Raw genomic sequence first — 225,670 nt, forward strand, 5'->3', positions numbered from 1 at the left:
ACGTTTCGGCTTCCTCGCGGGTGTCGCCCTGGGCCACACCCTGCTTGTTGCCGGGGACCCACGCCCAGCCGGCGGAAATGGCCGTGGTTCCGCCAAAGTACTGTTCTTTTTCCGCAACGATCACTGTCAGCCCCTGCGAAGCGGCTTTCAACGCGGCGGCCATCCCGGCCACGCCGGAGCCAATGACGAGGACATCACAGACGGTCTTGCTCGTGGTTGGCGCCTTGCTCATGGTTCCTGCCTTGCTCATAAATCGTGCTCCGTTCAGTCGGCTGCCCGCATCCTCGCGGCAGCCGGGTGGAAGGCTAAACCCCCAGTAGACCGGGTGGTACCGGTGCCGGCGAGGAGGATTACCATTGAGCGGGAATCCGAAGGAGCAAAGTGGCTAATTCCGCATCGGGCGAGTCGATAATCGGCCGCCTCGTGAAAATCGTGAGCGCGTTCGACGATCGGCATACCTCCATGAGCGTCGCCGAACTCGGGCGCAGGACCGGGCTGCCGGTGACCACCACCTACCGGCTGGTCAACGACCTGCTGCAGGAACGGCTCCTCGAACGCGAACCCGGCGGAGACATCCACATCGGCACCCGGATGTGGGAACTCGTCTCCCGCGGGTCCAAGATGCTGGGCCTGAGGGAAGCCGCCCTGCCGTTCATGGAGGACGTCCAGGCAGTGGTGCAGCACTCCACCACCCTGGGCATCCTTGATTCGGACGAGGTTTTGTACATCGAGCGGCTGGGCTCGGACAAGACCATCGTGGACATCACCAAAATCGCCGGCCGGCTTCCGCTGCACGCCACGTCCTCGGGGCTGGTCCTGCTGGCGCACTCCCCGTCGTCCTACCAGGACAGCTTCCTGGCCCGGCCCCTGACGAAGTTCACCGAAACCACTCTCACTGACCCTGCCCAGCTCCGGCGCCACCTGGCCGGGATCAGGCAGCGCGGCTTTGCTGCCATGCCCGGCGTGATCGTCCCCGAATCCAGCGGCATCGCTGTCCCCGTGTTCGGACCGGACAACACCGTCCGCGCCGCACTCAGCGTGGTAGTGCCGCGCAACGAGGAGAACGCAGCCTCCCGGGTCCCCGTCCTGATGGCCGCAGCCCGGGGCATCTCACGGGCCCTCGGCTGGCGGGGCGAGCTGAAGGGCACTCTTCGCCAGAGCCACTGAACGTAGTTTGCCGTTCATCGGCAATCATGTGGTTCCAGTCACACGTGCCCTGCGACTCTGGCTAGGACGCAGCAAAGAGGCTGCAAGAGTCACGAGGAGCACACCACATGAACACCACAGCGAACCGCGTGGCCGGGAAAACCGCAATCGTTACGGGCGGCCGCGGCGACCTGGGCAGCGCCACCGCCGCCCTGCTGGCTGAGCACGGAGCGGTCGTCGCCAGCCTGGACGTCGCCGGCATCCCCGCCGGTGCGGCCCACCCAAACGTCAGCCAGTACGACGTCGACGTCACCAGTGAGGAGAGCGTTGCCGACGCCATCCGCCGGGTACGCGACGATCTGGGCACACCGGACATCCTGGTGAACGCCGCCGGCATTATCGGCCCCGCCGGAGCCTCCCACACTGCCTCGGTGACGGATTTCGACACGATCTTCAACGTTAACGTCAAGGGCGTCTGGCTGATGACCAAGCACGTGGTCCCCGGCATGATCGAAAAAGGCGCCGGCAGCATCGTCAACTTCTCCTCCATCCACGGCATCACCGGCGGACGGAACGTGCCGCTGTACCACGCGACCAAGGGCGCCGTCCGGCTCCTGAGCAAGTCCGATGCGGCGGCGTACGGCGGTCACGGCATCCGGGTGAACTCCATCCACCCCGGCTCCATGGACACCCGGATGAGCCGCCGCTCGGCCGAGCAGTCCGATATCGGCGCGGAGGCCTACTACAAGCAGCTCGTTGGCTCCAATCCCCTGCCACGGCAGGGCAAGCCGGACGAGATCGCCTACGGCGTGCTTTATCTGGCATCCGACGAATCCCGCTTCACCACGGGGTCCGAGCTCGTGATCGACGGCGGCTATACCGCCGTCTGATCCAGGCCGTCGCCGTCTCCCCCTTCTTTAATCCTGAAAGGCAACACCCATGAAATTCGTCAATGGCACTCAGGCGGAAAGCTACGACGTCGTCGTCGTCGGCTCCGGCGCCGGTGCGCTCACCGCCGCGGCCACGGCCGCCCGTGCCGGCAAGTCCGTCGTCGTCCTCGAGAAAAGCGCCCTGCTGGGCGGGACTTCCGCCGTGTCCGGCGGCATGCTCTGGGTGGCGGACAACCACCACGCCCGGGAGGCCGGCATCACCGATTCGAAGGAAGCGGCCGCAGAATACGTGCGGGCCGTTGCCCGGGGGCGCGGCCGCGATGAACTGCTCGATGCGGCCCTGACCTACGGGGACCAGATGCTCCGCTTCGTGGAAGAAGAGTGCGGGCTCGCCTTCATCTTCCTCGACAACTTCCCGGACTACCGCCAGGACCTGCCCGGCGCCGTGGAAGGCGGCCGCACCGTGGAGCCGCAGCTGTTCAACAGCCGCGAGGCCCTGGGGGACCTCACAGCACACGTGCGCAGCGACGGCCGCGCCCCCTTCACCATGCAGGAATACGAAAACTGGGGCGCATTCACCAAGTTCCCCTGGGACGATCTCAACCAGCGCCAGGCCGACGGGCTGGTGGCCAAGGGCCAGGCCCTCGTGTCCAGGCTGCTCGCCAGCCTGGTCCGCGACGGTGCAGCGCTCGTTACCGGAGCCCGCGGCCACCGGCTGCGGACCGACGGCACCCGGGTGACCGGCGTCGAGCTCGAATCCGGTGAGGTCTTCCACGCAAACGACGGCGTGGTGCTGGCCACGGGCGGCTTCGAATGGGACAAGGCGCTGGCCGACTCGATGCTCGCCTCGCGGCTTTACACCATGTGCTCGCCGCCCTCGAACACCGGCGACGGCCTGCGAATGGCCCAGCGGATCGGCGGCCAGACCCGCGGCACCCGCGAAGCCTGGTGGGCCCCGATGTCAGTCACCGGCGACACCCGTGACGGGCAGCCGATCGGAACGCTGCTGCGCTTCGAACGCCAGGGCCCGGGATCGATCATGGTGAACCGCCACGGCCGCCGCTTCGCCAACGAATCGCAGAACTACAACGACCTCGCCCGTAGCCTGCAGTCCTGGGACTCGGCCGCGAACCAGACCCTCAACACCCCGGCCCACGTGATCGTGGACCACGCCTACATGGAGCGCTACGGCATCCTGGCCCACCGCGCCGGCCAGCCCACCCCGGGCTACCTGATCGAAGCCGCAACGCTGGAAGAACTCGCGGCAAAGATCAACGTTCCCGCGGCGAACCTCAGCGCAACGGTGGCACGGTTCAATGAGTTCGCGGTCAAGGGCGAAGACCCCGACTTCGGCCGCGGCGAAAGCGCCTACGACAAGTACTGGGGCGACGACGCCAGCCCGTACCCGAACCCGTCGCTGGGCCCGCTGCGGACCGGGCCGTTCTACGCCATGGAAGTAGTCAACGGCGCCTTCGGCACCAACGGTGGAGTGGCCACCGACGGGCTGGCCCGCGTGCTCGACGTCGACAACCGGCCGATCGAGGGCCTGTTCGCCGCAGGCAACACCACCGAAAACGCCTACGCCGCCGGCTACCCGGGGGCCGGCGCCACCCTTGGGCCGATCATGACCATGGGCTACCTCGCCGGCCGCACCCTGGCCGGCCAGTCCACGGATTACCTCCTGGCTGAACAGACCGAATCGGCACCGGAACTGGTGGGTGCCTGAGATGATCCGCCACACCGTACTCTTCAAGTTCAAACCGGACTTTCCACCCGCCGACAAGCAGGCCTGGATCGCCGGCCTCAACAGGATGGCCGGAAACATTCCCGGCATGCTCAGCCTGACCCACGGCCCGGACCTGCTCGAGACCGAGCGCTCCTTCGATTACGCCATTGTGGCCGACTTCGAAAAGGTCGAGGACATCGCGGTGTACAACACCCATCCGCTACACGAGCCGCTCAAGGCCTACTCATTCCCCAACAGCCAGCAGATCCTCTCGGTGGACTTCCACCTCGGGGATTCCCAGCAGGCTTCCACGAAGACACTGTCGTCTTAAGGAGATCCCCATGCACTCAGCATCACCAAGCGATCGCGCGCTGCGCCCACGTCAGGGCACAGGCCAGGGCGAAACCGCCGGCACAACTCAACGCAAGACCCCCGGGAAGGCAGCCCTGGCGTCATTCCTCGGCAGCACCCTGGAGTACTACGACTTCTTCATCTACGGAACCGCCGCCGCACTCGTGTTTCCGCACCTGTTCTTCCCTTCCGCCGACCCCGCCATCGGACTGATCGGCGCCTTTGCCACCTTCGGCGTCGCCTACGTGGCCAGGCCCGTCGGCGGGCTGGTGATGGGCCATTTCGGCGACAAACTAGGCCGGAAGAAGATCCTGCTGCTGACACTGGGCATCATGGGCCTGGCCTCGCTGGGCATCGGGTTCCTGCCCACCTACGAGCAGGTCGGCGTCTGGGCGCCGATCCTCCTAGTGGCCGGGCGGCTCGCACAGGGCTTCTCCGCCGGCGCCGAGTCCGCGGGCGCCTCCACCCTCACCCTGGAACACTCGCCCGAAGGCAAACGCGGCTTCTTCACCAGCTTCGTGATGACGGGCTACGCCTCAGGCATGGTGCTGGCCACCCTCGTGTTCATTCCGGTCACGGCCCTGCCGCAGGAAGCGATGATGAGCTGGGGCTGGCGCATCCCGTTCTGGCTCTCCATCGTGGTCCTGGCGATCGCCTACTGGGTACGCACGCACCTGGACGAAACACCGGTCTTCGAGGAGGCCCAGGAGCACAGGCAGGTCGCCCCGATGCCGCTCAAGGAGGTGCTCAAGTTCCAGGGCACCGATGTGCTGCGCGTAGTGGGCATGTCGATCATGTCCGTCATGCAGACCATCTTCACTGTCTTCGGACTGGCTTACGCCACCTCCACGGCAGGGTTTGACCGGGCTTCCATCCTGACCGTCAATGCCGTAGCCATCGGACTGTCGATGTTCGCCATGCCGCTGGCCGCGAAGCTCTCGGACCGGATCGGACGGCGCCCCCTGCTGCTGACCGCCGCGTTCGGGTGCTCAGCCACGATCTTCCTGTACTTCCTTGCGCTGTCTTCCGGCAACATCGTGCTGGTCTTCCTGGCCGCTTTCCTGAACATGACAGTGCTGTACTCGGGCTTCAATGGCATCTGGCCCTCGTTCTTCGCCGAGCAGTTCGCCGCACCTGTGCGCTATACCGGCATGGCGATGGGAAACCAGCTGGGACTGGTCCTGGCCGGGTTCGCGCCGATGATCGCCGGCATGCTCCTGACCCCGGGTGTCACCGGCTGGGTTCCCGTGGCTGTCTTCGGCACCGTGTGCATGCTCATCGCTGCGGCCTCGGTGTTCTACTCCCGCGAGACGTTCAAAACGCCGATCGAGGAGCTGGGTGCTCCGTACCTGGCCGGTACCGCCGCCCGGCGGGATCTGCAAAGCCGTTGAGTCCGAGCACCAGCCCGAAAGGAACCACCATGCCGCGCCACACCAGCCGCCCCAACCAGTGCCCCGGCCACTGGCGGGTTCACGCTTCCGGGGTGCCCCGAGGCCGGCAGCACCTGCCGCAACCCGGCCCAGCGGAGCCCGTCTCCGCAGCCGCGCCGGCAGCCGACGGCGGCGAGTTGGCCGCTTCACCTTGGCTCGGACTGCACTACGCCACCGAAAGCTACGCGACCGAGGAAACCTAGCAGCCGGTCAGGTGCCGTTTGGGCCGCTCCTGCCGGTAGTGGTAGCGTCCGGCTTCCGCGAATCCCGAACGGGCATACAGCTCCCGGGCGCCGGCATTGGCCGCCGTCACCAGCAGCCAGTAGCTGGTGAGGCCCCGGGCGTCACCTTCCCGCAGCAAGGTTCGGAGAACCCGGGTCGCGTAACCGCGGCGCCGGGCATCCGGACGGGTGGCCATGGCGTACAGCCCGCCCCGGCTGCCCTCCCCCACGGACGGAACGCCAAGGCGTCCGACGGCGGCGGGCACGCCGTCGTCGTCCCTCACCAGTGCGTACAGCGAACGGCAGCCTTCGAGGATTCTGCGGGCGGTGGCGAGGGACTCCTCGCCACCGCGCCCGTCCACACTCCACCAGAGCCGCAGCCATTCACCTGACGGCTCGGTGGAAAGTTCGACGCCGGCGTCGGGCGCCTCGTCAGCGGATGCTGGCACTGCGCCGGCGTCGCGCACCAGGATCAGGGTTTCGGACTGCCGGGTGAAGCCTTCCTCGTCGAGGATGGCGTTCAGGGCGGCGCTGCGGGAGTCGTCGAAGACCTGGAAGATCACTGGAAGCCGGCGCCTGCGGTACCAGGCCCGGGCGTCCCGGAGTTTAGCCATGCGGTCGTGGCTCGTGCCGGCAGGCTCCGAACGCGGCCAGATCGAGTTCGCACGCTGGGTCACGCCGGCGGCAGCACGCAGCACCCAGCCGCCCGATTCCTCCCGGTCGGAGGCGGGCCACGCGGCGTCCATCAACGCTTCGAGTCCGGACATCGTTTGCCGCTCCATCCGGTTCCTCACTTCAGGGTTTGGGGGACAGCAAAGGCTCCCCGGTTTCCGGGGAGCCTTTGCTGGCATTCAGGTCACTCTACTTGGCCGCGTGCACGGCCTTTCGGCCTGCGGCCGCTGCCTATTTCGCTTCGGGCTTGAAGTCCACGCCGGCTTCCTTGCGCTGCTGCGCGGTGATCGGCGCCGGAGCCTGGGTCAGCGGGTCGTAGCCGCCGCCGGACTTCGGGAATGCGATGACGTCGCGGATTGACTCCACTCCTGCCAGCAGTGCTACAACGCGGTCCCAGCCGAAAGCGATGCCGCCGTGCGGCGGAGCGCCGAACTTAAAGCCCTCCAGGAGGAAGCCGAACTTCGTCTCGGCGTCCGCCTTGTCCAGGCCCATCAGTTCGAAGACACGCTCCTGGACGTCACGCTCGTGGATACGGATCGAGCCGCCGCCGATTTCGTTGCCGTTGCAGACAATGTCGTAGGCGTAGGACAGCGCGGACTCCGGGTCCTGGTCGAACGAATCCATGAATTCCGGCTTGGGCGACGTGAAGGCGTGGTGGACCGCGGTCCACTTGCCTGCACCGACGGCCACGTCACCGGAGGCCACAGCGGCGGCGGCGGGCTCGAACATCGGCGCATCCACGACCCAGCAGAACGCCCAGTCCGCGGGGTTGATCAGCCCGGTGCGGTGTCCGATTTCGACGCGGGCGGCACCGAGCAGGGCGCGGGAGGGCGTCTTCTCGCCGGCGGCGAAGAAGATGCAGTCCCCGGGTTTGGCACCGACAGCGTCGGCAAGGCCGGCCCGCTCGGTTTCGGTGAGGTTCTTGGCCACGGGACCGGCCAGTTCGCCGTCTTCCTTGAAGAGGACGTAGGCGAGGCCCTTGGCGCCGCGCTGCTTGGCCCATTCCTGCCAGGCGTCCAGCGCACGGCGTGCCTGCGAGGCGCCGCCGGGCATGACCACGGCACCGACGTAGGGCGCCTTGAACACGCCGAAGTTGGTGTCCTTGAAGAACTCGGTGAGTTCGGTCAGCTCCAGGCCGAAGCGGAGGTCCGGCTTGTCCGAGCCGTAGCGCGCCATGGCGTCGGCGTAGGTGATGCGCTGGATGGGCGTGGGGATCTCGACGTCGATCAGCTGCCACAGGGCTTTGACGATGCTTTCGCCGAGCGAAATGATGTCGTCCTGCTCCACGAAGCTGGCTTCGATGTCCAGCTGGGTGAACTCCGGCTGGCGGTCCGCGCGGAAGTCTTCATCGCGGTAGCAGCGCGCGATCTGGTAGTACTTCTCGAACCCGCCCACCTGCAGGAGCTGCTTGAAAAGCTGCGGGGACTGCGGCAGTGCGTACCAGGAACCCGGCGCCAGGCGTGCGGGGACCACGAAGTCGCGGGCGCCTTCCGGCGTCGAACGCGTGAGGGTGGGTGTTTCGATCTCCACGTAACCGTCACGGTGGAGCAGTTCGCGCGCCACCCGGTTTGCCTCGGAGCGCAGGCGCATGTTGCGGGCGGGGCCGGGGCGGCGCAGGTCGAGGTAACGGTGCTTGAGCCGGGCTTCCTCGCCCACCTCGACGTGCTCGTCGATCTGGAAGGGCAGCGGATCGGAGGTGTTGAGGATGGTCACCTTCTCGGCGATGACCTCGATCTGGCCGGTGGCCAGCGCCGGGTTTTCATTGCCCTCCGGACGCTGCGAAACCGTACCGATGACCTGCAGCACGTACTCGTTGCGGAGTCCGTGGAAGACCTCTTCTTCGCGGACCACCACCTGGGAGACGCCCGAGGCATCACGAAGGTCAACGAATGCCACACCACCGTGATCACGACGCCGGCCCACCCAGCCGGCCAGGGTTACGGTTTGTCCAATGTGCTCGGAGCGAAGGGATCCGAGGTCATGTGTGCGCAGCACAGCACGCCTTTCTTAGGGAGACAGCAGGAATACAGAGATGATGTTGAATGGGACCGTTACGGGAACGGCCCCGTTCGAGTTTACCCGTTGGAGAGGCTTTCCTTCCGCCATGCAGACCCATCAGCGGCTACAGCGCCGGCTCGGCGTGTTCGACGCCACCGCCATCGGGCTCGGCTCCATGCTCGGTGCCGGAGTGTTCGTTGTCTTCTCCCCCGCCACCGCCCTGGCCGGCCCGCTCATGATTGCCTCCGTGCTGATCGCCGGCGCGATTGCCTACTGCAATGCTGTGGCGTCCGCCCAGCTGGCCACCAAATACCCGGCCAGCGGAGGGACCTATGTTTACGGCCGGAAGCAGCTGGGCGAATGGCCCGGCTTCATTGCCGGCTGGGGTTTTGTCACTGGAAAGACCGCCTCCTGCGCGGCAATGGCCCTGACTTTCGGCCACTACGTGGCGCCGGACTATGCCAAGCCTGTGGCTGTTGCCGCCGTGGTTGTACTCACGGGCGTCAACCTCATGGGGATCACCCGGACCGCGCTCCTGACCAGGATCCTGCTCGGCATCGTCCTTGCCACCCTGGCATTCGTTGTGGTCGCTGGCCTGGTGGGCCCCCACCCGGCACCGGCCATGCCGGCGGACAACCCTGGCAGCGCCTGGGGAATCCTCCCGGCCGCCGGACTGATGTTCTTCGCCTTTGCCGGCTACGCCCGGATCGCCACGCTGGGCGAAGAGGTCAAAGATCCCACCCGAACGATTCCGCGGGCAATACTGGCCGCGCTGGCCGCCGCCTTTATCATCTACCTGGGGCTCGCCGTGCTGCTGCTGTGGCACTTGTCTCCGCGGCGGCTGGCAGGGTCCCTGTCGCCTCTGCTGGACGCAGTGGCCGCCTCCAGCCTGAGCGCGGGTGGCCCTTTTGTCCAAGCCGGCGCCGCCGCCGCCTGCCTGGGAGCCCTGCTTGCCCTCATCACCGGAGTGGGCCGCACGGCCCTGGCGATGGCCCGGGAGCGGGATCTCCCGGCTCCGCTTGCGCGGGTGGGCGGACGCCACACCGTTCCGGTTGTCGCCGAGCTGTCTGTTGCCGCCGTCGTTGTGGCACTGCTCGTCACCACGGACGTCCTTACCGTGGTGGGCTTCTCCAGTTTCGGCGTACTGATCTACTACTCAGTGACGAACGCTGCCGCCTTCACCCTGGCCGACCGGCCGGCTACCGCACCGCGATGGATGAACGCTGCCGGGTTCGCGGGCTGTTTGCTCCTGGCCGCCACCCTGCCGGTCGCTTCGGTAGCGGGCATGGCCGCAGTACTGGCAGGCGGAATCGCCGGCCGGTTCCTGGTGCTGCGGTTCCGGTTGCGCCGAGGTGCAGCCTAGGCCTTGAGGACCCGGACGTGCAGGTCCTCATCCGCCGGAGTCCACGTGGCGGGGTCGGCATCTGACTGTTCGCCTGAGCGGATGTCTTTTACCTGATGCTTTCCGTCATCGTCGGTGAACCAGACGAAGGGGATGCCCCGACGGTCGGCGAACTTGATCTGCTTTCCGAATTTTTCCGCCTTGGCGGCCACCTCGGTGGAAATTCCACGGCTGCGCAGCTGTGCTGCGACGTCCTGGGCCGCGCCCCAGCTCTCATCGTTGTTCAGGGCAACGAGCACTGCGGTCGGCACCGAACGCGTGGCCTGCGCCAGTTCCTGGCTCAAAATCCGGGAGACGAGGCGGGTGACGCCGATGGACAGGCCAACGCCCGGGAACTTCCGGTTTCCCTTGCTTGCCAGCGCATCGTAGCGCCCGCCGGAGCAGATGGAGCCAAGCTGCTCATGGCCCACCAGGACGGTTTCCACCACGGTGCCGGTGTAGTAGTCCAGGCCGCGGGCGATGCTGAGGTCCGCCACCACCTTGCCCGGCGCCCGCTGCACCGCGGCGGCGATGACCTGCTCCAGCTCGTTCAGGCCCTCCTCCAGCAGCTCGTCCTTCACGCCCAGGGCGCGGACTTTGTCAACGAACGATGTGTCCTCGGTCCGGATGCCGGCCAGGCTCAGCGCCGCCTGGGCCTGTTCCTCGGAGGCTCCCAGCTCGGTCTTTAGCAGATCGGCCACCTTGGCAGGACCGATCTTCTCGAGCTTGTCGATGCTACGCAGGACTCCGGCGGTATCCGTCAGGCCGATCCCGCGGTAGAAGCCTTCGGCCAGTTTGCGGTTGTTGATACGCAGGCGGAAATCCGGGATCGGCAGAGCACTCAGGGCCTCGGCGATGACCAGCGCGATTTCGACGTCGTAGCGGAACGGCAGGTCGCCATCGCCCACGATGTCGATATCCGCCTGCGTGAATTCGCGGGCCCGGCCCTCCTGCGGACGCTCGCCGCGCCACACTTTCTGGATCTGGTAGCGGCGGAACGGGAACGCCAGGTAGCCGGCGTTCTCCACGACGTACCGGGCGAACGGCACGGTCAGGTCGAAGTGCAGGGCCAGGGAGTGGTGGTCTCCCTTGGCGGCCTTGGCGTCTTCGCCTTCATCGTCCTGCAGGCGGCTGAGTCCGTATACCTCTTTGTCGATTTCACCCTTGCGAAGGAGCTGGCCCACCGTTTCCACGGCGCGTGTCTCGATCGAGGAGAAGCCGTGCAGCTCAAAGACGCGCCGCAGGGTATCCAGCACATGCAGCTCCACCAGCCGCTCCTCGGGAAGCCACTCGGGGAATCCGGACAGGGAGGCGGTGCGTGCCATGGTGGATTTTCTCCTCAGGTAACAGAAGGCTGGAGTCCTTTGCCCGGTATTCCGATTCCGCCATGCGATCAAAAGCGGCGGTTGGGGCGGGACTCCAGCCAGTCATGCATAAACTATGTGCGGCAGTCAGTTTATGCTTTCGGCGCCGGCAACTCTAATGGAGCACTGCTCCCATGAGGCGGGCGCATGCATCGCCTGCCACTTGCTGCCGGACACCGGACGTCGCCCTTGGCCCGTTCGGCGGGCCGGCCCGACAACCAGGAGGACTTTTGGCGGCCAGTTCACGGAGCGCCCGCGAGGCAAAGCGGCGCATCCAGCAAATGGAAGCGAAGCGCGAGCTGCGGCGGCACCAGGAGAAACGCCGCAAGCGCGACAATATCCTCGCGGTGAGTGCCGGCGCCGGCGCCGTAGTGCTCGCCATTGTCCTCCAACTTACTGTCTTCGCAAGCAACCCCACCGAACAGGAATACGCTGCCGCGCAGGCCGGGCTGACCAGCCCGTCGGCGTCGCCCACACCGGCGGCCACGAACGGCCCCAACATCCCCAAACCGGAGACAGCGGCCGGCAAGGTCTTCACCGGCGAGCTCAAGCTCAACAGCGGAGCCCTGGGCGTTGAACTCGACGGAACCAAGGCGCCGCAGGCAGCGGCGGTCTTCAAATCCCTTGCCGACGAGAACTACTACAGCGGAATCAGCTGCCACCGGCTGACCACGGGCGAGAAGTTCGGCGTCCTGCAGTGCGGATCAAAGACCGGCGACGGACAGGGCGACCCCGCATACACCTGGGGACCCCTGGAAAACACCCCGGCGGACAACACCTACCCGGCCGGCACGATTGCCGTGGCACGGACCGGCGGCAACGCCTACGGCAACGGCACCCAGTTCTTCATCGTCTACAAGGACACAGCCATTCCGGCCGATGAGGCCGGCGGCTACACGGTGGTGGGCAAGGTGACGTCCGGCCTTGACGTGGTGACCAAGATCGCCGCCGGCGGTATTAAGACGGGCGGAAGCGCAACAGACGGCGCTCCTGCGGAACCAGTCACGATAGACTCGTTCTCTCTGAAGTAACCAGCCCCGGCCTCCACGCTGCGGGCGCTGGTATTTCCCTCCAAGCGAAAGACTTTTAGCGGTGACAGACAGTCAGAAATCCGACGAAACAGTAACAGCAGCCTCCGAAGAAGCCGAGACCGTGGCTCAGGTGGTTGACGACGCACAGGCAGCTGGCAACGACGCAGCTGCCGAGGCTCCGGCAGATGCGCAGTCAGCAACCCAGGAAGTTTCCGCACCGGAGGCTGAGGCAGCACCCGCCGAAGACGCCACCGCGGCTGATGCGCCCGCCCCTGAGGCAGCGGCACCGGCCGACGACGACGACGCCCCCGCGGCTGAGGCACCCGCCGCTGAAGCAGCCGCACCGGCCGACGACGACGACGCCCCCGCGGCTGAGGCACCCGCCCTTGAGGCAGCGGCACCGCGTCCGGCAGCCCGTCCGGCGCCTTCACCGGCAGCCTTCGCGGCGCGGCCGAAGGCAGCGTCCTCTCCTGCAGTTCCCGTCCCCGCTCCCGTTTCCTCGGCTGCTTCCCTGGCCGAAGCCGCACGCTGGGGCCGCGTTGAAGGCGACGGCCACGTCTTCCTGACCATCGACGGCGAAGAACACCCCGTGGGTCAGTACCCGGACGTCAGCGACGAGGAAGCCCTCGGCTACTTCGCCCGGAAGTACGACGACGTCGTGGCCCAGATTGTCCTGCTCGAACAGCGGGTGGGCTCCAAGGCCCCCACCACCGACATGCAGAAGACGGTGACGCACCTTCGCGAGCAGCTGGCGGAACGCAACATGGTGGGCGACCTCCGCGCGGCCGAAGCCCGCCTCGATACGCTGTCCACCCAGATCGCGGAACTCGAGAAGGCCGAAAAAGCCGAACACGACGCCGTGCGCGCCGCCGAGCTGGCCGCACGCGAAGCGATCGTTGCAGAGGCGGAAGAAATTTCCGGCCACGATCCTGCACAGATCCAGTGGAAGACCTCCAGCGCCCGCATGAACGAGCTCTTCGAAAGCTGGAAGACAGCGCAGAAGAACGGCGTGCGGCTGGGCCGCAGCAACGAGGACGCCCTCTGGAAGCGGTTCAGGGCAGCGCGGACGGTCTTCGACCGCCACCGCCGTGCCTACTTCTCCCAGCTGGACAGCAACAACTCCGCAGCCAAGGCCACGAAGGAAAAGCTGATCGCTGAAGCCGAGGCGCTGTCCACGTCCACCGACTGGGGCTTCGCAGCCGGCGAATACCGCCGCCTGATGGATGAGTGGAAGGCCTCACCGCGGGCCAGCCGGAAGGACGACGACGCCCTGTGGGCGCGCTTCCGTGCCGCCCAGGACGTCTTCTTCACCTCCCGGCAGGCAGCCAACGATGAGATCGACCAGGAGTACGGTGCAAACCTGACCGTCAAGGAAGCCCTTCTCGTCGAGGCGAACGCCCTGCTGCCTATCAAGGATCTGGCTGCCGCCAAGAAGGCCCTCCAGTCCATCCGTGACCGCTGGGAGGAAGCCGGCAAGGTTCCCCGCGCGGACATGGCCCGGATCGAAGCCGGGCTCCGGAAGGTGGAGGACGCCGTCCGACACGCCGAGGACGAAAACTGGAAGCGGTCCAACCCGGAGACCAAGGCGCGGACCAACAGCGCACTCTCGCAGCTGGAAGCTGCCATTGCCGGGCTCAAGGAAGACCTTGCCAAAGCGGAGAAGGCTGGCGACCAGCGTAAGATCAAGGCCGCCCAGGAGGCCTTGGAGGCCCGCCAGGCATGGCTGGACCAGATCTCGCGGTCGGCCAGCGAACTTTCGTAGTCGCAGCGGCTGAAAATACAGGCCCCGTTCCGGTTATCCACATAACCGGAACGGGGCCTGTACGCGTTTAAGGCAGCAGGAAAAGATAGCTGAATGGCTACCCCGTTCCCCGTCCCCGCAAATACCGGGCCCGCAGTTACCAGGCGCACCATAACCGGACGCACAGCAACCGGGCGCATCGATTCCGGAGCAGCTGAGAACGGGCCGCCGGAGCTTTATTCACCCGGCCGTGTTTTCTCGTGGCCGGAATTACAGGCCATGGCTGCAGACGGCATCCTGAGCCAGCTGTACCAGCGCGGGTACATGCTCCCCGGGACTGCCGCCACTCCCCAGTTGCGGGCCCGCGCAGCCTCGTTCGCCGTGCCGCCTGCCATCCGGCAGCGGGTCGTTGCGGGCCGGATGACGGCAGCCTGGATTTACGGCTGCGCCGGGGAACCGGACCGGCTTGCCCTGCTCGTGGATGCCAGCCGGCGAATCTCCAGCCTGAGGTCCACCCGCGGTTGCACCCTGCACGAAGTGAGGCTCGGTCCTTTCGATGTTGTCAGCCTCGGCGGCCTGATGGTTTCCAGCCCTCTGCGGACTGCGTTGGACATCGCCCTCCACGTGGACGCAGAGCGGGCACTGCCTGCCCTCCGAAAAATGCTGGCGAGCCCCGAACTGGACGTGAGGCTGCGGCTGCTGACCCTCGCTGTCGAAGCCACTCCCCGCGTTCCGCACAAGAAGGCGGCCTTGGAAAAACTCGCAGCCCTCCAAGCGCAGTCTGGTTAAAAGCGAGCAATGCGCGCGAGTAGCACGGAGCCCGCCTGTACGTTAGCTGCGCCGGCGGTTTCCGGTGGTCCGGTACACGTCGAACACGCCGTCGATCCGGCGCACCGCACTGAGCACGTGGCTGAGGTACTTGGGATCGCCCATTTCGAAGGCGAACTTCGAGATGGCCACCCGGTCGGTGGATGTGTGCACACTGGCAGCAAGGATGTTGACATGGTTTTCGGAGAGGATCCGGGTGACATCGGAGAGAAGCGACTTCCGGTCCAGTGCCTCCACCTGGATCTCCACCAGGAAGACGCTGGACTGGGTGGGCGCCCATTCGACCTCCACGATGCGGTCCGGCTGGTCCTTCAAGTCCGAAACATTGGTGCAGTCCGTGCGGTGCACCGATACTCCGGATCCCCTGGTCACAAAGCCAAGGATGGGATCAGGGGGTACCGGCGTGCAGCAGCGGGCCAGCTTCACCCACACGTCGCCCACGCCGCGGACAATCACGCCGGAGTCGGAGTACTTCGTCTTGCTGACCTGCGTGGGGATGCTGACCTCTGTCAGGTCATCCTCCGGCCCCTCATTGCCGCCAAGTGTCTCCACCAGGCGTTCCATCACGGACTGAGCTGACGTGTGTCCGTCGCCCACACCGGCATAGAGGCCGGAGATGTCCACGTACTTGAAGTGCTCGGCCACCTCAGCGAGGGCGTCATGGGTCATCAGGCGCTGCAGGGGAAGGTTCTGCTTGCGCATCGCCTTCGTCAGGAGCTCCTTGCCGCGGTCAATGGCCTCTTCGCGGCGCTCCTTGCTGAACCATTGCCTGATCTTATTGCGCGCGCGGGCGCTCTTGACAAAGTGCTGCCAGTCCTGGCTGGGTCCGGCGCCCTCTGCCTTGGAGGTGAAGATTTCCACCCAGTCGCCATGGTTGAGTTCGCTGTTGAGCGGAACCAGCTTGCCGTTGACCCTGGCGCCGATGGTCCGGTGGCCCACTTCGGTGTGGACGGCGTACGCGAAGTCGACGGGGGTCGACCCGGCCGGCAGTGCCATGACCTCACCCTTGGGCGTGAACACAAACACTTCGCGGGCGTTGATTTCGAACCGCAGGGAGTCCAGGAATTCGCCGGGATCGGACGTTTCCTGCTGCCAGTCAACGAGTGACCGCAGCCAGCCCATGTCGCCGTCGCGCGGGCTTCCGGGGCCCGCGGCCGTCCTGTTCGGCTGGTCCTTGTACTTCCAGTGCGCCGCGACACCGTACTCGGCGCGGCGGTGCATCTCGTGCGTCCGGATCTGGATCTCCACCGGCTTGCCGCCCGGCCCGATGACCGTGGTGTGCAGGGACTGGTACATGTTGAACTTGGGCATCGCGATGTAGTCCTTGAACCGGCCCGGGAGCGGGTTCCAGCGCGAATGCAGCGTACCGAGGGCTGCGTAACAGTCACGGACAGAGTCCACCAGGACCCGGACGCCCATAAGGTCGTTGATGTCGTCGAAGTCCTTGTCGCGGACAATCATCTTCTGGTAGATCGAGTAGTAGTGTTTGGGCCGGCCCGTGATGGTGGCCTTGATCTTGGCCGTCCGGAGATCTTCGGTGATCTGGTTCCGGATAACGCTCAGGCTCTTTTCACGCTCCGGGGTCCTGTCCCCCACCATTCTCACGATTTCCTCGTACACCTTCGGGTACAGCGCCGCGAAGGAAAGGTCTTCGAGTTCCCACTTGATGGTGTTCATGCCGAGCCGGTGCGCCAGCGGCGCGAAGATTTCCAGGGTCTCGCGGGCTTTGCGGGCCGAGGACTCAGCCGACACAAAGCGCCAGGTACGGGCATTATGCAGCCGGTCGGCGAGTTTGATCATCAGCACCCGGATGTCCTTGGCCATCGCCACGACCATCTTGCGGACAGTTTCGGACTGCGCGGCTTCACCGAAGCTCACCTTGTCCAGCTTTGTGACCCCGTCAACGAGCATGGCCACCTCGGGGCCGAAGTCCCTCTTGAGGTCCGCCAGCGTGTACGGCGTATCTTCAACGGTGTCGTGCAGGAGGGCGGCTGCCAGCGTGGTGCCGCTCAGCCCCAGTTCGGCCAGGATGGTGGCCACTGCGACAGGGTGGGTGATGTACGGATCGCCGCTCTTGCGTTTCTGCCCCCGGTGGCTCTGTTCGGCCACCACGAACGCACGCTGGATGAGGTCGAAATCCTCTTTGGGGTTGTTGGCCCTGACGGTGCGGAGCAACGGTTCGAGTATGGGTGAGTACGTCGCCGTACCGCGGCCTGTCAGCCGGGCCAGCCGGGACCTGGTGCGTTCGCGGCGTCCGGGGAAGGTCGTCCGGAACCCGGAACTGTCAACCGGCACGCCTGCGTCCGGGCGCCCGGACGCAACCAGACCGGTCTGCGGCCCCTGGCCCGGACCTTCACCACCGTCGGCCGTTGGCGCCGACGTCGAACGTTCTTCCAATGAAGCACCCCTCACGACCCGTTAATTATCCCAGTCTATTCCCGCGGCAGGGCACTTCTGTAACCGTAACGCAGATGCGAAGGGCCGGACCCCGTCACGAGTGACGGAGCCCGGCCCTTCAGGCACGGACAGCTCAGGTTGTTGCAGTCTCCGGCGCTGCCGTTTCCTTGGCAGCAGACTCGGCCCGGCGGCGATCAACGCGTTCGGCCTGCTTGACCAACTGCGGTTCGCCCTGGCGCAACCATGCGTACAGCGGGGCCGCGATGAAGATGGTCGCCGCGGTACCGATCAGGATGCCAACGAAGAGGGCCAGCGAAAGATCACGCAGGGTACCGGCGCCCAGGAGGCCGGCCCCGATGAACAGGATCGCACCGACGGGAAGGATGGCAACCATCATCGTGTTGATGGACCGGACCAGGGTCTGGTTGACGGCCAGGTTGACCTCCTCCGCAAAGGTGCGGCGGGTGGAGGCCTCGATGTCTGCGGTGTTCTCGCGGATCTTGTCGAACACCACCACTGTGTCGTACAGCGAGTAGCTGAGCACCGTCAGGAACCCGATGATGGCGGACGGCGTGACTTCGAAGTCGCTGAGGGCGTAAACGCCCGCCGTAACGAACATGGTCACGAGCATGCCGGCCAAGGCCGAAAGCGACATCTTCCAGGTGCGGAAGTACAGCGCCATCAGGACCGCCGCGATGACAACGAAGATCACCAGGCCCAGGAGGGCCTGCTTGGTGACATCCGCACCCCAGGTGGGACCGACGAACGTGGAGGTCACCTCGTTGTCCGTGACGCCGTAGGCGGTGGTCAGCCCCTCCTTGATCCGGAGGGTTTCGTCATCGGTGAGCTTGTCCGTCTGGATCCGCATGGTGTTGCCGGCAACGTTGGCCACGCGGGGAATGCTGCCCTCCACAACGTCCTGGACGGCCTTTTCGCCGAGGGACGCATCCGTGGTCTTCACGTTGGACACGGTGAATTCGGACCCGCCCCGGAACTCGATGCCGAGGTTGAATCCGCCCTTGGCCACCGGGAGGAGGATGGACAACGCCACGGCAACGGCCGCAATCAGGAACCAGATCTTCTTGGCGCCGACGAAGTTGTACGAGCGCTTGCCCGTGTAGAGCTCATTACCGAACGTGGCAAAATTCGTGGTCATTTACTTACCCTCCTTGGACGTGCTCTTGGAGGAACCGGCGAGCTGCTGCTGCTTTTCCGCCAGTCGGCGTTCTGCAATGGTCATCCGGCGCTCCGCTTCGGCGGCTGCTCCGGTGTTCTTGGCGCGCACCACGGCCGGTTTGTCCTCCGGCGTGCGGATCCTGCCGGCACCACGGTAGAGAGGCACGGCGCCGAGGCGCTTCGGGTCGAGGCCGGAGAACTTGTGGCCCTCGCCAAAGAACTTGGTTCGGGCAAGGAGCTGCAGGGTCGGGTGGGTGAACATGAACACGACGATGAGGTCGGCAATGGCCGTGAGGCCCAGGGTGAATGCGAAGCCGCGTACGTTGCCCACGGCCACGAAGTAGAGAACCAGTGCTGCCAGCAGGTTCACTGCCTTCGACGCCAGGACGGTGCGCTTGGCACGCTTCCAGCCGTTCTCCACGGCGGAGACCAGGCCGCGGCCTTCGCGCAATTCATCACGGATTCGTTCGAAGTAGACAATGAAGGAGTCGGCTGTCTGGCCGATGGCCACGATGAGGCCGGCGACGCCGGCGAGTGACAGCCGGTAGTTTTCGGTCCAGCCCAGGATGGCAATGGCCAAGTAGGTCAGCGCTCCGGCAACCACGAGGGAGAAGATCGTGACAAATCCCAGCGCGCGGTACTGGAAGAGCGAGTAGACCACCACCAGGAGCAGGCCAATCAGGCCCGCGAGCAGACCCATCCGGAGCTGCTCACCGCCCAGCGTTGCGGAAATCTGCTGTTCGCTCTGGATATCGAAGCTGATGGGGAGTGCGCCGAACCGGAGCTGATCGGACAGTGCTTTCGCTGTATCCTCCGTGAAACCGCCCGTGATCTGGGGACGGCCGTCCGTGATCACTGCGAGGGAACGCGGGGCGGAGATGACCTGGTCATCGAGGACAATCGCGAACTGGGCCTTGGGATCGTTACCGGATTCGCCGCCGGCCGCCACGAAGAACTGGTACAGGCGTTCGGTGACTTCCTTGAACTTGGCTGTTCCTGCCTCGTCAAACTGGATGTTCACTGCCCATTCATTGGTGACGGCACCCTGTGCGCCCTGCTGCAGCTGGAAGGAGGAGGACTTGATGTTCGAGCCCTTCACTTCCACCGGACCCAGGATGTACTTGATGGCCGGGGACGTGGCCGTTGCAGGCTCACACGTGACCAACGGCTTGGCGGGGTCCGAACGCTCCTGCTTGTCCTGCGACGGGTTGTCGCAGTCCAGGGTCTCGAACTTCTTGTACACGTCCGGCGTCACCCAGTTGACGTCGCTGCTGTTGGTCGGCGCGGCCGTCGGCTTGGGCAGCTTGTCTTCCGGCGTCTGTGATTCCGCGGGCACAGCGGCGCCGGGGCCCGCCTGCAGCACGGGCCGGAAGTTCATGTCGGCGGAGGCCTGGATGAGGGCGCGGGTCTCCTTGGAAGGCGTGCCCGGGAGGCTGACCACCACATTGCGGCCGGACTGCGTGCTGATTTCAGCTTCCGCCACGCCTGAGCCGTCCACGCGCTGGCGGATGATCGCAACGGCCTGGTTGAGCTGATCCTCGTTGATGTCCGAACCGCCCTCCACCTTGGGCGCCAGGATCATCTGGGTCCCGCCTTCAAGGTCGAGTGCAAGCTTTGGTGCCCAGCTGGCCTGGCCGGACATGGTGCCGCCGGCGAGCACGGCAGTCATAACGGCGAGGATAACGCCGAGCCAGACCAGCACCCTGAGTGCTGAGTTTTTGGGGCCAGTACGTGCCATTGTCGATCTTTCTATTGTTTACGGAGGAGCCGCCGGGGTGAGCTGGGCTCACACACCGGCGGCAGCCCGCGGCCGTCGTTCGTTCTACTTAGCGGGACTTGGCGGGAACGCCAGACTAGCTGTCTTTCTTGCCTTCTTCGTTGAGACGCTTCAGCGATTCTTCCGGCGTCTCATTGATGGGTTCCGGGCGGTTGACGGCGTCGGCGCGGTCAGCTTCCGCAACGGTCAGGGACGAAGCATCGTCCGGAACAACGGTGGGCTCGTCGGCGACGGCGACTGGCTCAACGATCTTAGTGACGGCCTGGCGGTGCACGGTGGCCAGGTTGCCGGGGGAAAGTTCCAGCACAACCTTGTTTTCGGCTTCGTCGATCTCGACGATGCGGCCGAAGAGTCCGAAGCTTGTCATGACGTCAACGCCGACACCGAATTTCGACTGGAGCTCCGCTTGCTGCTGCTGCGTCTTCTTGTTGCGGCGGAACATCATAAAGACGAACACGCCAAGCATGACGAACAGGAGAATTGTCATTGGATCCAAGGGGAAATTCCATTCTTTTGCTTTTGTAGCCGGTATTCAGCAACCTCGGCTTTGCTCCGGCTGCGGCCCGGCGGATGGCCCGGCAACACAATGTGCTCTCCGGCGCAGCGGACATCCCAACCGGTCCAGAGCGGCTGCATGCAGCCGCGCACGGAAACAAAGACCCGAACGTGCCGAGCGTCATCCCAGTCTAAAGGGAAAGTCAGCCGGACGCTGCTATTGGCCGTTGGGGAGCCACTCCGCCACCGGCTCGACGCCGAGGGCTTCCGTTTCGAACAACGCCAGCGCCTCCTGGCCGAATACTCCTTCCGGAACCGCATAGCCAAGGTGCGTCCAGGCCGGCGCCATGGCGATGCGGCCGCGGGGTGTCCGCCCCAGCAGCCCCTCACGGACAAGGTAGGGCTCCGCAACGGTTTCCACTGTCTCCGGTTCCTCGCCCACCGCAATGGCCAGTGTGGAAAGTCCCACCGGGCCGCCGCCAAACTTGGTGATAAGGGCTTCCAGGACGGAACGGTCCAGCCGGTCCAGGCCCCTCTTGTCCACTTCGTACATGTCCAGGGCAGCCGACGCGGCCCGGGCGTCGATTTGTTCGATGCCATGGACCAGCGCCCAGTCACGGACCCGGCGAAGCAGTCGGTTGGCAATGCGGGGCGTGCCCCGCGACCGGCCGGCGATTTCGCTGAAGCCCGCCGAATTGACCTTGAGGTCCAGAAGCCCGGCCGACCGCCTGAGGACGAGCTCGAGTTCCTCCACGGAGTAGAACTCGAGGTGGCCCGTGAATCCGAACCTGTCCCGCAGCGGCCCCGGAAGGAGTCCGGCCCGGGTGGTGGCGCCCACGAGCGTGAAGGGAGGAAGTTCGAGGGGAATTGCGGTGGCGCCCGCGCCTTTTCCCACCACGATGTCCACACGGAAATCCTCCATGGCCATGTACAGCATTTCCTCTGCCGGACGTGACATCCGGTGGATCTCATCCAGGAACAGGACTTCCCCTTCCGACAGCGAGGAAAGGATGGCGGCAAGGTCGCCGGCATGCTGGATGGCCGGTCCGCTGCTGATCCGCAGCGGAGCATTCATCTCTGCGGCGATGATCATGGACAGGGTGGTCTTGCCGAGGCCGGGCGGACCGGAAAGCAGGACGTGGTCGGCACTGCGTCCGCGCATCCGCGACGCTTCCAGGACCAGTGACAACTGCTTGCGGACCCGGTGCTGGCCGACAAAGTCGTGCAGGTTCTTGGGCCGGAGGGCCGCCTCAATGACTCTTTCCTCGGGCTCCTCTCCCCCGCCCACCAGGGAGGAATCAGCCACGGCTGCCTACCCTGTTGCCCGCACGCGCGCCGTCCTGGCCCAGCCAGCGCAGCGTGGCCCGCAGGATTTCGGCCACCTGGCCGGCGGCTTCGAGTTCCGGCGAGTCCGACAGTGCTTTGTCGATACTTGCGGTGGCGTCCTTCTCGGACCAGCCAAGACTCGTCATGGCCGCTACCACCTGCGGCTTCCACGGTGCGGGTGCAGATGCTGCAGGAGCCGCCGTTGCGCCGGTCCCGTGCGGCACCAGTTTCCCGGCCAGTTCCAGGACGATCCTGCCGGCGACCTTGGGTCCGATTCCGGGGACTTTCGTGAAGGCCTTGCCGTCCCCGGTGTGCGCAGCTACGCGGATCGCCTCGGGATCGTGGACGGCCAGCACGGCCAGGGCCAGGCGCGGCCCTACGCCGCTGACGCTCAGCAGGACATCGAAGACCTCGCGTTCGTCGTCGCTGGCGAAACCAAACAGCGTCAGCGAATCCTCGCGCACAATAAGGGACGTGAAGAGCTTGCCCTCTTCGCCGGTGCGCAGCCCGCTCAGGGTCTGCGGCGTGGCGTTAACGCTCATGCCGGCGCCGTTGAGGTCGATCACGGCGGACGACAACCCGACGTGCGCTACGGTTCCGCGGAGAAAACTGATCAAGGCCGGGCTCCTGGGTCTACAGCAAAATGCAGCCGGCACGAAACCGGCTATCCGAACATATCTACGAATACCCTAGCAAGGGGCGCCGACATTCACCGTGCACGGCGCGCCTTGGCTTCCGCCTCGGCCCACGCACGCTGGGCCGGCGTCAGCGACTGGCTGCCGGGACCGGTAGTGGCTATGGCAGCCCCGCTCCCGGCCCGCCACGCATGCGTGATCGCCAGCGCCAGTGCATCGGCGGCGTCCGCCGGGCGGGGCGGGGCATCCAGCCGGAGGATCTTGGTGACGAGTTTCGTGACGGCGTCCTTGTTGGAGGTACCGCTGCCGGTGACGGCGGCCTTGACTTCCGACGGCGTATGCAGGGCAACGGGGATACCGCGCCGGGCGGCCGCGGCAATCACGACGCCGGACGCCTGCGCGACCCCCATCACCGTGCTGACATTGAGCTGGGAGAACACCCGCTCCACGGCCAGGACGTGGGGTTCGTAGCGGTCCAGCCAGTCGTCGATGGACGTGGCAATAACGAGCAGCCGCTGGTCCAGGCTCTCATCCGGCGACGTGCCCACCACACCGACGGCCACCATGGTGGCGCGCCGGTTCTTCTCGACGTCCACGACGCCGATGCCGCAACGGGTGAGGCCCGGGTCGACTCCCAATACTCGGAGGGTCAAGGCCGGGCCTCAGTTTCACAGCAGGGCTGCGGGATCACTCGGCTTCCAGTGCGGCCTGCACTTCGTCGCTGAGGTCGGCATTGCTGTAGACGTTCTGCACGTCGTCGAGCTCTTCCAGTGCGTCCACGAGCTTCATGAACTTCTTGGCGGCGTCGAGGTCCAGCGGAACCTCCATGGAGGGAACGAACTCCGCTTCGTCGGTGTCGTAGTCGATCCCGGCTTCCTTGAGGGCGTCACGGATGGCCTGGAGATCCTTCGGGTCGGAGTGGATCTCGAAGGTTTCGCCGTTGTCCTTGACTTCTTCGGCGCCGGCGTCCAGGACGGCCATCAGGACGTCGTCCTCGCTGAGGCCGTTCTTGGGCAGCGTGACCACACCCTTGCGGGAGAACAGGTAGCTGACGGAGCCGGGATCGGCGATGGTGCCGCCGTTGCGGGAAATAGCGAGGCGGACCTCGGAGGCAGCACGGTTCTTGTTGTCGGTGAGGCACTCGATCAGCAGTGCCGAACCCTGCGGGCCGCGGCATTCGTACATGATCTCTGTGTAGTCCACCACTTCACCGGTGAGGCCGGCTCCGCGCTTGATGGCGCGGTCGATGTTGTCCGCGGGCACGGAGGTCTTCTTTGCCTTCGTGACGGCGAGTTCCAGGCTGGGGTTGCCCGCGAGATCCGGGCCGCCCATCCGGGCAGCGACTTCGATGTTCTTGATCAGCTTGGCGAACGACTTTGCCCGGCGGCTATCAAGGATGGCCTTCTTGTGCTTGGTCGTCGCCCATTTGGAGTGGCCTGACATGCTTTACGCTTCTCCTCTGATCATTCGAATAAACAGTTGATGCACGCGCTTCTCCCCCGTCACTTCCGGGTGGAAGGAGGTGGCCAGCAGGTGGCCTGAACGCACTGCAACAATTCTAGCCGTCCCCTGCAGGGCGGCCGCATGCGAAGCATGCGCCGGGTCCGCGGGTTCCACCTGGGCCAGGACCTCCACGCCCGGGCCTACACGCTCCACCCAGGGGCCGCGGATGAAGACCGCGTGCACCGGGGCAACGCCGGAACCGGTGTCACTGAAGCCCAGCCCCTGGAACTCGAGATCGGTTTCGAAGGATTCCCGCTGCCGGCCGAACGCGTTGCGGCGGACGGTGATGTCCAGTCCGCCGAACGTCTGCTGCGGGTTCCCTGCCAGGTCGGTGGCGGGGTCTGCGATCTCGTCGGCGAGCAGGATCATGCCGGCGCAGGAGCCGTATACGGGAAGGCCTTCGGCGATGAGCTTCCGCAAGGGGTCGGCAAGGTCAAAGGCGCGTGCGAGCTTGTCGATGGCGGTGGACTCGCCGCCGGGGATGATCAGGCCGTCGATGCCGTCCAGCTCGGACGGGCGCCGGATTCCGATGCCCGTGGCGCCGGTCGCCTCTGCAGCGCGCAGGTGCTCGCGGAAGTCACCCTGGAGGGCCAGGACACCGATTCGCAGGCCTGCACCCGCGCGGGAATAGTCCGTGGAAGGGGGGTTGGTCATCCAATCAGCATAGTGGTCCCCGAGGCCCGGGACGTGCCGGAACGGGCCGCCCGGCCCGGTTCCATGCCGCGACTGGGATATATTACTGAGCATGCTTTACATCAGCGTTCCGCTCGGTAAGCTCGTCCGCCGGGTCTCCCGGCTCAGGGGCGGAGGCTCTGCCCTCCCCGGCCTCGTGGTGGAGAAAATCGACCCGGGATTCATGCAGCGGACACTGTCCACCCTACCGCTGGGTGTCGCCGTCGTCAGCGGAACGAACGGCAAGACCACCACCACCAAAATGGTGGTGGAACTGTTGGAAAGCCAGGGGCTGAAGGTCTTTACGAACCGCACCGGAAGCAACTTCACCCGCGGAGTGGCCGCGGCTTTGCTGGGCGACGTCGACTGGCGGGGCCGGCTGAAGGCGGACATCGCCGTGCTCGAGCTGGATGAGGCGCACGCCGTCCACTTCGTCAACAAGGTACCGCCGCGCTACAGTCTGCTGCTCAACGTGCTCCGCGACCAGCTGGACCGCTTCGGCGAGATCGACAAGACCGCCCAGCTCCTGCAGCACATCGCGTCAAAGACCACCGGGACAGTGGTCTTGAACCGCGAGGACCCCCGCGTCGCCCGGATCGCCGACACCCTGGACGGACCGGAGGTCCGCTACTTCGGCCTCGACGATTCCCTGCTGAGCACGTTCCCGAACGACGACGACCTGCGCGCCGGGCCCGGAAGCCCGGTGCCGGCGGCCCCCGCAAAGCCGCACGCCGACGTCGTGCTTCGCCGGGTCGGGACGGACGACGCCGATTTTGAGTACGACGGCGCCACGGTCACCACCGGGATGAAGCTCCGTGGCGTGTACAACATCTTCAACGCTGCGGCCGCGCTTGTCCTGGCCCGCTGCATCGCCGGAAACGGCGCCACTCCGACGGATCACGACGGTCTCCTTAAGGCCCTTTCACAGGTTGCGCCCGCCTTCGGCCGCGGCGAAAGCCTGGTGGTTGACGGCCTGCCCCTGGACCTGGTGCTCGTCAAGAACCCGAGCGGTTTCCGCCTGGGCCTGAAGTCCTTCCCGGCCGGCGGCTACGCCACCATGGTCGCTATCAACGACAACTACGCGGACGGCCGCGACATGTCCTGGCTGTGGGATGTGGAATTCGATTCACTGCGCGAAGGCGGCGTTGACCAGTTGACCGGTTCCCGGGCCTACGATATGGCCCTTCGCCTGCAGTACGACGACGTCACCATCGGTGCCGTGAACCCGGAGATCGCGCCTGCCCTCGCGGCGTTTATCCGGGAGGCGAAAGGCAAACCCAAGCGCATCTTCTGCACTTACACCGCAATGCTGGCCATTCGCCGCGAGCTCGCCAAAATCACCACAGTGGAGGTGGTCTCATGAGCAAGGGAACCATTCGGGTCCTGCAGCTGTATCCGCGCGACATGAACATCTACGGCGACTGGGGCAATGCGCTGGTGCTCCAGCAGCGCCTCCGCTGGCACGGCTACACCCCGGAACTCCTCGAATACAACGTCGGCAACGAGTTCCCGTCCGGCGTTGACCTCATCGTGGGCGGCGGCGGGCAGGACAGCGGGCAGCTGGTCATCCAGGACGACCTGCTGTCCCGGGAATCGACCCTGAAGGAACTGGCCGAAGCCGGTACGCCCATGCTGCTGATCTGCGGGCTCTACCAGCTCTTCGGAAAATTCTTCAAAACCCGCACGGGATCAGTCATTCCCGGCATCGGCGTGCTGGATGTCGAAACGCACGGAACCGACGAACGCCTGATCGGGAACGTCACTGTGTCCTCGCCCGAGTTCGGCGACATCCTGGGTTACGAAAACCACAGCGGACAGACCACGCTCGGCCCCGGGGTACAGCCTCTCGGGATCACCCCCAAGGGCACCGGCAACAACAGCAAGGACGGCCAGGAAGGGGCTCGCTACCGGAACATCGTGGCCAGCTACCTCCACGGATCGCTCCTGCCGAAGAACCCGGCCATTGCCGACTTCCTGATCCGTACCGCCGTCGAACGCAAATACGGCAGCTTCAGCCCGGGGGCCCCGGATGACCGTTTTGCGGTATTGGCACGCGAACACGCCGCACGGCGGCCGCGCTAGGACCCGCCGGCTCGGTCGCCTTGCCTTTCCGGCCGCGCGAAGCGCCGGTGACGCTGTGTGACCGGCCGCGCAACGGACCGTGGGAAACTGGACCCATGGACACTGCATCCGCCGGCCTCCCGGAACACCTCCGCAACCCGTCCCGCCCGCGCGATCCAGGCGACGCCTGGGTGGAAGGTGCAGTAGGCAAATTCTGGGGCCGCTTCGGATCGGCCGGGCTCCTGGTACAGGATCCCGCCAAAGGCATCCTGCTGCAGCACCGGGCCACCTGGAGCCACCATGGCGGCACCTGGGGCCTGCCCGGCGGGGCGCTGCACCAGGGCGAAGACGCCATAGCCGGGGCCCTGCGCGAAGCCCACGAAGAAGCGGCCGTCCCGCCGGACAACGTCCGCGTCCTCTTTACGTCCGTGTTCGACGTCGGATACTGGTCCTACACCACTGTGGCGGTGCGCGTCGTCGAATCATTTGAACCGGCCATCAACGATCCGGAGAGCATCGAGCTCAAGTGGGTGCCGGCCGGTTCCGTGGAAGACCGGGAACTCCATCCGGCGTTCGCCACAGCGTGGCCGGAACTGTGGCGCCGGCTGCTGCATGACCACCGCTGATTTCCTCCCTTGATTTCCCTGAGTGTTTCTCTGACGGCGTAGCTTTGCCCGGACTACTGCCGCGAACACAGCCGTTGACATAGGTAGGCACCATGTCAGGAGGCACACCATGGCGGCAGTCAGCAGCGGAGTCAACGGAACCAACGCCACCGAAGACCCGCTGGATTCCTATTCCGCAACCGTCATCCGCGTGGCGGAAACCGTCACGCCGCACGTAGCCGCCGTCGAAATGGCCGGCACGGGACGCAACGGCCGGTACCGGGCGGGCGCAGGCTCGGCCGTTCTTTTTACCTCGGACGGCTACCTGGTGACCAACGCGCATGTGGTGGGCTCGGCGGGAAAGGGTCACGCGGTGTTTGCCGACGGCACCCGGACGGCAGTGGAAGTGGTGGGTGCCGATCCCCTGTCCGACCTCGCCGTCATCCACGGCAAGGCACCCATGGTCCAGCCGGCCGAGTTCGGCGACGCTGAACTCCTCAAGGTGGGGCAACTGGTCATCGCGGTGGGCAATCCGCTGGGGCTCTCCGGATCAGTGACCGCCGGAGTGGTCAGCGGCCTGGGCCGCTCCATCCCCGTGTGGTCCGGACGCAACCGCCGGGTGATCGAGGACGTGATCCAGACCGACGCCGCGCTCAACCCCGGCAACTCCGGAGGAGCCCTGGCGGACGCACGGGCCAGGATCGTGGGCATCAACACGGCGGTCGCCGGAGCGGGACTCGGACTGGCGGTTCCCATCAACGCCACCTCGCGCCGGATCATCGCCTCCCTCCTTTCGGACGGAAGGGTACGGCGCGCCTACCTCGGCCTCGTGAACACGCCCGTGCAGCTTCCCGTCAGTTCGGTGGTCCGGACCGGCCACCGTGACGGACTCCTGGTGGTGGAGGTGCTCCCCGGGTCCCCTGCCGAACGTGCAGGCCTGCGCGCCGGGGACGTACTGCTAAGCGTCGGGCGGAAGTCCGTTTCGAATGCGGAGAGTCTCCAGAAGCTGCTCTTTTCGGAGGCCATCGGGGCGCCGTTGGACATTTCAGCACTCCGGGACGGCAGGGAGCTGCAGGTTGTGGCCGTGCCGGACGAAATGAGCGCGCCGTAACATTCGCGGACTCTTGGGGGCGGAACGATGCCGAACGCCCGAAACGGCACAAATTTCACACAAACCCGACAGAGGCAGATGATGAGCCTGTCCCGCCTCGAGAATACCGCAATCCCGCATGTAATAAACCCCTGCGCCTATTCTGATTTGGGTCACACCGCTATCGTTGTTAGTGGACATTCCCCTGTTTACAGCAACGTGGCGGACAGGCGATGTTCCGGCATTACAGCCGGGTTACCGGACCACTGTTCCTGGAACCCGGATAATGGGGTATTGGGGTAGGCACCGGGGGGTGCCCTCGTATCGATACCGTGCACCGACGCCGCTATTTCGCAGCGCGGGGTGCGGGGGTTCCCAAAAGCGGCAGGACTCTGCATTGCCGCGATGAATCGAGTCGCCAAAAATGGGGCACAAGCTGATTCACGGAACGTATCGCCGTCAAAATTTGGGGCCACAAACCGCAGGCAAGCATTCGTACAGGAAGCTTGAGTCCGGCACCGTCCACACATGGCGCACCGGAAGTCACGCTATTCACCACCGGGATTCCGCCTGCCCGGATCAGCCTGCTGCCTTCACCAGGAATGAACCACAGTTAGGACGATCTCATGAAGAGGTCAATGGGACTACTCGCATCAACCCTGCTGGCCGCAGGTCTTGGTATCGGGGGGACGGCAATGGCTGCCGGACCCGCCGCAGCGGATACGGGACTGCAGTCCGTCACGATTTCCGCTGAGAACTACCAGAGCTACACGGACCACAAGAAGGACGATGACAAGCGGGACTGGCGTCACGACCGCAGGTGGTGTGAGAGGAACGGCTACTGGCACCACCACAGGGGTGACAGGGACCATCGGGGTGGCTGGCACTTCCACAGCTATTGCGACGACGACCATCGCCGCGGCCACCGCTAGGCCGCCAGCGGCCGCCTGAGCAGCCGGTCTGACCGGCCGGTCCGAGGCGGCACGGAGGGGCACCGCATCACAGCGATGCCCCTCCCTTGGGGCGCCACGCCCTTCCAGTTCTGGCGATCGAATGCCAGAGTCAATCCATGAACACCTGGGATCCACAAGGTGCCGGCGTCGTCAGGTTCCCCTCCGGCCGGCTCATCCGCGGCCGGGGACTGCGCCGGCCGCTGCCGCCGGGTCCCGACCCCGACTTCGCCGTGTACCTTCTCGGCAGGCGCCCGGCCCACGTGGGGTGGGAGCAACGGTGGGTGCGCTGGCCGGATTTCTGGCTGCCGGTCGACGAAACCGATGCCATGGATGCCCTGCGGGAAGCATGGCTGCGGGCGGAAGCGGAGCGCGTTGAAATCGCCTGCCAGGGCGGTCGTGGCAGGACAGGAACGGCCCTCGCCTGCCTCGCCGTTATGGACGGCATCCCGCCCGGGCAGGCGGCGACGTTCGTACGTGAGCAGTACGGGCGGGCGGTGGAGGCCCCCTGGCAGCACTGGTTCATCAGGCATGTTGCCCGCAAGATCAAGTGACCCGGCAGCACCTGCCGCCGTCTTTACCGCTCCTCGGAAATGATCAGTTCCCGTGCACCCGCCGCGGCGGCACCCATGGATTCCACCACCGTCCTGGTCCTCAACCGCGTGGCAGCGTCAGCTTCGGCGCCGGCACAAGGCCCCTGCGGCGCGTCCGCAGCCACGGAACACCACCGGTAGGGGTCACGGACGATCACCGAGGGCACCCATGCCAGATCTGAGGCCCGCCAGTTTCCGGATTCATCCTGGCTGAACTGCGCCCGCACCAGGAGGCCCTCATTGTTCACCGCATACCAGGGGGACAGTTCGGTGACGCCGTTGCCCAGCCCGTAGACGATCCACGTCCCTTTGTAGTTTTCAATGGGCAGCACCGAGTGCGTGTGGTGGCCATAGATCATGGTGAACTCGCCGCTGTCCACCAGGGCATGTGCCGTGTCCTGCTGCTGGGCGTTCGGGGCGCTGGCGTATTCGTCACCGGCGTGCATCACTCCGAGCACGATGTCCGCGCCCAGCACCCTGGCCTTCTTCGCCTTGGCAATCATCGCCGGAGCGTCCAGCATGTCCACCTGCCATGCTTGCTCGGGGTATTGCCCGTTCAGGCCGTAGGCGGCCTCGATCACGGCTATCCGGGCGGCATTGGTTTGCAGGATCAGGATGCCCTGCGAGTCGGCCTCGGTCCGGTAGGAGCCGGTGTGTTTCAGGCCCGCGGCGTCCAGGGCGTCGAGTGTCCGGACGAGGCCGTTGGTTCCCTGGTCGATGGTGTGGTTGCTGGCCGTGGTGCAGGCCTGGTAGCCGACGTCCTTCGACGCCGTGATGATCTGCGGCGGCACGTTGAACGAGGGATAGGCCGAGAAGGGCCCGTCCGGCTCCGCGACCGGCGTTTCCTGGTGGCAGACGGCGAGGTCGCTTGCCCCGATATACGCCCGCTGGCCTTCAAGCAGCGGGGTGAAATCAAGCCCGGGCTTTCCGAGCGCCGCAGCGTCCGCACGGGCCTGGTCCCACAACTGGGCATGCACCAGCATGTCCCCGGTGACCAGCACCGACGTGCACCGGACCGCGGCGCAGGCCGGGCCTTTGCCCGGTGTCGGCATCGGAGAGGGGGCCGGCACCTCCGGTGCAGCTGACGACGGCGGCGCCGCGGCCGCCGTCGTGCTTGCCCCATCTGCGGGACGCTGGCCTGCGCCCTGTCCCGCGATGACGCCGCACGCCGACACGATGAGCAGCAGGACGGCAGCACCAAACGCCGCGACAGCCCGTCCCGCGGTTGATTTTCGGTAGCACCCTTGCGACTCCCCCATGGCCGCCATCCTACGGCGGAGCATCCCGGAACCCAGAAAAATCATCATTGAGAACCGCCCCGTTACATGAAAGGGTTGCTTCATGACCAACCCCCTCCTGAGTCCCAGCCCTTTGCCTTACGGGCTCCCCCCGTTCGCCGAGATTGATGAGTCCCACTATTCCGAGGCGGTCCGTGCCGGCCTTGCAGAGCACCTGGCTGAGATCCAGGCAATCGTGGACAACTCCGAACCTGCGACCTTCGAAAACACGGCCCTGGCCATGGAGCGCTCGGGCCAGCTCCTTCAGCGCGCCGCGGCTTCGTTCTTCACCCTGGTCTCTGCCGACGCCTCGGACGGAATCCGCGCCCTCGAGACCGAGCTGTCTCCCGAGTTTTCCGCCCACCAGGACGCCATCTACATGAACCGGGGGCTCTTTGACCGGTTCTCCGCCGTGGACACCGCCGGACTCGACGAAGAATCCGCGAGGCTCGTGGAGGAGTACCTCAAGGAGTTCCGCCAGTCCGGCATCCAGCTCGATGACGCGGGGCAGGAACGGCTCAGGACGGTTAACGCAGAGTTGTCCAGATTTGGCACTGAATTCGGCCAGCGCACCAAGGAGGCCATGAAGACTTCCGCCCTGCTTCTGGACGACGCCGCTGAACTGTCCGGGTTACCGGCAGACGACGTCGCCAGCGCCGCAGAAGCCGCCCGTGCGGCGGGGCACGACGGGAAATACCTGCTGACGCTCATCCAGCCAAGCAACCAGCCCGCCATGGCGTCCCTGGAAAACCGCGAGGTCCGGCGCCGCCTCTACCAGGCATCCATCAGCCGCGGAAGCAGCGGAGGCGCCCTCGACGTCCTGGACCTGGTGAAGTCCATGGTGGCGCTCCGCGCAGAGAAGGGCCGGCTGCTGGGGTTCACCAACTATGCCGAACTCACCGTGGACCGGCAGACCGCCCCGGATTTCGAAGCCGTGCAGACCATGATGAACCGGCTGGCGCCCGCCGCGGTCCGGAATGCCGACGCCGAGGCGGCAACCCTCGCCGAGGTGGCGGGCCACCCCTTGGAGGCCTGGGACTGGGCATACTATTCGGCGAAAGTCCGGCGCGAGCGGTACAGCGTGGACGAGCAGGCGTTGCGCCCCTACTTCGAACTGGACAGGGTGCTGCGCGACGGCGTTTTCTTTGCCGCCACCTCCCTGTACGGGGTCACCTTCCACGAACGCACCGACCTCCAGGGCTACCACCCCGACGTCCGGGTCTGGGAAGTCCGCAACGCGGACGGCTCCGAACTGGGCCTGTTCCTGGGCGACTACTACTCGCGTGAATCCAAACGAGGCGGTGCCTGGATGAACTCACTGGTGGACCAGTCCGCGCTACTGGGTACGCAGCCCGTGGTGATCAACAACCTGAACATTTCCAAGCCGCCGGCCGGAGAGCCCACGCTGCTGACCCTGGACGAACTCCGGACCGCCTTCCACGAATTCGGGCATGCCCTGCACGGACTGTTTTCCAACGTGACGTACCCCCGGTTCTCCGGCACCGCCGTTCCGCGGGACTTCGTAGAGTATCCGTCGCAGGTCAATGAAATGTGGATCATGTGGCCGGAAGTGCTGGCCAGCTATGCCCGGCACCACGTTACCGGTGAGCCCCTGTCCCAGGACATCGTTGACCGGCTCAACGAGTCGCAGCTGTGGGGCGAAGGTTTCGGCACCACGGAATACCTGGGTGCTGCGCTCCTGGACCTTGCCTGGCATGTCCTGGACGAATCCGGCGTCCCGGCGGATGTCCTGGCGTTCGAAGCCAAGGCCCTTGCGGCGGCCGGGGTGGCGCACCACCTGATACCGCCGCGGTACCGCACCGGCTATTTCCAGCACATCTTCGCGGGGGACGGCTACGCCGCGGGGTACTACTCCTACATTTGGAGCGAGGTGCTGGATGCCGACACCGTGGACTGGTTCAAGGAAAACGGAGGACTCAGCCGGGCCAACGGCGACTTCTTCCGGGCCGAACTGCTCTCCCGCGGCAACAGCCGCGAACCGCTGGATTCGTTCCGGGCCTTCCGCGGCCGGGACGCCCGGCTGGAGCCGCTGCTGAAACGCCGCGGATTGGACTGATCCTTCACCGATTGCTCCGTAGACGCCGTTTTGGGCGCTGGTAAGGGCAGCTACGGAGCAATCGACGGGGAAACGAACGACGGCGGCGGGCCACCTTTGAAAGGTGGCCCGCCGCCGTCGTACTGCTGTGGAGCTGTTACCAGCCGCGCTCGGCGAGGCGGTGCGGCTGCGGGATCTCGTCCACGTTGATGCCGACCATGGCCTCGCCCAGGCCGCGGGAGGCCTTGGCGATGACGTCGGGGTCGTCGAAGAAGGTGGTGGCCTTCACGACGGCGGCGGCACGCTGGGCCGGGTTGCCGGACTTGAAGATGCCGGAGCCGACGAACACGCCGTCAGCGCCGAGCTGCATCATCATCGCGGCGTCGGCCGGGGTGGCGATGCCGCCGGCGGTGAACAGGACCACGGGGAGCTTGCCGGCTGCGGCAACTTCCTTAACCAGTTCGTACGGGGCCTGCAGTTCCTTGGCCGCAACGTACAGCTCGTCCTCGGGCAGAGCTGCAAGCTTGGCGATCTCGGAGCGGATCTGGCGCATGTGCCCGGTGGCGTTGGAGACGTCCCCGGTGCCGGCCTCGCCCTTGGAGCGGATCATCGCCGCGCCCTCGTTGATGCGGCGCAGCGCCTCACCGAGGTTGGTGGCACCACAGACGAAGGGAACCTTGAAGTTCCACTTGTCGATGTGGTTGACGTAGTCGGCCGGGGTCAGGACCTCGGACTCGTCAATGTAGTCCACGCCGAGGGACTGCAGGACCTGGGCCTCGACGAAGTGGCCGATCCGGGCCTTGGCCATGACCGGCACGGACACAGCGTCGATGATCTTGTCGATCATGTCCGGATCGGACATGCGGGACACGCCGCCCTGGGCCCGGATATCGGCCGGAACGCGTTCCAGCGCCATGACGGCCACGGCACCGGCGTCTTCGGCGATGCGGGCCTGTTCGACGTTGACGACGTCCATGATGACGCCGCCCTTGAGCATCTCTGCCATGCCGCGCTTGACGCGGTTGCTGCCCGTGACGCTGTTGGCGGACGAGCCGGCTTCGCTGCTTACATCAGGTGTAGACACAAAAACCCCTATGGGTAGCTAGATGTTACGTAGATCCGGTCTCTCGGTCCCGGCGCAGGCGGCGGCACAGACGGGAAAAGCCACGCCGCGCACACACCGGATTACCGGATCCAATGACCAGGTACAGCTAATACTAGTCCCACGCCGCGACGCAGCTGAATTCGGGTTACCCCGGCAGCCCGGTCTCTTCAAGCGACTGCCGGTGGACGGTGGCGATCCGCTGGACCACGGTGACCAGGCTGGCGGCGGCCAGGAGGATCAGCGTCACCAGCAGGACCACACTGGGGAGCCCGATCCCGGTGAATCCGGTGACTACCAGCACGGATACCAGCCGCTCGGCCCGCTCGGCAATGCCCACGTTGGCGTGGAAACCCAGGGCTTCCGCCTTAGCCCGCGCATACGACACCACCATGCCAAGCACCAGGCACACGACGGCGGCGACGGCGATCGCGCGGTCCGAGCCTCCCGTGAAGAACCAGATGGCAAGGCCGGCAAAGAGTGCGCCGTCGGCAACCCTGTCCAGGGTGGAGTCCAGGAAGTTCCCCCAGCGGCCGCCGCGCTCCTGCATCCGCGCCATGATGCCGTCGAGGACGTCGGAAAAAATGAAGGCGGTAATAAACAGCGTGCCCCACCACAGCTGGCCCAACGGATAGAACACCAGTGCGCCCACCACGACGCCGGCCGTGCCCACGATGGTGATGGCGTCCGGCGAAACGCCGATCTTCAGGAGCCAGCGCGCCAGCGGGGAGAACAGCGCGGTGAAGAACCCGCGGGCATGCCGGTTAAGCATGTTCGTCTTCCGGCCAGGCCTCGGCGACCTGTTGGCGGACCTCGCCGAGCGTCTGCGTGATCGCTTTTGTCTGGGCGATGATGGGGAAGAAGTTTCCGTCCCCTCCCCAGCGCGGGACCACGTGCTGGTGCAGGTGCCCCGCGATACCGGCCCCGCCCACCACGCCCTGGTTCATCCCGAGATTGAAACCACCGGGGTTGGAGACCTTCCGCAGGACCCGCATGGAGGTCTGCGTCAGTGCTGCGAATTCCGCCGTTTCCTCCACGGTCAGGTCCGTGTAATCCGGAATATGGCGGTAGGGGCAGATCAGCATGTGTCCCGGGTTGTACGGAAACAGGTTCAGCACCACGTAGGCGGTGCGCCCGCGGTAAACAATGAGGGAGTCTTCGTCGCTGCGGGCCGGGGCCACACAGAACGGGCAGTCATCCTTGTTCTTGAACTGGTGCTGCCCGCCCTTGATGTAGGCCATGCGGTGCGGGGTCCACAGGCGCTGAAAAGCGTCCGGAACTCCGGCCAGACCGAATTCATCGGTCACGTCGCCGTCGCCCGGATATCCCCCGCCAGCGCCTGAGTTCTCCTGCACGTCGCCTGCCATTCCGCTTCGCTAGCTGGTCCGGTTGCGGACGGCTTCGACAATCCTCTGGACAGCCTCGGACACCGGTACGCCGTTGTCCTGGCTGCCGTCGCGGAACCGGAAGGACACCGCTCCGGCCTCGGCATCCTCGCCGCCAGCGATCAGGACGAACGGAATCTTGTCCTTGCTGGCGGTGCGGATCTTCTTGGGGAACCGGTCGGAGGAGATGTCCACTTCGGCCCGGATGCCTGCAGCCTTGAGCTGGTCGACGACGTCGAACATGTAGTCGTTGAAAGCTTCCGCCACCGGGATGCCTACAACCTGTACGGGTGCGAGCCATGCCGGGAAAGCGCCGGCGTAGTGTTCCGTCAGCACGCCCATGAACCGTTCCACCGAACCGAACAGGGCGCGGTGGATCATCACCGGACGCTGGCGGGTGCCGTCGGCGGCCTGGAACTCGAGCTCGAAGCGCTCAGGCAGGTTGAAATCCAGCTGGATCGTTGACATCTGCCAGGTGCGGCCGAGCGCGTCCTTTGCCTGGACGGAGATCTTGGGGCCGTAGAACGCGGCTCCGCCCGGATCCGGGACGAGCTCCAGGCCGGAGGCTTCGGCCACCTCGGCGAGGGTGCGGGTGGCTTCCTCCCAGGTGGCGTCGTCGCCCACGAACTTGTCTTCGTTCTTGGTGGAGAGTTCCAGGTAGAAGTCGTCCAGGCCGTAGTCCTTGAGCAGGCCCAGCACGAAGTTCAGCGTGGTGGTGAGCTCGTCCTTCATCTGCTCGCGGGTGCAGTAGATGTGGGCGTCGTCCTGTGTCATGCCACGCACACGGGTCAGGCCGTGCACCACGCCGGACTTCTCGTAGCGGTAGACCGAACCGAATTCGAAGAGCCTCAACGGCAGCTCCCGGTAGGAGCGTCCCCTCGAGCGGAAGATCAGGTTGTGCATGGGGCAGTTCATCGGCTTCAGGTAGTAGTCCTGGCCGGGCTTGCGCACGGTGCCGTCCTCGTTCAGTTCCGCGTCGATGTGCATCGCCGGGAACATGCCCTCCTTGTACCAGTCCAGGTGGCCTGAGACTTCGTAGAGGTGCCCCTTGGTGATGTGCGGGGTATAGACGAACTCGTACCCGGCGTCGACGTGGCGCTGACGGGAGTAGTCCTCCATCGCCTTGCGGATGATGCCGCCCTTGGGGTGGAACACCGGCAGGCCGGAGCCCAGCTCGTCCGGGAAGGAGAACAGGTCCAGCTCGGCGCCGAGCTTGCGGTGGTCGCGGCGTTCAGCCTCGGCGATGCGCTCCTGGTAGGCCTTCAGGGCGTCCTTGGTGGGCCAGGCGGTGCCGTAAATGCGCTGCAGCTGCTGGTTGTTCTGGTTGCCCAGCCAGTAGGCGGCCGAGGACCGGGTCAGGGCGAAGGCGTTGGAGATGAGCTTGGTGTTGGGCAGGTGCGGGCCGCGGCACAGGTCGCACCAGACGCTGTCGCCGCTCTTGCGGTCCACGTTGTCGTAGATGGTGATGTCTCCGGCACCCACCTCGACGTTGACGCCTTCACCGGCGTCGGCGGCGTTGTTCTTCTTGCCCAGCAGTTCAAGCTTGTAGGGCTCGTTCTTCATGGCCTCGCGCGCCTCGTCCTCGGACACCACGCGGCGGACGAACTTCTGGTTCTGGTTGATGATTTTGAGCATCATCTTTTCGAGGGTCTTCAGATCCTCCGGAGTGAACGGCTCGGCGACGTCGAAGTCGAAGTAGAACCCGTCCGTGATGTAGGGGCCGATGCCGAGCTTGGCGTCAGGGCGAAGCTGCTGGACGGCCTGGGCCATGACGTGGGCAGTCGAGTGCCGGAGGACGTTGAGCCCGTCCGGGGAATCGATGGTGACGCCTTCAATGTCCGCGCCCTCGGGGAGCGGCTGGTCAAGGTCTTTCAGTTCGCCGTTAACTCGGGCCACTACGACGTCGCGGCGCTCAAAAAAGAGTTCCGCGCCGGTGGTCCCGGTAGTCACCTTGGTCTCTTCGCCGTCGACGATGAGGGTGATCTGCTGGGCATCTGACACGGGTGTCTCCTATTCAAAGTTAAGGCTTCGTAGCTTGTGGCGTACGGGGACCACAGCCAGCCTCGTCCATGCTATCGGTTGAGAGATGGGGCGACCAAAGCGGCCACGTCGGCGTGTGCGCCTGATGCTCCCGGAGTGAAGCTCAGCTGCCCAGCCCGGTGATGGCGAGGTTGCGGCTGATTCCGTCCAAGGGGCCGGGCAGCTCAGGTTCCCGGTGCTCCGGGATCCCGGAAGCCGGGACCGGGTACGGGAGGGTCTCTGTGCGGCTGAGGTCCCACGCCATGGTGGCGCTGATGCTGATCCCCCGCGGTCCGGTCCGGCGGGTGTTGCCCCGAATCAGCAGAAGCCGGGTGCCGAACAGCAGCGGACCGGCCAGTTCCTGGGCCTCATGGAAGAACACGGAGTCCACGCAGCCGGTTCCGTCATCGATGCTGATGAAAACCACCCGGCGCCCTCCACGCATCGGTGGCGTCTGCGTGGCGACCCTGACCCCGGCCACCAGTACTTCGGTGCCGTTCCTTAGACCCAGGAGCTTATCCGCCGTGGTGACTCCCAGCTTGTCGAGCAGTGGCCGGTGGCTTGTCATCAGGTGTTCGCTGACATCCACTGCCAGCAGGTCAAGTTCGGCCCTGACGTTCTCCATCATGCTTGGAGCAGGAAGTGCCGGTTTCAGGTTCCGCAGTTCAACATCGCCCAGGGGCAGCGACAGCTGGCCGTCGATGACCTCGATGCCTTTCTTGCCCGGGCGGTTCTGGAGGGCCTGGAGGTGGTGGACGAGGTCCGCCCGGTTGGCGGCTCCCCCGGATTCGCGGTGCAGGGTGTCGAAGGCTCCCAGCTGGGCAAGCCGCTTGATGCTGGGCCGGCTCAGCCTGGATCGGGCCCGCAGGTCTGCCAGCGAGTCGTAGGGCTGCCCTGCCACGATCCTTTTGAGTTCAGCCCCTGAGAGCCCGTAGATGCCGTTCAGGCTCAGCCGGATGCCCAGCTTGCCCCGGTCCGGTCCGGACGCGACCCGCTCCACGCGGTACTCAGCCTGGCTCCTGTTGATATCCAGGGGCAGGATGGGGATTCCCATCCGCCGCGCTTCGGCCACCAGGAGCCGTTTGGGGTACATCCCGGGATCGTGTTCCCACAGGCCGGCCAGGAACGCCTCCGGGTGGTGGGCCTTCAGCCAGGCAGACTGGTAGGTGGGCACGGCGAAGGCAGCCCCGTGTGCCTTGCAGAAGCCGAAGCTGCCAAAAGCCTTCAGGGTTCCCCACACCTTGTCCACCACGTCGGGGGCGTATTTCCTTTCCCGGGCTTCCTTGCGGAAGAACTCCTCCACCTGCGGCTCCAGGACTTCGTTCCCCAGGGCGCGGCGGAACTCATCAGCCCTGGCCAGCCCGCAGCCGGTCATAACATCGAAGGTCTTCAGGATCTGTTCATGGAACACCGTCACGCCATGGGTTTCCTGGAGCACGGGTTTGAGGTCCGGATGCGGATAGACCTCCGGCGCAAAACCGTGGCGGTGTTCCAGAAAGGGCCGCACCATGTCCGATTTCATGGGCCCCGGACGGAACAGCGAAATATCGATGATGAGGTCATTGAATTCACGCGGCGCCAACTTGCCGATCAGCTCCCGCTGCCCCGGGGATTCGATTTGGAAGCAGCCCAGGGTGTGAGTGCTCCGGATCAGCTCGTAGGTTGGTTCGTCGTCCAAGGGTACGGCGTTGAGGTCAATGTGCCCGTCAGCCGCGATGAAATCAGGCCCTGTGCCGTCCGGCCCGGGAGGATGATCGCCGGCCGCCGCCACTTCCGCTTTGGACGGGTGCAGCCTGACCACTTCCCTGACGGCAAAGGCCATGGCACTTTGCATCCGGACCCCTAGGACATCCAGCTTCAGCATCCCCATCGGGTCCATGTCGTGCTTGTCGAACTGGCTCATGGGCAGGCCGAGGCCGCTGGGCTGGACGGGGGTCCGGTCAAGCAGGGTGGCGTCGCCAAGGATCACACCGCAGGGGTGCATGGAGATGTGCCTCGGCAGGCGGTCCAGCCTCTCGGTCAGGTCGACGAGCAGGTCCAGTTGCTGGTTTTCGGTGAAGTCGCGCTGCTCCACCCGGCCAGCGAACTCCTTCAGCTCGGGTTTTTCCACCAGGGCTTCACGGAAGTTCCGGGCAGAGAATCTCCATAGCTGCTTGGCGATTTCACCGATGTCGCCGTCATCCATGCCAAGCGCCATGCCGGCATCACGGACAGCACCGCGAGCGCGGTAGCCGTTTTGCATGCTCATGAGGGTGACGCGTTCCGATCCGAAGCGGTCGAAGATCCGCCGGTAGACATTGTGCCGCTCGGCACTTTCGACGTCGATGTCGATGTCCGGAAGTGTTGCCCTGTCGCGGGAAAGGAACCGTTCGAAGATGAGGTCGTGCTGCAGGGGGTTCACCTGGCTGACATCGATGAGGTAGTTCACCAGGCTGGACGCGCCGGAGCCCCGGGCTGCAGCCCTGACCCCCATGTCCAGGATCATCCGGGAAACCTCGGCCACGGTCAGGAAGTAGGAGGCGAACCCGAGGTTGGCGATGATCCGCAGTTCGTGGTCCAGCCGACCCCGCATTTCCGCCTCGGCCCGCCCTGATATCCCCGGGAACCGCCGGCCGATCCCCGCTTCGCAGCGCAGGGTCAGTTCAACCAGGGGATCGCCCTCGATGCCGATGACGGATGCTTCAGGAACCACCGGCTGCTTCCATCCCACATCCGTCACGGGATCCATCCGGCAGCGGTCCGCGAGCGCCTCGGTTTGGCCGAACAGCCGTGTTAGGTCAGTGGTGCCGTATCCCGCGGCATGGATGATTTCCCGGCCGAGTTCGAGCATTTGGGCGGAAGTTTTCAGCCACCCCCGTCCGTTGGGCTGCAACAACGGCTCCGCCGTCAGTTCGGGCAGCGATTTCAAGGTGCGGGCTGAATCCAGCACGTCCGCCGTGGCCGCGCCGTCCTCCGCGCAGTACCGCACCGCGTTGGTCAGCACTGCCGGAACGCCGTACTCGGCGGCAAGCTTGAGCATGCGCACGGCATGGGCGGTGCTCAGCGGTTCTCCGGGTGCGCTGAGGTGTGACACCACTTCGGCTGCCACGGTTCCTTTCGGCATACCGTCCAGCCATTGTTTGAAGAGTGTGCGGGGGCGAAGGTACCGGCGCCCGCCCATTGCCCGGCCGACGTCTGAATCCGGCCCCACCAGCACGGTCAGCACAGGTTCGAGGGTTTCCGGGTGCAGTGCCCGGGCTGCGATTTCGGCGCGGGTCACCGCGACGGGCACCGCTCCCCCGGCTTTGCCGGAGGTACGGGCATGGGCATCCGAAATCAGCCGGCAAAGGGCGCGGTAGCCGGCACCGTTGTTGTGTCCGTGGGCAAGTACGACGACGCGGCCCGCGAGCCGGGTGCGGAGGTCGCCGTCGTCGTCAAAGACCGCCAGGTCAACCCCGACGACGGGATCCAGACCGGCCGCCATGCAGGCTTTGAGGTGTTTGACGGTGCCGTACAGTCCGTCCCTGTCAGTGCAGGCAAGAGCAGTTGCCCCGTCGGCGGCAGCCGCCTGGGCGAGCTCATCCGGCCAGGAGACGCCATAGTGGGCGCTGAAGGCGGTGGAAACGTGAAGATGTGTGAAACTCACGCTGATTGCGGCCTCAGGGCATCGTGGATCTTCAGCAGCCTCCACCGCCCGCTGCCGATGTTCCGAGTCAGGTCCAGGGTGAGGGTTTCCTGGGATTCCGGTACTGCTTTGGCATCGGCAGGCCGGACCTGGACGCGCCAGATCTCGTGATCCACCAGTCCCGGGCCGGTCCCCAGCGGTGCCCGGGTTTCCTCGACCCACCACTCCCGGCGTTCAAACCAGTGCACGGGCTCTGCGCAGACCGTGTAGTGCCGCCCTGCCCAGGTGAGTGAGTACGGCTGGCCGGCGGGCGTGCAGACGACGTCGACACCCTCGCTGAACAAGCCCATCGGCGCCTCCCGGAACTGCACTACCCTTCCCGTAACGGGCGATCGCACCGCCGGAAGGTAGAAACCTGAAATGATTAGTTCGAATATATCTTCGAATAAATCAAGTCTACGCCGGAGCCCGGACAAAACCTACCCATGCTCCCGGTCCGGCCCGGCTTCAGCGCTGCCAACGATAGGGGTGTGTTGAGACCCGGAGAAACCCGCAGCGTTCAAGGATGGGCCGTGAGTGCTCGGTCGAATCGCTGTGGAGCACTCCTTGCCAAGCCGGTTCCAGGCGGCCTGCGCTCACAATTGAGCCGCGGTCTTCGGCAACCCAGAGTTCCATCCCGTCGCCTTCCGCCAGGCGACGCAGGAGCGCTTCCGCGTTCTTGACCGACACCGGACCGCCGAAAACTTCGTCCTGCATGGCGCTCATGGCGCAGACATCCGGCTCCCCGGCCACCCTCCGCAGTGCCACCCCGAACGGGAGTTGCACGCGCGCCTGCGGATTGAAGCCACTCCGGCAACCCGACAATATTAGAATGTATATTCGAACTTAATGAGGCGGCGCTGATGCCACGACGAAACGTGGATCAGGGGTGGACGGACGGGAGCGCAGGGAGCAAGATGAAGCCATGAGCTCCCATAACGCACTCCTGAAGCACGTAGCCATCGCCGCCAAGGACTCCACCTTGGTGGCGACTTTTGATATAGACGGCAACATCCCCGGGTCGGGCGCCTACGTGGTGGGCCTCGTGGCGGCCACACCGGATCATTCCCATCAACGAAGAATGGGAATCGAGTTCATGAACGGCGAAGCTGTGTCCTTTTATTGCTTCAGCCACGACGGCACGGAAGAGAATTTCGACCTCAGCGGCGTGGAGCATTCAGGCAGCACCATTACCGGCAACTTCCCCATGAGTACCGTCCTGGGGCTGGAGAAGGGCCACCTGATGACCGCCTTCAGCGACGCCGACGGCAGGGAGTACCAGGCCAACGTCCCCGTGGAGGAAGCCCTCTGAACAAAGTGTTGCCGGCACAAAGTCCTGCCGGCCGCTAGTTGCTGGCGTTGTGCACTTTCATTTCAAGCTCAGTGAAAGCCGTGATCATTGCCCGGTAGGTCTTCTCCACGATGTCCGGGTCGATGTCCTTTTTCTCGGCGGCGGCACGGACGTGTTCAATGACCTTTTCCACCCGGCCGGGAGCCCGGACCTCCGCGTCGTCGCCTTTCAACGTGCCGGAAATCCTGATCAGGCGTTCACGGCGGGCAATCAGGGTGACAATCTGCTCATCAACTTCATCGACGGCCACGCGGACAGCTGCGAGCTGCTCCCTGTCGGCCTGGGCGTCTTTGTCGTGTCCGTGATTTGTGGGCATGTGCATGACAGTATCTAAGAATGCAGCCTCGAGTCGACTTCATTTCACTGGGCGTCCGCAGTGTTGATGCCTCCCGCGCCTTCTACATCAACGGCCTCGGCTGGCCGGTTCACCGGGAAGTCCCCGGCGAAGTGGTGTTCATCCAGGCAAACCATGGCCTTATTCTGTCCCTCTGGGACGCCGGCCAGATGCAGGCCGAGGCCTCCGTGGACAGCCCTGCCGGGGTCCCCTGCATCACCCTGAGCCACAACGTGGGCAGCACGGCGGATGTGGACCGGGTCATGGCCGATGCCGAGGCTGCCGGTGCCACCGTGGTGGCTTCGCCTAAAACCCAGCCCTGGGGCGGCTACACCGGATACTTCGCCGACCCGGACGGCTTCCGGTGGGAAATTGCCTTCAATCCCACATGGACCGTGGACCCCGCCGGCAACGTCACGGTCTGAGGGGCGGCTAGAACAGGCTTCCGACCGGCTGGATGAGTTCCGGCGAGTCATTTTTTACGTTTCCGACGGCGGTGCCAACCGCATCGATGGTCCAGCCTTCAGCGACGTCGTGCGCACCGGCCCGGACCAGATCCACCAGGCCGGCGGCATCATCCGCCTGCGGATCCAGCCACGCCTGCATGGTCTCGCGGTCCATGGGCAGCGGCACCCTGTCGTGCAGGGCGGTGAGTTCGGCCAGCACTCCCCCGGCGTAGCCGTCCGGCGGCGAGTCCGTGGTCATGATGGAAGTGGACAGCATCCAGCGCTGCGGACCCCCCTCGGGCTTGGACGGATCCTTCCACCATTCATACAAGCCGGCGAATACCAGCGGCCGGCCGTCCTTCGGGTGCACGTAGTAGGGCTGTTTGCCGCGCCCTTCACCCTTCCATTCGTAGTAGCCGTCTGCCGGGACCGCGCAGCGCCTGGACCGGGTCGCCTTGCGGAACGCCGGCTTCTCCAGGACGCTCTCGCTGCGCGCATTGATCATTTTCGAGCCGATGGAAGGGTCCTTGGCCCAGGACGGCACCAGCCCCCAGCGGGCCACGTGCAGTTGCCGGACCGGGCTGCCGTCCACCAGCCGCTCGAGCAGGATGGGCACGTCAGCGGTCGGGGCAACGTTCCACGACGGCGGAACCACCAGCTCCTCTTCCAGTTCGGCGTCAAACTCTGCCAGCAGGTCCCCGACGGCCCTGGCCATCACGTAGCGTCCACACATGGCACCAGCATGCCACCGCCCGCAGGCGGTGTCACCCGGCGTAACCCGCGCAGGGCAGCGGCGCCCCGGCGCCCGGGGAATACCGGCCGCCGGGTTACGGTTGAGGACAAAGACATCTGCTTTGATAACGACGAGCAATTACGAGCTTGAGGAGAACTCCGTGGATTTCACTCCCGAATCCGGCACCATCACCATGTTTTCGACCACCTGGTGCGGCTACTGCAACCGGCTGAAGAAGCAGCTGGACGCGCAGGGCATCGGCTACACCGAGATCAACATCGAAGAAGTCGAAGGCACGGCCGACCTCGTGGAACAGCTCAACGGAGGCAACCGCACCGTCCCCACCGTCCTCTTCCCGGACGGTACCGCCGCCACCAACCCGTCGGCCGCCGAAGTGAAGAGCCGGCTCGCGGCCTAGGCGTTTCGTTTATGGCAGAAGGCCGGGCACCTGGTGCCCGGCCTTCTGTATGCCCCGCCCATGTCAGGGCGGCACGGCCCCGGAAGACCGGCCCCGGGAGCTAGCCCCGCAGGCTGGCGAAGTCCGCGTGCTCCAGCTGCGCATACCCGGCGTAGGTGTTGATGACGGCGGCCTCGATGGCCGCGACGTCGAGTCCGGGGACGAGGTCGTCCACCGCGCCGGCAGTTGCCGGGTCCCAGTCGAGCCCCAGGGCGGCGTAGCTCGCTTCCAGGACTTTCCGGATCGGTGCCGAATTTTCCACCACGATGACCGAGCTGAACAGCCAGCCGCCGGACACCACCCGCTGGGCCGTGCCGATCAGTTTCACCCTGTGCTGCGGATCTGCCGGGTCCAGGCCGTGGACACTGAACTCCCCCGGGCAATACTCACCCGGGATTTCGCCGACGGCGGCGTGGACCCCTGCACTTCGGAGCGCGTCCGCCAGCAGGCCGCCGAAGAAGGCGAAGCGCCCCTTGGCTCCCGCAATGGCATCGGCATGCGGTTCCACATGATCCACGATCAGCGTTCCCTGGTGGTAGGCCGCGGCCCGGCCGCCTGCCTTCCGTACGAGCGGTTCAAAACCAAGGTCCCGGCAAGCCAGGGCAGCAGCCTCAAAGCCCGGAAGGTGCGCGTCGCGCTGGCCGAAGGCGACGGTGGGAGCCGGGCGGTAGAGCCTGAGCGTCGGCCCGATCCGCCCGGTCTTGGCCATGCCCAACAGTTCAATGCCGAATTCCAGGTCCCGGGCCGCCCCCAGCGACTCCTCCTGCCGGACAATGGTCAGCGTGGCTGGTGCGCCGGCCGTGTGCTGCATCTTGCTAAGCTCCCTTATGGTCATTCTGCAATTCCTGGTCGTCGCCGCTGCGTTTGCCGTCATTGACGCCATCTGGCTGAAGACGATGAACCCCTTTTACCGCGGACAGATTGGTGAGCTGCTGGCCGACAAGCCCAATCTAGGGTACGCGGTGGTGTTCTACGTGATCTACATTGCCGGCATTGTCTTCTTCGCCCTGCGCCCCGCGCTCGACGGCGGCAGCTGGCTCAGCGCCGTGGGCTACGGTGCCGCCCTGGGCGCCTTCGCCTACGCCACCTACGACCTCACCAACGCCGCGACGCTGAAGACGTGGCCCTTGCAGCTGATTATCGTGGACATTCTGTGGGGCGCAGCGCTGACGGGCCTGGCCACGCTGGCCGGCTGGCTGGTGTTCCACAAGAATTAGGCGCAGCAGGCCCAGCACACGAACAACAAAGCAACAATAATGGGCTTTCCGCGGCGGCTACGTCTTACGGAGGGTCAGGATCTGTTCTGCCCGGCCGAACGGCCCGGCGAGGTCGTGGAGCACTGTTGACGTCAGCCCGATGCCGTCCGCACCGAAGGAGACGGCGTTGTCCAGGCCAAGCCAGTCGCCGGCGGGTTTCCGGTACATGTGGATCTGCAGGTCAAGGTTGGGGAAGGCGAAGCTGTCCTTGCCCGGAGGTACGCGCGCCGCGATTCCGTTGGCCGTGTCCACCAGGCCCATCAGCCGCGCCAGGTCACCGCTGTCCGCCTTGTCAGTGAGCGGATGCCCGGTACGGAGCCACACCGTTCCGGAGCCCGGCCGGTGTCCGTCCGCTACGCGCATTTCCAGGGAACGGATGTAGCCTCCGGGCCAGACACTGGCGCCGTCGTACGGAGAGCAGTCCTCCGGGCCGGGAATGCGTCCATCTTCCACAGCGGCGACTGCCGAAGTGTCGGAGGTGATCATCCGCCATGCGGTGGCACGGATGGCCACCCGCCCTGCAGCGACGAGTTCGGCCTGCAGCAGTTCAATGGTGCGGCCGGGCCGGAGCGTGGAGGTGACGACCTCGAAGTCGCCGCCCGGGATCAGCCCCAGGATCTCGTAGCTCAGGCGCGCCATGCGGACGTCGTCCCGCGGCGCATGCCGCTCCAGGCAGTCCGCCATGATTCCCGAGGCCGGCGCCATGTGCTGTTCGTGCTCGTTCCAGGCACCCTGGGCGTGAATCGTGGAACGGAACCGTCCGCCGCCCAGTGACTCGTAATAGAACCCGCCCTCGGCAAGTTCCGGAAGTGCAGCAGTCAACGTCGACCCTTTCGCATGGCTGGTGATGATCCCAGAACACACTATCGCCTGCCGGCCCACGGCTGCCCATATCCTCACAGCTCCCGCATATCAGGGCCTCATGGCCGGCGTAAGTCCGAAGCCTAGAAATAATGGCATACCTCCTCTCAAGAACAAACAGCACAAGGGCAGCCGCGTACGGCGCGCCGTCGTGGCCGGAGCCGTTGCCCTCACGCTGTCGGCCGGCGGAGCCACTGCCTGGGCGCTGGACGTCACCTGGCAGCGGCCCGGTGAACACGCATGGGTGCTGGACGGCGCCGTGATCGTGGAGACCAAATCCGGTTCGACGGCAGGCCCGCTGGACCGGCACCTCTGGGCGCACGGCATCCGGCCGTCCCGGATCTCCAAGTTCGCCACCGGAATGGCGGCACTCTGCCCCGGCCTCCCCGCCAACCGCTGGAACCGCACCCTGCGCCGGACGCTTGCACTCCGCCCCGCGGCCTGAACCCGCTACCCCGTATACCCCACACTGCACCGAAGGAAAACACCATGAAAAGCTTCCGCACCTGCCTCTCCGTTACTGCCCTGGCCCTGGCTGTGGGACTGGCCGGCTGCTCAGCCGCCGGCACCACGCCCGCCGGTACCTCAATCACCGGCGGCACCAGTTCAGGAACGTCGGCGTCCTCCGGAACCGCCGAGGCCGTCTCACTGGACACCGTCGCGGCGGACACCCATTACGACGCCGACGACCTCACCTGGGACGCATCGTCCGAAGGAGCCGTGACCCTGGCGGACGGCGCCAGCAGCGTGACCTCAGGTTCGTCGGACGCAGTTAAGGTCGACGGCGATACCGTCACCATCAGTGCTGCCGGAACCTACCGCCTCAGCGGTTCGCTGTCCAACGGTCAGGTGGTGGTGGCCGCCAGCGACAACGACGTGGTCCGCATCATCCTCGACGGCGCGCAGGTGACCAGCTCCACCGGCTCCCCGTTCGTGGTGCAGAGCGCCAACGAAGCAATCGTCTACCTGGCAGACGGAACTTCCAACGCGCTGAGCGACGCCGCCACCTACACGGACCAGGGGGAAGATGCCCCCAACGCCGCGCTGTATTCCAAGGCCGACCTCACCATCGCCGGCGCCGGCTCGCTCACCGTTCACGGCAACTCCAACGACGGCATCTCCGCCAAGGACGGCCTGGTGCTCGCCGCCGGAACCGTGGCGGTGGACGCCAAGGACGACGGGGTCAAATCGGACAACGAGGAAGACGAAGGCCGCGGCTGGGTTCTCATCAACGGCGGCACCCTGAACGTCAGTGCGGGCGACGACGGCATCAAGGCCTTCAACACGCTCACCGTCGCGGCCGGCACCGCCAGGGTGAAAGAGTCCGAGGAAGGGCTGGAGGCCCAGCACATCGTGGTTTCCGGCGGTACCGCCACCGTCACGTCAAACGACGACGGCGTCAACGCTTCCGGCGGCAGCACCGGCACCACCTCGCAGGGCGGCATGGGAGGAGGAATGGGCGGCGGCGAAACCGTGGGCGACTACACCGTGGAGGTCAGCGGCGGATCCCTCACCATCAACTCGCAGGGGAACGGCCTCGGAGCCTTGGACGTCAACGGAGACTCGTGGTTAACGGCGGAACCGTCGCTTCCGCGGGAAGCGCCGGCATGGCGGTGACGCCGGCAACGTCGTCGGCACAGTCCGGCGTCCAGCTGACCTTCGGCTCTTCCCTCCCTGCGGGCACCATCATCCACGTCGCTGATTCCAGCGGCACCGTGGTGGCGACCTTGGTGCGGCGTGAGGCAGCGTCACTGGTCTACTCCTCCGCCGCCATCAAGGCCGGCGGGGAATACACCGTGTACACGGGCGGTACGGCCAAGGCGACAGCCGGCCTCGGAGACGGAACCCTTGACGGCGCCCAGAAGCAGGGCACCGTCACCGCCGGCGAATACACGGCAGCACGCGGTCCCGGCGGCCGCTGACCCGACCGCGACGGAGCAGGGCGGGGAACGACGGCAGTGCCGCCTCCCCCGCCCTGGGCCGTGCCGTCTTTCTCGGGCGTTTTCTGTGCTGTCTTTCTGTGCGCAGCACCCCGCACGGACTAGACTCAGGAGTCGGTTCTCCTAAATACGCTCGGAAGAGGTAATCCCCTGATACGAGTCATCAGCTACAACCTTCGCAAGCACGCGGCACGCGGCGAACTGCTGGATCTGGCCCGCGACTTCGGGATAGATGCCTTGTGCCTGCAGGAATGCGACACCACGGATTTGCCGGACACACTCGGGCCGCTGCATTTGGCCGACTCAACCAAGGGCAACAGGCTGGGCCTCGCCATCTATTACCGGATGGACCGCTTCACGGCCTTCGACACCAACACTTTCGCGTTAAAGAAGTCTTTGCACGACCGAGTCCTGGCCCCGGCGCACGAGCGCCTGATCGGCACCCGGGTGGTGGACAACGAAACAGACCACGAGCTGGTGATCGCCTCGTTCCACGCGGCGCCCCTGACGGCCTCCAATTCGCTGCGACGCAAACAGATCAAGGCGGCGCACGCGGAGCTCCTCGGCATGGGCAGCGGGCTGATGACGCTGATGGTGGGTGATTTCAACTACCCGTTCTTCACCAAGAACCTCACCGAACACATGAAGAATTCGGGCTACGAACTCTCCCTCAGCGACCGGAGGACCTACACGAGGTACAAGGTCTTCAAGGGGCATTTCGACTTTGCCACATCCCTCGGCCTGGACATCGAGAGCGTGGAGACCTTGCCGCGAGGTGCCTCGGACCACCTTCCCATCCTGGTATCCGCTGAATACGGCCAGGATTACGGCCCCATCCAGGGAACACCGCAGCCCTGACGCCACCCACCAGCCCGGGAGGCCCCCAGTGCGCCGCGATTGGATCCTGAAAGCCGTTCCCGGCATCCAGCTGGCACGGACGTACCAGCGGTCCTGGCTCAAGGCCGATCTCGCCGCCGGAGCAGCCCTCAGTGCCGTGTTGATTCCCGCCGGCATGGCCTATGCGGAAGCCGCCGGCCTGCCGGCGGTCACCGGCCTGTACGCGTCCGTGGTTCCGATGCTGTTTTACGCAATATTCGGCCCTGCCCGGATCATTATCGTGGGGCCGGATTCGTCACTGGCTCCCATGATCGCTGCCGCAGTGCTCCCGCTGGCAGGACGGGATCCGGCCCATGCCGTGGCGCTCGCAGGCGTCCTGGCAATCCTGATCGGAATCTTCCTGGTTGCCGGCCGGATCTTCAGGCTGGGTTTCGTCACCGGACTGCTGTCCAAGCCGATCCGGGTGGGCTACCTCAATGGCATCGCACTGGCCATCATGGTCAGCCAATTGCCCAGGCTGCTCGGGATCACTGTCTCGGGAGACTCGCTGCCGGCGCGGGCCACCGAGACAGCCGAAGCCGTACTGCGGGGAGGCACCAATCCTCTGGCGTTGTTGTTTGGCGCTGCCACGGTGGCCATCATCGTCGCCGGCCGGCTCCTTCCAGGAAAGGTGCCCGGCGTACTGCTGGCTGTGGCAGCCTCCATCGCAGCGGCCGCCGCCCTGGACCTCACGGACGACATTTCCATGGTCGGAGCACTCCCGCCGGGCCTTCCGGCACCGGCCCTTGGCGGCATCACCCTGCATGACGTTGCCGGGCTCATAGGGCCAGCGGCGGGTATTGCACTGATCGCCTTTGCCGATACCTCCGCTTTGTCCAAAAGCCTGGCAGGACGACGCGGTATCCACACGAGCGGCAACCAGGAAATGGGGGCGCTGGGCATCGCCAACGTCGCCAGCGGCATGCTGGGCGGCTTCCCGGTGTGCGGCAGTTCGTCCCGGACTCCCATTGCACTCGATGCCGGGGCGCGCACCCCGTTCAGCGGCATCGTGGCCGCGGCGCTGGTGGTCGTCTTTATGGTGGCTGCACCCGGGGTGACAGCCTTCCTCCCCACCACCACACTGGCCGCCGTCGTTATGGTTGCGGCGGCCTCGCTGGTGGATATCAAAACCCTGCTCCGGCTGCTCCGGATGAGCCGGATGGAAACGGCCCTCCTTATCACCACGTTCCTGGGGGTTGCCTTCGTGGGTGTGCTGCAGGGCATCGTCATAGCCGTTGCCCTGTCGCTCATCGCATTCGTCCGGCGGGCGTGGGATCCGTACCGCACCGAGCTGGCAAGCCTGGCGGACGTCCCGGGCTATCACGACCTCAGCCGGCACCCGGAGGGCCAGCGGGTCCCGGGCTTGGTGATCGCCCGCTTCGACGCGCCGCTCTTCTTTGCCAACGGGGCAGTGTTCGCGGAGCACATCCGCAATCTCGTGGCGAAAGCCCCGGGCCCGGTGAACTGGGTCATTGTGGCCGCAGAGGCCATTACGGACCTGGACACCACAGCTTTGGACGACCTCGTGGAACTCGACGACGAACTGGCAGGCCGGGGAATCAGCCTGGTCTTTGCTGAATTAAAGGGACCGGTCAAGGACCGCCTGCTCAGGTTCGGCGTGAGCAGCCGGTTCGGTCCGGACCACTTCTTCCCCACGGTCAACAACGCAGTGCGCACCTACAAGCGGACATTCGGGATCTAGCCGCTGTTGTTATCCGGCTCAGTCGGAACCCAGCGGAATCACTTCGATGCGGGATCCCGGGCCCGCGACCACCAGTACTCGGTCCGCCGCGACGCCCTCCAGCGCCTGGGCCAGCCGTTCGGGCAGGTCACCCGGGGTCGCCTCCGCAGCGCCGGGGATCCCGGCGCCGGGGATCCCTGCGTCGGGGATCCCGGCGTCGGGGATCCCGGCGTCGGGGGTCAGGACTTGCGCCTTCCGCCACACGATCACGCTCGCGCCGGTAACCTCTGCCGCGGCGCGCACCAGTAGTTCCGGGTCACCCGCGGCCACCAGGATCAGTTTCCGCACTGTGCGCTTCCGTGGCGCGGCGGCGGCGGTGAGTGAACGGTCATGCCGCCACACCGCGAAGTGGTATCCGGCGGCAAGTCCCGTGGCCACGAGCAGTCCCAAGGGCGCCCGGATGCGGTCCACCAGGCTTCCGCCGCTGACGTCGTCGAGCAGGAATTCGAAGACACGGTATCCGATGACCAAGAGCGTGATGACAGCGACCACCGCGCTCAGGCCGAAAACTGCAATCAGGTACACGCGCCGGCCACGGCGGCCAAGTTCGGTCGGTTCCGGCGGAACCCATGGTTTCCAGGTTAGCCACCACAGCGGCCCGCCAACGGCCAGGGCACTGATGCCGCCGAGCAGGAGCGTACGAATGCCGTCGCCGGCCAGTGGCGTCGCCGCGATGCTGAGGACGGAGTTGACCACGATGCCGATTCCAGAGGCCGCGGCCACCAGGCCGACCCCGGATGTCACAAGCTTTGCCGACTGCCGGGTGGTTTCGGACCGTCCCATGGAGACGATCCGGTGGTAGGCCCAGACGAGGGAACCCACTGAGCCCGCCGCAATTGCCGCGCCGAGGGGTTCCAGGATTTCGCTCACCGGGTCGGTGCGGTCAAACGCAAGCCGGAGCAGGACGAGCAGGGCGGTTCCGCTGCCGCCGACGGTCAGGAGGACAGCCCCGAGGATTCCGGCCACCACCAGTGCCACGTCGGCGAAATCCGTCTTGAGACGGCGTCCGCCGTCGTGGATCCAATGCCACCACCAGATGGCGGCGCCACCGGCGCCCCAGGCCAGCGACTGCAGAGCGAACCTCCACCACGGATTCCCGATGGACGCCGACGCGGTAAAGCCCTGGATGGCGGTGTCCAGGAGATTCGCGAGCGCTGTGACGGTGCCCCCCACACCGATGATGAGCCCGAATACTGCCCCCACAACCGTGGGAACGTCCGGAATCAGCGACGGGCTCTTGCGCGGATGCTGCCACATCCAGCGGTGCCATGCCAGCACTCCCGCCCACACCAGTCCATTGGACAGCGACAGCTGCCAGCCCAGCCGTTCGCCTCCGATCACGGCTGCCAGTGCGCTGAGTAGCCCCGTGGCCGATGTGATGAGCGAGACCGCATACACGCCGGTCAGGTACAGCCCCCAGCCCGCGGACGACCGCTCAACCGCGTCGTCGAGCCGCCGCCACACGAACCACCAGAGCACCGCAGCCATGGGGCCGCCGATCAGCGTGAACGCAAGCGAACGGGCGAGGCCTGCCACATCGCCGGCGACGAGCACCGTGCCTGCGCCCAGGACCCTGCCCAGCAGGCCGCTCAGGCCGATGGCCGTCACCACGACCAGCGCGAAGAGCAGCGTGTACACGATGAGTCGTCGGACCGCCGGCTGGGCGGACCCGGCCGCGGGTGCAGGCACTGTCCGGGCGGCGGTCATTGCTTCACCGTCCTGTTCGTGCAGATCCTGAGCTGCCACGGCGCTGAATCGATCAGCCATTTTCCGTCCGTCTTGACGAGATCGAACACATCCTCCATTTCGTATTCCGAGTTACCGAAGGGTCCGCCCCCGTTCGACACCACAATCAGCACCCGTACGTCGGCGGACGACGCGCGCTCCGTGGTGGACACCAGTGTGACCCGAAGGTTGTCCGTGGCAGCCCGCTCAAAGTCCACGCACTGCTTCCGCGCGGATTCCGTGAGGTAGGCGGAAGCGGCAGACTCATCGCCGTCGATGACAGCGGCGGAGTAGCGCTGCACCACTCCCTGGGGCGTGGATTCGTCCAGCAGGGCCGGTTCGCCCCGCGAGAAGACCACGGCCAGGGCAGCCACCGCCAGGACGGCAATAACTGCCAGGATGATCACGAGTATCCTGGTCGGTCTTCCCGCCGCTGCTTCCATGTGGTCAGTATGTCGCACTGCCCGGACCCTAGCTACGGTACTTTAGGCCCTATCAGCGGTGGCGGGCATCCACGAGGCTGGAGACAATCGTTGCCCCATGGGAAAAGGAATCATGCGCCGAGCACTGGCTGCCGTGTTGCTTATACTGCTTGGACTGCTCTGCGGTTCAGCCGTCGCCCTGGCGGATCCGCCGGTGGGGATCGTGGTGGAGGACAGCGCCGGAGTACTGGACCGCACCCGGCTGGTCTCCGCGGTGGAAGCCATTGACTTCTACGAACCTACCCGGGTTGCCGTGTTCACGTATAGGGGCTCGGCGGAGGCCAACCTCAACGAAGAAGTCCTTCGCTTCGCCCGGGCCGAACATCCGGAATGGATCAGCGGGGACGGCCAGAAATGGGCGGACGGTCTCTTCATCTTCGCGGTGGACCCGGTGGGACGGCACGTGGGCACCTACATGGGTGAGGACCGCAAGGTGTCCCTGGAGCAGCGTGAGGACATCCAGAACGCCTCCAAGGACCTGCTTCGGGATGCACAATGGACCGACGGAACCATCGCCGGCATCCGTCGGGGAGCGGAACTGATCAACCAGCCCTGGTACCGGTCCACGGCGTTCCTGGTCACGGCATGGAGTTCCCTGGTCGCAGCCGTCCTCGGGGCCGCCACCTGGCTGATTGTACGCTGGCGGACCAGGGCGGACAGCCGCAGGGAGCTTGCACGCGGGGACACCAGCTACGCCAACGTCAGCATGGATCTGCAGGTCACTGAGCTCAACGCCGGCACCATCCCGGAGTCCTCACGGTACGGCAGCACTGTCCTGGAGAAGCACCGCAGCTTCCTGGCCAAGTACAACGCCGCCACCCAGCTGGCCAACCAGGCGCACGCATTGACGCCACGGGCGCTGAGCCGACGCCCGAACCTGAAGCTGGTCCGGAATTACGCCGACGCATCGGCTGAACTGGATGCCCTGGATGACGTCATCGCCGACACCAACGCCCTGCTGAACCGGGGATCAGCGTGGGCATCCGCGTGGGACCGGCAACTGGCGCCCTTCCGCAGTGACCTGGCTGCCCTCGAACAGATGCTCAGCAAACGGCACGCCGCGGGCGACTCGGCGACGGCCGCGGCGCTCCGGTCATTCCGTGACCAGAGCCACCGGGAGATCGAGCGGTGGTCGGCTGAACTCGCCGACGGCACCATAACCCCTGAAACGGCACTGGACCGGCTGCGGGATGCGCGGACGCATCTGACCGAGCTGCTGAAGAACCACGCCGACACGGTAATCCAAGGCTTCGCCAAGACCGAGCGGGAAGCCAAGCTCATGCGCGAGGAGATGGAAAGCGCGCAGGCCGGCACCAAGGTCAAGCACCGCCGCACCTACGAGCCCAGCATCCTTGGCACGGTCTATCCGTCGTACTACTTTTTCTCGGTCCCGGCCTTCAACACGGGATTCAGCACCGGGGTGGGCAGCGTCAGCACGGCCCGCGGCGGTGGCAGCACAACCGGCTACGGCGGCAGCGGCGGCAGTTTTTCCGGGTCCGGGAGTTCCTCCAGTTTCTAGGCCCGCTTCCGGGACTGAGCTGGCGGCCGGCGGGCACCTGAGACCTCCCGCCGGGTCTCGACAAGGATCCCTGATCGGAGGAAGCTGGGCATCGTAAAGCGATCACTCCATCGGTTCGCCGCGTCGATTAGGACCTGGCAGACCGACTCCGCTGTCCGGTCGCGCTTGCGGGCCCGGACAGCCCTATCCGCAACTCCCGATTGATGGAGAGAGCCATGACCACGAACGTTGTCGCTCAACTCGCAGTAAAATCCCACAATTCACCGGACGAAAAGCGCCGCCCCGACAAGACGGAAGTGGATCTTGTATCCGTCGACGCCTACACGATCGGAAGATTCACCTTCCAACCGGGCTGGCGATGGTCCGACTGCATCAAGCCCGTAGCCAAGACGGATTCATGCCAGCTCAGCCACGTTGGCTTTTGCGTTTCCGGCAGACTCACGGTCCAGACCTCTGACGGCAACCAGATCCACATCGCCGCTGATGACTCCTACACCATCCCGCCAGGGCATGACGCATGGGTCGAAGGAGACGAACCCTTCACGGGTGTCGAGTTCGTCAGCGCCGCCGTGTTCGCCAAGGCCCCGGAATAGCAGACCGGCTGCGGCGGGGCGCCCGGTTCACTGCGCGCTCCCCGTTCACTGCGCCGGGTGAATCCTGTCAATGACGAAATCCCCGCCGGGGATGACGGTGGTTTCATGGCCGTCGTCGAACCGCACCACGTAGGGCGGAGCTCCGTCGGCGCCATGAACCTCAATGATCTGGCCATGCCGCTCCGCGGATCCGACCGTCTTGCCCCGGATTGTGATCCGGTCTCCCTGGGTTGCCTTCATGGCAATCACCTCCAAGCACCAGATTACGAGGGTGCGGGCGGCGAAAACAGGGCCGTTGCGCACTGGCAGTTGGCGGGTGCCGGGCGGGACGTCACGCGGGATCAACCTGCACCTGGCGCCAGCGGGCGCCTGGCAGGATTATTGGGATACTACGGATGACCTTGGCAGAGGACCCAGGGGGAACGGCTATGACGGAGGAAAAGCCCACGAGCTGGTGGGCTACGCTGCCCGGTCTGCTGACCGCCGCCGCCGCGGTGATTACCGCCGTGACGGGGCTGCTGCTCGGCTTGGGGCAGCTGGGGATTTTCGACGCCGGCCGGCCCGCCGCATCGACGGCGGGCGCTTCCGCAAGCGGCCCCGCCCGGCCAGGCGGCGTTGTTCCGCCGTCCGTTACTGCATCCGGCACCGGTAACAGCGCGGAGTGGGCCGTTGCCCTGCCGGCCGGGCGCAACTACAGGGCAGCCGACGTCGAATACGAAATTCTCGACGCCCGTGCGCGCCCTGATGTGTCAGGGAAGGTCGCACTGACTTTCACGCTCAGATGCACCAACCACGGCAGGTACGACATCAACTTTTGGGACGCAGCGTTCAGGCTGAACGTGGGCGGAGTCAGCCATTCCCCCGATTCGGGGCTGAACGAAGTGGTGGGAGGCGATTCAAGCACGTCGGGCGAGGTCCGCTTCACTATCCCTGCGGACACGCGCGCCGCAGTGCTGCGCATCAAATTCGCGCAGGGCGAGAGCACGGTTCAGGTCGGGATGTCGCCGATCTGAACACCGGCCGCCACTCGGCTACAGGAAGGGCCGGTGACCTGCTGCCCCCAAGGCAGCCGATCACCGGCCCTTCCGCCGGGTCTTCCCTCCCGCCGGGGCAGGCCGGGCCGGAGTGCTAGGCTCCGGCCCGGACGAAGGTAACGCCGCCGGTGGCCGTCAGCCACGACAGCGGGTGCGTCACGGTGGCATTGACGCCGTTCATTCCGCCGCTGATCACCTGGCCGTCGCCGATGTAGATGCCCACGTGGCCGGACTGCACCACCATGTCCCCGGGCTGGGGCTCCCCCACCACCGAGCCGTAGTTCATGAACTGCATGGGTCCCAGGTCGCCGACGGGAATGCCTGCGGAGCCAAGTGCCTTCTCCACCATGGCCGTGCAGTCCTGGGTGATGCCCAGTTGCGCATAAGCAGCAGAAACCATGGCGGCATTGACACCGCCGGCGGCCGGGGCAGCGGCGGGAGCCGGTGCGGCTGCCTGTACCTGGACGGAAACGGCGGGAGCCGCCGGGGCGGCAACAGGAGCCGGAGCTGCCGCGGGAGCGGCCGCCTCTGCCGGAGCGGGCTCTGCGACCGGCACTTCCACGGGAGCGGGGGTGGTGCTGACGTCCGGACGTTCGAAACTGATCCGGACGTGGGAGTCTGCGCTGAGCGGGGCACCCACCTGGGCCTTGGCGTCAAGGGCGGACGCCGGAGCCGAGTCGCGTTCCACGGGGGCTTCGGCAGCCTGGGCCGCCATCCCGCTGGACAGGACCAGGCCTGAAGCGGCTGCAATAACCGCGGCCTGGCGGCCGACCCTGCCCCTACCGCCGGTCGTGGTAAACCCGGAGCGCCCCGCAGGCGCGGTGGAGCGATGATGAGCGGACAGTTTGCGTGAAGACATGAGGTAACCTCTCCCGATGCCTGCGAGGTTAGCTGTCGGATTCGGATGGGAGACACCCGGCCGCAGTCGCCTTCCGCTTGGCGGAGGGCTTGCGGCTTCACCCCGAAGGCCTGCACAACTCTGCAGGCCAAAAATGGTTTCCCCGTCCCTGGCGGTCAGTTTCGGTTGGATCCCGGGCCGCGGCAGGGTTAGGCAATCCGCCCGGGAGTGCCCCTATCCGGGATAACGGCACTGTCCCACCGTACGCGGGCCATGCACCGATGTCACATTCAGGTAACGGCGCCACGGGAACCGGGATGCGCTAGCAGGTAGCGGCGGTACTCGGGTACTGCGTTGATCAAAGTCGAGTGTTTTGCCTTGGCGCCGCGAGGCGTAGTCTACGTGCATGTTCTTGCGGGGGGACTCACACGCTTGGAGGCATCATGCGTTGGTCGAATCAGCCTGCCCGCAACCCCGCACGTCACGTAGCGGAACCTCCTGAGCCTGCGCCGGGAGGCCGGCACGGCCGGCGCTGGGTCGCCATCCTGGGCGCTTTGCTGCTGGCCGTCAGCACACTGGTGGGCGTGGCCGGCGCCTCGAAGGCCGCGGGGCCAACCATCGTCAGCCTGACCTTCGACGACGGCCTCGGCAGCCAGTTGGCGGCCGCGCAAGAGCTGAAAGCCCACGGGCTGGTGGGCACTTTCTTCATCACCACTTCCTTTGTAGGCCAGTCCGGTTTCCTCACCCGGGCAAACCTGGACACTCTCGCGGCGGACGGCAACGAAATCGGCGGCCACAGCGTGACGCACCCGGACATGACAACGATCGGCGCAGCGGCCGCCAGCGCGGAGGCCTGCAACAGCAAGACCACCCTTGAAGGCTGGGGCTTCACCGTCCGGAACTTCGCCTACCCCTTTGCGGCGGAGAACGCCACAGCACAATCAGCGGTCCGCGGCTGCGGCTACGCCAGCTCACGGGGCCTGGGCGACATCCGGTCTCCCGCGAGTTGCGCGTCCTGCCCGGTTGCGGAGACGCTGCCGCCGAACAACCCCATGGTCACCAAGGCCCCTGACCAGGTGGCCGCCACCTGGACCCTGGCGGACCTGCAGGCCACCGTCACCAACGCCGAGACGACCGGCGGCTGGCTCCAGCTGACCTTCCACGAGATTGCCAACGGAACGGATCCGTCCCTGTCCATCAGCCCCGCCTTGTTCAAGGAGTTCGTCACGTGGCTGGCTGCGCGGACAGCAAACGGTACGACGTCGGTCCGAACAGTGGCGCAGGCACTGGGCCAGTCCCCCGTGACGTCACCCCCGCCGTCTCCCTCCCCCTCTCCCTCCCCCTCTCCCTCCCCGTCTCCCTCCCCGTCGCCGTCTCCCTCCCCGTCGCCAATCTCGTTTGCTGACGTACCCCAGGGCGCGGCGCTGTACACCGAGGTCAACTGGATGGCCGCCCAAGGCATTTCCGTCGGCTGGCTCGAAAGCGACGGAACACGCACGTTCCGTCCCGGCGTTGCGGCAAGCCGGGACATGATGGCGGCGTTTTTCTATCGGATGAACGGAAGCCCGGCATATTCGCCCGGGGCATCGCCGTTTACGGATGTCACGCCGCAGACTCCCTTCTACAAGGAAATTCTCTGGCTTGCCTCCCGGGGTATTACCACCGGCTGGACCGAGTCCGACGGCTCCAAGACCTTCCGGCCAACACTGGCCGTCAACCGTGACCAGGTCGCCGCATTTGTGTACCGTTTCGCCGGCAGCCCGACCTACACACCGGGGGCATCGCCCTTCGCCGACATTTCCGCGCAAACGGCCTTCTTCAAAGAGATCTCATGGCTGGCGTCACAAGGCATCTCCAACGGCTGGACCGAGGCGGACGGCACGAGGACGTACCGGTCCGCGTTGCCGGTCAACCGTGACCAGGTGGCTGCCTTCCTCTACCGCTACAACAGCGCCTTCCCGGCGTAAGAGCCGGCATGAAGCGGAATATGTAGGTGAAACACTATTGCGTGGCCATCTGCCAGCTGAGCGATCAGCCGCAGGAGGATTTTGACGTCAACACGGAGCTCTTGATCCTAGAGGGCAAGGAACTCCATGTAGCGACGTGGGACGCCGAACCGCGGGACGGCGGCTTTGACATCCTGGTCCTCAACGACCGCGTCAGCGCGCTCGGGTTCATGGTGGTCACCGACTGGGAGTTCCTGGAAGGCAGGGCCTACGCGGTGGTGGAGCGCCGGGCCCGCGGCTGAGGGCCGTCCGACACCGCCAGCACGGCCGCGCGCCTCAGCCAGGGATCAGGATCCCCCGCCCAGCGGTCCAGCACCGCATCCGCCCGCGTCCTTGCCTGCCCTTCCAGCCCCGCAATTAACGGACGGACGACGTCGGCAGCGATCGGGTCCACCAGCTCACCCAGCTGCGCCTCCCGCACAAAGCCCTCGATCCGGGTGAGGTCTGAGTTGTTGAGCAGCGCCACCCGGGACTGCAGCAGCACAACCGCCGCCAGGCGGCGTTCGAAGACTGGCACGGACCACAGCTCGCTGCTGAGCGCGGTGATGTCGTCGTGAACGAGGTCACGATGGCGGCGCAGCATGTCGCGGACGGTCCCCCGCACCGCACCAACCGATGCGCCGTAGTACTGAAGCCGGTCGCCCAGGCGGGCCTGCGCCTCTTCTGCCCTGAGCCAGGAGCTCTCCCGCTGCAGCGCGGCATCCACAAAGTCGCAGGCGTCGGTCACCCGACTATTCTGTCGCAATATTGCGAGCCGCACATGGGCCCCTGCTCACCCACGGCCCGCGAGCGCGTTCCGCGGCAACGTGGGACACTCAATCCCATGCGCGAACTGGTTGTCCTCGGAACCGCCTCGCAGGTTCCCACGCGGACCCGCAACCACAACGGGTACTTGCTTCGCTGGGACGGCGAGGGGCTGCTCTTTGATCCGGGCGAAGGCACCCAGCGTCAGATGATCCACGCGGGCGTCTCATCCAGCCGGATTACGCGGATCTGCCTCACCCATGTCCACGGGGACCACTGCTTCGGCCTGCCCGGCGTACTGTCCCGCATGGTCCTCGACGGGGTGCAGCACCCGGTGGACCTGCATTTCCCGGCCTCCGGTAGGGACGTGGTCAGTGCCCTCGTGTCCCTCGCCTCCCCCGGCCTGGACCTGCGGCTGCACCCGCACTCAGGTCCCGGCCCGATCGCACCCGGCTTGGAGGTGCGGCCGTTGCGGCACCGCATCGAGACCTTCGGCTACCGGCTTGCGGAGCCGGAGGGCCGCACGCTGCTGCCGGACCGGCTCGCCGCGGCCGGGATAGCCGGTCCGGACATCGCACGGCTGCAGCGGGAGGGAAACCTGGGCAGGGTCCGGCTGGAGGACGTGAGCGTTCCCCGCCCCGGCCAGAGTTTCGCCTTCGTTATGGATACCGCGGAATGCGACGGCGCCGGGGAACTCTCCGACGGCGTGGACCTCCTCGTGGCGGAGTCCACCTTCAGCGACGACGACGCCGGGCTGGCCGTCCGGTATCTCCACCTGACCGCCGGCCAGGCCGGCGCGCTGGCCGCCTCTGCCGGGGCCGGAACCCTGGTCCTCACGCATTTCTCGTCACGATACGTCGATGTGGGGGTGCTGGCGCACCAGGCCGTTGCCCGCGCAGGCCGGGCCGCCGTCGTCGCCGCCCAGGATCTGGACAGAATTCCGTTACCCAAACGGCAGCGGGAGTCTTGGTTTGCGGGCGCCCTCCAAGCCTCAGTAGACGAATATGTCGATCCAGGCGCGGTTGTGGGCATGCAGCAGGACAAGGAACAGCACGAAGTCGAAGAGCAGATGGACGGCGACGATGTAGGACAGTGATTTCGTCCGGGTGAAGATGAACGCCTGGAGCATTGCGAAAGGAAAGATAAAAACCGGCGCCCAGGCGTGGAAGCCCAGTTCCCACAGGAACGACGTGAAGAGGACGGCCTGCAGCACGTTGGCCTGCGCAAGCGGCAGGTGCCGGCGCAGGAGCGCAAAGACCGTGCAGATAAAGAAGAGCTCGTCCCAGATGCCCAGCGCATTGGTGCCCAGGAAAAGGCGGAAGATTCCCTCGGGATCCGACACCGCGGGCCAGTTGTTGTAAACGCCGGTATTGACCATGTAGGCCGGGAGCACTGCGTAGCCCATGACCACGACGGCGGCCAGGTACCATTTCTCTGCCCGCGTCCACGGGTGCCCGGTCAGCACGGGAAACCTGACCGCGTGGTCCTTGAAGAGGAACCGCGAAACCGTATAGGGAACTCCCACTGCGACGACCATCGCCGTACCCATGACCACCATGTGCCCGGTGCTGATGTCGGTGGTGATGGGAACAAGGCTGATGGCCACGAGCCCGGCAGCGATGAGGGCCAGGTCGCGCAGGAGCGCCCGGTCGACGAATCCGGCCAGTACCAGGGCCAGCGCGAGCAGGCCGTACCCCGGGATTTTCTGTTCCAGGACGAACAGGACGAACCCGGACAGCGACACGAGTGCCGCGGGAAGGAGCTTCAACGTGAGGCCGTTGCGGACGCTGGTTCCGGCCGCGGGCGCAGGGCTAGACATACTTGCCGAACCAGACCAGCGTGTCGTTCCAGGCTGCGGTGGCCTGTGTTTCGTTATAGCGCTCGCCGGTGTCGTTGTGGAACGCATGGTCGACGCCGGGATACACCTTCAGCTCGTGCCGGACGTCAGTGGCTGCGAGGGCATCCCGGAGGTCCGGCATCGCGCCGGTGATGCGCTGGTCGAGCTCGGCGTAAATGCCAAGGACCACCGGCTTAATGGCGGGGACTTTGTCCAGGTCGGGGGCAGGCCCGTAGAACGCCGACGTGGCCTTCAGCCCGGACAGCTCCGTAGCCGCCTGCCAGGTGATGCCCCCGCCGAAGCAGAAGCCCGTCATGGCGATCCGCCCGGCGTCGACAAAATCCTGCCGGTCCAGGAAGTCGAAGGCTGTCGCAAAATCCGCGACGTGTCGCTGTACTCCCGCCTGGGTCAGGGCGCCGGGGACGGCGTCCCGGTCCAGGGTCGCCGTTCCGCCCTCCCTGCTCAGCAGGTCCAGTGCGAGAGCCGCGTAGCCGGCCTTGGCGAACCGCCGGGCCACGTCTTCGATGTGCGGGGTCAGCCCGCGGTTCTCGTGGCAGATGAGCACGGCCGGGCCTGCTTTGTCCCCCGCCGGCCGGGCGAGGTAGCCGCCGATCTCTATGCCGCCGGCCGGGAACCGCACCCATCCCGTCACTAGTCCGGCCGCACCCTCGGGAACGGACAAGGGGCTCTTGGCGCCCGGCACTGCGCCAGCGGAAGCGGGGCCCGATGCGGTGCCGGTTGGCGATGCCGACGGGGTGGGCGTCGGCATCGGGTCGGTGCCGCGCGGAAGTTCCTGCGGCGTGCAGCCGACCAGCGACATGGCGGCCGCCGCGGCGGCCATGCTGCCGGTGATGAAAGCCACCCGGCGCGTGAACGTGTGCCGGCTCATGGCACCGGCACGGTAATCGTCGAAGAATTCCTCGATCAGGTATTTCTCAAACTTGCCAAGCTGCTGCCGGGTCATGGAGGCCTCCTGCTGTTTGCCACATATCCTCCCCTGCCGCCCGTCACGGGGCAAGGGGAAAGGTGTTCTGCCTCAGCACGTAGCCTCAGCGCCAGCCGCCAGAAAGGGTTGGGCGACCTACCCACGAACTGCCGGGTGCGTTCACCGCAGTGCAGGGCACCTTTAGCGGCTGTCATGGTGCTGATCGTGCGGGTTAGGCTCATGCCATGCCGCCCGACCGCTACCTCGCTGAACTGGCCGGTTGCCTCGAAAGGCTGACCGCGCTCGCCGGCCAGCCCGGCGAGGTGCTGGCCCGTTCCGTTCCGGCGTGCCCCGGCTGGACGCTGGAACAGCTGCTCGGGCACCTGGGTTCCATCGAACGCTGGGCTGCGGCGGTGGTTCACGGCGGGATATACGTCGAGGAGCCGGAGCCGCCGGCCACGGGTGCCGCCGCATGGTTCGTCAGTGGCACGGCACCGTTCTTGGAGACGATGGCTGCCGTCGAACCCGGGGCACCGTGCTGGAACTTTGGACCGCCGCCGCGCACGGCGGGCTTCTGGCTTCGACGTCAGTCGCACGAGCACGCCATCCACCTCATCGACGCCAGCCAGGCGTCCGGACTGGCAGCGCCGGTTATCGGCGCGGAATTCATGCTCGACGGTTTCGATGAGGTCCTGGCGATGTTCACCCCGCGACAGCTGCGGCTGAAGCGGATGCAGCCGCCGGAGCAGGCCGTCATCTTCCACGTGTCCGGTTTCGACGTGCCCGGGGCGGGCAGCTGGAGCGTCGGCAGCGGCCCCGCGGCGGCGTCTGTCACCGCCCCGCTAACGGACATGTACCTCGGATTGTGGGGCCGGTCCAGCCTCAGGGACACTGCCATCATCGACGGCGACGCCGCCCTTGCGCTGCGCGTCCTCCGGGGCCCGCTCACACCGTGAGCGGGCTGACCTACCTGGCCCGCCGCCCGCCGTCGCCGGTTCAGTGCCGGGGACGCAGGCTTTCGGCCCGGCGAAGCCTGCGAGCGCGCACCGCTCCGCTGATCCGGCCGTGAACCAGCAGCAGCCGCGGAACGGCAAAGTAGACCGCAGTGGGGACGACCCCCAGGGTCAGGACGAATGCGCGAAGGACCGGGTGCCAGTCGGGCGCAAGGGCCGCCAACACTCTTCGAAGCCGCACTTGCACGGCAGCTCGTGACGGCCCTGGACGATCTCCCGGTGACGGGCTCCGGGCCGAAGGCCGTTGCCGACTTCGCGGGAAGGTACTTCGATTTATCAACACGTTTTCCCGGCCTGGCGCGGCTGACGTTCTGGGAAGGGCTTGAGCGCGGCAATCCGGTTGACGCGGAACGGCGGGCATTGCTGGCAGCTGACAAAGTGGCCGAGATCCACCGCGCGCTTCCCACGGCCAGTGTGGCGGCAGCCGAAGACCTGGTGCTGACCATCGTGACGCTGTGCCATGCCTGGGTCTCCAGCCCCAACGTGCGCGCAGTGATCACCGGGGCGCCGGACGGCAATCGACGCCGCGCATCGATTGTGCGGACTGTTGAACTCGTCGCCCGGAATGCCGAGGCACCCGCGGGCTGACCTGCGGCGAACCCGCCATGGCCGCGGGGGCTGGCTACCGGTAGATCAGCCCCAGCGCCTCTATGGAAATACCCCATGGGGTATACTAATGGGACTATCCACTAATACAAGGGAGCCACCAGATGTGCCGTGCAGTGACATGTAAGAAATGCGGTAAGACAACCTGGGCGGGCTGCGGCCAGCACGTCGAGCAAGTCATGCGCGGGGTCTCCAGCTCCGATCGATGCCGCGGCCACGAGCACGAGAAGCCGACAGGGACCGGCTTCTTCGCCAAACTGTTCGGGCGCTAGGTCGGCCGGCCCGAAGTCCTACGACAACCACAGCCCCGGAACCGGCCCCGGACCTCAGGGGATCAAACGACGGATCGAGAAGCACCCATGAGCAGCGAACCACTCACCGCGGCCTCCGGAAGCACCAACCCGGCTCCTGGCCCTGCAGCCCGCGATGTCCAGCCAGTACACGTCGTGCATCAGGGCGGAGACCGCTTCGACATCAATGTCCGCGGGCACGTCATCCGGACCGACCAGCCAACCAGCGACGGAGGCGAAGACACCGGTCCCACTCCGACAGAGCTGTTTATTGCGAGCCTCGCAGGCTGCGTGGCATTCTATGCCCGCCGCTACCTGGACCGGCACGGACTCCCCACCGAAGGCCTGGCCGTGGAAGCGGACTTCCAGATGGGCTCGCGTCCTGCACGCGTCGCCCGGATCGAGGTGCGACTCACTATCCCCGCCGACGTGCCCGCCGAGCGACGTGAGCCGCTGCTTGCCGTTGCCTCGCATTGCACCGTTCACAACTCGCTGATGGTGACCCCTGAGATCTCGGTGGCCTTCGCGGGCAACGGGTGACGGCAGGACGATGACCAGGTAGCGCCCTCCCCTCGTTCTTTTCCCGCGTCAGGGATTCATTCCGGCCCGGTGGGCGCAGAATTATAGGGACAGGCAGGGCCTCACGGCCCTGGTTACCGGGGTCGAGGGCAGTAGACCATGAAAGCAATTCAGGCCCGCGCCGCACTTCCACTGACAGCGGCGCTCCTATTGGTGGGGTGCGCTTCCGGCGGCGGAAGTCCCGGAGCGTCCACCGCCCCGGGTACCGCGACGGCGACCGCGACGGCGACGGAAACGACCACCGCGACGACGGCGGGCGCAGCCATCACCATTAAGGACTTCGACTACGGCGCCCCGCTGACGGTCGCACCGGGCGCCGTCGTCACGGTCACCAACAAGGACACGGCAGGGCATACCGTCACGGTGGACGATGGCTCGGCATTTGACGTGAATGTCCGGGGCAACGGCGGAACGGCCACGTTCACGGCGCCGTCCGTACCGGGCACCTACCCCTACCACTGCACATACCACCCCAACATGCACGGGACGCTGACCGTCAAATGAAGATTGCCTTGAGGGTACTAACCGCCCTGGCTTTGTTCATCGATGCCGGGGTGCACATTCATCTGGCCCCCGGTTACCAGGGCGCCTCACCGGCCGGGATGGGGCAGGGCAACCTGTTCCTGATCGAGTCGGCCGCGGCTATCCTGGCCGGGCTTTACGTTCTGGTCCGGGGCAGCAGGGCCTCGTATGCCTTGGCCTTGGTAGTGGCTCTCAGCGCTTTCGCCGCCGTGGTGTTGTACCGCTACGTTGATGTTCCGGCGTTCGGTCCGTTCCCGGCGATGTATGACCCTGTGTGGTTTTTTGAGAAGTCGCTCAGCGCGGTCGCGGAAGGAGCCGGGGCGCTGCTGGCCGCAGTGGGCCTCGTCCGCGTCGCCCCCGGGGGTCCGGCCGGCGCTCCACGGAGGTCCGGCCGCCGGCGCACAACCTGACTGGATTGGCCAACCGGACCAGAACCAGGGGCATTGCGCGGCACTGTGTTGGCCCTGACCACGGCGCTGTGGTTAACATGTGGGCGAGGTGGCTCATGGAAAGCGGGACCGAAGCGCGGGCATCAACCGATGCGATGACGGCAGTTGCAGCGTACTGCGCGGCTGGCATCTGGCTTTCCACGGTGCACTCCCCCTGGTTCGGACTTCAGTCCGTCGGCCTGGGCGTCGGCGCCGTGGTCATCGGAGCCGCTGCCGTCTCCGTCCTGCGGCGCACGCCCCGCTTCTGCACGCCCGCCGACCGGATAACCTTGTTGCGGGCCGTCTTAGTCTCCCTGTGCGCCGTGTTGGCTCTTCCGGCGTTGTTCACTGGGCGCCCCGCGGATCCTCTCCTCGTTATCCTGGGTTGCGCCGCTTTCCTTCTCGACGGACTCGACGGTCCCGTCGCCCGGCGGACCGGGACAGCATCCGCGGCGGGAGCACGCCTGGATACCGCTACTGATGCCGCCTTGGTGCTCGTTCTGTCCGCGGCAACGGCGGGGGCTGTCGGGCCTTGGACCCTGTGCATCGGGGCCCTCTACTACTTCTTTGTGGCCGCAGGTCATTTTCGTCCCCACCTTCGGGAGCCGCTCCCGTCGAGCTGGGTGCGTAAGGCCATCGGAGCTTTCCAGCCGATCGCGCTGCTTCTTGCACTGACCCCGGGGATCCCACCGGCTATTGCAGCTGCGGCGCCGGCCTTCGCCCTTCCACTACTTGTGTTCTCCTTCGCCCGCGATGTCGTCGAGCTGGAACAGCGCCACCACTCCGGCCGCCGGCTTTCGGACGTGGCAGGACGGTGACGTCGGACGGCCCCGGGCTTCCGCCCGCCGGGTCCGGTCGTCACGATTGCCGGCCCGCGGTGGAATGGCCCGCCCTGTGCAATGCCCTGAGCCAGAGGCATACTGAGGGGTATGACCGACGCCGACGACTTTTTAGCCTGGGTTAGATCCGCGCTGTACCGGGCGGAAATGGCCCTTCACGACGGCGACGCCGCCCCGCGGCGGGCGCTCTGGTCCCGGAATGAACCGGTGAGCATCCTTGGCGCGTGGCGGAATGCGTATGGCCAGCAGGAGATTGACGAGGCCTTCGCTGTCCTCGAGAGGGCTTTCTCCAACTGCACGTCCTACAGTTTCGAACTGCAGGCATATGACGTGGTCGGAGCCATGGCCTACACCGCGGGCCTGGAACATATTTCAACCTCAGTGGACGGTCAGCCGCGCAGCTACACCCTGCGCGCCACCCAGATCTACCGCCGCGAAGACGGAGAATGGAAGGTGGCGCATCGCCACGCCGACACCGTGGCCGAGTGAGGGCGACGGAGACTCAAGGGCTGAACACGGGGGAATAAGACGACTATGACCGAAGCAACGAGGTTTAGCGGACCGCACTGGCGACGGGTGGTGGCAGCCCTCGGCAACGAGGATGCTCGGACGGCTTACGCCCAAGTAGTGCTCGGCGTCAGGCTCCCCGAAGCGATCGCTGACTTGAACGAACGGCGGCGAAACCGGGCCATCGCTGCCCTGCTCGAGTCCGGGCTCGTCGAACCCAACGCTGCCGGCGAACTCGAGGCGTCCGGGGCGATCTTCCGCCTTCTCCTCACGCAACAATCCCGGCGACAGCCGCAGACCGGACACGCCCGCTTTATGCGCTTGGGCCGGATCGAGAGGTATCCGGCCAACAACGCGGAGCGACGGGAACTCCTGGCATGGCTTGTCACCGATGCGATCGAAATCGGCGAAGACCTATCGGAAAGACAGGTCAATGAACGGCTTCTCAGTTATACGGACGACGTCGTGTTGCTGCGCCGCTACCTGATTGACTTCGGGCTGCTCGAACGGACCCCTTCGGGCTCCTCCTATCACCGGCCGAACGAACCGTAGTGCCCTGTGCGGCAAGGGGCTGATGGCGATTCCAGCAACTGCATCAATAATGTCAGTGCCTCCTGCGATGCTTAGGCAATGGACAGCAGAACAACTTGGAGTGCGGACATCAGGGAGGCCCTGGCGGCCGTCTCCGCCTCCACTGCTGCGCTAGCGTCCCTCATCGAAACCGGCGCAAACCGGGCCGGTTCGCCCTGCGTCGATCCCCTGCCGAATCTGGCTGATGATTGCTTGGACGGGCTCGCCGAAATAGCTCGACAGGAAGCCCGGACCGCCGCGCTGAAGGTGAGGCTGACCGCGGAATATGTGCAGGCAACCCGGGCCTTGGCCCCACCGGCGTCGTCCCCGCGCGAACGCGCCGCCCAAGAGATGGCACTGGTGGCCGAGGTCGCTTGCGTCCTGACCGTCAGCGAGCGTGCCGCCGGAGCCATGCTGTCCGAATGCCATTCGCTGACCACGGTGCTGCCGCTGACCCTGGCGGCGCTTCGAGCCGGGACGATTTCCTGGCAGCACGCCCGGATCATCGTCGACGAAACCACCAGCCTGGATTCCGACGGCGCGGCCGCACTGGAAGCGCACTTCCTGGACACCGATGCGCCAAACCCCGCCCGCGGTTGCCCGGCCGGGGACCTCGTGCCGTCCCGGTTCCGGGCCAAAGCACGCTCCTGGCGTGAACGCCACCACCCGGTCAACATCGAAAAACGCTTCGCCAAAAGCGCCGCTGACCGGCGGGTCGAGTACGTCCCGGACCGGGACGGCATGGCCTGGCTCTCCGCCTACCTCCCGGCCGACACTGCTGCGGGCATCTGGGAACGGACCACCGCCGCCGCCCGCTCCATGCAAGGCCCGGACGAGGCCAGGACCCTCACCCAGCTCCGCGCCGACGTCGCCGCCACCTGGCTCCTCACCAACGGCACCGGTGCCGCCAGCGGGACGGCCGACGGCGTCACCGGATTGGCCGGTGATGTCCCGTCCCCGAGGGCGCAAGTACTCATCACTGTTCCGGTCTTGTCACTACTGGGCGCTACGGACGAACCGGCCATGCTGGACGGGTACGGCCCGATCCCGCCGTCCATGGCCCGCCGACTGATCGCTGAGGGCGCCGATTCCTTCTACCGAGTCCTGACGGACCCCCGAGACGGGGCGCCCTTGGAAATCGGACGGACCAGCTACCGGCCCACGAAGGCCCAACGTCAGTGGCTCCGGCTCCGCGACGGCAAATGCCCCTTCCCGGGCTGTAACAACCACTCCCTCGACAATGAAGCAGACCACCTGCTCGCCTGGGCGGACGGGGGCACCACCGGCATCTCAAACCTGGGCCAGCCGTGCCGCAAGCACCACCGCCTTAAACACAATTCGACATGGAAGCCAACCGGTGCCAGCATGAACAACCCGCCGGGGTGGACTTCACCGTCAGGCCGGCACTATCCCAGTGAACATCAGGACTGGGAGCCACCGCACTGGCCGGACCACATCCTGGCCGCCGAAGAGACCGGCCGGGATCCCGACCTCGAACTGCCCGAGGACCCGTTTCCGGAGTGGCACCAATTTACGGCCGCGCACGAATTCCCGGCCGCAGACATGGACGGTCCGGGCTGGCCGGCGCCCCTGGATGACTTCCTCCACGAGGCGTTCGTACCTCAAGGCGTCTGATCGGCTTCTGTCGCCGTGCCGGGACTCTTGCCCTTGTAGCCGGCTACGCGTATGAGAGAAGCATGGGTTCGCAACGAGACGTCCTCCGTGGACGCGTGGCCGTCATAACTGGCTCGACACGCGGTCTGGGGTTTGCCATGGCCCGGGTGCTGGGGCATCAGGGTGCAACGGTGGTGCTGGCGTCACGCTCGGACGTTGACGTCACGGCCGCCGTCGAGCGGCTGCACGCGGAAGGGATCTCGGCGTCCGGACGTTCCTGCGACACCGGCGAACTGGCCGACGTAGAGGCCCTGCGCGACGAAGCCCTCCGCCGCGGAACGCTCGACATCTGGGTCAACAACGCCGGAACCTCCGGTGTTTTTGGGCCCACGGCATCCACTCCGGTCGACGACTTTACGCGGGTGGTGCACACGAACATCCTCGGAACGTTCCACGGGTCGAGGGTTGCGCTGCCGGTCTTCCTGGGCCAAGGCCGCGGCGACCTCGTCAACGTATACGGCCAGGGCGACCGGGGGCCGGTAGCGCTACAGAACGCATATGCGTCAAGCAAACGATGGGTCCGCCAATTCACCGAAACGTTGCGGCGGGAGACCCGAGGCACCGGCGCTCGGGTGCATGGCATGAACCCGGGCCTGGTGGTGACGGACCTGCTGACGCACGTCACGTCCCAGCCGGGGTATCAACATCAACTGGGCGGGCTGCAGGTCGTCGTCGGACTGTGGGGTCAGACCCCTGACGAGGCCGCGCGCCCCCTCTTGGGCCTCGTCACCTCGGACAGGGCCGAGTTCCGGTATCTGACCAAAACCACCATGGTGACCCGTGGGGTGCGCAATTTAGTCGCCGGACGCCTCCGCCGCGCCAACCGCATGCCTCTGGAGGTCACCGTTCTCGACACGGATCGCCGGGGCTGACGGAGCGGGAATTTCCCGGCTGTAGCTCCATTTGCCCTTGGCTGCCGCCTACGGGAGGACCGCTTATCCCGACGGCGGCGTGAACTGGCTGACAGTGAACTCCGCTCCCTGGGGGTCCCGGATCAGCGCCGTGCGCGTCCACTCGGTGTCGTTTTGGCGAAGGACCTGGGCGCCGAAGCGCTGAGCGTCAGTCACCGTCCGGTCCCGGTCGGCGACGGTGAACGAGACGTGCCAGTGCGGCGCTTCGTCGGGGGCCGTGGTCGCGACCCAGGCGATCGCATCCTCGAAACCGGGTGGGGCCGCCAGACCTGACTGCCTCGACCTGATGCCCGGATCCACTGTCGCCTCAAGGTGGTCGCCATAACCTGGCCTGCGGATCATCTTCGCGAAGCCAAGGTCGTCGACCTGCCAACCGAACGCGTACTCGTAGAACGCGATGGCCGCGCCGGCATTCGCCGTGTGGAGGTCGCTGAAATTCCAGGACGCCGGCAGGTTGACCACTTGGGCCCCTAGGCGTCGCCGGGCCTGCCAGATGCGGAACTCGGCACCCTCCGGATCGGTCAGCACCGCACTTCGGCCGCCTTCGCCCGCATCGGCAGGCGCCGATCGCACCGCGGCACCGGCAGCAACCAACCGCTGCCCTGCGGCATCCGCGTCCTCGACGGATATGTAGGTTCTCCACACCGCGGCCTCGCCATGGGTGCTGGCCATCCCGCCGACGTCCTGGCCGTCGAGCTTTGCTATCACGTAACGGCCCGGCGCTCCCGGCGGCATGACGTCCTCGAATGTCCAGCCGAAGACTCCGGAGTAAAACGCTACGGCGGCTTCGACGTCAGGTTGCTCGGTATCGATCCAACATGGGACGCCCTGCGGGTAGGTCCGCTCAGTCATGTCTGGCTCCCGTCCATGGACAAAGCCTAACGAGCCAGGTCTCGGCCTAAAAGGAAGCGGGCGCCGCACGTTCAGAACGCGCGGGACCCGTGTGCTTGAATGATGGTCCTGCTGGGGGTCTACGATGACCGGTCCCGGCAATGGTGAGCCGATCCGGGACGCGCAGCCACGCTGAGTATGACCTGTTCGGACTCTCAATCGTGTTTCATCGCAGGGCTTCGCATTCCGCTGTAGGCTACCCCGACCCCTGCCAGGAAGATCAGGACAGTGAGGTATACCGGCCCGAGGTGCCCAAGCGTGGCCAGGCCCCACGGGTAATGTGCGGGGAGGGCCACCGCGAGTCCGACGATCGGAACCACAATGGCTGTGGCGAAGGCCCACCGTTCTCCTCGGCGCACCCCGTACCAGGACAGGCCTGCGATGGCGAGTCCTGTCGCAGCGATGAAGCCGCCGAGCGCAATGTGCAGATGGCTGATGTAGTGATGCAGCTGCGGGCTGAACGCCTCGACCTCCGCCATCCCCTTATCCACTTGATCGGGGCCGATACCAAGCTCGAGGAAGGCGCCCGTAAAGTTGAGTCCCAGGAAGACTACGGCGTACGCAACGAAGGCCAGCCCGGCAAGCGTCATGAGAGCTGCTCCCGTCCGGAGGCGGGCCTTGTTCTCCGGGGTAGTTTGGATGGCAGGCATAGCCGCCTCCCCTTCTCTTATTCATGCAGGTACTCGATGAGAGCCCGCTGATCGTGGGGCTGTCAAGAGAGACTCCGGAATATGAGGCGCGCGTGGAGTCGACCAAGAACGCGGGGTCGACCATGAAAAGGATGCATGCCTCGACACATCGTGGTGTTGCGGTCCCACAAGAAAGCCGCGCCACAGGATGCGGCGCGGCTTTCTTGGGCGGTCGGCTGAACATCGGAAGAAATAGTCCAACCTACCGGGGTTTCTTAGGTGAAGTGAAGGTTTGTATTAAAACTCAACCCTCAGTCAACAAGAAGTCTAGAAGTCCCAGTCCTCGTCCTCAGTGTTGACAGCCTTGCCAATCACGTAAGACGAACCCGAGCCCGAGAAGAAGTCGTGGTTCTCGTCAGCGTTCGGGGACAGGGCCGACAGGATGGCCGGGTTCACGTCGGTGACCGAAGCCGGGAACATGGCTTCGTAGCCCAGGTTCATCAGCGCCTTGTTGGCGTTGTAGTGCAGGAACTTCTTGACGTCCTCGGCCAAGCCGACGGAGTCATAGAGGTCGTGTGTGTACTGGACTTCGTTCTCGTACAGCTCGAAGAGCAGTTCGAAGGTGTAGTCCTTGATCTCCTGGCGCTTCTCCTCGGAGACCTTCTCCAGGCCCTTCTGGAACTTGTAGCCGATGTAGTAGCCGTGCACGGCCTCATCGCGGATGATCAGGCGGATCAGGTCTGCCGTGTTCGTCAGCTTGGCCCGTGAGGACCAGTACATCGGCAGGTAGAAGCCCGAGTAGAACAGGAAGCTCTCCAGCAGCGTGGAGGCCACCTTGCGCTTCAAGGGATCGTCGCCCTGGTAGTAGTCCATGACGATCTGCGCCTTCTTCTGAAGGTTTGCATTCTCGGTGGACCAGCGGAACGCCTCGTCGATCTCCTTGGTGGAGGCCAGCGTGGAGAAGATGGAGGAGTAGCTCTTGGCGTGCACGGACTCCATGAAGGCGATGTTCGTGTAAACGGCTTCTTCGTGCGGCGTGATCGCGTCCGGGATCAGAGAAACGGCGCCGACAGTCCCCTGGATGGTGTCCAGCAGGGTCAGTCCGGTGAACACGCGCATGGTGAGCTGCTGCTCATCCGGGGTCAGAGTGGCCCACGACTGCACATCGTTGGACAGCGGGATTTTCTCCGGAAGCCAGAAGTTGTTGACCAGGCGGTTCCAGACATCCACGTCCTTGTCGTCCTGGATACGGTTCCAGTTGATCGCCTCGACGTGGCTAAGCAGCTTGACCTTTTCGGTCATGTCATCCCCTAAACGTTGGGTTGTTCTTGAAGTTAAGCGTACGACGGCGGGCGGGCACCCGCCGTCGTACTGGCTCGATTTAGTTGAAGATTAAAGCATGCAGCTGACGCAGCCGTCCACCTCGGTCCCTTCCAGCGCGAGCTGGCGGAGACGGATGTAGTAGATGGTCTTGATGCCCTTCTTCCAGGCGTAGATCTGGGCCTTGTTGATGTCGCGCGTGGTGGCGGTGTCCTTGAAGAACAGCGTCAGGGACAGGCCCTGGTCCACGTGCTGCGTGGCAGCGGCGTAGGTGTCGATGACCTTCTCGTAGCCGATCTCGTACGCGTCCTGGTAGTACTCCAGGTTGTCGTTCGTCAGGTACGGCGCCGGGTAGTACACGCGGCCCAGCTTGCCTTCCTTGCGGATCTCGATCTTGGACGCCACCGGGTGGATCGAGGAGGTGGAGTTGTTGATGTAGGAGATCGAGCCGGTCGGCGGGACGGCCTGCAGGTTCTGGTTGTAGATGCCGTGCTCCATGACGGAAGCCTTCAGCTCGCGCCAGTCATCCTGGGTGGGGATGTGGATGTTCTTGAACAGCTCCTTGACCTTCTCGGTCTCCGGCACCCATTCCTGCTCCGTGTACTTGTCGAAGAACTCGCCCGAGGCGTACTTGGACTTCTCGAATCCGCCGAAGGTCTGGCCGGTCTGGATGGCCAGCTGATTGGAGGCGCGGACGGCGTGGTAGACCACCGAATAGAAGTAGATGTTGGTGAAGTCCAGGCCCTCTTCGGAACCGTAGTGGACCCGCTCGCGGGCCAGGTAGCCGTGCAGGTTCATCTGGCCGAGGCCGATGGCGTGGCTCTGGTCGTTGCCGCGTGCAATGGACGGCACCGAGGTGATGTTGGACATGTCCGACACGGCCGAGAGCGAGCGGATGGCGGTCTCGATAGTCAGGCCGAAGTCCGGCGAATCCATGGTCTTCGCGATGTTCAGCGAGCCCAGGTTGCAGGAGATGTCCTTGCCGGTCTGGTCGTAGGACAGGTCATCGTTGTACGTGGTGGGCTGCGAAACCTGGAGGATCTCGGAGCACAGGTTGGACATGATGATCTTGCCGTCGATCGGGTTTTCCCGGTTCACGGTGTCCTCGAACATGATGTACGGGTAGCCGGATTCGAACTGGATCTCGGCGAGCGTCTGGAAGAACTCGCGCGCCTTGATCTTGGTCTTCTTGATCCGGGAATCGTCCACCATCTCGTAGTACTTCTCGGTGACCGAGACGTCGGAGAACGGCATGCCGTAGACGCGTTCGACGTCGTACGGGGAGAACAGGTACATGTCCTCGTCCCGCTTGGCCAGTTCGAAGGTGATGTCCGGGATGACGACGCCGAGCGAGAGGGTCTTGATGCGGATCTTCTCGTCCGCGTTTTCCCGCTTGGTGTCCAGGAACCGGTAGATGTCCGGGTGGTGGGCGTGCAGGTACACGGCGCCGGCACCCTGGCGGGCACCGAGCTGGTTGGCGTAGGAGAAGCTGTCCTCGAGGAGCTTCATCACGGGGATGACGCCGGAGGACTGGTTTTCGATCTGCTTGATCGGGGCGCCGACTTCGCGGATGTTGGTCAGCGCGAACGCCACGCCGCCGCCGCGCTTGGACAGCTGCAGGGCGGAGTTGATGGACCGGCCGATCGACTCCATGTTGTCTTCGATGCGGAGCAGGAAGCAGGAGACCAGCTCACCGCGCTGCTTCTTGCCGGCGTTCAGGAACGTGGGCGTGGCCGGCTGGAAGCGGCCCTCGATGATCTCGTCGACCATCTGGGTGGCTAGCTGTTCGTCGCCGCGGGCCAGGTGCAGGGCAACCATGCACACGCGGTCCTCGTAGCGCTCCAGGAAGCGCTTGCCGTCGAACGTCTTCAGCGTGTAGGAGGTGTAGAACTTGAACGCTCCGAGGAAGGTTTCGAAGCGGAACTTCTTCTTGTAGGCGCGGTTGTAGAGCTCGCGGATGAAGTTCATCGTGTACTGGTCGAGGGTCTCGCGCTCGTAGTACTCGTTCTTGACGAGGTAGTCGAGCTTTTCCTCAAGGTCGTGGAAGAACACGGTGTTGTTGTTCACGTGCTGCAGGAAGTACTGGTGCGCGGCCTCGCGGTCGGCCTCGAACTGGATCTCTCCGTTGGGGCCGTAGAGGTTCAGCATGGCGTTGAGCTCGTGGTAGCCCAGGCCCTTGTACGCGGCCGGCATCTCGTGCTTTTCCTGCTTGTCAACGGCGGTGGCCACCGATTCCATGGACGTTTCCTTTTCCTCGGGCCTGGTTACTTCTGTGTCTGCGACAGTCGTGTCCAAAACTCTTCCAATCCTTTTTGTACTCGGGAGACGTCTTCAGGCGTACCCATGAGTTCGAACCTATATAGGTGGGGAACGTTGCATTTAGCGGCGATGATGTCCCCCGCCATGCAGTAGTTATCCCCGAAATTCGTGTTGCCGGCACCGATCACGCCTCTGAGCAGGCGCCTGTTGGCCGGGTTGTTAAGGAACCTGATGACCTGCTTCGGCACCGAGCCTTCGCCGCCGGTTCCGCCATAAGTGGGCAGGACCAGCACATACGGTGCGGAAGCGAGAAGGGGTTCGTCCTTCGCGTGCAGCGGTATCCTTGCGGCGTCGACTCCCAGCTTCTCAACGAAGCGCCGGGTGTTCTCGGAAGCCGAGGAAAAGTAGATGAGGTGACTGGAAGTCCGGTTCATGGGCGTCGTATTCGCGGCATCTGCTGCGAGCGGCGCATCGGCAAGTGCCGGCGCGGCCATGGGGGTCACCTCATCTACGTAAAGTTCTTTGCCGGAAACGGCGGATGAAGCCTAGGCCACGGAGGCGGCTGCGCTCAGCGCCAGCTCCTCGATCTTGTCCGGGCGGAAGCCTGACCAGTGATCCTGGTCCGTGACCACGACGGGGGCCTGCATGTAGCCGAGGGCTTTCAGCCGCTCAAGGGCATCCGCATCCTGGGAGATGTCGACGCTCTGGTAGGTGATGCCCTTCTTGTCCAGCGCGCGGTATGTTGCGTTGCACTGAACACAGGCCGGCTTCGTGTAAACCGTAACGGTCATGGTTCCTGTCCCCTTTGTTGAAGTCACTGCTTTTGAAGTCTCTGGATCATCGTTGCGGTAGACACTGCCCGGATCTGAAACCCCTGCTCGATGCCGGTCCTGCGTCCCGCTCAATCTGTATGTCGATACTACATGTAGTGCACGGCCCCGATGAGGACCCCAACATGATGTATTACAAGTATGTCATTTAATGCACCGTTAATCCACAGGCCGGGGGCTGAAAAATGTCCGTGTTTCAGCTGTTTTCACGGACGAAATCCACACCCTGTGGAGTAGTTAGCCACAATTAATCCCCCTGCGTGTCGTCCGGCAGACGGCGTGTCGCCACTCTGTGGCAGGCGTGTCGGAGGGCACACAAAAGGGGCCCTGAAAGCTTTTCCAGGGCCCCGATGTGATGAACGGTACGTCGGGTCAGCGGACGCGGACCCGACAGCCGGCGCGGCTTAGCCGTCTGAGGCCGCCCTGCTGCAGAGGATCTGCTCCACGCCCATCCTGCCTTCGGCGAAGCTGCGCAGGGCACCGACGAGGTAGAGCCGCCAGACGCGCGCTATCTCCTCCCCCATCATCTCGACGGCGACTTCCTGGTTCGCCTCGAAATTGGCATACCAGGCCTCAAGGGTCCGCACATAGTCCGTCCGCATTGCCTCCACGGCCTGGACCTCAAGCCCGGCGTCCTCCAGGAACCCGAGGGTCTCGCCCACCGGGCGCATGTGCATGTCCGGCGCGATGAAGGATTCGATGAACGGCCCGCCACCGGGATGCTTCCCGCGCCGGGACATCTGCTGGACCAGCACCCGGCCGCCGGGAACAACGTTGGTGAACAGCGCCGCGGCGTAGACCGGATAGTTGCGCTGGCCCACGTGTTCGCCCATCTCCAGGGAGGCGACGGCGTCGAATGGACCGTCCGGTATCTCGCGGTAGTCCTGGATCCGGATGTCCACACGGCCTTCCAGTCCGCGTTCCCGGATCCGGGCGTCGATGAAGGCCTTCTGTTCCGTGGACAGGGTGACGCCCACGACGTCGGCACCGTAGTGCTGGGCGGCGTGCAGGCTCAGCGAGCCCCAGCCGCAACCGACGTCGAGCAGGCGCATGCCCGGCTTGAGCCCGATCTTCCGGCAGACGAGGTCCAGCTTGTCCCGCTGGGCGTCCTCCAGCCCGTAGTTCTCGGACGAGTCGGTCCAGTACCCGCTGGAGTACGCCATCTGCGGGTCCAGGATCAGGCCGTAGAATTCGTTGCTCAGGTCGTAGTGGTGGCTGATGGCAGCACGGTCGCGGAGCACGCTGTGGAGCTTCCCCTTCACCCGGGCCTGGCTTGCCGGCGGCTGTGGCGGAGTGCCGATGGCGCCGGCCGCCTTTGCGATCCGGCCTACGCCTGCGAGTACGGCCGGCGTGGGCCGGATCCCGGAAAGTTCGCGTTCCCGGACCACTTTCCACAGATGGGCCAGTGCGGAGTTCAGGTCCCCGTCCACGTCCAGTTCACCCGTGACATACGCCTGCGCAGCCCCGAGCTCCCCCGGGAAGTTCCCCGCCGACCACCGGGCGCAGGACCTCGGCGATGGTATCCGCAAGGGGCGGCGTCATACTGCGGCTCCGCCGGCTGACCGATTGGCGGCTGCGTGGTCCAGCACGATCTGCTGGACGTCGAGGTAGCCCGTCTCAAAACCCGCCCTGGAGTAGCAGAGGTAGAAGAGCCACATCCGCTGGAAAATCGAATCGAAACCCATGGCCGCCACCTCGTCGGCGCGGGACATGAACCGTTCCTCCCAGAGGCGCAGGGTCTGCGCGTAGTGCTCACCCATGGCGAGGCGTTCACGGACCCGGAGCCCGGTCTGTTTCTCGGTGATTTCCTCGATGGCCCTGACGGACGGAATGACCCCGCCGGGGAAGATGTACTTGTGCACCCAGGTGTAGCTCGTCCGGGTGGCGATCAGCCGGTCGTGCGCGATGGTGATGGCCTGGATGGCCACCTTCCCGCCGGGCGCGAGGACGCGCTCGATCGTCTGGAAGTACGTGGCCCAGTATTCGTAGCCGACCGCCTCGATCATTTCCACCGAGACGACGGCGTCGTACTCGCCTTCCACCGCCCGGTAGTCCTTGAGCTCAATGGTGACGGCGTCGGCGTAGCCGGCCTCGGCGACGCGCTGGCGGGCCAGTTCCTGCTGTTCGCTGGACAGCGTGACCGAGTACACGGTGGCGCCGCGGGCCGCTGCCCGCAGCGCGAGTTCGCCCCAGCCGGTGCCGATTTCCAGCACGCGTGTTCCCTCGCCGACGCCGGCTTTGTCCAGCAGCCGGTCGATCTTCGCCTGCTGCGCGGCAGCGAATCCGTCCCATGCGACGGTCCGCAGGGCATCGCCCCGCTCCGGGAACAGCGCGCTGGAGTAGGTCATGGTGCTGTCCAGGAAGGAGGAAAAAAGTTCGTTGGAGAGGTCGTAGTGCCGTGAGATGTTGGAGCGGGTGTTCTGCTCGGTGTTCCGTTCCCTGCGCGGCTGGCGCGGCAGGTAGAGGGCGCGCAGTTTCTGGAGCGGCTCGGGCACGAGGGTCCCGACCCGGGCTGCGAAGACTTCCATGACGGCGGTGAGGTCGTCCGCGTCCCAGTCACCGGCCATGTAGGACTCACCCAGTCCGATCAGCCCGCCGTCGCCCAGCCGGGCGGCGAAAGCATCCGGCCTGTTCATCGTCATGACCGGGTACGGGGTGGCGGGTGCGGGATCGAACGCCGCTTTGCCGAGCACGGTGCCATCCGGATACCGGACTTCCAGCGGAAGGGTCCGGACGGCGGCTTTGAAGATGGCATCGGCAATCCGTCCGGCCACCCGCGCCTTGAGGCTGTCCGGCGTCGAGGCGATGCTGGGCCAGAAGGTGGCGTCGATAGTGACGGGCGGCCGCGGAACCGTGTAGGGAACCCGGCCTGAGTGGCCTTCGCCCTGTCCGCGTCCCGCTGCGGATCCGGTAGCTTCGGTGATGGTCACTGTACTGCCTCCTGTGAGGGGTGGTGGGGTCTTTTGATGACGGGCAGCCGACGTGCCCAAAGCTTGATGCCCTGCCAGCGGATCTGCGCGGACACGCGAAGCGGCGCCAGCGGAACTGCGAGCGCGGCTGCCAGGATGTTCGGGACGGAAGCGTCGTGCCGTTCGCCGTCAACTGTGGCCACGAAAGGCTTCTGCCCCTCGCGCTCCAGCACGATGGATACCGCGAGCCGGTCCCCCGGCTCCGGAAGTTTCATCCGGTACTGGCCTTCGACGTCGTTGAACGGGGAAACGTAGAACGCTTTGGGAACGCTTGCCCTGCCGGTGTGGTCCGTTTCGAGCAGGTAGCAGTGCCGTTCCCCATAGGTGTTGTGGACCTCCGCAACCACGCAGCGCAAGCCGCCGGACGCGTCGTGGCACCAGAACAGGCTGAGCGGATTGAACACGTGGCCGAACACGCGGGCGCTGGCCAGCATGGTGATCCGGCCGCCGTCGAGCTCTATCCCCCGGGTGCGCAGGAACCGTTCGACGTTGCCGCGGAGCGTCCCGGCAGGATCGCCAAGGTGATCCGCCACGCGGAACCCGGCCAGCGGCCGGAGCGGCCATGGCAGTGACGGAAGCCGGTCGACGTCGACGTACCAGCTGTAGCTGCGGTAGGTGAACGCATTGTGCAGCGGCGTGCGCCGCACATGCGCTATCGACGTCCGGTAGATGGCTGCCGCTTCCATCACGCGACCTCCGCGGCGACGCTTTCCAGGCCGGGGCCGGATACCGCCGCCTGCTGCTCCCCGCCGCGCTGCTCCCAGTTCCGGCCAAGCCGGGCGGCCGCCTTGACCCCGGAAAGGGCACCATCCTCGTGGAAGCCCCAGCCGTGGTAGGCGCCGGCGAAGGCCAGGCGTCCGTCCCCCAGGGCCAGGATCTGCTGCTGCGCCCGGAGGGAATCCGGCGTGTACTGCGGGTGCTCGTAGACCATCCGGTCCAGGACCGTCCCGTCGGCGATGAGGTGGGACTCCCCGAGGCTCACGATGTAGCGTCCGCCGTCGGCAGGTGCGAGCCGCTGCAGGCGGGTCATGTCGTAGCTGACCAGCACCTTGTCCGGACGCGCATCGCAGGACGGCAGCCGGTAGTTCCAGGATGCTTGTGCGTTTGCGCTGCGCGGCAGGACCGCTTCGTCGCGGTGGAACAGTGTCTGGTTCACCGAGTAGGGCATGCCGCCGAGGGCCGCACGCTCTGCTGCGGAGGCATCTGCCAGCATGCGCAGCGCCTGTGCGGGGTGGGTTGCAATCACGACGGCGTCGAAGGTTTCCGTGCCCTGCGCGGTGGCCAGCTCAACGCCCGCAGCGTGGCGTCGCACCGACGTGACCGGGCTGGAGAGCCGGATGTCCGTGAGCGTGGCGGCCAGCTTGTCCACGTAGGTGCGGGAGCCGCCCTTGACCGTCCGCCACTGCGGGGAGCCTGACACTCCGAGCAGGCCGTGGTGGGCCAGGAACGTGAACAGGTAGCGGGCCGGGTAGGCCAGCGCCGTGGTGGGGTCGCAGGACCAGACGGCGCTCACCACGGGGGTCATGAAGTGCGAGATGAAGTAGCTGCTGAACTTCTCCCGGGCGAGGAACTCCCCCAGCGTCAGTTCCGGTTCCGCCGAGCTGTCCGCACCCCCGGGTGCCCCGGCCAGCAGGGCGCGGGCACGGCGGTGGAAGCGCGTCACTTCCAGCAGCATCAGCAGGTACCGTCCGCGCAGCAAGGTGGAGGGCCGGGGAATGATGCCGCGCCCCTTGGCACGGGCACCGGCATATTCGAGGCCGCAGCCGTCGCAGCGGACCGACATGCTCATCTCGGAGTCCTGCGTCTCGACGCCCAGCTCCGCAAAAAGCCGCAGGAGCGTGGGGTAGGTGCGTTCATTGTGGACGATGAAACCCGTGTCCACCCGGAGGGCCGGGCCGCCCTCCTGCTGTACATCGTGGGTATGGGCATGTCCGCCCAGCCGGGAGTCCGCCTCGAATACTGTCACGTTGTCCCGCTGGTTCAGGACATAGGCTGCGGTCAGTCCTGCCACGCCGCTGCCAATGACGGCTACCCGCCGGCCGTCCGGAATCCTTGCTGCTTGCGACACTGTTCTGCTCCTGTTGGCTTCGCCTGAATCGTCCTGATGAATCGTCTTATGGACAATTCGTCGCCGACGGGCGCCCGGATGACTGTGAATTCCAGCCGGGCACCTTGACGCGATTCTGCCCCATGAACGCGGGCCGCCTGACGCGACATTCCGGGGCCGCTGGGCGATATGCCACAATGAAGCGGGATTTCCGAGGCGAAGGGCAACCATTGATCAACCCTGTTCATCTGCGGACCCTCGTGGAGGTCACCCGCCTTGGTTCATTCGCGGCAGCCGCCAACAGGCTGGGCTACACGGCCTCCGCCGTGTCGCAGCAGATGTCCGCCTTGGAGCGGGACACGGGCGTGGACCTCTTCCAGCGTTCGGCCAGGAGCATCCAACCCACCGAGGCCGCCCTGGTGATGACGCGGCACGCCGCCAAGGTCCTGACCGACATCGAGGCGCTCATGGCGGCCGCCTCCCGGACGCACGACGCTACCCACCAGGAGCTCAGGCTGGGCATCTTCCCCAGCCTGGCCACGTACGTGCTGCCGCGCATCCTGCAGAACCCGAAGTGGAAGGACCTGGGCATCGACCTCAGGGTGTCCGTGGCTGAGCCGTCCCAGACCATCCAGGGGCTGCGCACCGGCGGCGAACTCGATGTGGCCCTGGTTTACCAGGTGGGCCAGTCGGGCCTGGCGTGGCCCCACACCGTGAACCGGCAATGGATCGGCGACGACGAGTTCCGTGTGGTGCTGCCGGCGGCCTGGGGCTTCCGCGCCGAGGCCAAGGTGGCGGCGGACCACCTGTCAGACATGCCGTGGATCGTCCATCACCCGGGCACCAGCGACGCCACGGTGATTGAACGGCTGTTCGCCAGCTGCAACCTGCACCCCCGGGTGGTGGCCTACAGTGACGACTTCCATGCGAGCCTTGAGATGGCCGCCGCCGGACTCGGCGCTGCACTGGTTCCCGAACTTGCCCTCCGGCACCGGCCCTCCGGCGTGGTGGTCCTTGACGTTCCGGAGATCCGGCTGGCCCGGAACGTCTTCGCCCTGCTGATCAATGACAAACGGACGGCCCGGGTCCAGCTCTTCGTCGAACTCCTGGCCGATACGCTGCACAGCCTGGGAACCGCGCGCAAGAATTAGCGTGCCTTGGAACGGCGGGCTTTGGACCCTCGGAATGTCGGACGTCCCGGCACCCGCCCGGCAAACGCCAACAGGGCGGACACTACCTTGTCCTTCGCCGTGTCATAGGGCGGATAGGCCAGCCCCAGGGTGTCCGGCCACATCGGCTTGTCCAGGCCGGCCCGCTCGTGCGAGAACGTCCGCACGGAATGTTCACCGTGATAAGCCCCCATGCCGCTGCCGCCAACCCCGCCGAACGGCAGGCCCGGCACCGTCAGGTGCGCCGCCGGCGCCCCATAGCCCAGCGCACCGGAAGAGGTTTCCGATGCGAACGCGCTGCGCACGCCGTCGTCCTCGCTGAAGACATACACCGCCAGCGGTTTGGAGCCGGAATTAATCATGCGGATGGCTTCGTCCCGCCCGGACACCGGCACCAGCGGCAGCAGGGGACCGAAGATTTCCTCGCCCAGGACTGCATCCCCGGGGGCGGGGCGCAGCAGGGTCGGTGCAAAGTACCGGCTGTCCGGATCCCGCTGTCCGCCGTGCACTACGGTGCTGCCGTCCGCCAGTTCAGCGATTCGTTCGAAATGCCGGTCATCAACGATCCGGCCATAGGAAGCGCTGCGCGCCGGGTCCTCGCCGAACATGGCAGTGATGGCGTCCACAAGCAGGGGTTCCAGCGCGTCCAGCACCCCGGGGGCGGCCAGCACGTAGTCCGGTGCCACGCACGTCTGCCCGGCATTCATGAACCGGCCCCAGGCGATGCGGCGGGCAGTGGCCCCGAGGTCGGCGGTCCCGTCCACGTACGCCGGGCACCTGCCACCCAGTTCCAGGGTCACCGGCGTCAGGTGCTCGGCCGCTGCACGCATCACCACGCGGGCCGCGTCCTGCCCGCCGGTGAAGAAGATGTGGTCGAAGCGCTCAGCCAGCAGCGCCTTGGTTTCCGGGATTCCTCCGGGCACCACCTCGGCGGCACCGCCCAGGTACTCCGGCACCCACCTCACCAGGGCGGCTGATGTGGCAGGGGCGTGCTCGCTCGGCTTGACCACCACGGTATTCCCGGCCGCCAGGGCGCCGGCCATCGGCGCCAGCGTCAACTGGACCGGGTAGTTCCAGGTCCCGATCACCAGCACCACTCCGAGCGGAGTCAGTTCGGTCCAGGCCCGGGCCGGCTGCACGGCCAGCGGCACGTCCACCCGTCGGGGCCGAAGCCAGGCCGCCAGATGCCGCTCCAGGTGGGCGGCTTCCGCGGCCACAAATCCGATTTCGGTCAGCTGTGATTCGCTCCGGTGCTTGCCCAGGTCGCTGAGCAGGGCGCCGGCAAAATCCTCCCGGCGTTCAGTCAGCATCCTGCGCAGGTTGCCCAGTTGCTCCAGCCGCCAGGCCAGGGGGCGGCTCACCCCGCTGTCGAAAAGCTCGCGGGATCGGGCGACGGCGGCGGCGGGAGTGTGCATCCGATCAATGTACCCGTGCCGGGACGCAGGACGGGCTACAGCCCGGGGATACAGCGCCAGATAAAAACCACCGATGCTGGAATGGACTGCCCGAGAGGACTATGTTGAACATATGAACAAGGTAGCGAGCCGGCACTTTGGTGAGATCGAGCTCAACCATGGCCGGGACCACAACATCGCAGCGCGGCATGAACTGGCCGGCCAGCCGGTGGAGCTGGACCTGAACATCAATGCGCACGACCACTTCGACGAGGCGGCCATGCACAAGGTGGACTACCGGCTGCGGTACCTGCCCGAGCTCGTGGACCAGGTCCGGGACATGATCGCCGAGGAACTGGAGCAGGAGGGCACCAGCCCCCAGGAGTACCGGCACTTCCACTGCAACGCCATTAAGGACGAACACCTCAAGAAGGTCTTTGGCGTGGAAGACAAGAGCCAGCTGACGAATGCCGTGTTCCTCAAGGCGCTGAAGCTCGGCCACGTGGGAATCTACCCCGGCCAGCCTGAACGCTACTTCGTCCTGGATTTCACCCTGGGCGAGCATTTCACTGACGAAGTCCTGGTGGCCTCCGCCGACGAGGACGGCGTCGTGGACGACGAAATCGTCTGGGAGTCGTAAATCGACTGCTCCACTACGGCCCTATTGAGCCCTCAGAACGGCGGTTGCTCAGCAATCGATAGTTAAAGCACGACGGCGGCCGGTCACCTCGGGTGACCGGCCGCCGTCGTAATCTCTAGCGGTGGTTGAGGCCGCCGAAACCCTACTTGGCTGCTTGCAGCAGTTCGGCGCGGACCGTCCTGGTGGCCGCGACCAGGTTACGCAGGGACTCTTCGGTCTCGGCGTAGCCGCGGGTCTTCAGGCCGCAGTCCGGGTTGACCCAGAGCTGGCGGGACGGGACGTGCTTCACGGCGGTGCTGAGCAGCTCGGTGACTTCCTGCTCACCCGGAACGCGCGGCGAGTGGATGTCATAGACGCCCGGACCCACGCCGCGGCCGAAGCCGTGGGACTCGAGGTCGTGGACAACCTCCATGCGTGAGCGTGCGGCCTCGATGGAGGTGACGTCCGCATCCAGACCGTCGATGGCGTCGATGATGGCGCCGAATTCGGAGTAGCACAGGTGGGTGTGGATCTGGGTGGAATCGGCAGCCCCGGCAGTGGCCAGGCGGAACGAGTTCACGGACCAGTCCAGGTAGGCGGCCTGGTCGGCCTTGCGCAGCGGAAGGAGTTCGCGCAGGGCGGGCTCGTCCACCTGGATGACCTTGATGCCGGCTGCTTCGAGGTCCGTGATTTCGTCGCGCAGTGCCAGGCCAACCTGGTTGGCGGTCTCGCCCAGCGGCTGGTCGTCGCGGACGAAGGACCAGGCCAGGATGGTGACCGGACCGGTGAGCATGCCCTTCATCGGCTTGTTCGTGAGGGACTGTGCGTACTCTGCCCACTTCACGGTGATGGGGGCGCTGCGGGTGACGTCGCCCCAGAGGATGGACGGACGGGTGCAGCGTGAGCCGTAGGACTGGACCCAGCCGTGGACCGTGACGTCGAAGCCTTCCAGGTTCTCGGCGAAGTACTGGACCATGTCGTTGCGCTCGGGCTCGCCGTGGACCAGGACGTCGTAGCCGAGCTCTTCCTGCAGCTCCACAACCCGCTTGATCTCGTCCTTCATGAGCTGCTCGTACTGCTCGTTGGTGAGGTCGCCCTTGTTGTTGCGGGCACGGGCCGAACGGATTTCGGACGTCTGCGGGAAGGAGCCGATGGTGGTGGTGGGCAGCGGCGGCAGGTGCAGGGCCTCTTCCTGGGCGGCTTCGCGGACCGAGTACTCGGAGCGGTTGAAGTCGGCCGGGGTCAGGGCAGCGGTGCGTGCCCGGACGTCGGCGCGCTGGACACCCTCGGCTGCGGCACGGGATCCGATGACGCGGGTGGCTTCGTCGATGGCCGGCTGCACCGCGCTTTCACCACCGGCGGCGTCGGTCAGCAGGCCGGCGAGAGTAACAACCTCAACGGCCTTCTGGTCGGCGAACGCCAGCCAGCTGCGGAGCTGCTCGGACAGCTGGGTCTCTTCCTCGACGTCGTGCGGGACGTGCTGGGTGGAGGTGGAGGTGCTGACGGCCAGCTGGGCCACGGACTTCTTCAGTTCGGCGATCTTCTCCGCAGAGGCGGCAAGATCGTTACGCCAGATGTTGTGGCCGTCCACGACGCCGGCAACCAGGGTCTTGTTGCCCAGTGCGGCGAGTGCCGCTGCGGAGGGAACCGCGCCCTTGAAGACGTCGAGGTGCAGGGCGTCGATGTTGGTCGCGGCGAGGATGCCGAGCTGGCCGTTCAGTGCGCCGTAAGGGGTGGAGACGAACAGCTGCGGACGCTGTGCTGCAGCGGTGAGGACCTCGTAGGAACGGGCAACCGCGGCCTGGATCTCTTCGGCGGGGGTGTCCTGGTCAACCACCAGGGCGGGCTCGTCCAGCTGGACCCAGCCGGCGCCGGCGGCGGCCAGCTTCTCCAGCAGCGCGGCGTAGACCGGCAGCACGTCCTCGAGGCGGGAGAGCGGGCTGAAACCGGCCAGGGCGTCGTCGGAAGGCTTGCTCAGGAGCAGGAAGGTGACCGGACCGACGATGTACGGGCGGGTCTCCACACCGTTGGCGAGGGCGTATTCGAATTCTTCGACGATGCGGTTGGAGGTCAGCGCGAAGTTGGTCTCCGGGCCGATTTCCGGCACGAGGTAGTGGTAGTTGGTGTCGAACCACTTGGTCATCTCCAGCGGCTGCTCGTCCTTGGTGCCGCGGGCCAGGGTGAAGTAGCCGTCGATGTCCAGCTGGCCCTCGGCGTTGAGGAGGTTGCCGAAACGGGCCGGCACGGCGCCGAGGTGGGCGGCGGCGTCGAGCACCTGGTCGTAGTAGGAGAAGGTGCCCGGCACAGCGGCGGCTTCGGTCAGGCCAAGGCCCTGCAGGCGCTTGGCGGTGCCCAGCTGGATGTCCTTGGCGGCGGAGTCAAGGGCGGCTGCGTCGATTTTGCCGGCCCAGTAGGCTTCGACGGCCTTCTTCAGTTCGCGGCGGCGGCCGATGCGCGGGTAGCCCAGGATCGAGGCGGACGGGAACGGGGTGGTCACGGCAGGGGTGTTCTGCTCAGTCATGTGGAATTCCTTGGAAGCGTTGGTGAAAAAAGGGGGGAGAGTTGGGTGCTGGAAAGCAGTGCTGACGGGCGGGGCCCGACGTCAGCTCGCCATTTCCTGGTGGCGGCGGGCAATGGCGTTAAGCCTGCTCGCCGGACGGGCGGGGCGGGGCAGGGCCAGCTTGTCCAGGACCTCCAGCGCACAGGCGTGTTCGTTGAAGGTGTACAGGTGGATTCCGGGCGCACCGGCGTCCAGGGCGGCATTGGCCAGGTCCACTGTTGCCCGGACTCCGATCAGGCGCCGTTCGGCGTCGGTGTCCGCAGCGGCCAGCCGCGCCATCAGTTCCGGAGCGGGTTCGACGCCGGTCAGCTCGGCCAGGCGGTTCAGCCGGCGCACGCTGGTCAGGGGCATCACGCCCGGGATGATGGGGATCGTGACCCCCGCCCGGCGCGCCCTCGTGATGAGGTCGGCGAACTGTTCGGTGTGGAAGAACACCTGCGTGATGGCGAAGTCCGCACCGGAGCGCTGCTTGGCCAGCAGCACCTCGACGTCGTGGGCCTCAGTGGGTGATTCCGGGTGCCGGGTGGGGTACGCGGCAACGCCGACGGCCACCTTGCCGGCACACAGCAGCGCCGAACGGCGCTGCTCCACGCGGCGGATCAGTTCGATCAGGTCCTGGGCGTACCGAAGGGAACCGCTAACCGGTGCTGCGCCGTCCTTGGGCCGGTCACCGCGGAGGGCCAGGATCCCGCGGACGCCGACGTCGAGCAGCTCGCCGATGATCTCGGACAGTTCCTCCGGCGTGTTGCCCACGCAGGTCAGGTGGGCCAGCGGGCGCAGCGTGGTCTCCAGCAGAAGCCGGTTGATGAGCTCGACGGCGGTGTCCCGGTTTGATCCGCTGGCGCCGTACGTCACGGAAACGTAGTCCGGGTCCGTGGCTTCCAGCTCACCAATGGTGGTCCAGAGCGACTCGGCGGCCGCCGGTGAACGCGGCGGGAACAGCTCGTACGAAAGCGCCACCGGAGCGGCGTCGGAGAGATTCGGATGTGTGTCAATAAGGCTAGGTGGAGACATTTGCGTCCTTGGCTTTGGGCCACTGCCGGCAGCTGTTCCTCAGTCCAAGGGGACCTCGGAAACGACGAACCGTCAATGAATTTGAGTTTGGGAACACGGAGTGAACTTCGGCAGGGCGCAGCCGCGACTGTTACGCCTGACAGGAAGTTGTCCGTGAGCAAATGTCAGGCCCACATGGGGGCACCCACACCCTCCTGGCGGAGGATCGCTGACACGTTACCTCGGTAACTTGTATAAGACTCTAGGGCCCGGCTCCGGCGCGTTCAAGCTGGCTCCCGAATTAAGACGCACCTTTACGCTCTGTTGCGGCACCGCACAGAACATTGTTCGCCGAAAGCACCCTGATTGACCAGCGTCCGGAAGCTGAGGTTCCGGTGCCCGCGGTTTCAGGCCGGGCGGCGGGCCGCCCTCCGCAGCCGCCGGCGCCCCAACCAGACAGCGGCGACCATCAGGCCCAGGACATCGGCGAATCCGAGGATCGCCTCCCACGGAAGCTCGATATCCCCGCTGTTGAGGTTGTTGAAAAACGAACCCAGCGGAGTGAGCAACGGCCACAGGACAAGGACGTTCCGGACCAGCGCAAAGGCCACGGCGTACACCACCCCCAGCCCGAACAGGAAAACCATTCCTTCCCAGTTCATCCCGTAGCCCACGTGGTACACCGCGTACAGGGCCGCCGCAAGGGCGATGCCGGGTATCCGGCCCAGGTTCGCGCTGAGGCGTGTTTGGACGAAACCACGGAAAAAGACCGTCTCGAACGCACCGACAGTCAACGACATAACGGCCAGCGGAACCCAGTCCACGGGCGCCGGCAGCGCATAACCCCAGAGCGTGATGGCGAACTGGATTGCAGACAGGACAAGGCCCAGGACGACAGCCTGTTTCCAGTTCCCCAACCACAGGCCCAGGTCGGACAAAGGCCGCCGCCGCCGCACCGTGTAGAACACCGGCCCGGCGACCCCCAGAACAAGTCCGGCGCCAAAGCACAGGAAGAGGCCCAGGACGTTGGCAGCGGTGAAGACCGTGAACGCCAGTCGGAACAGCACGACGACGGCGAGGTACAGTGCCGCCACCACGGCCAGGTCCAGCTTGTCGACTCTTGTCCGCGCCCTCCCCCGCCTCCGGAGTCCGGGACCTGTCAGAAGGGCGAGAACAAGGGCTGAAGCCGGAATCACCAAACCGTAGACAGAAAGGTCCAGGAACGCCAGCGAAAGCATCGCCGCAACCAGCCACGAGGCCCACATCCATTGAGGCCTGTTCACATTCCTAGCAAACTTCATGTGGAGCCGCCGCTCTGTCGTTCCGCCTCCCCCGTTATCAGCGTGGTCCGCGCCGGTGCTTGGCGCTAGGGCATTTGGTCGCAACTCCCGCAGATCACCAGGGCTTGTCCGTTCCGGACCCGGTATCGGTGTTCCCGAGGTACTCATCCCGCTGCATGCCGCCGTTGCGTTCCCGCTGCGCGGACTTGGCGGCCTCCTCCAGTTTGTCCAGCTGGCTCTGCTGCGGTTCCGGATCGGGCTTGGACTGGGTGCCGCCGGTCGCGGGTTCAGCACCGGGCGCCGCTTTTCCGAGTTTGTCCGCTTTACCCTGCAGCCGTTCCGCGGCTTCCCGGAGGCGGTCGCCCTCGCCGTCCGCACCGTTGGCGCCGTCCGGGCCGGCCTCGCGGCTGAAGCAACCGGACGGGGCGGCCTTGATCACGGCCAGGCCGTCGTCGTACAGCTTTGCGGCGTCTGCGCCGGGATCTCCGGACTCCGCGGCCTTGTCCGCCAGCCGCTCGATGCTCAGGGTCAGGTTGACGCGCACCTTGCATTCGTCGCCGGGCGGGGCGTCTGCCAGGGATGCTTCGAAGAGGGCCCGGGCGCCGGCGAAGTCCCCGCCCAACACCAGGGCGTCGGCTGCGGCAAAGGGAGCCTTGTGGGGTTCCACGATGTTCGCAATCCCTAGTCCGGAGGCGGCGGATGCCAGGGCTGCCTGGTCGCCGCGGGCGAATGATCCCGCCGCTTCGCCGCCCAGGTAACCGACGCTCAGGAGCTTGACAGCGAGCGCCACCGCCACCAGCAGGGGCGCTGCGGATCCGAGCAGCAAACGGCGCCGCCGCCTGCGGAAGCCCGTGACGGGTGGCGGGCCGGGTACCAGGTTCATGCGCGGACCTCCGGCCGTGCAGGCCTGAGCTGCCTCAGTTCGCGGAGCACCCGGAGGCTCTCCCACAGCGCCAGTACGAAGACACCCAGCGCCGGGACCCAGTACAGCTCCACCCTGCCCTGGAGTGACTCCGAGGTCTCCTTGAGGGCCCCGGGCTTGGCCGCCTGCATCATCGGTGCCACTCCCTCCCCGGCCGTTCGGTGAACGTAGGGCACACCGAGCTGCGCTGCGATCTGCCGCAGCGTTTCCTCGTCGATTCGGGACACCGCGTCCCCGGCGCTCCCGCCGCTGCGGTCCTGGATATAGTCGGCGGCTTCGTCGGATGAGTAGCCCGCTTTCTCCTTCATCCGCCCGCCCTGGACGGTGCCGTAGCCGAGCACCGCGCCGCCGTTGACCAGCGAAGCGTCCACGGTCATGGCTTCCGGCGCCTTGCCGCTGGTCTGCTCGCCGTCGCCGAGGTAGTAGACAATCCGGGCGCGCTCGGGGTGGCTCTCCCGTGCAGCCCTCAGCCGTTCGGTAAGGACAGTCCGGGCGGCGGTGACGCTGCTGCCCGTCGAATACACGGTGATCTGGGGTTCAAGCACACTGATCAAGGTGCCAATGGCTGACGCGTCCGTGGTCAGGGGCATCCGGACCACCGCCTGGGAGTCGAAGGTGATCATGGAAAACCGGGCCCCGGCCAGCTCCCCGGCGATGGCCATGATGTCCTTCCGGACGCCCTCGAGCCTGGGGCTGCCGTCCCCGTAGTCTTCGGCAGCGATGCTGCTGGTGGTATCCACCACGAAGAAGACGTTCAAGTCGCTTGCCGCTGCCCCGACGCTGCCGCCGGGTAAACCCGGGCGGAGCGCCGCCAGCAGCAGCAGGACAACAAGGCCGGAGGACAACAGCCAGCCGTGAAGTCCGGCTCGGCGGAGCCGGTCCCGGTGTGCCGTCCATGCCAGGAAACCGACGACGGCGACAACAATGGGAAGCATGGCCCACCAGGGCCAGATGGGCTGGAAGGTCATGATCTGAGCCTCCACGTGGCACCGGCCAGGACGAGTCCGGACACCAACGCGATGCTCAGCGGGATCTCAGCACGGTCCGACACGACGGCCTGCGGGGCGGCTTTGAAGGCAGTGGCCTGCGTTGACTGGACTCGGCTAATTATGTCCGTCACCGCTTCCGGGCTGTCCAGCGGGTAGTACGCCCCGCCGGTCCCCTCCGCGGCGGCGCGCAGCTGAACGCCGGGCTGGTCGGGGTCAGACCCGTAATCGAAGTCTCCGGGGTTGAGGGCATAGATACGGACGTCCTTCTTCTTGGCCAGCGCCGCCGCTTCCTGCAGGGTGAAGATGGGTTCGCCTGAAATGAAATTGTCGGTGGCCAAAATGACGGAGCGGGATCGTTCCCCGGTGCCGTCCGGAGTAGCCTGCCCACCACCGCCGTCTGCCGGGAAGCCCTGAACGCAGGAGGCCAGCCCGTCACCGATCAGGGAGGAGCCTGCGCCGTTCCATGTGCCGTCCAGGAACGCGGCGCTGCCGGGTGCGCCGTCGAACGCTTTCCGGGCAGCCTGAAGCTGTTCCTGCACGAAGTCGTAATCGTCAGTCAGCGGAAAGACCTGCACCGCGCTGCTGTCGAAGACGGTCAGGCCCAGCCGTTCGCCGTCGAATCCCTGTGCCAGCCGGGCGAAGACCTCCACCACCGCCGCGTCCGCGCCGCTCATCGATCCGGAGGCATCGAGGCACAGGATGATATCGCGGTTGCGTTGTTCGGGGCTGACGGTGGTTCGTTCTGCGGGCCGTGCTGCTGCCACGATGGCAGTTGCCATCAGCACTCCCCCGGCGACGGCGGCAACCGTGAGCCAGCGCCGGTGGCGCCGCACGGCGGCCTGGTACTCCGGCAGTTCGGTGAGCCGGTGACCGTTGGCCACGGGGCGCCGGGCGGTGGGGTCGCCGTCCTGCCGTTTCCGCGCCAGCCAGTACGTCGCCGCGCCAAGAAGGAGGGCCGCAGGAATCATCCACCAGAAGATCAGTTCCATGTCCGGACCACCTCCCGGGCCGTTTCCGCCGCAATCGCGACCGAGTCGCGGGGTTCGGAGGCGCGGGGTTCAGAGGCGCGGGGTTCAGTGTCGCGCGGTTCAGATTGGCGGGGTTCAGTGTCGCGCGGCGCGGGGCCGAATTCCGCCGGATAAAGGCTGCTGACGGCCCGGGCGGCCGCAGGGATGTTCTGCTGCTGGAGCTCCGCTAGCGTCATCCGGGGTGCGTCGATCCCGGCAATGTCGCGGACAAAGCTCCTGATGAGCAGGCTGAACTCCTGGTGCGAGGCACGTGCGGACAGCCGGCCGGCCCCGGCCTGGGCTGCCACAGCATCGATCCGGCGCAGGTAGTCCTGCTTCAGGCTGGACGGATCCCGCGGCGGCGGGGAGGGTGCTGCGGCGGATACGTGCCTCCGTGGCCGGGTGCTCAGGAAGACGTATGCCAGCCAGCCGGCCACGATCAACAGGAGGCCGAACCCGGCCCAGGGCAACCAGGCACTGTACGAAAGGGGGGCATAGAAGCCTGCGTCATTTTCCACGGCGGTGCCGTTCCAGCAGGGTGAACACGGCAGGCATCACATCATGGCTGCTGCCGGCATGGACGTGGGCGATGCCCAATCGCCGCAGTACAGCCTCCCGTGCCGCGTCGCGCTGCTCCTGGGCCGCGGCATAGGCGCGAATGATGGCTTCCGACGCCGCGAGGCGTCCGGGGAGCAGCATGCCATCCGCAACGTCGTAGCGGGCGGCAGGTCCGGTGGCGGCCCCCTGCGTCCCGGCGGTGTGTGTCCCCGCGGCGTCGGACCCGGCCAGCTGCGCGTCCCGGACGGTCAGCCAGAGGACCTCGTGCTGGGCGCGCAGGCGGCGCAGCAGCCGCTCCATGCCGGGATCCGGCACCAGTTCGTCGGCCACAACAAAGAGCAGCATGCGCTGGCTGAAGTTGCGTGCCACATAGGAGAGCTGCTCGCCGATGCTGCTGCGGGGCGAGGTCAGCGCCGTGGCGTCGTTGACTTCACGAAGGAGCCTTTCCAGGTGTGCTTCGCCGGCTTTGGCGGGCAGGGACCGGGTAGACGTCCCGTCACCGCACACGAGCCCCACCACGTCGCCGTGCCGCTGGGCAAGATAGCCCACCACGCCCAGGGCCATCACCGCAACATCCTTCTTCTCTTCGCCGCCGAGCGAGGAAGCAGCCATATTGCGTCCGGTATCCGTGACCAGCAGCACCGTCTGCCGCCGCACGGCAACATAGCGCCGGATAAGTGGGGATCCGTGCCGGGCGGAAGCTTTCCAGTCGATGTCGCGGACTTCGTCGCCGGGAATGTAGGCCCGCAGGTCATCAAAGTCCAGGCTGCGGCCCTTGAAAACGGAACCGTACTCGCCGTCGAGCATTCCGCGTGCCTTGCGGTGGGCGAAGATGGACATCTTCGATTTCACCCGGGTCAGGAGGCTGGACATCCGGGCGCGCTCAGGGAGTCTGAACGGACGCCACAATGGCATCGATGACGGTCTCCACCGGTACCTGCTCCGCGACTGCCTCGAAGCCGAGGATGATCCGGTGCCGGAGCACGCGGTGGGCCAGTGCCTTCACGTCCTCTGGAATCACGTGGTCCCGGCCGTTCAGGAGGGCGACAGCGCGGGCGGCCTGGCTGAAGGCGATGCTGGCGCGCGGGCTCGCTCCAAATTCAATGAAACCCGCCAGCCGGCCGTCGATGTACTGGGCGGCGTTCCGGGTGACAAACACCAGCCCTACGATGTACCGCACAATGGCGGGGTCGATGTAGACGCGTTTGACCAGTCCCTGCACTTCCGAGACGGCGTCCAGCGATGCCGCGGCGGCCGGGCGCTGTTCATCGGTGAAGACGCCGGAATCAATCCTGCGGATGATCTCGGCCTCTTCGGCCGGCGTGGGGTAGTCCAGGACGTCTTTGAGCATAAAGCGGTCCATCTGCGCCTCGGGCAGCAGATAGGTGCCCTCCTGCTCGATGGGGTTCTGCGTCGCCAGCACAAGGAACGGGGACGGCAGCGGGTGCACCACTCCCCCGATGGACGTCTGCCGCTCCTGCATCGCTTCGAGCATGGCGCTCTGCGTCTTCGCACTGGAACGGTTGATCTCGTCCAGGAGCACAATGTTGGCGTGGACCGGGCCCAGTTGGGTGACGAACGTGCCCTTGGCGGCATCATAGATCTGCGTCCCCACGATGTCGCTGGGGAGCAGGTCAGGGGTGCACTGGATTCGCCGGAACTCTGCGCTGACGGCCTCCGCAACTGTCTGTGCGGCGGTGGTCTTCGCCAGCCCGGGCACGCTTTCCAACAGGATGTGGCCTCCGGTCATGAGCCCGACCAGCAGCGATTCCCGGAGTCTTGCCTGACCTACGACCTTGGCGTCGAAGCTGCGGGAAATGCTGGCCATGACCTGTTGCGCCCGGGCCAGTTCCGCCGCTTCGATCCGGGCGGCGGCCGTAGTCTGAAGCATTGGAAGTCCCCCTGGTTGCTGTTCAAGAACGGCCGCTGCTGCTGCCGGATTGCCGGCGTTCACAAGGCGTCCGCCACGGGCCATACTATCCAAGCTCCGGGCGGTGGATTCCACAATGGGGAGCCCTCCCCATGGAGGCTGCGCAGGACTATCCTGAGGGCATGATCCAGCTTCCAGCCAGCTACCAGGAGTATCTCGCCGGCAAGAGCGAGAGTTTCATCAACACTGTCCGGCCGATCCTCATGCAGTCGGCGGCGGAAAAAGTGCACGGAGTCCGGGTGCTCAACCTGCCCCACGGCCACCAGGCCCACCTGGACGACACGATCCCGTTCGGGACCGTGGTCGAGGACATCGACTGAAGGTGCGCCTACCCCTTCACCGCCCCGGACAGCGCAAAAGATCCGCCTGCTCCCCGTGCCACCAGCACGTAGAGCACCAGGACCGGAACTGAATAGAGGATCGAGAATGCGGCCAGCTGGCCGTAGGCAATTGCGCCGTGCTGTCCGAAGAAGCTGAAGATCGAAACTGATGCCGGCTGCTTTGACGGGGACAGCAACAGGATGAAGGGGACGAAGAAGTTCCCCCAGGTCTGGATGAAGACGAAGATGAACACCACTCCCAGCCCCTGGCGCATCAGCGGCAGCACCACGGCACGCAGGGCCGTGAGCCCGGAAGCTCCATCCACCCACGCGGCCTCCTCCAGTGAAAGGGGCACCGCGTCCATGAAGTTCTTGGCCATCCAGATGGCCATTGGCAGCGCCGTTGCCGCCATGAAGAGGACTGTGGCCGGCAGGGAATCCAGCAGGCGCAGCTGGACGAACAGGCCGTAGACAGGCACCATGATGGCGGTAACCGGCAGGCAGGTGCCGCACAGGATCGAGTACATGAACGGCCTGTTGAACCGGGACTGGAAACGGGACAGCGGGTATGCGGCCAGCACGGCCGCCACCAGGGTGACCGCTGCCGTGCCGCCGGACAGCAGGAAGCTGTTCCAGAGCGGCCCGAGCAGCAACTCGGGGGTGAGGACGGCCGCGAAGTTGTCGAGCGAAGCATGGGCCGGCACCTGTGTCTGGTAGCCGGCTGTTGTGTCCAGGGAGGCGAACACCAGCCACAACAGCGGCAGCACGAAGCAGGCGCCAATCAGCAGCAGCGCCGCATCAGCCGGAATCCGGGCCCGGCGGAATCCCGGCGAGGCAACCCCACCGCGGGCGGGCCGCCGTGAAGCTGACTCAAGGGGCCGCCCGCCTGCCGTCGTCACTGCTTCTCCCCCTTGAGCAGCCGGACGTAGGAAATCCCGAACACCAGGCCCAGGACAATGAGTACCGAGGCGATCGCCGTGCCGTAGCCGATGTCTCCGAACTTGAAGGCCTCCTGGTAGGCAAGGACCGGCAGCGTGGTACTGGCATTGGACGGTCCGCCGGCAGTCATCACCCAGATGAGAGTAAACACAGCCAGCGTCTGGAGCGTCACCAGCATCAGGTTGGTGGCAATACTGGACCTGATCAGCGGCAGGGTGATGAAGACCAGGCGCTGCCAGCCGCCGGCTCCGTCCATAAGGGCGGCCTCGGAGATGTCACGCGGAACGTCGGCGAGGGCTGCCCGGTAGACCAGCATGGAGAACGCGGTGCCGCGCCAGATGTTCGCCAGCACCACGGCCACCATAGGGTAGGCGTAGAGCCAGTCGGCCCGGGCAGCGCCAACTCCGCCCAGCAGCTGGTACAGCGTCCCCTCCTTGCTGAAATAGGCGTAAGCGGCGAAGGCGGCAACGATCTCGGGAAGCACCCAGGCCGCAACGACGGCGGTGCCCACCACGGCCGACACCGGCTTCCGGGCGCGTGTCATCAGGCCGGCGATCAGAAGCCCCAGCAGGTTCTGGCCCAGAACAGCTGACGCCACCACAAAGGTAACTGTCAGGACAACCGCGGCCGGGAACGCGGAGTCCCCGAGCAGCCGTGCGTAGTTCTCGACCCCGGTCCAGGTCGGGTTCCTGGCGTTGCGGCCGGTGAGGGCGGCGTTGGTGAAGGAGGCGTGGAAAGACCACAGGACAGGCGCCGCCAGGAAGAGGAGAAGCAACAGGACAGAGGGCACAACCGGCAGCAGCCGGAGCTGCTGCCGGACCGTTCTTCGTTCACCCATGCGTTATTTCTGCAGGACCTTGGCGTCACCCACCTGGTCCCTAACTGTCTTGTCGTACTGCTCGGCTGCCTCCTGCGGCGAGAGTGCACCGGTGATTACGGCTTCAGTGGCCACCTGGATTGCGGCGGAGATTCGCGGGTAGTCCGCTGTGGCGGGCCGGTAATGCGTGACGGACACGAGCTCGGAGACGTCCTTGACGAACGGATTCGCAGCCAGGTACTCGGGTTCGGCGGCGACGTCCGTTCGGACGGCGATCTGGGAGCCTGACACGGTGAAAGCCAATGAGTTCTTCTTGCTCAGGGCCTCGGAAAGGAACCTGAACGCCAGGTCCGGGTTCTTGGAGTCGGCGCCGACGGCGAGCGTCCATCCGCCGGACATGCTGACGCCGCCCGGTTCCTGGCCGCGCTGGGTGGGGAACTTCGCCACACCCATGTCCTCCGCATAGCCGTCCCATTCGTAGTTGCCGCCCTTCTGCCAGAACGACGGCGTGTAGGAGCCCTCCACGGTGGCGCCCATCCTGCCCTTTGGCAGCCATTCGCCGAAAACCTTCTTCCAGACGTTGGCGTCAAGCGCCTCCGCGGGCGTGACGGCAAGCCCTTCGTCGTAGAGGGTCTTCAGGAAGGACAGGGAATCAGTGAACCCTTGGGAGCCGACCACCCATTTCTTTTCCTGCTGGTCATAGAGTTCGCTGTCCGTGCCGTAGAGCAGCTCGTAGAAGCTCTGCATCACTGTGCCTTCGCCGGTGCCCTTGCCGGCGTACATGTGGAACGGGACCAGGGACGGGTCCGATGCCTTCATCTTGCGGGCGGCCTCGAGGATTTCGTCCCAGCTCCGGGGCTGCCATGGAACGGCGATGCCTGCTTTTTGCAGGACTTTCTTGTTGTACCAGATGGCGCGGGTATCTGTCCCGAGGGGCACAGCGTAGATCCCGCCGTCGTCTCCGGTACCGGCAGCCTTGGCGGCCTCGTTGTACAACTTCCAGTCGTCCCATTTTTCGAGGTAGCCGTCCAGTTTCAGGAGGTATCCGGCGTCGACGTCGGACCTCACTTTAAACGTGTCCTCGTAAAAGACGTCCGGGGCGGTCTCGGCCGAGCGAAGGCTCAGCGCCAGCTTGGTGCCATAGTCGTCATCATTGGCTTCGATGGGCTGCAGTTCCACGGTGGTCCCCTGGTTGGCAGCTTCGAAATCCTTCTTGGCGTCTTTGAATAGGGTGTCGAGGGCGGAAAACGAATCGGTCTTCTGGTAGACGATCTTCAGCGTCCGCTTCTCGGCGGCCGGCTGTTCTGCCGAGCAGGCTGATGTGGCCAGCAGCGCTGCCGCCGACATCAGCGCCGCAAGGACTTTGGCAGGGCGGTGCATGACGCTCCAATCTTTCGAGCGGCTGCAGCCCCCAATGTCCTCCAGCTGGCCCCAGCCTTTAGCCGATATGCAATTTCAGGTTAGTACTGCCCACTGACAACACAGCGGAACGGAGGCGTCAGCCTTCCAGCAGCAGCCGCTGTGCGCGGGGGGCCAGCGTATGCTCCAGCACCAGGCAGGCCGCGCCGATGGCACCTACGTCCTCTCCCACGCCGGTTCCGACAACCTCTATGCCGTGGATCTGGCGTGCAGCGCTGTTGTCCGCCAGCAGCCGGGGAACACGGTCCAGGTATCTCCGTGAGAGGCGCGTCCAGAAGGGGCCTCCGAAGACCACCCGTTCAACGTCCAGGGTGTTCGTGACCACAGCGACCGCACGCGCCACCAGGACGGCGGAGTGGTCAATGATCTCGGCCGCCTTGCTGTTTCCGGCGTCGGCTTCGTCGCAAAGTTTTGCGAAGCTCTCCTGGATGTCCAGGGCACCGGAGGAATGGCGTACGACGTCCAGTACCCCGGCGGCTTCAGCCTGGGCCACGAGGACCTGCGGGATGCTGCTTGACTTCACGCATCCCCGCAGCCCGCAGTCACAGGGCGGCCCGTCCGGGTCGACAATGATGTGCCCGATTTCGCCGGCATTCCCCGAGGTCCCGCGCACCACTTCATCGTTCAGGACGATGCCGCAGCCGATGCCGGTGCCCATGTACATAAAAACGAAGCTGCCGGAGCCGCTGGGGCCGCCGGCCCAGGTTTCAGCTACAGCGGCGCTGGTGACGTCCTTGTCCACCAGGGTGGAGAGTCCGGTGGCCTCCGCGAGGGCGTCCCGCAGCGGCACGCGGTCCCACCCGAGCAGCAGCGGCGGATCAACAACGGTCCCCTCATCCAGGTTGATGGGGCCCGGGGCGGCGACGCCGAGACCGGCGATCTTTTCCGGGTCCACGCCGGAGGCAGCCACCAGGTCCTTGATCTCAGCGGCAATGGTGGCGATGATGCCGTCGGGGTCGCTGGCGCCGGGCGTGTTGATCCTTGAGTGCCTGACGACGGATCCGACAAGGTCCAGTACAACGAATGTGGTCACGGCCGGATCCAGATGGACTCCCACGGCATACATTCCGGCGGGGTTCAACCGGAGGATGGTGCGCGGCTTACCCGGACCGCTTCCTTCCTTGCCGGCTTCGACGATGAGGTTCTGGTCGAGCAGCCGCCGGGAGATGTTGGAGATGGTCTGCGGGGAGAGCCCTACGATCTGGGCGAGCTCCACCCGGCTGAGGCCGCCGGAGGACCGCCGGATGGCATCCAGGATCACCGTGAGATTGAAGTCCCCCATGCGGGGCAAATTTGTTCCGCGCCTCGGCGTTGGCGTGCGGATCTCAGTCACGGATTCCCCTAAACGTCTTCGGTTATGCACTACTGATGCTTGAATCGTACGTTACCTGCGCGCGCGGCGGTACGCTCACACGCGGACTTGTGGGACGGTGCTTTCGCTTCCGGGGCGGTGCCGCACCGGCCCCGCCCCCGCGGCACTTGTACCGTCACTCGTGCGGGGCGCGTCCGGTGCTGACAGCCACCGTGAACTTGGCGTTCCTGCCCGCCACGCGGGTGGGACCAACAAACCGTTCGAGGGCCGGAAGATACTGCAGGTGGCTGTTGTAGACGGTCCACAGTTCCCCGCCCGGCGCCAGCACTCTTCCTGCGGCACGGAACATCTTGATCCCGGCCCCGGCGTGGACGCTGGCACCCAGGTGAAAGGGCGGATTCAACAGGATGACGCCGGCGCTTCCGTCCGGCAGGGAGGCCATTGCATCGTCCTGGAGAACGGTGATCCGGCCGGCCAGGCCGTTGGCTTCCGAGGTGGCCCGGGCGGAGTCGACGGCGGCCGCTGACTGGTCTGTCGCCGTGACCTTCGATTCCGGATGGCTTCTGGCATACATGGCGGCCAATATGCCTGTCCCGCATCCGAGGTCCACCACGTTCCCCGCCGACGGCATGTCCGGCAGGTACCTCAGCAGGAACCGTGTGCCGATGTCGAGCTTGGTGCCGGCAAATACCGCGCCCCGTGCGCAGACCGTGAGATCGATTTCGCTGTTGCGGTCGGCCACGGGAAACGGCGGCGGTCCGGTGACGGGCTTGGGGTCCCTGGCGATCAGGATCCGGGATTTCTGTCGCGCCAACTGTGGCTGGACGTTGTTAAAGTAGCGTTGCAGGACGGCGTTCATGCCCAGGCTCATGTGCTTAATCCGCCCGCCTGCCAGCAGGATCGCGTGCGGCGCGGCGTAGCGGGCCACGGCGTCGGCCACTTCCTCAAGCTCCGCGAGGGTTTTGGGCAACTGGAGCAGCACCACGTCGGCACCGTCAAACAGGCCCGCACCGAGCGGCAGCTGGTCAAAACCGGCGACGACCCCAAGCGCCGCGGCGTTCGTGCGGAGCGCACGCTCCCCCGTGATCAGGTCCTGATGCACTTTCACCTGCCGGACGCCGAAGGCGGCCAGCGCCGCGAGCGTGAGGGCGCCGTAGCGGTCACCGACCACGGCCACGCAGCTGTTCGGTCCCAGAAGTCCGGCCGCCGTTTCGAGGAGCAGCTTGTCAGTGGCATCCCAGGCCTGGAGGTTGGGGGCTTCAACGTCGGGGAACCGGCGCAGGCCGGAAAATACTGATTCCACGCTGTTTTCCGCCACGTCCAAGCTGCCTTCTTCCCTGTCCATCGTCATGCCACTGACAGTCGTTCCGCCGACCGGGAAGGATCCACCGGGCGAAAAGCTACCCGGTAAACCTACCGCGAAACAGCCCCATCTGATGCCGCCGCGATTCCGTCGGGGCCCCGGCGCCCGAGCATCCTCACGATGCCGGCCACTGCCGCACGGCCGGCGCGGTTGGCACCGATGGTGGACGACGACGGGCCGTAACCCACCAGGTGGACCCGTTCCTCCGCTGCCACCTGGGTGCCGTCCATGGCGATGCCCCCTCCGCTGCCGCGGAGGTGCAGCGGCGCAAGGTGTTCCAGCTCGGCCCGGAACCCGGTGGCCCAGAGGATCACGCCGGCCGCCAGGAAGCTCCCGTCGTCCAGCCGGACACCGTGGGGCTCTATGGCGGTAAACATCGGGTTCCGGTCCAGGGCGCCGCGCGCGGCGGCCGCACGCAGCGCGGGAGTCCAGATCAGTCCCGTGACTGACACCACGCTCTGCGGAGGCAGCCCCTGCCGGACCCGCTCTTCAACGAGGGCGACGGCGTCATGCCCGGCCTTCTGGTCGAAGGCGGCATCGCGCCACACCGGTTCCCGGCGGGTGAACCAGCTCGTGGTGGTCACCCGGGATATTTCGTCGAGAAGGCCAACAGCCGATATGCCGCCGCCCACCACAATGACGTGCTGTCCCCGGAATTCCTCGGCGGCCACGTAGTCGGCCACGTGCAGCTGCCTGCCCTTGAAGGTGGACTGGCCCGGGTAGATAGGCCAGAACGGCCTGGTCCAGGTGCCTGTGGCATTGATGACAGCCCGCGCGGACCAGTTGCCGGCGGAGGTTTCGATCCTGAGCCGCCCGGAGGGCTCGTCGTCTTCCCGGGATACCGAGCGGACTTTCACGGGACGAACGATGTTCAGCCCGAGTCCGTCCTCGTAGTCGCCAAAGTAGCGTGAAAGGAATCCTGAACTCGGCTCGGCCGGGTCGACGTCGGGTTTGGGGATGCCGGGCAGGTCGCTGATGCCGTTGACGGTGGCCATCCTGAGGCTTTGCCAGCGGTGGCGCCAGGCCCCGCCGGGTCCGGCTTCGGCGTCGAGCACCACGTATGATCCCGGAGATCCCTGTACGACCGCTGCGTCGGCGGTCTTTCCGGCCGGCAGGAAGCCGCGCCGCTGCAAGTGGTAGGCAGCGGACAAACCGGCCTGGCCCGCACCGATCACCACTACATCTGCGGGCTGCGGTTCCGCCGCCTGGGCATGGGCGATTTCGGGACCTGCCTAGACCTTCTTGACCACGCTGGATTTGAGCTGCATGGGGCCGAATCCGTCCACCTTGCAGTCGATGTCGTGGTCTCCCACGCCGTCGGTGAGCCGGATGCCCCGGACTTTAGTCCCCACCTTGATGACGGTGGAGGTCCCCTTAACTTTGAGGTCCTTGATCACGGTGACGGTGTCGTCGTCGGCAAGGACATTTCCCACCGCGTCCTTGATGACCGCGTCCGCGGTTTCTGGCGCCTCCGCGGCTTCGGCAGACCACTCGTGGCCGCACTCGGGGCACACCAGCAGCGCTCCCATTTCATAGGTGTACTCGCTGGAGCATTCGGGGCAAGGCGGAAGGGATTCGTTCACGCTCCCATATTAGTCGAGCGTTAAACAACAGAAGCCGCCCGGTCGGGCGGCTTCTGTTGTTTAGTCCGGGTGGAGCTGAGGGGACTCGAACCCCTGACCCCCTGCATGCCATGCAGGTGCGCTACCAGCTGCGCCACAGCCCCAAACTCATGTTTCTTTCGAAGCGATCTCCGTAAGCAACTTGATTATCTTAAACCACAATCGTGTAAGACGCCAATTCGGCTGCGGAGCACGGCGGGCCGTCCGCGAACGCCGCCTGAAACCGCACAGTGGGCACCGAAAACAGGGCGGGGGTGTCCGGGTGTGGAAACAAAAAAGTCCGCCGGAATCTTTCGACTCCGACGGACTATTCGGTGGAGCTGAGGGGACTCGAACCCCTGACCCCCTGCATGCCATGCAGGTGCGCTACCAGCTGCGCCACAGCCCCGAATTTTCATTGCTCCGGCACCTTCAGTCTGCACTGTCGGGCCCGGTTTTTTGTCCGGATCTCTCCGAAGCAACTCAAATATCTTAGAACAGCCCTTCAGAAAATTCCAAATCGGGCATATTCAGTGGCCGAGTCGGGACTACTCGCTGTCCGAGGAAACGGCCGCTTTGGCAGAGGTGTCTTCCCCGAGCTGGAGATCAACCACAGGGCAGTCCTTCCACAGGCGCTCCAAGGCGTAGAAGACGCGGTCTTCCTCATGCTGGACGTGGATGACGACGTCGGAGTAGTCCAGCAGAACCCAGCGTCCGCCGGAGCGGCCCTCGCGGCGGACAGGGCGGAGGTCCTGCTTGCCCAGTTCTTCTTCGATGCCGTCGACAATGGCGTTGACCTGGCGCTCACTCGGCGCCGAGGCGATCAGGAAGACGTCCGCCAGGGCCAGCCGCTCACTGACATCCAGGCCAACGATATCCTGGGCTATTTTGTCCGCAGCAGCGCGCGCAGCGACGCGGGCTATGGCGATGGATGAATCGGTTGCAGTCACGGGACTCCTTGTTGTGGTTAAAAGCTATGTAGGTCCGGCGCCGTTGATGTCAGCGTCGTCATGCGGGAGGGCAGCAGCGCGTGCTGCGCCGTGCGTTGGATCAGGGCGCCAGGCCGCTGATGATCATGGTGACGCCTGCAATCAACGCTACGATCCCCAACGCGAGGACGGCCAGCTGCAGCAGCCGGATGCGGTGCGCCCTGCCCAGCCCGGCAGTGACGGCGTCCAGCGGTTCCAGGCCGTAGGCGGTGTTGGCGGCCACGCGCGGCCTGTCCACGAAATTTTCGCCGGCGTCAGCTGCCCAGGGTTCCCCGGAAGCCTGAACCGGCGCTGCCGCAGGATCGGCTGCAGCCTGGGCGGCTGCCTCGGCACGGGCAAGCACCCCTGCCCGGCCCGTGGCAGGGCGTTGGGTACGCCTCGCGGGACCAGGCTTACGCGCCCCCTTGGTGCCGGCGGGCTGCAGCCTGGGACCGGGATTGGTGACCACCGGAACATACGAGGTGGCCGGTTTCTTCATCACCGGCCGGTCAATTCCCGGAACCTTCTCGAACTCCAGCGGCGTAACCATCGCGAGGTTGCTGACGGCTGATGGCTCGGTCTTCGGGTGGGCCGGCTGGTTGGCCTGCTCGGCCAGCTTCTGCTTGGCCATGGCCCGCTTGTTCAGGATGGCGGCACGCTCGGCCAGGGCGATCTGCTCCGCGAGGATCTCCGGGTCCACCGCTTCAGGATCGTTCGCCGCGATGTGCTCCATCTTGGCGATCTGGTTCCTGGCCTGTTCGGCGATGAGGGAACGCGCCGCGAGGGCCTGTTCCACCGTCATGCCCCCGGGGAGCTTGCTGTCCGGGTTGGCCGCTGCAGCTTCCGTGGCCGGAACATCTGCTTGCTGGGACTTGGGGCGCGGCGCCGGCTGGCCCGGCCGCGCCTGCGGCGCCGGCTGGCCCGGCCCAGCCTGCGGCGCCGGCTGGCCCGGCCGCGCCTGCGGCACAGTGCGCTGCGCGGAGGTGCGGGCCGGCGGAACGATCAGGTTCGCAGCGGTGGCAGGTGCGGCCTCGGCCTGGAGCTGCTGGAGGCGGAGCTGGCGGCGGGTAGGCGGTCCGCCGCCGGACAGACGCTCCTCTTTCTGCGCGAGTTCCTTGATGGTGCGCAGGGCGGCACGGTCCCGTGCCCGGCTCTGCGAGGACCGCTCGGATCCTGAGGACGTACGGACCGAATCGACCGGACCGGGAGCCACTCGGCGGATGCGGCCGGTGCCGTCCTCCCTGGCAGGGGCCGGTGCGCCGTTCCCGGGCACCTTTGAGGCAGGGGACGGTGCGCCGTTCTCCGGCACCTTTGGCACAGGGGGAACCTGACCCGGTGCACTGGGCACCGTGTCCTGGCGTGATTCCGCGCGCTCATCTCTTGCCTGCCGCAATTCGCGGCGGCTGCGGAGGGGAGGCTGTTCCTGGCTCATCTAACAACTCACTCGGTACTGGCTGGTTCGTGTAACTCGGTAAGTGCGGCACTGGTGCCGGGGTCGGACTGCCCGGCGTACAGGCCGTATTTCGCAATATACTGGACCACCCCGTCGGGCACGAGGTACCAGACAGGGTTGCCGGCTGCGACGCGCGTCCGGCAGTCAGTGGAGGAAATCGCCATTGCGGGCACCTCCAAGAGGCTGACGTCTTTCCTGCCCATCCCGTCGAGGACATGCCCCGGCCGGGTCACACCGACGAAGTGCGCCAGCGACCACAGCTCATCGATGTTCTTCCAGGACAGGATCTGTGCCATGGCGTCCGCGCCGGTGATGAAGAAAAGGTCAGCATCCGGCCGTTGCGTACGGAGGTCGCGAAGGGTGTCGATCGTGTACGTGGGTCCGGGACGGTCCACATCGACCCTGCTGACGGTAAACCTGGGGTTGGACGCCGTGGCAATGACTGTCATGAGGTACCGGTGCTCCGGCTCGCTGACCTTCTTGCTCATCTTCTGCCACGGCTGGCCGGTGGGTACAAACACCACTTCGTCGAGGCCGAACTTCGCCGCAACTTCGCTGGCCGCAACAAGGTGGCCGTGATGGATGGGATCGAATGTCCCACCCATCACACCTAAACGCAGGCGGCGCTTGGCGCCGCGCCGCTTCAGGACCGCAGTGATGTTAGTGGCCTTGGCTGTGATCGTGCTTGTTCGGGTGCTGGCGGTGGGGATCCGAGTGCTCCTCGACAGCCTCGTGCCGGTTGCCAAGGTTGCTGTAGGACAGCGTCACGAACATCAGGACCAGCATGATCGCAAAGATCGACACACCAAAGACCCACGGTTCGGCCCACAGCGGAGCCAGTTCTTCATGTTCGGCGACGGACGCGCCCACCTGCTGCAACAGCATTTTCTCCCCTAAAGAGTTCACACATTGACGACGGCGGTCATCCCCGCCGTTCCGGACTTCTGTTCCATGTTACAGCGTTGTCAGCTGCGGATCTGGCCCTCGCCCTGGACGATCCACTTCGTGGTCGTGAGTTCGGTAAGCCCCATGGGACCGCGGGCGTGGAGCTTTTGGGTGGAAATGCCCACCTCGGCGCCCAGGCCCAGCTCACCGCCGTCGGTGAACCTGGTGGAGGCGTTGACGATAACCGCGGCTGAGTCGATTTCGGAAATGAAGCGTTCGGCGTTGGCGAGGTCGTTGGTGAGGATAGCCTCCGTGTGGCCGGTCGACCATTTGCGGATGTGCTGCACTGCCTCGTCCAGGCTGTCCACCATTCCCACAGCGAGGTCCAGGTCCATGTACTCGGTGGCCCAGTCCTCGTCGGTGGCCGGCACGGATTCCACGGACGCAGGCAACGCGGCGCGGACCCGCTCGTCGACGTGCAGGGTGACCCCGGCTTTCCGGAGGGCGGCCGCGACCGCGGGCAGCACCGTGGACCCGGAATGCACCAGGAGGGTCTCCACCGTGTTGCAGACGCTGGGCCGCTGCGTCTTGGCGTTCAGGAGGATGTCAACTGCCATGTCTTCACTGGCGGACTCGTCAATGAAGATATGGACGTTGCCTTCGCCGGTCTCGATGACCGGGACGGAGGAATTGGTCACCACCGTCTGGATCAGGTCCCTGCCGCCGCGGGGAATCAGGACGTCCACCCGGCCGCGGGCCCGCATCAGCACGTTGGCCCCCTCACGGCCGTACTGGTCCACGGTCTGGACGGCGTCTGCGGGAAGGCCGACAGAGTCGAGGGCATCGCGGAGGACCCGGATGAGGGCCTCGTTGGTGGCTGCTGCGGCCGTGCCGCCACGCAGGATCACGGCGTTGCCGCTTTTCAGCGCCAGCCCGGCAATGTCCACAGTCACGTTGGGACGGGCCTCGTAGATGGCCGCTACCACGCCCATGGGCACGTTGACCTGGCGCAACCGCAGGCCGTTCGGAAGCGTCTGGCCGCGGACCACGTTTCCCACCGGATCGGGCAGGCCGGCAAGGTTTTCCAGTGCGCCGGCCAGGGCCTCAATCCGTGCGTCGTTCAGCGTCAGGCGGTCAAGCAGGGCCGCGGACGTTCCATTGGCGCGGCCGGCCTGCACATCCTTGGCGTTCGCGGCCAGGATCTGCGCCTTGCTCTGGAGCAGGGCCGCGCCGATGGCACGGAGTCCCTTGTCCTTCCAGGCGCGGTTTGCGCGTGCCATGCTGCGGGCAGCATGCCGGGACCGATCCGCGATGGCGTACACGGCAGCCTCGACGTCAGCCGGCGTCAGCTGGGCATTTTCCGGCGTGGAAGATGCCTCCGTGGAGTCGTTGGATTTCTCGGCGGCTTGGTGAATCAGTGCCTCAGTCATCATTCAAGTCTAGGGGAACCAGCCCGTTAGACCAGAACGAGGTCATCAACGTGAACAACCTCACGGTCGAAGCCGCGGCCGAGGGACTCCCCCAGTTCCACAGTGGAACGACCCAGCATTTGCGGCAGCTCGTCCGAGGAATAGTTGACCAGTCCGCGCGCGATCACGGCACCTGCCGTCGAAACCATTTCGACGGCGTCGCCGGACTCAAAGGTGCCTTCAACGGCCGTGATACCGGCCGGGAGCAGCGAAAAGTGCTGGTCACGGACAGCGGTGACGGCGCCGTCGTCAAGAATCAGCCGGCCCTGCACGTGTGCAAGGTGAGCCAGCCACATCATGCGCACCGACTTGCGGCCGCTGTTGACGGAGAACCACGTTCCGACGTCTTCGCCGTTCAGGGCCGCGGCGGCGTTCGCGGTGGAGGTGACCAGTGCGGGGATACCGGAGTCGGCGGCCATCGTGGCGGCCTCCACCTTCGTCTGCATGCCACCGGTTCCGACGCCGGCCTGACCCGGCTTGCCGATGTTGACGCCCTCGAGGTCCTGGGGTCCGTCAACCTGGGGAATGCGCTTGGCCCCCTTCGAGGGAGGCCCGTCATACAGCGAGTCGACGTCGGAGAGCAGCACCAGGGCATCAGCGCGGACCAGGTGCGCCACCAGGGCGGACAGCCGGTCGTTGTCACCGAAGCGGATCTTGTGCGTTGCCACGGTGTCGTTCTCGTTGACCACGGGCACAACGCCCAGGTTCAGGAGCCGGTTCAAGGCACGGAAGGCGTTCATGTGGTGGCTGCGCCGCATGAGGTCGTCCGCGGTTAGCAGGACTTGGCTTACCGTCACGCCGTGCGCCGCGAAAGCGTGCGTGTAGCGGGCCATCAGGAGGCCCTGGCCGACGCTGGCGGCTGCCTGCTGGGTGGCGAGGTCCCGGGGACGCTTCACCAGGCCAAGCGGGGCAAGTCCTGCCGAGATTGCGCCGGAGGAAACGAGAATGATCTCGGTTCCGCCGTTGTGCTTGGCAGCCAGCGCATCGGACAGTTCGATCAGCGCCTCTTCGGAGATTCCACCCTTGAGGCTGGTGAGCGACGACGATCCGACCTTGACGACGATGCGGCGTGCCCTGGCGAGCATGCTGCGGTCGTCGGTCCTGGGCTCCTCGATGACAATTGCGGAATTATCGGTCACGTGTGGGGGTTCACTCCTCATTTTCGGTGGTCAGTCCGCTCTCCTGGAGCGGCCGTGCTGCACGGCGCCCGCTGACTGATTCGGTCCAGATCCCGGCCTTGCGCTCGGCTTCCAGCTCGGCCCGGGCCGCTGCCTTGGCGTCGCGGCGCTCCTGCTGCTCGTCGCGCTTCTGGCCGCGGGTGGGGCGGTCGCCGATGTCGGCGAAACGCACGTCGGTGCCACGGGGCGAGGCGAGCAGTTCCGCACCGGCCATCATGGTGGGCTCCCAGTCGAACACCACGCCGTCGTCTTCACCGATTACTACGGTGTCGCCAGGCTTGGCGCCCTGCTTGAACAGCTCGTTCTCCACGCCCAGTTTGGCCAGGCGGTCTGCGAGGTAGCCGATGGCTTCCTCGTTGGTGAAGTCGGTCTGCTTCACCCAGCGCACGGGCTTGTCGCCCAGGACACGGAACAGCGGCTCGAGGTTCTTTTCCTCGCGGCGGATCTTGAAGCCCGCCTCGTTGACCGCGCGGGGGCGCAGCACGGGAGCGTGCACCTTCGGCGGCGTGGCAGCCACGGCGTCGCGGGCGGCCTTGACGATCTCTGCCATGGCGAAGCCAAGCTGGCGCAGGCCCTCGTGGCTCGTGGCTGAGATTTCAAACACCCGGTACCCGCGGGACTCAAGCTCGGGCCGGACGAACTCGGCCATGTCCTTGCCGTCAGGCAGGTCGACTTTGTTCAGGGCAACCAGCCGGGGCCGGTGGTTCAGCGGGACGACCTCGCCGTCGGTGCCGGCGTAGCTCATGTCGACCTCGTATTTTTCGAGTTCGGCTTCGATGATTGCGAGGTCGGAGAGCGGATCGCGGTCAGCTTCGAGCGTGCCGCAGTCCAAAACGTGTACCAAAGCTGCGCAGCGTTCCACGTGCCGCAGGAAGTGGTGGCCCAGGCCCTTGCCTTCGCTGGCCCCTTCGATGAGGCCGGGCACGTCTGCGATGGTGAAGCGCACGTCGCCGGCCTGGACAACACCAAGGTTGGGGATCAGCGTGGTGAAGGGGTAATCGGCGATCTTGGGGCGCGCCGCGGACATGGCGGCGATGAGGCTGGACTTGCCGGCGGACGGGAATCCCACGAGGGCGATGTCCGCAATGGACTTCAGTTCCAGGACGATGTCGCTGGACTCGCCTTCGATGCCGAGCAGGGCGAAGCCGGGGGCGCGGCGTTTCTGCGAGGAAAGCGCGGCGTTGCCCAGTCCGCCCGGCCCGCCTGCGGCAGCGACGAACTCGGTGCCTTCACCGACGAGGTCGGCCAGGACGCGGCCATCCTTGGTCTTGACGACGGTGCCTTCCGGAACGGGAAGGATCAGCGTTTCGCCGTTTTTGCCGCCTCGCCAGTCGCCCATGCCGGGTCCGCCGTTGGTGGCGTGGCGGTGGGGGGCGTGGTGGTAGTCCAGCAGTGTGGTGGTCTGCGGGTCGACGCGCAGGATGACGTCGCCGCCGTCACCGCCGTTGCCGCCGTCGGGACCGCCCAGGGGCTTGAACTTCTCGCGGTGGACGGAGACACAGCCGTGACCGCCGGTACCGCCGGATACGTGCAGTACTACCCGGTCTACAAAGCTCGCCACGTGAATCTCCTCTATTGCTTAACCTGACCGTCTTGGACGCCCAAATTGATTGTAATGCGGTTAAAAGAACAGTGGAGCGGGCCATCATGGCCCGCTCCACCGGTTTGGATCTTGTTGTTACTCTGCAGCTGCAGCAGCAACGATGTTCACGACTCGACGTCCGCGGCGGGTACCGAATTCAACGGCGCCGGGGGTCAGTGCGAACAGGGTGTCGTCGCCGCCGCGGCCAACGCCGGCACCCGGGTGGAAGTGGGTGCCACGCTGGCGGACGATGATCTCGCCTGCGGAAACTACCTGGCCGCCGAAGCGCTTGACGCCGAGGTACTGGGCGTTGGAGTCACGACCGTTGCGAGTGGAGCTCGCGCCTTTTTTATGTGCCATTTGAAATGCCTGCCTTAAAAATTCTGGGGAATCTGCTGAAAACCTGAAAAGTAACGGAAGGTTACTTGATACCGGTGATCTTGACCTTGGTCAGTTCCTGACGGTGACCCTGGCGCTTCTTGTACCCGGTCTTGTTCTTGAACTTTTGGATGACGATCTTCGGACCACGAAGGTCCTGAAGGATCTCAGCCGTAACCGTTACCTTGGCCAGGTCCGCAGCAGCAGACGTGACTTTGTCACCGTCCACCAGGAGCAGTGCGGGCAACTCAATGGTGCTGCCGGCTCCACCGGGGACGCGGTTCAGGGTAACGAAGTCTCCAACGGAAACCTTCTCTTGGCGGCCGCCTGCGCGGACAATCGCGTACACCACTGGGGAACTCACTTCTCTCGACGTTTATTACTAGATTTGCGTGCGGAACCTGGGTCCAATTGTTTGGCCTGGTTCACGCTGTGCCTCAACGCCGGTGGATTCCCCGGGGGAACCCATGAGTTATCCAAGGAACAATGCCATTTGGAATTCCAAACGGACCGTTCTGAGGTTATAACCCAAGTGTTGGCGTAAGCACCGAAGATCTAGAATACGCTAATTTTGCCTTCGGCCGCAAATGAGGCTGGCTCCGGCGGTAGTACGTGATAGGCGCCACTCTGCGTAAAACAGACTGTTGCCGCAACGACTTCCGGAAACCGTGCCCCACCATCGTACCGGCTTCGGATCGCTTTACGGTGCAGCATGCAACCGCGGCGCGTCGAAGAATTCCACCTCGTACCGGCACGACTGCCGGAAGGCCAGGCGCATGGCCCGACGTTCCGCTTCAGACGCAGCCCGGGCGGCGTCGTCTGCAATGCGCACTGCCTGCCTCGTGGCGGCGGCGAACTCTTCATCGGCGTAGGTGCGGAGCCAGTCGGCATAGGCGTGGCCGGACGGCGCTCCTGAGGCGAGGAACTCCCCGTGCAGGGTGGCACCCACCTCGGCGTACAGCCAGAAGCACGGGAGCACCGCGGCCACGAGCACCCCGTAGCTGCCTGAAACGGAGGAGGCCAGCAGGTGGTCCACGTAGGACTTGGTGACCGGACCCAGCCCTCCGTCCACGTTCCGCGTGCTGAGCCAGGTCCGGTGCAGTTCGGACTCGACTTCAAGGCACTGCTGCGCCGACCGTGCCCAGAACAGCTGCTCCGCCTCGGTGGGGGCAATCGCGGCAGCACGGGAAAGCACCCGGGAATAGCCGTTGAGGTAAATGGCGTCCTGGGCAAGGTAATACGCAAAGTGCTGCTCGGTGAGGGAACCATCGGCCAGGCCACGGATGAAGTCCAACCCGTAAATGGCGTCCAGGTCCGGTCCGGCGTCCTGCCGGAGCGCCGCAGCGAACTCGCCTTCGGCTGGCGCCGCGTGGCCCTTGGGTGCCAGATGGTGGAAATGGTGCACCGGGCCGTTGCCTGCCCCCACGTCCAGGGTTCCGGATTCACGGAGCGCTCCCTGCAACCACGGCTTTACGGTACGCAGGGACGCTTCCCAGTCCCCCAGCCTTGCCTGCGTGGTGGCCATGGCCGAGGACAGGGAGCAGCCCGTGCCGTGGCTGTTCGTGGTGTCAATCCGCTCGCCGGGGACCACCACGACGTCCCGGGCGAGCAGCCCCTCCGTGTTGACGAGCGCGTCGGGGCACTCACCGCCGTCGAGGTGTCCGCCCTTGACGAGCACGGTGGTGCCCGCCTGGGCAGCGAGCCGCTTGCCCTGGGCGAGTGCCGCCTCCCAGTCCTCCGCGAGCGGTTCGTTGAGGAGCATCGCCAGTTCTGCCAGGTTCGGCGTGACGAGGTCGGCAAGGGGCAGGAGTTCGCGCAATGCCGCTTCGGCGGCCTCCTGCAGGAGCCTGTCGCCGCTGGTGGCAACCATGACAGGGTCAAGAACCACGACGGCGGGGCGGGACTTCTCCAGCCAGCTGCGGACAGCGGCAATCACAGCAGAGTCCCCCAGCATGCCGATCTTGACGGCGTCGATGCTGATGTCGTCGCTGATGGCCTCAAGCTGGGCGGTCAGGAATTCCGCCGGGGGAACATGCACGGCACGAACGCCCCGGGTGTTCTGCGCCGTCAGGGCAGTAATGGCAGCCATGCCGTAGCCGCCGTTTGCGGCAATGCTTTTGAGGTCCGCCTGGATCCCCGCACCGCCGGACGGGTCCGAACCGGCGATGGCCAGGACCCGCGGGGTGTTTCGCCGTGCGGCGCCGCCCGCTGCTGATCCGTGGACGACCTCGGAGGCCGGGGTGGGCAGGAAAGATATAGCCAAAGGAGACATCCCTTCGCCGGTGCTAACCGGACAGGTTCAACGGGTGTGGATCTCAGCCGGCCCTATGCGCGGCACCCCGTGTCAGTCCCCTAGCCTAGCTGTTTCCCCGCAACGAAATCGCGGGTGCGGCCCGGAACCGGCGTATTGCTACGCCGGTCCCGGACCGCACCCGCGATCTCAGCTGGTGGGATCAGAGAGCTGTGGAATCAGAGCTCGGAGGCCGGCACTCCCACACCGAGGATGATCGGCTCGCTGGCCGGCGCCTTGGCGGGCACGTCCCCCTTCGCCGGTTCGGGTGCCTTTGCCTCGTGAGTGTGCCCTGACGCTGCGACCGGAGCATTCTCGTGGTGTTCCACGGACGTTTCGTTGGCTGCGCCCTGGGCGCGGCTGGCGCTCCGGTTGCGGCGGGGCCGGCGTGCCCGGCCCTGTACCGCGGTGTGGTCGGTGTAGTCGGGTTCAGCAGCCTGCGCTGCCGGTGACTGGGCCGACGGAACACGGGCCTGTGCCTGGGCGGCCGGAGCCTGCTTTTCAGCCGGTTCCGCCGGAGCCTCAGCGGCAGCCGGCTCACCCAGGTGCGCGAAGGCCTCGGCGAGGCGGTCGAGCGTCAGGGCGGCTCCGGTGGCAGGTGCTTCCCCGGCGTTCTCAACAAACGGCAAGGCCACCTTTTCGCCGCCGAAGGTCAGGACGGCCGCGGGGCGCCCTGCAGCAGCCACCTCGGTTTCCGACACCTTGGCCGGCCGGGCCGTGGCGGGCTGCGTGGTGGACGGCTGGGCCGGCGCGGGCTGGGCCGCCCCTTCCCTGACCGGCATTCCCGCCAGCCCGGAAGGAGCCTTGGCGGCCAGTGCCTGGCCTACTGCTTGTGCGGCACTTGCCTGAGCAGCGGCTGCGGGGGCTGCATGGCCGGTCTCGGCGTCGTGCAGGTGGGCAGCATGTGCTGCCGCTGCGATGTTGGCCAGCGCCACGCGGGTTGCTTCAGCCTTGGCATGGCGTTCGGCGTCGGTGGGCTCGTGGTGCACCGGAGCCGGCGTCGACGGGGCAGCCTCGGAAACCGGCTGGCCGCCCTTGCCCCGGCGGCGGCTCTTGCGCTCCGTGCGGGGAGGCTGCGGTGTTTCCGTCCGCTGCACGTGATGTTCGGCGGCAACGGTGTTGGCGCGGCGGTGTTCCACCGGCTCGTCATGGGTGACGATGCCGCGGCCGGCGCAGGCCTCGCACTGCTCGCCGAAGACTTCCAGCAGGCCGGTGCCCATCCGCTTGCGGGTCATCTGCACCAGGCCCAGGGAGGTCACTTCCGCAACCTGGTGCTTGGTCCGGTCCCGTCCGAGGCACTCCACCATGCGGCGCAGCACGAGGTCGCGGTTGGATTCCAGCACCATGTCGATGAAGTCGATCACGATGATGCCGCCGATGTCGCGCAGCCGCAGCTGGCGCACCACTTCCTCAGCCGCTTCCAGGTTGTTCTTGGTGACGGTTTCCTCAAGGTTGCCGCCGCTGCCGGTGAACTTGCCGGTGTTGACGTCCACCACGGTCATGGCTTCGGTGCGGTCGATCACGAGGGAGCCGCCGGAGGGCAGGAAGACCTTGCGGTCCAGGGCCTTGTGGATCTGCTCATCGATCCGCCAGGCGGAGAAGATGTCCGTGTCCTTGGTCCACTTTTCGAGGCGGCCCACCAGGTCCGGGGCCACGTACGTTACGTACGCTTCGATGGTGTCCCAGGCTTCCTCGCCCGAAACGATCAGCTTGGAGAAATCCTCGTTGAAGACGTCGCGGACCACCTTGATGGTGAGGTCAGGTTCGCCGTAAAGGAGCTCCGGGGCGAGGATCTTGGTGGACGTGGCCTGGCTTTCAATGCCTTCCCACTGGGCACGCAGGCGGTTGATGTCGTGCGTCAGCTCTTCCTCGGACGCGCCCTCGGCAGCGGTGCGGACAATGACGCCGGCGTCTTCCGGCAGGCGGTCCTTGAGGATCCGCTTGAGGCGGTTGCGTTCGACGTCGGGCAGTTTCCGGGAGATGCCGGTCATGGAACCGCCGGGAACGTACACGAGGTAGCGGCCGGGAAGGGAAATCTGGCTGGTCAGGCGGGCGCCCTTGTGGCCCACCGGGTCCTTGGTGACCTGGACGAGCACGGAGTCGCCGGACTTCAGGGCATTCTCGATCCGGCGCTGCTTGCCTTCCAGGTTGACGGCGTCCCAGTTGACTTCGCCGGCATAGAGGACGGCGTTGCGGCCGCGTCCGATGTCCACGAAAGCGGCTTCCATGGACGGCAGCACGTTCTGGACCTTGCCCAGGTAGACGTTGCCGATCAGCGAGTCCTGCTGGGTCTTGGACACGAAGTGCTCAGCCAGGACGCCGTCTTCCAGGACGCCGATCTGGATTCTGTCGTCGCGCTGCCGGACGATCATCTGGCGGTCCACCGATTCACGGCGGGCCAGGAACTCGGCCTCGGTGATGACGGTACGGCGGCGGCCGGTGTCGCGGGATTCGCGGCGGCGCTGCTTCTTGGCCTCAAGCCGGGTGGAACCCTTTACGGACGTGACGCGGTTGTTGACCGGCGCCTCGCTGATCGCCCTCGGGGCACGGACGCGGGTCACGGTGTTGGGCGGGTCGTCGTCTCCCCCGCCGGTCAGTTCGAGGTCCTGGTCGCCGCGACGGCGGCGACGACGACGGCGGGAGGTGACGCCGTCGTCCGCGGTACGGGTGGACTCCTCATCGGTGTCTTCGTCGCCCGCGGTGCCTTCGGCTGCTTCGGTGTCACCGGCAGTTTCCCGGTCGGTTACGCGGCTGCGGCCACGGCGTCCACGGCTGCGGCGGCGGCGGGAGCCGCCAGCGTCAACGTCCTCGCTGTCCTCTTCCGTGTCTTCCTCTTCGCTTTCCTTCGCCACGGCCGGCGTCGCTGCCGGGCGGACCACGGTGCTCAGGTCCGGTGCCTGGAAAATCATGGAAGTCACCGAGCCGGGCTCGAGGAAGAGGGCGCCAACAGGGCTGGCGGCTTCGGCCGCTGCGGGCTGCTCAGCCTCATTCACGGGAGCGGCAGGTTCCTGGCCCGCTGTCTCCTGGACTGCGGGTTCCTGGCCTTCAGTTCCCTGACCTGCGGCGGCTACGTCGCCTGCGGTTCCCTGGCCTGCGGCGGCTACGTCGCCTTCGGCTGCCGGCTCTGCAACGGTGGCGGCCTCTTGGACGGCGGTAGCCTGGGCCCCACGCTCAGCGACCGGCTGGGCGTCCGCAGCTTTTACGGGGGCCTTGGCGCGCGAGGCGCGGCGGCGGACCGGCTTTTCAACGACTTCGGCCGGGGCTTCGGCCGGCGCTGCTGCTTCCCCTTCGGGTGCAGCGTCAGTCTGCCCTGCCTCGACCGGGGCTGAGGCTTCGGCTGCGAATACCGGAAGCGGCTCGGCAGGCTCCACCTTCTTGCGTGAACGGCTGCGGCGCGCCGGCGGTTTTCCCTCGGGAGCGGCCTCGGCAGGGGCTTCCGCCGATTCGCCGGCTTCAACGGCGTCCGCCTTCGGGGCGGCCTTGCGCCTGGTCCGGATGGCCCGCTTCGGCGGTTGTGGAGCTGCAGCTTCGTCGCCGGCAGCGGTTAGTTCGTTAACGTTTAGAACCTGGTCATTATCCATATGTAGCGACACTCCTGCCCCTGACGCACCGCCACATCCGGCACCCATTGGGGCGCATATTGTCAAAACCCGCAGGCGTTGACAGAAGTCAATTGGATACCCTCAGGTTCGCACCGGCAGTGGGGTGCGGCAGCCCTGGAGGGCCGGTGGCGTTGTTCTGAAACCCGTTGTTCCTGAAAGCCACAACCAGGTGCCGTCCAATGGCATTGCCGGGAGGCCGGGATCTATCGTGGATCCGGAGCGTGCCCTGCTCATCATTGGCGGTCTTACAAACAAGCCACCGGACCGGAATTCGAATGTGGATCGTATTCCAGCCAGCTTCATTCTCTCATACGCTCGCTCAAACGAGGGGGAGGCGGGGCCGGCGGCCCGATATTCGGGGCGCGTCCGGGCGGAGTCTGTGCGGCCCGTCCAGCCTCCGGCGTTACAATCAGGGCGAGGAGCCCTCGAGAAAAAGGACGCGACATCCCATGCCCAGCATCTCCAATTCCATGCAGAACAATTTGGTGGACGGCGACCTCCGCGAGCGTTCAGCAGCGCAGGAAGGCCTGCCTCCCATGACCCGGGACAAGCCGTTCGGCTGGTTGCTGGTGATTACCGGCGCTATCGGCTGGCTCGCCTCCGGCGCCCTGGTCCTGGAAAAGCTGGCGGTCCTCAAGGACCCGAACCACGTCACGGCCTGCGACGTCAATCCGTGGGTCTCCTGCGGGGCCGTGATGCAGACCTGGCAGAGTTCCCTCTTCGGCTTCCCCAACATGTTTATTGGCATCGTGGCCTTCGCCGTAGTGATCACCACGGGCATGGCTGTTCTTTCCGGCGCCACGTTTGCCCGCTGGTACTGGCTTGGCCTGCAGGCCGGCGTCACACTTGGCTTTGCCTTCGTGGTGTGGCTGTGGTCGCAGGCGCTGTACTCCATCCATATCCTGTGCCCGTTCTGCATGGTGGTCTGGGCCGCGATGATTCCGCTCTTTGTGTGGGTCACGGTCCGGAACATCACGCACGGAGTGATGAAGCTTCCGGCCGGCGCCATGAAGATCGCCGGCGACTCCGGCTGGATCGCCGTCGCGCTGCTGTACGTGGCCGTCATCGCCACCATCTTCTTCGCCTTTATCCAGGTGTTCATCGGGACGTCCGGCTACTAGGCCAGGGAAAAGCGCGAGCGTACAGTTGAGGCCCCTGTTTCTTCGGAAACGGGGGCCTCAACTGTACGCTCGCGCTTAAGCGGAGGGACTTATCTGTCCGCTCGCGCTGGTGGCTGTTAGTCCTGGAACCAGATCTTGATCTCGCGCTCAGCGGACTCGACGGAGTCGGAACCGTGGACCAGGTTCTGCTGCACCTTCAGGCCCCAGTCGCGGCCGAAGTCGCCGCGGATGGTGCCGGGCGCCGCCGTCGTCGGGTCCGTGGTGCCGGCGAGCGAACGGAAGCCCTCGATCACGCGGTGGCCCTCGAAGATCGCCGCAACGACCGGTCCGCTGAGCATGAACTCGACGAGCGGCTCGTAGAACGGCTTGCCCACGTGCTCCTCGTAGTGCTGCTCCAGCAGTTCGCGGCTGGCATCGACCTTCTTGAGCTCGGTGAGGGTGTAGCCCTTGGCTTCGATCCGGCCGAGGATGGCGCCGGTCAGGTTGCGGGTCACGCCGTCGGGCTTGATCAGGACGAGGGTGCGCTCAATGCTCACAGCTTCTCCAATGTGTTGGGGGTGGGATTCGGAAACCAGTCTAGTGGCTTTGCTCTTCGGGGTGGGCGGCTTCCCACTCGGCCTGTTCGCGTTCGCGCTGCGCGGCCTCGCGGTCAATCCGGATGCCGGTCCTGATGCCGTACCACCAGGCCACGGCAAAGAGGATGCCCACCACGAACATCATGGGCTCAATGAATCCGGTGAAGATCAGGACGAGCTGCAGGATCCAGCCCAGCGCCACACCCCACGGTTTGGACAGCACCGCGCAGGTGAACACCAGCACCAGGCTCAGGACGATGCCGACAGTGAGGATCACGGCCGGCGGGAACTCGTCACGGCGGAGCCCAAAGACAGCCAGGGTGGCGAAGAATGCCACGAACGCTTCGAGCACCAGGACCGTGGAGGCGAACATGACTTTGGTGGAGCGCCGCTTCTTGGGCATGCCGGGCCGCCACTCCCGCTGCGCCTTGGTGAGTCGGGCCATGGTCAGGCGTCCGCCTTTCCGAGCAGGATCCGGGCTTCGGCCACGAGCGTGATGGAACCGGTCACCAGGACACCGCCGGCGAGGTCTTCGTTGGCTTCGGCGTGCTCCACGGCCCACTCCAGGGCGTCGTCGAGTTTTTCGGCAACATGGATGTTGTCCTCGCCGAAGCCCAGGTCCAACGCAATTTCCGCGAGGTCCTCGGCCGGTACTGCACGGGGCGAATTGGACTGGGTGAAGCAGTATTCGGCCGCGAGGTCGCCCAGGGACTCCTTGAGCTGGCGGAGGATCTCTTCGGCGTCCTTCTCCTTCAGGACGCCCACCACCACCACGAGTTTGGTGAAGCTGAAGGCTTCATGGATCGTTTCGGCCGAAACCCGGATGCCCTCCGGATTGTGCGCGGCATCCACGATGATGGTGGGAGCAGTGCGGAGAACCTCGAGCCGGCCCGGTGACGTCACCGAAGCAAAGGCCTCCTGGAGGACTTCGGGGTCCAGCGCCTTCTCCGCGCCAAAGAACGCCTCCAGCGCGGCAATGGCGACGGCGGCATTCTCCGCCTGGTGCGCTCCGTGCAGCGGCACCAGCAACTCCTCGTAGCGTCCGGCCAGGCCCTGGATGGTCACCATCTGGCCGCCGACGGCAACAGTCCGGGATTCGACGCCGAATTCCACGCCTTCGAAGCGGTAGGGAACCTGGACTTCGCGGGCCTTCTCGAGCAGCACCTGGGCGGCGCCGACGGGCTGTGCGGCGCTGACCAGGAAGCCTCCCGGCTTGATGATGCCTGCCTTCTCGAAAGCGATGTCCTCGGTGGTGTCGCCCAGAAGGTCCGTGTGGTCCAGCGAAATGGGAGTCACCACGGCCACCTGGCCGTCACCGACGTTCGTGGCATCGGTGATGCCGCCCAGTCCCACCTCCATGACGGCGACGTTGACCGGCTGGTCCGCGAACACGGCGAAGGCCAGGATGGTCAGGCACTCGAAGTAGGTCAGCCGGGGCTGGCCCTCAGCTTCCAGCTCGCCGTCCACGATCTGCAGGTAGGGGCGGATCTCGTCCCAGATCCGGACGAAGGTCTCATCCGGAACGGGGGCGCCGTCGATGCTGATCCGCTCGGTCACCTTCGATAGGTGCGGGCTCGTGTAGCGTCCGGTGCTCAGTCCGTGGGCGCGGAGACCGGCTTCGATCATGCGGGCCGTGGACGTTTTGCCGTTGGTGCCGGTGACGTGGATGATCGGGAAGGCCTTGTTGGGCTCCCCGAGCACGTCCATGGCCCGGAACAGCGGAGCGAGGCGCGGCTCCATCTTGTTTTCCGGCGCCCGGCCCAGCAGTTCGGCGTAGACGCTCTCTACGGAAAATTCGTCAGTCATTACTTAGGCCTCTACTTTTTCTGCCGCGGTCTTGACAACGCTGACCTGCGGTTCCTTGACGTCGGCCGGAACGGTGTCCAGCTTGACGGTCAGGGTTTCGGTCTTGACGAGTTCCGCGTTCGCCAACAGGGCATCGACGACGTCCTGTTTCGCGGTGACGGTGGTGTGGATCCGGTCGCTCACGTTGAGTCCGGCATCCTTGCGGGCCTGCTGGATGGCGCGGACCATGTCGCGGGCCGCACCTTCGGCTTCCAGTTCCGGTGTGACTTCGGTGTTCAGCACCACGAAGCCGCCGCCCGGCAGCACGGCAGCTGCCCTTGTGGCAGGACCAGTTCCCTCGCCACCCGCCGCTTCCGCCACGACAGTTTCCAGGGTGTACTCCTGTGGCTCCAGTTCGAGGCCGCCTGCGGTGACCACTCCGGCGTCGTTCACGGACCAGTCGCCGGACTTGGAGCCCTTGATGGCCTGCTGGACGTTCTTGCCCAGTCGCGGTCCGGCGGCGCGGGCGTTGACCACCAGCTTCTGTTCGATGCCGAACTCCTCCGGGGAGGCGCTCTCGGCGTCCAGCAGGCGGACTGAGCGCAGGTTCAGTTCATCGGCGACGACGGCGGCGAAGCCTGCCAGCGCGTCCGCGCCGGGTGCCACGACGGTGAGCTCCTGCAGCGGCAGGCGCACGCGGAGGTTCGCTGCCTTGCGCAGCGATGACCCGGTGGAGCAGATCTGCTGGACGCGGTCCATGGCCTCGACGAGTTCCGGGTTGGCCGGGAAGAGTCCCGCGTCAGGCCAGTCGGCCAGGTGCACGGAGCGCCCGCCGGTGAGGCCGCGCCAGATCTCCTCGGAGACCAGCGGCAACAGGGATGCGGCCACGCGGGAGACGGTCTCCAGCGCAGTGTACAGCGCATCGAAGGCGTCAACGTTCTCGTCAAAGAAACGCTGGCGGCTGCGGCGGACGTACCAGTTCGTGAGCATGTCCAGGTAGCTGCGCAGTTCGTCGCAGGCGCCGGAGATGTCGTAGCTGTCCAGCTGGGCCGTCATGTTCCGGACCAGGTCCCCGGTGTTGGCCATCAGGTACTGGTCCAGGGTGTCGGTGTAGCCGTCGTACCGCAGTTTGGCGTCGTACCCGGCGCCGCCTGCAGCGGCATTCGTGTAGAGCGTGAAGAAGCTGTAGACGTTCCAGAGCGGCAGGATGACCTGGCGGACGCCGTCGCGGATGCCCTGTTCGGTGACCACCAGGTTGCCGCCGCGCAGGATCGGGCTGGACATCAGGAACCAGCGCATGGCGTCGGAGCCGTCGCGGTCCAGGACCTCGGAGACGTCCGGGTAGTTGCGCAGGCTCTTGGACATCTTCTGCCCGTCGGAGCCGAGCACGATGCCGTGGCTGATGACGTTGCGGAAGGCCGGCCGGTCGAACAGCGCGGTGGAGAGGATGTGCAGCATGTAGAACCAGCCGCGGGTCTGGCCGATGTACTCGACGATGAAGTCCGCCGGGTTGTGCGTGTCGAACCATTCCTCGTTCTGGAACGGGTAGTGGACCTGGCCGTACGGCATGGAGCCGGAGTCGAACCAGACGTCCAGCACGTCCTCGACGCGGCGCATCACGGACTGGCCCTCTTCCGGGGTGCGGGGGTCGTCCGGGTTCGGGCGCGTGAGTTCGTCGATGAACGGCCGGTGCAGGTCAACCTGCCCGTCCTTGTTCAGCGGCAGCCGGCCGAAGTCGGCTTCGATCTCGGCGAGCGATCCGTACACGTCGGTCCGCGGGTATTCAGGGTCGCTGGACTGCCACACCGGGATGGGGCTTCCCCAGTAGCGGTTGCGGCTGATGGACCAGTCGCGGGCGTTGGCCAGCCACTTGCCGAACTGGCCGTCCTTGACGTTGCCGGGGATCCAGTTGATCTCCTGGTTCAGCTCGGACATGCGGTCCTTGAACTTGGTGACCTCCACGTACCAGGAGGACACAGCGCGGTAGATCAGCGGGTTGCGGCAGCGCCAGCAGTGCGGGTAGCTGTGCTCGTAGCTGGCCTGGCGGACCAGGCGGCCCTGTGCCCGGAGGACCTGGGTGATGGGCTTGTTGGCCTCGAACACCTGCAGGCCCACGATGTCGTGCAGGTCGCCGTGCGAGAAGAGGGGCAGGAACTTTGCGCCCTCGTCCACGGAGAGCACCACGGGGATCCCGGCTTCCTCACAGACCTTCTGGTCGTCCTCACCGTAGGCGGGCGCCTGGTGGACGATGCCGGTGCCGTCGGTGGTGGTGACGTAGTCGGCCACGAGGAAGCGCCAGGCGTTCTCGGTGCCGTACTTTTCGGTGTCGCTGAAGTCACCCCAGAGCGGCTGGTACTGCAGTCCGGCCAGCTCGGCGCCCGTGTACGTGGCGGTGACCGCGGCTACCGCCTCTTCAACGCCGGCGGTGCCGTCGCCGTAGCCAAGGTCCTTGGCGTAGGCGCCCAGCAGGTCCGCTGCGAGCAGGAAGCTGCCACTGACCGGGGCATCCGCTGACGCGGCCTTGATGCCGTTGGGTCCGGCCGGCAGCACGGCGTACGTGATGGACGGCCCGACGGCGAGCGCCAGGTTGGTGGGCAGCGTCCACGGCGTGGTGGTCCAGGCGAGCGCCTGCACTCCGGCAAGCTCCTTCGACAGCTCCGACTCCCCCGCCGTGATGGGGAAGGTGACCGTGACGGTCTGGTCCTGGCGGTTCTTGTAGACGTCGTCGTCCATGCGGAGCTCATGGTTGGACAGCGGCGTCTCGTCCTTCCAGCAGTACGGCAGGACGCGGTAGCCGTTGTAGGTCAGGCCTTTTTCATGCAACTGCTTGAAGGCCCAGAGCACAGACTCCATGTACTCGACATTGAGCGTCTTGTAGTCGTTGTCGAAATCCACCCAGCGCGCCTGGCGGGTGACGTAGCTCTTCCACTCGTCCGCGTACTTCATCACGGAGGCGCGGCAGGCGTCGTTGAACTTGTCGATGCCCATGGCCTCGATCTGGGTCTTGTCCGTCATGCCCAGCTGCTTCATTGCTTCCAGCTCGGCGGGGAGCCCGTGGGTATCCCAGCCGAAGCGGCGTTCGACGCGGCGGCCGCGCTGGGTCTGGTAGCGGCCCACCAGGTCCTTGGCGTAGCCGGTCAGCAGGTGGCCGTAGTGCGGCAGGCCGTTGGCGAAGGGCGGGCCGTCGTAGAAGACGAACTCGTTGCTGCCGGGTGTTCCGCCAGGAAGGTCGGACTCGCGCTGGTCGATGCTCGCCTGGAAGGTGCCGTCCTGGTCCCAGTACTTGAGGATGCGCTCTTCGATCTCCGGAAACTTCACAGAGGCGGAAACGCTGCTAGTGCCTGATGGTGCGGCTGAGGCCTTGGGGTAATAGGTCATCTCGACATCCTGGGTTGAGCTAGTGAACAAGTGGATCATTCAGGATGCGAGGACGGCCCGTACGCTGCTTTGCAACAGCACCGGCACCGCGGTACCACCTCACTTACCGTCGCAGGACCTCCCCACAAAAGTGGAGCCATCCCGGCGTCGGCCGCTCATTGCTGCTGTGACGGGCTTACCCGTCCGGTTCTACTGCTCCGGGTTCCTGCGTCGCAGGGCCCGAAGGTTCTTCCGGAAGCTCACCGGTGATGGCCGGGTCAAAGCTGATATTCGATTCTAACCGGAGTTGCGGTGTTCTCCGGTACCCCGGGGCACGAGCCCGCGGCCCGGCCGTATGATTCCATCCGGCCGGGCCGCCGTCATCCGGCCAGGCGGCCCCTAGTCCCGGCTCAGCCCTGCTTGCGGATGAGCTTGTAGTTGGCAGCCTGCGCGACGGGCCGGATCACGATCTGGTCCAGGTTGACGTGGTGCGGCGCCGTGACGGCGTAGCGGACCACGTCGGCCACGTCGTCAGCCGTGAGCGGCTTCTCGACCCCCTGGTATACCTTCCCGGCAGCCTCCTGGTCGCCCAGCCTGTTGAGGGCGAACTCCTCGGTGTGCACCAGGCCCGGAGCAACTTCGATGACCCGGAGGTTGTTTTCCACTTCCTCCAGCCGCAGTGCACCCGTCATGGCGTGCTGGGCGAACTTCGCAGCGTTGTAGCCGGCGCCGCCCTCGTAAGCGGAAAGTCCCGCGGTCGACGTCAGGTTCAGGACGGTCCCCTCGCCACAGGCCCGCAGCATCGGAAGGAAGGCCCGGGTCAGTTTCATGGTCCCCAGGACGTTTACGTCGAACATCCATTCCCAGTCTTCGGTCTTGGCGTCCGCGATCCGGTCGGCACCACGCGCACCGCCGGCGATGTTGATGAGGGTGTCGATTCCGCCAGCCTGTGTCACTTCGTCGAGGAGGCGTTCCACGTCATCGTCGTCTGCAATGTCCGCCGCAATGGCCGTGGCTCCGGTGGCCTCTGCGAGCGCCGCCAGCCGGTCCGCCCGGCGTGCAACGGCGAAAACTGTCCACCCTTCGGCCCGCAACGCGCGGACCGTGGCCTCGCCAATGCCTGTGCTTGCTCCCGTAACTACTGCTGCCTTCGTGTGCTTATCCTCAGTCATGGCACCACCCTAGCGTCGCGGGGAAGTCCGTGAAACGTTCCTGCACGTGGGCGAACCCAGTCCGAAGCGACGCCGACTGCTGCAGGGCGCAGCCGGGGAGCATGAAACAATTGCTCCATGGCTGAAGACACTCAGGGTACAGACACGCCCACCACCGCCCCTATCAACGTTCCGGATAAGCCCGCCCTGGAGGGGTTGGAAGCTGCCCTGACGCAGCGCTGGCTTAACGAAGGGACCTACAAGTTCAACCGGGAGACCAGCAGGGAGCAGGTCTACTCGATCGACACTCCCCCGCCCACTGCGTCGGGGTCCCTGCACGTGGGGCACATGTTCTCCTACACCCAGACCGACGTCCTGGCGCGCTACCAGCGCATGACCGGCAAGAATGTCTTTTACCCGATGGGCTGGGACGACAACGGCCTGCCCACCGAGCGCCGCGTCCAGAACTACTACGGCGTGCGCTGCGATCCGGCTATCCATTACGACGCCGACTACCGACCGCCGGCTGAGCCCGCCAAAAACCAGCGCGACTTTGACGTGATCTCACGCCGGAACTTCATCGAGCTGTGCGAGGAACTCGCCGTCGAGGACGAGAAGGTCTTCGAGAACCTGTTCCAGACCCTTGGCCTGTCCGTCGACTGGGACCTGACGTACCGGACCATCGACGACAAGTCACGTGCCATCTCCCAGCGGGCCTTCCTTGCCAACCTCGCCGCCGGCGACGCCTACATGGCCGAGGCCCCCACGTTGTGGGACGTCACCTTCCGCACCGCGGTGGCCCAGGCCGAACTTGAAGACCGCGAGGTCGCCGGAGCCTACTACCGCTACCCGTTCTTCACCGAAGACGGCGAGAAGCTCTACATCGAGACCACCCGCCCCGAACTGCTGGCAGCCTGCGCCGCCCTGGTGGCAAACCCCGACGACGAGCGTTACCAGCCGCTGTTCGGCAAGAAGGTCACCTCTCCCCTGTTCGGCGTCGAAGTGGAAGTGAAGGCCCACCACCTTGCCAAGGCTGATAAGGGCTCGGGCATTGCCATGGTCTGCACCTTCGGCGACCTCACCGACGTGACCTGGTGGCGCGAACTGCAGCTGCCCACCCGGGCGATCGTGGGCCGCGACGGACGCATCATCGGCGACACGCCCGAATGGATCACCACCGATGAAGGGCGCGCGGCCTTTGCGGCGATCGCCGGCAAGACGGTCTTCAGCGCGAAGGAAGCGGTCGTCGAGCAGCTCGCTGCTGCCGAACTCCTCGACGGCGAGCCCAAGAAGATCATGCACCCGGTCAACTTCTTCGAGAAGGGCGACAAGCCCCTCGAGGTGGTGACGTCGCGCCAGTGGTACATCCGCAACGGCGGACGCGACGAGGACCGCCGCGAACGCCTGATCGGGCGTGGCAACGAGATTGAGTTCCACCCGGCTTTCATGCGTTCGCGCTACGAGAACTGGATCTCCGGACTGAACGGCGACTGGCTCGTGTCCCGCCAGCGCTTCTTCGGCGTGCCGGTCCCGGTCTGGTACCCGCTTGACGCCGACGGAAACCCCGACTATGACGCCCCGGTGCTGCCGACCGATGAACAGCTCCCGGTCGATCCGGCCGCCGACGCCGCCCCCGGCTACGAAGAAGCCCAGCGCGACCAGCCCGGCGGATTCACCGGTGACGCCGACGTCCTGGACACCTGGGCCACGTCCTCGCTGACGCCTCAGATCGTGGGCGGTTGGAGCACGGATGAAGACCTCTTCGCCAAGGTCTATCCGTTCGACGTGCGCCCCCAGGCCCACGACATCATCCGGACGTGGTTGTTCTCCACCGCCGTGCGTGCCGACGCGCTGCAGGACACCGCACCGTGGAAGCACGCGGCCATCTCGGGCTGGATCCTCGACCCGGACCGCAAGAAGATGTCCAAGTCCAAGGGCAACGTGATCGTACCCACCGACGTCCTGAACGAGTACGGATCGGACGCCGTGCGCTACTGGGCGGCATCGGCCAAGCTCGGGGCGGACACCGCCTACGAGATCGCCCAGATGAAGATCGGCCGCCGCCTGGCCATCAAGCTCCTCAACGCCTCGAAGTTCGTCCTGAACCTGGGTGCCACGGAAAACTCGGTGGTCTCCGCCGACCTGTCGGTGCTCACGAACCCGCTGGACCGCGCCGTGCTGGCGCAGCTCTCGGAAGTCGTGGCACAGGCCACCAAGGCCTTCGAGAACTACGACTACGCCCGCGCCCTCCAGATCAGCGAGAGCTTCTTCTGGCAGTTCACGGACGACTACGTGGAACTCATCAAGGACCGGGCCTACGGTGCGGCAGGCGAATCCGAGCAGGCTTCCGTGCTGGCAGCCCTGGCCACCAGCCTTGACACCCTGCTGCGCCTGTTCGCGCCCTTCCTGCCCTTCGCCACCGAAGAGGTCTGGGGCTGGTGGCGCAGCGGCTCGGTGCACCGTGCCGAGTGGCCCGCGGCCCTTGAGGTGTCCGACGGCGACACCACCATGCTCGCGACTGTGGGAATCGCGCTGAGCGGCATCCGCAAGGCGAAGTCCGAAGCGAAGGTCAAGCAGCGCACCGAGGTTCTCTCCGCGACGATTACGGCCACCGAGTCGCTCACTACGCAGCTGAAGGCCGGCCTTGCAGACCTGAAGGCAGCCTCCAATGCCCGTGAACTGACACTCGTGGCAGGCGAGGGCGAACTCACTGTCGGCGACGTTGTGCTGGCAGCTCCCGAGGAGCCCGCCCAGGCCTAGTCCCGTCCAGCGGCGCCCGGCCGCTGCAAAGACGGAGGTGCCTCCGCCTGGTTCTGAACATGTGTTCAACCAGGCGAAGGCACCTCCGTTTGCGTTTCCACGCGACTGCTCACATCTCGAATGCGGTCTCGAAGCGCGTCAGGAGGGGCGGCCCGGACAGAATGGTCCCGAGCGGGCTGGCACCGTCGCCGGCACGCCAGGCGCGGTATGCCTCGTCGTGCTCCACGGACGCCCAGCGCTCCACCACCAGGACGTGCGCAGGATCCCTGCTGTCGGTCAGCACATCCACGCCGAGGCAGCCGTCAAAGGCCCGGGTGACGGCAAGGATTTCCCGGAGCATGGCCGGCGCCGCATCCAGCGAGTCTGCTTTGAGGTTCAGGTCAAGGTGGGCTGTGATGGACATGATGCTCCTGTTTTTGGGCAAAGGGGAAGCCCCATCAGCGTTTTGCCGTTGGTGGGGCTTCGACTTTTTCGATTGTCTCGTGACGTCTGTGACAATCTGGCGGAATCCTCGGAAGTCCAGGTCTTCCTACCTCGTCACTGGTAGCCAGCTTCTGACTTTGCCGAAGGCTGCGTCAGATGCGTGTCACTGAATCTTTGGTTTCCGTGTCCCGCTTCTTTCGAAGTGGGTAAGAACTATTGTTGTCCCACCCAGGGGGATGCGCAAGGGTCCGGGAAGAACTACACGGCAGTAATTCCCGCCGCCCGCGGAATGGCCCCAGGAAGAACCCGTCAGTTGAATTCCGGCTGCTCCGTACGGCTGCGCTTGATTTCGAAGAAGTGGGGGTACGCAGCCAGGGTGACTGCGGCGTCCCACAGGCGGCCGGCTTCCTCGCCGCGGGGAATACGCGTCAGCACCGGGCCGAAAAATGCCGTGCCGTTGAAGGCCACCACCGGCGTTCCCACATCCTGTCCAACCAGGGAGATGCCCTCTTCGTGGCTGGCGCGGAGCTGCTCGTCGAAGGCCTCCGAGGAGGCCTCGGCCGCCAGGGATGCCGGTAGTCCGCACTCCGCCAGGGCTTTGCTGATCACTATGCCGAAGTCCTTCTCGCCGCCATCGTGGATGAGGCTGCCCATGGCGTCGTACAAAGGCTTGATGACCTGGTCACCGTGCTGCTCACGGGCGGCAATGATGACGCGGACAGGGCCCCAGGCCTTGTCCATTGCCTCACGGTATCCGGGGTCCAGCTCACGGCCCTCATTCAGGACGGCAAGGCTCATGACATGCCATTCCGTCTGGATATCGCGGACTTCCTCCACCTCGCCCACCCACCGGGAGGTGATCCAGGCGAAGGGGCACAGGGGATCGAACCAGAAGTCGGCTTTGCTCGTGGTGGTCTCAGGCACGGAAGTCTCCTCGTAAAGTCATCAGGGCATGGCGCTGTCCGGGCGCACACCTACCAAGAGCAACGAACTAAGCAGATTTATTCCGCCGCTTCGCCACCACATCGTGGGCGATCATGGTGGGCGGGGCCTTCTTGGCCACCACGTCGGCAGTGATGACGACGCTGGCGATGTCGTCCCGGCTCGGGAGATCGAACATGACGGGGAGGAGTACTTCCTCCATGATGGCGCGGAGCCCGCGGGCACCGGTGCCCCGCTCCAGGGCCTGGTCGGCGATCATGTCCAGCGCTTCGTCGTCAAAAAGCAGTTCCACGCCATCCAGCTGGAACATCTTCTGGTACTGCTTCACGAGCGCGTTCTTCGGCGTGGACAGAATCTGGATCAGGGCCGGTCGATCCAGGTTGGAGACCGTGGTGATGACGGGAAGACGGCCGATGAATTCCGGAATGAGACCGAACTTCAGCAGGTCCTCCGGCATGACCTCGCCGTAGGAGTCGGAGTTGTTCTTGACTTCGTTCAGCGGGGCACCGAAACCGATGCCCTTGCGGCCGGAACGGGAGCCGATGATGTCCTCGAGTCCGGCGAAGGCTCCCGCAACGATGAACAGCACGTTGGTGGTGTCGATCTGGATGAATTCCTGGTGCGGGTGTTTCCGGCCGCCCTGCGGGGGAACGGAGGCCACCGTTCCTTCCAGGATTTTCAGGAGCGCCTGCTGCACGCCCTCGCCGGAAACGTCCCGGGTGATGGACGGGTTTTCGCTCTTCCGGGAAATCTTGTCGATCTCGTCGATGTAAATGATGCCCTGTTCGGCCTTCTTGACGTCATAGTCGGCGGCCTGGATGAGCTTCAGGAGGATGTTCTCCACGTCCTCGCCAACGTAGCCGGCCTCCGTCAGTGCCGTGGCGTCTGCGACGGCGAACGGTACGTTCAGGCGCCGGGCAAGGGTCTGCGCGAGGTAGGTCTTGCCGCAACCGGTGGGGCCGATCAGGAGGATGTTCGACTTCGCGATCTCGACGTCGTCGTGGTGGACGCCTTCGGCGAGGCTGCCGCTCTTCGGGGCGTGGCCGGCCTGGATCCGCTTGTAGTGGTTGTACACCGCTACGGCGAGGGAGCGCTTGGCCGGTTCCTGGCCGATGACGTATTCCTGCAGGAAATCGAAGATTTCGCGCGGCTTGGGCAGTTCGAAGCTGCCGAGGTCCGCTACTTCCGCGAGCTCCTCTTCAATGATCTCGTTGCAGAGCTCAATGCACTCGTCGCAGATGTAGACGCCGGGCCCGGCAATGAGCTTGCGCACCTGCTTCTGGCTCTTTCCGCAGAAAGAGCACTTCAGCAGATCCGTGCTCTCGCCAATCCGAGCCATATGTGAACCCCTTAGTATCCTGCTGCTACCGCAGCACTGCACCGGTTGCTGGAATCACGGTGGGTCCGGAAGGTCCGGCCGTGACATGTTCCACTCTAGGTCACATTCGGCCTGAGAGGTGGAACCTTACGCGTTGAAAACGAAAGCCGGTGCGGTCCATTTTCCATGAACCGCACCGGCTCCGCGTGTCGTGCTACTTACCTGGTGATCGCCTGCGGCTTGATCTTGCGGGAATCAAGGACCTGGTCGATGAGGCCGTAGGACTGCGCCTCGGCGGCGGTCAGGATCTTGTCGCGTTCGATGTCGTTGTTGACCTGCTCGGAGGTCCGGCCCGAGTGCTTGGCCAGCGTATCTTCGAGCCATGAACGCATGCGCATGACTTCCGCGGCCTGGATCTCAAGGTCCGAGGCCTGGCCCCCCTGGCCGCCGGAGAGCGCCGGCTGGTGGATCAGCACGCGCGCGTTGGGCAGTGCCAGGCGCTTGCCCGGTGTTCCCGCCGCCAGCAGGACGGCCGCGGCGCTTGCAGCCTGGCCCAGGCACACCGTCTGGATCTCGGGACGGATGTACTGCATGGTGTCGTAGATGGCCGTCATGGCGGTGAAGGAACCGCCCGGGGAGTTGATGTACAGCGTGATGTCGCGGTCCGGGTCCGTGGACTCAAGCACCAGCAACTGCGCCATGACGTCGTCAGCCGACGCGTCGTCCACCTGCACGCCGAGGAAGATGATGCGATCCTCGAACAGCTTGGTGTACGGGTCCTGGCGCTTGAAGCCGTAGGGGGTGCGCTCCTCGAACTGCGGCAGCACGTAGCGGCTGGTGGGCAGGTTCCCGGCAGACGATCCGAAATTGTAGTTCATGTTCATTTCTCCTGGAATCATTTCTGTCTACGCCGGTTACTTTTCCGAGCCGCTGGCGTTTTGCGTTCCGCCGCCGCCGGCCACGGATCCCGCATGCGCGGCGATCTTGTCGAAGAAGCCGTACTCGAGGGCTTCCGTCGCCGTAAACCACTTGTCGCGGTCGTTGTCCTTGAGGATGGTCTCCACGGTCTGGCCGGTCTGTTCGGCGGTGAGTTCCGCCATGACCTTCTTCATGTGGAGGATGAGCTCGGCCTGGATCTTGATGTCCGAAGCCGTGCCGCCAATACCGCCGGACGGCTGGTGCATCAGGATGCGCGCGTTTGGCGTGGCGTAGCGCTTGCCCTTGGTGCCCGAAGACAGCAGGAACTGCCCCATCGAAGCAGCGAGGCCGGTGGCGACGGTGACGACGTCGTTCGGGATGAACTGCATGGTGTCGTAGATGGCCATGCCTGCCGTCACGGAGCCGCCCGGCGAGTTGATGTAAAGGTAGATGTCCTTATCGGGGTTCTCCGCGGACAGCAGCAGCAACTGCGAGCAGATCGCGTTGGCGTTTTCATCGCGGACCTCGGAGCCGAGCCAGATGATTCGCTCTTTCAGCAGGCGGTTGTAGATGTAGTTGTCCTGGGCTGCCGGATCGACAGTAGCCATCCGGGGGGCCCCTGCTTGCTGTGACATATGTACTTACCTCTCGCTGGCGACGGTGACGTCACGGGACGACGTCACTGAAAATCACTACTTGGACACTAACCGGTTTAGGGGCCGTTTTGTTCTCAGGCATCGCGCTGTTCGCTGACGGCGCACGATTGGCGCAACGGCGCCTCACAGCACGGCACAGCCGCCATTCCGGGGTTGAACGGAGGAAGCCCCCGGATCTGGGATCCGGGGGCTTCCATGGAATGCGTGTTAGAACTTCACTGCTGCCGGATCGTCGCTCGGCGCAGCTTCGTCGGTGGCAGCTTCGCCTTCAACGGCGTCGCTGTCGACGGCGGGAGCAGCTTCAGCTTCAGCTTCAGCGGCAGCTGCTTCTTCGCCGCCGGGGCGGACGAAGTCGCTCAGGTCAACCTTGTTGCCTTCAGAGTCCGTGACCTCGGCCTGGCCCAGTACTACGGCCAGTGCCTTGCGGCGCCGTACCTCGGAAACCATCATGGGAACCTGGCCGGACTGATCGATGATCTGGGCGAACTGGTTCGGGTCCATGCCGTACTGGCTGGCGGTGGTCACGATGTAGTCGATCAGCTCGTTCTGGCTGACTCCGACTTCTTCCTTGTCAGCGATGGCGTCCAGGATGATCTCGTTCTGGAAGGCCCGCTCGGTGTTGGCCTTGACCTCGGCGCGGTGCTCTTCGGTGTCGTGCTCGCCGTCGCCGTGGGAGTTCTCGGCCTTGAAGTGCTGCTCAAGCTGCTCTTCGACGACCGAAGCGGGGACGGGAACCTCAACGAGCTCGACGAGCTTGTCCAGGACCTTGTCGCGTGCCTCAACGCCCTGCTCGACAACCTTGGATTCGGCCGCCTGCTTGGCGAGGTCCTCGCGCAGTTCAGCCAGCGTGTCGAACTCGGATGCCAGCTGGGCGAAGTCGTCGTCGGCCTCGGGAAGCTCGCGCTCCTTGACGGACTTGACGACTACCTTGACCTGGGCAGCTTCGCCGGCGTGGTCGCCGCCAACGAGGGTGGTGTCGAAGATGGCGTCTTCGTCGGCGCTGAGGCCGGTGACTGCCTCGTCCAGGCCTTCAAGCATGGTGCCGGCGCCAACCTGGTAGGACAGACCGGAAGCGGAATCAACTTCGGCGCCGTCGATCGAGGCGGTGATGTCGATCGTCAGGAAGTCGCCGTCGGCGGCCGGACGGTCCACGGACTTCAGCGTGCCGAAACGGCCGCGGAGTTCGTCGAGCGCCTTGTCAACGTCTGCTTCGGAAGACTCGGCAGCGGCGACCTCGACCTTGATGCCCGAGTAGTCGGGCAGTTCGATCTCGGGGCGGATGTCAACCTCGGCGTGGAACTTGAGTTCACCGTCGGTCGCGGTGGGGTCCGGGACCTCGGTGATTTCAACCTCGGGACGGCTCAGGGGGCGGATGCCGGTTTCCTGGACAGCCTCCTGGTACCAGCCGTTGAGGCCTTCGTTGATGGCGGTCTCCAGCACGTAGCCGCGGCCGACGCGCTGGTCGATCAGCTTTGCGGGGACCTTGCCCTTGCGGAAGCCAGGGACCTGGATCTGCGAAGCAACAGTCTTGTATGCCTCATCGATGCTGGGCTTCAATTCCTCAAAGGGGACCTCAACATTGAGCTTGACCCGCGTGGGGGTGAGGTTCTCGACAGCGCTCTTCACAGTCTAAGTACTCCTGGTTTTGTGGGATGGGGTTCTGCAAACGCAATGATCTGACAAGCTGCAGAGTCGGGGTGACAGGATTTGAACCTGCGACTTCCTGCTCCCAAAGCAGGCGCTCTAGCCAAGCTGAGCTACACCCCGTAAGTGCACAGAACAGTCTACGGTCATATCGGCCGGATATGCACATTTGACACTGGGGCCCTGAATTAGGTTTAGTTATATCCGGCTCGAGCAGCCGACCGGAAGAAATGCGCCAACAGCCCTGCGGATCAGCAGAACGGCTTGATGCGTTTCCACGGGGACGTAGCTTAATGGTAAAGCCTCAGTCTTCCAAACTGATTACGCGGGTTCGATTCCCGTCGTCCCCTCCAGGACACAACAGGAAAGCCCCTCTCCGGAGGGGCTTTCCTGTTGTTCCGGCGACTTCGCCTCAGGATGCCTGCTGGCACACGGGGCACCAGTAGAGCTTGCGCGCGGCAAGGTCCGTCAGGGCGACCGGGGAACCACATACGCGGCAGTCGAGGCCGTGCCGCCGGTAGACGAAATGGGACTCCTCCGGCGCCGGAAGTCCAGCGGCGGGCTCGGTCCAATAGCCGGGAGGCGTGGTGATGATCCTGCCGTCCCGGACGCCGTCGGACATCATGGCGACGGTATCCTCCCACAGACCTGCCGCCGCTTCCGCGTCCAGGGAGCGTCCGGGCAGCCAGGGATCCAGGCCCTGGCGGAAGAGCAGTTCGGCGCGGTAGACGTTCCCGACGCCGGCAATCACCTTCTGGTCCATCAACAGTGCCGCGAGGGGCGTTTTCCGTGCGCGCACCCCGGCAATGAAATGGTCCTTGTCCCCGGAAAGATTCCGCAGCGGGTCGGGCCCCAGCCGGACCAGGACAGCGTCAGCCTCCGCTTCGGTGATGGCCTGGCACGTGGTGGCGCCCCTGAGGTCGGCCCAGCCGTGGGCTCCGGCAAGCCGGACACGGACGGCGCCGACGGGCGCCGGCGGCCCCGTGTAGCCTGGGACGCCGTCGTCGATGTTCACGCCGTCGTCGAACAACTCCCGCTCCCCCACCTTCCGGGGCGCACCGATGCTTGACGCACCCCGGAACGTGGTGTCACCGCCGAAGTCCCAGGCGCCGTAGAGGCCGAGGTGCACGTGCAGGACCAGTCCGTGGTCGAAGTGCAGGAACAGGTGCTTGCCGTGCGCCACTGTGCCGACCATGGTGCGGGCGTCCAGCAGCGCCGCGCCGTCGGCGAACCGGCCCTGCGGGCTGGAGACCGCGAGGCGCTGGCCGGAGAAGACGTCCGCGAACTGGCGCGCCAGCCGGTGGACCGAATGCCCCTCGGGCACTAGGCGATGACCTCGCCGGTGTTCTCGTAGGCCGAGATCTTGCCGATGCGGCGGACATGGCGTTCATCGTTGCTGAACGGTTCCTGCAGGAAGGCTTCGATGATTTCAGTCGCCTCGTCCACGCTGTGCTGGCGGCCGCCGACCGCAACGACGTTGGCGTCATTGTGTTCGCGGGCAAGGGTTGCGGTGGACAGGTTCCATGCCAGTGCCGCGCGGACACCCTTGACCTTGTTGGCAGCGATCTGCTCGCCGTTCCCCGAGCCGCCGAGCACAATGCCCAGGGCGTGGATTCCGGCAGCCTGGTCCGCCACGACGGCGAGCGCAGCGTTGATGCAGAAGGACGGGTAGTCGTCCAGCGCGTCGTAGACCTCGGGCCCGTGGTCCACCACGGTGTAGCCTTTGGCCGTGAGGTGGGCTACCAGGTGGGCGCTGAGCTCCATGCCGGCGTGGTCGGTGGCGATGTGGACGCGCGGGAAATCGGAGGATGTGGTCACGGCAAAATCCGTTCAGTCATAAGCGCCGGTAGGCTTCCGGGCTGCTTCGGGGGTCGGATCCAAGGGTACTAGCCCGGAGGTGCCGGCTGCCTGCCATGAACACTCTGCGGACGTCCGGCGGCGAAACCAGGGACGACCCTCAGGGCTGCGGCGGGCCCTTCTCGCCCCGTGCCCGGGCGGCCACGCGTGACAGGACGGCGGCCACTCTTTCGGCGGAGTCTGCGCTGCCGCCGCTGACAGCCAGCTTCTTGCCGTCGGCGCGGTTGACGACGACGGCGGGACCGCTGCTGACCAGCATGGCCGTGGTGCCGCCGTGGTGCCGGTAGCCCCAGCCGCCGTAGTCCGCTGCGCGGACAACCGCGGGCGTGGCCGACGAAATCGCCGACGCCGGCACTTCCATCACGCGGACGAATCCCGCGGCGAAGACCCGCAATCCGCTCCGGTCAACGATGACCCGGGCAAAGAGGAAGGCGGCTGCAAGTACCGCCAGCGCCACCAGGAGGGCACCCAGCCACGGAACGGCGATGGAGAGGAGGGCTGCAGGGAAGAGCGATGCGACGCCCAGCATCACGAACACCGAGCTGCGCGCATGGACCCACAGCCGCACTGAATCCGCCGCCAGCTCCGGGTCCGTTTCGAGGGCCAGCGCCTCCTGCAACGCGCGCTCATCGTCCACTGACCACCGCTCGTCGGCCTTGAACACGAAGCCCATGACGACGCCGAGCGGAAGGGCCGCCCCGCTCCCGAGTGCCAGCACGGTGAGATCAACCCGCGCTTCGCGGACATCGGCGATTCCCGCCTGGCCCACCAGGACGGCCGCCAGCACGGTGGTGACAAAGAGGCTGAGGCTTAGTCCGATGCCCATCATGAGACGCCGCATGACGGCGGGCCGGCTCAACGGGACTGCCTGCCCCAGGACCAGCCAGCCCACCACCGCGATGATCAGGCCGCCGAAGGTCACGAAGGCCGAGAACGGCGCAAATCCGGCCGGTCCGGCGTCGGACCACTGCACCGCCATGGGGTCCGGCACGTCCGTCCGGAGCAGGAACGCGCAGACAACAAATGCCAGGGCCAGCAGTGCAGGGAACCCCACCGCGAAGCGTAGCGCCCTGATGTCCACCGAATCCCGGAACTTTCCCATACCCCAACGCTACTCCGCGCCGGTGCCTTGTGATCCACCTAACTTGCCATCGCCGCACGAAGTGAAAGAATAACTTCACAGTGCCGGCAATGACCGTTGGCGGCCGGCAACCGCAACCTTTTCTGGAGGCCCCACTTTGCCAGGCATGAACCTGACGCGCGCCGAAGCCCGTGAGCGCGCCGACCTCATCTCCGTTGAGTCCTACGACGTCAGCCTGGACCTGACCCGGGGCGACAAGGTCTTCGGATCCACCACCGCCGTCAAGTTCAGCGCGCGGCCGGGGTCCTCCACCTTCATCGACGCGGTGACCCACAAGGTCCACAGCGTGATGCTGAACGGCGAAGAACTGGACCCCGCTGAAGTGTCCGACGGTGTCCGCATCCAGCTGCCGTACCTGGCCGCGGAAAACGATCTGCTGGTGGTTGCCGATGCGCCGTACATGAACACCGGCGAAGGGCTCCACCGCTTCGTGGATCCGGTGGACAACGAGGTCTACCTGTACACGCAGTTCGAGGTTCCGGATTCGCGCCGCATGTTCGCAGCGTTCGAGCAGCCCGACCTGAAGGCGAGCTTTACGTTCACCGTCACAGCGCCGTCGCACTGGGACCTGGTGTCCAACTCCCCCACGCCTGTTCCCATCGAAACCATTCCCGGCGAGGACGGCAGCGCCCGCTCCGTCTGGGAATTCGCCGCCACCCCCAGGCTGTCCTCCTACGTCACGGCACTCGTCGCCGGTCCGTACCAGTCGGTGCGCAGCGAGGTGAAGTGCGCCGACGGGCGCGTCGTTCCGCTAGGCGTTTTCGCACGCAAGTCGCTGATGCAGTACCTGGACGCGGACAACATTTTCGACCTCACCCGCCAGGGGTTCGAGTTCTTCGAAGCGCAGTTTGGCTGCCCCTACCCGTTCGAGAAGTACGACCAGCTCTTCGTCCCCGAGTTTAATGCCGGCGCGATGGAGAACGCGGGAGCCGTCACGATCCTGGAAGGCTATGTGTTCCGGGGCAAGGTCACGGGCGCGCAGGTTGAACGCCGCGCCATCACCGTGCTTCACGAGCTCGCGCACATGTGGTTCGGGGATCTCGTGACCATGCGCTGGTGGAACGACCTGTGGCTCAACGAATCGTTCGCCGAGTACATGTCCCACCTGGCCGCAGTGGAGAACACCGAGTTTGACCATGCCTGGACCACGTTCGCCTCGGTGGAGAAGTCCTGGGCCTACCGCCAGGACCAGCTGCCCACCACGCACCCCATTTTCGCCGAGATCAACGACCTGCAGGACGTTGAGGTGAACTTCGACGGCATCACGTACGCCAAGGGCGCCTCGGTGCTGCGGCAGCTGGTGGCCTGGGTGGGCCCGGAGCAGTTCATGGCCGGGGTCCGCGAGTACTTCAGCAAGCACGCCTGGCAGAACACCGAGCTCAGCGACCTCATGGTGGAGCTGGAAAAAGCCAGTGGCCGTGACCTGGACGAGTGGGGCCGGCTGTGGCTGGAAACCGCCGGCGTGAACACGCTCACTCCCGACCTTGCCGTGGACTCCGCCGGAGTCATCACTTCCTTCGCGATCGTTCAGTCCGCAGTGGCCGAGCAGCCCACCATCCGGCCGCACCGGCTGGCGGTCGGCTTCTACAATGTCACCGACGGGCAGCTTGTCCGGGTGCACCGCGAGGAACTGGATGTCGACGGCGAACGAACCGAGGTGCCTGCCCTCGCCGGCCTGCAGCGGCCGGACCTGGTCCTGCTCAACGACGACGACCTCGCCTATGCGAAAGTCCGGCTGGATCCGAAGTCGCTGGCTACCGCCACGGCCCACCTGAAGGACTTCCGTGAGAGCCTGCCGCGGACGCTCGTCTGGGGTTCCGCCTGGGACGCCGCGCGCGACGGCGAAACACCCGCCCGGGGCTACGTGGAGCTGATCCTCGCCAACATCGCGTCCGAATCGGATTCTTCAGTGATCCTGGTCCAGCTCCGCCAGCTGGCCACGACGCTCAGCTACTACGTTGCCGAAGAGCACCGGGAGAAAACCTCGGAGGCCGCCGCGGACACCCTCTGGGACCTTGCCAGGGCCGTTCCGGCGGGATCGGACGCGCAGCTGCAGTTCGTGAAGTCCTACGCCCTGCTGGCCCGCAGTGACAGCCAGCTGGATACCGTGTCCGCGCTGCTGGACGGCTCGGCATCCCTGGACGGCCTCACGGTCGACCAGGACCTGCGGTGGGAGCTGCTCGCTTCGCTGGTGGCCGGCGGCCGGGCCGGCCAGGACCGGATCGACGCCGAACTCGGGCGGGACAACACCGCCAATGGCCAGAACGCGGCCGCGCTGGCCAAGGCAGCCATCCCCACGGCCGAGGCCAAGGCTGCGGCCTGGGAGTCCATCGTGGTGAAGGGCGAGCTGTCCAACGCCCTCCAGGCCTCCGCGGTGGCAGGGTTTACCCGGGTCCTGGACCCGGCGCTGCTGGCGCCCTACACGGAGAAGTATTTCGACGCCGTGCCCGGCATCGTTGCCAACCGCACCCACGCGCTCGCCCAGCAGATCGTCGTCGGGCTTTATCCGGCACAGCAGACCACCCAGGCCACGGTGGACCGGACGGACGAGTTCCTGGCTTCGCTTCCCGACGACAGCGCCGCCCTGCGGCGCATGATGCTGGAAAACCGCGACGGCGTGGCCCGTGCGCTGCGGGCCCGCCAGGCCGACGTCGGGTAGCACCGGCATGAGCCTTGACGAGCACCGCTACGCCGTGACCGTGCGGTGGACCGGAAACCGGGGTGAGGGAACGTCGACGTACCGCGGGTACTCCCGTGAACACGACATCGAACTCCCCGGGCTTCCGGTCCTCAAGGGGTCCGCGGATCCCACGTTCCATGGGGACAGAACCCGTTACAACCCCGAGCAGCTGCTGCTGACCGCGCTGTCGCAGTGCCACATGCTTTCGTTCCTGCACATGGCGGTGAAGCACGGCGTGGTGGTGACCTCCTACGAGGACCGTGCCGAAGGGCTGATGCGGACCAACCGGGACGGCAGCGGCCAGTTTGAATCCGCCACCCTCAGGCCCATGGTGACCGTAGCCGGGGATGTGGAACCCGGGCTCATGGGGCGGCTGCACGAGGAGGCAAACAAGGCGTGTTTTATTGCCCGGAGCGTGAACTTTCCCGTCCTGCACGAGCCCTCCGTGCAGGGGCAGGACCGCTGACCGCGGCCTGGAACTCGTCCACGAGCCGTCTCTCTGTTTCCGGGCTCAGCCCGGCTTTCCGTTCCCGGTCCAGTCCGCGGCGGCGTTCGTCGGCGAGCGTGTCCTGCAGGGTCTCCTGCCATGGCCGCATGCTGAGGCCGGCCGCCACGGCGGCATCGTTGGAGCGGGTGGCAAAACCGTCATGTCCCGGCGGGAGCCAGAGCGGCAGGGAATCCGGTCCTGCCCAGTAGCCAATCCCCCGGGCAACCAGCCACTCTTCCGGGACGGTGTACGTCCGGCCCGAGTACTTTCCCTGCAGCCGTGATTCGTCCACGTAGTCTCCAAACTGCACGACGCTTCCCACCGCGTTCAGGGCGCCGGCAATCTTCAGTCCGGCGGCCGTCAGGACCCACGAGGCGAGGTCGCGGACGTCGATGACCTGCGTCGCACGGGAGCCGATGTCCGGAACGAGGACGGGGCCTGCGCCACGGGCAAACCGTGCCGGCCAGTAGCCGTAACGGTCCGACGTGTCGCCGGGGCCGCCGATCAGCCCCGCCCGGCAGAGGTGGGCCGTCCCGCCGGTGACGTCGGTGGCGTAGTGCTCGATCGCCGACTTCGCCTCACCATAGTTCTCCGCTGCGAGGACGGTGCCCGGCATGAGCGGCGGTAACAAAGCGGCGCCCTCGTCCGCATGGGGCACCGAATGGTCGGCGTAGACGGAGCAGCTGGACACCACAGTCCAGTGCGCTGCCATGGGCGCCAGGGCCTCGAGGGCGTCCCGGGCCTGTCCCGGATCACGGGTGACATCAATGACGGCGTCCCATTCCCCTGCCGCCTCTTGATAAGCCTGCCGTCCGGTGGCGCGGTCCGCCCGCAGCCAGGCCGTTCCTTCCGGCGGAGTAGCCGTAGAGCCACGGGCAAGGCAGGTCACGTCATGGCCGGCGGCGGCTGCCTGGCGGGCGATTTCGGCTGACAGGAAGGCAGTGCCGCCAAGAATCAGGATGCGCATGCGGCCACGCTACGGCGCTAGTGTTGACGGTGAACAGAGTGTTATGCGCCCGGCGAACGCCCGGCAGCTCCGGCGAAAGCCGATAAGCAGTAAGGAGCATCCCTGCCGATGTACAGCATGTTGTCGATCACCCCGCCCGCCACACCGGACATCTCCGGAATCAACGCCGCCGGGATCGTGATCAGCATCGGAGTGGGCGTCACAATCTGGCTCGTTGCTTCGTTTGTGATTGCCGGGATCACCAAAAGCGTGGCCGCCGGAACCACGTTCTTCAAGAAGCCGCACTTCCGCTGGGTCGCCCCGGCCCTGCGCGCCCTGGACCACGAGCGCCGGGTCCAGCGGGCCAGGACCATCGGTTCGCTCCTGAACAGCGTGGCGGGTGTCCTCATCGCCGTGATCACCATCATGTACGTCCTCAAGAACCTCGACGTGGACATCGCCCCGCTGCTCACGAGCGTGGGCATCCTGGGTGTGGCCATCGGCTTCGGCGCCCAGCAGCTCATCCGCGACTTCCTGGCCGGAATCTTCATTACCATCGAGGACCAGTACGGCATCGGCGATATCATCGAGACCAGCGAAGTGGTGGGCACGGTGGAATCCATGGGCCTGCGCATCACCCGCGTCCGCTCCGACGACGGCGCCATCTGGTACCTGCGCAACGGCGAGATCCTGCGGGTGGGTAACCGCTCCCAGGGCAACTACGTGGCCCCCGCGGACGACTCCGCCGACGTGCCCGACCCTGATACCGCACCCCAGCAGAAGGCCGGAGAGTAACCATGAGCACGCCAACCCCTGAACAGCGCCAACCGAAGATGCTGATGCAGAACGATCCCTTCACCCAGCCCGGGTACACGGACAACTTCTACGACGCCGTGGGCGGCCACGAGACCTTCGTGAAGCTCATCGACGTGTTCTACGACGGCGTGGCCGCCGATCCGCTGCTCCGGCCGATGTATCCGGAAGAGGACCTGGCCCCGGCCAAGAGGCGCTTCCTGATGTTCCTCGAGCAGTACTGGGGAGGCCCCACCACCTATGGCGAAGAACGCGGACACCCGCGTCTGCGCATGCGCCACATGCCGTTCAGGGTCACACCCGAAGCCAAGGACAGGTGGCTGCACCACATGCGCACAGCAGTGGACGCGCTGGAACTGCCTCCGCTCTACGAAGGCACGCTGTGGGATTACATGGAGCGGGCTGCGCTGTCCATGGTGAACAGCCCCTCGGACGCCTGAGCGACGATCCCGCGATCCCCGGTGCGGCGCAGGCCGGCGGTCAGCGCCGCCCGTGCCGTACTGCCAGCGCTGCGCGCGCATTGCCGGCGAGGTGCAGGAGGACCGCCACGATGAGGAAGGCGACGAGCACCTGCGCCGTCGTCGCCAGCGCGGCCGGCCAGCCGCCGTCGAGCGTCGGATCAAGGAAATCGTAGACGTACCAGCCGTCGATGGCTCCGCGCACCCACGAGAAAACAAGGAAAGCGGCCGGATATCCGAGCCACACGAACGGCCGCGCCCACGTGCCGCGCACGGTCCTCGTCACGAGGAGCCAGTCAAGCGCGGCGAACAGCGGAGCCAAACGATGGTGCACGAGCTGGGGCCAGTACATGTCCAGGCTCCACCACGGCTCGCCGGGCGGGGCCACGAGGATCACATAGATGAGGCCCGTCATCACCAGGTACAAAGCCAGCGGGCCGAACAGGCGGTTCCACCATTCCGGCAGCCGGGTCCGCGGCAGGGCGGCTGATGCAACGAGCACGAGTCCGAGGACAAGGTTCGACTGGACCGTGAATTCCGAGTAGAGCTGGGCGACGTCCACGTCATTGCCGGGTAGGGTCGCGTCATAGGTCTTCCGGACAAGGGCGAGCAGCACAAAGACGCCTACTGCGAAACGGAGCGTGCGGATCCACATGCGGTCCGGATGCAGCGCATCGTTAAAGCCAAGGTGCCGCTCGACCGGGGGATCCAACACCGACATGACGCTCATGCGCCCAGTATGGCAGGCCCGTTCAGACCCTCACGAGGGTCTTAAAGCCCTGAACCGGTGCGGGCCAGGACGTGTCCGCGTTGCCCGCTGAGCCGGAACCAGCGCCCCGCCCGGAAGAGCTGCTGTTCGCCGTCGGCCAGGAAACCGAGCGTCAGGGCCGCGAAGGCGGCACCCAGCGGGAGCCCGGCGGCACCCGGCAGTTCCCGGCCCCAGACCGAGGCACGGGCGTTGTTGACGATCAGGGCGCCGGGCTTGTCCGGGATAATGGCGGCGATTTCGGTGATGCCCGCCTCGGCGGCCTGGCGCAGGGTGGCGTCCTGCAGCGTAGCGACGGATTCCCAGCCGGTGCGCGGCGCACCGACGCCGGCCCACGACTCGGTGACTGTCACCGGCGGCAACGGCAGCTCGACGTCGTCCTCCCCCGCCCGCGCCAGCCGGTCCAGCACCGCCGAGATCGGGACGGTGACGTCGGTGTCCGCCGGCTGCGCCAGGGCCATGGTCCGCAGCCCGAGGATCGTGGGCGTCGCCTCGCCCAGCAGCCGGGGACGCAACACGCACACCCAGGCGGCAAGCACCGGACCGGAGGCCTGGAGGCGGATGGCGCCGTCGTCGATCGACTTGGCGCGGGTGGCAAAGGTGCGCAGATCTGCCAGGTCGCGGGGATCGGTGAACTGCAGGGGCTGGGTTAGGACGTCAGACACAATATCGACTCTACCGGCTGCGCCTCTTTGGGACGGTGCCGGAGTGACGTCTAAAGTCGAACCATGACTGAAGCCGATGCCGGACTGCCGGGACCGCCCGCACAGGACCCCACCTCCTCGCTCATTGAACTCCTTGACCTTGGCGAGCTTGAGGGTGCCCGGACCGATGAAGACATCTTCATGGGCCCTTCCCAGCGCCAGCCGCGGCAGCGCGTGTTCGGCGGCCAGGTCCTGGCGCAGTCGCTGATCGCCGCAAACCGGACAGTTGATCCCGCGCGCAGCGTGCATTCCATGCACGGATATTTCCTGCGCCCGGGGGACGCCAACAAGCCCATCACCTTCGGTGTGCAGCGGTTGCGGGACGGCCGGTCATTCTCGGCCCGGCGGGTCCACGCCTACCAGGACGGTATGCCGATCCTGTCCATGATCGCTTCCTTCCAGGAGGAAGACGAGGGAATCGACCACCAATCCCCCATGCCCGAGGGCATCCCCGACCCCGGGTCGCTGCCAAGCACGGCGGACCTGCTGGGCAAGTTCGACCACCCCGTGGCACGGCACTGGGCGTACGAGCGTCCTTTCGACATCCGGCATGTGGACCCGGCGCTGTACGTTTCCGCCAACGGTGAAAGGGAAGCCCGCAACGCCGTCTGGATGAAAACCTTCGGGCCCATGCCGGACGACGCCAATACGCACCGCGCAGCCCTCGCCTACGCCAGTGACTACACGCTGCTGGAATCCATCCTGCGCAGACACGGACTCAGCTGGATTACGCCCGGCATGAGCGTGGCAAGCCTCGACCACGCCATGTGGTGGCACCGGCCGGTGCGCGTCGATGAGTGGCTGCTCTACGTGCAGGAATCCCCGAGCGCCCAGGGCGCGCGCGGACTGGCCACCGGCAAGATCTTCAGCCGCGACGGGCAGCACGTCGCGACGGTGGCCCAGGAGGGAATGGTGCGGGTGCCGACCGACCTCAAGAACAAGGTGGTGGGCGCCTTCCAGACGAAGGTCCTGCAGCACCAGATGCGCAAGGCCGGGAAGGACTAAGCGGCAGTTTCCGGGCTGCCGCGGGCAGCGACCCCGATCCTGGCCCCGGCATGCGCACGCAAAAGGCCGGTTCCTTCGGGAACCGGCCTTTTGCGTGCCTTAGCCGTGCGTGCGGTACCTAGTCGCGGGTCAGGCGACGGTGCGTGACGCGGTGCGGCTTGGCTGCGTCGGGGCCCAGGCGCTCCACCTTGTTTTCCTCGTACGACTCGAAGTTGCCCTCGAACCAGTACCACTTCGACGGGTTTTCCTCGTCACCTTCGTAGGCCAGGATGTGGGTCGCCACGCGGTCCAGGAACCAGCGGTCGTGCGACACCACGACGGCGCAGCCGGGGAATTCCAGCAGGGCGTTTTCCAGGCTGCTGAGCGTTTCGACGTCGAGGTCGTTGGTCGGTTCGTCAAGGAGGAGCAAGTTGCCGCCCTGCTTGAGGGTCAGGGCCAGGTTCAGGCGGTTGCGCTCACCACCGGAGAGGACGCCTGCCTTCTTCTGCTGGTCCGGGCCCTTGAAGCCGAACGCTGCTACGTAGGCCCGTGACGGCATTTCAACGTGGCCCACCTGGATGTAGTCGAGGCCGTCCGAGACAACCTCCCACAGCGACTTGTTCGGGTCAATGCCGCCGCGGCTCTGGTCCGCGTAGGAGATCTTGACCGAGTCACCGATCTTCAGGTCGCCGCCGTCGAGCGGTTCCAGACCCACGATGGTCTTGAACAAGGTGGTCTTGCCGACGCCGTTGGGGCCGATGACCCCGACGATGCCGTTGCGGGGAAGCGTGAAGGAGAGGCCGTCGATGAGCGTCCTGTCCTCGAACCCCTTCTGCAGGTTCTTGGCTTCGAGCACCAGGCCGCCCAGGCGGGGTCCCGGCGGAATCTGGATCTCTTCGAAGTCGAGCTTCCTGGTACGGTCCGCTTCCGCTGCCATTTCCTCGTAGCGGGCCAGGCGGGCCTTGGACTTGGTCTGGCGGCCCTTGGCGTTGGAGCGTACCCACTCGAGTTCCTCGGTGAGGCGCTTCGCCTGCTTGGCGTCCTTCTTGCCCTGGATTTCCAGGCGGGCGCGCTTCTTCTCCAAATAGGTGGAGTAGTTGCCTTCGTACGGGTAGAGGTGGCCGCGGTCCACTTCCGCGATCCACTCGGCCACGTGGTCGAGGAAGTACCGGTCGTGGGTCACGGCGAGGACGGCGCCGGCGTAGCTGGAGAGGTGCTGTTCCAGCCAGAGGACGCTTTCGGCGTCGAGGTGGTTGGTGGGCTCGTCGAGCAGCAGGAGGTCCGGCTTCTGCAACAGGAGCTTGCACAGCGCCACGCGGCGGCGCTCACCACCGGAGAGGAGAGTGACATCGGCATCCGCCGGCGGGCAGCGGAGGGCATCCATGGCCTGCTCGAGCTGGGAGTCGAGGTCCCAGGCGTCGGCGGCGTCGATGGCTTCCTGGAGCTGGCCCATTTCTTCCAGAAGCGTGTCGTAGTCCGCGTCGGGGTTGGCCATTTCCTCGGAGATCTCGTTGAAGCGCTGGATCTTCCCGTAGATCTCGCCTACGCCTTCCTGGACGTTGCCCAGGACCGTCTTCTCCTCATTTAGCGGCGGCTCCTGGAGCAGGATCCCCACCGTGTAGCCCGGGCTCAGCCGCGCCTCACCGTTGGAGGGGGTGTCCAGGCCAGCCATGATCTTGAGAATGGTGGACTTACCGGCACCGTTCGGGCCAACAACACCAATCTTGGCCCCCGGGAAGAAGGACATGCTTACGTCGTCGAGAATAAGTTTTTCGCCAACGGCCTTTCGGGCCTTGGTCATTGTGTAGATAAATTCCGCCATGGTTCCAAATCTAGTGGGTCGGCGGGGTTAACTCACATTCGTGGCTGCCATTGGCAGGACGGTTGCGTTCAGGCTCAACCGCCCACAAAGCACTTTCCGGACGCCAGCACGGGCAGGACAGTAACTACCACTCCGCCGTCACGGATCTGGCCGATCACGCAATCCTTACCGTGCAGGGCAGCTGCCTCGATGGCGTCGACCTCCAGGCCGGTGGGCGTGCTGCTGGCCGAGACCTGCAACGAACCGGCGGGTATGCCGGCGCCGGTGAGGGCCGCAGTCACCTGGTCCTGCCCCGGCTTGGGGTTGGCCGCGGCGACTCCCCGGAGCGCATTGCCCACGGTTTCACTGAGCCGGGCGGTGGCAGCGTCGAGTACCGGCTGCACGGCGGCGGGAGATGCCCCGGGCCCGGCAGCTGCTGACGCTGCCGGCTGCGCAACCTGGGCTCCTGGCACAGTGGCGGCAGCCTGCGAGGGCGACGCCGATGAACCCTTACCCGCGCCACTGCAGCCGGCGACCCCCGCCGCAAGCATGGACGCCGCGAAGAGTAGAACGGGCGCGCCGCGCAGGCGCCGCGCGGTTCCGGACCGTGGCGTTCCGGACTGGCGGCCGGACGGTGGCTGGGGGGTCTTTGCTCGGATCACCTTGCCATTCTGCCATGCGGCACCGCAGGGGGACGGTGCCGCACTCCGGCATCAGAAGGGCATGTTCAGGCGGCGGTGCCGGTAAGTTCGCCGGTCTCCGAATCGAGCTGCAGGACGTCACCGTTTTCGTCGTCGACGAAGATCCCCTCGGCTGACGGATCTCCGTGGTCCTCGTCCTCCCTGGGATCTCCGCCGTCATCAGGATCCTCCCCGCCGGGTCCGCTGACGTCCTGCAGCCCGGTCGCATGGCCGTGCTGACCCTGCGTCCCGCCGGGCTGGGCGGCGTTCCCGGCCGTACGGGTGAAATTGGCCGAGCCCCACATGAGGTCATGGCCAACCGACTCGGCGTCGATCTCGGCAACGTGGTGGATCCGGCCGTCCTTTTCCCAACTCCGCATCTTGAGCCGGCCCACAATAATGACGCGCTGGCCTTTCTTGATGCTGCAGCCCATGTTGCCCGCAAGCTGCCGGTAGCCCTGAACAGTGAACCAGTTGGTGTTGCCATCGACCCATGCGCCCGATGCGCGGTCATAGCGCCGGTCTGTGGAGCCGAGCCGAAACGATGCGGTGGCGACTCCCCCGGGCGTGGTGGAACTCTTGATCTCCGTGGCAACGAAGCCCCGGACGGTGATGTTGTCGGTCATCTTGGTGTCCTGTCTCGAATGGTGGTGCCCTAGCAGGCATCTTCAGCTTCATGCCGTATAAGCGCCGGGGCGAGGGGCACGCGTCGCTATGTGCACAAGTCCGGGCGAACCCGGGATGTTGGGGACGAGTCGAAACACCGCCAAGGGGCTGACTGGCCGAAGGCGCGCAGCACTGTAAACTTTTCTAGGCGCTGCCCGAATGGTCCGGGCACGCCCACGTGCCCCAGTAGCTCAGGGGATAGAGCAGCGGCCTTCTAATCCGCCGGTCGGGGGTTCGATTCCCTCCTGGGGCACAAAACAGGAAGCGGCACCCGCCTGCGTCAATGCAGAGGGGGCCGCTTCCTTCGTTCCCGGGCAGCCGATGCCGCCGCCACCTTTCCACACGGCAGTCCCGGGAGGACAGTATTAACTGACATGCCGGAAACGGGAGCTTGCCTCCTGCACACCAACCACGGTAAGCATGCTTATGATTTGATGGCGGCGCCGACTCATTTGAAGTGGTGTCGGCGCCGCAACTTCCCCAACGGTGGATCACCTCACAGAGGATGGACCGAATGACCCAGCAATCACCGGACTACGAGCCGAACGAAGCAGCCGCAGTTTCACCGCAACCCGGACCCGTCCCGACCCGCGGCGTATCGGCAGAGGGCACACCGGCCGAGCGCCTGCCGGCAGAGGGCACACCTGCCGAGCGTGTGCCGCCGCCGGGCGCACCGGCCCAACCAGCCGCACCGGCTCCGCCGGAGGAGCGGCATGTGACGCGCGCAGGCATGGTCTGGGCCGCCGTCGCCACCGCGTTGGTGGTGATGATCCTCTTGATCATCTTTATCCTGCAGAACCAGGACTATGTGCAGGTCAGGTACTTCGGTCTGGAGGGCGCGGTTCCGCTGGGAATTGCACTCTTCATCGCGGCTGTGGGCGGCGGGGTGCTTGTGGCTGTTGCCGGCGCGGCCAGGATCATCCAGTTGCGCACGGCGGCCCATCGCCGCCGGGTGCTTGCGCAGCGCGTGCGCTAAAGCGCGGGCGGCGAGTGCGCCTATGCATCCTGCAACGGGTAGGCGTCACCCGTAATCGACGTCGCCCCGGTGTCCTTCGGGTGTTTCGTCCAGGTCCGCGATATCGGGTTCAATCGTGGCGGCCAGGTCGCCGGCGACGGAGTCCCGTGCGGCCTCTTCCGCCGGCCGGACCGTACCGTCGTCGCCGCGAGCGGTGCGGTCTTCGTCTGGAATCTCAGTCATGTGCCCAAACTAGTCCGGAACGTTCGGCTTGTCGACGCGTTGTCGACGCGTCGCGCCTGCGGCCCCGGGCAGGCACTCCATTGGGCAGGAACTGTCAGCGTTCCAGCAACTCCTTGAGGTTTCCCAGCACTGTTTCCCAGAGCTTTGCCGACTCTTCGGCCTCGGAATCACTCTTGTTCTTCCCCTGCGTGATGGTGACCTGGGTGCCGTCGGGCTTCGCTTCGAGCCGGTACTCCACGGTGTGGTAGTTTTCCGGCTCATCAGGTAGCCCCGTCAGCGGGCTGTAGTGGGTGATGCGCAACAGTTCCTCGTGCCGGTTTTCCAGCACGATGCCTTTGTCCTCGTAGCGTTTGCCTTTCCACTCGCCGGCGAAAGTCACCGGCTCGCCCTCGCGCCAGGTGGTGGTGACATTGGTGCCGAGGAAATCAGGTGGTGGTGACATTGGTGCCGAGGAAATACTGCCGGACGATTTCCGGGTCGGTCAGCGCCTGCCATACCCGGCTGCGCGGGGCTTCCACCAGCACGGATGCTTCCGCGTCCTTGATCTGATCATTCATGCATGCCTCCTCCGCACGACCATACGCGCGACGGCAGGCCTTGTTAAGGACCGGGCAAACGCCAGGACCCCGGAAAAAGGGCCCGGCACCGCTTGCGCGGTTCCGGGCCGTTCCGTGGGGCGCGGGCCCCGGCCGTGACGAAGCAGGGGCCCGCGGCCTGTATCAGGCAGCGCACCGCAGGGATGCGCGCCAACACGGGAAAGCGCTGCGGCCGGTCAGGCGTACGGCAGGACGAGTCCCGCGTACCGCTCCTTCATGGTCGCCAGCACGCTATCGCCGTCGGCGTCCCAGATTTCCTGGTTGAAGATTTCCACTTCGATGTCGCCCGTGTAGCCGGCGTCCCGCACCCAGGTGCCGATGGTGGCGAAGTCGATCACGCCGTCGCCCATCATGCCGCGGGACAGCAACGCGTCTGCAGCGATCGGCAGGTTGAAATCGCACACCTGGTAGGACGCGATGCGGTTCTCTAGGCCGGCCCTTTCGATCTGGGCCTTCAGCTCCGGGTCCCACCACACGTGGAATGTGTCGACGGCGACGCCGACCGCCTTCGCCTCGTAAGGCGCCGCCAGGTCCAGCGCCTGGCCGAGGGTGGAGATCAGGGCGCGGTCCGCTGCGTACATCGGGTGCAGCGGTTCAAGCACCAGCCGGACGCCGTTCTCGACGGCGAACGGAACCAGGTCCGCCAGACGGTCGGCCACGCGCTGGCGGGCGGCCACCACGTCCTTCTCCCCCGGCGCCAGGCCGCCGACCACCAGGAACAGCTCCCGGGTGTCCAGCGCCACGGCTTCCAGGATGGCGGCGCGGTTGTCGGCGAGGGCGGCAGCCTGCCCTTCGGCGTCGGCTGCCGTCAGGAAACCGCCGCGGCAGAGCGAGGACACCCGCAGACCGGCGTCCTTGATGAGCTTGGCGGCCTTGTCCACGCCGGCTTCGTGCACCCGGTCCCGCCAAGGTCCGATCGCAGGAATGCCGGCACGGGCGCAGCCGTCCACTGCCTCGGCCAGGGTCCATTTCTTAGTGGTGGCGCTGTTCAGCGACAGCCTCGTGAAGTCGCTCATACTCCCACTCCGTTGATTCGCAGGTAGTCGGACATCCGGAACGCAGCCAGGGCCGGGTCCTTCAACAGTCCGGCTTGGTCGGCAAGTTCGAAGGTCCTGGCGAGGTGCACCACGGAACGGCCGGAGTGCAGTCCGCCCACCATCTGGAAACCGGGCTGCTTGCCGTTGAGCCAGGACATGAACGCGATGCCGGTCTTGTAGTAAAAGGTGGGGGCACTGAAGATGTGCTTTCCGAGCTCACGGGTGGAGTCCAGGATGGCACGCGCCTTGACGGCATCGCCGGCGTCGTAGCTTTGCAGCGCCGCCGAAGCGGCCGGGTAAATGGCGGCGAAGATGCCCAGCAGGGCGTCCGAATGGTGCGTGCCGTCGCCGTCAATCAGTTCCGGGTAGTTGAAGTCGTCGCCGGTGTAGAGTCGGACGCCTTCCGGGAGTGCGGCGCGCAGCGCCACTTCGTGGCTGGCATCCAGGAGCGAAACCTTGACACCGTCCACCTTGTCCGCGTGCTCGCGGATCAGGGAAAGGAACGTGTCAGTGGCCGTGGCGACGTCGTCGGAGCCCCAGTAGCCGGCGAGGGCGGGATCGAACATGGTGCCGAGCCAGTGCAGGATGACCGGCTGGTCCGCTTCCTGCAACAGCGTCGAGTAGACGTGCAGGTAGTCATCCGGCCCGCTGGCCACTTTGGCCAAGGCACGTGAGGCCATCAGGATGACCTTGGGGCCGGCCTCGGAGACGACGGCGACCTGTTCGCGGTATGCATCCAGGACGGCCTGGATCCCGGCGGCACCTGTTGGTACGGCAGCCGGATCCAGCTGGTCGGTGCCGGCGCCGCACGAGACGAGGTCGCGGACGGACTTGCCGGCCGTGGCGGCGGCGCCCGAGGAAACCACCGACGCCGCTTCGACGCCGGTGCGCTTGATCAGCTGCTGGGTGGCGGTCCAGTCCAGGCCCATGCCGCGCTGGGCGGTGTCCATGGCGTCGGCCACCCCGAGGCCGTAGGACCAGAGCTCGTGCCGGTAGGCCATGGTGGCGTCCCAGTCGAGGCTGGCCGGCGCGCCCGGCGTGTTGTCAGCGGTGACTTCCGGGATGACGTGGGCTGCGGCGTAGGCGTGCCGCGAGGTGATGGGGGCTGAGGGCTTTGCCCAGGCGGGCGCGGACTGAAGGCGGTATTCGCGGGTTCCGCCGTCGCCGGCGGGAAGGATCAAGGATGTCATCAGAGCGAGATCTCCGGGATGTCGATGGTGCGGCGTTCGTCGTTGGACTGCAGGCCGAGCTCGGCGAGCTGGACGCCGCGGGCGGCGGAGAGCAGGCCGAAGCGGTGTTCGCGGCCGGCGACGACATCGCGCAGGAATTCCTCCCACTGCAGCTTGAAGCCGTTGTCCAGCTCGGCATTGGCGGGGACTTCCTGCCACTGGCTGCGGAAGGACTCCGTTACGGGCAGGTCCGGGTTCCAGACGGGCTTGGGGGTGTGGGCGCGCTGCTGTGCGACGCACTTGTTCAGTCCGGCGACCGCGGAACCGTGGGTGCCGTCGATCTGGAATTCCACGAGTTCGTCGCGGTAGACCCGCACGGCCCAGGAGGAGTTGATCTGGCCGACAACTGGCTCGCCGGCCGGCGTTTCCAGTTCGAAGATGCCATAGGAGGCGTCGTCGGCCGTGGCCTTGTATTCCTTGCCGGCTTCGTCCCAGCGTGCCGGGATGTGGGTGGCGGTCTTGGCGTTGACGCTCTTGACCTTGCCGATGATGCCTTCGAGGACGTAGTTCCAGTGGCAGAACATGTCCGTTGTCATGCCGCCGCCGTCTTCCTTGCGGTAGTTCCAGGACGGGCGCTGGGCTGCCTGGATATCGCCTTCGAAGACCCAGTAGCCGAACTCGCCGCGGATGGACAGGATGCGGCCGAAGAAGCCTTCGTCAACGAGGCGGCGCAGCTTCACCAGGCCGGGCAGGTACAGCTTGTCGTGCACGACGCCGGCGGTGACCCCGGCTTCCTTGCCGATCCGGGCCAGTTCGATGGCCTCTTCCAGCGTTTCCGCGGTGGGCTTCTCGGTGAAGATGTGCTTCCCGGCCGACATGGCCTTCTTCAGGGTGGCCGCGCGGAGGCTGGTCATGGACGCGTCAAAGACGACGTCGACAGTGGGGTCGTTGATCACAGCGTCAAGGTCGGTGCTCCACTCGGAGACCTTGTGGAGCTCGGCCAGCTCCCGGATCTTGGCTTCATTGCGGCCAACCAGGATGGGCTCCACCTGGACCTTGGTGCCGTCCTCGAGGGTGAAGCCGCCCGCGTCGCGGATGGGGAGGATGGATCGCAGCAGGTGCTGGCGGTAGCCCATCCGGCCGGTGATGCCGTTCATGGCGATGCGGATCGTCTTTGTTTCGAAGCCCATGTGTCCTCCACGGTGAGTTGGTTCAGTATCGGATGTTGGGAAAGCGCATTCCCACTGCATTTATGATGCATCCCCGCGCGCCACATGGCAAGCGCTTTCCCGAAAGTCTCACAAACTGCCATAATGACCAATACGCGCACGTTGGCTGAACAGGAGACATCAGTGGCTGCAAGTACCCTCACCGAGGTGGCCCGATTGGCCGGGGTCTCACCCGCCACAGCATCGCGCGTCCTCAACGGTTCGGCCCGCACACCCGGCCCGGGAGTTTCCGAACGGGTGCGGCAGGCAGCCGAGACCCTGGGCTACATCCCGAACGCCCAGGCCCAGGCACTCGCGAAATCCAGCTCGGGACTAGTGGGCCTGATTGTGCACGACATTGCGGATCCGTACTTCTCGGCCATAGCCCGCGGGGTCCAGGAGGTGGCCCGCGAACAGCACAAGATGGTGCTTCTGGCCACCACGGGCGGAACTCCTGCCGATGAGAAGGAAGCGGTGGCCGCGTTCGCCGCCAGGCGCGCCGACGCCATTGTCATCGCAGGCTCTCGGTCCAGCCGCCCTGAAGACGAACAAGCCAACGCGGAACTTGCCGCCGAACTGGACCGCTACTGCCGCAATGGCGGGCATGTGGGCGTGGTGGGGCAGGCAATCGTAGGAGCCGGCGCGCTGGACGGGTATCACCTCGTGGAAGTGCCGAACGAACCGTTGGCTGCGGAACTTGCCGGAACGCTGGCGGCTAGCCATGCGGGCCATTTCGTCATCATCGGCGGCCCCGAAGGCCTGATCACCTCCGATGACCGGATCCGCGGCTTCCAGTCCGGCCTTGCGTCGGCCGGCTGCCCCGAAGCCGAAGTCCTCCGCGCATCTTTCAACCGTGCCGGAGGCTACGAGGCCGGGCTCGTGCTGGCCGAACGGATCCGGGACGCCCGGAAAGCCGAAACGACGAACGAGGGCGAAAAGCCGGACCTGTGCATCTTCGCCGCCAACGACGTCATGGCAATCGGCGCCGCTGCAGGGCTTCGTTCCCAAGGATTCAGAATTCCCCGCGACGCCCTGATCGCAGGGTTTGACGACATTGAAACACTCCGGGACTTCCGCCCGGCGCTTTCAACTGTCCGCCTTCCACTGGAGGACATCGGACGCCTGGCCACCTTGAGCACGGTGGGCTCCGGGGCTTTGGGCGGAGCAGACGGAAACCACGACGACGGCGCGGCCGTCACGGGCCAGGTGACACTCCGGCGGAGCACTGAGTGGACCCCCTGACGGGCAGTCGGGGGATACCGGCCGGCCTCAGCGTGGTGCCGGCCCGCCAGAGTCCGGCCACACCGGCCGCCGACAGGTCCCCGGCGAACCCGAATGCGGGGCCCCGGTCCCCTGCAATCCTGGTCCTTCCGGGCGGGGGCTACGAGCGCCATGCGGACCATGAGGCAGAGCCGGTGGCGGAATGGCTGGCGTCGCTGGGCATCCACGCCTTCGTGCTGCGCTACCGGGTGTCTCCGCACCGGCACCCGGCTCCGCTCGCGGATGCAAAGGCGGCCCTGGCCTGGATCAGGCGCGGCGGCCACGGACTCGCAGTGGATGCCTCGCGCGTGGGGGTCCTGGGGTTCTCCGCCGGAGGGCACCTGGCTGCCACGCTTGCCGGGAGCGTCCCTACCGGCGACGACACCCTTGACGTGCCGGAGTCCCGGCCGGACCTCGCCATCCTGTGCTACCCCGTGGTGTCCTTCGAAACGGCCGTCCACCAGGGCAGCATCAATAACCTGCTCGGCGCTGAACCGTCGGGGAACCAATTGGCAGCACTATCCGCAGAGCTTACGGTGACGGACCGGACTCCCCCGGCCTTCATCTGGCACACCTTTGACGACCCGGCAGTCGATGTCGAACACAGCCTGCGCTATGCCCTGGCGCTGCGCAAGGCTGCCGTGCCCGCAGAGCTGCACGTCTTTCCGCATGGACGGCACGGACTGGGCCTCGCTGCCGGGGTGGCCGGCGTGGAGCAGTGGACCGGGCTGTGTGCCACCTGGCTTTCCGGACACGGCTGGCGCCCGTGAGCACAAGACCCGTGACCACAAGACCCGTGACCACAGCACCCGTGACCACAGCTCCGGCCGACTGGCCCGACGTCGAACGCCTCTTCGGAGCGCGCGGCGAGCCGTCGCGTTGCTGGTGCAGGTTTTTCGCCCTGACGGGGGCAGATTGGAATGGTTCGACAGCCTCGGACCGCAAAAACCAACTGCAGGCAAAATTCGACGCCGGCACTCCGGCACCGGGGGTCCTCGCCTTCCGCGATGGAAAGCCGGTGGGCTGGTGCGCCGTGGAACCGCGCGACTGCTACCCGCGGATCCTGCGTTCGCAGGTGTTGAAAGCGGCCGGTCCGGCGGCGCACGGAGGTACTGGCGGAAAGACCGAAGGACCCGTCTGGTCGGTGAGCTGCTTCGTCGTGGCGCCCGGCCACCGCCGCAGCGGTGTTGCTGCCGCGCTCCTCCGCGCCGCCGTCGGCCATGCCGTGAGCCATGGCGCCGGCATCGTGGAAGGCTACCCCGTGGATCCGGCGTTGCGGCCCAAGGCCGGCCCGGCCGACCTTTACCACGGAACGCTCAAGCTGTTCCTGGACGCCGGCTTCGAGGTGGTCAGCGATGCAGTGCCTGGCCGGGCGGTGGTCCGGCTGGCCGTCCGGACCCGACCCTAGCCGGCGGGCGCCAGGCTGTAGGGGGCGGCCAGGACAGAGCGCAGGGCGCTCCCGGCCGCGCCAAGGACGGCGGCCGACTGGCCGAGTTCCGAGACAGCCACCCGGCCGGGACTGACGAGGCCGGGCGCATACTCGGCCAGGCCCCGCACCACTGCAGGTGCAATCCACGGCCCCATCCGGGTGAAGTGGCCGCCCAGGACCACGGCGGAGAGGTCCATCAGCCGGGCCGTGGACGCCGCCGCAATGCCAAGGTAGCGCCCGGCACGGGCAACTGCTGACGTGGCGGCCGTATTTCCGGCACCAAGCCGTTCTGCGAGTTGCTCGAGCCGTGCGGAGGCTGTCCCCGCCGGGATCCCGGCCTCGGCAAAGATGGCCTCCTGGCCGGCGAACGTTTCCAGGCAGCCGCGGCCGCCGCACGAGCAGTCGGGACCCGACGGGTCCACCACTACGTGGCCCACTTCGCCCGCCTGCCCGTGCGGTCCGGCAAAGAGCCGGGAGCCGATCACCAGGCCGCCACCGACGCCCACCTCACCGGAAACAAAAAGGTAGTCGCGGAAATCCAGTCCGTGCCCATACCAGAGCTCCGCCAGGGCAGCGCAGTTTGCCTCGTTATATAGAGCGGTGCCCAGCGGGGCGTCCGGCAGCAAGCCGCCCAGCCCAAGGGCGACATTGTGCCACTGCAGGTTGGGGGCGCTGGAAACAGTTCCGGAAGCCATGTCCACGAGGCCGGGCACCGCCAGTCCGCCGCCCAGGATTTCGATCCCGGCGGCTGCCGCATCAGAGGCGACCTCGCTGACAAGTCCTGCCAGCAGGGCCATAACGGACTCCGGCGACCGGCCGCGGTTTCCGCACTCCAGTGTCTTGTCGGCGCGCAGGGTTCCGCCGAGGTCCAGAAGTCCCGCCGAGATGTAGTCCACGTTGATTTCCATGCCCACCACGCCGCGGTTTGTGCTGAGCTTGAGGCCCACCCCCGGCCGGCCGCGTTCGCCGTCGCGGGTAGCGCCCGATTCCATAACCAGGCCGGAGTCCGCGAGCTCCGCCACCAGGCTGGACACGGACGCCTTCGTCAAACCGGTCAGGGAGGCCACGTCAGCGCGCGTGGGATGGCGCTGCGGATCCGTCCTTGCCTGCGCAATGGCAGTGAGGACCCGGACGAGGTTGCCGCGCCGGACATCCTCCACGCGGGCAGGCACCGGCCGCGCGGCACCGCCGTCGGCATTTTTTTCCAGTGACATTTCCGCCGCCTTAATCATTGACCCAAGTCAATCATGGTGCATATAGTTCAGATTGAAAACTAATTCATCGGCCGACTTTCGACAGCCGGCCGGGAGCTCGAATCCCACCTCTGAACCAAGGACGCTTCATGACTCTTCAGCCCACCCCTGCAGACCGCTTCACCTTCGGCCTTTGGACCGTCGGCTGGACCGGCTCGGACCCCTTCGGCGTCGCCACCCGCCCGGCACTGGACCCCGTGGAGGCCGTCCACAAACTCAGCGAACTGGGCGCCTACGGCATCACCTTCCATGACAACGACCTGGTCCCGTTCGACGCGACAGCCTCCGAGCGCGAGCTCATCCTGAAGAACTTCAAGGCAGCCCTCGCCGAAACCGGCCTTAAGACCCCCATGGTGACCACCAACCTGTTCAGCCACCCCGTCTTCAAGGACGGCGGCTTTACGTCCAACGACCGCTCGGTCCGCCGCTTCGCGCTCAGCAAGGTCCTGCAGAACATCGACCTTGCCGCCGAGCTGGGCGCGGAGACGTTCGTCATGTGGGGCGGGCGCGAAGGCAGCGAGTACGACGGTTCCAAGGATCTCTCCGCCGCCCTGGACCGGATGAAGGAAGGCGTGGATACAGCCGCGGCCTACATCAAGGACAAGGGCTACGGCCTTCGGATCGCCTTGGAACCGAAGCCCAACGAGCCCCGCGGCGACATCTTCCTGCCCACCGTGGGCCACGGGCTGGCCTTCATCGCCCAGCTGGAACACGGGGACATCGTGGGCCTCAACCCGGAAACCGGGCACGAGCAGATGGCCGGACTGAATTTCACCCACGGCATCGCCCAGGCGCTGTGGGCCGGCAAGCTTTTCCACATCGACCTCAACGGCCAGCGCGGCATCAAGTACGACCAGGACCTCGTGTTCGGGCACGGCGACCTCACCAGCGCCTTCTTCACCGTGGACCTTCTTGAAAACGGCTTCCCCAACGGCGGCCCGAAGTATGACGGCCCGCGGCACTTCGACTACAAACCCTCCCGCACCGACGGCTACGACGGCGTCTGGGAATCCGCGAAATCCAACATGTCCATGTACCTCCTCCTGAAGGAGCGCGCCCTCGCCTTCCGCGCCGACCCGGAGGTCCGGGAAGCCCTGAAGACCTCCGGCGTCTTCGAGTTGGGCGAGCCCACGCTCTCCGCCGGAGAGACCACCGCGGATCTGCTGGCTGACGCTTCCGCCTTCGCAGAGTTCGACGCCGATGCAGCCGCCCAGCGGTCATTCGCCTTCGTCCGCCTCAACCAGCTGGCCATCGAGCACCTGCTCGGTGCCCGCTAGGCCAGGCTCCCCCAACCAGCCAGCTCCACTGCCGCCGGACCCGGATTGCCGGGGCCGGCGGCAGTACGTCAGAAAGACTTCCGCCATGCCGTTGGTAGCAGGAATCGACAGTTCCACGCAGTCATGCAAAGTGGTGATCCGGGATGCGCACACCGGCACGCTCATCCGCCAGGGCCGCGCCGCCCACCCCGACGGCAGCGAGGTCCACCCCGACCACTGGTGGGACGCCCTCCAGGAGGCCATCGCCCAGGCCGGCGGCCTGGACGATGTGGCCGCCGTCTCCGTCGGCGGCCAGCAACACGGCATGGTGTGCCTGGATGCCTCCGGCGCGGTGGTGCGCCCCGCCCTGCTCTGGAACGACACACGGTCCGCGGAAGATGCGGAGCAGCTCATCGCAGAAGCCGGCAACGGCGACGCCGGGGCCGGTGCCGCCTTCTGGGCGGAATCAACGGGTACCGTTCCGGTGGCCTCGCTGACCATCACCAAACTCCGGTGGCTGGCACGGGAGGAACCGAACAATGCCCGCCGCGTCGCGGCCGTCTGCCTGCCGCACGACTGGCTCAGCTGGCGGCTCGCGGGCCACGGACCCGGCTCGGGCCCCTCCGCGCTTCAGCTGCTCCGGACAGACAGGTCCGACGCCTCCGGAACCGGATACTTCTCCACGGCGTCGGGCACCTACCTCCCGGAACTCCTCGAAAAGGTGCTGGGCCACGTTCCGGTACTTCCCGCCGTCGCGGGTTCACTGGAGGCCGCGGGCACCACGCCGGCGGGCGCAATCATCGGCCCCGGCGCCGGCGACAACGCGGCTGCGGCACTCGGCGTCGACGCCCGCCCGGGCGACGTTGTGGTGTCCCTGGGGACATCGGGGACCGTTTTCGCAGTCTCGGAGACTCCGGCCGCCGACGCAACAGGCCTCGTTGCCGGATTTGCTGATGCCACCGGCAATTTTCTCCCGCTGGCCTGCACGCTGAACGCCACCCGGATCTTCGATTCCACTGCCGCGCTGCTCGGCGTGACGCTGGCGGGGCTTACCGAACTGGCTCTTGCCGCCCCGGCGGGTTCCGGCGGCCTCACACTCGTTCCGTACTTCGAAGGCGAGCGCACGCCCAACCTGCCGCACGCCACCGGCTCCCTGCACGGCGCCACCCTGGCCAGCTACACGCGAGCCAACCTGGCCCGGGCGGCCGTCGAAGGCGTGGTCTGCTCCCTCGCGGACGGTCTTGCAGCCTTGCAGGCCCAGGGAGTTAAGGCCTCCCGGATCATCCTGGTGGGAGGCGGCGCGCAGTCCGCTGCCGTGCAGCAGATTGCCGCGTCCGTCTTCGGCCTTCCCGTAGTGGTGCCCGACCCTGGGGAATACGTGGCCGACGGCGCCGCCCGCCAGGCGGCGGCCGTCCTCACGGGCCGCTGGCCGGAGTGGGAGTCATCCGGCACCGAAGCGTCAGCGGCCGACGGCGGCGCCCCGGAGGTGCTCGACCAGTACCGGCGGTACGCCAGCACCTACCTCAACACCTGAGCCCGGCCTCGTGAGCAATTGAGCCCTGCCTCAACTACTGATGGCCCGGATGGTCCAGCCGGCCTCGTGGGACTCCCCCGGAGCCAGCCGGAGCACATCGGTTCCGCTGTTGAAGGCATCAGGCGGGCACGTCATGGGTTCAACCGCGAGGCCAAGCCGGGACGGCCCTGCCGGCTTGTCCGCAGTATGGATCTGCAGCCAGGGCCAGGCCCCGTCCCATTCCAGCTCCACCCCCGTACCGGAAGGGTCATGGATGCGCACCGCTGCAAGACCATCAGGTCCGGGGGTCAGGCCCGTGAAAGCATGGTCGATTTCCACGGCCCCGAGAGTCTTTCCCGTCCGGAAGTCGAAGGCGCGGCCCTTTACACCGGCCATGCCTCGCGGGAGCAGCCGGTCCGCGGAGACCTCCATGAATTCCGTGGCGGGGATCTGCACAGTCCACTCGTCGAGAGGTGCGGGGCCGGCGACAAGGTACGGGTGCGGGCAGACGCCGTAAGGCGCCGCATCCACGCCAACGTTCTCGGCGCGAACAGTGCTGTGCAATCCGTCGGCCCGCAGCTCGTAGTCAACGGATACGTCAAGACGGCCCGGATAGCCGTCGCCCGGCTCAATGCGGGTTCCGAGGCGGACAGAAGACGCGGTGTGCTCCTGCAGTTCCCACTCCGCCCGGAACACCAGGCCGTGCAGGGCGGTCCCCCGCTCCTCCTCGTTGACCACCGCCTGGAAATCCTTGCCCTCGAAGCTGTACCGGCCGTCAGCCAGCCGGTTGGGCCACGGGGCACAGATGACGCCTCGGTAGTCCGGAATTTCGCCGTCGGCACCGAAGCCAATCACCAGGTCGCGGCCCTCGTGCCGCAGCTCGCGGAGCGCGCCGCCACGGGCCGTGGCAATGGCGGTATAAGGGCCGAAACTGATCCGGTGTTCGGTGCGGGTCATAGGGTATCCAATGCTGCGCGGAAAGTGTGTATGTTAGCGCTCACTATTTTAGCGCACCACCCTCCGGCCTGTCAGGGCAGGGGGAATAACAAAACCGTCCGCGGTGACGGCCACTGTATGTTCGCTGTGAGCCGCCCGGCGGCCGGCACGCAAGTAGAGTTTCCGTCATGGCCAACGAGGAACTGATCGCCGGGATCCGCCGCAGCCTGAGGTCCGCGGCGGATCCGGTCCGGGCCGCGGGAAGCCAGGCCTACATGAAATCGGACATGCCGACGCTGGGGGTCAGGGTTCCCGAAGTCCGGAAGATCACGAATAGTGCCGCCGCGCAGTGGCCCTGCAGTTCATTCGAGGAACTGCGGGACACTGTCCTGGAGCTTTGGCGTTCAGCGGAGTTCCGGGAAGAGCGGTACGCCGCCATTGACCTGACGGATGCGCGGCTGGCCAGGGGCCGGCTGGAGATGCTTCCCGTGTACGAGGAAATCATCCGGACCGGGGCCTGGTGGGATCTTGTGGACGGAGTGGCGCACCGGATCTGCGCGCTGCTGCAGGCACACCGCCCGGAGCTTGACCGGATGCTCCGTTCCTGGAGCAGAGACCCCGACATGTGGGTCCGCAGATCTGCCATCACCGCCCAGCTCGGCGCAAAGGCCGCTACCGATCGGGGTCTGCTCGCCTCGGTCATCGAGGCCAACCTGGCCGACCGCGAGTTCTTTATCCGCAAAGCCATCGGCTGGGCGTTGCGCGAGTACGCGAACACCGATCCGGCCTGGGTCCGGCGGTTCGTGGCCGGCCACGTAACCGCCCTCAGCCCGCTCTCCCGCCGCGAGGCCCTCCGGAATCTCCCCGCGGACTGAACAGCGGCGGCAGATGCCGTGAGAACGTCTGTGTGGGCCGGGCGCTGCGTTCCGGGACACAGCACCCGGCCCGCACCCGCGCCGTGGTGGGGCGCCGCCGTCGTGCCGTCTGCTCCGGTCAGATGACCGGCCGGGTGGTCACCGGTTCGTCCGGTTTGCTGAACAGCTGCTTGGTTTTGGGATCCAGGAAGATCAGGTACAGCGCGAACATCAGTGCGATGATGGCCGCGGCGTTGCGCGCCAGGGCCAAGGGAAGGCCCAGGTCCTCGGTCTGCAGGTAGGGGAAGACTTCCAGCTGGTCCGAGATGGCGTAGACCATGAAGAAGGACACGATGAAGTAGAGGGCCTTCACCTGCCAGTCGTCCCGGATGCCGGTGACGGCGAACAGCGGGATGAGCCACACCACGTACCAGGACTGGATCATGGGGGCGAGCAGGACCACTGCCGCGAACCCCAGCGTGAGCCGGCGCATCAGGCGGTCGTGGTCGCCGCGGAAGATCTGCCAGGCGATGATTCCGACGGCGAGCAGTTTGCCGGCGTCGTAAACCCATTTGGCCAGTCCCCAGCCGTCAAGTCCGAACGCGTTGAAAATGGAGGCCACCACGAGGCCCAGCAGGCCGACCGGCGCATACCAGATCCAGATGCTGCCCGGAGCGGACAGCCCGTTCACCCAGCCGAAGCCGAAGCCGTTCACCAGGCTCATGGCGTACAGGATGCCCAGGCTGATCCCGGCCGTGAGTCCCCAGAACACGAACTTCCGCGGCCAGCCGGCGTTCTTGCCGGCCCAAAGGAGTCCGATGAAAGGCAGGAACACAATGGTGATCGGTTTGACGGAAATGGACAACGTCACGAGGACCAGGCCGAACACCACCCGCCTGGTGGCGCAATAGTAGAGGCCGGCCAGCGCCAGTCCGATCATGAGCGCATCGTTGTGGACACTGGCGATGAAGTTGGTGAGGAACAGCGGGTTGGCTGCGGTCAGCCACAGGGCCCGGTGCGGATTCACGCCATGGAGCTCCGCCAGCTTGGGGACATAGACGATGCACAGCACCACACCGACCAGTGCGGCGACGCGGAACAGCATGATGCTCGCCTCCGGCTGCACGTTCGTGGACCACACCACCAGCTGTTCGATCCACAGGAACAGCTGGCCATAGGGAACCGGCGCTTCGGTCCACATCTTGTCGGCACCGAGCTGGAAATAGTTGGACAGCGCCGAAATCCCGTTTTCGTAGGGATTGAAGCCTTCCACCATCAGGCGGCCCTGCCCGATGTAGGCGTATACGTCCCGGCTGAAGAGCGGGACGGAAAACATCATGGGCAGCCCCCACAGCGCCACAGCCTGCAGGGTGGCCTTGCGGGCACCCGCACCCCAGACCCGGACGCGCTGGCCCAGGCGAAGCCAGGCTCGCACCAGGAGCATGCCGCCCACGGCCAGCAGGACGATGGAAAGCGCGACGCCTACCGCTTCGGTGCGCATCCAGATGAACAAAGGCAGGCGGCGAAGTTCCGACACCGGCGCGAGCCAGCCGACGCCCAGCGAACCGATCGCCATGAACATCGAACCGGCGAACCCCGAGAGGAGCGGAGAGAGGGCGTTGTCCACTTCGGCCGTAGCCGGCTCCGGTGACGTACCGGCAGCCACATTTCCCGCCGCAGGCACACGCGCCGTCATCTCAGGATCGTCCAATCTGTTGTGGGGCATTTTTCACCCGCTGGTAGCCGGACGGACCGGCAGGGGTGGGGCCGCAGCAATGAAAAAGAGGCACCGCCACGTATCCGAAATCCTAGCATCGGACAGCTCTGTGGCAGCTGAACGGTAGGCTGGTCGGGTGCCTATAACTAACGAACGCATTGTCTGGATCGACTGCGAAATGACCGGCCTGGACATCAAGAACGACGCCCTCATTGAGGTGGCCGCCCTGGTGACCGACTCCGAACTCAACATCCTCGGTGACGGCGTGGACGTCGTCATTCGTCCGGACGACGCCGCACTGGCCCAGATGAACGATTTCGTCCGCGACATGCACACGCGCTCCGGGCTCCTCGAAGAACTTCCGCACGGGAAGACAATGGCCGAGGCCCAGGCCGTGATCATGGAATACATCGCGAAGTGGGTCCCGGACCCCCGCAAGGCTCCGCTGGGAGGGAACTCCGTGGGCACGGACCGCGTCTTCCTCGCCCGCGATATGCCCGCAGTCGTTGAACACCTGCACTACCGGGTCATTGACGTGAGCACCATCAAGGAACTTTCCCGCCGCTGGTTCGCCCGGGCGTACTTCCAGGCGCCGGCCAAGCACGGCGGCCACCGCGCACTCGGGGACATCAAGGACTCGATCGATGAGCTTCGCTACTACCGCGAGGCAATCTTTGTCCCCGCACCGGGGCCGGACAGTGCCACCGCCCAGCGGATTTCCAAGTCCGTGATGGCCTCCGCTGAGCCCCTGGCAGAATCCTCGGAAAAGTAATCTGCGCCACGTTTGAGGGAAATTTCCGCAAAACCGGCAAAAGTGGCAAAAAGAGCCCCGCGGAGCAGGTAAGCTATATGACGTTGCCTTTCAAGACAGCCGGTTAGCCGGACGGTACCGGAAGGCACATGGTGGGCGTAGCTCAGTTGGCAGAGCGCCTGGTTGTGGTCCAGGAGGTCGCGGGTTCAACCCCCGTCGCTCACCCTCATGAAGGGCAGGATTTTCCGCCCTTGCGTAAAGGCCGCACCGGTTATCCGGTGCGGCCTTTACTTGTTCCCGTACTGCATCAAAGGAACCCGCCTGACATGACCGTTCTGCCGATCACTATCTGGGGCGAGCCGGTTCTCCACCGCCGGGCCGCCGAAGTGGAAGTCTTCGACGACGAACTCCGCACCCTCATCGCCGACATGTTCGAGACGAACGACGCCGCCAACGGCGTGGGCCTCGCCGCACCCCAGGTGGGAGTGGGCAAGCGGCTCTTTGTCTACAAATACGCCAACGACGACGGCGTCCCCCCTGCCGGGGTTGTGGTGAACCCGGTCCTGACGCTGTCCAAAGTCTCCGGCGCACTCCCGGACCCGGATGAGGAAGTGGAAGGCTGCCTGTCGTTCCCCGGCGGCCAGTATCCGCTCAAGCGCGCCGAGTGGGCGCGGGTGCAGGGATTCGACGGCGACGGGAGCCCGGTGGACTTTGAGGCGACGGAATGGTTCGCCCGGATCATCCAGCACGAGTACGACCATCTGGACGGCAAGCTCTACGTGAACCGGCTGATGGACCGGTACGCCCGGAAGGCCATGAAGCAGGCCAAGCGGAGCGGCTGGGGAGTTCCCGGCTTGACGTGGATGCCCGGCGTCGACCCGGACCCGTTCGGGCACTGATCAGTTCGGTCACTGGACCGCACGCCCTCCTGCGCCCCTACCGCGGAATGACAGTCTGCTGCTGCGGACATGAGGCGAGGACGCGCTTCATGGCGTCCTTCTCCGCCTGGGTCACCCACAGCGCGTACGCGGCTTTCACGGAGATCTGGCGTGCTACGTAGTGGCACCTGAAGGCTTTGTTTTTCGGCAGCCAGCTGGCAGCATCCGAAGCGCTTTTTTCCTGGTTGGCCGGACCGTCCGCGGCCACGAGGTTAAGCGGATCGTTGGCCAGGCTTTGGCGCTGTTGCGGCGTCAGCTGCTGGGCGCCTTTCTGCCAGGCGTCCCCCAGCGCCACGACGTGGTCGATCTGGACCGCCTTGCTGCTCTCCGCTCCCCTGGTGAACGTGACTACCGCTCCGGTGTACGGCTCGTGGAATTCACCGCCTGCCACACGGCAGCGGGAGCCCTCCGTGAACTGTGTGGCGTCCAGGTCCCGCCGCAGGATGTCATTGCGGGTGTCGCAGCCGTTGCGGTCCACGTCCAGCCAGGCCTGGCCGAATGCCGTGCGCTCGTAATTGTCGTTGGCCGCGCGCCCTTTTACCGCCAGGGTCTCCAAGGCATCCACGGCACTGCCCTCGGGCACCGGCCGGACCGAGGGAACGGCTTTCATCCAGGCAGTGTCCAGCACGGGGGCTTCGCTGGGGCCGGTGACGGGCGGCTCTGCGGCGGCGAACTGGCCCGCCGTGAAAAACCAGCACACGGCTGTCACAAGCCCCGCGGCCAGCACGATCAGGACCGCCCAGGCCTGACGGGAGCGGCGGCGGGCGCGGCGGTACGCCGCCCAGCTGATGGTCATGGTTGCACTGCCCGGTGAAAATTCCTCTGCACTGGACGAGCCTAGGGCAGGCCACCGACAACGTGGCCGCTTTCCACAGTGTGGAGGAGTACTTACTGCTCCTTCAACACGCGTTTAAGGTCGTCGGCGGCAAGGTCGAGCAGCTCCTCAAGCTGTTTGATCCTGCTGTCGGGAATCTCTCCCGCGGCATGCGCCACTCGCGCCTGGTCCAGGAGGCGGGTAGCTTCCTTATGGTTCTTCCGCGCTACGTCGAGGGCGTGTTCGAGGGTGGTTTCATGTTCGAGAGTCGATTCGTGTTCCATGACTCCATTTTGGGTCCGTTTCCCGGCCGATGCCAGAGCATCGGCCGGGAAACCTCGGACCGGACTTCCAGGGAACTAGACCGCGATGGCTGCCAGTGCCGCAGCCGGTTCCTTGACGGGGAACGACGGCGGGTTGACGCCGGCCATTTCCTCCATCACGCGGACTACCTGGCAGCTGTAGCCGAACTCGTTGTCGTACCAGACGTAGAGAACCAGGTTTTTGTCGTTGGAGATGGTGGCCAGGCCATCAACGATGCCTGCGCGGCGCGAACCGACGAAGTCGGTGGAAACAACCTCGGGGGAATCGATGTAGTCGATCTGCTTGCGCAGCTCGGAGTGGAGGGACATCTGCCGCAGGTAGTCGTTGACCTCGTCCTTGGTGGTGCCGTGCTCCAGGCTCAGGTTCAGGATGGCCAGCGACACATCCGGGGTGGGAACGCGGATGGAGCTGCCGGTGAGCTTGCCCAACAGTTCGGGCAGGGCCTTGGCCACTGCCTTGGCGGCACCGGTTTCGGTGATCACCATGTTCAGCGCGGCGGAGCGGCCGCGGCGGTCGCCCTTGTGGAAGTTGTCGATCAGGTTCTGGTCGTTGGTGAAGGAGTGGACCGTTTCGACGTGGCCGTGGACCACGCCGAACTTGTCGTTGATGGCCTTCAGGACCGGGGTGATGGCGTTGGTGGTGCAGGAGGCGGCCGTCACGATCTTGTCCGAGTCAAGGATGGTGCCGTGGTTGATGCCGTGGACGATGTTCTTCAGCTCGCCCTTGCCCGGTGCCGTGAGCAGGACGCGTGAAACACCCTTGCTCAGGAGGTGCTGGGACAGGCCTTCGGCGTCGCGCCAGCGTCCCGTGTTGTCCACTACGAGGGCGTCCTTGATGCCGTAGGCCGTGTAGTCCACCGTGGAGGGGTTGTCCGAGTAGATGACCTGGACCTGGACCCCGTTGGCCGTGATGGTGTTGTTGTCGGTGTCCACCTTGATGGTGCCCTCGAACGAGCCGTGGACGGAGTCCCGGCGGAGCAGGCTGGCGCGCTTGGCGAGGTCGTTGTCCGAGCCGCGGCGGACCACAATGGCCCGGAGCCTGAGGCCGTGGCCGCCACCGGCCTTTTCGATGAGGAGGCGCGCGAGCAGGCGGCCGATGCGGCCGAAGCCGTAGAGCACGACGTCGGTGCTGGTGCGGTCGTCGCCGCCGCGCTTGCCGACGATGTCGGCCAGTTCGGCGCGCAGGAACTCATCCAGGCTTGCACCGTTGCCCTCTGTCTTGAACTTCTGGTTCAGGCGGGCGATGTCGATTGCCGCAGCGCCCAGGTCCAGCCCGGCGAGGGCATCCAGCAGCGGGGCCGTCTCTTCCAGGAGCAGCTCGTCCTTGCTCATCCGGCGCGCAAAGCGGTGCGCTTTCAGGATGTTCATGGTGGACTTGTTGATCAGGCTGCGGCCGTGGATCGAGGTCACCACGTTGTTCTCGCGGTACAGCCGGCCGATGACCGGGATCATGGCCTCGGCTAGCGCCTCACGGCCCATCCACGTATCAAGACAAGAATCTGACGTCTGGCTCACAGAACTACCTTCCTTGGGTCAACCACATACGTCCTCGTATGCGGATGTCGGCCACCGGAGGTATTCCGGGGCACAGGCATCGGCGGGGATTCGGTCCACCCCGGACACCTTGGAGAATCGCAAAGAAAAACCGCCGGCTGCGAACGCAGACCCGGCGGCAGAACTTCTACGTTCGCTATCCATTCTAGGGCGGCGGCGGGTTCCCCGGTGCCCCGAAGAGCGTGAAGTCACTCACACACAGTGGCGGCTCCCCTTGCCATAGGATGTCCGAATGGGACTCATAGTTGCACTACTTGTCATTTGGCTCATTCTTTCGATCCTGGGGTTCGTCGTGAAGGGCCTGCTTTGGCTCGCCGTCATTGGCCTCATCCTGTTTGTCGCTACGGCGGCCTGGGGCTGGGTGAAGCGGAAGGCCAAGGCCTGATCCGAACCCCGGTCCCGACCGACCGGCGGGGGCTGGCACCACACGGTGCCGGCCCCTTTCTTTTGCACGAAGGGTGGCCGGCTGTTGCACGCAGGGTTGCCGGTGCCGTGGCGCGGTCCCGACGGCGGTGGTGGATGGGTTGACCGATACGCCGGGTTCTGTGTTCCCGCGCCGTTGCCGGTGCGGGAATAGCGGCCATCCATCTACGAACGCCGTTGCCGACGCCCTCCAGCGGCCTACCCGGACACTCGGGCGAGCAGCCCTCGAACGTGCCCTGTCTGGCCTTGCTCCGGGTGGGGTTTACCTAGCCTTCCCGGTCACCCGGGAAGCTGGTGGTCTCTTACACCACCGTTTCACCCTTACCTGTCCACGGCCCGTGCGGACACGGACCGCGGCAGGCGGTCTGTTCTCTGTGGCACTGGCCTGCGGGTTACCCCGAGTGGGCGTTACCCACCACCCTGCTCTGCGGAGCCCGGACGTTCCTCGAGCCACTTGCGTGACGCGCGGCCGCCTGGTCAACCCATCCGCCGTCCATTCTACGGGCAACCCCGGCCGCCCGGTTCCGCTGCGGGTGCCAGGTGCTTTTCGACCCTCCGGTGGGACAATTGAACAAGATCAACCCCGGCAAGAAGGAGGGGATCCTGATGGACCCCACCAACACGTTCATCGCCATCGCCGTAGCAGTGTTGCTGCTCATCGTGCTGAAGATGTCCATCCGGATCGTGCGGCAGTATGAGCAGGGCGTGCTCTTCCGGCTGGGCAGGGTCATTGGTATACGGCTCCCGGGCCTGCGGTTCATCATCCCGGTGGTCGACCGCCTTCCGCTGGTCAGCCTGCGGATCGTGACCATGCCGATCCAGTCGCAGGGAATCATCACCCAGGACAATGTGAGCGTTGATATTTCCGCGGTGGCCTACTACCGCGTGGTCGATGCCGTGAAATCCGTCGTGGCCATCGAGAACGTGGCGGCCGCCATTGACCAGATCGCACAGACCACCCTGCGGAAGGTGGTGGGCAGGCACAGCCTGGACCAGACGCTGTCCGAAACCGAGCGCATTAATAGCGATATCCGGGAAATTTTGGATGCCCTGACACTGGAGTGGGGTGTCGAGGTGACCTTGGTGGAACTGAAAGACATCCAGCTTCCTGAAAGCATGAAGCGCGCCATGGCCCGTCAGGCCGAGGCCGAGCGGGAGAAGAGGGCCAAGATCATCGCTGCGGAAGGCGAAGCCATTGCCGCAGCTGCGCTCGGTGACGCTTCGGACACCATGATGGCCCACCCGCTGGCCCTGCAGCTGCGGAATTTGCAGTCCCTGGTGGAAATCGCCGTCGACAAGAACTCCACGGTTGTTTTCCCTGCCCCGCTGATGAGCACCATCGGCGAACTATCAGCCTTCCTCGCCCGCGAGAACCAGGCGGCCACGGCTGCCGCCAAGCCGCCGGTCAAGGCGGCCTGACCTGCCGGCCGGTGTCCGGAGCCTGCGCGTCTATGATCGGCGTATGGACTTCCCGACGCTCGGACGCCGGCGGTTACTGGAACTCGGAGCCGGCGGCGTCACTGCCGCCGTGATGGCCGCCTGCGCGCCGGTCCCCGACGGCCGCGAAGCTTCAACCGCCGGGGTGCACAGCGGATCCTTCACGTCGAGGTTCCGCCCGGACACGGACACGAACTGGTCCCTGGCGGTTCCGGCCCGCGGCTCAGGCAGCGCCCACCGGTCCGTTCCCGCTGCCCTCTTCCTGCACGGGACGGGCGCCGGCCATCGGATGGTTTTCGACGACCTGCAGGCGGACAGGTTCCTGGCACAGCACGTGGCCCGCGGCGGCACCCCGTTCGCGATCGCGGCCGTGGATGGCGGCGAAAGCTGGTGGCACCGCCGCGCAGCCGGCACCGACACCCAGGCCATGGTGGTGGATGAATTTATCCCCCTCCTTGCCGGCCAGGGCATCGACACCGGCAGGCTCGCCGTCTTCGGCCTCTCCATGGGCGGCTTCGGCGCACTGCTCCTCGCCTCGCAGCACCGGATTCCCGGTCTCCGCGCCGTCGCAGCGATGAGCCCCGCAGTCTGGAGCATGTACGACGCCGGACGGGCTGACAACTTTGACAGCGCCGCGGACTTCGAGGCCAATGACATCTTCGCGCTGAGGCCGGAACTGGGCATGCTGCCGACGAGGATCGACTGCGGCACCTCGGACAACCTGCTTTACAGCGTCAAGGACTATGTGAGCGGGCTGCCGGGAGGACACGAGGGCGGGTTCCAGGACGGCGGCCACGACAGCGGCTACTGGCGCTCCATCCTTCCGGACGTCCTCTCATTCCTGGGCCGGAACCTGGCCTGACGCCGGCACGGCACCCTGCCAATCTGTTCGCCGGTAAGATCGTACGGTGCTGATTCTGCTCCCGCCGTCCGAAGGCAAAACGCCCGCTGTCCATGGAGACGCCGTCGACTGGACCGCCCTGAACTTTCCCGTGTTGAACACCTACCGTGCAAAGGTTCTGGAGGCGCTGGGCAGCGTCAGCGCCCACCGGGACGCCCTGGCTTTGCTGGGCGTGGGCGCTTCGCTGAGTGCCGACGTCGAACGCAACACCCGGCTCCACACGGAACCGGCGGCGCCGGCGCACCAGGTCTATTCCGGCGTCCTGTACGACGCCCTGGGTTATCAGTCGCTGACGGCGGCGCAGCGCCGCAAGGCCGATGAATCGGTACTGGTCATTTCGGCGCTCTGGGGCGCCATCCGCTTCGCCGACCGGGTGCCGGCCTACCGGCTGTCGATGGGAACGTCACTGCCCGACGTCGGCCGCCTCGCCTCGTTCTGGAAGCCTCAGATTTCGGCGGCCCTGGCTGCCGCAACCGAAGGGGAACTTCTGGTGGACTGCCGCTCCAGCACCTATTCCGCCGCCTGGGCTCCCCCGCCGGCGCAGACCGTCGCCGTCAACGTGTTCACCGAAACCAACGGCGTTCGCAAGGTGGTCAGCCACTTCGCCAAGCACACCCGCGGCGAGCTGGCCCGGCACCTGCTGACGCGCCGGGGTGCCGCTCCCCGGACGCCCGCCCAACTGCTCAAGGCGGCCCGCGAAAAGTGGGAAGCCGAACTGGTCGACGGCACACCCCGCAAGGCGCACGCCCTCAACATCATCCTGCCGGCTTAGGCCCACTCAGCCGAGCGGACCAGGATGCAGCCGGAGTCAGGGCAAAAGACGACGTCGTCCTCCGCCGCCGCCTTGATTTCGGCGAGGTCGCCGGGGCTGAGCTGCATGCCCGAGCCTTCGGACTTTCCATGGAAGAGCCGGGCTGCGCCGACTCCGCGCTTGGCCAGGGTCTTTTCGTAAATGGCCAGCAGGCCGGCATCAAGGCCGGCGGCGAACTCTGAACGCTTCGCACCCACCTCGGCAGCCTCCGCGGCAATCTCCGCCAGGGCGGCGTCCAGCTCTGCGCGGATGACGCCAAAAGACCCCTGGACGTCGTCCACGATCTTCTGCTGGGCCGCCTGGCGCTCACGGAGCCCTTCCAGCCGTTCCATGACCTCCAGCTCCACGTCCTCGAGGGTGGACAGTCGTTTGTTGAGCGAGGCAATGTCGCTTTGGAGGGCGACCAGGTCCTTGGAAAGGCCCGTGCCGCTGTTCAGCCGCGCTTCATCGCGCTTGATCCGGGAGGACACCTGCTCCACGTCCGCTTCGGCGCGCTTGAGCTCGGTTTCGGCGTCGTGAACGGCCACTTTCGCCGCTCCGAGTTCGCCGTTGGCTACGGACAGGGCCGCCTGAAGGTCGCTGATCCGGGGATCGCTTTCAATGGTCCGGCGGCGGTTGGACAGCGATTTGAGCCTGGCGTCGAGTCCCTGCAGTTCGAGCAATTTCAACTGTTCTGCCGGTGCTGCCTTGGCCACTATTACCTCCGCTTGTTCCTACCGGCCGCAGCCGGGCACCGGACCGGCGCAGTTTAGACTCTAGTCCCCGCCCGGAGTCAGAATGAAGTCCCACGGATCGCTGTTGGTGGTGCTGACCCGGATGTCGACGTTGTGGCCCTGATCGCTGAGGACGTTACCCAATGCCTCGGCAGCCGCCGGCAGCCACAGCCACTCGCTGGCGAAGTGCGAAACGTCGATGAGGTAGGGGCGGTCATTCACGGCATTCTCACGGGCCTCGGAGGCCGGGTGGTGGCGGAGGTCCGCCGTCACGAAAAGGTCGGCGTTGCTCGCCCGGACCTCGTTGAACAGGGAATCCCCCGCGCCGCCGCACACTGCGACGCGCCGGACCAGGCCGTCCTTGTCCCCGGCGACCCTGACGCCGCCGGCGACCGAAGGCAGGATGCCGAAGACGCGGGCGGCGAAGTCCCCCAGCGTCATGACGTCTTCAAGATCGCCCACCCGGCCGATCCCTTCCTCGGGCAGGCCGTTCGGGGCGGGCGTGAGGGGCACCACATCATGGAGGCCCAAGGCGTCCGCCAGGACATCGGAAACGCCCCCGACGGCGGAGTCACCGTTCGTGTGCACGGTGAGGAGCCCGGTCCCGGACTCGATCAGGCGGTGGACTGCCTTGCCCTTCGCAGTCGTGGCGGCGACGGAGGTGACTCCCTTGAGCAGCAGGGGATGGTGCGTGATCAGGAGGTCGGCACCCCACTCAATGGCTTCCTCGATGACTTCAAGGGTGGGATCCACCGCGAACATGATCCTGCCGGCCTCTGCCGACGGATGCCCCGCGACCAGGCCCACCTCGTCCCATTCCTCGGCAAGGGACTCCGGCCAGAGCTCTTCCACAGCCAGCAGGATCTCGCCGAGAGTGGGTACAGCGGATGATTCGGTGGCTTCGGCGGGCTCGGCACCGGCAGGATCAGCAGTATTGCGCGCGTCTTCTGCAACGTCGGTGTTCACAGGTTCCATACCCTCATTTTTACCCTATCCGCCGGCTTCGACTGCACGCGTAACAGTCTCGTAAGGTGGTGGGGGAATCATCAGCGCGCTTCAACCATTGAAGAGGACATGAGAACTTTTGTGCTTGGCGGAGGCTGCTTCTGGTGCCTTGACGCCGTCTACCAAAAAACCAAAGGTGTCACGTCGGTCATTTCGGGCTACACCGGCGGCCACGACCGCCATCCGGACTATTATTCGGTCTGCTCCGGCACCACGGGCCATGCCGAGGTGGTGGCGGTGAGCTTCGATGAGGACGTGATCCCGGCCGAAGTCATCCTGGACATGTTCTTCGCCCTCCACGATCCCACCACCCTCAACCGCCAGGGATACGACGTCGGCACCCAGTACCGCTCGTCCATGTTCTACGAGACCACGGAGGAAAAGATCCTCTTCGAAGAGGCGATCGAACGGAACCAGGAGCTGTGGGCGCACCCGATTGTGACCGAGGTCAGCCGGCTGCCCGTGTTCCATGTGGCCGAGGATTTCCACCAGGATTACTACGCCAAGCATCCGGAGCAGGGCTACTGCCAGGTGATCATCAACCCTAAGCTGGCGAAGGCACGGAAATATTACTCTGCATGGCTTAATGCTTAGCAGCGCTCCTGCCGCCCTCGTTAGGCTGACCTCAGTATTCGCTGTTCAGAGAACTCTTCAGAGATAGGCACAAATACATGGCACGGATCTACGACGACGTCACCCAGCTTGTCGGCGGCACCCCGCTGGTGAGGCTCAACCGGCTGACCGAGGGCCTCGACGCCCAGGTCGCGGTCAAGCTCGAGTTCTACAACCCGGCCAACAGCGTCAAGGACCGTATCGGCGTGGCCATTGTCGACGCAGCCGAAAAGTCCGGTGCCCTCAAGCCCGGCGGAACCATCGTCGAAGGCACTTCAGGCAACACGGGCATCGCCCTGGCCATGGTGGGTGCGGCCCGCGGCTACAAGGTCATCCTGACCATGCCCGAGACGATGTCAACGGAACGCCGTGTCATGCTCCGCGCTTTCGGAGCGGAGATCGTCCTGACCCCCGGTTCCGAGGGCATGCGCGGCGCCGTGGAAAAGGCCCAGGAAATCGTGGCCAACACGGAGAACTCCATCTGGGCCCAGCAGTTCGCCAATGAAGCCAACCCGGAGATCCACCGCACCACCACTGCCGAGGAAATCTGGTCCGACACTGACGGCAAGGTGGACATCTTCGTGGCCGGCATCGGCACCGGCGGCACCGTCACCGGCGTCGGCCAGGTCCTGAAGGAACGCAAGCCGGACGTCCAGATCGTCGCGATCGAACCGAAGGACTCCGCCATCCTCAACGGTGGTGCTCCCGGCCCGCACAAGATCCAGGGCATCGGCGCAAACTTCATTCCCGAAATCCTGGACACCAATGTCTACGACGAAGTCCTGGACGCCACTTTGGAGGACTCCGTCAGGGTCGCCCGCGATCTCGGTGTCAAGGAAGGCATCCTGGGCGGCATTTCCTCCGGTGCAATCGTCTGGGGAGCCCTCGAGCTCGCCAAGCGCCCGGAGAATGCCGGCAAGCTCATCGTCGCGGTTGTCTGCGACTTCGGTGAGCGTTACATCTCCACCGTGCTCTATGACGACATCCGGGGCTAAGTCTTAGCCCGACCTTCACCGCTTCCTGTAGAAAGGTCTTTGTGAGCTTTTTCGCAAGACTTAAAGAAGACCTCGACGCCGCCCGGTCGCACGACCCGGCGGCTCGAGGTTCTTTTGAGAACTTTTTTGCCTACTCCGGCCTCCACGCCATCTGGGCGCACCGCCTCACGCACAAGCTGTGGCAGAACCCCTCGCTCCGATTCCCGGCCCGCCTGATTTCGCAGCTGGCACGCTTCCTGACCGGGATCGAGATCCATCCGGGAGCCACGATCGGCAAGCGCTTTTTCATCGACCACGGCATGGGTGTGGTCATTGGCGAGACGGCGGAAATCGGCGAGGACGTTATGATCTACCACGGCGTGACGCTTGGCGGCCGCTCACTGGCAAAGGTCAAGCGGCATCCCACCATCGGGGACCGCGTGACAATCGGCGCGGGTGCCAAGATCCTGGGCCCCATCACCATCGGACGCGACAGTGCCGTGGGCGCCAACGCCGTGGTGGTCAAGGACGCGCCGCCGGAGTCCATCATCACCGGCGTTCCGGCAACGTGGCGCCACCGGGATGCCCAGCGCGAGACCAAGCCCGCCGTGGATCCGGCCGAGTACTACATCGAATACCGGATCTAGGCGGCAAACCGCTTATAGATTGTCCAGAGCACCACGTCGAACACGGTGTCCGGCAGGATCCTTCGCAGGGCCAGGATGGCGCGTGCGCCCTTGCCCACCGGATACCGTGTTTTTGGCCGGGCGGCGGTCGCGGCGTGGACAATGGCATCGGCAATGACTTCCGGATGCGTTGACATGCCCGAACCTTCAGTGGAGGCCAGCGCGGCAGCGATGACTTTCGCCTGGTCCCCGTAGGGACCGTGCCCGGACGTTTGCAGCAGGCTCTCCCCCGAGATGCCGCCCCACTCCGTCTGTGTTCCCGCCGGTTCGATAATTGACACCTTGATGCCGTGGGGCTTGAGTTCCAGGCGCAGGGAGTCGCTCAATCCCTCGACGGCGAACTTCGTGGCGTGGTACCAGGCGCCCAAAGGCTCGTACATTTTGCCGCCGATGGAGGAAACGTTGATGATCCTCCCCTGCGCCGCGGCCCGCATGGCGGGCAGCACCAGCTGGGTCATGCGCGCCAGGCCAAAGACATTTACGTCGAACTGGCGCCGGCCCTCTGCCAGTTCCACTTCTTCCAGCGATCCGTAGGAGCCGTAGCCGGCGTTGTTCACGAGGACGTCGATCCTGCCGTGCGCCTCCAGGATTCCGCCCACCGCAGCTGCCATGGACGCTTCATCCGTGACGTCCAGTTCCAGCACCTGCACCCCGAATGCTTTCAGCGGCTCCATTTTCCCGACCCGCCGGGCACCCGCATACACAGTGAACCCGTGCTCACTGAGCTTCCTGGCGGCTTCGAACCCGATGCCGGTGGACGCACCGGTGACAAAGGCGACTGGCTGGGACATGTGCTGCGCTCCTTAAGGACAACGGCCGGCCAAACGACGACGGCCGGCGCCTCCCAGACTATCCGGGAAGCGCCGGCCGTTGATGTCACCGTTGGTGTGGGAACCGGTGTGGCGTCGAAGCTAGTGGGTGTCCACTGCCTCGATTTCGGACTTGTCCTCGCCCCACAGGGTGTGGAAGGTGCCTTCGGCGTCGACACGGCCGTAGGTGTGCGCGCCGAAGAGGTCACGCTGGCCCTGGATCACGGCCGCCGGCAGGCGCTTGCGGCGCAGGCCGTCGTAGTAGGCCAGTGAAGATGAGAACACCGGTACCGGGATACCCAGCTGCACTGCGGTTGCAACAACCCGGCGCCAAGCCGGCAGGACGTCGGCGATCGCCTTGGTGAAAGCCGGTGCGAACAGCAGGTTGGCCGGCTTTTCGTCCGCGGCGTAGGCCTTGGTGATTTCCTTCAGCAGTTCCGCACGGATGATGCAGCCGCCGCGCCAGAGCGAGGCGATCTCGTCCAGCTTCAGGTCCCAGCCGTATTCCTTTGCGGCCGAGGTCAGCATGTCCAGGCCCTGGGCATAGGACACCAGCTTGGAGGCGTACAGCGCCTGGCGGACGTCCTCAACGAACGTTTCCGGGACGTCGACGGCGATTTCCTCGCCGGCGAGCAGTTCCTGGGCCAGCTTGCGCTGTTCGGCCTGGGACGACAGTGCCCGCGCGAAGACGGATTCGGCAATGCCCGACGTCGGGGATCCCAGCTCGAGAGCTGAGATGACCGTCCAGCGGCCGGTACCCTTCTGGCCTGCGGCGTCCACCACGACGTCGACGAACGGCTTGCCCGTGCGGGTGTCCACGTGGCCGAGGACCTCGGCGGAGATTTCGATCAGGAAGGAGGCGAGTTCGCCCTTGTTCCACTCGGCGAAGATCTTGGACTGCTCGGCCGGCTCGATGCCTGCGCCCGAGCGGAGGAGGTCGAAGGCTTCGCCGATGACCTGCATGTCGGCGTATTCGATGCCGTTGTGGACCATCTTCACGAAGTGGCCGGCGCCGTCGGTGCCGATCCAGGCGCAGCAGGGCTTGCCGTCCACGTGGGCCGCGATCTTTTCCAGCAGCGGTCCGAGCGCGTCGTAGGACTCCTTGGAGCCGCCGGGCATGATGGACGGGCCGTTCAGGGCGCCTTCCTCACCGCCGGACACGCCGATGCCCACGAAGTGCAGGTCCTTCTTCGCCAGGGCGGATTCGCGCCGGCGGGTGTCCTCGTAGTGCGAGTTGCCGGCGTCGATGATGATGTCGCCTGCCTCCAGCAGGGGCTCAAGCTGCTCGATCACGGAGTCGACCGGCTTGCCGGCCTTGACCATGATGAGCACGCGGCGGGGCTTTTCCAGGGAATCCACAAGCTCCTGGAGGGTTTCGGTACGCACGAAGTCGCCGTCGTGCCCGTGCTTTTCCAGCAGCGCGTCAGTCTTCTCAACAGACCTGTTGTGCAGGGCAACGGTGAAGCCGTTCCGGGCCAGGTTGCGGGCGAGGTTGGCCCCCATCACCGCAAGGCCGGTGACACCGATGTGTGCTGACATCAAAACTCCAATTCATTTCTGTGCAACGTGTGCATTCTGTTCCGCACTTCCTGCGGAACACGCTTTAAGAACCAGTGGCTGTCAATAAACCATATGTATTTCCGCGGACAACGGGAAAGTTGCGCCCACGTTTTGGAAGGTGGCGCGTCACAAAACAGTCTATGATGCCGCCGGCGTTCAACCGGGCGGGGTGGGACGGTTCATGCTCGTCACCGATGGGACGGCGCATGCGCAGGACGGCAGCGCCGGCCCGATTATGCTTACGACTATGTCAACCAGCCTTCATCACCGCGCCATCGAACACCTGGGCACCCGCATCGTGAGCGGCGCGCTGCCTACGGGCCACGTGATGCTGGCTGAGCAGCTCGAGGACGAACTGAAGGTCTCGCGCTCCGTGGTGCGCGAAGCGGTGCGTGTGCTGCAGTCCCTCGGCCTGGTGGAAACCATCAAGCGCGTGGGAATCCGGGTGCTGCCGGCGAGCCGCTGGAACCCCTTCGATCCCCTGGTGATCCGTTGGCGCCTGGCCGGCGAGGGCCGCGGCGCCCAGCTCAGGTCCCTCGCGGAGCTGCGCTCCGCCGTCGAACCCGTCGCCGCCGAACTGGCCGCCAGAAACGCCCCGGAGGAGATCCGCAGGGAACTGCTGGATGTGTCGCTGGCAATGCGCGACGCCGGCCAGGCCGGCAACGTTGCGGAATTCCTGCAACTGGACATCCAGTTCCATTCGCTCCTCCTCACCGGTTCCGGCAACGAGATGTTTGCCAACCTCGTAGGGCAGGTGGCCGAAACCCTGACCGGCCGGACAGTCCACGGCCTCATGCCGGACCATCCGCGTGAGACGGCACTGCAGTGGCATGTGGATGTTGCTGAGGCCATCGCCGCAGGGGATGCTGCCGCGGCCCGCGAGGCTTCCAGCCGGATCATGCGAGAGACGATCTCCGAGATGGAAGCCGGCTGGCGGGACCAGCCCCGCGTTTTCATTCCGCGGCAGCAGGGCTGAAGTCCAACAGCACTTTCCCTGATTCTGCCGAGTTCCTGGCCACCTCGAAGGCCTCGAGCCCGCGGTGGAGCGGGAAGGCGTGGGTGACCACGGGATCCACAAACAAGGTGCCGTCCGCCAGCGCCGCAATGACCTCGTCGATTTCTCCGTTGAAGCGGAACGAGCCCAGGAGTTCCAGCTCGCGGGTGATGGCCAGCGAGATCAGGACGGGCTGGGGGCCGGTGGGCAGCAGGCCCACCATCACCACCTTGCCGCCGCGGACGGCGCCCCTGATGGCGGAGGCAAGGCCGTGATGGCTCCCGGATGACTCAATGACCACGTCCGCCTCCACCGCGGCGATGGCGTCGGCTTCGTCCCCCTTGAGGACGTCGTCGGCGCCGACGGCCCGGGCAATCTCCAGGGGTTTGGGGTGCATGTCGACGGCGACGATCCGCCGGGCGCCGGCCCGTTTGAGGACCGCGACGGCAAGCGCGCCGATGGGGCCGCTGCCGATCACCAGGGCTGTCTTTCCGCTGACGTCCCCCGCGCGGGCCACGGCATGCCACGCCACGCTGGCCGGTTCCGCAAGCGCGGCGGTCCGCAGGCTGAGGCCCGCCGGCAGCGGACGGAGCATCCGGGCGGGCAGGGTGGCGTACCGGCTGAACGCGCCGTCGGTGTGCGGGTAGCGGGCGGCGCTGCCCAGGTAGGTGCATCCCGGGGACAGGTTGGGCCGGTCTGCGGGATAGCGTGCGGCACCAGGAGCGGGTGTGGCGGGATGGACTGCGACCGGGGTTCCCGCCGCAGGTCCGGTGCCGTCCGCGGCCGCGTGCAGGACCGTTCCCACAATTTCGTGCCCCAGCACCATGGGCGCGCGGAGGATTGATTCACCTGCGGCACCGTGGAGCCAGTAGTGGAGGTCCGAGCCGCAGATGCCTCCGAAGGCCACCTCCACCACTGATTCATCAGAAGCGGGCGTCGGGACAGGCACGTCTTCGACCCGCAGGTCGCCGGCCGCGTGGGCCACAACCGCAGCCGACGTGGCGGGGAGCTGGAAACCGGGCATCAGACCACCACCGTCATTCCGCCGTCGATGAAGATGGTCTGGCCGTTGACGAAGTTGGAACCGTCCGACGCCAGCCAGACCGCCGGGCCGGCCAGGTCCTGCACCGTTCCCCAGCGGTGGGCCGGCGTGCGGCCCAGGATCCAGGCGTTGAACTGCTCATCGTCCACCAGGTTCTGGGTCATTTCAGTGTGGATGTAACCCGGTGCGATGCCGTTGATCTGCAAGCCTGAGGCCGCCCATTCCGCCGTCATGGCGCGTGTGAGGTTCCGCAGCCCGCCCTTCGCGGCGATGTACGGGGCGATGGTGGGCCGGGCCAGGTCGGTCTGCACCGAGCAGATGTTGATGATCTTGCCGTGCCCGCGCGGGATCATGTGCCGGGCCGCTTCGCGTCCCACCAGGAAGGCGCTGGTCAGGTCCGTGGAGATGACGCGTTCCCAGTCGCTGACTTCGAGGTCCAGCATGGCAACGCGGTGCTGGATGCCCGCGTTGTTCACCAGGATCTCGAGCGGCCCCACGTTGTCTTCCACCCAGGCGACGCCGCGCGCGGCCTCGATGTCCTTGGTGACGTCGAACGCGCAGCTGTGCACCCGGCCCGGCGGGTAGTCGGCGGCCATGGCCGCTTCGGCCGCCTTCAGCCGTTCCGGGTTGATGCCGTTCAGCACCACCGTGGCGCCGGCATCGGCAAGGGCCCGGGCCAGCGCGTTGCCGATCCCCCGGCTCGAACCGGTGACCAGGGCAACACGCCCCGTCAGGTCAAAAAGTGCACTCATCGTTTTGCTTTCCCTCAAGTGGTCTTGGCTATTGGTTATGGCTGCTGGTGGCGACTGCACCGGCGCTGAGATTCGCGATGGCCTGCCGAACGGCGGCGAGGTCCAGGTCCCCGAGTCCCTGGCGCTTCAGTTCGGCGTACAGTTCGACGGCGGCAGTTGCCATCGGTACGGCGGACTCCACGGCTGCGGCACTTTCCAGCACGAAGGAAAGGTCCTTGTGCATGAATTTTGCCGGTCCGGTGGGTTCGTAGTCCTTGGCGGCGAGGCGGGGCCCGACTACGTCGAGGACCCTGCTGCCGGCCAGGCCGCCGGAGAGCACTTCATACAACGCCGCAACATCCATGCCCGAGCGTTCGGCGAGCTCGGCGGCTTCGGCGAGCGCCGCCGTCGTGGTTCCCACGATGAGCTGGTTGCAGGCCTTCGCCAGCGATCCGGAACCCAGAGGCCCCAGCCGCCGGACGGTGCGGCCCATGGCGCTAAACAGGGGAAGTAGCCGTTGGAAGTCCTGTTCCTCCGCGCCCGCCATGATGGCGAGGGTTCCCTCCTCGGCACCTTTGGTGCCGCCGCTGACGGGTGCATCCACCACGGCGGCGTTGCCCCGGCTCGCGGCGGTTACCTTCTCCCCGAAGTCGCGCACGGCCGCCGGTGACACGCTGCTCATAACCACGACGGCGGTACCCGGCGCGGGCGGCTCTTCGGTCCAGCCGGCAAGAAGCCCTGCCGCTGCGTCGTCGATGTAGGAGAGGTCCGGGAGCATAAAAATGATGACCGGTTCGTCACGCAGCGAGGCGACATCCGCGGCGCGGATACCTCCGCGGGCGGCGAACTCGTCCAGGGCCGCCGCTGAGCGGTTCCAGCCGGTGACGTTCCAGCCGGCCTTCAACAGGTTGGCTGCCATGTGGCCGCCCATCAGGCCCAGCCCGACGAAACCGGCTCTCTTCGTACTCAACTTTTCCATCAAGTCATGGTCTGTCTGCACATCCATCGGCAGCGGCACCTCACATCGTCGTGGTTGATCGTCGTGGTTAACGGGAAGAAATCTGTTCAATATCCTAGCCTCCATTCAGTATGATGAACACCATGACGACTAAAACCACCGTCGCAATCGCCGTCCCGCTCGAAGCTGAGCTGGTGGAGCGCATCCGCGCCGTAGATCCTTCCGTGACCGTCCTCTATGAGCCCGACCTCCTCCCGCCTGAGCGCTTCCCCGCAGACCACGCCGGGGACCCGGACTTCAAGCGCACCCCGGAACAGGAGGAACGGTACTGGGACATGCTGAACAAGGCCGATGTCCTGTACGGCTTCCCCAACGAGAGCCCGACGGGGCTGGCCCGCATTGCCGGAAGCAATCCCCGGCTCCAGTGGATCCATGCAATGGCCGCAGGTGCCGGCGGAGCAGTGAAGGCATCAGGGCTGGACCAGGAAACCTTGCAGAAGTTCAAAGTCACCACCTCGGCCGGCGTGCACGCCCTGCCGCTGGCGGAGTTCGCGGCACTGGGCATTCTCAACGGCTTCAAGCGCAGCGCCGAGCTTGCCGCGGACCAGGCAGCCAAGGTCTGGCCCGAGCTGCGCACGCCGACGCGCCTGGTGAACGGTTCCACCCTGGTAGTGACCGGCCTCGGCGAGATCGGGCTGGAGACAGCCCGCATCGCCCGGGCACTGGGCATGAAGGTCAGCGGAACCAAGCGGAACGTGGAGCCGCTCGAGGGCATCGAAGAGGTTACGGACAACGACGGGCTGGCCGGCCTGCTCAAGGCGGCTGACGCCGTCGTCAACACCCTGCCCGGGACGCCGTACACGGAAAAGCTGTTCAACCGTGGGGTGTTCGCCGCCATGAAGCCGGGAACGGTTTTCGTCAACGTGGGCCGCGGAACCGTGGTGGACGAAGATGCGCTCCTGGAAGCGCTCGACAACGGCCAGGTGGGGTACGCCTGCCTCGACGTGTTCGCCGTTGAGCCCCTGCCGCAGGACAGCCAGCTCTGGAACCATCCGAGGGTCATGGTGTCCCCGCACACCTCGGCGCTGAGCTCAGCGGAGAACCGGCTGATCGCCGAACGCTTCAGCAGCAACCTGCGCACGTTCCTCGACGGAGGGGAACTCCCCCACCTCGTGGACACCGTGCACTTCTACTAAGCCACCGCATGGAACGTGGTGCCGGCACCAGCGGCACGCGGGAACTGAGGGGCGGTTCCTCCGGCAACGGAGGGCCGCCCTTGTTGTGCTGCCCTAACATTGTGGACTGCGGCTGTCAGGGACCCCGTCTCGCCAGCGCAGGATTGAGGCGGACCCGGACAGCTGCGCCGGCGCAGAGGATGACGGTCACGCCGCCGATGATGGTGGTCCAGGTCAGGTCCTCGCCCAGCAGGAGGGCGGCCCAGCAGATGCTCAGCACCGGCTGGACGAGCTGGATCTGGCTAACCTGGGCCATGGGCCCGATGGCAAGGCCGTGGTACCAGGCGAAGAAGCCCAGGAACATGCTCACCACGCCGAGGTAGGCGAACGCCGCCCACTGGACCGCGGTGGCCGACGGCGACTGCTGGGCCACGGACAGCATCGTCAGGAACACCATCAGCGGCGACGCCAGCACCAGCGCCCAGGAGACGGTCTGCCACGGACCGAGTTCGCGGGCCAGCAGGCCGCCTTCCGCATAGCCGATGGCAGCGGACACCACGGCACCGAGGAGCAGCACGTCCGCCCAGTGCAGCATCCCGAAGCCTCCCGACTGCATGGACGCGAAGGCGATGGCCGCCAGCGCACCCGCGCCGGTGATCAGCCAGAACACCGGCCGCGGACGCTCACGCCCGCGGAGGACTGCCGCCGTCGCGGTCGCTGCAGGGAGGAGTGCAATCACCACCGCGCCGTGGCTCGCCGGGGTGGTGGCGAGCGCGAAGGACGTCAGCAGCGGGAACCCGGCGACGACGCCGCCGGCCACCACCGCGAGGCGTCCCCACTGAGCGCCTTGAGGAAGCCGCTGACGGGTGAGCGCGAGGGCGAGGATGGCGAGTGCGGCCGCCACCACCGCACGGCCGGACCCGATGAACAACGGCGACATGCCTGCGACGGTTGCCTTGGTGAACGGCACGGTGAAGGAGAAGGCCGCTACTCCGAGGAGTCCCCACCAGAGTCCGGTGGGACGGGAGGACGATACCACTGGCCGGTTTGATTTAGTAGCGCTACTGTTGTCTTTCATGACCAACGATAGCAGTTCCCGGATTGCCGCGCGCCTGCGGGACGTGATCAGCCTAGCCGCCCCGGGCTCGAAGCTGCCGTCCACACGATCCTTGGTGACGGAGTTCCAAGCCAGCCCCGTCACGGTACAGAAAGCCCTGCAGACCCTCACGGCGCAGGGCCTGATCGAGAGCCGGCCCGGCGTCGGCACCTTCGTACGGGCCGTCCGGAGCGCCCGCCCGTCGGACTACGGCTGGCAGACGGCGGCCCTGCGGTCACCGCTGGCGCCGCTTCCCGCGCCCTCCACCACCATGCGCGACGTGCCCAACAACACCATCGCCTTCCACTCCGGCTACCCGGACCGGGAGCTCCTGCCCGAGCGGCTGGTGCGTGCAGCCCTCACCCGCGCAGCCCGGGGACACGCCGCGCTGTCGCGTCCCCCCGCAGCGGGACTGCCGGAACTGCAATCGTGGTTTGCCCATGAGCTTGGCGCCACGACACCGGCCGGAACCACACCGCCGAACCCGAGCGACGTCGTCGTTCTTCCGGGCAGCCAGAGCGGACTCAGCTCCATCTTCAGGGCACTCGCCGGCCGCGGCCAGCCGCTGCTGATGGAATCCCCTACGTACTGGGGCGCGATCCTGGCGGCGGCACAAGCCGGAGTCCGCGTTGTTCCGATACCCAGCGGTCCGGACGGCCCGGACCCGGCGGAACTGGCCCGGGCGTTCGACGAAAGCGGTGCGCGCCTCTTTTATGCACAACCCAATTACGCGAACCCCACCGGTGCTCAGTGGGCCCCGGGCCGGGGTGAAGAGGTCCTTGAGGTGGTGCGCGGAAAGGGTGCGTTCCTGGTCGAGGATGACTGGGCGCACGACTTCGGCATCACTTCCAGTCCGGTACCCGTTGCATCCCGCGACGACACCGGCCACGTGGTGTATCTCCGCTCATTGACCAAGAGCGTGTCCCCTGCCATCCGCATCGCCGCCGTCATCGCGCGCGGCCCGGCACGCGAGCGAATCCTGGCGGACCGGGCGGCAGAGTCGATGTATGTGAGCGGGCTGCTCCAGGCCGCAGCGCTCGACGTCGTGACGCAGCCCGGCTGGCAGACGCACTTGCGCGGCCTGCGCCACCAGCTCCAGTCCCGGCGCGACCTGCTGGTCACCAGCATCCGCGAGCACGCCCCGCAGGCGCACATCGAGCAGGTTCCCAAGGGTGGACTGAACCTGTGGGCGCGCCTCCCGGACGGCACAGACCTCGAGCGGCTGGCCCGCGACTGCGCGGACGCCGGAGTGATCATTGCCGGCGGGCGGGAGTGGTTCCCGGCCGAACCTGCCGGCGCATTCATCCGCCTGAACTACTCCGGGCCAAACCCGGGAGCCTTCGCGCAGGGTGCGCGGATCATCGGCCAGGCACTGGACGCCAGCTAGTCCCGGCTACAGCCCGTCGACAGCAAAGGCCGTGGCCCCCTCCTTGCGGAGGGAGCCACGGCCTTTGGCGCGGAGTGCAGTTCCGGCGCAACGGTGCTGCGCTAGCTTGCGTCCTCGGTGAGGACAAGGTCGCGGCCCACGGTCTCCGGCGTGAAGAACGTGGTGCCGAACGATATCAGGGCGAGCACCAGCGAGTAGATGGCGAGCACCAACCAGGAGTGATCCGTTGCGGCAAGGAGTGACGCGCCTACCAGGGGCACCAGGCCACCGGCCAAAACGGCGGAGAGTTCGCGGCTCATGGCCACTCCGGTGAAGCGGTACTGGGAACCGAACAGTTCAGGAAGGAGCGGGCACTGCGGGCCGAGCATGGACTGGACGCCGATGGCAATGCCCACCACCATGACCACCCAGACAAGCGTCACATTGCCGAGCGTCACGAGGTAGAACGCCGGAAGGGCGATGACGGCCTGGAACAGGGCGCCGTAGCGGTATACCGGCACCCGGCCGTAACGGTCCGAGAGCGCGCCGAAGGTCACCACCATGACGGCAGCAAAGCCGGCTGCAATGAGCAAACCCACGGGCCCGATGAACTTGTCGCCGGGGAACACGCCGTCCTTGGCCGCCAGGAAGGCGATCAGGAGTGCGGAGTAGATCGAGGAGTTGCCGTTCTCGCCCATGCGCAGGCCGATGCCGATCAGGACGTTCTTCTTCGAGTGCTTCCACAACTGGCCGACGGGGTTCTTGACCACGTTCTTGTGCTTTTCCAGCTCCTGGAACACCGGCGTTTCCTTGAGCCGCAGCCGGATGAAGATGGCTACCGCGATCAGGATGATGCTGGCCAGGAACGGCACGCGCCACAGCCAGCCCTCAAGGACAGCCTTGTCAGCCATGGCGATCAGTGCAAAGGTGCCGGCGCCGAGGAGGGTGCCCAGCTGGATACCGACGAACGGCAGCGACGCAAAGAATCCACGACGGCGGCGCGGCGCCACTTCCGAAATCAACGTGGTGGCCCCGGCCTGTTCCGCACCGGCGCCGAGCCCCTGCAGGATGCGCAGTGTCACGAGGAGGACTGCGCCCAGCATGCCCGCCTGTTCGAACGTCGGCAGCAGGCCGATGGCGAAACTTGCCGTTCCCATCAGGCCGATCGTGAGGATCAGGACCATCTTGCGGCCGAACCTGTCACCGATGACGCCAAAGATGACTCCGCCAAAGGGGCGGGCGGCGAACCCGACGCCGTAGGTGGCGAATGACGCGATCAGGGCGCCGTCTTCACCGAGCGGCTTGAAGAAGAGCGGCCCAAAAATCAAGGCCGAAGCCAGGCCATAGATGTAGAAATCGTAGTACTCCAGAGCGGAGCCCACGGAGCTGGCAAGAGTCGCCCTCCGCAGTTGTTCCGGTTCGACGACGGCGCCGTCCGCATCGGCAAGCGGTGATTCAGTACGAGTTGTCACTAGCACTCCCTTAAGAACACTCCAGACCCCCGTTGGTCTGGTGGGATAGCGGCGGCACCGGTGGTGTCGATCACTATAGTGAACAGAGTACAGCACCCTGAACGGTTAGCCAATGATGAAATCCGATTTTATTTTTGCGGACGTGAATGACCGGCCGCGGGAGCCTTCGCCTAGCCCATGGGGTTGCCCAGGGACCGGGCCAGTTCCTTGAGCTCCTTGACCATCATGGCGCCCTGTTCCTCTGTGTAGGTGGCCTTCAGGGCTGTGACAGACAACCCCAGGCTCGGCCCGTGGGCTCCCCGGGTCGGGACCGAGACCGCGAGGCAGACAACCCCGGTGGTGGACTCCTCGTCCTCGAAGGCGTACCCCTGTTCCCGGATGACCGGAAGCTGCTTCTTGAATTCGGCACCCGTCCGCAGCGATTTCGGCGTGAGCACCGGAAGTTCCGCGTCGTCGGGGAACATCTCGTCGATGTCATGGTCGTGCAGCCGTGCGATGAGCGCCTTGCCCACGGCGCAGAGCGACACCGGCATCTTGTCACCGATATTCGAAGTCAGCCTGACCGCAGGGTGTCCTTCATAACGGGCCAGGTAGATGACGTTGGTCCCGTCCAGCATCGCGATGCGGACAGTTTCGCCGGAAAGGGTGGGAGCCTGTTCGCAGAAGCGGTAGAACTCCTGGACCTCGTCCAGCCGGCTCAGGTACGCGGCGCCGAGTTCCACGAGTTTGCGCCCGAGGGTAAAGTCGGCCCCCTGGCGATTGATCAGGCGCGCCTCTTCGAGGGCCAGCAAGAGGTTGGATGTTGACGACTTGGGGATGCCGAGTTCCCTCGAAAGGTCGCTCAGGGTAAGCCTGCCCGTTGCGGAGGCGGCCAAGGCCTCCAGCACGGCGGCGGCTCGCGTCACGGCCGGTGCAGGGGAAGCACTCCCCAGTCCGTCGGAGGTGCGGGGAGCCCGGGAATCGGCCATGATTCTCCTTCAGTTAAAACGCGTCCGTTAACGCGCCGTTCATTCAAACCTGTTCATTCAGCTGAACAGTAACCATCATAATGTCTAGGCGCCGCTTTGTTCTCCCGCGCCCGACTGCACCCACGGCTGATGCCCGAAGTGCGGGACCTAAGCCTCTGGCAGTACGGACCGCTTTCCGCTAGCGGCGTGGTGCCGACACGGCCCAAAACTGTTTCACATTTCGAAAAATTCACTGTATATTCAATTCAAGCCTTCCACCGCGGCATCCCCCAATAGCCGCGGTGGAAGGCTTTTCCAATTCCCCGGCAGCATCCCCAGGGACGGCGTCACGCCGCGTCGGCTATCGACTCCCTCAACCGCCAGCCTCCCCCGAGTCCGTCGCGGATCAGTTCCATGGTGGTCAGCGCTGAATTCCCGTTCCTGCCCAGCCTCGCCTGGACCCGCCACACCTCGACGTCCACTCTTCCCAGGCCCTTCGGCATCCTGCGCTCGGCCTCCCACCAGCTGACGCGCTCAAACCAGCGGACCGGCTCCGCGCCGATCGTCCATTCCCGGCCGCCGCGGAGAACCGACAGCGGCCTGCCATCCGGGGCCATCCTCATCATGACGTGTTCCATGCCCGTAACCCTAGGGACGGGGTCCGACATTTCATCCTTGGCGCCAACCACAAAAAACCCCGCCATGCGGCCGTAGTGGCCGTCAGTGACGGGGTTCTGCTGGTGGGTCCTACCGGGATCGAACCGATGACATCCACGGTGTAAACGTGGCGCTCTACCAGCTGAGCTAAAGACCCAAACGATGATTTCCACGCCTCAGCGCTTCAACCAACGAACAGCAACTGTACCGGATGAAAGCCGCGGAAAGCCAATCGGCCGGCCCCTCAACGGACGAGTGAGGCGCATGTCACAGATCCGGAAGCTCGGCCGCCAGCCAGGTGAGGGATTCGCTGACCCCGGCTTCCAGCTTGATGGTGGCAAGGTCGTCGCCGCGCGTCGCTCCCCGATTGATGATGACCACCGGCTTCTGCTGCTTTGCGGCATGCCGGACGAAGCGAAGGCCGCTCATGACCGTCAGTGAGGATCCGGCAACAACAAGGGCACCGGCTTCATCGACCATGGCGTAGGAGCGTTCCACCCGGTCCTTGGGGACGTTTTCGCCGAAGTAGACGAAGTCGGGCTTGAGGGTTCCTCCGCAGGCCGGGCAGTGCGCCACGACGAAACTGCGGATGAGGGCCGAGTCCTCCACCGTGGCGTCGGCGTCTGGCGCCATCTCCACCACGCCGTCCGCCAGGGCCTGTTCCAGGAATCCGGGGTTCAGTTCCTCCAGCACCCCTGCCAGCAGGGTCCTGCTGTAGCGCCGCGCGCAGGAAAGGCAGGCCACCCGGTCGAACCGGCCATGGAGGTCCACCACATTGACACTGCCGGCGTCCTCGTGGAGCCGGTCAACGTTCTGGGTGATGAGGCCGGTCAACAGACCGCGCCGCTCAAGCCGGGCCGCCGCGGCGTGGCCGTCATTCGGGTCTGCCCGCCGGAGGTGCGACCAGCCGATATGGTTGCGCGCCCAGTACCTCTGTCGGTTGCCGGCGTGGCCGATGAACTCCTGATATGTCATGGGTGCCCTGGGGGCAGCACCGGGCCCCCGGTAATCCGGTATGCCGGAGTCTGTACTGAGGCCGGCTCCGGTGAGCAGAGCGAAGCGCGTTCCTGCGATGGCGTCCCTGATGCCCCGGAGGACCCCAAGCTCGTCAGGCGCAGGAGTGGCGGCACCCACCGGCGGCAAACTGGCGAATCCAGTCATGCCGAGTCCGGGGTGCCGCTGCCTCATGGAGTCAGTTCCCGCCAAGCTCCGACAGTGCGGCGCGGTAACCGGCCAGGTCGCGGGCCTGGCCACGCGGATTCACCACGACGTACCGGACGATGCCGTCCGCATCGATGATGAATGTTCCCCGTTGGGCCATGCCGCTATTGGGGTCGAAGACGCCGTATTGCGAGGCAACTCCGCCGTGGGGCCAGAAGTCGGCCAATAGATCAAATCCGTAGCCTTCCTTTTCACCGTAGGCCCGCAGGGTGAACTTACTGTCCACGGAGAGGGCCAGGACAGTGGCGTTCGCGTCCTCGAACAGCGAAAGATTGTCCCGGATTTCACACAGTTCCCCCGTGCAGATTCCCGAAAAGGCGAAGGGATAGAAAACGACGACGACGTTCCGTCCCCGCAGATCCGACAGACGGACAGGTTCGCCGTATTGATTGACCAGTTCAAAATCCGGGGCCAGCTCTCCGACCTCCGGAACGGCGGCGGTCGCACCGGCCTTTTCTGCCGCTTGCAGTTGCTGGACCGTCACTTGTTCTTCCTGGTGACCAGGCGCGTGGCGCTCCAGTCCTTGGAAACGCCTGCAGATGTGGTCAGGTGGAGCCCTGCCGTGGGTGCGGCTTCCTGGATCTCCGCCGGCGACACGTAGCCGTGCCGCCCCGATTTCGGAGTGAGTACCCAGACCACACCGTTCTCACTCAAAGTGGTGAGGGAATCCATGAGGGTGTCGATCAGGTCCCCGTCGCCGTCCCGCCACCAGAAAATGACGGCATCCACAACGTCATGGTCGTCTTCATCCAGGAGTTCGGACCCGGTCAGGTCCTCAATATCGTCACGTAAGTCGAAGTCGACGTCGTCGTCGTAACCGAACTCCTGAATCAGATCCCCGTTTTTGAAACCCAATTTTTCCGCCACATTTACCGAAGTGGCGGCGTCGGCCTCGCTCACGTGTTCCTCCAATGCTTAGTCATCTGCATAAATCTAGTGATTTCCATTACTACAAGCCAACACCCTTTGTGCCTGCTCTTCAAGCTGTTGCCCCCGCGATCCCACTTATTCTGCGTCACATCAGGGCCTGAGGACGGACCGCGCAGGCGGCTTTCCGTCACACAACCAGTATGACGTCAAATACGACAGGCACGTCAGGCGGCGGCTACGCATCGGGTAGCTCTCACAGCTAGAGTGGCTGATGACGACTATGCCGGCGGGGCGATCGCCCTGGATTTAAGCGGTCATAGACGTGATAGGACCCTGCCCGGCGCACATGACCGGGCTGATGTAACCGATACGTCGCACACGTCGCGTTCACGCCAGGCAGTTACCCTGCCGGACCTGAGGGCGCCGATGCATGCGCGCAAAGAGAGGTTGGACGTGGCTGCAGGAGAAGATACCTCCCATATCCTCAGCGGGTTGACTAACCAGCTGCCTGATCGTGATCCGGAAGAGACCGCCGAATGGATTGAGTCCCTGGATACGCTGATCAGGGAACAGGGCACCGAGCGTGCCCAGTACATCATGCGCAGTCTCCTGCAGCGTGCCGGCGCCCAGAGCGTCGGGGTCCCGATGGTCACCACCACGGACTATGTGAACACCATCCCGGTGGACCAGGAAGCGGAGTTCCCCGGCAACGAGGAATACGAACGCCGCTACCGGGCTTACATGCGCTGGAACGCCGCGGTGATGGTGCACCGGTCCCAGCGCCCGAACATCGGGGTGGGCGGGCACATCTCCACCTACGCCGGCGCCGCGACGCTGTACGAGGTCGGGTTCAACCATTTCTTCCGCGGCAAGGACCACCCCGGCGGCGGGGACCAGGTCTTCTTCCAGGGCCACGCCTCCCCCGGCATGTACGCGAGGGCGTTCATGGAAGGCCGGCTGACCGAGGAGGACCTGGACGGGTTCCGGCAGGAAAAATCCAAGGCCGGCCACGCCCTGTCCTCCTACCCGCACCCGCGGCTGATGCCGAACTTCTGGGAATTCCCCACCGTGTCCATGGGCATCGGGCCGATGAACGCGATCTACCAGGCCCAGTCCAACCGGTACCTGCACAACCGCGGCCTGAAAGACACCTCCGACCAGCAGGTCTGGGCGTTCCTGGGCGACGGGGAAATGGACGAGCCCGAGTCCCGCGGCCTGCTCCAGCTCGCCGCGAACGAGAACCTGGACAACCTGAACTTCGTGATCAACTGCAACCTCCAGCGCCTGGACGGGCCGGTGCGCGGCAACGGCAAGATCATGCAGGAACTCGAAGCGTTCTTCCGCGGCGCGGGCTGGAACGTCATCAAGGTCGTCTGGGGCCGGGAATGGGATGCCCTCCTGTCCAAGGACGCCGACGGGTCGCTGGTGAAGATCATGAACGAAACCCCGGACGGGGACTACCAGACCTACAAGGCCGAATCCGGCGGGTTCGTCCGGGAACACTTCTTCGGGAAGACCCCGCAGACCAAGGACATGGTCGCGGACCTGAGCGATGACCAGATCTGGAACCTCAAACGCGGCGGCCACGACTACCGCAAGGTCTACGCCGCGTACAAGGCAGCCACCGAATTCAAGGGCAAACCCACCGTCATCCTGGCCAAAACGGTCAAGGGCTACGGCCTCGGCCCGCACTTCGAAGGCCGCAACGCCACCCACCAGATGAAGAAACTCACCCTCGACGACCTCAAGTCGTTCAGGGACCACCTGCGCATCCCCATCACGGATGAGCAGCTCGAGGGCGACCCCTACCAGCCGCCGTACTTCCACCCCGGCAACGATGCACCGGAAATCGCGTACATGATGGAGCGCCGTGCCGCTCTGGGCGGTTCCGTTCCGGAGCGCCGCAGCAAGCATGCCGCCATCACGCTTCCGGACGCGAAGTCCTACGAGGTGGCCAAGCGAGGTTCGGGCAAGCAGCAGGCAGCCACCACCATGGCATTCGTCCGCCTGCTCAAGGACCTCATGCGGGACAAGGAGTTCGGCAAGCACATCGCGCCGATCATCCCCGATGAGGCACGCACGTTCGGCATGGACGCGTTCTTCCCGACGGCCAAGATCTACAACCCCAAGGGACAGAACTATCTCTCCGTGGACCGGGACCTGGTCCTGGCCTACAAGGAATCGGCCCAGGGCCAGCTGATCCATCCCGGCATCAACGAAGCCGGGGCAGTGGCGGCCTTCACCGCAGCCGGCACCGCGTACGCCACCCACGGCGTCCCGCTGATCCCGGTCTACGTGTTCTACTCCATGTTCGGCTTCCAACGCACCGGCGACGCCTTCTGGGCCGCCGCGGACCAAATGACCCGCGGCTTCATCATCGGCGCCACCGCCGGACGCACCACCCTCACCGGCGAAGGACTCCAGCACGCCGACGGCCACTCCCCCATCCTCGCCGCCACCAACCCGGCAGTCGTCACCTACGACCCCGCCTACGGCTACGAAATGGGCCACATCATCCGCGACGGCATCGAGCGGATGTACGGGCCAGACTCGACTGACCGGAACCTGATGTACTACATCACCGTCTACAACGAACCCATCACCCAGCCGGCCGAGCCGGAAGAGCTGGACGTTGAAGGCGTGGTCAAGGGCATCTACCTGCTGGCACCGGCCAAGATTGACGGCCCCCGCACGCAGATCCTGGCTTCGGGCGTTTCGGTGCCGTGGGCGCTGGAAGCCCAGCGGATCCTGGCCGAGGACTGGGGCGTCTCCGCGGACGTCTGGTCCGTCACCTCCTGGAACGAACTGCGCCGCGACGCCATGGCAGCCGAGGAAGAGGCGTTCCTCAACCCCGGCCAGCCGGCGCGCGTACCGTTCGTCACGGCCCAGCTCGAAGGGGCCACCGGACCCATCGTGGCTGTCACTGACTACATGAAGGCCGTCCCGGACCAGATCCGCCAGTTCCTGCCGAACGAGTTCGCCTCGCTCGGCGCGGACGGCTTCGGCTTCTCCGACACCCGCGCAGCGGCACGCCGCTTCTTCAAGAACGACATCCACTCCATCGTGGTCCGTTCGCTGGAGATGCTCGCCCGCCGCAGCGAAGTGGACGCCCAGGCTCCGGCCCAGGCGATTGAGAAGTACCGCCTTCACAACGTGAACGCGGGATCCACGGGAAACGCCGGGGGCGAATCCTGACGTTCCACCCCTAGCCAGGGAAATTGACGACGGCGGTCCCCACCCAAGGTGGGGGCCGCCGTCGTCGTTCCTGCCCTGCGTTGCGCGGACCTGGCCGGCGCTGTGACGCAGCGCAAATCGAGTTGTAGCCTTTGCACAAATGGAGCTTGGCCTGCGCGCACCGTATGCTCGATGCATGGCAGAGCCAAACCCCACCACCGCAAAGCGCAAGCCGGCCTCGCGCGCCCTGACGCCGGAAAAAGCCCAGACGCTGAAGAAACTCCGGGCGAGCGTGGGGCAGCTGTCCACCACCACCATGCGCGAGCTGGAAAAATCGCTGCCCTGGTACAGCCGGCTCAGTTCCGATGAGCGGTCCGCCCTCGGGATGGTGGCCCAGAACGGCATCGCCGCTTTTGTGACCTGGTACGAGCGGCCCAGCTCGCCGTCGTGGATCCTCACCGACGTCTTCGGGACCGCCCCCACTGAACTGACCCGCTCCATCAGCCTGCAGAAGGCCCTCCAGCTGATCAGGATCGTGGTGGAGGTGGTGGAGGACCAGGTGCCCGTGATCGCCCCGGAGGCGGACCAGCCCGCACTCCGTGAAGCCGTGCTCCGCTATTCGCGGGAAGTCGCCTTTGCCGCCGCCGATGTCTACGCCCGGGCCGCCGAGTCCCGGGGTTCCTGGGACACCCGGCTGGAGGCCCTGATTGTGGACGCGATCCTGCGCGGCGAGAACACCGATGCCTTGCGCTCCCGCATCGCCGCCCTCGGCTGGAAAGCGCAGGAGCGCTTTACCGTGATGGTGGGCAATTCGCCGTCGGAACCCAGCGCCAGTTACGTCAGCGAGCTGCGCCGGACGGCCGGACGGTTCGCCGAAGACGCCTTGGTGGGGATCCAGGGCGATCGTCTCATCCTCATCCTCGGAGGCGTCCAGGACCGGGAGAGCGCCTACCTGAAACTCAGCGAACTCTTCGCCCCCGGCCCGGTTGTCTACGGACCGGAAGCGGGTTCGCTACTGGAAGCCAGCAGTTCGGCCCAGTCGGCCTTCGCGGGGCTGACGGCTGCACGCGCCTGGCCCTCGGCCCCGCGCCCGGTGGCCGCTGACGACCTGCTGCCGGAGCGGGTCATTTCCGGGGATGATGCCGCGCGCCGGTCGCTCATCAAGAACATCTACCGGCCACTGATCGCCGCGTCCAACGGGCTGGTGGAGACCCTGGGCACCTACCTGGAACTGGGCCACTCCCTGGAAGCCACGGCCCGTGAACTCTTTGTGCACGCCAACACCGTCCGCTACCGGCTCAAGCGCGTTTGTGACGTCACCGGCTGGGATCCGCTCCTTCCCCGGGAGGCGTTCGTGCTCCAGGCGGCACTCGTGGTGGGTCGGCTTTCCGTGCCGCCCAAGGCGCCTCCGGAACGCCAGCCGTCCCGGAACGGCAACTGAACCGTTGTAGACTTCCTACAAACTGACCCAGTGAGCTTGGTGCATGAATACACCGAGAATCACGCAGTAATTTGGAAAGCTGGATACGTGCTTGCAATCGTCTGCCCTGGACAGGGCTCCCAGACCCCCGGTTTTCTGGCCCCTTGGCTGGAACTGCCTCCCGTCGCAGGCCATTTGGCCTCCCTCAGTGAAATAGCAGGCATCGACCTCACCGCACACGGCACCACGTCGGATGAGGAAACCATCAAGGACACGGCGGTGGCACAGCCGCTGATCGTGGCGGCCGGCCTGGTTGCCGCGAAGTCGCTGTTCGACGTCGAACTCAGCACCCTTCCCGTCATCCTCGCCGGACATTCTGTCGGCGAGATCACGGCAGCGGCGCTTGCGGGCGTCCTCACCGAGAACGAGGCCATGACCTTCGTGCGGGAGCGCGCCAACAGCATGGCTGCCGCAGCCGCCGTCACGCCCACAGGCATGAGCGCCGTGGTTGGCGGGGACCCGGCAGAGGTCCTGGCAGCCATTGAGGCCTCCGGCGCAACGCCTGCCAACGTCAACGGTGCGGGCCAGACCGTCGCCGCAGGAACGTTCGAGCAGCTCAAGGCCCTGGCGGAGAACCCCCCGGCGAAGGCCCGCGTGATCCCGCTGAAGGTGGCCGGAGCCTTCCACACCTCGCACATGTCCCCGGCCGTTTCCGCCCTGGAAGCGCTGAAGCCGTCGCTCAAGCCCCGGAACCCGCAGGTGCCGCTCCTGTCCAACTTTGACGGCAAGGAAGTGACCGACGGCGACGCAGCAGTCAGCAGCCTCATTGCCCAGGTTTCCCGCCCGGTCCGCTGGGACCTCTGCATGGACACGCTGGTGCAGCGCGGCGTCACGGGGGTCATTGAACTTGCGCCGGCCGGAACCCTGGCCGGACTCGCCAAGCGGGGAATGCCCGGGGTGAAGACGGTCGCCGTCAAGACCCCCGACGACCTCTCCGCAGCCCTTGCACTATTCGCAGAACTGGAGGGACAGGCATGAGCGCTCCCGCACTCAAGCAGGCACCGCTGCGGGAACACACCCGCATCCTCGGACTCGGCGCGTACCGCCCCAGCGTCATTGTCACGAACGAAGATGTATGCCAGTGGATCGATTCCTCCGATGAATGGATCCGTCAGCGCACCGGCATCGTGACACGTCACCGCGCACCCGCGGACGTCAGTGTCATCGACATGGCCGAAGGCGCGGCCCGTGAAGCACTGGCGAAAGCCGGCATCGAGGCCAGCCAGCTGGGCGCCGTCATCGTCTCCACTGTCACCCACCCGTACGCGACGCCGTCCGCTGCTGCGAGCCTGGCAGACCGCATCGGGGCCACGCCCGCCCCCGCATTCGACATCTCCGCTGCGTGTGCCGGCTACTGCTACGGCATCGCCCAGGCGGACGCCCTGGTCCGTTCCGGAGCGGCTGAGTACGTGCTGGTGGTGGGCGCCGAAAAGCTGTCCGACGTGATCGACAACACCGAACGCACCATTTCCTTCCTGCTGGGCGACGGCGCCGGCGCCGTGGTGATCGGCCCCTCTGACACGCCCGGCATCGGCCCGTCGGTCTGGGGTTCGGATGGCAGCAAGTGGGATGCCATCGGCATGACACACTCGCTGCTCGATGTTCGCGAACTGGCTCTTGCCGCGAACAAGTCCGGCGCGCTGAGCGCTGAGGAGGCCGAGGTAACCGACGCCGCAATCTGGCCCACCCTGCGCCAGGACGGCCAGACCGTGTTCCGCTGGGCTGTTTGGGAGATGGCCAAGGTGGCCCAGCAGGCTCTCGACGCCGCAGGCATCACAGCGGCTGACCTTGCCGCGTTCATCCCCCACCAGGCCAACATGCGCATCATCGACGAGATGGTCAAGAAGCTCAAGCTTCCCGAGACCGTCAAGGTGGCCCGGGACATTGCTGAAGCCGGAAACACCTCGGCAGCCTCAATCCCGCTGGCCACCTACCGCCTGCTGCAGGAAAATCCCGAACTCAGCGGCGGACTCGCCCTGCAGATCGGATTCGGCGCAGGCCTGGTGTTCGGTGCCCAGGTGATCGTGCTCCCGTAGCCGAACCCTTACCCACAACTGAATACGTCCTGAACAGTACGGATTCGCGAACCAAGCCGTAACCGCGGCTTGAATCATTTCCGGCAGCACCTGCCGGCAACAACAAGAAAAGGAGCCATCAATGGCTAGCAACGAAGAGATCCTGGCCGGCCTGGCTGAAATCGTCAACGAAGAGACCGGCCTCGCCACCGAAGCAGTCGAGCTGGACAAGTCCTTCACCGAGGACCTGGACATCGACTCCATCTCCATGATGACCATCGTGGTCAACGCTGAAGAAAAGTTCGGCGTACGCATCCCGGACGAAGAGGTCAAGAACCTTAAGACCGTCGGTGACGCCGTCAGCTTCATCGCGAACGCACAGGCCTAGTCCTGGCTCCTGCCGGCAACGGCCTGCACTGGTGACCGGTCCGGAACGCTGACCAAGCCTTCCGGACCGGGCGCCGCTGAATGACCTCAAGTTTTCCCCACGCATCCCCGGCCAGGCATCTCCCCGGACACGGCATGCGCACCGATAGAGAGTGATCCCATGGCACGCAAAGTAGTCATTACCGGTCTGGGTGCCACCACGCCCATTGGCGGCGATGTCCCCACAATGTGGAATAACGCGCTGAAGGGCGTCTCCGGCGCGCGCACGCTCGAGGACGACTGGGTAGCGAAATATGAACTGCCCGTCCACTTCGCAGCCCGCGCCTCCACCCCCGCCCTGGATGTCCTGAGCCGCGTGGAAGCAAAGCGGATGGACCCGTCCACGCAGTTCGGCGTCGTCGCCGCACGCGAAGCCTGGGCTGACTCCGGCATCACGGAAGTCGACCACGACCGCCTGGCTGTGGCCTTCGCAACGGGCATCGGCGGCGTTTGGACCCTGCTGGACGCCTGGGACACCCTGCGCGAAAAGGGCCCGCGTCGCGTCCTGCCCATGACCGTCCCCATGCTGATGCCCAACGGCGTGGCCGCAGCAGTAAGCCTGGACCTTGGCGCCCGCGCCGGTGCCCACACCCCGGTTTCCGCCTGTGCCTCCGGAACTGAGGCCCTGCACCTCGGACTGGACCTGATCCGTTCCGGCAAGGCCGACGTCGTAGTCTGCGGTGGCGCCGAAGCGGCGATCCACCCGATGCCCATCGCCGCGTTTGCCTCAATGCAGGCGCTCTCCCGCCGCAATGACGATCCCGAGCACGCCTCCCGCCCCTACGATACGGGCCGCGACGGCTTCGTCATGGGCGAAGGCGCCGGCGCCCTGGTCATCGAGGCAGAAGAACACGCGCTGGCCCGTGGAGCCCGGATCTACGGCGAACTCGCCGGAACATCCGTGACGGCAGACGCCTACCACATCACCGCACCGGACCCCCAGGGCCTGGGCGCTACCCGTGCCCTGAAGGCGGCCATGTTCGACGGCCGTATCCAAGCGGAAGAAGTGGTGCACGTCAACGCGCACGCGACGTCCACACCGGTTGGTGACAAGCCCGAATACACAGCCCTTCGCGCCGCCCTGGGAACGCACGTGGACAACGTTGCGGTCTCGGCGACGAAGTCCCAGATGGGCCACCTGCTGGGTGCTTCGGGCGCCGTGGAGGCCGTGCTGACGGTTCTCGCCGTGTACGACCGCAAGGCTCCGGTGACCATCAACCTGGAAAACCAGGATCCGGAGATTCCTCTGGACGTCGTCACGAAGACCGCCCGCGACCTGCCCTCGGGCAATATCGTGGCGCTGAGCAACTCGTTCGGCTTCGGCGGCCACAACGCCGTCATTGCAGTCCGCAGCATCTAGCGTCCGCGATTGCACAGCATGAGGCCCCTGCCGTCAGGCAGGGGCCTCATGCGTTATGGAGGATATTGCTAAGCGGCCCGGTTCTCAGGGCCCGCTTACGGAGGCCTGTCAGCCCACCTGGTGCAGCCAGCGTACGGGCGCCCCCTCGGCAGCGTGCCGGAACGGCTCCAGCTCTTCGTCCCATGCCTCGCCGAGGGCAAGGGACAACTCATGGTAGACGGCGGACGGGTCGCCGGCGCCGGACTCGTAGGCATAGCGGATGCGGTCCTCAGAGACCATGATGTTCCCATGCACATCGGTGACGGCATGGAAAATGCCCAGTTCCGGCGTGTGCGACCACCGGCCGCCGTCCACGCCCTGGCTCGGCTCTTCGGTGACCTCATACCGCAGGTGCGCCCAGCCACGCAGGGCGGACGCCAGAAGTGCACCGGTGCCCGGGCTGCCGGTCCAGGAAAGTTCCGAACGGAACATTCCGGGCGCAGCAGGCTGAGCAGTCCACTCAAGGTCCGTCCGCTTGTCCACGACTGACCCGATGGCCCACTCAACGTGGGGGCACAGGGCGGTCGGGGCCGAGTGAACGAACAAGACACCGCGGGTCATTGCAACAGACATTCCATCCTCCATAGCTGTAGGTACGTCTTCCCCAACGACCTCCGCCTGGATGTGTGTCTGCCGCGCCGGGTCCGCGTGCTGCCGGTGGTCCCTGCAAGGCTATGAAATTAGTGCCCGGCGACGCTTGAAACTGCTTGAGGGCGAGCTTCAAGCCTGACTTGAAAGTTGCCGGGCGTGACTCTTATTGTGCCGTACCCCGCCAAATTACGCCAGTGCAATTCGGCGCGCCGTGGGCCACCAAGAAATCCTGCCGTCAGGCCGGCCATGCCGAGCGCCACGAAGGGGCGGGCGGAGGCTGCTGGAAACGTTCAGGCGCGCGGATGTGCCTGCTGGTAGCTTTGCCGCAACCGGTCCACCGAGACGTGGGTGTAAATCTGTGTGGTCGCCAGGCTGCTGTGGCCCAGGATTTCCTGCACGGCCCTGAGGTCGGCTCCGCCGTCCAGCAAATGGGTGGCGGCGGAGTGCCGGAGGGCGTGGGGTCCGGTGGCAGCGGTGTCTCCCAGCGCGTCCAGCACGTCTTTCACCACCGTGCGGACCTGCCGCTGGTCCACCCTCCGGCCCCTGGCCCCGAGGAAGAGTGCCGGACCGCTCCCGTCCACTGCCACCGCAGGGCGTCCGCGGCGCAGCCAGTCGTCGACGGCGACCGCTGCCGGCAGCCCGTATGGAACCGTCCGCTCCTTGTTGCCCTTGCCGACCACCCTGAGCGTTCGCCGGTCAGGATCGAGGTCGTCCACGTCCATGCCTGCCAGCTCCCCGACCCGGACACCGGTGGCGTAAAGCAACTCCACCATGGCGCGGTCCCGGAGGGCGAGGGGGCCGCCGTCTTCAGTCGCCGCCTTCAGCCGGTCCACGACGCGCATGACCTGTTGCTGGTGCAGGACGCCCGGCAAGGACCTTTCACGCTTGGGCGCCCTCAAACGCAGCGCCGGATCCGCTTCAAGGAGCTCCTCCCGCACAGCCCAGGCGGTGAAGGACCTGGCGGTCGCTGCCCGCCGGGCCAGCGTGGACCGGGACATGCCCGCCTCGCTCTGCGCGCCGAGCCAGGCCCGCAACGTGGACAGTTCGATCCCGTCGAGGTCGGTGGCGCCGTCAGCCGCCGCCCTGGTAAGCAAGCTCTGGACGTCGGACAGGTAAGCGCGCACGGTGTGGGGCGACCTGGCACGTTCACCTTCGAGGTAACGGCGGAAGCCGTGGGCGGCGTCGGCCAGGGCCGGCGGGAGGTCAGGAGTATCCACGCTCCAACTTTCCCATTGTTCGGGCGCCAATCAAGGAACCACGCAGCAAGGGGGTCCGGTTCGTTGAACCCCGCACCCGGTGGCGCAGGGGGCGGGAGGGAACCTGCAGGCCACAACGCAGGCAGCCGGCGTTCAGCCCGCCTTCCGGGACCGTTTCCAGCCGCCACGTTCGGATTCGGCGAGCCCCAGCAACCCCAGCCTGCCAAGACCCGCCCGGACCGCATCAGCGCTCAGTCCCGCCACGGACGTCAGCTTTTCGACTGAACTGGTGGATCGCAGCGGCAGCGCATCGAGCAGGATGAGGTCCTCCAACGTGAGGCCATCATGGTCAGCGCGCTGTTCCGGGGCCGGCTCGGCCAACGATTCGCCGCTGGGTGAGGCAAGTTCCGCGATTTCCCCGGCGTCTGTAACGCACACGGCTCCCCCTTCGCGAATCAGCCGGTGGCACCCGGCGGAATTGGCGCTGTGCACGGACCCGGGAACGGCACCGACGGCCCTGCCGAGGGTTTCAGCATGATGGGCCGTGTTCAAGGCACCGGAGCGCCACCGGGCCTCGACCACCACCGTGACCGAGGACAACGCTGCGATGAGGCGGTTCCGCTGCAGGAACCGGTAGCGGGTAGGGGCGGAACCGGGCGGCACCTCAGCCAGGACGGCTCCCTGGTTCGCGACGGTCCTGAGCAGGTCTTCGTTGCCGGACGGATAGAAGCGGTCCACTCCCCCGGCCATGACGGCGATGGTGGGCATGGTGCCACCGGCGCCGGCCAGGGCAGCCCGGTGGGCGTGCGCGTCGATCCCGTAAGCCCCGCCCGAGACGATGGTGAATCCCCGCTGGGCCAACGCATAGGCGAGGTCACCGGTCACGGCAGCTCCATAGCTTGTGCTGTCCCGGGAACCCACCAGCGCAACGGACTTTGCCGCAGCCGGCAGGGGTTGTTCCATTCCGCGCCACCAGAGGCAGATGGGTTCATGAAGGTCAAGGTCAGCCAACTGCGCGGGCCATAGTGGATCGGACGGCATGATCATGCGGCCGCCCAGCCGGTGCAGGGTGGCAAGATCCCGCTCCGGAGCGAGGTCTGGGATCCGCGGGGCCCAGCGCTTCAGCGACGCGCTCATTCCAGGCCAGCTCGCCGTGCCGTTCTCCGCCAGCAAGGCCGTGACATCCTGTTCCAGCCGGGGACCCGGGACCAGTTGTCCGGTGGCGATTCGGAGGGCGTCCACTGCCCCGGCAACCCTCACGAGAGCCAGGCCGACGGCGTCCTGCGGCTCCATAAGGCGGGACAGGGCAGCCCGGGCTATGCGTTCATGGTCAATCATCGTTTTCCTTTCAGGCCGCAGCCGAGGCCGCTTGCCGGAGTCCCAGCGCCTGCCCGATATCGTCGAGGTCCGGGGTGTCACGGCGCGCCAGGTCCGCCAACGTCCACGCCAGGCGCAGCACGCGGTCGTATCCGCGGGCAGTAAGCACGCCGCGTTCCAGGGAGTGGTCCAGGATCCGCGTGGTGGGCGGCGCGAGGCGCAGTGCCCCGCGAAGGACACGGCCGGGCACCTGGGAGTTGGTTTCCAGTCCCAGGGGGCGGAGTCGCTCCAGCTGCCGTATCCGGGCATCCCGGACCCGTGCGGCGACCGTGGGGGTGTCTTCTTCCGCTCCGGTCCGCCCGAAATCGGCAAGCGACACCCGTTCCACCTGCAATTGGATGTCCACCCGGTCCAGCAGGGGTCCGGACATCCGGGCCAGGTACCGGCGCCGCATCATCGGAGTGCAGGTGCAGTCGAGCCCCTTCCCCGACGCCTTTCCGCAGGGGCAGGGGTTGGCAGCCAGCACGAGTTGGAATCGTGCCGGATAGGCAGCGGTGCCGGCAGAGCGATGTATCACCAGTTCGCCACTCTCCAATGGTTGCCTGAGCGCATCAAGGACCCGCCGTTCGTATTCCGGAGCTTCGTCAAGGAACAGCACGCCACGGTGGGCCCTTGAGGCGGCGCCCGGCCGCGGCAACCCTGATCCGCCGCCGATGATGGCGGCGGCCGTGGCGCTATGGTGCGGATTTTCAAACGGCGGCCGACGCAGGAGTTGCACGGAGGCGGACGGCAGTGCACATAAGGAGTGGATGGCAGTCACCTCCATGGCCTCGGTGTCAGCCAGGTCCGGCAGCAGGCCAGGGAGGCGCTCGGCGAGCATGGTCTTCCCGGCCCCGGGCGGACCGGACAGGAGTAGATGGTGGGCACCGGCGGCCGCAACTTCCAATGCCCTCCTGGCGTCCCCCTGGCCCGAGACATCGCACATATCAGGTGCCGCGAGGTCTCCGGCGGGTGCGTCACAGGAGGAATCTTCGTCCTCGGGCTCAAAGTCCAGTGCAAGCTCAAGCGGATCAGCCCCGAAGTCACATGCCAAACGGGCAAGCGTCCTGTAGCCGCGGACCCGGGCGCCGGGCACGAGCTCAGCCTCCGCCGCGTTCGCCTGCGCCACCACCACATCCGGATACCCTGCCTGCACGGCTGCCATCACTGCCGGCAGGATGCCGCGGACCGGCCTGAGCCTGCCGTCAAGGCCCAGTTCAGCGATAAACACTGTCCGTTCTGTTGAGTGGATGTCATTTGCGGCGCGGAGGACGGCCATGGTGATGGCCAGGTCGAAACCGGAGCCCCGTTTTGGCAGCGACGCGGGTATCAGGTTGGCGGTGATCTTGCGCCGGCTCAACGGGATGCCCGAGTTCTGCGCGGCGGACCGGATCCGTTCCTTTGCCTCGTTCAGCGAGGCGTCCGGCAAGCCAAGAATGACGAAGGCAGGCAGGGTCTGGCCAATGTCAGCTTCGACTTCCACGATGTACCCGTTGAGGCCCACAAGCGCCACGGAATACGTCCTGCCCAGCGCCATCTACCCCACCCCTTTGAGGTGTTCGACGCGCGGTTGGCCGACGCCGTCATCAAGGACGGCGATAACGTCTACGCGGCGGAAGGGCATCCGGAGTTCGTGGTCGCGGCACCATGCCGAAGCGAGCCGGTGCAGCCGGGCCAGTTTGGCAATCCCCACGGCTTCGAAAGGATGCCCGTAGGCCAGGGATCTGCGTGTCTTCACTTCGGCGATGACGAGCGCGTCGCCGTCCAGTGCCACGATGTCGATTTCACCCTCGGAACAGCGCCAGTTGCGGTCGACGATCCGCATGCCCTTTGATTCCAGATATCCGGCAGCGAGTTCTTCACCGCGCCGGCCAAGCAAGTCTTTGGCTCTCATAGTTACCTCCGCCACCAGCCTGCGGGAGGGGCGGAGGCACGCATACCGGCGGAAGCCGCTATGTGGGAAACCCGGGCAATCAGGTGCTGTGGAGGAGGGGTTGGCAATGGCCTTGCGGCCACCGCGCGCGGTTCACTGCAGACGAATCAGCTCAGGCACTTCAGTGCCTGGGCCGAAGCCGGCCGGACCCGGGCGGAACGCGCTAGGCGCGGGTTCCGCAGCGCATGCAATGGGCAGACTGGTGCGGCCGCTCATCGTAGAAGCCGGCATGGCTGCTCCAGATGTGCCCTAAGAACCAGCAGAGTATTTTCATGGTGAGATCTTCTCTGATTTCAGCCGGGTAGGCAGTGCCAGTACGAGTCCGCGGCGCTCGACTCAAGCACCGCCGGTATTTGTCTGCACGACGCGGGACTCCTCCGCATCGCGGTGGCCGTCGGAACAGAACTACGAATCAATCCTTTACAGTAGTCTCCCGCCAAGGACGGCAGGGATACCAGACCCCAGACAAAAAACAGGTAGTGCAGGCCGCTGATCCGGTGGTCGCGTGGCCGGCTCAGGTGTGCAGCTCAGGTGCCCGGGCCAGCCCGCCGCGTCAGTTGCCGAGATCAACGTCCTTGGGAAGGGCCAGTTCCTCATTGCGGGGCAGCTCTTCCACGTTGACGTCCTTGAACGTGATCACCCGGACGCTCTTGACGAACCGGGCCGAGCGGTAGACGTCCCACACCCAAGCGTCCTGGAGGGTGAGGTCGAAATAGACTTCGCCGTCGGCGCTTCGCGCCTGAAGGTCCACGTGGTTGGCGAGGTAGAAACGCCGTTCGGTCTCGACTACGTAGCTGAACAGCCCGACGACGTCACGGTATTCGCGGTAGAGCTGCAGCTCCATGTCGGTTTCATAGTTCTCAAGATCCTCGGCACTCATGGTTCCATCTTGCACTATTCCGCGCGGCCCCGCGGCCAGGGGCAGGGAAACCGGGCTTAGAGAATCTGCCAGCTGACCCGGTGGTAGGGCGTCGGTCCGGCGGCTTTGAGGGCTTCTTTATGGATGGCCGTTCCATAGCCCTTGTTTTCGTTCCAGCCGAAAGAAGGGTACTCCTCGTGCAGCGACCGCATGAGCCGGTCCCGCTCCACCTTGGCCAGGATGCTGGCGGCAGCCACACTCAGGCACTGCATGTCCGCTTTGACAAGCGTATGGACCGGGGCGTCACAGCCCGGACCGGCCGGTGCGTCGTCGAACAGGGAGGGCTGCGCCTCGGGCGATAGCCAATTGTGGCTGCCGTCGAGAAGCACCACGTCCGGGGTGACGCCGCCGGCCAGGATCTGCAGCCAGGCCCGGGTCCCTGCGGTGCGCAGGGCCGCTATGATGCCCATGGCGTCGATCTCGCCGGCCGACGCATGCCCCACCGCCGATGCGACGCTCCAGCTGCGCACCAGGGGCTCCAGCCGTTCACGGTCGGACTCCTTGAGGAGCTTGCTGTCCCGGACGTCGTCAAGGAGCACGGGACGGCTCAGGTCCACGACGGCAATTCCGACCGTGACCGGCCCCGCGATGGCTCCCCTGCCGACCTCGTCAATGCCGGCCAGCAAACGTGCACCGGAACTCAGGAAGCGGTGCTCATAGTCGAGGGTTGGTGCGAGGGACATTATTTTCCAGCCGGTGCGGGAACGTTCCGGAACACGTCGGGATAGTTGCCCAGTCCTGTGATCCTGTTCAGGGGCCATGCGATAACGGCCGCCTTGCCCTCGATATCCGGCATGTCGATGAACCCGCCGTTGGCCTCCTGGTGCGCACGGGAGTCAGCCGAGTGGTTGCGGTTGTCGCCCATGACCCAGATCTTGCCGGCCGGAACGACCACATCGAAGTTGCGGATGTCCGGCACCTCGGCGGGGTTGATGTACGTTTCGTCGACAGCCTGGCCGTTGATGGTGAGTTTGCCGCCGGCGTCACAGCACACTACGTGGTCTCCCGGCAGGCCGATGGCGCGCTTGACCAGGTGCTGCTCGGAGTTGTCCGGGAGCAGGCCGACGAAGGTGAGGCCGTCCTGGACCCAGGTGAAGGGGCCGTCAGCCTTCTCGGGTGAAGGCACCAGCCACCCCTTGGTGTCCTTGAACACCACAACGTCCCCGCGCTCAAGGGCAAAAGGTTCAGGAACGAGCAGGTTGACGAAGATGCGGTCGTTCACATCGAGCGTGTTGACCATGGACTCCGACGGGATGTAGAACGCACGGAACAGGAAGGTCTTGATCAGGAAGGACAGCACTACGGCGATGGCCACCACCGTGAGGACCTCTTTGACCCAGAGGTACACCGGACCGTGGGCTTTGCCTTCTTTGGCAGGCTTTGAGGGGCCGGCCTTCGAATGCGCGCCGTGCGAACCGGCAGCCCTGCTCCCGGCTCCGGCGGGCAAGCCGTCTTCTGCCGACGGACCAGCAGGCGCGCCGGACGGAAGAGCGGTTTCCCCGTCCGTGGCAGTCCCTGCTTTGTCGCGTGCAGCCGGGTCGCGTCCGGCGTCGTGCTTGAACGGATCAGGAGTCCGGGGGTCGGTCTCGGGCATCTACTGTCCGTCCTTCGTCGTCGTGCTTTTTTCTGCGGGCCGGGGCACGGCCGCAAATCTGTCGAGTGGCCAGATGATCTGGACCGGCCTGCCGATCACCCGGTCCAGGGGCACCATGCCGCCGCCCGGCGCGCCCAGCAGGCTTCGGGAGTCGGCGGACATGGAACGGTGGTCTCCAAGCAACCATAACCGTCCGGCGGGAACTATCACGCTGAACTTCTGCTTGCTCGCAACGTCTCCGCCATAGAGGTATGGTTCCCCAAGCACCTGACCGTTCACTGTGAGCCGCTGCTGGTCATCGCAGCAGACCACATGATCCCCGGGCATCCCGATAACCCGCTTTATGTAGGTTGTATCACTGCCCGTGATGCCAAGCCAGTGGCCCGCCGCCGCGGCGGCGTCCTGGAGCGGGCCGTTGCCGCTGTTGAGCGGAGCGAACGTCCCGCGGCCGTCGAAGACCACGACGTCGCCGCGCCGGACAGGCTCGGCCTGGAAGTCGGTGCGGGAAACCAGGATCCTGTCCCCCGCGCCGAAGAGCGGCTCCATGGAGGCGGAAGGTATGTAGTAGACGTCCAGCCAGAGGGCGCGGACAAGTCCGCTGATCAGGACGGCAAGCGCCAGTGCCAGCAACGCAAAACGCCAGCCCGGTTTCCTGGGCTGGCGTTTTGACTGGTCCATAATCCGTATCCTGTGGCGCTCTTGCGGAAGGCTCCGGCGCCGGCCGGATCCGAATTTTGGACCCGCCGTGGAAGTCCGGGGACTTACTTGGCGGTGCTGAAGTCGCGCTTTTCCTTGATCTTCGCGGCCTTACCGCGCAGTGCACGCATGTAGTAAAGCTTGGCGCGGCGGACGTCACCCTTAGTGACGACCTCGATCTTGTCGATGATCGGGGAGTGTACCGGGAAGGTACGCTCTACGCCGACACCGAAAGATACCTTGCGGACAGTGAAGGTTTCGCGGATGCCGTCGCCCTGGCGGCCCAGGACGAAGCCCTGGAATACCTGGACACGGGAGTTCTTGCCTTCGATGATGTTCACGTGAACCTTGAGGGTGTCACCCGCGCGGAACTGGGGAACATCGGTGCGCAGCGAGGCTGCATCTACGGTATCGAGGATATGCATTGATCCACTCCTGGTGAACGCCACAGGTCATCCACTTTGGGTCACGGCGGCCAAGCCCGGGAACAGGCCCGGAAATCACTGCCGAAAATTTTCTGATCCGGCTCCGTCACTGATTGACGGGACCGGGGTGCCGGGCTGTTGGTGGCGCTCCCCCTGTGGCAGGTGCGCACCCAGCAGGCACAAGGACTAATTTTGCCACATCCGGCGGATTCCGGCGAATCCGGAGTCGTGTGACGGCGGTGGCAGTTCCGCGGGCGGTCAGCCGTCCGCCGGCGCGCCGTTCCCGTCCATCTCCGGGCGGAGCCTCAGGCGGCCGTCGACGACGTCGTACCCCAGGTCCCCGAGCGCGGTGCGGTCGGCACGGGGAAGATTGCCGGCGTCGAACGCTGCGAGGAGGTCGGGTCGGCGGTCAGCGGTCCTGCGGTATTGCTGGTGGCGGCGCCACTGGGCAATCTTGCCGTGGTTGCCGCTGAGCAATACCGGCGGAACGTCGCGGTCCCGCCAGCTGGAAGGCTTGGTGTAGACGGGGTATTCCAGCAGGCCGTCCGAGTGTGATTCCTCAACGAGCGACTCCGGGTTGCCCACGACACCCGGCAGGAGCCGCACGATCGCTTCCGTCATGGCCAGCACGGCCACTTCGCCGCCATTGAGGACGTAGTCCCCCAGGCTCATGGGCCGGACCGTGAAGTGCTCTTCCGCCCACTCGATGACCCGCTCGTCAATGCCCTCGTACCGGCCGCAGGCGAATACCAGCTGGTCCTCGCCGGCAAGCTCGTGTGCGAGCGCCTGGGTGAACCGCTCCCCCGCCGGTGACGGCACGATCAGCACCGGCTTGCGGGCCGCGTCACCTTCCCGGGCTGCCGCGACGGACCCGAGCGCCTGCGCCCACGGTTCCGCTTTCATGACCATGCCGGCCCCGCCGCCATACGGAGTGTCGTCCACCGACCGGTGTTTATCCGTGGTGAAATCCCGGAGATCATGCACGTTCAATTCCAGGATGCCGTCCTGGCGGGCCTTCCCGATCAAGGAAAGCTCCAGGGGGGCGAGATACTCCGGGAAGATGCTGACGACGTCGATCCTCATTTAGGCGTTGTCTCCGGCCTCGGTCTTGCCCGGCTCGGCATCGCCCCGCTCCGCGTCGCCGGCACCCGGAGTATCGTCTGACTCGTCAACGTTGATCTCGAACAGGCCTGGCGGCGGGGTGACCAGGATGTACTTCCCGCCAACGTTGACCTCAGGCACGATCTCCTCGACGAAGGGGATCAGGATCTCGCTGCCGTCCGGCGCCTCCACCACGATGAGGTCCTGGACCGGCAGCGTGCGGAGTCCGGAAACCTTGCCGACGACGGCATCGCCAACGCGGACGTCGAGGCCGACGAGCTCGTGCTCGTACCAGCCCTCGTCGTCGTCCTCGTCGAGCTCTTCGGTCTCGATGAACAGTTTGGCGCCGCGCAGGGCTTCGGCCTGGTTGCGGGTGTCGACGCCTTCAAAGCCCAGCAGCAGGATGTCCTTGTTCCAGCGGGCACTGTCCACGGTGAGCATACCCACCGAGGCGGGCTCAACCAGGAATTGCGTGCCCGGAATGAAACGGTCCTCCGGCGCGTCGGTCAGGACCTGGACGGTCACTTCGCCGCGGATGCCGTGCGGTTTGCCGATTCGTGCCACCTGAAGCTGCATCTGTTCCTCTGTTCGGGTTTGATCTGTTGTGGTGCTGCCTGCGGCGGGTGCCGCTGCGGGCCCGCCGCGGCGGTTTCCTACTGAAAACAGTGCGGCCCCTCCACCATAATCTGGTGAAGGGGCCGGACTTGAGACAAATAGTGCGGGGCGTTTACCGGCGGCGGTCGGTGTCGACGACGTCGACCCTGACCTGTTCGCCGCCGGCCAGCGCCGCCACGACGGTGCGCAGTGCGCGTGCCGTGCGGCCCTGACGACCGATCACCCGTCCGAGGTCGTCCTGGTGAACTCGCACCTCGAGGGTGTCCCCGCGGCGGTTGTTCTTGGCGCTGACCTTGACGTCCTCGGGACTGTCAACGATCCCGCGGACAAGGTGTTCGAGCGCTTCTGCCAGCAATTTACTCAGCCTCGGTGGTCTCTGCTTCAGCTTCGGTGGAAGCTTCGGCTGCCTCGTCCTTCTTGGCCTTCTTGGTGATGGCTTCCGGGATGATCACGGAACCCTTTTCCGGGGTAACGAAGGCAGGCTTGGACTCCTTGGTCTTCAAGGTGCCCTCCTGGCCCGGGAGACCCTTGAACTTCTGCCAGTCACCGGTGATCTTGAGGATCGCGGCGACCTGCTCGGACGGCTGTGCGCCGACGCCGAGCCAGTACTGGGCACGGTCCGTGTCCACCTCGATGTACGAGGGCTCTTCGGTGGGGTGGTACTTGCCGATCTCTTCGATCGCACGGCCGTCACGCTTGGAGCGTGCGTCCATGACAACGATGCGGTAGTACGGTGCGCGCATCTTACCAAAGCGCTTAAGGCGAATCTTTACGGCCACTTTTGTGGTCACTCCTGTTTCTGAAACGGGGTCGAGCCCGGCGTTCTGCACCCGTGGGGCGGGCCGTACTAGGGGGTTCTAAAAGGACAAGATCCGGACGCGGAGAGAGGGGCCACGCAGATCAAGTACCTGTTCATTGTGCCAGATCGACGCCGGGATTTCGACTTGACACACGCCGGCCCCTCAGGACGACCAGACGTACAGGCCTGTCCGGGTGTTCGGGTCCACGCTTCCGGCCATGTGCGCGAGGCGCCGGACATAGCCGACTGCCTCTTCGGCACCAAAAGGCATGTCCTCTTCGGCCGCCCACCGGGCGGCCACGTCCTCCAGGACATCGCCCTCCCCTTCGGTTTCGTAGCTGAGGAGGTCCGCGAGCGCCCGGACCATGGCGGCCGGCACTCCGAGGAGGGAATCGCTGGCTACGTCCACCATGGCGAGCTCGTAATCGGCGCCCGATGCGTGCACTGCCGCTCCGGCCAGATCTCCCAGCTGCTCGATCTCGAAATCGCTGATATCCGGAATCCGAAGCGCGTCCGGAGCGGCAGGGCCCCCGCCGTCGAGAGCCGCCGCGCGCTTAAGTGCCCCGTCGTGGGTGGAAACAAAGATTTCGGTAAAACCCATGGAAATGATCCTCATTCGATCGGCGGCGTGATGGTCCGGCAGCCAGCTTCGCAGCTGCCCCGGACTTCCGGGTTCAGCCTAACCCAGAAGGACGCGCAGGTCAGCGCCGCCTCAGCGGACGGCGACGCGGATCCGGTTGCGCCACGGATCCTCGAACTGCAATTCGGTTCCGGTGTGGTGCGAGGCCACTCCGGCAACGCGCAAGCGGTCGGCGAGGGCACCGACGTCGTCCGTTCCCGGCACCTCGATCAGGACTTCACCCAGCCCCAGCGTGTCCTTGCGGGGTCCGGCACCCCTGCTGTTCCAGACGTTCATGGCCATGTGGTGGTGGTAGCCGCCGGCCGAGACGAACAGGGCCTGCCCGTGCCATCCGGCAGTCTTCTCGAAACCGAGGGTGCCCACGTAGAAGTCGTGCGCCGACTGGACATCACCCACTTGCAGGTGGACGTGCCCGACGCCGGCCGCGGCCTCGCGCTGCCCGCTCACCGCCTCCTCGCTCAGGAAGTCCTGGAGGAAGCGCTGCGGCGGCAGGGCAAGGCTGTCCATGACCACATTGGTCCCCTCCCAGGACCAGTCGCTGCGGGGACGGTCCCAGTACAGCTCGATGCCGTTCCCCTCGGGATCGTTGAAGTAGAAGGCCTCACTGACGAGGTGGTCTGCGCTTCCGGTGAACAGCCGCGGCTCATACCGGGCGGCAGAGGCCACCGTGGCCGCGAGCGACGGCCGGTCCTCGAAGAGGAGTGCCGTGTGGAACAGCCCGGCCTCGCCGCGGGCCGGGAGGTTGAGGCCGGGGGCCGGCGCCAGGTGGACCAAGGGCGTGCCCCGGCGGCCAAGGTACACGCCGCCGTCCTGCTCAGCCACGGCCTCCAGCCCGAGCGCCCGCTGGTAGTAGTCCGTCATGAGCTTCATGTCGCCCACTTTGAGCATCACCGTGCCCATGGCGAGATCGGCGGGCAGCAGGTCCTTGCTGCTGGATTCCGTGGTCATGGCAACTCCAAACTCCCGATACGTGGCCGCCGGTGACCGGCGACGCTTACATAGAGTAAATTACTTGAAGCTTCAATTTATTCCTAGCGGAGCTGCCGCCCCCGAAGAACGATGTGGTTGAGGTCCCGCAGTGTTGCCGGGTTGACCCTGGGGTCCAGTTCGCACAGTATGACGTCGGCGCTGGCGCCTTCGGCGATGCCGGGCGCTCCCAGCCACTCACGCGCAGCCCAGGATGCGGCGTCCAGGGCTGACGCAGCGGGCAGGCCGGCGGCGTGGAGCGCATGGATCTCGTCCACGATCCTGCCGTGGCTGATGACGCTGCCGGCATCGGTCCCGGCGTAGATCGCCACGCCGGCTTCGAAGGCTTCGAGAATTCTCTCGTTCCGCCGCTCCCAGAGCGCCTGCATGTGCGCCGCGTACACCGGAAACTTCGCATTCGCACGGGCAGCGATGTCCGGGAACGTCGCAATGTTGATCAACGTGGGAACGATGGGTACGCGCTGCTCCACGAAACGGGGTATATGCCGCGGCAGCAGGCCGGTTCCATGTTCGATGCAGTCGATGCCGGCGTCGAGCATGTCATCCAGCGTGTCCTCGGCGAAACAGTGCGCCGTCACCCTGGCGCCTTCATCATGGGCTGCGCGGACAGCGTCCCGCACCACTGCGGCAGGGAACGACGGCGCGAGATCGCCGGCACCGCGGTCGATCCAGTCCCCTACGAGCTTGACCCAGCCGTCGCCCGCCAGCGCCTGCTTCCGCACGGCCTCGACGAGGCCGTCCGGCTCAACTTCGACGGCGAGTCCCCGAAGGTAGCGCTGCGTCCTGGCAATGTGGCGGCCGGCCCGGATGATCCGGGGCAGCTCCGGACGCTGCTGGAGCCAGCGTGTGTCGTGGACGGCGCCGGCATCGCGGACGAGCAGTGTGCCGGCGTTCCGGTCAGTGACGGCCTGCTCTTCGGCGAGGGACTCGGGAACATCGCCCGCGGGTCCAAGCCCGATGTGGCAGTGCGCATCCACCAGGCCCGGCAGGACCCAGCCGTCCAGCACCGCGTCGGGCGGAGCGGCCGGCCGAGAGAATGTCAGCTTGCCGTCCACAGCCCAGAGGCCGTGGCGTTCCTGGTCCGGGGCGGTGAGCACGGTCCCGCTGAATTCGATGATGCCGTTCATGGTCCAAGCCTAGACCGGCCGTCCGGCGGCGCTGATGTGACCGCCATGTGACAGGGACCCGAACCGGCCCTATGGTAGCTTCGTCTACGACCACACGGGTGCCCCTGCAAGGGCTGAGATCGGGCTGACGCGGCCTGCGACCGTTGAACCTGTCCGGGTAATGCCGGCGAAGGAAGTGAGTATTCGGTGAATACACAAGAAACACAGCTGACCCCTGCCCAAAACGAGTCCGCAGCCGGCAACCCGGGCCCTGCCGAAGCGCAGTCCCTGAAGTCCCACTCGCTGGCGTTCGTGACTGACGACGGAGCGGGGATCCGGGTGCCCGTGACCGAGATTGCCTTGGAGGAATCGCCGGGCGGGGCAGCCAACCCGCCGTTCCGCGTGTACCGGACCGCCGGGCCCGGAAGCGACCCCGTGGTGGGGCTGGAACCGTTCAGGACGCCGTGGATTGAATCCAGGGCCGATACCGAGCCGTACAGCGGCCGGGGACGGAACCTGCTCGACGACGGCAGGTCTGCCGTGCGCCGCGGTGCCGCCTCCGCGGAGTGGAAGGGCGCGCAGCCGGTGCCACGCCGCGCCGTCGAGGGCAGGACCGTCACGCAAATGCATTACGCCCGGCAGGGCGTGGTGACGCCGGAGATGCAGTTCGTGGCCCTCCGCGAAAACTGCGACGTGGAGCTGGTGCGCAGCGAAGTGGCTGCCGGCCGCGCCATCATCCCCAACAACATCAACCACCCGGAGTCCGAGCCGATGATCATCGGCAAGGCCTTCCTCGTGAAGATCAACGCCAACATCGGCAACTCGGCCGTCACGAGCTCCATCGCGGAGGAAGTCGACAAACTGCAATGGGCCACCCAGTGGGGCGCCGACACCGTGATGGATCTGTCCACCGGCGATGACATCCACACCACCCGTGAGTGGATCATCCGCAACTCCCCCGTGCCGATTGGCACCGTCCCCATCTACCAGGCCCTGGAGAAGGTCAACGGTGAGGCCAACAAGCTCACCTGGGAGATCTTCCGTGACACCGTGATCGAGCAGTGCGAGCAGGGGGTGGACTACATGACCATCCACGCGGGCGTGCTCCTGCGCTACGTTCCGTTGACCGCCAACCGGGTGACCGGCATCGTCTCCCGCGGCGGCTCCATCATGGCCGGCTGGTGCCTGGCCCACCACCAGGAGAACTTCCTGTACACGCACTTCGACGAGCTGTGCGAAATTTTCGCCAAGTACGACGTCGCATTCTCGCTGGGCGACGGGCTGCGGCCCGGTGCAACAGCGGACGCGAACGACGCCGCCCAGTTCGCCGAGCTGGATACCTTGGCCGAACTGACGCAGCGCGCCTGGGAGTTCGAAGTGCAGGTGATGGTGGAAGGACCGGGCCACGTGCCGTTCCACCTTGTCCGCGAAAACGTGGAACGCCAGCAGGAACTCTGCAAGGGAGCACCGTTCTACACGCTGGGGCCGCTGGTCACGGACATAGCCCCCGGCTACGACCACATCACCTCCGCCATCGGCGCCACGGAAATCGCCCGCTACGGCACGGCCATGCTCTGCTACGTCACGCCCAAGGAACACCTGGGGCTGCCGAACAAGGACGATGTGAAAACCGGTGTGATCACCTACAAGATCGCCGCCCATGCCGCCGACCTCGCCAAGGGCCACCCCGGCGCGCATGAACGTGACGACGCCCTGTCCAAGGCCAGGTTTGAATTCCGCTGGCGGGACCAATTCGCCCTGTCGCTGGACCCGGTCACCGCCGAAGCCTTCCATGACGAGACGCTCCCCGCGGAACCGGCCAAAACTGCGCATTTCTGCTCGATGTGCGGGCCCAAGTTCTGCTCCATGCGCATCAGCCAGGACATCCGGGACGAATACGGCTCAGCCGAGGCCCAGGCGGCGCTTGCCGAGATGGCGGCAGGCATGCGCGAAAAGAGCAACGAATTCCTGGCAGCCGGCGGCAAGGTCTACCTTCCCGAACTGCAGGTTCCAGCCCCCGGGCGTCCGGGCCGGAACAATGCAGCGACGGGTGACGGTTCCGCTACGACGCCTGTGAGTGCTGACGCCTGCTGACTTCTGCGATGAATGACCGGATAAGCCGGTCACCCTCCACCGAGTCCTGGGGCCGGTGTCCGCCCGCGGCAACGCGGTGCAGGGCACCGGTTTCGCGCAGGTAGCCGGCGATCTCCTCGTAGAGCGGCTCCCAGCCGCCGGTGAGCACGAGCGTGGGGACGCCCGGCACGATCTGCAGCGGCGCTTCCCACGGAGGCGCCTGCAGCCGAAGCCGGCGGGCGGCGTTGAGTGCTTCCGGTGTGGACGGCCCATCACTGTGCACGGAAAATGCCCGCCGGACGAATTCCCGCTGGAAGTCGTCGTCGCCGAGCTGGTGCCGGACATCAAACAACGGCTGCATCAGTGCGCGGTGCGCGGCAGTCGCGGGCAGTTCGGCCGTCAGGGAGAGGCAGGCAGGTTCCACGAGGGTGAGCGAGTGCACCAGGTCCGGGCGTTCCACGGCCGCCATCATGGCCGCAATGGCGCCCTGGGCGTGGGCCACCACATGACCGCCGGCAGCGCCCCGGCCCTCGTCCGCCAAGGCGCCCAGCACAATGGCGGCGTCGACGTGGAAGTCCGATTCGACCGGTTCCGCTGAGACGTCAAAGCCGTGGCGGCGCAAAAACAGTGCGTCATAGGCCAAGGCCATGCCGTGTTGCTTGGGCCAGGCGGCCGACCCGAAGGCCCCCGAACCGTGGACGAACACTACGCGCTGCTTAAACATGCACCAACCCTATGGCAATGGCCGGACAATTCGGCCGCGACATTGAACCTGCCTGCAGCCAAAGTAACCGTGCGGAAAACCGCTACGCCTGGAACTACTTGCTCCCGCCGAGGAACTTGTCGAAGCCCTTGGGCAGGTTCAGCTGCGACGGATCGAAGTCCGCGCCCTGCTGACCGAAGGCGGCCCCGGTGGGAAGCGCCTTGCCGGCGCTCGCGCGGCGGGCCTCGGCATCACGCAACTCCTGCGCGGCCTTGGCCGGATTGCCGGACTTGGCCTTTTTCTTGGGCGCGTTCTTGGCGCCCTTGCGGGCTGCTCCGCCGCCGCCCATACCGGGCATTCCAGGCATGCCGGGCATTCCGCCGCCCGCAGCCATCTTCTTCATCATCTTTTGCGCCTGGGCGAACCGCTCCAGCAGGCCGTTGACGTCCGATACGTGCATGCCCGAACCCTTGGCGATGCGTGCGCGGCGCGAGCCGTTAATGATCTTGGGGGCAACACGCTCATGCGGCGTCATGGAGCGGACGATCGCTTCCACCCGGTCGATTTCACGTTCGTCGAACTGCTCCAGCTGCTGGCGGATGTTCTGCGCGCCCGGCATCATCATGAGCATCTTCTTCATGGAGCCCATGTTGCGGATCTGCTGCATCTGGGCCAGGAAGTCATCCAGGGTGAAATCTTCCTGGTCGGCGAACTTCTTCGCCATCCGGGCGGCTTCGTCCTTGTCCCAGGACTTTTCAGCCTGTTCGATCAGGGTGAGGACGTCACCCATGTCGAGGATGCGGGACGCCATGCGGTCCGGGTGGAACAGCTCAAAATCGTCGACGCCTTCACCGGTTGAGGCGAACATGACGGGCTTGCCGGTGACCGACGCGACGGACAGGGCGGCACCGCCGCGCGCGTCGCCGTCGAGCTTGGAGAGAACGATGCCGGTGAAGTTGACGCCCTCATCGAAGGCGAGCGCCGTGTTCACGGCGTCCTGACCGATCATGGAGTCGATAACGAAGAGCACTTCGTTCGGGACGATCGCCCGGCGGATCTGGCGCGCCTGCTCCATCATGTCGGCATCCACGCCGAGCCGTCCGGCGGTGTCCACGATAACGACGTCGTGAAGTTTCTGGCGCGCTTCCTCGACGCCGGCGCGGGCGACTGCCACGGGGTCGCCGGCAGGGTGGTCAAGTTCCGTTGAGGTGGCACCGGGGTGCGGGGCGAAGACAGGCACCCCGGCCCGCTGGCCGACGACCTGGAGCTGGGTGACAGCGTTAGGCCGCTGGAGGTCGCAGGCCACCAGCATCGGGCTGTGGCCCTGGGACTTCAGCCACTTGGAGAGCTTGCCGGCAAGGGTGGTCTTGCCGGCGCCCTGGAGGCCCGCGAGCATGATGATGGTGGGGCCGGTCTTGGCCAGGCGGATACGCCGGGTTTCGCCGCCCAGGATTTCGACGAGTTCCTCGTTGACGATCTTGACGATCTGCTGGCTCGGGTTCAGTGCGCCGGACACCTCGGCGCCGAGGGCACGCTCGCGCACCCGGCCCGTGAACTCGCGGACCACGGGCACGGCAACGTCAGCGTCCAGGAGGGCCCGACGGATCTCGCGGACCGTGGCGTCAACGTCCGCCTCGGTGAGGCGGCCCTTGCCGCGGAGATTCTTGAAGGTTGCTGTCAACCGGTCAGAGAGTGAATTGAACACGCGCCGTGCACTTCTTTCAGTGGATCTACAGCTGGCGGCCGGTGCGGCTCGCCAGAGTCGTGACTGTTGTTGGCCTGGACCAACTGCCTCGACAACGGGACTCGACTATCTAGGGTACCAAGACAGCCCTTCAAGATGGCATGCTGGCAGGATGGCCGCCCAAACAACTGTAAAAACCCTGCTCATCCTCGGCGCATCCGGTGACCTTACCGGCCGGCTGCTGCTGCCGGGACTCGCCCGCCTGGTTGCCAGGGGCCGTGCCGACGGGCTGACGCTCGTGGGAGCAGGCTCGGATCCCTGGACACGGGAACAATGGCTCGAACGCATCGAAACTTCCTTTGCCGACGCTAACTCCCAGGCCGACGCCGCCGGCAAGCGCGAACTCAAGCGGATCGCGGGATCCACCGCCTACCACCAGCTTGACGTGACTGCGGGCGGGGAGCTGGCTTCCCTGCTGTCCCGCCTCGAGGCTCCGGCGGCTGTGTACTTCGCCCTGCCGCCGCACGTCAGCCAGAAGGCGTGCGAGGTGCTGGCGCCCGGGGAAGTACCCGCAGGCACCCGGCTGGTGATGGAAAAGCCCTTCGGCTCCAGTGAGGATTCCGCCCGCCATCTCAACGAGACCCTTGCGGCGCTCGTCCCCGAGGACCACATCCACCGCGTGGACCATTTCCTGGGCAAGGCCACGGTACTGAACATCCTCGGCCTTCGCTTCGCGAACACCTTCCTGGAACCCATCTGGAACCGCGATTACATCGAAAAAGTGGAGGTCATCTTTGACGAGGACCTCGCGCTCGAAGGCCGCGCCCGCTACTACGACGCCGCCGGCGCCCTCCGGGACATGATCCAGAGCCACCTGCTGCAGATCATGGCGCTAATGGCCATTGAGCCGCCTGCTTCCGTTGACGAGCGTGACCTCCGGGACGCTGTGGCCACACTCCTTCGCGCCAGCAGCATCAAGGCGCCCTACCGGTCAAGCACGCGGCGGGCCCGGTACACGGCAGGGTCCATCGACGGGCGGGACGTACCGGACTACGCCAAGGAAGCAGGGGTGGACGCATCCAGGAACACCGAAACCCTGGCCGAAGTCCGGGTGGACATCGACAACTGGCGCTGGGCCGGAGTCCCCTTCATCCTCCGTTCAGGCAAGGCGCTCGGGGTAAAACGCAAGGAAGCCGTGGTCACCTTCAAACCGGTACCCCACCTTCCCAAGGGGTTCACCGGCGTCGACTCCCCCAATCAGCTCCGCATCGGGTTCGGGCCCGACACACTCCAGTTCGACGTCGACGTGAACGGCCCGGGCAACGTCCTGAGCCTGGACCGGGCCACCCTGAACGCCGAACTCAGCGCATCCGACCTGCTCCCCTATGGCGAAGTACTTGAGGGTGTCCTCACCGGTGATCCGTTGCTGTCCGTGCGGGCGGACACCGCGGAGGATTGCTGGCGGATCATCGAACCCGTGATCAAAGCGTGGGCCCGCGGCAGCGTTCCGCTGGAAGAATACGCCGCGGGATCATCAGGGCCCGAGGGCTGGCCCGCCTAGGGTTTCCGGAATGCACAAAGCGGGCCCGGTACCTTTTCAGGTGCCGGGCCCGCTTCATGCGTTGCGCGTGGGCTATATGGCGGCCGAGCCGCGTTCTCCCGTACGTACCCTTACAGCTTCGAATACGTCCACCGTCCAGACCTTGCCGTCCCCGGCACGGCCCGTGTTGGAGCTGGCGATGATGACATCCAGGATGTCGTCCGCCTGTTCGTCCGTGGCCAGGACCTCAACGCGGATCTTGGGAAGCAGGTCCACGTTGTACTCAGCCCCGCGGTACACCTCGGTGTAGCCGCGCTGCCTGCCGTATCCGCTGGCCGCGCTGACCGTGAGGCCCTGCACACCGTAGGATTCGAGCCCCTCCCGGATGGAGTCGAGCTTTTCCGGCCGGACGATTGCTGTGATCAGTTTCATGCCCCCACACTTTCCTTACCTGTTGCTGCGTCAGTCTTCTTGCCGTTTTCGGCTACCGGAGCGGACTCGTCGCCCTGCTTGCCGGTGATCAGTTCATGCAGCGGCTGGAAGCTCCCGCCGTGGCCGCCGACGCCGAATTCGTAGGCGGTTTCTGCGTGGAGGCTGAGGTCCACGCCCACCACTTCCTGCTCCTGCGAGACCCGGAAGCCCATGGTCTTGTGGATGGCCAGTGCGATCACCGTGGTCAGGATGGCCGAGTACGCGATGGCGATGCCGGCCGCTGCGAGCTGGGCCCAGAGCTGGGTCAGGCCGCCGCCGTAGAACAGGCCGCCGCCGACGCCTTCAACCGGGAGGGCGATGAAGCCCAGTGCGACAGTACCGATGATGCCCGAAACCAGGTGGACGCCGACGACATCCAGGGAGTCATCGAAGCCCCAGCGGAACTTGAGGCCGACTGCGAGGGCGGAAGCTACACCGGCGACGACGCCGAGGCCCAGCGCACCGATGGGGCTGACGTTGGCGCAGGCCGGGGTGATGGCGACCAGGCCGGCAACTACACCCGAGGCTGCACCCAGGGACGTGGGGTGGCCGTCGCGGATGCGTTCGGTGATGAGCCAGCCGAGCATCGCAGCTGCCGGTGCGGCGAGGGTGTTGACCCAGATGAGGCCGCCCTGTTCCGCCGTGGTTGCTGCGCCGCCGTTGAAGCCGAACCAGCCGAACCACAGGATGGCTGCGCCGAGCATCACAAACGGGATGTTGTGGGGGCGGTGGTTCGGGTCCTTGCCGAAGCCCTTGCGGTTGCCGATGATCAGGACAAGGATCAGGGCTGCAACACCGGCGTTGATGTGGACCACGGTGCCACCGGCGAAGTCGATTGCCGGGCCGAGGGCCTTGCCGACTGCGCCTTCAGGCCCGAAGAGGCCGCCGCCCCAGACCATGTAGGCGATCGGGCAGTAGACCAGCGTGACCCAGACAGGGACAAAGACAGTCCAGGCGCCGAACTTGGCGCGGTCGGCGATGGCGCCGCTGATCAGGGCCACCGTGATGATGGCGAACGTTGCTGCGTAGCCGACCTTGATGAGTCCGTCCGGGGCGGTGATGCCTTCGAGTCCGAACGTTGCGAACGGATTGCCGACGATCTGCATAAAGCCTTCGCCGGAGCTCATGGATGCTCCCCAGAGCACCCACACCACGCCGACCATGCCGATGGAGATGAAGCTCATCATCATCATGTTCAGCGCGGCCTTCGCACGTGTCATGCCGCCGTAGAAAAATGCCAGCCCTGGTGTCATGAACAGCACAAGTGCCGCCGCAACCATGAGCCATACGTGACCTGCGGTAAGTTCCATGGTGCACGTCCTCCCTTGCCTAGATGCTTAGTTGATCCTGCGGATTCATCCGCTTGCCCAACGCCTTTTGCGTTCTAAGACGATTTTTGCCGGGCAGTGTTTCGCCGGCGGAGGATTTAGATGTCCGGGTTGTTACAACAATCTCCCGGAAGTAAATGGTGCATATCTTGCTTGTTACGGTTATGTTTCACCAGTCCCAAACCGCACTTCCACAGCACCCTGCAAGGACAACGGCACCATGACCGATCGTTTCCGCCCCGGCAAGGCCCTGCCCCGCCGGAATGGCGGCCATTCCGACCACCCCGATGCTGCAGCACAGCCGTCTCCAACACGGCTCCCGCGCGATATTAAAGTGATGTTGGCCGCAGCGTTCCTGATCGCGCTGGGTTTCGGGCTGGTGGCGCCTGTATTGCCGCAGTTCGCCACAACGTTCGACGTCGGGGCAACGGCCGCCGCTGTGATCGTCAGTATTTTTGCCTTCATGCGGCTGCTGTTCGCACCCGCAGGCGGCGCGCTGATCGTGAGGCTGGGCGAACGTCCGGTGTACGTGTCGGGCCTGTTGATCGTCGCCGCCTCAACGGCGGCGTGCGCCTTCGCTCAGGACTACTGGCAGTTGCTCATCTTCCGGGGCCTGGGCGGCGCCGGCTCGGTGATGTTCACGGTCGCATCCATGGCGCTGGTGGTCCGGCTCGCTCCCCCGGAGAGCCGCGGGCGTGTGTCCGGTGCGTACGCGTCGGCCTTCCTCATCGGCAACGTCTGCGGCCCCATCGTTGGCGGACTGCTTGCCGGCTTCGGCCTCCGCATCCCGTTCCTGGCGTATGCTGCCGCGCTGGTCCTGGCCGCGCTGGTGGTCCAGACGCAACTCAGCCACGTCCCCGGCGCGTCCCGAAAGGACAGCGGCCAGGCGCCTGCCATGCGACTGGGCGATGCCCTGCGCGACAGCGCCTACCGCGCAGGGCTCTTCTCCAGCTTCGCCAACGGCTGGGCGACGTTCGGCGTGCGCATGGCCACCGTCCCGCTGTTTGCCGTGGCCGCAATCGGCGCCGGACCGGCCGCGGCCGGCTGGGCCCTGGCCGTTTTTGCCGGCGGCAACGCCGCAGCGCTCACGGTCTCGGGGAAACTGGCCGACAGCCTGGGCCGCAAGCCCCTGATGATTTCCGGGCTGGTCCTCACCGGTGTGGCAACGGCGGGCATCGGGCTGACCCACGACATGCCCTGGTTCCTGGCGGCCTCCGCCGTCGCCGGAATTGGTTCCGGCCTGCTGGGTCCGGCCCAGCAGGCCGCCATCGCCGATGTCATCGGCAACGGACGCTCGGGCGGCCGCGTGTTGGCGGTCTTCCAGATGACGTCCGATGCCGGCGCCATCATCGGTCCGGTCCTTGCCGGGCTCCTCGCGGACCGGCTCGGGTACGGCTGGGCCTTCGGCGTGACCGGGGGCGTCCTGATCGTGGCCGCAGCCGGCTGGGTGCTGGCGCGGGAGACGTTCCAGCGGACCGCCCCTGGCTCAGGGACCTAGTTCAGCGGCCTAGTTCAGCAGCGCGTCCACGAAGCTCTCGGCATCGAACGGGGCGAGGTCATCCGCGCCCTCGCCCAGCCCGATCAGCTTGACCGGAACCCCGAGCGTCTTCTGGATGGCCACCACGATGCCGCCCTTGGCCGTGCCGTCCAGCTTGGTAAGCACGATGCCGGTGATGTTGACTACTTCGGAGAACACCCGGGCCTGGTTCAGGCCGTTCTGTCCGGTGGTGGCGTCCAGCACCAGCAGGACCTCGTCCACCTCGGCAAGCTTCTCGATGACACGCTTGACCTTGCCTAGCTCGTCCATCAGGCCCACCTTGTTCTGGAGCCGGCCGGCGGTGTCGATCATCACCACGTCTACTTCCTGGTCGATGCCTGCCTTGACCGCTTCATAGGCGACCGACGCGGGGTCGGCACCGTCGACGTCGGACTTCACCGTGGGAACGCCAACGCGCTGGCCCCACGTGGCGAGCTGCTCTGCGGCGGCGGCACGGAACGTGTCCGCGGCGCCCAGCAGGACGTCCTTGTCCTCGGCCACGAGGACTCGCGCCAGCTTGCCCACAGTGGTTGTCTTACCCACGCCGTTGACGCCCACAACCATCATGACGGACGGCTTGTCGGCGTGGCGTTCGGTGCGGAGGCTGCGGTCCATGGTCGGGTCCACAAGTTTGATCAGTTCTTCGCGGAGCAGGGCTTTGACCTGCTCCGGGGTCCGTGTTCCCAGCACCTTGACGCGCTCCCGAAGGGCGTCGACCAGCTGCATGGTCGGCTCGGTGCCAAGATCCGCCAGCAGGAGGGTTTCCTCGACCTCGTCCCAGACGTCCTCATCAATCTTGTCGCTGGACAGGAGCGCGAGCAGGCCCTTGCCGAAGATGTTGTTGGACCTGACAAGGCGTTCCCGGAGCCTTGTCAGCCGTCCCGCAACAGGCAGCGGCGTCTCCACCGCAATGGTCTCAAGCCCCGCCGCGTCATCGGGGACCTCAGCGGTCTCCAGCCCTTCGAGGTCGACGCCGCCGGGTGCCGTGCGCTCCGGCGATACCGACGGGCGTTCCTCCACCAGCGTTCCGCCCGCACCGCGCACGGGTTCGACAGGATCGTTGGCGTCCCGGGTGCCCGGGTACTTGGTGATGTTCCGGCGGGTCTTCAGGAGGACCGGGATCAGTCCGCCAATGACCACCAGGGCAGCGAGGATGGCAAGAATAATGGGGAGGATGTCATTCACTCCCCTAGCTTCTCACACACGTTTCACACATGTGTCACGCATGAAATGCTGCCGCGTGGGCCGCTAGACTTCCGCGCCGAGTCGCTGGCTGATGACTGTTGAAACCCCGTCACCCCGCATGGTGACGCCGTACAGCGCGTCGGCAACCTCCATGGTCCGTTTCTGGTGCGTGATGACAATCAACTGGCTGGACTCGCGGAGTTCTTCGAAAATCGTGATCAGCCGGCCCAGGTTGGTGTCATCCAGGGCGGCCTCCACTTCGTCCATCACATAGAACGGCGAGGGCCTCGCTTTGAAGATCGCCACGAGCAGGGCCACTGCCGTGAGCGAACGCTCGCCCCCGGACAGCAGGGAGAGCCGTTTGATCTTCTTGCCGGCAGGCCGCGCCTCCACCTCAATACCGGTGGTGAGCATGTCGGCAGGGTCGGTCAGGACCAGCCGGCCTTCACCACCGGGAAAGAGCCGGGCGAAAACACGAACGAACTGTGCCGATGTGTCTGCGAACGCTTCGGCGAACACCTTTTGGACCCGGTCATCCACTTCCTTGATGATGTCCAGCAGGTCCTTGCGGCTGGATTTTAGGTCCTCGAGTTGGCTGCTGAGGAACTGGTGCCGCTCTTCCAGCGCGGCGAACTCCTCCAGTGCCAGCGGATTCACCCGTCCCAGGGAGGACAGGTCCCGTTCCGCTTTCCGGAGCCGTTTCTCCTGCTCGTCGCGGACGAATGGTTTGCCTTCCAGGATGGGACTGCCGTCCTCGTCCACCGGCGCCCGGAGGGCCGCCCACTTGTCATCGGACGCCCCTGCCGGCACCGGGACCAGCTGGTCGGGGCCGTAGTCGGCCACGAGCTGCTCGGGCGATAAGCCGAGTTCCTCGACGGACCGCAATTCGAGGGCTTCGATCCGCAGCCGCTGCTGGGTGCGGGCCAGCTCATCGCGGTGCACCGAATCCGTCAATTCCGCCAGCTCGCGGCCGAGGGCGTCGTTCTGCGACCGTACCTCCAGAAGCTCACGGTCCCTGAGTTCCCGTTCTTCCTCCGCAAGGTCCCGCGTGTGCAGGGCGACACCCACGGAAATGTCCATAAAGCCGATGACCTGCTCCACCGCAGCTGAAACGGCCGCCGCCCTTCGGGCCTGGCGCCTGCGGCGGCGGGCACGATGCGCAGCTTCTTCCCGCGCCCGGCGTTCCGCCGCCGCTGCCCGTTCCAGGGAAAGGGCGCGATTGCGGGTGGCAGTCAGTTGCTCCTCGGCACTCCGCAGCGAAAGCCTGGCCTCCATCTCGGCCGACCTCGCAGCCGATGCCGCCAGTGCGAGCTCGTCACGGAGCTCGGCCGAAGGTTCCTCATCCTCGGGGACCTGCCGGGCTGCGTCCAGGCGCTCGGCTGCAGCCTGCAGGGCCTCCTCCTCTGCCACGATATTGGCCTCAGCCCTGGCCAGCGACGCACCAAGCCGTTCGCTCTCGCCCACTGCGCTGCGCAGCACCGAGTTCAAATGGCCCAGCCGTTCGGCCACGGCCGCCAGGCGGGCATCTGATTCGTGAAGCCGCTCCAAGGCTGCGTCCGCGCGTTCCTGGGCCTGGGTCTTTCGTGCCCGGGCGGCGGCGAGCGCAAAACGGTTCCGCTCAAGCTCCGCGCTGACGCTGGCAAGCCGGGTTTCGGCGTCGTCGACGGCGGCCTGCACCTCCAACAGTGAGGGTGCACTCGCCGAGCCGCCCCGTACGGTGAAAGCCGTGAAGGTGTCGCCCGCCCGTGTCACGGCCGTCAGACCGGGCTGCGCCCGGATGAGCGCCGATGCTGAGTCCATGTCCTCGGTAACGGCTGTCCCGGCCAGCAGCCTGCGCAAAAGGGTGTCGATCAGGTGGCCCGCATCGGGGATTCCGTCCTCCGGCGTCGACGGGAATCCGTCCAGCCCCGATGCAGAGGCCTTGACAAGGTCCGCAGCCCAGCGGGCTTCGTCGGGAAGTTGCCGGGGCGCGCCTCCGCCTGCGGAGAGCGGGTCCGCGGCGTCGTTCGCTGCCGGCGCCGCCACCAGCATCGAGGCAAGGCCGGCGTCGTCCGCCTTGAGCAACTGCAGGGCTTCGACGGCGGTTCCGGCGTCCCGAACCACGACTGCATCGGAGGAGTTTCCCAATGCGGCCGCGATTGCCGCTTCATAACCCGGCTCTACGGAGAGCATCGACGCCACCGGCCCTATGATCCCGGGCAGTCCCGAGTCGGCCACGCGGCCCGACCCGTCCTTGCGGTTAAGCCCAAGCTGCAGTGCGTCGCGCCGGGCCAGCAGCGAATCGCGCTCCCGTTCCCCTTCACGCTCGGCGGACTTCAGCGCCTCTATGTCCTCGAGAATTGCGTCCAGTGATGCACTCGCGTCCTCGTAATCAGCGTCCAGCGATTCCTCGCCCTCCTCGACACCGGCAACCTGCGATTCAAGGGCTGTGAACTCGCTCTGGGCGCGGCGCCGGCGTTCGTCGCCGGATGCCTGGGATTCCCGGAGCCGGCCAAGCTCGGCCTGTGCAGCCTCCACGCGTGAGCGCGCCGCACCCACCTGGCCGGCCAATTTAGCCAGCCCCTCCCGACGGTCAGCAGCAGCACGGAGCACCGCAGCCAGCCGCTTGTCTTCGGCACTTGCAGCAGTCTCGGCGTCCTGCTTGGCTGCCGTGGCGGCTTCCAGTGCAGTGCGCTTTT

At 65.9% G+C, this 225,670-nt stretch carries 219 protein-coding genes, 7 tRNA genes, 1 other RNA gene and 3 riboswitches (2 of these 230 only partly in view); of the genes, 83 read left to right on the plus strand and 144 right to left on the minus strand.

The features are described from left to right. A protein-coding gene (gene chcC2 / locus AC1MDG_RS11440) for a 4-oxocyclohex-2-ene-1-carboxylate 5-dehydrogenase (RefSeq protein ID WP_479803970.1) crosses the window boundary here: on the minus strand, positions 1–232 show its beginning. The gene continues 1,511 nt to the left of window position 1, outside the view; the window shows 232 of its 1,743 coding nt (coding positions 1–232); its start codon is at positions 230–232; its stop codon lies beyond the left edge, outside the window. 149 nt (positions 233–381) lie between these two features. Between chcC2 and AC1MDG_RS11445 the strand changes: the two genes are divergently transcribed. From AC1MDG_RS11445 to AC1MDG_RS11470, 6 genes are all read left to right on the plus strand, one after another. Beyond that, on the plus strand, positions 382–1,167 hold the full coding sequence (locus tag AC1MDG_RS11445; RefSeq protein ID WP_043481852.1) for an IclR family transcriptional regulator: 786 nt from the start codon (positions 382–384) through the stop codon (positions 1,165–1,167). 107 nt (positions 1,168–1,274) lie between these two features. Then, complete coding sequence (locus AC1MDG_RS11450) at positions 1,275–2,036, plus strand: SDR family NAD(P)-dependent oxidoreductase (protein ID WP_043481854.1); 762 nt, start codon at positions 1,275–1,277, stop codon at positions 2,034–2,036. Between the two features lie 49 nt (positions 2,037–2,085). Continuing rightward, positions 2,086–3,762, plus strand: coding sequence for a 4-oxocyclohexanecarboxylate 2-dehydrogenase (gene chcC1 / locus AC1MDG_RS11455; RefSeq protein ID WP_479803971.1), 1,677 nt, complete (start codon positions 2,086–2,088; stop codon positions 3,760–3,762). Position 3,763: 1 nt separating this feature from the next. Then, complete coding sequence (locus AC1MDG_RS11460; RefSeq protein ID WP_479809080.1) at positions 3,764–4,093, plus strand: Dabb family protein; 330 nt, start codon at positions 3,764–3,766, stop codon at positions 4,091–4,093. 10 nt (positions 4,094–4,103) lie between these two features. Beyond that, complete coding sequence (locus AC1MDG_RS11465; RefSeq protein ID WP_479803972.1) at positions 4,104–5,504, plus strand: MFS transporter; 1,401 nt, start codon at positions 4,104–4,106, stop codon at positions 5,502–5,504. Between the two features lie 29 nt (positions 5,505–5,533). Continuing rightward, on the plus strand, positions 5,534–5,746 hold the full coding sequence (locus AC1MDG_RS11470; RefSeq protein WP_479803973.1) for a hypothetical protein: 213 nt from the start codon (positions 5,534–5,536) through the stop codon (positions 5,744–5,746). Here the strand turns inward: AC1MDG_RS11470 and AC1MDG_RS11475 are convergent. Beyond that, entirely contained in the window at positions 5,743–6,546 is an 804-nt protein-coding gene (locus tag AC1MDG_RS11475) for a GNAT family N-acetyltransferase (RefSeq protein ID WP_479803974.1), read from the minus strand. The two genes, AC1MDG_RS11470 and AC1MDG_RS11475, sit on opposite strands and share 4 nt — an antisense overlap. Positions 6,547–6,667: 121 nt before the next feature. Continuing rightward, positions 6,668–8,431, minus strand: coding sequence for an aspartate--tRNA ligase (gene aspS, locus AC1MDG_RS11480; protein ID WP_479803975.1), 1,764 nt, complete (start codon positions 8,429–8,431; stop codon positions 6,668–6,670). A 109-nt stretch (positions 8,432–8,540) separates the two neighbouring features. Here aspS and AC1MDG_RS11485 point away from each other — a divergent pair, with 109 nt between their 5' ends. Next, entirely contained in the window at positions 8,541–9,797 is a 1,257-nt protein-coding gene (locus AC1MDG_RS11485) for an APC family permease (protein WP_479803976.1), read from the plus strand. Here AC1MDG_RS11485 and hisS read toward each other — a convergent pair. Beyond that, a complete protein-coding gene (hisS, locus tag AC1MDG_RS11490) occupies positions 9,794–11,140 on the minus strand; it encodes a histidine--tRNA ligase (protein ID WP_479803977.1) in 1,347 nt (448 codons plus the stop codon). The two genes, AC1MDG_RS11485 and hisS, sit on opposite strands and share 4 nt — an antisense overlap. A gap of 269 nt (positions 11,141–11,409) precedes the next feature. On the opposite strand from hisS, the gene AC1MDG_RS11495 reads away from it, so the two are divergent. The 3 genes from AC1MDG_RS11495 to AC1MDG_RS11505 all read left to right on the plus strand — a co-directional run bounded on the left by AC1MDG_RS11495 (position 11,410) and on the right by AC1MDG_RS11505 (position 14,740). Then, a complete protein-coding gene (locus tag AC1MDG_RS11495; RefSeq protein WP_479803978.1) occupies positions 11,410–12,210 on the plus strand; it encodes a peptidylprolyl isomerase in 801 nt (266 codons plus the stop codon). Positions 12,211–12,271: 61 nt separating this feature from the next. Continuing rightward, positions 12,272–13,972: a DUF349 domain-containing protein gene (locus tag AC1MDG_RS11500; protein WP_479803979.1), complete on the plus strand. Its 1,701-nt coding sequence runs from the start codon at positions 12,272–12,274 to the stop codon at positions 13,970–13,972. 258 nt (positions 13,973–14,230) lie between these two features. Continuing rightward, positions 14,231–14,740, plus strand: a complete 510-nt coding sequence (locus AC1MDG_RS11505) for a hypothetical protein (RefSeq protein ID WP_479803980.1) — start codon at positions 14,231–14,233, stop codon at positions 14,738–14,740. 42 nt (positions 14,741–14,782) lie between these two features. Here the strand turns inward: AC1MDG_RS11505 and AC1MDG_RS11510 are convergent, their stop codons facing one another. The 9 genes from AC1MDG_RS11510 to pdxT form a co-directional block, all read right to left on the minus strand. Then, on the minus strand, positions 14,783–17,176 hold the full coding sequence (locus AC1MDG_RS11510) for a RelA/SpoT family protein (protein ID WP_479803981.1): 2,394 nt from the start codon (positions 17,174–17,176) through the stop codon (positions 14,783–14,785). 133 nt (positions 17,177–17,309) lie between these two features. Further along, positions 17,310–18,332 (minus strand): protein translocase subunit SecF, encoded by a 1,023-nt coding sequence (gene secF / locus AC1MDG_RS11515; RefSeq protein WP_479803982.1) that lies wholly within the window; start codon positions 18,330–18,332, stop codon positions 17,310–17,312. Continuing rightward, complete coding sequence (gene secD, locus AC1MDG_RS11520; RefSeq protein ID WP_479803983.1) at positions 18,333–20,090, minus strand: protein translocase subunit SecD; 1,758 nt, start codon at positions 20,088–20,090, stop codon at positions 18,333–18,335. It abuts the gene before it with no gap. Positions 20,091–20,205: 115 nt separating this feature from the next. Continuing rightward, positions 20,206–20,616 carry a preprotein translocase subunit YajC gene (gene yajC, locus AC1MDG_RS11525; protein ID WP_479803984.1) on the minus strand — a complete coding sequence of 137 codons (411 nt, stop codon included), beginning with the start codon at positions 20,614–20,616 and terminating at the stop codon, positions 20,206–20,208. Between the two features lie 225 nt (positions 20,617–20,841). Then, positions 20,842–21,930: a Holliday junction branch migration DNA helicase RuvB gene (ruvB, locus tag AC1MDG_RS11530; protein WP_479803985.1), complete on the minus strand. Its 1,089-nt coding sequence runs from the start codon at positions 21,928–21,930 to the stop codon at positions 20,842–20,844. Next, positions 21,923–22,567, minus strand: coding sequence for a Holliday junction branch migration protein RuvA (gene ruvA, locus AC1MDG_RS11535; RefSeq protein WP_479803986.1), 645 nt, complete (start codon positions 22,565–22,567; stop codon positions 21,923–21,925). The genes ruvB and ruvA overlap by 8 nt, the downstream gene beginning before the upstream one ends. A gap of 92 nt (positions 22,568–22,659) precedes the next feature. Beyond that, a complete protein-coding gene (gene ruvC, locus AC1MDG_RS11540) occupies positions 22,660–23,238 on the minus strand; it encodes a crossover junction endodeoxyribonuclease RuvC (RefSeq protein ID WP_043481895.1) in 579 nt (192 codons plus the stop codon). A gap of 34 nt (positions 23,239–23,272) precedes the next feature. After that, positions 23,273–24,028 carry a YebC/PmpR family DNA-binding transcriptional regulator gene (locus tag AC1MDG_RS11545; RefSeq protein WP_043481897.1) on the minus strand — a complete coding sequence of 252 codons (756 nt, stop codon included), beginning with the start codon at positions 24,026–24,028 and terminating at the stop codon, positions 23,273–23,275. Positions 24,029–24,031: 3 nt separating this feature from the next. Further along, on the minus strand, positions 24,032–24,742 hold the full coding sequence (gene pdxT / locus AC1MDG_RS11550) for a pyridoxal 5'-phosphate synthase glutaminase subunit PdxT (RefSeq protein WP_390246254.1): 711 nt from the start codon (positions 24,740–24,742) through the stop codon (positions 24,032–24,034). A gap of 91 nt (positions 24,743–24,833) precedes the next feature. Between pdxT and AC1MDG_RS11555 the strand changes: the two genes are divergently transcribed. From AC1MDG_RS11555 to AC1MDG_RS11580, 6 genes are all read left to right on the plus strand, one after another. Continuing rightward, entirely contained in the window at positions 24,834–26,123 is a 1,290-nt protein-coding gene (locus tag AC1MDG_RS11555; RefSeq protein ID WP_479803987.1) for a MurT ligase domain-containing protein, read from the plus strand. Beyond that, positions 26,120–26,842 (plus strand): type 1 glutamine amidotransferase, encoded by a 723-nt coding sequence (locus AC1MDG_RS11560; protein ID WP_479803988.1) that lies wholly within the window; start codon positions 26,120–26,122, stop codon positions 26,840–26,842. The genes AC1MDG_RS11555 and AC1MDG_RS11560 overlap by 4 nt, the downstream gene beginning before the upstream one ends. 95 nt (positions 26,843–26,937) lie before the next feature. Continuing rightward, positions 26,938–27,447, plus strand: a complete 510-nt coding sequence (locus AC1MDG_RS11565; RefSeq protein WP_479803989.1) for an NUDIX domain-containing protein — start codon at positions 26,938–26,940, stop codon at positions 27,445–27,447. A 109-nt stretch (positions 27,448–27,556) separates the two neighbouring features. After that, on the plus strand, positions 27,557–28,537 hold the full coding sequence (locus AC1MDG_RS11570) for a S1C family serine protease (protein WP_043481908.1): 981 nt from the start codon (positions 27,557–27,559) through the stop codon (positions 28,535–28,537). 605 nt (positions 28,538–29,142) lie between these two features. After that, complete coding sequence (locus AC1MDG_RS11575) at positions 29,143–29,448, plus strand: hypothetical protein (protein WP_479803990.1); 306 nt, start codon at positions 29,143–29,145, stop codon at positions 29,446–29,448. Between the two features lie 137 nt (positions 29,449–29,585). Then, positions 29,586–30,020 carry a protein-tyrosine phosphatase family protein gene (locus AC1MDG_RS11580; protein ID WP_479803991.1) on the plus strand — a complete coding sequence of 145 codons (435 nt, stop codon included), beginning with the start codon at positions 29,586–29,588 and terminating at the stop codon, positions 30,018–30,020. Between the two features lie 23 nt (positions 30,021–30,043). On the opposite strand, the gene AC1MDG_RS11585 is transcribed toward AC1MDG_RS11580, so the two are convergent. Then, positions 30,044–31,327 (minus strand): CapA family protein, encoded by a 1,284-nt coding sequence (locus AC1MDG_RS11585; protein WP_479809081.1) that lies wholly within the window; start codon positions 31,325–31,327, stop codon positions 30,044–30,046. A 73-nt stretch (positions 31,328–31,400) separates the two neighbouring features. Here AC1MDG_RS11585 and AC1MDG_RS11590 point away from each other — a divergent pair, with 73 nt between their 5' ends. Then, positions 31,401–33,413: a M3 family metallopeptidase gene (locus AC1MDG_RS11590; protein WP_479803992.1), complete on the plus strand. Its 2,013-nt coding sequence runs from the start codon at positions 31,401–31,403 to the stop codon at positions 33,411–33,413. A gap of 136 nt (positions 33,414–33,549) precedes the next feature. Here AC1MDG_RS11590 and pdxS read toward each other — a convergent pair whose 3' ends face one another. From pdxS to AC1MDG_RS11625, 7 genes are all read right to left on the minus strand, one after another. Next, entirely contained in the window at positions 33,550–34,476 is a 927-nt protein-coding gene (pdxS, locus tag AC1MDG_RS11595; protein WP_043481916.1) for a pyridoxal 5'-phosphate synthase lyase subunit PdxS, read from the minus strand. 166 nt (positions 34,477–34,642) lie between these two features. Beyond that, positions 34,643–35,266 carry a phosphatidylinositol phosphate synthase gene (pgsA, locus tag AC1MDG_RS11600; RefSeq protein ID WP_479803993.1) on the minus strand — a complete coding sequence of 208 codons (624 nt, stop codon included), beginning with the start codon at positions 35,264–35,266 and terminating at the stop codon, positions 34,643–34,645. Beyond that, entirely contained in the window at positions 35,259–35,849 is a 591-nt protein-coding gene (locus tag AC1MDG_RS11605; protein ID WP_479809082.1) for an HIT family protein, read from the minus strand. The genes pgsA and AC1MDG_RS11605 overlap by 8 nt, the downstream gene beginning before the upstream one ends. 21 nt (positions 35,850–35,870) lie before the next feature. Next, complete coding sequence (gene thrS / locus AC1MDG_RS11610; RefSeq protein WP_479803994.1) at positions 35,871–37,880, minus strand: threonine--tRNA ligase; 2,010 nt, start codon at positions 37,878–37,880, stop codon at positions 35,871–35,873. A 142-nt stretch (positions 37,881–38,022) separates the two neighbouring features. After that, entirely contained in the window at positions 38,023–41,523 is a 3,501-nt protein-coding gene (locus AC1MDG_RS11615; RefSeq protein WP_479803995.1) for a DNA polymerase III subunit alpha, read from the minus strand. Continuing rightward, on the minus strand, positions 41,520–41,852 hold the full coding sequence (locus AC1MDG_RS11620; protein ID WP_479803996.1) for a DUF6504 family protein: 333 nt from the start codon (positions 41,850–41,852) through the stop codon (positions 41,520–41,522). The genes AC1MDG_RS11615 and AC1MDG_RS11620 overlap by 4 nt, the downstream gene beginning before the upstream one ends. 157 nt (positions 41,853–42,009) lie before the next feature. Further along, positions 42,010–42,327: a hypothetical protein gene (locus AC1MDG_RS11625; protein WP_479803997.1), complete on the minus strand. Its 318-nt coding sequence runs from the start codon at positions 42,325–42,327 to the stop codon at positions 42,010–42,012. A gap of 139 nt (positions 42,328–42,466) precedes the next feature. On the opposite strand from AC1MDG_RS11625, the gene AC1MDG_RS11630 reads away from it, so the two are divergent. Further along, entirely contained in the window at positions 42,467–42,853 is a 387-nt protein-coding gene (locus AC1MDG_RS11630) for a hypothetical protein (RefSeq protein ID WP_043481924.1), read from the plus strand. Between the two features lie 34 nt (positions 42,854–42,887). Here AC1MDG_RS11630 and AC1MDG_RS11635 read toward each other — a convergent pair whose 3' ends face one another. Next, positions 42,888–43,214, minus strand: coding sequence for a chorismate mutase (locus tag AC1MDG_RS11635; protein WP_011692165.1), 327 nt, complete (start codon positions 43,212–43,214; stop codon positions 42,888–42,890). 14 nt (positions 43,215–43,228) lie between these two features. Here AC1MDG_RS11635 and AC1MDG_RS11640 point away from each other — a divergent pair, with 14 nt between their 5' ends. Next, positions 43,229–43,651: a VOC family protein gene (locus tag AC1MDG_RS11640; RefSeq protein ID WP_479803998.1), complete on the plus strand. Its 423-nt coding sequence runs from the start codon at positions 43,229–43,231 to the stop codon at positions 43,649–43,651. Positions 43,652–43,658: 7 nt separating this feature from the next. Here the strand turns inward: AC1MDG_RS11640 and AC1MDG_RS11645 are convergent, their stop codons facing one another. Continuing rightward, complete coding sequence (locus AC1MDG_RS11645) at positions 43,659–44,387, minus strand: SOS response-associated peptidase (RefSeq protein WP_479803999.1); 729 nt, start codon at positions 44,385–44,387, stop codon at positions 43,659–43,661. Positions 44,388–44,565: 178 nt separating this feature from the next. Here AC1MDG_RS11645 and AC1MDG_RS11650 point away from each other — a divergent pair, with 178 nt between their 5' ends. Continuing rightward, positions 44,566–44,823, plus strand: coding sequence for a mycoredoxin (locus tag AC1MDG_RS11650; protein ID WP_011692168.1), 258 nt, complete (start codon positions 44,566–44,568; stop codon positions 44,821–44,823). 100 nt (positions 44,824–44,923) lie between these two features. Here the strand turns inward: AC1MDG_RS11650 and AC1MDG_RS11655 are convergent, their stop codons facing one another. Next, the gene (locus AC1MDG_RS11655; RefSeq protein WP_479804000.1) at positions 44,924–45,697 is read right to left on the minus strand and encodes a lipoate--protein ligase family protein; all 774 of its coding nucleotides are present in this window, start codon (positions 45,695–45,697) and stop codon (positions 44,924–44,926) included. Here AC1MDG_RS11655 and AC1MDG_RS11660 point away from each other — a divergent pair. Then, positions 45,690–46,079, plus strand: coding sequence for a DUF2177 family protein (locus tag AC1MDG_RS11660; RefSeq protein WP_043481932.1), 390 nt, complete (start codon positions 45,690–45,692; stop codon positions 46,077–46,079). The genes AC1MDG_RS11655 and AC1MDG_RS11660 overlap by 8 nt on opposite strands. A 57-nt stretch (positions 46,080–46,136) precedes the next feature. Here AC1MDG_RS11660 and AC1MDG_RS11665 read toward each other — a convergent pair whose 3' ends face one another. Further along, the gene (locus tag AC1MDG_RS11665) at positions 46,137–46,940 is read right to left on the minus strand and encodes a thioesterase family protein (RefSeq protein ID WP_043481934.1); all 804 of its coding nucleotides are present in this window, start codon (positions 46,938–46,940) and stop codon (positions 46,137–46,139) included. A gap of 190 nt (positions 46,941–47,130) precedes the next feature. Here AC1MDG_RS11665 and AC1MDG_RS11670 point away from each other — a divergent pair, with 190 nt between their 5' ends. From AC1MDG_RS11670 to AC1MDG_RS11690, 5 genes are all read left to right on the plus strand, one after another. After that, the gene (locus AC1MDG_RS11670; RefSeq protein ID WP_479804001.1) at positions 47,131–47,424 is read left to right on the plus strand and encodes a hypothetical protein; all 294 of its coding nucleotides are present in this window, start codon (positions 47,131–47,133) and stop codon (positions 47,422–47,424) included. 44 nt (positions 47,425–47,468) lie between these two features. After that, a complete protein-coding gene (locus AC1MDG_RS11675) occupies positions 47,469–48,596 on the plus strand; it encodes a carbohydrate-binding domain-containing protein (RefSeq protein WP_479804002.1) in 1,128 nt (375 codons plus the stop codon). Next, a complete protein-coding gene (locus AC1MDG_RS11680) occupies positions 48,587–48,901 on the plus strand; it encodes a hypothetical protein (RefSeq protein ID WP_479804003.1) in 315 nt (104 codons plus the stop codon). Before AC1MDG_RS11675 ends, AC1MDG_RS11680 begins: the two co-directional genes overlap by 10 nt. 171 nt (positions 48,902–49,072) lie before the next feature. Further along, a complete protein-coding gene (locus AC1MDG_RS11685; protein WP_043429816.1) occupies positions 49,073–49,777 on the plus strand; it encodes an endonuclease/exonuclease/phosphatase family protein in 705 nt (234 codons plus the stop codon). A gap of 28 nt (positions 49,778–49,805) precedes the next feature. Further along, the gene (locus AC1MDG_RS11690) at positions 49,806–51,497 is read left to right on the plus strand and encodes a SulP family inorganic anion transporter (protein ID WP_479804004.1); all 1,692 of its coding nucleotides are present in this window, start codon (positions 49,806–49,808) and stop codon (positions 51,495–51,497) included. A gap of 18 nt (positions 51,498–51,515) precedes the next feature. On the opposite strand, the gene AC1MDG_RS11695 is transcribed toward AC1MDG_RS11690, so the two are convergent. Both AC1MDG_RS11695 and AC1MDG_RS11700 read right to left on the minus strand, forming a co-directional pair. Continuing rightward, complete coding sequence (locus AC1MDG_RS11695; protein WP_479804005.1) at positions 51,516–53,303, minus strand: DUF5671 domain-containing protein; 1,788 nt, start codon at positions 53,301–53,303, stop codon at positions 51,516–51,518. Further along, complete coding sequence (locus tag AC1MDG_RS11700; RefSeq protein ID WP_479804006.1) at positions 53,240–53,668, minus strand: LpqB family beta-propeller domain-containing protein; 429 nt, start codon at positions 53,666–53,668, stop codon at positions 53,240–53,242. Before AC1MDG_RS11700 ends, AC1MDG_RS11695 begins: the two co-directional genes overlap by 64 nt. A 148-nt stretch (positions 53,669–53,816) precedes the next feature. Between AC1MDG_RS11700 and AC1MDG_RS11705 the strand changes: the two genes are divergently transcribed. After that, positions 53,817–55,262: a DUF5129 domain-containing protein gene (locus AC1MDG_RS11705; RefSeq protein ID WP_479804007.1), complete on the plus strand. Its 1,446-nt coding sequence runs from the start codon at positions 53,817–53,819 to the stop codon at positions 55,260–55,262. A 215-nt stretch (positions 55,263–55,477) separates the two neighbouring features. After that, entirely contained in the window at positions 55,478–55,855 is a 378-nt protein-coding gene (locus tag AC1MDG_RS11710) for a cupin domain-containing protein (protein WP_479804008.1), read from the plus strand. A 45-nt stretch (positions 55,856–55,900) separates the two neighbouring features. Here AC1MDG_RS11710 and AC1MDG_RS11715 read toward each other — a convergent pair whose 3' ends face one another. Beyond that, positions 55,901–56,095 carry a DUF1918 domain-containing protein gene (locus AC1MDG_RS11715; RefSeq protein WP_479804009.1) on the minus strand — a complete coding sequence of 65 codons (195 nt, stop codon included), beginning with the start codon at positions 56,093–56,095 and terminating at the stop codon, positions 55,901–55,903. Between the two features lie 188 nt (positions 56,096–56,283). Here AC1MDG_RS11715 and AC1MDG_RS11720 point away from each other — a divergent pair, with 188 nt between their 5' ends. Then, complete coding sequence (locus tag AC1MDG_RS11720) at positions 56,284–56,868, plus strand: hypothetical protein (protein WP_479804010.1); 585 nt, start codon at positions 56,284–56,286, stop codon at positions 56,866–56,868. Positions 56,869–56,983: 115 nt separating this feature from the next. Here the strand turns inward: AC1MDG_RS11720 and AC1MDG_RS11725 are convergent, their stop codons facing one another. Continuing rightward, on the minus strand, positions 56,984–57,748 hold the full coding sequence (locus AC1MDG_RS11725; protein ID WP_479804011.1) for an NlpC/P60 family protein: 765 nt from the start codon (positions 57,746–57,748) through the stop codon (positions 56,984–56,986). Positions 57,749–57,751: 3 nt separating this feature from the next. Continuing rightward, a riboswitch (cyclic di-AMP (ydaO/yuaA leader) is annotated at positions 57,752–57,925 on the minus strand. Positions 57,926–58,170: 245 nt separating this feature from the next. On the opposite strand from AC1MDG_RS11725, the gene AC1MDG_RS11730 reads away from it, so the two are divergent. Continuing rightward, the gene (locus AC1MDG_RS11730) at positions 58,171–59,694 is read left to right on the plus strand and encodes a polysaccharide deacetylase family protein (protein WP_479804012.1); all 1,524 of its coding nucleotides are present in this window, start codon (positions 58,171–58,173) and stop codon (positions 59,692–59,694) included. A 26-nt stretch (positions 59,695–59,720) separates the two neighbouring features. Continuing rightward, a complete protein-coding gene (locus AC1MDG_RS11735; RefSeq protein WP_235347373.1) occupies positions 59,721–59,975 on the plus strand; it encodes a hypothetical protein in 255 nt (84 codons plus the stop codon). Here AC1MDG_RS11735 and AC1MDG_RS11740 read toward each other — a convergent pair. Further along, the gene (locus AC1MDG_RS11740) at positions 59,942–60,460 is read right to left on the minus strand and encodes a DNA alkylation repair protein (protein ID WP_479804013.1); all 519 of its coding nucleotides are present in this window, start codon (positions 60,458–60,460) and stop codon (positions 59,942–59,944) included. The genes AC1MDG_RS11735 and AC1MDG_RS11740 overlap by 34 nt on opposite strands. Positions 60,461–60,556: 96 nt before the next feature. On the opposite strand from AC1MDG_RS11740, the gene AC1MDG_RS11745 reads away from it, so the two are divergent. Beyond that, the gene (locus AC1MDG_RS11745; protein WP_479804014.1) at positions 60,557–61,573 is read left to right on the plus strand and encodes a ribonuclease Z; all 1,017 of its coding nucleotides are present in this window, start codon (positions 60,557–60,559) and stop codon (positions 61,571–61,573) included. Here the strand turns inward: AC1MDG_RS11745 and AC1MDG_RS11750 are convergent. Both AC1MDG_RS11750 and AC1MDG_RS11755 read right to left on the minus strand, forming a co-directional pair. Next, positions 61,469–62,296 carry a CPBP family intramembrane glutamic endopeptidase gene (locus tag AC1MDG_RS11750; protein WP_479804015.1) on the minus strand — a complete coding sequence of 276 codons (828 nt, stop codon included), beginning with the start codon at positions 62,294–62,296 and terminating at the stop codon, positions 61,469–61,471. The genes AC1MDG_RS11745 and AC1MDG_RS11750 overlap by 105 nt on opposite strands. Next, positions 62,289–63,278, minus strand: coding sequence for a dienelactone hydrolase family protein (locus AC1MDG_RS11755; protein ID WP_479804016.1), 990 nt, complete (start codon positions 63,276–63,278; stop codon positions 62,289–62,291). The genes AC1MDG_RS11750 and AC1MDG_RS11755 overlap by 8 nt, the downstream gene beginning before the upstream one ends. A 206-nt stretch (positions 63,279–63,484) precedes the next feature. Between AC1MDG_RS11755 and AC1MDG_RS11760 the strand changes: the two genes are divergently transcribed. The 10 genes from AC1MDG_RS11760 (at position 63,485) to AC1MDG_RS11805 (ending at position 71,139) form a co-directional block, all read left to right on the plus strand. Further along, positions 63,485–64,195: a maleylpyruvate isomerase family mycothiol-dependent enzyme gene (locus AC1MDG_RS11760; protein WP_479804017.1), complete on the plus strand. Its 711-nt coding sequence runs from the start codon at positions 63,485–63,487 to the stop codon at positions 64,193–64,195. Between the two features lie 177 nt (positions 64,196–64,372). After that, positions 64,373–64,840, plus strand: a complete 468-nt coding sequence (locus AC1MDG_RS11765) for a hypothetical protein (protein ID WP_479804018.1) — start codon at positions 64,373–64,375, stop codon at positions 64,838–64,840. A gap of 377 nt (positions 64,841–65,217) precedes the next feature. After that, complete coding sequence (locus tag AC1MDG_RS11770) at positions 65,218–65,688, plus strand: OsmC family protein (protein WP_479804019.1); 471 nt, start codon at positions 65,218–65,220, stop codon at positions 65,686–65,688. Between the two features lie 138 nt (positions 65,689–65,826). Further along, positions 65,827–66,231 (plus strand): cupredoxin domain-containing protein, encoded by a 405-nt coding sequence (locus tag AC1MDG_RS11775; RefSeq protein WP_479804020.1) that lies wholly within the window; start codon positions 65,827–65,829, stop codon positions 66,229–66,231. Positions 66,232–66,239: 8 nt separating this feature from the next. Then, positions 66,240–66,659 carry a hypothetical protein gene (locus tag AC1MDG_RS11780; protein WP_479804021.1) on the plus strand — a complete coding sequence of 140 codons (420 nt, stop codon included), beginning with the start codon at positions 66,240–66,242 and terminating at the stop codon, positions 66,657–66,659. A 134-nt stretch (positions 66,660–66,793) separates the two neighbouring features. Next, positions 66,794–67,495: a CDP-alcohol phosphatidyltransferase family protein gene (locus tag AC1MDG_RS11785; protein ID WP_479804022.1), complete on the plus strand. Its 702-nt coding sequence runs from the start codon at positions 66,794–66,796 to the stop codon at positions 67,493–67,495. Positions 67,496–67,606: 111 nt separating this feature from the next. Then, a complete protein-coding gene (locus AC1MDG_RS11790) occupies positions 67,607–68,005 on the plus strand; it encodes a YybH family protein (protein WP_479804023.1) in 399 nt (132 codons plus the stop codon). Between the two features lie 45 nt (positions 68,006–68,050). Continuing rightward, positions 68,051–68,575, plus strand: coding sequence for a DUF2087 domain-containing protein (locus tag AC1MDG_RS11795; RefSeq protein ID WP_479804024.1), 525 nt, complete (start codon positions 68,051–68,053; stop codon positions 68,573–68,575). A 78-nt stretch (positions 68,576–68,653) separates the two neighbouring features. Beyond that, on the plus strand, positions 68,654–70,228 hold the full coding sequence (locus AC1MDG_RS11800; RefSeq protein WP_479804025.1) for an HNH endonuclease signature motif containing protein: 1,575 nt from the start codon (positions 68,654–68,656) through the stop codon (positions 70,226–70,228). A gap of 62 nt (positions 70,229–70,290) precedes the next feature. Then, positions 70,291–71,139 (plus strand): SDR family oxidoreductase, encoded by an 849-nt coding sequence (locus AC1MDG_RS11805; protein WP_479804026.1) that lies wholly within the window; start codon positions 70,291–70,293, stop codon positions 71,137–71,139. 63 nt (positions 71,140–71,202) lie between these two features. On the opposite strand, the gene AC1MDG_RS11810 is transcribed toward AC1MDG_RS11805, so the two are convergent. The 10 genes from AC1MDG_RS11810 to AC1MDG_RS11855 all read right to left on the minus strand — a co-directional run bounded on the left by AC1MDG_RS11810 (position 71,203) and on the right by AC1MDG_RS11855 (position 82,144). Continuing rightward, positions 71,203–72,030, minus strand: a complete 828-nt coding sequence (locus AC1MDG_RS11810) for a VOC family protein (protein ID WP_479804027.1) — start codon at positions 72,028–72,030, stop codon at positions 71,203–71,205. Between the two features lie 194 nt (positions 72,031–72,224). After that, positions 72,225–72,719: a hypothetical protein gene (locus AC1MDG_RS11815; RefSeq protein ID WP_479804028.1), complete on the minus strand. Its 495-nt coding sequence runs from the start codon at positions 72,717–72,719 to the stop codon at positions 72,225–72,227. 306 nt (positions 72,720–73,025) lie between these two features. Continuing rightward, on the minus strand, positions 73,026–74,000 hold the full coding sequence (nrdF, locus tag AC1MDG_RS11820) for a class 1b ribonucleoside-diphosphate reductase subunit beta (protein WP_028269034.1): 975 nt from the start codon (positions 73,998–74,000) through the stop codon (positions 73,026–73,028). 90 nt (positions 74,001–74,090) lie between these two features. Next, a complete protein-coding gene (nrdE, locus tag AC1MDG_RS11825) occupies positions 74,091–76,211 on the minus strand; it encodes a class 1b ribonucleoside-diphosphate reductase subunit alpha (RefSeq protein ID WP_479809083.1) in 2,121 nt (706 codons plus the stop codon). Between the two features lie 71 nt (positions 76,212–76,282). After that, entirely contained in the window at positions 76,283–76,711 is a 429-nt protein-coding gene (nrdI, locus tag AC1MDG_RS11830; protein WP_479809084.1) for a class Ib ribonucleoside-diphosphate reductase assembly flavoprotein NrdI, read from the minus strand. Between the two features lie 111 nt (positions 76,712–76,822). Then, positions 76,823–77,068 (minus strand): glutaredoxin-like protein NrdH, encoded by a 246-nt coding sequence (gene nrdH / locus AC1MDG_RS11835; RefSeq protein ID WP_011692201.1) that lies wholly within the window; start codon positions 77,066–77,068, stop codon positions 76,823–76,825. 443 nt (positions 77,069–77,511) lie between these two features. Further along, positions 77,512–78,636 (minus strand): class I SAM-dependent methyltransferase, encoded by a 1,125-nt coding sequence (locus tag AC1MDG_RS11840; protein ID WP_479804029.1) that lies wholly within the window; start codon positions 78,634–78,636, stop codon positions 77,512–77,514. 9 nt (positions 78,637–78,645) lie between these two features. After that, complete coding sequence (locus AC1MDG_RS11845) at positions 78,646–80,037, minus strand: class I SAM-dependent methyltransferase (protein ID WP_479804030.1); 1,392 nt, start codon at positions 80,035–80,037, stop codon at positions 78,646–78,648. Continuing rightward, positions 80,034–80,762: a DUF1365 domain-containing protein gene (locus AC1MDG_RS11850; RefSeq protein WP_479809085.1), complete on the minus strand. Its 729-nt coding sequence runs from the start codon at positions 80,760–80,762 to the stop codon at positions 80,034–80,036. Before AC1MDG_RS11850 ends, AC1MDG_RS11845 begins: the two co-directional genes overlap by 4 nt. Further along, on the minus strand, positions 80,762–82,144 hold the full coding sequence (locus AC1MDG_RS11855; protein ID WP_479804031.1) for an NAD(P)/FAD-dependent oxidoreductase: 1,383 nt from the start codon (positions 82,142–82,144) through the stop codon (positions 80,762–80,764). Before AC1MDG_RS11855 ends, AC1MDG_RS11850 begins: the two co-directional genes overlap by 1 nt. Positions 82,145–82,353: 209 nt before the next feature. Between AC1MDG_RS11855 and AC1MDG_RS11860 the strand changes: the two genes are divergently transcribed. Then, a complete protein-coding gene (locus tag AC1MDG_RS11860; RefSeq protein WP_479804032.1) occupies positions 82,354–83,274 on the plus strand; it encodes a LysR family transcriptional regulator in 921 nt (306 codons plus the stop codon). On the opposite strand, the gene AC1MDG_RS11865 is transcribed toward AC1MDG_RS11860, so the two are convergent. After that, positions 83,271–84,707, minus strand: a complete 1,437-nt coding sequence (locus tag AC1MDG_RS11865) for an aldehyde dehydrogenase family protein (protein WP_479804033.1) — start codon at positions 84,705–84,707, stop codon at positions 83,271–83,273. The genes AC1MDG_RS11860 and AC1MDG_RS11865 overlap by 4 nt on opposite strands. 112 nt (positions 84,708–84,819) lie before the next feature. Here AC1MDG_RS11865 and AC1MDG_RS11870 point away from each other — a divergent pair, with 112 nt between their 5' ends. Then, a complete protein-coding gene (locus tag AC1MDG_RS11870) occupies positions 84,820–85,326 on the plus strand; it encodes a DUF2004 domain-containing protein (RefSeq protein WP_043482019.1) in 507 nt (168 codons plus the stop codon). Positions 85,327–85,468: 142 nt separating this feature from the next. Here AC1MDG_RS11870 and metE read toward each other — a convergent pair whose 3' ends face one another. The 9 genes from metE to AC1MDG_RS11915 form a co-directional block, all read right to left on the minus strand. Further along, positions 85,469–87,826, minus strand: a complete 2,358-nt coding sequence (gene metE / locus AC1MDG_RS11875) for a 5-methyltetrahydropteroyltriglutamate--homocysteine S-methyltransferase (RefSeq protein ID WP_479804034.1) — start codon at positions 87,824–87,826, stop codon at positions 85,469–85,471. Positions 87,827–87,907: 81 nt separating this feature from the next. Next, positions 87,908–88,879 (minus strand): methylenetetrahydrofolate reductase, encoded by a 972-nt coding sequence (locus AC1MDG_RS11880; protein WP_209750549.1) that lies wholly within the window; start codon positions 88,877–88,879, stop codon positions 87,908–87,910. A gap of 386 nt (positions 88,880–89,265) precedes the next feature. Continuing rightward, complete coding sequence (locus AC1MDG_RS11885) at positions 89,266–90,141, minus strand: CPBP family glutamic-type intramembrane protease (RefSeq protein ID WP_479804035.1); 876 nt, start codon at positions 90,139–90,141, stop codon at positions 89,266–89,268. A gap of 112 nt (positions 90,142–90,253) precedes the next feature. After that, the gene (locus tag AC1MDG_RS11890; RefSeq protein ID WP_479804036.1) at positions 90,254–91,021 is read right to left on the minus strand and encodes a hypothetical protein; all 768 of its coding nucleotides are present in this window, start codon (positions 91,019–91,021) and stop codon (positions 90,254–90,256) included. Next, complete coding sequence (locus tag AC1MDG_RS11895; protein ID WP_479804037.1) at positions 91,018–92,028, minus strand: VWA domain-containing protein; 1,011 nt, start codon at positions 92,026–92,028, stop codon at positions 91,018–91,020. Before AC1MDG_RS11895 ends, AC1MDG_RS11890 begins: the two co-directional genes overlap by 4 nt. Further along, positions 92,025–93,038: a vWA domain-containing protein gene (locus AC1MDG_RS11900; protein WP_479804038.1), complete on the minus strand. Its 1,014-nt coding sequence runs from the start codon at positions 93,036–93,038 to the stop codon at positions 92,025–92,027. Before AC1MDG_RS11900 ends, AC1MDG_RS11895 begins: the two co-directional genes overlap by 4 nt. After that, entirely contained in the window at positions 93,029–93,526 is a 498-nt protein-coding gene (locus AC1MDG_RS11905) for a hypothetical protein (protein ID WP_479804039.1), read from the minus strand. Before AC1MDG_RS11905 ends, AC1MDG_RS11900 begins: the two co-directional genes overlap by 10 nt. Before the next feature lie 37 nt (positions 93,527–93,563). Beyond that, the gene (locus AC1MDG_RS11910; protein WP_479804040.1) at positions 93,564–94,487 is read right to left on the minus strand and encodes a DUF58 domain-containing protein; all 924 of its coding nucleotides are present in this window, start codon (positions 94,485–94,487) and stop codon (positions 93,564–93,566) included. Between the two features lie 10 nt (positions 94,488–94,497). Beyond that, entirely contained in the window at positions 94,498–95,505 is a 1,008-nt protein-coding gene (locus AC1MDG_RS11915) for an AAA family ATPase (RefSeq protein ID WP_479804041.1), read from the minus strand. Between the two features lie 161 nt (positions 95,506–95,666). On the opposite strand from AC1MDG_RS11915, the gene AC1MDG_RS11920 reads away from it, so the two are divergent. Further along, positions 95,667–95,864: a hypothetical protein gene (locus AC1MDG_RS11920; RefSeq protein ID WP_479804042.1), complete on the plus strand. Its 198-nt coding sequence runs from the start codon at positions 95,667–95,669 to the stop codon at positions 95,862–95,864. 8 nt (positions 95,865–95,872) lie between these two features. Here the strand turns inward: AC1MDG_RS11920 and AC1MDG_RS11925 are convergent, their stop codons facing one another. The 20 genes from AC1MDG_RS11925 to AC1MDG_RS12020 form a co-directional block, all read right to left on the minus strand. Beyond that, entirely contained in the window at positions 95,873–96,763 is an 891-nt protein-coding gene (locus tag AC1MDG_RS11925) for a carbohydrate ABC transporter permease (protein ID WP_479804043.1), read from the minus strand. Continuing rightward, entirely contained in the window at positions 96,760–97,641 is an 882-nt protein-coding gene (locus AC1MDG_RS11930; RefSeq protein ID WP_479804044.1) for a carbohydrate ABC transporter permease, read from the minus strand. The genes AC1MDG_RS11925 and AC1MDG_RS11930 overlap by 4 nt, the downstream gene beginning before the upstream one ends. Before the next feature lie 3 nt (positions 97,642–97,644). Continuing rightward, positions 97,645–99,000, minus strand: coding sequence for an extracellular solute-binding protein (locus AC1MDG_RS11935; RefSeq protein WP_479804045.1), 1,356 nt, complete (start codon positions 98,998–99,000; stop codon positions 97,645–97,647). 118 nt (positions 99,001–99,118) lie between these two features. Further along, positions 99,119–100,321: an ROK family transcriptional regulator gene (locus AC1MDG_RS11940; protein ID WP_479804046.1), complete on the minus strand. Its 1,203-nt coding sequence runs from the start codon at positions 100,319–100,321 to the stop codon at positions 99,119–99,121. 205 nt (positions 100,322–100,526) lie between these two features. Next, a complete protein-coding gene (locus AC1MDG_RS11945; RefSeq protein ID WP_479809086.1) occupies positions 100,527–101,696 on the minus strand; it encodes a class I SAM-dependent methyltransferase in 1,170 nt (389 codons plus the stop codon). Positions 101,697–101,764: 68 nt separating this feature from the next. Beyond that, positions 101,765–102,892: an NAD(P)-binding domain-containing protein gene (locus AC1MDG_RS11950; protein WP_479804047.1), complete on the minus strand. Its 1,128-nt coding sequence runs from the start codon at positions 102,890–102,892 to the stop codon at positions 101,765–101,767. A 54-nt stretch (positions 102,893–102,946) separates the two neighbouring features. After that, positions 102,947–103,297: a zinc ribbon domain-containing protein YjdM gene (locus AC1MDG_RS11955; RefSeq protein WP_479804048.1), complete on the minus strand. Its 351-nt coding sequence runs from the start codon at positions 103,295–103,297 to the stop codon at positions 102,947–102,949. A 70-nt stretch (positions 103,298–103,367) separates the two neighbouring features. After that, positions 103,368–103,440, minus strand: a tRNA-Ala gene (locus AC1MDG_RS11960). A gap of 211 nt (positions 103,441–103,651) precedes the next feature. Next, positions 103,652–103,724 (minus strand) — tRNA-Ala (locus AC1MDG_RS11965). Positions 103,725–103,863: 139 nt separating this feature from the next. After that, on the minus strand, positions 103,864–104,265 hold the full coding sequence (gene rsfS, locus AC1MDG_RS11970; protein ID WP_011692226.1) for a ribosome silencing factor: 402 nt from the start codon (positions 104,263–104,265) through the stop codon (positions 103,864–103,866). A gap of 100 nt (positions 104,266–104,365) precedes the next feature. Beyond that, on the minus strand, positions 104,366–105,715 hold the full coding sequence (locus AC1MDG_RS11975) for a hypothetical protein (protein WP_479804049.1): 1,350 nt from the start codon (positions 105,713–105,715) through the stop codon (positions 104,366–104,368). Between the two features lie 8 nt (positions 105,716–105,723). After that, complete coding sequence (gene nadD / locus AC1MDG_RS11980) at positions 105,724–106,341, minus strand: nicotinate-nucleotide adenylyltransferase (RefSeq protein WP_479804050.1); 618 nt, start codon at positions 106,339–106,341, stop codon at positions 105,724–105,726. A 55-nt stretch (positions 106,342–106,396) separates the two neighbouring features. After that, complete coding sequence (locus AC1MDG_RS11985) at positions 106,397–106,621, minus strand: hypothetical protein (RefSeq protein WP_043482053.1); 225 nt, start codon at positions 106,619–106,621, stop codon at positions 106,397–106,399. 80 nt (positions 106,622–106,701) lie between these two features. Continuing rightward, complete coding sequence (locus AC1MDG_RS11990; RefSeq protein ID WP_479804051.1) at positions 106,702–108,051, minus strand: glutamate-5-semialdehyde dehydrogenase; 1,350 nt, start codon at positions 108,049–108,051, stop codon at positions 106,702–106,704. Positions 108,052–108,077: 26 nt separating this feature from the next. Then, positions 108,078–109,175, minus strand: coding sequence for a glutamate 5-kinase (gene proB, locus AC1MDG_RS11995; protein WP_479809087.1), 1,098 nt, complete (start codon positions 109,173–109,175; stop codon positions 108,078–108,080). Positions 109,176–109,239: 64 nt separating this feature from the next. Beyond that, the gene (gene obgE, locus AC1MDG_RS12000) at positions 109,240–110,829 is read right to left on the minus strand and encodes a GTPase ObgE (RefSeq protein WP_479804052.1); all 1,590 of its coding nucleotides are present in this window, start codon (positions 110,827–110,829) and stop codon (positions 109,240–109,242) included. Positions 110,830–110,946: 117 nt separating this feature from the next. Continuing rightward, positions 110,947–111,210, minus strand: coding sequence for a 50S ribosomal protein L27 (gene rpmA, locus AC1MDG_RS12005; RefSeq protein ID WP_009372867.1), 264 nt, complete (start codon positions 111,208–111,210; stop codon positions 110,947–110,949). A gap of 61 nt (positions 111,211–111,271) precedes the next feature. Further along, positions 111,272–111,580 (minus strand): 50S ribosomal protein L21, encoded by a 309-nt coding sequence (gene rplU, locus AC1MDG_RS12010; protein WP_011692233.1) that lies wholly within the window; start codon positions 111,578–111,580, stop codon positions 111,272–111,274. A gap of 348 nt (positions 111,581–111,928) precedes the next feature. Next, positions 111,929–113,500, minus strand: coding sequence for a bifunctional hydroxymethylpyrimidine kinase/phosphomethylpyrimidine kinase (locus AC1MDG_RS12015; protein WP_479804053.1), 1,572 nt, complete (start codon positions 113,498–113,500; stop codon positions 111,929–111,931). Beyond that, positions 113,483–113,580: riboswitch (TPP riboswitch) on the minus strand. (Overlaps the previous gene by 18 nt.) 117 nt (positions 113,581–113,697) lie before the next feature. Then, positions 113,698–117,099, minus strand: a complete 3,402-nt coding sequence (locus AC1MDG_RS12020; protein ID WP_479804054.1) for an Rne/Rng family ribonuclease — start codon at positions 117,097–117,099, stop codon at positions 113,698–113,700. A gap of 470 nt (positions 117,100–117,569) precedes the next feature. Between AC1MDG_RS12020 and AC1MDG_RS12025 the strand changes: the two genes are divergently transcribed. Further along, entirely contained in the window at positions 117,570–118,241 is a 672-nt protein-coding gene (locus AC1MDG_RS12025; RefSeq protein ID WP_479804055.1) for a vitamin K epoxide reductase family protein, read from the plus strand. 116 nt (positions 118,242–118,357) lie between these two features. Here AC1MDG_RS12025 and ndk read toward each other — a convergent pair whose 3' ends face one another. The 5 genes from ndk to AC1MDG_RS12050 form a co-directional block, all read right to left on the minus strand. Beyond that, the gene (gene ndk, locus AC1MDG_RS12030) at positions 118,358–118,777 is read right to left on the minus strand and encodes a nucleoside-diphosphate kinase (RefSeq protein WP_043482064.1); all 420 of its coding nucleotides are present in this window, start codon (positions 118,775–118,777) and stop codon (positions 118,358–118,360) included. A 40-nt stretch (positions 118,778–118,817) separates the two neighbouring features. Beyond that, positions 118,818–119,261: a DUF4233 domain-containing protein gene (locus tag AC1MDG_RS12035; RefSeq protein WP_479804056.1), complete on the minus strand. Its 444-nt coding sequence runs from the start codon at positions 119,259–119,261 to the stop codon at positions 118,818–118,820. A gap of 2 nt (positions 119,262–119,263) precedes the next feature. After that, positions 119,264–120,622, minus strand: a complete 1,359-nt coding sequence (locus AC1MDG_RS12040; RefSeq protein ID WP_479804057.1) for a bifunctional folylpolyglutamate synthase/dihydrofolate synthase — start codon at positions 120,620–120,622, stop codon at positions 119,264–119,266. A 3-nt stretch (positions 120,623–120,625) separates the two neighbouring features. Further along, complete coding sequence (ileS, locus tag AC1MDG_RS12045) at positions 120,626–123,979, minus strand: isoleucine--tRNA ligase (protein ID WP_479804058.1); 3,354 nt, start codon at positions 123,977–123,979, stop codon at positions 120,626–120,628. Between the two features lie 389 nt (positions 123,980–124,368). After that, a complete protein-coding gene (locus AC1MDG_RS12050; RefSeq protein WP_479804059.1) occupies positions 124,369–125,130 on the minus strand; it encodes an SDR family oxidoreductase in 762 nt (253 codons plus the stop codon). A gap of 117 nt (positions 125,131–125,247) precedes the next feature. Here AC1MDG_RS12050 and valS point away from each other — a divergent pair, with 117 nt between their 5' ends. Then, positions 125,248–127,869, plus strand: coding sequence for a valine--tRNA ligase (valS, locus tag AC1MDG_RS12055; protein ID WP_479804060.1), 2,622 nt, complete (start codon positions 125,248–125,250; stop codon positions 127,867–127,869). Between the two features lie 109 nt (positions 127,870–127,978). Here the strand turns inward: valS and AC1MDG_RS12060 are convergent, their stop codons facing one another. The 7 genes from AC1MDG_RS12060 to AC1MDG_RS12090 all read right to left on the minus strand — a co-directional run bounded on the left by AC1MDG_RS12060 (position 127,979) and on the right by AC1MDG_RS12090 (position 133,893). Beyond that, positions 127,979–128,272 (minus strand): putative quinol monooxygenase, encoded by a 294-nt coding sequence (locus AC1MDG_RS12060; RefSeq protein WP_479804061.1) that lies wholly within the window; start codon positions 128,270–128,272, stop codon positions 127,979–127,981. Between the two features lie 329 nt (positions 128,273–128,601). Further along, positions 128,602–129,216, minus strand: a complete 615-nt coding sequence (locus AC1MDG_RS12065; protein ID WP_479804062.1) for a mycothiol-dependent nitroreductase Rv2466c family protein — start codon at positions 129,214–129,216, stop codon at positions 128,602–128,604. A 67-nt stretch (positions 129,217–129,283) separates the two neighbouring features. Next, positions 129,284–130,573, minus strand: a complete 1,290-nt coding sequence (gene clpX, locus AC1MDG_RS12070) for an ATP-dependent Clp protease ATP-binding subunit ClpX (RefSeq protein ID WP_043482082.1) — start codon at positions 130,571–130,573, stop codon at positions 129,284–129,286. Positions 130,574–130,770: 197 nt separating this feature from the next. After that, positions 130,771–131,430 carry an ATP-dependent Clp protease proteolytic subunit gene (locus AC1MDG_RS12075; protein ID WP_043482275.1) on the minus strand — a complete coding sequence of 220 codons (660 nt, stop codon included), beginning with the start codon at positions 131,428–131,430 and terminating at the stop codon, positions 130,771–130,773. A gap of 36 nt (positions 131,431–131,466) precedes the next feature. Beyond that, positions 131,467–132,078, minus strand: coding sequence for an ATP-dependent Clp protease proteolytic subunit (locus tag AC1MDG_RS12080; protein ID WP_043482084.1), 612 nt, complete (start codon positions 132,076–132,078; stop codon positions 131,467–131,469). A 255-nt stretch (positions 132,079–132,333) separates the two neighbouring features. Then, positions 132,334–133,752, minus strand: coding sequence for a trigger factor (gene tig, locus AC1MDG_RS12085; protein ID WP_479804063.1), 1,419 nt, complete (start codon positions 133,750–133,752; stop codon positions 132,334–132,336). A gap of 66 nt (positions 133,753–133,818) precedes the next feature. Beyond that, a tRNA-Pro gene (locus tag AC1MDG_RS12090) sits at positions 133,819–133,893 on the minus strand. 156 nt (positions 133,894–134,049) lie between these two features. On the opposite strand from AC1MDG_RS12090, the gene AC1MDG_RS12095 reads away from it, so the two are divergent. Next, a tRNA-Gly gene (locus AC1MDG_RS12095) sits at positions 134,050–134,123 on the plus strand. A 59-nt stretch (positions 134,124–134,182) separates the two neighbouring features. On the opposite strand, the gene AC1MDG_RS12100 is transcribed toward AC1MDG_RS12095, so the two are convergent. The 3 genes from AC1MDG_RS12100 to AC1MDG_RS12110 all read right to left on the minus strand — a co-directional run bounded on the left by AC1MDG_RS12100 (position 134,183) and on the right by AC1MDG_RS12110 (position 136,729). Continuing rightward, the gene (locus AC1MDG_RS12100) at positions 134,183–135,094 is read right to left on the minus strand and encodes an Fpg/Nei family DNA glycosylase (protein ID WP_479804064.1); all 912 of its coding nucleotides are present in this window, start codon (positions 135,092–135,094) and stop codon (positions 134,183–134,185) included. Beyond that, the gene (locus AC1MDG_RS12105) at positions 135,094–135,588 is read right to left on the minus strand and encodes a ribose-5-phosphate isomerase (protein WP_479804065.1); all 495 of its coding nucleotides are present in this window, start codon (positions 135,586–135,588) and stop codon (positions 135,094–135,096) included. Before AC1MDG_RS12105 ends, AC1MDG_RS12100 begins: the two co-directional genes overlap by 1 nt. Positions 135,589–135,727: 139 nt before the next feature. After that, positions 135,728–136,729 (minus strand): hypothetical protein, encoded by a 1,002-nt coding sequence (locus AC1MDG_RS12110; protein WP_479804066.1) that lies wholly within the window; start codon positions 136,727–136,729, stop codon positions 135,728–135,730. 145 nt (positions 136,730–136,874) lie between these two features. Here AC1MDG_RS12110 and pepN point away from each other — a divergent pair, with 145 nt between their 5' ends. Next, on the plus strand, positions 136,875–139,427 hold the full coding sequence (pepN, locus tag AC1MDG_RS12115; protein WP_479804067.1) for an aminopeptidase N: 2,553 nt from the start codon (positions 136,875–136,877) through the stop codon (positions 139,425–139,427). Positions 139,428–139,434: 7 nt separating this feature from the next. Next, positions 139,435–139,914, plus strand: coding sequence for an OsmC family protein (locus tag AC1MDG_RS12120; RefSeq protein WP_479804069.1), 480 nt, complete (start codon positions 139,435–139,437; stop codon positions 139,912–139,914). Here AC1MDG_RS12120 and AC1MDG_RS12125 read toward each other — a convergent pair. After that, positions 139,850–140,902 carry an NAD-dependent epimerase/dehydratase family protein gene (locus AC1MDG_RS12125; protein WP_479804071.1) on the minus strand — a complete coding sequence of 351 codons (1,053 nt, stop codon included), beginning with the start codon at positions 140,900–140,902 and terminating at the stop codon, positions 139,850–139,852. The two genes, AC1MDG_RS12120 and AC1MDG_RS12125, sit on opposite strands and share 65 nt — an antisense overlap. A gap of 108 nt (positions 140,903–141,010) precedes the next feature. On the opposite strand from AC1MDG_RS12125, the gene AC1MDG_RS12130 reads away from it, so the two are divergent. Beyond that, on the plus strand, positions 141,011–141,676 hold the full coding sequence (locus AC1MDG_RS12130; RefSeq protein WP_043482099.1) for a mechanosensitive ion channel family protein: 666 nt from the start codon (positions 141,011–141,013) through the stop codon (positions 141,674–141,676). A gap of 2 nt (positions 141,677–141,678) precedes the next feature. Beyond that, a complete protein-coding gene (locus tag AC1MDG_RS12135; protein WP_479804072.1) occupies positions 141,679–142,134 on the plus strand; it encodes a globin in 456 nt (151 codons plus the stop codon). Positions 142,135–142,174: 40 nt separating this feature from the next. Here AC1MDG_RS12135 and AC1MDG_RS12140 read toward each other — a convergent pair whose 3' ends face one another. Then, on the minus strand, positions 142,175–142,882 hold the full coding sequence (locus AC1MDG_RS12140) for a Pr6Pr family membrane protein (protein WP_479804074.1): 708 nt from the start codon (positions 142,880–142,882) through the stop codon (positions 142,175–142,177). A gap of 41 nt (positions 142,883–142,923) precedes the next feature. After that, entirely contained in the window at positions 142,924–143,583 is a 660-nt protein-coding gene (locus AC1MDG_RS12145) for a DUF8185 domain-containing protein (protein ID WP_479804076.1), read from the minus strand. A gap of 63 nt (positions 143,584–143,646) precedes the next feature. Here AC1MDG_RS12145 and AC1MDG_RS12150 point away from each other — a divergent pair, with 63 nt between their 5' ends. Beyond that, positions 143,647–144,627 (plus strand): acyl-CoA thioesterase, encoded by a 981-nt coding sequence (locus AC1MDG_RS12150; RefSeq protein WP_479804078.1) that lies wholly within the window; start codon positions 143,647–143,649, stop codon positions 144,625–144,627. A gap of 118 nt (positions 144,628–144,745) precedes the next feature. Here AC1MDG_RS12150 and ettA read toward each other — a convergent pair whose 3' ends face one another. The 3 genes from ettA to ssb form a co-directional block, all read right to left on the minus strand. Then, a complete protein-coding gene (gene ettA, locus AC1MDG_RS12155; protein ID WP_043482107.1) occupies positions 144,746–146,428 on the minus strand; it encodes an energy-dependent translational throttle protein EttA in 1,683 nt (560 codons plus the stop codon). Positions 146,429–146,502: 74 nt separating this feature from the next. After that, positions 146,503–147,069 (minus strand): DUF6993 domain-containing protein, encoded by a 567-nt coding sequence (locus AC1MDG_RS12160; RefSeq protein ID WP_479804080.1) that lies wholly within the window; start codon positions 147,067–147,069, stop codon positions 146,503–146,505. A 65-nt stretch (positions 147,070–147,134) separates the two neighbouring features. Beyond that, entirely contained in the window at positions 147,135–147,713 is a 579-nt protein-coding gene (gene ssb / locus AC1MDG_RS12165) for a single-stranded DNA-binding protein (protein ID WP_479804082.1), read from the minus strand. A 220-nt stretch (positions 147,714–147,933) separates the two neighbouring features. Here ssb and AC1MDG_RS12170 point away from each other — a divergent pair. Together AC1MDG_RS12170 and AC1MDG_RS12175 are read left to right on the plus strand one after the other, a co-directional pair. Next, positions 147,934–148,006, plus strand: a tRNA-Arg gene (locus AC1MDG_RS12170). Between the two features lie 261 nt (positions 148,007–148,267). Further along, the gene (locus AC1MDG_RS12175) at positions 148,268–148,729 is read left to right on the plus strand and encodes a LapA family protein (protein ID WP_479804084.1); all 462 of its coding nucleotides are present in this window, start codon (positions 148,268–148,270) and stop codon (positions 148,727–148,729) included. A gap of 45 nt (positions 148,730–148,774) precedes the next feature. On the opposite strand, the gene AC1MDG_RS12180 is transcribed toward AC1MDG_RS12175, so the two are convergent. The 6 genes from AC1MDG_RS12180 to AC1MDG_RS12205 form a co-directional block, all read right to left on the minus strand. Continuing rightward, on the minus strand, positions 148,775–148,951 hold the full coding sequence (locus AC1MDG_RS12180) for a hypothetical protein (RefSeq protein WP_479804086.1): 177 nt from the start codon (positions 148,949–148,951) through the stop codon (positions 148,775–148,777). Positions 148,952–149,045: 94 nt separating this feature from the next. After that, positions 149,046–149,393 carry an SRPBCC family protein gene (locus AC1MDG_RS12185; protein ID WP_479804088.1) on the minus strand — a complete coding sequence of 116 codons (348 nt, stop codon included), beginning with the start codon at positions 149,391–149,393 and terminating at the stop codon, positions 149,046–149,048. Then, positions 149,377–149,508 carry an SRPBCC domain-containing protein gene (locus AC1MDG_RS12190; protein ID WP_479804090.1) on the minus strand — a complete coding sequence of 44 codons (132 nt, stop codon included), beginning with the start codon at positions 149,506–149,508 and terminating at the stop codon, positions 149,377–149,379. Before AC1MDG_RS12190 ends, AC1MDG_RS12185 begins: the two co-directional genes overlap by 17 nt. Positions 149,509–149,723: 215 nt before the next feature. Further along, positions 149,724–150,563 carry a sugar phosphate isomerase/epimerase family protein gene (locus tag AC1MDG_RS12195; RefSeq protein ID WP_479804092.1) on the minus strand — a complete coding sequence of 280 codons (840 nt, stop codon included), beginning with the start codon at positions 150,561–150,563 and terminating at the stop codon, positions 149,724–149,726. Further along, a complete protein-coding gene (locus AC1MDG_RS12200; RefSeq protein WP_479804094.1) occupies positions 150,560–151,774 on the minus strand; it encodes a dihydrodipicolinate synthase family protein in 1,215 nt (404 codons plus the stop codon). Before AC1MDG_RS12200 ends, AC1MDG_RS12195 begins: the two co-directional genes overlap by 4 nt. Continuing rightward, positions 151,774–152,943 carry a Gfo/Idh/MocA family protein gene (locus AC1MDG_RS12205; protein ID WP_479804095.1) on the minus strand — a complete coding sequence of 390 codons (1,170 nt, stop codon included), beginning with the start codon at positions 152,941–152,943 and terminating at the stop codon, positions 151,774–151,776. Before AC1MDG_RS12205 ends, AC1MDG_RS12200 begins: the two co-directional genes overlap by 1 nt. Positions 152,944–153,105: 162 nt before the next feature. On the opposite strand from AC1MDG_RS12205, the gene AC1MDG_RS12210 reads away from it, so the two are divergent. The 3 genes from AC1MDG_RS12210 (at position 153,106) to AC1MDG_RS12220 (ending at position 155,629) form a co-directional block, all read left to right on the plus strand. Beyond that, positions 153,106–154,203: a LacI family DNA-binding transcriptional regulator gene (locus tag AC1MDG_RS12210; RefSeq protein ID WP_479804097.1), complete on the plus strand. Its 1,098-nt coding sequence runs from the start codon at positions 153,106–153,108 to the stop codon at positions 154,201–154,203. 116 nt (positions 154,204–154,319) lie between these two features. Then, positions 154,320–154,991 (plus strand): alpha/beta hydrolase, encoded by a 672-nt coding sequence (locus tag AC1MDG_RS12215; protein WP_479809088.1) that lies wholly within the window; start codon positions 154,320–154,322, stop codon positions 154,989–154,991. 26 nt (positions 154,992–155,017) lie between these two features. After that, positions 155,018–155,629, plus strand: coding sequence for a GNAT family N-acetyltransferase (locus tag AC1MDG_RS12220; protein WP_479804099.1), 612 nt, complete (start codon positions 155,018–155,020; stop codon positions 155,627–155,629). On the opposite strand, the gene AC1MDG_RS12225 is transcribed toward AC1MDG_RS12220, so the two are convergent. Then, complete coding sequence (locus AC1MDG_RS12225; RefSeq protein WP_479804101.1) at positions 155,626–156,864, minus strand: ROK family protein; 1,239 nt, start codon at positions 156,862–156,864, stop codon at positions 155,626–155,628. The two genes, AC1MDG_RS12220 and AC1MDG_RS12225, sit on opposite strands and share 4 nt — an antisense overlap. Before the next feature lie 128 nt (positions 156,865–156,992). Here AC1MDG_RS12225 and xylA point away from each other — a divergent pair, with 128 nt between their 5' ends. Both xylA and xylB read left to right on the plus strand, forming a co-directional pair. Continuing rightward, positions 156,993–158,180: a xylose isomerase gene (gene xylA, locus AC1MDG_RS12230; RefSeq protein WP_479804102.1), complete on the plus strand. Its 1,188-nt coding sequence runs from the start codon at positions 156,993–156,995 to the stop codon at positions 158,178–158,180. A gap of 85 nt (positions 158,181–158,265) precedes the next feature. Then, on the plus strand, positions 158,266–159,693 hold the full coding sequence (gene xylB, locus AC1MDG_RS12235; RefSeq protein WP_479804104.1) for a xylulokinase: 1,428 nt from the start codon (positions 158,266–158,268) through the stop codon (positions 159,691–159,693). A gap of 30 nt (positions 159,694–159,723) precedes the next feature. Here xylB and AC1MDG_RS12240 read toward each other — a convergent pair whose 3' ends face one another. Continuing rightward, positions 159,724–160,629: an aldose 1-epimerase family protein gene (locus AC1MDG_RS12240; RefSeq protein ID WP_479804106.1), complete on the minus strand. Its 906-nt coding sequence runs from the start codon at positions 160,627–160,629 to the stop codon at positions 159,724–159,726. Positions 160,630–160,796: 167 nt separating this feature from the next. Here AC1MDG_RS12240 and AC1MDG_RS12245 point away from each other — a divergent pair, with 167 nt between their 5' ends. Beyond that, positions 160,797–161,483 carry a DNA alkylation repair protein gene (locus AC1MDG_RS12245; RefSeq protein WP_479804108.1) on the plus strand — a complete coding sequence of 229 codons (687 nt, stop codon included), beginning with the start codon at positions 160,797–160,799 and terminating at the stop codon, positions 161,481–161,483. Positions 161,484–161,601: 118 nt separating this feature from the next. Here AC1MDG_RS12245 and mptB read toward each other — a convergent pair whose 3' ends face one another. Beyond that, the gene (gene mptB / locus AC1MDG_RS12250; protein WP_479804110.1) at positions 161,602–163,158 is read right to left on the minus strand and encodes a polyprenol phosphomannose-dependent alpha 1,6 mannosyltransferase MptB; all 1,557 of its coding nucleotides are present in this window, start codon (positions 163,156–163,158) and stop codon (positions 161,602–161,604) included. A 199-nt stretch (positions 163,159–163,357) separates the two neighbouring features. Here mptB and orn point away from each other — a divergent pair, with 199 nt between their 5' ends. From orn to def, 3 genes are all read left to right on the plus strand, one after another. Next, positions 163,358–163,951: an oligoribonuclease gene (gene orn / locus AC1MDG_RS12255; RefSeq protein ID WP_479809089.1), complete on the plus strand. Its 594-nt coding sequence runs from the start codon at positions 163,358–163,360 to the stop codon at positions 163,949–163,951. Positions 163,952–164,082: 131 nt separating this feature from the next. Then, positions 164,083–164,155 (plus strand) — tRNA-His (locus AC1MDG_RS12260). Between the two features lie 101 nt (positions 164,156–164,256). Continuing rightward, complete coding sequence (gene def, locus AC1MDG_RS12265; RefSeq protein ID WP_479804112.1) at positions 164,257–164,829, plus strand: peptide deformylase; 573 nt, start codon at positions 164,257–164,259, stop codon at positions 164,827–164,829. A gap of 37 nt (positions 164,830–164,866) precedes the next feature. Here def and AC1MDG_RS12270 read toward each other — a convergent pair whose 3' ends face one another. The 3 genes from AC1MDG_RS12270 to AC1MDG_RS12280 all read right to left on the minus strand — a co-directional run bounded on the left by AC1MDG_RS12270 (position 164,867) and on the right by AC1MDG_RS12280 (position 167,484). Further along, entirely contained in the window at positions 164,867–165,664 is a 798-nt protein-coding gene (locus tag AC1MDG_RS12270; protein WP_479804114.1) for an HNH endonuclease family protein, read from the minus strand. Between the two features lie 92 nt (positions 165,665–165,756). Next, a complete protein-coding gene (locus AC1MDG_RS12275; protein ID WP_390246033.1) occupies positions 165,757–165,966 on the minus strand; it encodes a hypothetical protein in 210 nt (69 codons plus the stop codon). 75 nt (positions 165,967–166,041) lie between these two features. After that, a complete protein-coding gene (locus AC1MDG_RS12280; RefSeq protein ID WP_479809090.1) occupies positions 166,042–167,484 on the minus strand; it encodes a glyceraldehyde-3-phosphate dehydrogenase in 1,443 nt (480 codons plus the stop codon). Positions 167,485–167,791: 307 nt separating this feature from the next. Between AC1MDG_RS12280 and AC1MDG_RS12285 the strand changes: the two genes are divergently transcribed. Beyond that, positions 167,792–167,944: a hypothetical protein gene (locus tag AC1MDG_RS12285; protein ID WP_043482141.1), complete on the plus strand. Its 153-nt coding sequence runs from the start codon at positions 167,792–167,794 to the stop codon at positions 167,942–167,944. Positions 167,945–168,075: 131 nt separating this feature from the next. On the opposite strand, the gene rnpB is transcribed toward AC1MDG_RS12285, so the two are convergent. Continuing rightward, an RNA gene (rnpB, locus tag AC1MDG_RS12290) (RNase P RNA component class A) lies at positions 168,076–168,467 on the minus strand. 121 nt (positions 168,468–168,588) lie between these two features. Between rnpB and AC1MDG_RS12295 the strand changes: the two genes are divergently transcribed. The 3 genes from AC1MDG_RS12295 to AC1MDG_RS12305 are packed head-to-tail and all read left to right on the plus strand — an operon-like array spanning position 168,589 to position 171,092. Next, positions 168,589–169,401 (plus strand): slipin family protein, encoded by an 813-nt coding sequence (locus AC1MDG_RS12295; protein ID WP_479809091.1) that lies wholly within the window; start codon positions 168,589–168,591, stop codon positions 169,399–169,401. 43 nt (positions 169,402–169,444) lie between these two features. After that, positions 169,445–170,281, plus strand: coding sequence for an alpha/beta hydrolase (locus tag AC1MDG_RS12300; RefSeq protein ID WP_479804116.1), 837 nt, complete (start codon positions 169,445–169,447; stop codon positions 170,279–170,281). A gap of 46 nt (positions 170,282–170,327) precedes the next feature. After that, positions 170,328–171,092, plus strand: coding sequence for a YaaA family protein (locus AC1MDG_RS12305; RefSeq protein ID WP_479804119.1), 765 nt, complete (start codon positions 170,328–170,330; stop codon positions 171,090–171,092). On the opposite strand, the gene AC1MDG_RS12310 is transcribed toward AC1MDG_RS12305, so the two are convergent. Then, positions 171,089–171,826 (minus strand): zinc ribbon domain-containing protein, encoded by a 738-nt coding sequence (locus AC1MDG_RS12310; RefSeq protein ID WP_479804121.1) that lies wholly within the window; start codon positions 171,824–171,826, stop codon positions 171,089–171,091. The two genes, AC1MDG_RS12305 and AC1MDG_RS12310, sit on opposite strands and share 4 nt — an antisense overlap. A 60-nt stretch (positions 171,827–171,886) precedes the next feature. Further along, on the minus strand, positions 171,887–172,819 hold the full coding sequence (locus tag AC1MDG_RS12315; RefSeq protein WP_479804123.1) for a Nif3-like dinuclear metal center hexameric protein: 933 nt from the start codon (positions 172,817–172,819) through the stop codon (positions 171,887–171,889). A gap of 99 nt (positions 172,820–172,918) precedes the next feature. On the opposite strand from AC1MDG_RS12315, the gene msrA reads away from it, so the two are divergent. The 3 genes from msrA (at position 172,919) to epsC (ending at position 175,082) form a co-directional block, all read left to right on the plus strand. Further along, positions 172,919–173,443 carry a peptide-methionine (S)-S-oxide reductase MsrA gene (gene msrA / locus AC1MDG_RS12320; RefSeq protein ID WP_043482150.1) on the plus strand — a complete coding sequence of 175 codons (525 nt, stop codon included), beginning with the start codon at positions 172,919–172,921 and terminating at the stop codon, positions 173,441–173,443. A 77-nt stretch (positions 173,444–173,520) separates the two neighbouring features. Continuing rightward, positions 173,521–174,456, plus strand: coding sequence for a cysteine synthase A (gene cysK, locus AC1MDG_RS12325; protein ID WP_011692288.1), 936 nt, complete (start codon positions 173,521–173,523; stop codon positions 174,454–174,456). 41 nt (positions 174,457–174,497) lie between these two features. Then, positions 174,498–175,082: a serine O-acetyltransferase EpsC gene (gene epsC, locus AC1MDG_RS12330; RefSeq protein WP_011692289.1), complete on the plus strand. Its 585-nt coding sequence runs from the start codon at positions 174,498–174,500 to the stop codon at positions 175,080–175,082. On the opposite strand, the gene AC1MDG_RS12335 is transcribed toward epsC, so the two are convergent. Both AC1MDG_RS12335 and gndA read right to left on the minus strand, forming a co-directional pair. Further along, the gene (locus AC1MDG_RS12335) at positions 175,079–175,912 is read right to left on the minus strand and encodes an oxidoreductase (protein ID WP_479804125.1); all 834 of its coding nucleotides are present in this window, start codon (positions 175,910–175,912) and stop codon (positions 175,079–175,081) included. The genes epsC and AC1MDG_RS12335 overlap by 4 nt on opposite strands. Positions 175,913–176,032: 120 nt before the next feature. Continuing rightward, entirely contained in the window at positions 176,033–177,469 is a 1,437-nt protein-coding gene (gene gndA, locus AC1MDG_RS12340; RefSeq protein WP_479804127.1) for an NADP-dependent phosphogluconate dehydrogenase, read from the minus strand. 268 nt (positions 177,470–177,737) lie between these two features. Here gndA and AC1MDG_RS12345 point away from each other — a divergent pair, with 268 nt between their 5' ends. After that, entirely contained in the window at positions 177,738–178,466 is a 729-nt protein-coding gene (locus AC1MDG_RS12345) for a FadR/GntR family transcriptional regulator (protein ID WP_043482158.1), read from the plus strand. Here the strand turns inward: AC1MDG_RS12345 and AC1MDG_RS12350 are convergent. From AC1MDG_RS12350 to AC1MDG_RS12360, 3 genes are read right to left on the minus strand one after another with little or no spacing between them, the layout of a single operon-like run. Beyond that, positions 178,444–179,508: an L-idonate 5-dehydrogenase gene (locus AC1MDG_RS12350; protein ID WP_479804129.1), complete on the minus strand. Its 1,065-nt coding sequence runs from the start codon at positions 179,506–179,508 to the stop codon at positions 178,444–178,446. The two genes, AC1MDG_RS12345 and AC1MDG_RS12350, sit on opposite strands and share 23 nt — an antisense overlap. Continuing rightward, complete coding sequence (locus AC1MDG_RS12355; protein WP_479804131.1) at positions 179,508–180,278, minus strand: SDR family oxidoreductase; 771 nt, start codon at positions 180,276–180,278, stop codon at positions 179,508–179,510. Before AC1MDG_RS12355 ends, AC1MDG_RS12350 begins: the two co-directional genes overlap by 1 nt. Positions 180,279–180,306: 28 nt before the next feature. Next, positions 180,307–181,236, minus strand: coding sequence for an NAD(P)-dependent oxidoreductase (locus tag AC1MDG_RS12360; RefSeq protein WP_479804133.1), 930 nt, complete (start codon positions 181,234–181,236; stop codon positions 180,307–180,309). Positions 181,237–181,346: 110 nt separating this feature from the next. Between AC1MDG_RS12360 and AC1MDG_RS12365 the strand changes: the two genes are divergently transcribed. Beyond that, the gene (locus AC1MDG_RS12365; RefSeq protein ID WP_479804134.1) at positions 181,347–182,411 is read left to right on the plus strand and encodes a D-2-hydroxyacid dehydrogenase; all 1,065 of its coding nucleotides are present in this window, start codon (positions 181,347–181,349) and stop codon (positions 182,409–182,411) included. A gap of 115 nt (positions 182,412–182,526) precedes the next feature. Here the strand turns inward: AC1MDG_RS12365 and AC1MDG_RS12370 are convergent, their stop codons facing one another. Then, the gene (locus AC1MDG_RS12370; protein WP_479804136.1) at positions 182,527–183,468 is read right to left on the minus strand and encodes a DMT family transporter; all 942 of its coding nucleotides are present in this window, start codon (positions 183,466–183,468) and stop codon (positions 182,527–182,529) included. On the opposite strand from AC1MDG_RS12370, the gene AC1MDG_RS12375 reads away from it, so the two are divergent. Next, complete coding sequence (locus AC1MDG_RS12375) at positions 183,467–184,873, plus strand: aminotransferase-like domain-containing protein (RefSeq protein WP_479804138.1); 1,407 nt, start codon at positions 183,467–183,469, stop codon at positions 184,871–184,873. The genes AC1MDG_RS12370 and AC1MDG_RS12375 overlap by 2 nt on opposite strands. A gap of 101 nt (positions 184,874–184,974) precedes the next feature. Here the strand turns inward: AC1MDG_RS12375 and AC1MDG_RS12380 are convergent, their stop codons facing one another. From AC1MDG_RS12380 to AC1MDG_RS12410, 7 genes are all read right to left on the minus strand, one after another. Continuing rightward, the gene (locus AC1MDG_RS12380; protein WP_144406404.1) at positions 184,975–186,324 is read right to left on the minus strand and encodes an MFS transporter; all 1,350 of its coding nucleotides are present in this window, start codon (positions 186,322–186,324) and stop codon (positions 184,975–184,977) included. 170 nt (positions 186,325–186,494) lie between these two features. Continuing rightward, the gene (locus AC1MDG_RS12385; protein WP_479804140.1) at positions 186,495–187,292 is read right to left on the minus strand and encodes an IclR family transcriptional regulator; all 798 of its coding nucleotides are present in this window, start codon (positions 187,290–187,292) and stop codon (positions 186,495–186,497) included. Positions 187,293–187,618: 326 nt separating this feature from the next. Further along, positions 187,619–187,909 carry a hypothetical protein gene (locus AC1MDG_RS12390; RefSeq protein WP_479804141.1) on the minus strand — a complete coding sequence of 97 codons (291 nt, stop codon included), beginning with the start codon at positions 187,907–187,909 and terminating at the stop codon, positions 187,619–187,621. A 100-nt stretch (positions 187,910–188,009) separates the two neighbouring features. Further along, positions 188,010–188,085 (minus strand) — tRNA-Val (locus tag AC1MDG_RS12395). Positions 188,086–188,195: 110 nt separating this feature from the next. Continuing rightward, on the minus strand, positions 188,196–189,116 hold the full coding sequence (locus AC1MDG_RS12400; protein ID WP_479804142.1) for an NAD-dependent protein deacetylase: 921 nt from the start codon (positions 189,114–189,116) through the stop codon (positions 188,196–188,198). Positions 189,117–189,120: 4 nt separating this feature from the next. Beyond that, the gene (locus tag AC1MDG_RS12405; RefSeq protein WP_442853495.1) at positions 189,121–189,633 is read right to left on the minus strand and encodes a peroxiredoxin; all 513 of its coding nucleotides are present in this window, start codon (positions 189,631–189,633) and stop codon (positions 189,121–189,123) included. Next, the gene (locus tag AC1MDG_RS12410) at positions 189,630–190,049 is read right to left on the minus strand and encodes a DUF3052 domain-containing protein (protein ID WP_043482300.1); all 420 of its coding nucleotides are present in this window, start codon (positions 190,047–190,049) and stop codon (positions 189,630–189,632) included. Before AC1MDG_RS12410 ends, AC1MDG_RS12405 begins: the two co-directional genes overlap by 4 nt. Before the next feature lie 396 nt (positions 190,050–190,445). Between AC1MDG_RS12410 and aceE the strand changes: the two genes are divergently transcribed. The 6 genes from aceE to fabF all read left to right on the plus strand — a co-directional run bounded on the left by aceE (position 190,446) and on the right by fabF (position 198,474). Then, a complete protein-coding gene (aceE, locus tag AC1MDG_RS12415; RefSeq protein ID WP_479804143.1) occupies positions 190,446–193,214 on the plus strand; it encodes a pyruvate dehydrogenase (acetyl-transferring), homodimeric type in 2,769 nt (922 codons plus the stop codon). Positions 193,215–193,389: 175 nt separating this feature from the next. Then, positions 193,390–194,634: a PucR family transcriptional regulator gene (locus AC1MDG_RS12420; protein WP_479804145.1), complete on the plus strand. Its 1,245-nt coding sequence runs from the start codon at positions 193,390–193,392 to the stop codon at positions 194,632–194,634. 87 nt (positions 194,635–194,721) lie between these two features. Further along, positions 194,722–195,651, plus strand: a complete 930-nt coding sequence (locus AC1MDG_RS12425; RefSeq protein WP_479804146.1) for an ACP S-malonyltransferase — start codon at positions 194,722–194,724, stop codon at positions 195,649–195,651. After that, entirely contained in the window at positions 195,648–196,709 is a 1,062-nt protein-coding gene (locus AC1MDG_RS12430; RefSeq protein ID WP_479804148.1) for a beta-ketoacyl-ACP synthase III, read from the plus strand. Before AC1MDG_RS12425 ends, AC1MDG_RS12430 begins: the two co-directional genes overlap by 4 nt. A 121-nt stretch (positions 196,710–196,830) precedes the next feature. Continuing rightward, positions 196,831–197,076 (plus strand): acyl carrier protein, encoded by a 246-nt coding sequence (locus AC1MDG_RS12435; protein WP_011692310.1) that lies wholly within the window; start codon positions 196,831–196,833, stop codon positions 197,074–197,076. A gap of 159 nt (positions 197,077–197,235) precedes the next feature. Further along, positions 197,236–198,474, plus strand: coding sequence for a beta-ketoacyl-ACP synthase II (fabF, locus tag AC1MDG_RS12440; protein WP_043482326.1), 1,239 nt, complete (start codon positions 197,236–197,238; stop codon positions 198,472–198,474). Positions 198,475–198,582: 108 nt separating this feature from the next. Here the strand turns inward: fabF and AC1MDG_RS12445 are convergent, their stop codons facing one another. The 17 genes from AC1MDG_RS12445 to AC1MDG_RS12525 all read right to left on the minus strand — a co-directional run bounded on the left by AC1MDG_RS12445 (position 198,583) and on the right by AC1MDG_RS12525 (position 212,492). Next, positions 198,583–199,086: a DUF3145 domain-containing protein gene (locus AC1MDG_RS12445; protein WP_011692312.1), complete on the minus strand. Its 504-nt coding sequence runs from the start codon at positions 199,084–199,086 to the stop codon at positions 198,583–198,585. A 308-nt stretch (positions 199,087–199,394) separates the two neighbouring features. Beyond that, a complete protein-coding gene (locus AC1MDG_RS12450) occupies positions 199,395–200,321 on the minus strand; it encodes a tyrosine recombinase XerC (protein WP_479804152.1) in 927 nt (308 codons plus the stop codon). 132 nt (positions 200,322–200,453) lie between these two features. After that, entirely contained in the window at positions 200,454–201,638 is a 1,185-nt protein-coding gene (dprA, locus tag AC1MDG_RS12455; RefSeq protein WP_479804154.1) for a DNA-processing protein DprA, read from the minus strand. A 10-nt stretch (positions 201,639–201,648) separates the two neighbouring features. Beyond that, entirely contained in the window at positions 201,649–203,193 is a 1,545-nt protein-coding gene (locus tag AC1MDG_RS12460) for a YifB family Mg chelatase-like AAA ATPase (RefSeq protein WP_479804156.1), read from the minus strand. After that, a complete protein-coding gene (locus tag AC1MDG_RS12465; protein ID WP_479804158.1) occupies positions 203,194–203,550 on the minus strand; it encodes a YraN family protein in 357 nt (118 codons plus the stop codon). A 592-nt stretch (positions 203,551–204,142) separates the two neighbouring features. Beyond that, positions 204,143–204,469: a DUF2469 domain-containing protein gene (locus AC1MDG_RS12470; protein WP_003806068.1), complete on the minus strand. Its 327-nt coding sequence runs from the start codon at positions 204,467–204,469 to the stop codon at positions 204,143–204,145. A 56-nt stretch (positions 204,470–204,525) separates the two neighbouring features. Beyond that, positions 204,526–205,191, minus strand: coding sequence for a ribonuclease HII (locus AC1MDG_RS12475; protein ID WP_043482335.1), 666 nt, complete (start codon positions 205,189–205,191; stop codon positions 204,526–204,528). Further along, positions 205,191–206,102: a signal peptidase I gene (gene lepB, locus AC1MDG_RS12480; protein WP_479804161.1), complete on the minus strand. Its 912-nt coding sequence runs from the start codon at positions 206,100–206,102 to the stop codon at positions 205,191–205,193. The genes AC1MDG_RS12475 and lepB (AC1MDG_RS12480) overlap by 1 nt, the downstream gene beginning before the upstream one ends. Next, positions 206,103–206,780, minus strand: a complete 678-nt coding sequence (gene lepB, locus AC1MDG_RS12485; protein WP_479804163.1) for a signal peptidase I — start codon at positions 206,778–206,780, stop codon at positions 206,103–206,105. An 83-nt stretch (positions 206,781–206,863) separates the two neighbouring features. Continuing rightward, positions 206,864–207,223, minus strand: coding sequence for a 50S ribosomal protein L19 (gene rplS / locus AC1MDG_RS12490; protein ID WP_011692321.1), 360 nt, complete (start codon positions 207,221–207,223; stop codon positions 206,864–206,866). A 258-nt stretch (positions 207,224–207,481) separates the two neighbouring features. Next, positions 207,482–208,306, minus strand: coding sequence for a tRNA (guanosine(37)-N1)-methyltransferase TrmD (trmD, locus tag AC1MDG_RS12495; protein WP_043482342.1), 825 nt, complete (start codon positions 208,304–208,306; stop codon positions 207,482–207,484). Next, positions 208,307–208,900, minus strand: a complete 594-nt coding sequence (rimM, locus tag AC1MDG_RS12500) for a ribosome maturation factor RimM (RefSeq protein ID WP_479804165.1) — start codon at positions 208,898–208,900, stop codon at positions 208,307–208,309. It abuts the gene before it with no gap. A gap of 151 nt (positions 208,901–209,051) precedes the next feature. After that, positions 209,052–209,294 carry an RNA-binding protein gene (locus tag AC1MDG_RS12505; RefSeq protein ID WP_011692324.1) on the minus strand — a complete coding sequence of 81 codons (243 nt, stop codon included), beginning with the start codon at positions 209,292–209,294 and terminating at the stop codon, positions 209,052–209,054. Between the two features lies 1 nt (position 209,295). Next, a complete protein-coding gene (gene rpsP, locus AC1MDG_RS12510) occupies positions 209,296–209,718 on the minus strand; it encodes a 30S ribosomal protein S16 (protein WP_043482430.1) in 423 nt (140 codons plus the stop codon). Positions 209,719–209,901: 183 nt separating this feature from the next. Beyond that, a complete protein-coding gene (locus tag AC1MDG_RS12515; protein ID WP_479804168.1) occupies positions 209,902–210,339 on the minus strand; it encodes a hypothetical protein in 438 nt (145 codons plus the stop codon). Between the two features lie 111 nt (positions 210,340–210,450). Continuing rightward, positions 210,451–211,326: a VOC family protein gene (locus tag AC1MDG_RS12520; protein ID WP_479804170.1), complete on the minus strand. Its 876-nt coding sequence runs from the start codon at positions 211,324–211,326 to the stop codon at positions 210,451–210,453. An 83-nt stretch (positions 211,327–211,409) separates the two neighbouring features. Beyond that, on the minus strand, positions 211,410–212,492 hold the full coding sequence (locus AC1MDG_RS12525; RefSeq protein WP_479804172.1) for an amidohydrolase family protein: 1,083 nt from the start codon (positions 212,490–212,492) through the stop codon (positions 211,410–211,412). Between the two features lie 84 nt (positions 212,493–212,576). Next, a riboswitch (TPP riboswitch) is annotated at positions 212,577–212,684 on the plus strand. On the opposite strand from AC1MDG_RS12525, the gene thiC reads away from it, so the two are divergent. Continuing rightward, positions 212,679–214,565 carry a phosphomethylpyrimidine synthase ThiC gene (gene thiC / locus AC1MDG_RS12530; RefSeq protein ID WP_479804174.1) on the plus strand — a complete coding sequence of 629 codons (1,887 nt, stop codon included), beginning with the start codon at positions 212,679–212,681 and terminating at the stop codon, positions 214,563–214,565. It overlaps the preceding riboswitch by 6 nt. Here the strand turns inward: thiC and AC1MDG_RS12535 are convergent. Continuing rightward, a complete protein-coding gene (locus AC1MDG_RS12535) occupies positions 214,534–215,268 on the minus strand; it encodes an alpha/beta fold hydrolase (RefSeq protein ID WP_043482356.1) in 735 nt (244 codons plus the stop codon). The genes thiC and AC1MDG_RS12535 overlap by 32 nt on opposite strands. 94 nt (positions 215,269–215,362) lie before the next feature. After that, the gene (gene ffh / locus AC1MDG_RS12540) at positions 215,363–216,952 is read right to left on the minus strand and encodes a signal recognition particle protein (RefSeq protein WP_043482358.1); all 1,590 of its coding nucleotides are present in this window, start codon (positions 216,950–216,952) and stop codon (positions 215,363–215,365) included. Positions 216,953–217,103: 151 nt separating this feature from the next. Here ffh and AC1MDG_RS12545 point away from each other — a divergent pair, with 151 nt between their 5' ends. Further along, entirely contained in the window at positions 217,104–218,492 is a 1,389-nt protein-coding gene (locus tag AC1MDG_RS12545; RefSeq protein WP_479804177.1) for a glucose-6-phosphate dehydrogenase, read from the plus strand. Between the two features lie 72 nt (positions 218,493–218,564). On the opposite strand, the gene AC1MDG_RS12550 is transcribed toward AC1MDG_RS12545, so the two are convergent. Beyond that, complete coding sequence (locus AC1MDG_RS12550) at positions 218,565–218,903, minus strand: P-II family nitrogen regulator (RefSeq protein ID WP_011692333.1); 339 nt, start codon at positions 218,901–218,903, stop codon at positions 218,565–218,567. After that, positions 218,900–220,252, minus strand: a complete 1,353-nt coding sequence (locus AC1MDG_RS12555; protein ID WP_479804179.1) for an ammonium transporter — start codon at positions 220,250–220,252, stop codon at positions 218,900–218,902. The genes AC1MDG_RS12550 and AC1MDG_RS12555 overlap by 4 nt, the downstream gene beginning before the upstream one ends. Before the next feature lie 355 nt (positions 220,253–220,607). On the opposite strand from AC1MDG_RS12555, the gene AC1MDG_RS12560 reads away from it, so the two are divergent. Beyond that, positions 220,608–221,768 (plus strand): MFS transporter, encoded by a 1,161-nt coding sequence (locus tag AC1MDG_RS12560; RefSeq protein WP_442853497.1) that lies wholly within the window; start codon positions 220,608–220,610, stop codon positions 221,766–221,768. 9 nt (positions 221,769–221,777) lie between these two features. On the opposite strand, the gene ftsY is transcribed toward AC1MDG_RS12560, so the two are convergent. Both ftsY and smc read right to left on the minus strand, forming a co-directional pair. Further along, complete coding sequence (ftsY, locus tag AC1MDG_RS12565) at positions 221,778–222,992, minus strand: signal recognition particle-docking protein FtsY (RefSeq protein ID WP_479804181.1); 1,215 nt, start codon at positions 222,990–222,992, stop codon at positions 221,778–221,780. 63 nt (positions 222,993–223,055) lie between these two features. Further along, on the minus strand, positions 223,056–225,670 hold the 3' portion of the coding sequence (gene smc / locus AC1MDG_RS12570) for a chromosome segregation protein SMC (RefSeq protein WP_479804183.1). Its footprint extends 1,048 nt past the window's final position; only the last 2,615 of its 3,663 coding nucleotides appear in the window; its start codon lies beyond the right edge, outside the window — the gene reads right to left on this strand; it ends in the stop codon at positions 223,056–223,058.

This window comes from Arthrobacter sp. AIWTK1, assembly GCF_056680535.1.

Coding starts and splice junctions, on each gene's coding strand:
- AC1MDG_RS11450 (WP_043481854.1), top strand. CDS start 1,275: ATGAACACCACAGCGAACCGCGTGGCCGGGAAAACCGCAATCGTTACG.
- chcC1 (WP_479803971.1), top strand. CDS start 2,086: ATGAAATTCGTCAATGGCACTCAGGCGGAAAGCTACGACGTCGTCGTC.
- AC1MDG_RS11460 (WP_479809080.1), top strand. CDS start 3,764: ATGATCCGCCACACCGTACTCTTCAAGTTCAAACCGGACTTTCCACCC.
- AC1MDG_RS11465 (WP_479803972.1), top strand. CDS start 4,104: ATGCACTCAGCATCACCAAGCGATCGCGCGCTGCGCCCACGTCAGGGC.
- AC1MDG_RS11470 (WP_479803973.1), top strand. CDS start 5,534: ATGCCGCGCCACACCAGCCGCCCCAACCAGTGCCCCGGCCACTGGCGG.
- AC1MDG_RS11475 (WP_479803974.1), bottom strand. CDS start 6,546: ATGGAGCGGCAAACGATGTCCGGACTCGAAGCGTTGATGGACGCCGCG.
- AC1MDG_RS11485 (WP_479803976.1), top strand. CDS start 8,541: ATGCAGACCCATCAGCGGCTACAGCGCCGGCTCGGCGTGTTCGACGCC.
- hisS (WP_479803977.1), bottom strand. CDS start 11,140: ATGGCACGCACCGCCTCCCTGTCCGGATTCCCCGAGTGGCTTCCCGAG.
- AC1MDG_RS11505 (WP_479803980.1), top strand. CDS start 14,231: ATGGCTGCAGACGGCATCCTGAGCCAGCTGTACCAGCGCGGGTACATG.
- secF (WP_479803982.1), bottom strand. CDS start 18,332: ATGACCACGAATTTTGCCACGTTCGGTAATGAGCTCTACACGGGCAAG.
- secD (WP_479803983.1), bottom strand. CDS start 20,090: ATGGCACGTACTGGCCCCAAAAACTCAGCACTCAGGGTGCTGGTCTGG.
- yajC (WP_479803984.1), bottom strand. CDS start 20,616: ATGACAATTCTCCTGTTCGTCATGCTTGGCGTGTTCGTCTTTATGATG.
- AC1MDG_RS11545 (WP_043481897.1), bottom strand. CDS start 24,028: ATGTCAGGCCACTCCAAATGGGCGACGACCAAGCACAAGAAGGCCATC.
- pdxT (WP_390246254.1), bottom strand. CDS start 24,742: ATGACCAACCCCCCTTCCACGGACTATTCCCGCGCGGGTGCAGGCCTG.
- AC1MDG_RS11555 (WP_479803987.1), top strand. CDS start 24,834: ATGCTTTACATCAGCGTTCCGCTCGGTAAGCTCGTCCGCCGGGTCTCC.
- AC1MDG_RS11560 (WP_479803988.1), top strand. CDS start 26,120: ATGAGCAAGGGAACCATTCGGGTCCTGCAGCTGTATCCGCGCGACATG.
- AC1MDG_RS11565 (WP_479803989.1), top strand. CDS start 26,938: ATGGACACTGCATCCGCCGGCCTCCCGGAACACCTCCGCAACCCGTCC.
- AC1MDG_RS11570 (WP_043481908.1), top strand. CDS start 27,557: ATGGCGGCAGTCAGCAGCGGAGTCAACGGAACCAACGCCACCGAAGAC.
- AC1MDG_RS11575 (WP_479803990.1), top strand. CDS start 29,143: ATGAAGAGGTCAATGGGACTACTCGCATCAACCCTGCTGGCCGCAGGT.
- AC1MDG_RS11580 (WP_479803991.1), top strand. CDS start 29,586: ATGAACACCTGGGATCCACAAGGTGCCGGCGTCGTCAGGTTCCCCTCC.
- AC1MDG_RS11585 (WP_479809081.1), bottom strand. CDS start 31,327: ATGGCGGCCATGGGGGAGTCGCAAGGGTGCTACCGAAAATCAACCGCG.
- AC1MDG_RS11590 (WP_479803992.1), top strand. CDS start 31,401: ATGACCAACCCCCTCCTGAGTCCCAGCCCTTTGCCTTACGGGCTCCCC.
- pgsA (WP_479803993.1), bottom strand. CDS start 35,266: ATGCTTAACCGGCATGCCCGCGGGTTCTTCACCGCGCTGTTCTCCCCG.
- AC1MDG_RS11620 (WP_479803996.1), bottom strand. CDS start 41,852: ATGGGCTTGTTCAGCGAGGGTGTCGACGTCGTCTGCACGCCCGCCGGC.
- AC1MDG_RS11630 (WP_043481924.1), top strand. CDS start 42,467: ATGAGCTCCCATAACGCACTCCTGAAGCACGTAGCCATCGCCGCCAAG.
- AC1MDG_RS11635 (WP_011692165.1), bottom strand. CDS start 43,214: ATGCACATGCCCACAAATCACGGACACGACAAAGACGCCCAGGCCGAC.
- AC1MDG_RS11640 (WP_479803998.1), top strand. CDS start 43,229: ATGCAGCCTCGAGTCGACTTCATTTCACTGGGCGTCCGCAGTGTTGAT.
- AC1MDG_RS11645 (WP_479803999.1), bottom strand. CDS start 44,387: ATGGCCAGGGCCGTCGGGGACCTGCTGGCAGAGTTTGACGCCGAACTG.
- AC1MDG_RS11660 (WP_043481932.1), top strand. CDS start 45,690: ATGGTCATTCTGCAATTCCTGGTCGTCGCCGCTGCGTTTGCCGTCATT.
- AC1MDG_RS11655 (WP_479804000.1), bottom strand. CDS start 45,697: ATGACCATAAGGGAGCTTAGCAAGATGCAGCACACGGCCGGCGCACCA.
- AC1MDG_RS11675 (WP_479804002.1), top strand. CDS start 47,469: ATGAAAAGCTTCCGCACCTGCCTCTCCGTTACTGCCCTGGCCCTGGCT.
- AC1MDG_RS11680 (WP_479804003.1), top strand. CDS start 48,587: ATGGCGGTGACGCCGGCAACGTCGTCGGCACAGTCCGGCGTCCAGCTG.
- AC1MDG_RS11695 (WP_479804005.1), bottom strand. CDS start 53,303: ATGGCTGATCGATTCAGCGCCGTGGCAGCTCAGGATCTGCACGAACAG.
- AC1MDG_RS11705 (WP_479804007.1), top strand. CDS start 53,817: ATGCGCCGAGCACTGGCTGCCGTGTTGCTTATACTGCTTGGACTGCTC.
- AC1MDG_RS11710 (WP_479804008.1), top strand. CDS start 55,478: ATGACCACGAACGTTGTCGCTCAACTCGCAGTAAAATCCCACAATTCA.
- AC1MDG_RS11715 (WP_479804009.1), bottom strand. CDS start 56,095: ATGAAGGCAACCCAGGGAGACCGGATCACAATCCGGGGCAAGACGGTC.
- AC1MDG_RS11720 (WP_479804010.1), top strand. CDS start 56,284: ATGACGGAGGAAAAGCCCACGAGCTGGTGGGCTACGCTGCCCGGTCTG.
- AC1MDG_RS11725 (WP_479804011.1), bottom strand. CDS start 57,748: ATGTCTTCACGCAAACTGTCCGCTCATCATCGCTCCACCGCGCCTGCG.
- AC1MDG_RS11730 (WP_479804012.1), top strand. CDS start 58,171: ATGCGTTGGTCGAATCAGCCTGCCCGCAACCCCGCACGTCACGTAGCG.
- AC1MDG_RS11745 (WP_479804014.1), top strand. CDS start 60,557: ATGCGCGAACTGGTTGTCCTCGGAACCGCCTCGCAGGTTCCCACGCGG.
- AC1MDG_RS11750 (WP_479804015.1), bottom strand. CDS start 62,296: ATGTCTAGCCCTGCGCCCGCGGCCGGAACCAGCGTCCGCAACGGCCTC.
- AC1MDG_RS11755 (WP_479804016.1), bottom strand. CDS start 63,278: ATGACCCGGCAGCAGCTTGGCAAGTTTGAGAAATACCTGATCGAGGAA.
- AC1MDG_RS11760 (WP_479804017.1), top strand. CDS start 63,485: ATGCCGCCCGACCGCTACCTCGCTGAACTGGCCGGTTGCCTCGAAAGG.
- AC1MDG_RS11765 (WP_479804018.1), top strand. CDS start 64,373: ATGCGCGAAGGACCGGGTGCCAGTCGGGCGCAAGGGCCGCCAACACTC.
- AC1MDG_RS11770 (WP_479804019.1), top strand. CDS start 65,218: ATGAGCAGCGAACCACTCACCGCGGCCTCCGGAAGCACCAACCCGGCT.
- AC1MDG_RS11775 (WP_479804020.1), top strand. CDS start 65,827: ATGAAAGCAATTCAGGCCCGCGCCGCACTTCCACTGACAGCGGCGCTC.
- AC1MDG_RS11785 (WP_479804022.1), top strand. CDS start 66,794: ATGACGGCAGTTGCAGCGTACTGCGCGGCTGGCATCTGGCTTTCCACG.
- AC1MDG_RS11790 (WP_479804023.1), top strand. CDS start 67,607: ATGACCGACGCCGACGACTTTTTAGCCTGGGTTAGATCCGCGCTGTAC.
- AC1MDG_RS11795 (WP_479804024.1), top strand. CDS start 68,051: ATGACCGAAGCAACGAGGTTTAGCGGACCGCACTGGCGACGGGTGGTG.
- AC1MDG_RS11800 (WP_479804025.1), top strand. CDS start 68,654: ATGGACAGCAGAACAACTTGGAGTGCGGACATCAGGGAGGCCCTGGCG.
- AC1MDG_RS11805 (WP_479804026.1), top strand. CDS start 70,291: ATGGGTTCGCAACGAGACGTCCTCCGTGGACGCGTGGCCGTCATAACT.
- AC1MDG_RS11810 (WP_479804027.1), bottom strand. CDS start 72,030: ATGACTGAGCGGACCTACCCGCAGGGCGTCCCATGTTGGATCGATACC.
- AC1MDG_RS11815 (WP_479804028.1), bottom strand. CDS start 72,719: ATGCCTGCCATCCAAACTACCCCGGAGAACAAGGCCCGCCTCCGGACG.
- nrdF (WP_028269034.1), bottom strand. CDS start 74,000: ATGACCGAAAAGGTCAAGCTGCTTAGCCACGTCGAGGCGATCAACTGG.
- nrdE (WP_479809083.1), bottom strand. CDS start 76,211: ATGCCGGCCGCGTACAAGGGCCTGGGCTACCACGAGCTCAACGCCATG.
- nrdI (WP_479809084.1), bottom strand. CDS start 76,711: ATGAACCGGACTTCCAGTCACCTCATCTACTTTTCCTCGGCTTCCGAG.
- nrdH (WP_011692201.1), bottom strand. CDS start 77,068: ATGACCGTTACGGTTTACACGAAGCCGGCCTGTGTTCAGTGCAACGCA.
- AC1MDG_RS11850 (WP_479809085.1), bottom strand. CDS start 80,762: ATGGAAGCGGCAGCCATCTACCGGACGTCGATAGCGCATGTGCGGCGC.
- AC1MDG_RS11865 (WP_479804033.1), bottom strand. CDS start 84,707: ATGCACACTCCCGCCGCCGCCGTCGCCCGATCCCGCGAGCTTTTCGAC.
- AC1MDG_RS11870 (WP_043482019.1), top strand. CDS start 84,820: ATGAACAAGGTAGCGAGCCGGCACTTTGGTGAGATCGAGCTCAACCAT.
- metE (WP_479804034.1), bottom strand. CDS start 87,826: ATGACTGAGCAGAACACCCCTGCCGTGACCACCCCGTTCCCGTCCGCC.
- AC1MDG_RS11880 (WP_209750549.1), bottom strand. CDS start 88,879: ATGTCTCCACCTAGCCTTATTGACACACATCCGAATCTCTCCGACGCC.
- AC1MDG_RS11890 (WP_479804036.1), bottom strand. CDS start 91,021: ATGAACCTGGTACCCGGCCCGCCACCCGTCACGGGCTTCCGCAGGCGG.
- AC1MDG_RS11895 (WP_479804037.1), bottom strand. CDS start 92,028: ATGACCTTCCAGCCCATCTGGCCCTGGTGGGCCATGCTTCCCATTGTT.
- AC1MDG_RS11900 (WP_479804038.1), bottom strand. CDS start 93,038: ATGGAACTGATCTTCTGGTGGATGATTCCTGCGGCCCTCCTTCTTGGC.
- AC1MDG_RS11910 (WP_479804040.1), bottom strand. CDS start 94,487: ATGTCCAGCCTCCTGACCCGGGTGAAATCGAAGATGTCCATCTTCGCC.
- AC1MDG_RS11915 (WP_479804041.1), bottom strand. CDS start 95,505: ATGCTTCAGACTACGGCCGCCGCCCGGATCGAAGCGGCGGAACTGGCC.
- AC1MDG_RS11920 (WP_479804042.1), top strand. CDS start 95,667: ATGATCCAGCTTCCAGCCAGCTACCAGGAGTATCTCGCCGGCAAGAGC.
- AC1MDG_RS11930 (WP_479804044.1), bottom strand. CDS start 97,641: ATGGGTGAACGAAGAACGGTCCGGCAGCAGCTCCGGCTGCTGCCGGTT.
- AC1MDG_RS11935 (WP_479804045.1), bottom strand. CDS start 99,000: ATGCACCGCCCTGCCAAAGTCCTTGCGGCGCTGATGTCGGCGGCAGCG.
- AC1MDG_RS11940 (WP_479804046.1), bottom strand. CDS start 100,321: ATGGGGGACTTCAATCTCACGGTGATCCTGGATGCCATCCGGCGGTCC.
- AC1MDG_RS11945 (WP_479809086.1), bottom strand. CDS start 101,696: ATGGACAGGGAAGAAGGCAGCTTGGACGTGGCGGAAAACAGCGTGGAA.
- AC1MDG_RS11975 (WP_479804049.1), bottom strand. CDS start 105,715: ATGAGCCAGGAACAGCCTCCCCTCCGCAGCCGCCGCGAATTGCGGCAG.
- nadD (WP_479804050.1), bottom strand. CDS start 106,341: ATGGGTGGGACATTCGATCCCATCCATCACGGCCACCTTGTTGCGGCC.
- AC1MDG_RS11985 (WP_043482053.1), bottom strand. CDS start 106,621: ATGCTGTTGCAGCAGGTGGGCGCGTCCGTCGCCGAACATGAAGAACTG.
- AC1MDG_RS11990 (WP_479804051.1), bottom strand. CDS start 108,051: ATGACTGAGGCACTGATTCACCAAGCCGCCGAGAAATCCAACGACTCC.
- proB (WP_479809087.1), bottom strand. CDS start 109,175: ATGCTCGCCAGGGCACGCCGCATCGTCGTCAAGGTCGGATCGTCGTCG.
- rpmA (WP_009372867.1), bottom strand. CDS start 111,210: ATGGCACATAAAAAAGGCGCGAGCTCCACTCGCAACGGTCGTGACTCC.
- AC1MDG_RS12015 (WP_479804053.1), bottom strand. CDS start 113,500: ATGTCTCCTTTGGCTATATCTTTCCTGCCCACCCCGGCCTCCGAGGTC.
- AC1MDG_RS12020 (WP_479804054.1), bottom strand. CDS start 117,099: ATGGATAATGACCAGGTTCTAAACGTTAACGAACTAACCGCTGCCGGC.
- AC1MDG_RS12025 (WP_479804055.1), top strand. CDS start 117,570: ATGCCCAGCATCTCCAATTCCATGCAGAACAATTTGGTGGACGGCGAC.
- AC1MDG_RS12035 (WP_479804056.1), bottom strand. CDS start 119,261: ATGGCCCGACTCACCAAGGCGCAGCGGGAGTGGCGGCCCGGCATGCCC.
- AC1MDG_RS12040 (WP_479804057.1), bottom strand. CDS start 120,622: ATGACTGACGAATTTTCCGTAGAGAGCGTCTACGCCGAACTGCTGGGC.
- ileS (WP_479804058.1), bottom strand. CDS start 123,979: ATGACCTATTACCCCAAGGCCTCAGCCGCACCATCAGGCACTAGCAGC.
- AC1MDG_RS12050 (WP_479804059.1), bottom strand. CDS start 125,130: ATGACTGAGGATAAGCACACGAAGGCAGCAGTAGTTACGGGAGCAAGC.
- valS (WP_479804060.1), top strand. CDS start 125,248: ATGGCTGAAGACACTCAGGGTACAGACACGCCCACCACCGCCCCTATC.
- AC1MDG_RS12060 (WP_479804061.1), bottom strand. CDS start 128,272: ATGTCCATCACAGCCCACCTTGACCTGAACCTCAAAGCAGACTCGCTG.
- clpX (WP_043482082.1), bottom strand. CDS start 130,573: ATGGCTCGGATTGGCGAGAGCACGGATCTGCTGAAGTGCTCTTTCTGC.
- AC1MDG_RS12075 (WP_043482275.1), bottom strand. CDS start 131,430: ATGAACTACAATTTCGGATCGTCTGCCGGGAACCTGCCCACCAGCCGC.
- AC1MDG_RS12080 (WP_043482084.1), bottom strand. CDS start 132,078: ATGGCTACTGTCGATCCGGCAGCCCAGGACAACTACATCTACAACCGC.
- AC1MDG_RS12110 (WP_479804066.1), bottom strand. CDS start 136,729: ATGGGAAAGTTCCGGGATTCGGTGGACATCAGGGCGCTACGCTTCGCG.
- pepN (WP_479804067.1), top strand. CDS start 136,875: ATGAACCTGACGCGCGCCGAAGCCCGTGAGCGCGCCGACCTCATCTCC.
- AC1MDG_RS12120 (WP_479804069.1), top strand. CDS start 139,435: ATGAGCCTTGACGAGCACCGCTACGCCGTGACCGTGCGGTGGACCGGA.
- AC1MDG_RS12125 (WP_479804071.1), bottom strand. CDS start 140,902: ATGCGCATCCTGATTCTTGGCGGCACTGCCTTCCTGTCAGCCGAAATC.
- AC1MDG_RS12130 (WP_043482099.1), top strand. CDS start 141,011: ATGTACAGCATGTTGTCGATCACCCCGCCCGCCACACCGGACATCTCC.
- AC1MDG_RS12135 (WP_479804072.1), top strand. CDS start 141,679: ATGAGCACGCCAACCCCTGAACAGCGCCAACCGAAGATGCTGATGCAG.
- AC1MDG_RS12140 (WP_479804074.1), bottom strand. CDS start 142,882: ATGAGCGTCATGTCGGTGTTGGATCCCCCGGTCGAGCGGCACCTTGGC.
- AC1MDG_RS12150 (WP_479804078.1), top strand. CDS start 143,647: ATGACTGAAGCCGATGCCGGACTGCCGGGACCGCCCGCACAGGACCCC.
- ettA (WP_043482107.1), bottom strand. CDS start 146,428: ATGGCGGAATTTATCTACACAATGACCAAGGCCCGAAAGGCCGTTGGC.
- ssb (WP_479804082.1), bottom strand. CDS start 147,713: ATGACCGACAACATCACCGTCCGGGGCTTCGTTGCCACGGAGATCAAG.
- AC1MDG_RS12175 (WP_479804084.1), top strand. CDS start 148,268: ATGACCCAGCAATCACCGGACTACGAGCCGAACGAAGCAGCCGCAGTT.
- AC1MDG_RS12180 (WP_479804086.1), bottom strand. CDS start 148,951: ATGACTGAGATTCCAGACGAAGACCGCACCGCTCGCGGCGACGACGGT.
- AC1MDG_RS12185 (WP_479804088.1), bottom strand. CDS start 149,393: ATGTCACCACCACCTGATTTCCTCGGCACCAATGTCACCACCACCTGG.
- AC1MDG_RS12190 (WP_479804090.1), bottom strand. CDS start 149,508: ATGAATGATCAGATCAAGGACGCGGAAGCATCCGTGCTGGTGGAAGCC.
- AC1MDG_RS12195 (WP_479804092.1), bottom strand. CDS start 150,563: ATGAGCGACTTCACGAGGCTGTCGCTGAACAGCGCCACCACTAAGAAA.
- AC1MDG_RS12200 (WP_479804094.1), bottom strand. CDS start 151,774: ATGACATCCTTGATCCTTCCCGCCGGCGACGGCGGAACCCGCGAATAC.
- AC1MDG_RS12205 (WP_479804095.1), bottom strand. CDS start 152,943: ATGGGCTTCGAAACAAAGACGATCCGCATCGCCATGAACGGCATCACC.
- AC1MDG_RS12225 (WP_479804101.1), bottom strand. CDS start 156,864: ATGTCACTGGAAAAAAATGCCGACGGCGGTGCCGCGCGGCCGGTGCCT.
- xylA (WP_479804102.1), top strand. CDS start 156,993: ATGACTCTTCAGCCCACCCCTGCAGACCGCTTCACCTTCGGCCTTTGG.
- xylB (WP_479804104.1), top strand. CDS start 158,266: ATGCCGTTGGTAGCAGGAATCGACAGTTCCACGCAGTCATGCAAAGTG.
- AC1MDG_RS12240 (WP_479804106.1), bottom strand. CDS start 160,629: ATGACCCGCACCGAACACCGGATCAGTTTCGGCCCTTATACCGCCATT.
- AC1MDG_RS12245 (WP_479804108.1), top strand. CDS start 160,797: ATGGCCAACGAGGAACTGATCGCCGGGATCCGCCGCAGCCTGAGGTCC.
- mptB (WP_479804110.1), bottom strand. CDS start 163,158: ATGACGGCGCGTGTGCCTGCGGCGGGAAATGTGGCTGCCGGTACGTCA.
- orn (WP_479809089.1), top strand. CDS start 163,358: ATGACCGGCCTGGACATCAAGAACGACGCCCTCATTGAGGTGGCCGCC.
- def (WP_479804112.1), top strand. CDS start 164,257: ATGACCGTTCTGCCGATCACTATCTGGGGCGAGCCGGTTCTCCACCGC.
- AC1MDG_RS12270 (WP_479804114.1), bottom strand. CDS start 165,664: ATGACCATCAGCTGGGCGGCGTACCGCCGCGCCCGCCGCCGCTCCCGT.
- AC1MDG_RS12275 (WP_390246033.1), bottom strand. CDS start 165,966: ATGGAACACGAATCGACTCTCGAACATGAAACCACCCTCGAACACGCC.
- AC1MDG_RS12280 (WP_479809090.1), bottom strand. CDS start 167,484: ATGGGCCGTGAGGCGCTAGCCGAGGCCATGATCCCGGTCATCGGCCGG.
- AC1MDG_RS12285 (WP_043482141.1), top strand. CDS start 167,792: ATGGGACTCATAGTTGCACTACTTGTCATTTGGCTCATTCTTTCGATC.
- AC1MDG_RS12295 (WP_479809091.1), top strand. CDS start 168,589: ATGGACCCCACCAACACGTTCATCGCCATCGCCGTAGCAGTGTTGCTG.
- AC1MDG_RS12300 (WP_479804116.1), top strand. CDS start 169,445: ATGGACTTCCCGACGCTCGGACGCCGGCGGTTACTGGAACTCGGAGCC.
- AC1MDG_RS12315 (WP_479804123.1), bottom strand. CDS start 172,819: ATGGAACCTGTGAACACCGACGTTGCAGAAGACGCGCGCAATACTGCT.
- msrA (WP_043482150.1), top strand. CDS start 172,919: ATGAGAACTTTTGTGCTTGGCGGAGGCTGCTTCTGGTGCCTTGACGCC.
- cysK (WP_011692288.1), top strand. CDS start 173,521: ATGGCACGGATCTACGACGACGTCACCCAGCTTGTCGGCGGCACCCCG.
- AC1MDG_RS12335 (WP_479804125.1), bottom strand. CDS start 175,912: ATGTCCCAGCCAGTCGCCTTTGTCACCGGTGCGTCCACCGGCATCGGG.
- gndA (WP_479804127.1), bottom strand. CDS start 177,469: ATGTCAGCACACATCGGTGTCACCGGCCTTGCGGTGATGGGGGCCAAC.
- AC1MDG_RS12345 (WP_043482158.1), top strand. CDS start 177,738: ATGTCAACCAGCCTTCATCACCGCGCCATCGAACACCTGGGCACCCGC.
- AC1MDG_RS12350 (WP_479804129.1), bottom strand. CDS start 179,508: ATGCCCGGTTTCCAGCTCCCCGCCACGTCGGCTGCGGTTGTGGCCCAC.
- AC1MDG_RS12355 (WP_479804131.1), bottom strand. CDS start 180,278: ATGAGTGCACTTTTTGACCTGACGGGGCGTGTTGCCCTGGTCACCGGT.
- AC1MDG_RS12360 (WP_479804133.1), bottom strand. CDS start 181,236: ATGGAAAAGTTGAGTACGAAGAGAGCCGGTTTCGTCGGGCTGGGCCTG.
- AC1MDG_RS12365 (WP_479804134.1), top strand. CDS start 181,347: ATGATGAACACCATGACGACTAAAACCACCGTCGCAATCGCCGTCCCG.
- AC1MDG_RS12375 (WP_479804138.1), top strand. CDS start 183,467: ATGACCAACGATAGCAGTTCCCGGATTGCCGCGCGCCTGCGGGACGTG.
- AC1MDG_RS12370 (WP_479804136.1), bottom strand. CDS start 183,468: ATGAAAGACAACAGTAGCGCTACTAAATCAAACCGGCCAGTGGTATCG.
- AC1MDG_RS12385 (WP_479804140.1), bottom strand. CDS start 187,292: ATGGCCGATTCCCGGGCTCCCCGCACCTCCGACGGACTGGGGAGTGCT.
- AC1MDG_RS12390 (WP_479804141.1), bottom strand. CDS start 187,909: ATGGAACACGTCATGATGAGGATGGCCCCGGATGGCAGGCCGCTGTCG.
- AC1MDG_RS12400 (WP_479804142.1), bottom strand. CDS start 189,116: ATGAGGCAGCGGCACCCCGGACTCGGCATGACTGGATTCGCCAGTTTG.
- aceE (WP_479804143.1), top strand. CDS start 190,446: ATGCATGCGCGCAAAGAGAGGTTGGACGTGGCTGCAGGAGAAGATACC.
- AC1MDG_RS12420 (WP_479804145.1), top strand. CDS start 193,390: ATGGCAGAGCCAAACCCCACCACCGCAAAGCGCAAGCCGGCCTCGCGC.
- AC1MDG_RS12430 (WP_479804148.1), top strand. CDS start 195,648: ATGAGCGCTCCCGCACTCAAGCAGGCACCGCTGCGGGAACACACCCGC.
- AC1MDG_RS12435 (WP_011692310.1), top strand. CDS start 196,831: ATGGCTAGCAACGAAGAGATCCTGGCCGGCCTGGCTGAAATCGTCAAC.
- fabF (WP_043482326.1), top strand. CDS start 197,236: ATGGCACGCAAAGTAGTCATTACCGGTCTGGGTGCCACCACGCCCATT.
- AC1MDG_RS12445 (WP_011692312.1), bottom strand. CDS start 199,086: ATGTCTGTTGCAATGACCCGCGGTGTCTTGTTCGTTCACTCGGCCCCG.
- dprA (WP_479804154.1), bottom strand. CDS start 201,638: ATGATTGACCATGAACGCATAGCCCGGGCTGCCCTGTCCCGCCTTATG.
- AC1MDG_RS12460 (WP_479804156.1), bottom strand. CDS start 203,193: ATGGCGCTGGGCAGGACGTATTCCGTGGCGCTTGTGGGCCTCAACGGG.
- AC1MDG_RS12465 (WP_479804158.1), bottom strand. CDS start 203,550: ATGAGAGCCAAAGACTTGCTTGGCCGGCGCGGTGAAGAACTCGCTGCC.
- AC1MDG_RS12470 (WP_003806068.1), bottom strand. CDS start 204,469: ATGAGTGCCGAGGATCTTGAGAACTATGAAACCGACATGGAGCTGCAG.
- AC1MDG_RS12475 (WP_043482335.1), bottom strand. CDS start 205,191: ATGTCCCTCGCACCAACCCTCGACTATGAGCACCGCTTCCTGAGTTCC.
- lepB (WP_479804161.1), bottom strand. CDS start 206,102: ATGCCCGAGACCGACCCCCGGACTCCTGATCCGTTCAAGCACGACGCC.
- lepB (WP_479804163.1), bottom strand. CDS start 206,780: ATGGACCAGTCAAAACGCCAGCCCAGGAAACCGGGCTGGCGTTTTGCG.
- rplS (WP_011692321.1), bottom strand. CDS start 207,223: ATGCATATCCTCGATACCGTAGATGCAGCCTCGCTGCGCACCGATGTT.
- trmD (WP_043482342.1), bottom strand. CDS start 208,306: ATGAGGATCGACGTCGTCAGCATCTTCCCGGAGTATCTCGCCCCCCTG.
- rimM (WP_479804165.1), bottom strand. CDS start 208,900: ATGCAGCTTCAGGTGGCACGAATCGGCAAACCGCACGGCATCCGCGGC.
- AC1MDG_RS12515 (WP_479804168.1), bottom strand. CDS start 210,339: ATGGGTTTTACCGAAATCTTTGTTTCCACCCACGACGGGGCACTTAAG.
- AC1MDG_RS12520 (WP_479804170.1), bottom strand. CDS start 211,326: ATGACCACGGAATCCAGCAGCAAGGACCTGCTGCCCGCCGATCTCGCC.
- AC1MDG_RS12525 (WP_479804172.1), bottom strand. CDS start 212,492: ATGAACGGCATCATCGAATTCAGCGGGACCGTGCTCACCGCCCCGGAC.
- AC1MDG_RS12535 (WP_043482356.1), bottom strand. CDS start 215,268: ATGTTTAAGCAGCGCGTAGTGTTCGTCCACGGTTCGGGGGCCTTCGGG.
- AC1MDG_RS12545 (WP_479804177.1), top strand. CDS start 217,104: ATGGCCGCCCAAACAACTGTAAAAACCCTGCTCATCCTCGGCGCATCC.
- AC1MDG_RS12550 (WP_011692333.1), bottom strand. CDS start 218,903: ATGAAACTGATCACAGCAATCGTCCGGCCGGAAAAGCTCGACTCCATC.
- AC1MDG_RS12555 (WP_479804179.1), bottom strand. CDS start 220,252: ATGGAACTTACCGCAGGTCACGTATGGCTCATGGTTGCGGCGGCACTT.
- AC1MDG_RS12560 (WP_442853497.1), top strand. CDS start 220,608: ATGTTGGCCGCAGCGTTCCTGATCGCGCTGGGTTTCGGGCTGGTGGCG.